At 62.6% G+C, this 228,468-nt stretch carries 209 protein-coding genes, 1 tRNA gene and 5 pseudogenes (1 of these 215 cut by a window edge); 83 read left to right on the top strand and 132 right to left on the bottom strand.

Going from position 1 to position 228,468, the window contains the following annotated elements; translation table 11 throughout:
- Nucleotides 1-27 precede the first annotated feature (27 nt).
- Nucleotides 28-981 carry a LysR family transcriptional regulator gene (locus QSV46_RS03515; RefSeq protein WP_314946361.1) on the top strand — a complete coding sequence of 318 codons (954 nt, stop codon included), beginning with the start codon at nt 28-30 and terminating at the stop codon, nt 979-981.
- A gap of 240 nt (nt 982-1,221) precedes the next feature.
- Here QSV46_RS03515 and QSV46_RS03510 read toward each other — a convergent pair whose 3' ends face one another.
- From QSV46_RS03510 to QSV46_RS03470, 9 genes are all read right to left on the bottom strand, one after another.
- Entirely contained in the window at nt 1,222-2,553 is a 1,332-nt protein-coding gene (locus tag QSV46_RS03510) for an MFS transporter (protein WP_314946359.1), read from the bottom strand.
- A 72-nt stretch (nt 2,554-2,625) separates the two neighbouring features.
- Complete coding sequence (locus QSV46_RS03505; protein WP_314946357.1) at nt 2,626-3,432, bottom strand: enoyl-CoA hydratase/isomerase family protein; 807 nt, start codon at nt 3,430-3,432, stop codon at nt 2,626-2,628.
- Nucleotides 3,433-3,462: 30 nt separating this feature from the next.
- Complete coding sequence (locus tag QSV46_RS03500; protein ID WP_314946355.1) at nt 3,463-5,007, bottom strand: AMP-binding protein; 1,545 nt, start codon at nt 5,005-5,007, stop codon at nt 3,463-3,465.
- The gene (locus tag QSV46_RS03495) at nt 5,000-5,518 is read right to left on the bottom strand and encodes a (2Fe-2S)-binding protein (RefSeq protein ID WP_314946354.1); all 519 of its coding nucleotides are present in this window, start codon (nt 5,516-5,518) and stop codon (nt 5,000-5,002) included. Before QSV46_RS03495 ends, QSV46_RS03500 begins: the two co-directional genes overlap by 8 nt.
- The gene (locus QSV46_RS03490) at nt 5,515-6,330 is read right to left on the bottom strand and encodes an FAD binding domain-containing protein (RefSeq protein WP_314946352.1); all 816 of its coding nucleotides are present in this window, start codon (nt 6,328-6,330) and stop codon (nt 5,515-5,517) included. The genes QSV46_RS03495 and QSV46_RS03490 overlap by 4 nt, the downstream gene beginning before the upstream one ends.
- On the bottom strand, nt 6,327-9,338 hold the full coding sequence (locus QSV46_RS03485) for a xanthine dehydrogenase family protein molybdopterin-binding subunit (RefSeq protein WP_314946351.1): 3,012 nt from the start codon (nt 9,336-9,338) through the stop codon (nt 6,327-6,329). The genes QSV46_RS03490 and QSV46_RS03485 overlap by 4 nt, the downstream gene beginning before the upstream one ends.
- Nucleotides 9,339-9,481: 143 nt before the next feature.
- Nucleotides 9,482-10,321, bottom strand: a complete 840-nt coding sequence (locus tag QSV46_RS03480) for a helix-turn-helix transcriptional regulator (protein WP_314946349.1) — start codon at nt 10,319-10,321, stop codon at nt 9,482-9,484.
- A gap of 130 nt (nt 10,322-10,451) precedes the next feature.
- Nucleotides 10,452-11,867: a UbiD family decarboxylase gene (locus tag QSV46_RS03475; protein WP_314946348.1), complete on the bottom strand. Its 1,416-nt coding sequence runs from the start codon at nt 11,865-11,867 to the stop codon at nt 10,452-10,454.
- A gap of 20 nt (nt 11,868-11,887) precedes the next feature.
- Nucleotides 11,888-12,508, bottom strand: a complete 621-nt coding sequence (locus QSV46_RS03470) for a UbiX family flavin prenyltransferase (protein ID WP_314946346.1) — start codon at nt 12,506-12,508, stop codon at nt 11,888-11,890.
- Nucleotides 12,509-12,674: 166 nt separating this feature from the next.
- Here QSV46_RS03470 and QSV46_RS03465 point away from each other — a divergent pair, with 166 nt between their 5' ends.
- The 3 genes from QSV46_RS03465 (at nt 12,675) to QSV46_RS03455 (ending at nt 14,863) form a co-directional block, all read left to right on the top strand.
- Nucleotides 12,675-13,625 (top strand): LysR family transcriptional regulator, encoded by a 951-nt coding sequence (locus QSV46_RS03465; protein WP_314946490.1) that lies wholly within the window; start codon nt 12,675-12,677, stop codon nt 13,623-13,625.
- 210 nt (nt 13,626-13,835) lie between these two features.
- A complete protein-coding gene (locus tag QSV46_RS03460; protein ID WP_314946344.1) occupies nt 13,836-14,279 on the top strand; it encodes a Bug family tripartite tricarboxylate transporter substrate binding protein in 444 nt (147 codons plus the stop codon).
- A complete protein-coding gene (locus QSV46_RS03455) occupies nt 14,276-14,863 on the top strand; it encodes a Bug family tripartite tricarboxylate transporter substrate binding protein (protein ID WP_314946343.1) in 588 nt (195 codons plus the stop codon). Before QSV46_RS03460 ends, QSV46_RS03455 begins: the two co-directional genes overlap by 4 nt.
- A 57-nt stretch (nt 14,864-14,920) precedes the next feature.
- Here the strand turns inward: QSV46_RS03455 and QSV46_RS03450 are convergent, their stop codons facing one another.
- The 9 genes from QSV46_RS03450 to QSV46_RS03410 form a co-directional block, all read right to left on the bottom strand.
- Entirely contained in the window at nt 14,921-16,045 is a 1,125-nt protein-coding gene (locus QSV46_RS03450; protein ID WP_314946342.1) for a mandelate racemase/muconate lactonizing enzyme family protein, read from the bottom strand.
- A gap of 44 nt (nt 16,046-16,089) precedes the next feature.
- The gene (locus QSV46_RS03445; RefSeq protein ID WP_314946341.1) at nt 16,090-17,127 is read right to left on the bottom strand and encodes a tagatose 1,6-diphosphate aldolase; all 1,038 of its coding nucleotides are present in this window, start codon (nt 17,125-17,127) and stop codon (nt 16,090-16,092) included.
- On the bottom strand, nt 17,124-17,534 hold the full coding sequence (locus QSV46_RS03440) for a PfkB family carbohydrate kinase (protein WP_314946340.1): 411 nt from the start codon (nt 17,532-17,534) through the stop codon (nt 17,124-17,126). The genes QSV46_RS03445 and QSV46_RS03440 overlap by 4 nt, the downstream gene beginning before the upstream one ends.
- Entirely contained in the window at nt 17,495-18,085 is a 591-nt protein-coding gene (locus QSV46_RS03435; protein WP_314946339.1) for a PfkB family carbohydrate kinase, read from the bottom strand. Before QSV46_RS03435 ends, QSV46_RS03440 begins: the two co-directional genes overlap by 40 nt.
- Entirely contained in the window at nt 18,082-19,155 is a 1,074-nt protein-coding gene (locus QSV46_RS03430) for a sn-glycerol-3-phosphate ABC transporter ATP-binding protein UgpC (protein ID WP_314946338.1), read from the bottom strand. Before QSV46_RS03430 ends, QSV46_RS03435 begins: the two co-directional genes overlap by 4 nt.
- A gap of 6 nt (nt 19,156-19,161) precedes the next feature.
- The gene (locus QSV46_RS03425) at nt 19,162-20,166 is read right to left on the bottom strand and encodes a zinc-binding dehydrogenase (RefSeq protein ID WP_314946336.1); all 1,005 of its coding nucleotides are present in this window, start codon (nt 20,164-20,166) and stop codon (nt 19,162-19,164) included.
- A 7-nt stretch (nt 20,167-20,173) separates the two neighbouring features.
- Nucleotides 20,174-21,001 (bottom strand): carbohydrate ABC transporter permease, encoded by an 828-nt coding sequence (locus tag QSV46_RS03420; protein ID WP_314946334.1) that lies wholly within the window; start codon nt 20,999-21,001, stop codon nt 20,174-20,176.
- A 4-nt stretch (nt 21,002-21,005) separates the two neighbouring features.
- Nucleotides 21,006-21,893 (bottom strand): sugar ABC transporter permease, encoded by an 888-nt coding sequence (locus QSV46_RS03415; protein WP_314946333.1) that lies wholly within the window; start codon nt 21,891-21,893, stop codon nt 21,006-21,008.
- Nucleotides 21,894-21,955: 62 nt separating this feature from the next.
- Nucleotides 21,956-23,257, bottom strand: coding sequence for a sugar ABC transporter substrate-binding protein (locus QSV46_RS03410; protein ID WP_314946331.1), 1,302 nt, complete (start codon nt 23,255-23,257; stop codon nt 21,956-21,958).
- Between the two features lie 191 nt (nt 23,258-23,448).
- Between QSV46_RS03410 and QSV46_RS03405 the strand changes: the two genes are divergently transcribed.
- On the top strand, nt 23,449-24,489 hold the full coding sequence (locus QSV46_RS03405; protein WP_314946329.1) for a LacI family DNA-binding transcriptional regulator: 1,041 nt from the start codon (nt 23,449-23,451) through the stop codon (nt 24,487-24,489).
- Nucleotides 24,490-24,498: 9 nt separating this feature from the next.
- A complete protein-coding gene (locus tag QSV46_RS03400) occupies nt 24,499-25,233 on the top strand; it encodes an SDR family NAD(P)-dependent oxidoreductase (protein ID WP_314946327.1) in 735 nt (244 codons plus the stop codon).
- Between the two features lie 213 nt (nt 25,234-25,446).
- Here the strand turns inward: QSV46_RS03400 and QSV46_RS03395 are convergent, their stop codons facing one another.
- Both QSV46_RS03395 and QSV46_RS03390 read right to left on the bottom strand, forming a co-directional pair.
- Complete coding sequence (locus QSV46_RS03395) at nt 25,447-25,983, bottom strand: hypothetical protein (protein WP_314946325.1); 537 nt, start codon at nt 25,981-25,983, stop codon at nt 25,447-25,449.
- Nucleotides 25,976-26,743, bottom strand: coding sequence for an adenylate/guanylate cyclase domain-containing protein (locus QSV46_RS03390; RefSeq protein WP_314946324.1), 768 nt, complete (start codon nt 26,741-26,743; stop codon nt 25,976-25,978). Before QSV46_RS03390 ends, QSV46_RS03395 begins: the two co-directional genes overlap by 8 nt.
- Before the next feature lie 294 nt (nt 26,744-27,037).
- Here QSV46_RS03390 and QSV46_RS03385 point away from each other — a divergent pair, with 294 nt between their 5' ends.
- On the top strand, nt 27,038-27,238 hold the full coding sequence (locus QSV46_RS03385) for a DUF6494 family protein (protein WP_314946321.1): 201 nt from the start codon (nt 27,038-27,040) through the stop codon (nt 27,236-27,238).
- Between the two features lie 79 nt (nt 27,239-27,317).
- On the opposite strand, the gene QSV46_RS03380 is transcribed toward QSV46_RS03385, so the two are convergent.
- The 3 genes from QSV46_RS03380 to QSV46_RS03370 all read right to left on the bottom strand — a co-directional run bounded on the left by QSV46_RS03380 (nt 27,318) and on the right by QSV46_RS03370 (nt 29,483).
- A complete protein-coding gene (locus QSV46_RS03380; RefSeq protein WP_314946320.1) occupies nt 27,318-27,935 on the bottom strand; it encodes a hypothetical protein in 618 nt (205 codons plus the stop codon).
- A gap of 291 nt (nt 27,936-28,226) precedes the next feature.
- Entirely contained in the window at nt 28,227-29,060 is an 834-nt protein-coding gene (locus QSV46_RS03375; protein WP_314946318.1) for a TRAP transporter large permease subunit, read from the bottom strand.
- Nucleotides 29,061-29,228: 168 nt separating this feature from the next.
- Nucleotides 29,229-29,483 carry a hypothetical protein gene (locus QSV46_RS03370; protein ID WP_314946316.1) on the bottom strand — a complete coding sequence of 85 codons (255 nt, stop codon included), beginning with the start codon at nt 29,481-29,483 and terminating at the stop codon, nt 29,229-29,231.
- 2,056 nt (nt 29,484-31,539) lie between these two features.
- On the opposite strand from QSV46_RS03370, the gene QSV46_RS03365 reads away from it, so the two are divergent.
- The 3 genes from QSV46_RS03365 (at nt 31,540) to QSV46_RS03355 (ending at nt 34,711) form a co-directional block, all read left to right on the top strand.
- Complete coding sequence (locus tag QSV46_RS03365) at nt 31,540-31,833, top strand: hypothetical protein (protein ID WP_314946314.1); 294 nt, start codon at nt 31,540-31,542, stop codon at nt 31,831-31,833.
- Nucleotides 31,834-32,752: 919 nt separating this feature from the next.
- Nucleotides 32,753-33,025, top strand: a complete 273-nt coding sequence (locus QSV46_RS03360; RefSeq protein WP_314946312.1) for a DUF1488 family protein — start codon at nt 32,753-32,755, stop codon at nt 33,023-33,025.
- 1,464 nt (nt 33,026-34,489) lie between these two features.
- Nucleotides 34,490-34,711 carry a cold-shock protein gene (locus QSV46_RS03355; protein WP_314946310.1) on the top strand — a complete coding sequence of 74 codons (222 nt, stop codon included), beginning with the start codon at nt 34,490-34,492 and terminating at the stop codon, nt 34,709-34,711.
- 77 nt (nt 34,712-34,788) lie between these two features.
- Here the strand turns inward: QSV46_RS03355 and QSV46_RS03350 are convergent, their stop codons facing one another.
- The 4 genes from QSV46_RS03350 to QSV46_RS03335 all read right to left on the bottom strand — a co-directional run bounded on the left by QSV46_RS03350 (nt 34,789) and on the right by QSV46_RS03335 (nt 39,734).
- Complete coding sequence (locus tag QSV46_RS03350; protein ID WP_314946309.1) at nt 34,789-35,523, bottom strand: hypothetical protein; 735 nt, start codon at nt 35,521-35,523, stop codon at nt 34,789-34,791.
- Between the two features lie 409 nt (nt 35,524-35,932).
- Nucleotides 35,933-37,216 (bottom strand): glycosyltransferase family 4 protein, encoded by a 1,284-nt coding sequence (locus tag QSV46_RS03345; RefSeq protein ID WP_314946308.1) that lies wholly within the window; start codon nt 37,214-37,216, stop codon nt 35,933-35,935.
- Between the two features lie 21 nt (nt 37,217-37,237).
- Nucleotides 37,238-38,410 carry a radical SAM protein gene (locus QSV46_RS03340; RefSeq protein WP_314946306.1) on the bottom strand — a complete coding sequence of 391 codons (1,173 nt, stop codon included), beginning with the start codon at nt 38,408-38,410 and terminating at the stop codon, nt 37,238-37,240.
- Nucleotides 38,373-39,734: a glycosyltransferase family 4 protein gene (locus QSV46_RS03335; protein WP_314946303.1), complete on the bottom strand. Its 1,362-nt coding sequence runs from the start codon at nt 39,732-39,734 to the stop codon at nt 38,373-38,375. Before QSV46_RS03335 ends, QSV46_RS03340 begins: the two co-directional genes overlap by 38 nt.
- A 349-nt stretch (nt 39,735-40,083) precedes the next feature.
- Between QSV46_RS03335 and QSV46_RS03330 the strand changes: the two genes are divergently transcribed.
- A complete protein-coding gene (locus QSV46_RS03330; RefSeq protein ID WP_314946301.1) occupies nt 40,084-42,225 on the top strand; it encodes a type I secretion system permease/ATPase in 2,142 nt (713 codons plus the stop codon).
- 97 nt (nt 42,226-42,322) lie between these two features.
- Nucleotides 42,323-44,332 carry an HlyD family type I secretion periplasmic adaptor subunit gene (locus QSV46_RS03325; RefSeq protein ID WP_314946299.1) on the top strand — a complete coding sequence of 670 codons (2,010 nt, stop codon included), beginning with the start codon at nt 42,323-42,325 and terminating at the stop codon, nt 44,330-44,332.
- Nucleotides 44,333-44,404: 72 nt separating this feature from the next.
- Here QSV46_RS03325 and QSV46_RS41355 read toward each other — a convergent pair whose 3' ends face one another.
- The 4 genes from QSV46_RS41355 to QSV46_RS03310 all read right to left on the bottom strand — a co-directional run bounded on the left by QSV46_RS41355 (nt 44,405) and on the right by QSV46_RS03310 (nt 48,372).
- On the bottom strand, nt 44,405-44,725 hold the full coding sequence (locus QSV46_RS41355) for a VanZ family protein (protein ID WP_409997134.1): 321 nt from the start codon (nt 44,723-44,725) through the stop codon (nt 44,405-44,407).
- Nucleotides 44,726-44,949: 224 nt separating this feature from the next.
- Complete coding sequence (locus QSV46_RS03320; protein WP_314946297.1) at nt 44,950-46,311, bottom strand: DUF4910 domain-containing protein; 1,362 nt, start codon at nt 46,309-46,311, stop codon at nt 44,950-44,952.
- Nucleotides 46,312-46,341: 30 nt separating this feature from the next.
- Nucleotides 46,342-47,595, bottom strand: coding sequence for a class I SAM-dependent methyltransferase (locus QSV46_RS03315; RefSeq protein WP_314946488.1), 1,254 nt, complete (start codon nt 47,593-47,595; stop codon nt 46,342-46,344).
- Nucleotides 47,596-47,790: 195 nt separating this feature from the next.
- Nucleotides 47,791-48,372 carry a dTDP-4-dehydrorhamnose 3,5-epimerase family protein gene (locus QSV46_RS03310; protein WP_314946295.1) on the bottom strand — a complete coding sequence of 194 codons (582 nt, stop codon included), beginning with the start codon at nt 48,370-48,372 and terminating at the stop codon, nt 47,791-47,793.
- 544 nt (nt 48,373-48,916) lie between these two features.
- Between QSV46_RS03310 and QSV46_RS03305 the strand changes: the two genes are divergently transcribed.
- A complete protein-coding gene (locus QSV46_RS03305; protein ID WP_314946486.1) occupies nt 48,917-50,335 on the top strand; it encodes a glutamate-1-semialdehyde 2,1-aminomutase in 1,419 nt (472 codons plus the stop codon).
- A 175-nt stretch (nt 50,336-50,510) separates the two neighbouring features.
- Here the strand turns inward: QSV46_RS03305 and QSV46_RS03300 are convergent, their stop codons facing one another.
- The 5 genes and pseudogenes from QSV46_RS03300 to rfbF all read right to left on the bottom strand — a co-directional run bounded on the left by QSV46_RS03300 (nt 50,511) and on the right by rfbF (nt 54,753).
- Entirely contained in the window at nt 50,511-50,792 is a 282-nt protein-coding gene (locus QSV46_RS03300) for a helix-turn-helix domain-containing protein (RefSeq protein WP_314946485.1), read from the bottom strand.
- A gap of 87 nt (nt 50,793-50,879) precedes the next feature.
- Nucleotides 50,880-51,182: pseudogene (locus tag QSV46_RS03295) on the bottom strand (cyclic nucleotide-binding domain-containing protein); the annotation flags it as partial.
- A gap of 598 nt (nt 51,183-51,780) precedes the next feature.
- Complete coding sequence (locus QSV46_RS03290) at nt 51,781-52,551, bottom strand: response regulator transcription factor (protein WP_314946292.1); 771 nt, start codon at nt 52,549-52,551, stop codon at nt 51,781-51,783.
- Nucleotides 52,552-52,821: 270 nt separating this feature from the next.
- Nucleotides 52,822-53,895: an SDR family oxidoreductase gene (locus QSV46_RS03285; protein WP_314946289.1), complete on the bottom strand. Its 1,074-nt coding sequence runs from the start codon at nt 53,893-53,895 to the stop codon at nt 52,822-52,824.
- A gap of 12 nt (nt 53,896-53,907) precedes the next feature.
- Nucleotides 53,908-54,753, bottom strand: coding sequence for a glucose-1-phosphate cytidylyltransferase (gene rfbF / locus QSV46_RS03280; protein ID WP_314946287.1), 846 nt, complete (start codon nt 54,751-54,753; stop codon nt 53,908-53,910).
- A gap of 365 nt (nt 54,754-55,118) precedes the next feature.
- Between rfbF and QSV46_RS03275 the strand changes: the two genes are divergently transcribed.
- Nucleotides 55,119-56,309 (top strand): acyltransferase, encoded by a 1,191-nt coding sequence (locus QSV46_RS03275; protein WP_314946285.1) that lies wholly within the window; start codon nt 55,119-55,121, stop codon nt 56,307-56,309.
- Nucleotides 56,310-56,380: 71 nt separating this feature from the next.
- On the opposite strand, the gene QSV46_RS03270 is transcribed toward QSV46_RS03275, so the two are convergent.
- Both QSV46_RS03270 and QSV46_RS03265 read right to left on the bottom strand, forming a co-directional pair.
- A complete protein-coding gene (locus tag QSV46_RS03270) occupies nt 56,381-57,238 on the bottom strand; it encodes an aldo/keto reductase (RefSeq protein ID WP_314946483.1) in 858 nt (285 codons plus the stop codon).
- Nucleotides 57,239-57,532: 294 nt separating this feature from the next.
- A pseudogene (locus tag QSV46_RS03265) lies at nt 57,533-58,567 on the bottom strand (acyltransferase family protein); the annotation flags it as partial.
- Nucleotides 58,568-59,420: 853 nt separating this feature from the next.
- On the opposite strand from QSV46_RS03265, the gene QSV46_RS03260 reads away from it, so the two are divergent.
- The 3 genes from QSV46_RS03260 to QSV46_RS03250 all read left to right on the top strand — a co-directional run bounded on the left by QSV46_RS03260 (nt 59,421) and on the right by QSV46_RS03250 (nt 64,674).
- Complete coding sequence (locus tag QSV46_RS03260) at nt 59,421-61,628, top strand: Ig-like domain-containing protein (RefSeq protein ID WP_314946283.1); 2,208 nt, start codon at nt 59,421-59,423, stop codon at nt 61,626-61,628.
- Nucleotides 61,629-62,081: 453 nt separating this feature from the next.
- On the top strand, nt 62,082-63,113 hold the full coding sequence (locus tag QSV46_RS03255) for a glycosyltransferase family A protein (protein ID WP_314946482.1): 1,032 nt from the start codon (nt 62,082-62,084) through the stop codon (nt 63,111-63,113).
- A 289-nt stretch (nt 63,114-63,402) separates the two neighbouring features.
- On the top strand, nt 63,403-64,674 hold the full coding sequence (locus QSV46_RS03250; protein ID WP_314946280.1) for a lipopolysaccharide biosynthesis protein: 1,272 nt from the start codon (nt 63,403-63,405) through the stop codon (nt 64,672-64,674).
- Between the two features lie 53 nt (nt 64,675-64,727).
- Here the strand turns inward: QSV46_RS03250 and QSV46_RS03245 are convergent, their stop codons facing one another.
- The 3 genes from QSV46_RS03245 to QSV46_RS03235 all read right to left on the bottom strand — a co-directional run bounded on the left by QSV46_RS03245 (nt 64,728) and on the right by QSV46_RS03235 (nt 68,171).
- Nucleotides 64,728-65,453: an FkbM family methyltransferase gene (locus QSV46_RS03245; protein ID WP_314946278.1), complete on the bottom strand. Its 726-nt coding sequence runs from the start codon at nt 65,451-65,453 to the stop codon at nt 64,728-64,730.
- A gap of 72 nt (nt 65,454-65,525) precedes the next feature.
- Nucleotides 65,526-66,449: a glycosyltransferase family 2 protein gene (locus tag QSV46_RS03240; protein ID WP_314946276.1), complete on the bottom strand. Its 924-nt coding sequence runs from the start codon at nt 66,447-66,449 to the stop codon at nt 65,526-65,528.
- A gap of 84 nt (nt 66,450-66,533) precedes the next feature.
- Nucleotides 66,534-68,171: a hypothetical protein gene (locus QSV46_RS03235; protein WP_314946271.1), complete on the bottom strand. Its 1,638-nt coding sequence runs from the start codon at nt 68,169-68,171 to the stop codon at nt 66,534-66,536.
- 123 nt (nt 68,172-68,294) lie between these two features.
- On the opposite strand from QSV46_RS03235, the gene QSV46_RS03230 reads away from it, so the two are divergent.
- The 6 genes from QSV46_RS03230 (at nt 68,295) to QSV46_RS03205 (ending at nt 75,211) form a co-directional block, all read left to right on the top strand.
- A complete protein-coding gene (locus tag QSV46_RS03230) occupies nt 68,295-69,512 on the top strand; it encodes an O-antigen ligase family protein (protein ID WP_314946268.1) in 1,218 nt (405 codons plus the stop codon).
- A 37-nt stretch (nt 69,513-69,549) separates the two neighbouring features.
- Complete coding sequence (locus QSV46_RS03225; RefSeq protein ID WP_314946266.1) at nt 69,550-70,578, top strand: hypothetical protein; 1,029 nt, start codon at nt 69,550-69,552, stop codon at nt 70,576-70,578.
- The gene (locus QSV46_RS03220; protein WP_314946263.1) at nt 70,575-71,756 is read left to right on the top strand and encodes an acyltransferase; all 1,182 of its coding nucleotides are present in this window, start codon (nt 70,575-70,577) and stop codon (nt 71,754-71,756) included. Before QSV46_RS03225 ends, QSV46_RS03220 begins: the two co-directional genes overlap by 4 nt.
- Nucleotides 71,757-72,191: 435 nt before the next feature.
- A complete protein-coding gene (locus QSV46_RS03215; RefSeq protein ID WP_314946261.1) occupies nt 72,192-72,947 on the top strand; it encodes a hypothetical protein in 756 nt (251 codons plus the stop codon).
- Between the two features lie 221 nt (nt 72,948-73,168).
- Nucleotides 73,169-74,608 (top strand): undecaprenyl-phosphate glucose phosphotransferase, encoded by a 1,440-nt coding sequence (locus tag QSV46_RS03210; RefSeq protein WP_314946258.1) that lies wholly within the window; start codon nt 73,169-73,171, stop codon nt 74,606-74,608.
- A gap of 456 nt (nt 74,609-75,064) precedes the next feature.
- Nucleotides 75,065-75,211, top strand: a complete 147-nt coding sequence (locus QSV46_RS03205) for a hypothetical protein (RefSeq protein WP_314946255.1) — start codon at nt 75,065-75,067, stop codon at nt 75,209-75,211.
- Between the two features lie 453 nt (nt 75,212-75,664).
- On the opposite strand, the gene QSV46_RS03200 is transcribed toward QSV46_RS03205, so the two are convergent.
- Entirely contained in the window at nt 75,665-75,889 is a 225-nt protein-coding gene (locus QSV46_RS03200; protein ID WP_314946254.1) for a hypothetical protein, read from the bottom strand.
- 143 nt (nt 75,890-76,032) lie between these two features.
- On the opposite strand from QSV46_RS03200, the pseudogene galE reads away from it, so the two are divergent.
- The 4 genes and pseudogenes from galE to QSV46_RS03180 all read left to right on the top strand — a co-directional run bounded on the left by galE (nt 76,033) and on the right by QSV46_RS03180 (nt 80,654).
- Nucleotides 76,033-77,029, top strand: a pseudogene (gene galE / locus QSV46_RS03195) (UDP-glucose 4-epimerase GalE).
- Between the two features lie 1,246 nt (nt 77,030-78,275).
- Nucleotides 78,276-78,839: pseudogene (locus QSV46_RS03190) on the top strand (outer membrane protein); the annotation flags it as partial.
- 322 nt (nt 78,840-79,161) lie between these two features.
- The gene (locus tag QSV46_RS03185; protein WP_314946253.1) at nt 79,162-79,800 is read left to right on the top strand and encodes a response regulator transcription factor; all 639 of its coding nucleotides are present in this window, start codon (nt 79,162-79,164) and stop codon (nt 79,798-79,800) included.
- A 653-nt stretch (nt 79,801-80,453) separates the two neighbouring features.
- Complete coding sequence (locus tag QSV46_RS03180) at nt 80,454-80,654, top strand: hypothetical protein (RefSeq protein WP_314946481.1); 201 nt, start codon at nt 80,454-80,456, stop codon at nt 80,652-80,654.
- A gap of 802 nt (nt 80,655-81,456) precedes the next feature.
- Here QSV46_RS03180 and guaA read toward each other — a convergent pair.
- Nucleotides 81,457-83,055: a glutamine-hydrolyzing GMP synthase gene (guaA, locus tag QSV46_RS03175; protein ID WP_314946252.1), complete on the bottom strand. Its 1,599-nt coding sequence runs from the start codon at nt 83,053-83,055 to the stop codon at nt 81,457-81,459.
- Between the two features lie 151 nt (nt 83,056-83,206).
- On the opposite strand from guaA, the gene QSV46_RS03170 reads away from it, so the two are divergent.
- The 3 genes from QSV46_RS03170 to QSV46_RS03160 all read left to right on the top strand — a co-directional run bounded on the left by QSV46_RS03170 (nt 83,207) and on the right by QSV46_RS03160 (nt 84,655).
- Entirely contained in the window at nt 83,207-83,578 is a 372-nt protein-coding gene (locus tag QSV46_RS03170) for a nuclear transport factor 2 family protein (protein WP_314946251.1), read from the top strand.
- Between the two features lie 267 nt (nt 83,579-83,845).
- A complete protein-coding gene (locus QSV46_RS03165; RefSeq protein ID WP_314946249.1) occupies nt 83,846-84,178 on the top strand; it encodes a DHCW motif cupin fold protein in 333 nt (110 codons plus the stop codon).
- 267 nt (nt 84,179-84,445) lie between these two features.
- On the top strand, nt 84,446-84,655 hold the full coding sequence (locus QSV46_RS03160; RefSeq protein WP_008141931.1) for a cold-shock protein: 210 nt from the start codon (nt 84,446-84,448) through the stop codon (nt 84,653-84,655).
- A gap of 217 nt (nt 84,656-84,872) precedes the next feature.
- On the opposite strand, the gene QSV46_RS03155 is transcribed toward QSV46_RS03160, so the two are convergent.
- Nucleotides 84,873-86,174 carry an RsmB/NOP family class I SAM-dependent RNA methyltransferase gene (locus QSV46_RS03155; RefSeq protein WP_314946157.1) on the bottom strand — a complete coding sequence of 434 codons (1,302 nt, stop codon included), beginning with the start codon at nt 86,172-86,174 and terminating at the stop codon, nt 84,873-84,875.
- A 39-nt stretch (nt 86,175-86,213) separates the two neighbouring features.
- Nucleotides 86,214-86,636 carry an MAPEG family protein gene (locus QSV46_RS03150; RefSeq protein WP_314946155.1) on the bottom strand — a complete coding sequence of 141 codons (423 nt, stop codon included), beginning with the start codon at nt 86,634-86,636 and terminating at the stop codon, nt 86,214-86,216.
- 155 nt (nt 86,637-86,791) lie between these two features.
- Here QSV46_RS03150 and QSV46_RS03145 point away from each other — a divergent pair, with 155 nt between their 5' ends.
- The 10 genes from QSV46_RS03145 to QSV46_RS03100 all read left to right on the top strand — a co-directional run bounded on the left by QSV46_RS03145 (nt 86,792) and on the right by QSV46_RS03100 (nt 95,219).
- Complete coding sequence (locus QSV46_RS03145) at nt 86,792-87,406, top strand: acriflavin resistance protein (RefSeq protein WP_314946153.1); 615 nt, start codon at nt 86,792-86,794, stop codon at nt 87,404-87,406.
- Between the two features lie 70 nt (nt 87,407-87,476).
- Nucleotides 87,477-88,319, top strand: coding sequence for a metallophosphoesterase (locus tag QSV46_RS03140; RefSeq protein WP_314946151.1), 843 nt, complete (start codon nt 87,477-87,479; stop codon nt 88,317-88,319).
- 130 nt (nt 88,320-88,449) lie between these two features.
- On the top strand, nt 88,450-89,745 hold the full coding sequence (locus QSV46_RS03135) for an alanine racemase (protein ID WP_314946148.1): 1,296 nt from the start codon (nt 88,450-88,452) through the stop codon (nt 89,743-89,745).
- A gap of 13 nt (nt 89,746-89,758) precedes the next feature.
- Nucleotides 89,759-90,418, top strand: coding sequence for an amino acid ABC transporter permease (locus QSV46_RS03130; protein ID WP_060911679.1), 660 nt, complete (start codon nt 89,759-89,761; stop codon nt 90,416-90,418).
- A 10-nt stretch (nt 90,419-90,428) separates the two neighbouring features.
- A complete protein-coding gene (locus tag QSV46_RS03125; RefSeq protein WP_314946141.1) occupies nt 90,429-91,079 on the top strand; it encodes an amino acid ABC transporter permease in 651 nt (216 codons plus the stop codon).
- The gene (locus QSV46_RS03120; protein WP_314946138.1) at nt 91,066-91,794 is read left to right on the top strand and encodes an amino acid ABC transporter ATP-binding protein; all 729 of its coding nucleotides are present in this window, start codon (nt 91,066-91,068) and stop codon (nt 91,792-91,794) included. The genes QSV46_RS03125 and QSV46_RS03120 overlap by 14 nt, the downstream gene beginning before the upstream one ends.
- Before the next feature lie 31 nt (nt 91,795-91,825).
- Nucleotides 91,826-92,623: a transporter substrate-binding domain-containing protein gene (locus tag QSV46_RS03115; RefSeq protein ID WP_314946136.1), complete on the top strand. Its 798-nt coding sequence runs from the start codon at nt 91,826-91,828 to the stop codon at nt 92,621-92,623.
- 55 nt (nt 92,624-92,678) lie between these two features.
- The gene (locus QSV46_RS03110) at nt 92,679-93,023 is read left to right on the top strand and encodes a RidA family protein (RefSeq protein ID WP_314946133.1); all 345 of its coding nucleotides are present in this window, start codon (nt 92,679-92,681) and stop codon (nt 93,021-93,023) included.
- A 62-nt stretch (nt 93,024-93,085) separates the two neighbouring features.
- On the top strand, nt 93,086-94,114 hold the full coding sequence (locus QSV46_RS03105; protein ID WP_314946130.1) for a succinylglutamate desuccinylase/aspartoacylase family protein: 1,029 nt from the start codon (nt 93,086-93,088) through the stop codon (nt 94,112-94,114).
- Nucleotides 94,115-94,154: 40 nt separating this feature from the next.
- A complete protein-coding gene (locus QSV46_RS03100; protein WP_314946127.1) occupies nt 94,155-95,219 on the top strand; it encodes a LacI family DNA-binding transcriptional regulator in 1,065 nt (354 codons plus the stop codon).
- A 10-nt stretch (nt 95,220-95,229) separates the two neighbouring features.
- Here QSV46_RS03100 and QSV46_RS03095 read toward each other — a convergent pair whose 3' ends face one another.
- The 3 genes from QSV46_RS03095 to guaB all read right to left on the bottom strand — a co-directional run bounded on the left by QSV46_RS03095 (nt 95,230) and on the right by guaB (nt 98,453).
- Nucleotides 95,230-95,529 (bottom strand): hypothetical protein, encoded by a 300-nt coding sequence (locus tag QSV46_RS03095; protein WP_314946124.1) that lies wholly within the window; start codon nt 95,527-95,529, stop codon nt 95,230-95,232.
- A gap of 158 nt (nt 95,530-95,687) precedes the next feature.
- Nucleotides 95,688-96,710 carry an NADP-dependent oxidoreductase gene (locus tag QSV46_RS03090; RefSeq protein ID WP_314946122.1) on the bottom strand — a complete coding sequence of 341 codons (1,023 nt, stop codon included), beginning with the start codon at nt 96,708-96,710 and terminating at the stop codon, nt 95,688-95,690.
- A gap of 252 nt (nt 96,711-96,962) precedes the next feature.
- A complete protein-coding gene (guaB, locus tag QSV46_RS03085) occupies nt 96,963-98,453 on the bottom strand; it encodes an IMP dehydrogenase (RefSeq protein WP_314946121.1) in 1,491 nt (496 codons plus the stop codon).
- A 472-nt stretch (nt 98,454-98,925) separates the two neighbouring features.
- Here guaB and QSV46_RS03080 point away from each other — a divergent pair, with 472 nt between their 5' ends.
- Nucleotides 98,926-100,416, top strand: coding sequence for an MFS transporter (locus QSV46_RS03080; RefSeq protein ID WP_314946119.1), 1,491 nt, complete (start codon nt 98,926-98,928; stop codon nt 100,414-100,416).
- Nucleotides 100,417-100,709: 293 nt separating this feature from the next.
- Entirely contained in the window at nt 100,710-102,473 is a 1,764-nt protein-coding gene (locus QSV46_RS03075) for a peptidoglycan-binding domain-containing protein (RefSeq protein WP_314946117.1), read from the top strand.
- 108 nt (nt 102,474-102,581) lie between these two features.
- Here the strand turns inward: QSV46_RS03075 and QSV46_RS03070 are convergent, their stop codons facing one another.
- Together QSV46_RS03070 and QSV46_RS03065 are read right to left on the bottom strand one after the other, a co-directional pair.
- Nucleotides 102,582-103,268: an RlmE family RNA methyltransferase gene (locus QSV46_RS03070; RefSeq protein ID WP_314946114.1), complete on the bottom strand. Its 687-nt coding sequence runs from the start codon at nt 103,266-103,268 to the stop codon at nt 102,582-102,584.
- 1 nt (nt 103,269) lies between these two features.
- Nucleotides 103,270-104,343 (bottom strand): Ppx/GppA phosphatase family protein, encoded by a 1,074-nt coding sequence (locus tag QSV46_RS03065; RefSeq protein WP_314946112.1) that lies wholly within the window; start codon nt 104,341-104,343, stop codon nt 103,270-103,272.
- A gap of 207 nt (nt 104,344-104,550) precedes the next feature.
- Between QSV46_RS03065 and QSV46_RS03060 the strand changes: the two genes are divergently transcribed.
- Nucleotides 104,551-106,923 carry a xanthine dehydrogenase family protein molybdopterin-binding subunit gene (locus QSV46_RS03060; protein ID WP_314946110.1) on the top strand — a complete coding sequence of 791 codons (2,373 nt, stop codon included), beginning with the start codon at nt 104,551-104,553 and terminating at the stop codon, nt 106,921-106,923.
- A gap of 162 nt (nt 106,924-107,085) precedes the next feature.
- Here the strand turns inward: QSV46_RS03060 and QSV46_RS03055 are convergent, their stop codons facing one another.
- Complete coding sequence (locus QSV46_RS03055) at nt 107,086-107,886, bottom strand: hypothetical protein (protein WP_314946107.1); 801 nt, start codon at nt 107,884-107,886, stop codon at nt 107,086-107,088.
- 107 nt (nt 107,887-107,993) lie between these two features.
- Between QSV46_RS03055 and QSV46_RS03050 the strand changes: the two genes are divergently transcribed.
- Genes QSV46_RS03050 through QSV46_RS03040 form a run of 3 tightly spaced genes read left to right on the top strand, consistent with a single transcriptional unit; the run spans nt 107,994 to nt 111,393 of the window.
- Complete coding sequence (locus QSV46_RS03050) at nt 107,994-108,497, top strand: YaiI/YqxD family protein (RefSeq protein WP_314946104.1); 504 nt, start codon at nt 107,994-107,996, stop codon at nt 108,495-108,497.
- A 2-nt stretch (nt 108,498-108,499) separates the two neighbouring features.
- Nucleotides 108,500-110,311, top strand: coding sequence for an ABC-F family ATP-binding cassette domain-containing protein (locus QSV46_RS03045; RefSeq protein WP_314946101.1), 1,812 nt, complete (start codon nt 108,500-108,502; stop codon nt 110,309-110,311).
- A 2-nt stretch (nt 110,312-110,313) separates the two neighbouring features.
- Nucleotides 110,314-111,393, top strand: a complete 1,080-nt coding sequence (locus QSV46_RS03040) for a D-TA family PLP-dependent enzyme (protein ID WP_314946098.1) — start codon at nt 110,314-110,316, stop codon at nt 111,391-111,393.
- 109 nt (nt 111,394-111,502) lie between these two features.
- On the opposite strand, the gene QSV46_RS03035 is transcribed toward QSV46_RS03040, so the two are convergent.
- From QSV46_RS03035 to QSV46_RS03000, 8 genes are all read right to left on the bottom strand, one after another.
- Nucleotides 111,503-112,720 (bottom strand): TIGR03862 family flavoprotein, encoded by a 1,218-nt coding sequence (locus QSV46_RS03035; RefSeq protein WP_314946480.1) that lies wholly within the window; start codon nt 112,718-112,720, stop codon nt 111,503-111,505.
- Nucleotides 112,717-113,634 carry an SDR family NAD(P)-dependent oxidoreductase gene (locus tag QSV46_RS03030; protein WP_314946095.1) on the bottom strand — a complete coding sequence of 306 codons (918 nt, stop codon included), beginning with the start codon at nt 113,632-113,634 and terminating at the stop codon, nt 112,717-112,719. Before QSV46_RS03030 ends, QSV46_RS03035 begins: the two co-directional genes overlap by 4 nt.
- 80 nt (nt 113,635-113,714) lie before the next feature.
- Nucleotides 113,715-114,194 (bottom strand): MaoC family dehydratase, encoded by a 480-nt coding sequence (locus tag QSV46_RS03025; protein ID WP_314946093.1) that lies wholly within the window; start codon nt 114,192-114,194, stop codon nt 113,715-113,717.
- A 7-nt stretch (nt 114,195-114,201) separates the two neighbouring features.
- Nucleotides 114,202-115,914, bottom strand: a complete 1,713-nt coding sequence (locus QSV46_RS03020; RefSeq protein ID WP_314946091.1) for an AMP-binding protein — start codon at nt 115,912-115,914, stop codon at nt 114,202-114,204.
- Entirely contained in the window at nt 115,914-116,804 is an 891-nt protein-coding gene (gene mmsB / locus QSV46_RS03015) for a 3-hydroxyisobutyrate dehydrogenase (protein ID WP_314946088.1), read from the bottom strand. The genes QSV46_RS03020 and mmsB overlap by 1 nt, the downstream gene beginning before the upstream one ends.
- Nucleotides 116,805-116,829: 25 nt before the next feature.
- Nucleotides 116,830-117,897, bottom strand: a complete 1,068-nt coding sequence (locus QSV46_RS03010) for an enoyl-CoA hydratase/isomerase family protein (RefSeq protein ID WP_314946085.1) — start codon at nt 117,895-117,897, stop codon at nt 116,830-116,832.
- Nucleotides 117,894-119,039 carry an isobutyryl-CoA dehydrogenase gene (locus tag QSV46_RS03005; RefSeq protein WP_314946082.1) on the bottom strand — a complete coding sequence of 382 codons (1,146 nt, stop codon included), beginning with the start codon at nt 119,037-119,039 and terminating at the stop codon, nt 117,894-117,896. Before QSV46_RS03005 ends, QSV46_RS03010 begins: the two co-directional genes overlap by 4 nt.
- 119 nt (nt 119,040-119,158) lie before the next feature.
- Nucleotides 119,159-120,655 (bottom strand): CoA-acylating methylmalonate-semialdehyde dehydrogenase, encoded by a 1,497-nt coding sequence (locus QSV46_RS03000; RefSeq protein WP_007592262.1) that lies wholly within the window; start codon nt 120,653-120,655, stop codon nt 119,159-119,161.
- 98 nt (nt 120,656-120,753) lie between these two features.
- Here QSV46_RS03000 and QSV46_RS02995 point away from each other — a divergent pair, with 98 nt between their 5' ends.
- Nucleotides 120,754-121,662, top strand: coding sequence for a LysR family transcriptional regulator (locus QSV46_RS02995; protein WP_314946074.1), 909 nt, complete (start codon nt 120,754-120,756; stop codon nt 121,660-121,662).
- Between the two features lie 108 nt (nt 121,663-121,770).
- On the opposite strand, the gene QSV46_RS02990 is transcribed toward QSV46_RS02995, so the two are convergent.
- Both QSV46_RS02990 and QSV46_RS02985 read right to left on the bottom strand, forming a co-directional pair.
- On the bottom strand, nt 121,771-122,391 hold the full coding sequence (locus QSV46_RS02990) for a TetR/AcrR family transcriptional regulator (protein ID WP_314946071.1): 621 nt from the start codon (nt 122,389-122,391) through the stop codon (nt 121,771-121,773).
- Between the two features lie 70 nt (nt 122,392-122,461).
- Nucleotides 122,462-122,989: a PaaI family thioesterase gene (locus tag QSV46_RS02985; RefSeq protein ID WP_314946068.1), complete on the bottom strand. Its 528-nt coding sequence runs from the start codon at nt 122,987-122,989 to the stop codon at nt 122,462-122,464.
- 153 nt (nt 122,990-123,142) lie between these two features.
- Here QSV46_RS02985 and QSV46_RS02980 point away from each other — a divergent pair, with 153 nt between their 5' ends.
- The 3 genes from QSV46_RS02980 to QSV46_RS02970 all read left to right on the top strand — a co-directional run bounded on the left by QSV46_RS02980 (nt 123,143) and on the right by QSV46_RS02970 (nt 126,647).
- Entirely contained in the window at nt 123,143-123,913 is a 771-nt protein-coding gene (locus QSV46_RS02980; RefSeq protein ID WP_314946065.1) for an enoyl-CoA hydratase, read from the top strand.
- Nucleotides 123,914-124,044: 131 nt separating this feature from the next.
- The gene (locus QSV46_RS02975) at nt 124,045-125,241 is read left to right on the top strand and encodes an acetyl-CoA C-acyltransferase (RefSeq protein WP_314946062.1); all 1,197 of its coding nucleotides are present in this window, start codon (nt 124,045-124,047) and stop codon (nt 125,239-125,241) included.
- 110 nt (nt 125,242-125,351) lie between these two features.
- On the top strand, nt 125,352-126,647 hold the full coding sequence (locus QSV46_RS02970; protein WP_314946059.1) for an MFS transporter: 1,296 nt from the start codon (nt 125,352-125,354) through the stop codon (nt 126,645-126,647).
- On the opposite strand, the gene QSV46_RS02965 is transcribed toward QSV46_RS02970, so the two are convergent.
- The 3 genes from QSV46_RS02965 to QSV46_RS02955 all read right to left on the bottom strand — a co-directional run bounded on the left by QSV46_RS02965 (nt 126,644) and on the right by QSV46_RS02955 (nt 129,969).
- Nucleotides 126,644-128,047 carry a carbohydrate porin gene (locus QSV46_RS02965; protein ID WP_314946057.1) on the bottom strand — a complete coding sequence of 468 codons (1,404 nt, stop codon included), beginning with the start codon at nt 128,045-128,047 and terminating at the stop codon, nt 126,644-126,646. The genes QSV46_RS02970 and QSV46_RS02965 overlap by 4 nt on opposite strands.
- Before the next feature lie 11 nt (nt 128,048-128,058).
- The gene (locus QSV46_RS02960; protein WP_314946055.1) at nt 128,059-129,075 is read right to left on the bottom strand and encodes a transporter; all 1,017 of its coding nucleotides are present in this window, start codon (nt 129,073-129,075) and stop codon (nt 128,059-128,061) included.
- Nucleotides 129,076-129,186: 111 nt separating this feature from the next.
- On the bottom strand, nt 129,187-129,969 hold the full coding sequence (locus QSV46_RS02955; RefSeq protein ID WP_314946052.1) for an acetoacetate decarboxylase: 783 nt from the start codon (nt 129,967-129,969) through the stop codon (nt 129,187-129,189).
- Between the two features lie 223 nt (nt 129,970-130,192).
- On the opposite strand from QSV46_RS02955, the pseudogene QSV46_RS02950 reads away from it, so the two are divergent.
- The 5 genes and pseudogenes from QSV46_RS02950 to QSV46_RS02930 all read left to right on the top strand — a co-directional run bounded on the left by QSV46_RS02950 (nt 130,193) and on the right by QSV46_RS02930 (nt 137,989).
- Nucleotides 130,193-131,367, top strand: a pseudogene (locus QSV46_RS02950) (patatin-like phospholipase family protein).
- 302 nt (nt 131,368-131,669) lie between these two features.
- On the top strand, nt 131,670-134,489 hold the full coding sequence (locus QSV46_RS02945; RefSeq protein ID WP_314946049.1) for an ATP-binding protein: 2,820 nt from the start codon (nt 131,670-131,672) through the stop codon (nt 134,487-134,489).
- A 140-nt stretch (nt 134,490-134,629) separates the two neighbouring features.
- On the top strand, nt 134,630-135,094 hold the full coding sequence (locus QSV46_RS02940) for a (2Fe-2S)-binding protein (protein ID WP_314946479.1): 465 nt from the start codon (nt 134,630-134,632) through the stop codon (nt 135,092-135,094).
- A 1-nt stretch (nt 135,095) separates the two neighbouring features.
- Nucleotides 135,096-137,348 carry a xanthine dehydrogenase family protein molybdopterin-binding subunit gene (locus QSV46_RS02935; protein ID WP_314946046.1) on the top strand — a complete coding sequence of 751 codons (2,253 nt, stop codon included), beginning with the start codon at nt 135,096-135,098 and terminating at the stop codon, nt 137,346-137,348.
- An 8-nt stretch (nt 137,349-137,356) separates the two neighbouring features.
- Nucleotides 137,357-137,989 carry a hypothetical protein gene (locus QSV46_RS02930; protein WP_314946044.1) on the top strand — a complete coding sequence of 211 codons (633 nt, stop codon included), beginning with the start codon at nt 137,357-137,359 and terminating at the stop codon, nt 137,987-137,989.
- 54 nt (nt 137,990-138,043) lie between these two features.
- Here QSV46_RS02930 and QSV46_RS02925 read toward each other — a convergent pair whose 3' ends face one another.
- Genes QSV46_RS02925 through QSV46_RS02915 form a run of 3 tightly spaced genes read right to left on the bottom strand, consistent with a single transcriptional unit; the run spans nt 138,044 to nt 140,691 of the window.
- Nucleotides 138,044-138,697 carry a TadE/TadG family type IV pilus assembly protein gene (locus QSV46_RS02925; protein WP_314946041.1) on the bottom strand — a complete coding sequence of 218 codons (654 nt, stop codon included), beginning with the start codon at nt 138,695-138,697 and terminating at the stop codon, nt 138,044-138,046.
- On the bottom strand, nt 138,697-139,254 hold the full coding sequence (locus QSV46_RS02920) for a TadE/TadG family type IV pilus assembly protein (RefSeq protein WP_314946038.1): 558 nt from the start codon (nt 139,252-139,254) through the stop codon (nt 138,697-138,699). Before QSV46_RS02920 ends, QSV46_RS02925 begins: the two co-directional genes overlap by 1 nt.
- Before the next feature lie 9 nt (nt 139,255-139,263).
- Nucleotides 139,264-140,691, bottom strand: a complete 1,428-nt coding sequence (locus QSV46_RS02915) for a TadE/TadG family type IV pilus assembly protein (RefSeq protein WP_314946035.1) — start codon at nt 140,689-140,691, stop codon at nt 139,264-139,266.
- A gap of 414 nt (nt 140,692-141,105) precedes the next feature.
- Here QSV46_RS02915 and QSV46_RS02910 point away from each other — a divergent pair, with 414 nt between their 5' ends.
- On the top strand, nt 141,106-142,581 hold the full coding sequence (locus QSV46_RS02910) for an FAD-binding oxidoreductase (RefSeq protein WP_314946032.1): 1,476 nt from the start codon (nt 141,106-141,108) through the stop codon (nt 142,579-142,581).
- A gap of 99 nt (nt 142,582-142,680) precedes the next feature.
- On the opposite strand, the gene QSV46_RS02905 is transcribed toward QSV46_RS02910, so the two are convergent.
- Together QSV46_RS02905 and QSV46_RS02900 are read right to left on the bottom strand one after the other, a co-directional pair.
- Nucleotides 142,681-144,240, bottom strand: coding sequence for an acyl-CoA carboxylase subunit beta (locus tag QSV46_RS02905; RefSeq protein ID WP_314946029.1), 1,560 nt, complete (start codon nt 144,238-144,240; stop codon nt 142,681-142,683).
- Nucleotides 144,170-145,144: an IclR family transcriptional regulator gene (locus QSV46_RS02900; protein ID WP_314946026.1), complete on the bottom strand. Its 975-nt coding sequence runs from the start codon at nt 145,142-145,144 to the stop codon at nt 144,170-144,172. The genes QSV46_RS02905 and QSV46_RS02900 overlap by 71 nt, the downstream gene beginning before the upstream one ends.
- Before the next feature lie 94 nt (nt 145,145-145,238).
- On the opposite strand from QSV46_RS02900, the gene QSV46_RS02895 reads away from it, so the two are divergent.
- The 4 genes from QSV46_RS02895 (at nt 145,239) to glsA (ending at nt 150,774) form a co-directional block, all read left to right on the top strand.
- Nucleotides 145,239-145,460 (top strand): acetyl-CoA carboxylase biotin carboxyl carrier protein subunit, encoded by a 222-nt coding sequence (locus QSV46_RS02895; protein ID WP_314946023.1) that lies wholly within the window; start codon nt 145,239-145,241, stop codon nt 145,458-145,460.
- Nucleotides 145,461-145,626: 166 nt separating this feature from the next.
- Entirely contained in the window at nt 145,627-146,793 is a 1,167-nt protein-coding gene (locus tag QSV46_RS02890) for a TAXI family TRAP transporter solute-binding subunit (RefSeq protein ID WP_314946021.1), read from the top strand.
- A 36-nt stretch (nt 146,794-146,829) separates the two neighbouring features.
- Nucleotides 146,830-148,905, top strand: coding sequence for a TRAP transporter permease (locus QSV46_RS02885; protein ID WP_314946020.1), 2,076 nt, complete (start codon nt 146,830-146,832; stop codon nt 148,903-148,905).
- Nucleotides 148,906-148,926: 21 nt separating this feature from the next.
- A complete protein-coding gene (glsA, locus tag QSV46_RS02880) occupies nt 148,927-150,774 on the top strand; it encodes a glutaminase A (protein ID WP_314946019.1) in 1,848 nt (615 codons plus the stop codon).
- 5 nt (nt 150,775-150,779) lie between these two features.
- On the opposite strand, the gene QSV46_RS02875 is transcribed toward glsA, so the two are convergent.
- Nucleotides 150,780-151,082 carry a nucleoside triphosphate pyrophosphohydrolase family protein gene (locus QSV46_RS02875; protein ID WP_314946018.1) on the bottom strand — a complete coding sequence of 101 codons (303 nt, stop codon included), beginning with the start codon at nt 151,080-151,082 and terminating at the stop codon, nt 150,780-150,782.
- Nucleotides 151,083-151,106: 24 nt separating this feature from the next.
- Entirely contained in the window at nt 151,107-151,634 is a 528-nt protein-coding gene (locus QSV46_RS02870) for a carboxymuconolactone decarboxylase family protein (protein WP_314946015.1), read from the bottom strand.
- Between QSV46_RS02870 and QSV46_RS02865 the strand changes: the two genes are divergently transcribed.
- Nucleotides 151,633-151,893 (top strand): hypothetical protein, encoded by a 261-nt coding sequence (locus tag QSV46_RS02865; RefSeq protein WP_314946012.1) that lies wholly within the window; start codon nt 151,633-151,635, stop codon nt 151,891-151,893. The two genes, QSV46_RS02870 and QSV46_RS02865, sit on opposite strands and share 2 nt — an antisense overlap.
- Nucleotides 151,894-152,118: 225 nt before the next feature.
- Here QSV46_RS02865 and QSV46_RS02860 read toward each other — a convergent pair whose 3' ends face one another.
- The 12 genes from QSV46_RS02860 to QSV46_RS02805 form a co-directional block, all read right to left on the bottom strand.
- Nucleotides 152,119-152,478: a Zn-ribbon domain-containing OB-fold protein gene (locus QSV46_RS02860; RefSeq protein WP_314946009.1), complete on the bottom strand. Its 360-nt coding sequence runs from the start codon at nt 152,476-152,478 to the stop codon at nt 152,119-152,121.
- Entirely contained in the window at nt 152,475-153,611 is a 1,137-nt protein-coding gene (locus QSV46_RS02855) for a thiolase family protein (RefSeq protein WP_314946008.1), read from the bottom strand. Before QSV46_RS02855 ends, QSV46_RS02860 begins: the two co-directional genes overlap by 4 nt.
- 143 nt (nt 153,612-153,754) lie before the next feature.
- The gene (locus QSV46_RS02850; protein ID WP_314946007.1) at nt 153,755-154,954 is read right to left on the bottom strand and encodes a CoA transferase; all 1,200 of its coding nucleotides are present in this window, start codon (nt 154,952-154,954) and stop codon (nt 153,755-153,757) included.
- Between the two features lie 119 nt (nt 154,955-155,073).
- Nucleotides 155,074-155,280, bottom strand: coding sequence for a hypothetical protein (locus QSV46_RS02845; protein WP_314946004.1), 207 nt, complete (start codon nt 155,278-155,280; stop codon nt 155,074-155,076).
- A gap of 123 nt (nt 155,281-155,403) precedes the next feature.
- Complete coding sequence (locus QSV46_RS02840; RefSeq protein WP_314946002.1) at nt 155,404-156,573, bottom strand: acetyl-CoA acetyltransferase; 1,170 nt, start codon at nt 156,571-156,573, stop codon at nt 155,404-155,406.
- Nucleotides 156,574-156,631: 58 nt separating this feature from the next.
- Nucleotides 156,632-157,282: a bifunctional 4-hydroxy-2-oxoglutarate aldolase/2-dehydro-3-deoxy-phosphogluconate aldolase gene (eda, locus tag QSV46_RS02835; protein WP_314945998.1), complete on the bottom strand. Its 651-nt coding sequence runs from the start codon at nt 157,280-157,282 to the stop codon at nt 156,632-156,634.
- A 13-nt stretch (nt 157,283-157,295) separates the two neighbouring features.
- Nucleotides 157,296-158,276, bottom strand: a complete 981-nt coding sequence (locus tag QSV46_RS02830) for a sugar kinase (protein WP_314946478.1) — start codon at nt 158,274-158,276, stop codon at nt 157,296-157,298.
- Between the two features lie 29 nt (nt 158,277-158,305).
- Nucleotides 158,306-159,292: a D-erythronate dehydrogenase gene (gene denD, locus QSV46_RS02825; RefSeq protein WP_314945997.1), complete on the bottom strand. Its 987-nt coding sequence runs from the start codon at nt 159,290-159,292 to the stop codon at nt 158,306-158,308.
- A 79-nt stretch (nt 159,293-159,371) separates the two neighbouring features.
- Nucleotides 159,372-160,307 (bottom strand): carbohydrate ABC transporter permease, encoded by a 936-nt coding sequence (locus tag QSV46_RS02820; RefSeq protein ID WP_314945996.1) that lies wholly within the window; start codon nt 160,305-160,307, stop codon nt 159,372-159,374.
- Complete coding sequence (locus QSV46_RS02815) at nt 160,300-161,259, bottom strand: sugar ABC transporter permease (protein WP_314945993.1); 960 nt, start codon at nt 161,257-161,259, stop codon at nt 160,300-160,302. The genes QSV46_RS02820 and QSV46_RS02815 overlap by 8 nt, the downstream gene beginning before the upstream one ends.
- Before the next feature lie 66 nt (nt 161,260-161,325).
- On the bottom strand, nt 161,326-162,648 hold the full coding sequence (locus tag QSV46_RS02810; RefSeq protein WP_314945990.1) for an ABC transporter substrate-binding protein: 1,323 nt from the start codon (nt 162,646-162,648) through the stop codon (nt 161,326-161,328).
- 51 nt (nt 162,649-162,699) lie between these two features.
- Nucleotides 162,700-163,767 carry a sn-glycerol-3-phosphate ABC transporter ATP-binding protein UgpC gene (locus QSV46_RS02805; protein WP_314945989.1) on the bottom strand — a complete coding sequence of 356 codons (1,068 nt, stop codon included), beginning with the start codon at nt 163,765-163,767 and terminating at the stop codon, nt 162,700-162,702.
- A 199-nt stretch (nt 163,768-163,966) separates the two neighbouring features.
- Here QSV46_RS02805 and QSV46_RS02800 point away from each other — a divergent pair, with 199 nt between their 5' ends.
- From QSV46_RS02800 to QSV46_RS02780, 5 genes are all read left to right on the top strand, one after another.
- The gene (locus QSV46_RS02800; RefSeq protein ID WP_314945986.1) at nt 163,967-165,067 is read left to right on the top strand and encodes a LacI family DNA-binding transcriptional regulator; all 1,101 of its coding nucleotides are present in this window, start codon (nt 163,967-163,969) and stop codon (nt 165,065-165,067) included.
- A gap of 122 nt (nt 165,068-165,189) precedes the next feature.
- Nucleotides 165,190-167,019, top strand: coding sequence for an IlvD/Edd family dehydratase (locus QSV46_RS02795; RefSeq protein ID WP_314945984.1), 1,830 nt, complete (start codon nt 165,190-165,192; stop codon nt 167,017-167,019).
- Between the two features lie 141 nt (nt 167,020-167,160).
- Nucleotides 167,161-167,892 (top strand): SDR family oxidoreductase, encoded by a 732-nt coding sequence (locus QSV46_RS02790; RefSeq protein ID WP_314945981.1) that lies wholly within the window; start codon nt 167,161-167,163, stop codon nt 167,890-167,892.
- Between the two features lie 16 nt (nt 167,893-167,908).
- Entirely contained in the window at nt 167,909-168,655 is a 747-nt protein-coding gene (locus tag QSV46_RS02785; protein ID WP_314945979.1) for an SDR family NAD(P)-dependent oxidoreductase, read from the top strand.
- 7 nt (nt 168,656-168,662) lie between these two features.
- Nucleotides 168,663-169,055 (top strand): GFA family protein, encoded by a 393-nt coding sequence (locus QSV46_RS02780; protein ID WP_314945976.1) that lies wholly within the window; start codon nt 168,663-168,665, stop codon nt 169,053-169,055.
- Nucleotides 169,056-169,063: 8 nt separating this feature from the next.
- On the opposite strand, the gene QSV46_RS02775 is transcribed toward QSV46_RS02780, so the two are convergent.
- On the bottom strand, nt 169,064-169,963 hold the full coding sequence (locus tag QSV46_RS02775; protein ID WP_314945973.1) for a DMT family transporter: 900 nt from the start codon (nt 169,961-169,963) through the stop codon (nt 169,064-169,066).
- An 89-nt stretch (nt 169,964-170,052) separates the two neighbouring features.
- Between QSV46_RS02775 and QSV46_RS02770 the strand changes: the two genes are divergently transcribed.
- The 3 genes from QSV46_RS02770 to QSV46_RS02760 all read left to right on the top strand — a co-directional run bounded on the left by QSV46_RS02770 (nt 170,053) and on the right by QSV46_RS02760 (nt 172,159).
- Nucleotides 170,053-170,919: a LysR family transcriptional regulator gene (locus tag QSV46_RS02770; RefSeq protein ID WP_314945972.1), complete on the top strand. Its 867-nt coding sequence runs from the start codon at nt 170,053-170,055 to the stop codon at nt 170,917-170,919.
- Between the two features lie 73 nt (nt 170,920-170,992).
- The gene (locus QSV46_RS02765; RefSeq protein ID WP_314945970.1) at nt 170,993-171,673 is read left to right on the top strand and encodes a site-2 protease family protein; all 681 of its coding nucleotides are present in this window, start codon (nt 170,993-170,995) and stop codon (nt 171,671-171,673) included.
- A gap of 63 nt (nt 171,674-171,736) precedes the next feature.
- Entirely contained in the window at nt 171,737-172,159 is a 423-nt protein-coding gene (locus tag QSV46_RS02760) for a hypothetical protein (RefSeq protein WP_314946477.1), read from the top strand.
- Here QSV46_RS02760 and QSV46_RS02755 read toward each other — a convergent pair.
- From QSV46_RS02755 to QSV46_RS02730, 6 genes are all read right to left on the bottom strand, one after another.
- Nucleotides 172,147-172,965: a TonB family protein gene (locus QSV46_RS02755; protein ID WP_314945968.1), complete on the bottom strand. Its 819-nt coding sequence runs from the start codon at nt 172,963-172,965 to the stop codon at nt 172,147-172,149. The two genes, QSV46_RS02760 and QSV46_RS02755, sit on opposite strands and share 13 nt — an antisense overlap.
- 10 nt (nt 172,966-172,975) lie before the next feature.
- Nucleotides 172,976-173,431, bottom strand: coding sequence for a TonB system transport protein ExbD (gene exbD / locus QSV46_RS02750; protein WP_314945966.1), 456 nt, complete (start codon nt 173,429-173,431; stop codon nt 172,976-172,978).
- A 3-nt stretch (nt 173,432-173,434) separates the two neighbouring features.
- Entirely contained in the window at nt 173,435-174,343 is a 909-nt protein-coding gene (exbB, locus tag QSV46_RS02745; protein WP_314945963.1) for a tonB-system energizer ExbB, read from the bottom strand.
- Nucleotides 174,340-175,029 (bottom strand): Fe2+-dependent dioxygenase, encoded by a 690-nt coding sequence (locus QSV46_RS02740; RefSeq protein WP_314945961.1) that lies wholly within the window; start codon nt 175,027-175,029, stop codon nt 174,340-174,342. The genes exbB and QSV46_RS02740 overlap by 4 nt, the downstream gene beginning before the upstream one ends.
- Before the next feature lie 2 nt (nt 175,030-175,031).
- Nucleotides 175,032-177,428 (bottom strand): TonB-dependent receptor, encoded by a 2,397-nt coding sequence (locus QSV46_RS02735; RefSeq protein WP_314946476.1) that lies wholly within the window; start codon nt 177,426-177,428, stop codon nt 175,032-175,034.
- A 227-nt stretch (nt 177,429-177,655) separates the two neighbouring features.
- Nucleotides 177,656-177,895 (bottom strand): hypothetical protein, encoded by a 240-nt coding sequence (locus QSV46_RS02730; RefSeq protein WP_314945958.1) that lies wholly within the window; start codon nt 177,893-177,895, stop codon nt 177,656-177,658.
- 334 nt (nt 177,896-178,229) lie between these two features.
- Here QSV46_RS02730 and QSV46_RS02725 point away from each other — a divergent pair, with 334 nt between their 5' ends.
- The 3 genes from QSV46_RS02725 to QSV46_RS02715 all read left to right on the top strand — a co-directional run bounded on the left by QSV46_RS02725 (nt 178,230) and on the right by QSV46_RS02715 (nt 183,176).
- Entirely contained in the window at nt 178,230-179,402 is a 1,173-nt protein-coding gene (locus QSV46_RS02725; RefSeq protein WP_314945954.1) for an efflux RND transporter periplasmic adaptor subunit, read from the top strand.
- Nucleotides 179,399-182,545 carry a multidrug efflux RND transporter permease subunit gene (locus QSV46_RS02720; RefSeq protein ID WP_314945953.1) on the top strand — a complete coding sequence of 1,049 codons (3,147 nt, stop codon included), beginning with the start codon at nt 179,399-179,401 and terminating at the stop codon, nt 182,543-182,545. Before QSV46_RS02725 ends, QSV46_RS02720 begins: the two co-directional genes overlap by 4 nt.
- Nucleotides 182,546-182,609: 64 nt before the next feature.
- Nucleotides 182,610-183,176 carry an invasion associated locus B family protein gene (locus QSV46_RS02715; protein WP_314945950.1) on the top strand — a complete coding sequence of 189 codons (567 nt, stop codon included), beginning with the start codon at nt 182,610-182,612 and terminating at the stop codon, nt 183,174-183,176.
- 69 nt (nt 183,177-183,245) lie between these two features.
- Here the strand turns inward: QSV46_RS02715 and QSV46_RS02710 are convergent, their stop codons facing one another.
- On the bottom strand, nt 183,246-183,608 hold the full coding sequence (locus QSV46_RS02710) for a DUF1428 domain-containing protein (protein WP_314945947.1): 363 nt from the start codon (nt 183,606-183,608) through the stop codon (nt 183,246-183,248).
- A 341-nt stretch (nt 183,609-183,949) separates the two neighbouring features.
- Here QSV46_RS02710 and QSV46_RS02705 point away from each other — a divergent pair, with 341 nt between their 5' ends.
- The 3 genes from QSV46_RS02705 to QSV46_RS02695 all read left to right on the top strand — a co-directional run bounded on the left by QSV46_RS02705 (nt 183,950) and on the right by QSV46_RS02695 (nt 186,558).
- A complete protein-coding gene (locus tag QSV46_RS02705) occupies nt 183,950-184,348 on the top strand; it encodes a caspase family protein (RefSeq protein WP_314945944.1) in 399 nt (132 codons plus the stop codon).
- Nucleotides 184,345-184,689, top strand: coding sequence for a hypothetical protein (locus QSV46_RS02700; protein WP_314945941.1), 345 nt, complete (start codon nt 184,345-184,347; stop codon nt 184,687-184,689). The genes QSV46_RS02705 and QSV46_RS02700 overlap by 4 nt, the downstream gene beginning before the upstream one ends.
- 75 nt (nt 184,690-184,764) lie before the next feature.
- Nucleotides 184,765-186,558, top strand: a complete 1,794-nt coding sequence (locus tag QSV46_RS02695; protein WP_314945938.1) for a site-specific integrase — start codon at nt 184,765-184,767, stop codon at nt 186,556-186,558.
- Here the strand turns inward: QSV46_RS02695 and QSV46_RS02690 are convergent.
- The 3 genes from QSV46_RS02690 to QSV46_RS02680 all read right to left on the bottom strand — a co-directional run bounded on the left by QSV46_RS02690 (nt 186,542) and on the right by QSV46_RS02680 (nt 188,110).
- Nucleotides 186,542-187,261, bottom strand: coding sequence for a hypothetical protein (locus QSV46_RS02690; RefSeq protein ID WP_314945936.1), 720 nt, complete (start codon nt 187,259-187,261; stop codon nt 186,542-186,544). The two genes, QSV46_RS02695 and QSV46_RS02690, sit on opposite strands and share 17 nt — an antisense overlap.
- 107 nt (nt 187,262-187,368) lie before the next feature.
- Entirely contained in the window at nt 187,369-187,674 is a 306-nt protein-coding gene (locus tag QSV46_RS02685) for a hypothetical protein (protein WP_314945934.1), read from the bottom strand.
- Nucleotides 187,675-187,840: 166 nt separating this feature from the next.
- The gene (locus QSV46_RS02680) at nt 187,841-188,110 is read right to left on the bottom strand and encodes a hypothetical protein (protein WP_314945932.1); all 270 of its coding nucleotides are present in this window, start codon (nt 188,108-188,110) and stop codon (nt 187,841-187,843) included.
- Nucleotides 188,111-188,353: 243 nt separating this feature from the next.
- On the opposite strand from QSV46_RS02680, the gene QSV46_RS02675 reads away from it, so the two are divergent.
- Nucleotides 188,354-189,280, top strand: coding sequence for a hypothetical protein (locus tag QSV46_RS02675; RefSeq protein ID WP_314945930.1), 927 nt, complete (start codon nt 188,354-188,356; stop codon nt 189,278-189,280).
- A 159-nt stretch (nt 189,281-189,439) separates the two neighbouring features.
- Here QSV46_RS02675 and QSV46_RS02670 read toward each other — a convergent pair whose 3' ends face one another.
- From QSV46_RS02670 to QSV46_RS02645, 6 genes are read right to left on the bottom strand one after another with little or no spacing between them, the layout of a single operon-like run.
- The gene (locus tag QSV46_RS02670) at nt 189,440-190,327 is read right to left on the bottom strand and encodes a hypothetical protein (RefSeq protein WP_314945928.1); all 888 of its coding nucleotides are present in this window, start codon (nt 190,325-190,327) and stop codon (nt 189,440-189,442) included.
- A gap of 37 nt (nt 190,328-190,364) precedes the next feature.
- Nucleotides 190,365-192,599, bottom strand: coding sequence for a hypothetical protein (locus QSV46_RS02665; RefSeq protein WP_314945925.1), 2,235 nt, complete (start codon nt 192,597-192,599; stop codon nt 190,365-190,367).
- On the bottom strand, nt 192,592-192,909 hold the full coding sequence (locus tag QSV46_RS02660; RefSeq protein ID WP_314945922.1) for a gene transfer agent family protein: 318 nt from the start codon (nt 192,907-192,909) through the stop codon (nt 192,592-192,594). Before QSV46_RS02660 ends, QSV46_RS02665 begins: the two co-directional genes overlap by 8 nt.
- Entirely contained in the window at nt 192,902-193,303 is a 402-nt protein-coding gene (locus QSV46_RS02655; RefSeq protein ID WP_314945919.1) for a hypothetical protein, read from the bottom strand. Before QSV46_RS02655 ends, QSV46_RS02660 begins: the two co-directional genes overlap by 8 nt.
- 3 nt (nt 193,304-193,306) lie before the next feature.
- Nucleotides 193,307-194,905 carry a terminase large subunit gene (locus QSV46_RS02650; RefSeq protein WP_314945916.1) on the bottom strand — a complete coding sequence of 533 codons (1,599 nt, stop codon included), beginning with the start codon at nt 194,903-194,905 and terminating at the stop codon, nt 193,307-193,309.
- Complete coding sequence (locus QSV46_RS02645) at nt 194,877-195,281, bottom strand: phage terminase small subunit P27 family (RefSeq protein ID WP_314945913.1); 405 nt, start codon at nt 195,279-195,281, stop codon at nt 194,877-194,879. Before QSV46_RS02645 ends, QSV46_RS02650 begins: the two co-directional genes overlap by 29 nt.
- 47 nt (nt 195,282-195,328) lie before the next feature.
- Between QSV46_RS02645 and QSV46_RS02640 the strand changes: the two genes are divergently transcribed.
- The gene (locus tag QSV46_RS02640) at nt 195,329-196,063 is read left to right on the top strand and encodes a hypothetical protein (RefSeq protein ID WP_314945911.1); all 735 of its coding nucleotides are present in this window, start codon (nt 195,329-195,331) and stop codon (nt 196,061-196,063) included.
- An 8-nt stretch (nt 196,064-196,071) separates the two neighbouring features.
- On the opposite strand, the gene QSV46_RS02635 is transcribed toward QSV46_RS02640, so the two are convergent.
- The 17 genes from QSV46_RS02635 to QSV46_RS02555 form a co-directional block, all read right to left on the bottom strand.
- Nucleotides 196,072-196,389 carry a phage head closure protein gene (locus QSV46_RS02635; protein WP_314945908.1) on the bottom strand — a complete coding sequence of 106 codons (318 nt, stop codon included), beginning with the start codon at nt 196,387-196,389 and terminating at the stop codon, nt 196,072-196,074.
- On the bottom strand, nt 196,386-196,808 hold the full coding sequence (locus tag QSV46_RS02630) for a DUF3168 domain-containing protein (protein WP_314945905.1): 423 nt from the start codon (nt 196,806-196,808) through the stop codon (nt 196,386-196,388). The genes QSV46_RS02635 and QSV46_RS02630 overlap by 4 nt, the downstream gene beginning before the upstream one ends.
- 1 nt (nt 196,809) lies before the next feature.
- The gene (locus QSV46_RS02625; RefSeq protein ID WP_314945904.1) at nt 196,810-197,097 is read right to left on the bottom strand and encodes a head-tail connector protein; all 288 of its coding nucleotides are present in this window, start codon (nt 197,095-197,097) and stop codon (nt 196,810-196,812) included.
- Between the two features lie 17 nt (nt 197,098-197,114).
- Complete coding sequence (locus QSV46_RS02620) at nt 197,115-197,555, bottom strand: hypothetical protein (RefSeq protein ID WP_314945901.1); 441 nt, start codon at nt 197,553-197,555, stop codon at nt 197,115-197,117.
- A gap of 4 nt (nt 197,556-197,559) precedes the next feature.
- Nucleotides 197,560-197,703, bottom strand: a complete 144-nt coding sequence (locus QSV46_RS02615) for a hypothetical protein (protein WP_314945899.1) — start codon at nt 197,701-197,703, stop codon at nt 197,560-197,562.
- 185 nt (nt 197,704-197,888) lie between these two features.
- On the bottom strand, nt 197,889-198,461 hold the full coding sequence (locus QSV46_RS02610; RefSeq protein ID WP_314945897.1) for a hypothetical protein: 573 nt from the start codon (nt 198,459-198,461) through the stop codon (nt 197,889-197,891).
- Nucleotides 198,462-198,472: 11 nt separating this feature from the next.
- Nucleotides 198,473-198,931: a hypothetical protein gene (locus QSV46_RS02605; protein WP_314945895.1), complete on the bottom strand. Its 459-nt coding sequence runs from the start codon at nt 198,929-198,931 to the stop codon at nt 198,473-198,475.
- A 55-nt stretch (nt 198,932-198,986) separates the two neighbouring features.
- Nucleotides 198,987-200,141 (bottom strand): phage major capsid protein, encoded by a 1,155-nt coding sequence (locus QSV46_RS02600; protein WP_314945893.1) that lies wholly within the window; start codon nt 200,139-200,141, stop codon nt 198,987-198,989.
- A 20-nt stretch (nt 200,142-200,161) separates the two neighbouring features.
- On the bottom strand, nt 200,162-200,656 hold the full coding sequence (locus QSV46_RS02595; RefSeq protein ID WP_314945890.1) for an HK97 family phage prohead protease: 495 nt from the start codon (nt 200,654-200,656) through the stop codon (nt 200,162-200,164).
- Complete coding sequence (locus QSV46_RS02590) at nt 200,649-200,972, bottom strand: gene transfer agent family protein (protein ID WP_314945887.1); 324 nt, start codon at nt 200,970-200,972, stop codon at nt 200,649-200,651. The genes QSV46_RS02595 and QSV46_RS02590 overlap by 8 nt, the downstream gene beginning before the upstream one ends.
- A complete protein-coding gene (locus QSV46_RS02585; protein ID WP_314945884.1) occupies nt 200,972-201,640 on the bottom strand; it encodes a hypothetical protein in 669 nt (222 codons plus the stop codon). The genes QSV46_RS02590 and QSV46_RS02585 overlap by 1 nt, the downstream gene beginning before the upstream one ends.
- Entirely contained in the window at nt 201,640-202,869 is a 1,230-nt protein-coding gene (locus QSV46_RS02580; protein ID WP_314945882.1) for a phage portal protein, read from the bottom strand. The genes QSV46_RS02585 and QSV46_RS02580 overlap by 1 nt, the downstream gene beginning before the upstream one ends.
- Before the next feature lie 229 nt (nt 202,870-203,098).
- Nucleotides 203,099-203,172, bottom strand: a tRNA-Gln gene (locus QSV46_RS02575).
- Between the two features lie 132 nt (nt 203,173-203,304).
- On the bottom strand, nt 203,305-203,640 hold the full coding sequence (locus tag QSV46_RS02570; protein WP_314945879.1) for a hypothetical protein: 336 nt from the start codon (nt 203,638-203,640) through the stop codon (nt 203,305-203,307).
- A gap of 747 nt (nt 203,641-204,387) precedes the next feature.
- Nucleotides 204,388-204,663, bottom strand: coding sequence for a hypothetical protein (locus QSV46_RS02565; protein WP_314945877.1), 276 nt, complete (start codon nt 204,661-204,663; stop codon nt 204,388-204,390).
- Complete coding sequence (locus QSV46_RS02560; protein WP_314945875.1) at nt 204,635-204,844, bottom strand: hypothetical protein; 210 nt, start codon at nt 204,842-204,844, stop codon at nt 204,635-204,637. The genes QSV46_RS02565 and QSV46_RS02560 overlap by 29 nt, the downstream gene beginning before the upstream one ends.
- A 366-nt stretch (nt 204,845-205,210) precedes the next feature.
- A complete protein-coding gene (locus tag QSV46_RS02555; RefSeq protein ID WP_314945872.1) occupies nt 205,211-206,113 on the bottom strand; it encodes a ribonuclease Z in 903 nt (300 codons plus the stop codon).
- 287 nt (nt 206,114-206,400) lie between these two features.
- Here QSV46_RS02555 and QSV46_RS02550 point away from each other — a divergent pair, with 287 nt between their 5' ends.
- Nucleotides 206,401-207,897: an amidase gene (locus tag QSV46_RS02550; RefSeq protein WP_314945869.1), complete on the top strand. Its 1,497-nt coding sequence runs from the start codon at nt 206,401-206,403 to the stop codon at nt 207,895-207,897.
- 21 nt (nt 207,898-207,918) lie between these two features.
- On the opposite strand, the gene QSV46_RS02545 is transcribed toward QSV46_RS02550, so the two are convergent.
- On the bottom strand, nt 207,919-208,524 hold the full coding sequence (locus tag QSV46_RS02545) for a TetR/AcrR family transcriptional regulator (protein ID WP_314945866.1): 606 nt from the start codon (nt 208,522-208,524) through the stop codon (nt 207,919-207,921).
- Between the two features lie 200 nt (nt 208,525-208,724).
- Here QSV46_RS02545 and QSV46_RS02540 point away from each other — a divergent pair, with 200 nt between their 5' ends.
- Nucleotides 208,725-209,984, top strand: a complete 1,260-nt coding sequence (locus QSV46_RS02540) for an efflux RND transporter periplasmic adaptor subunit (protein ID WP_314945864.1) — start codon at nt 208,725-208,727, stop codon at nt 209,982-209,984.
- 158 nt (nt 209,985-210,142) lie between these two features.
- On the top strand, nt 210,143-213,343 hold the full coding sequence (locus QSV46_RS02535) for a multidrug efflux RND transporter permease subunit (RefSeq protein WP_314945861.1): 3,201 nt from the start codon (nt 210,143-210,145) through the stop codon (nt 213,341-213,343).
- Here the strand turns inward: QSV46_RS02535 and QSV46_RS02530 are convergent.
- Nucleotides 213,340-214,068, bottom strand: a complete 729-nt coding sequence (locus QSV46_RS02530) for a sulfite exporter TauE/SafE family protein (protein ID WP_314945857.1) — start codon at nt 214,066-214,068, stop codon at nt 213,340-213,342. The genes QSV46_RS02535 and QSV46_RS02530 overlap by 4 nt on opposite strands.
- 151 nt (nt 214,069-214,219) lie before the next feature.
- Here QSV46_RS02530 and QSV46_RS02525 point away from each other — a divergent pair, with 151 nt between their 5' ends.
- Nucleotides 214,220-214,507: a hypothetical protein gene (locus QSV46_RS02525; RefSeq protein WP_314945854.1), complete on the top strand. Its 288-nt coding sequence runs from the start codon at nt 214,220-214,222 to the stop codon at nt 214,505-214,507.
- Nucleotides 214,508-214,732: 225 nt separating this feature from the next.
- Here the strand turns inward: QSV46_RS02525 and QSV46_RS02520 are convergent, their stop codons facing one another.
- From QSV46_RS02520 to QSV46_RS02475, 10 genes are all read right to left on the bottom strand, one after another.
- Nucleotides 214,733-215,851 (bottom strand): helix-turn-helix transcriptional regulator, encoded by a 1,119-nt coding sequence (locus QSV46_RS02520; RefSeq protein WP_314945851.1) that lies wholly within the window; start codon nt 215,849-215,851, stop codon nt 214,733-214,735.
- 137 nt (nt 215,852-215,988) lie between these two features.
- Nucleotides 215,989-216,237, bottom strand: a complete 249-nt coding sequence (locus QSV46_RS02515; RefSeq protein WP_314945849.1) for a DUF6894 family protein — start codon at nt 216,235-216,237, stop codon at nt 215,989-215,991.
- A 71-nt stretch (nt 216,238-216,308) separates the two neighbouring features.
- On the bottom strand, nt 216,309-217,283 hold the full coding sequence (locus tag QSV46_RS02510) for an AraC family transcriptional regulator (protein ID WP_314945848.1): 975 nt from the start codon (nt 217,281-217,283) through the stop codon (nt 216,309-216,311).
- A 227-nt stretch (nt 217,284-217,510) separates the two neighbouring features.
- Nucleotides 217,511-218,668, bottom strand: coding sequence for a helix-turn-helix transcriptional regulator (locus QSV46_RS02505; protein ID WP_314945845.1), 1,158 nt, complete (start codon nt 218,666-218,668; stop codon nt 217,511-217,513).
- Between the two features lie 307 nt (nt 218,669-218,975).
- Nucleotides 218,976-219,473: a hypothetical protein gene (locus QSV46_RS02500; RefSeq protein WP_314945844.1), complete on the bottom strand. Its 498-nt coding sequence runs from the start codon at nt 219,471-219,473 to the stop codon at nt 218,976-218,978.
- A gap of 106 nt (nt 219,474-219,579) precedes the next feature.
- Complete coding sequence (locus tag QSV46_RS02495; RefSeq protein WP_314945842.1) at nt 219,580-220,026, bottom strand: MaoC family dehydratase; 447 nt, start codon at nt 220,024-220,026, stop codon at nt 219,580-219,582.
- A 428-nt stretch (nt 220,027-220,454) separates the two neighbouring features.
- Nucleotides 220,455-220,877: a hypothetical protein gene (locus tag QSV46_RS02490; RefSeq protein WP_314945841.1), complete on the bottom strand. Its 423-nt coding sequence runs from the start codon at nt 220,875-220,877 to the stop codon at nt 220,455-220,457.
- A gap of 12 nt (nt 220,878-220,889) precedes the next feature.
- Nucleotides 220,890-221,111, bottom strand: coding sequence for a hypothetical protein (locus QSV46_RS02485; protein ID WP_247318852.1), 222 nt, complete (start codon nt 221,109-221,111; stop codon nt 220,890-220,892).
- Nucleotides 221,112-221,223: 112 nt separating this feature from the next.
- Complete coding sequence (locus tag QSV46_RS02480) at nt 221,224-222,039, bottom strand: lytic murein transglycosylase (RefSeq protein ID WP_314945840.1); 816 nt, start codon at nt 222,037-222,039, stop codon at nt 221,224-221,226.
- 37 nt (nt 222,040-222,076) lie between these two features.
- Nucleotides 222,077-223,930, bottom strand: a complete 1,854-nt coding sequence (locus QSV46_RS02475; RefSeq protein WP_314945839.1) for an NAD(P)/FAD-dependent oxidoreductase — start codon at nt 223,928-223,930, stop codon at nt 222,077-222,079.
- Between the two features lie 178 nt (nt 223,931-224,108).
- Here QSV46_RS02475 and QSV46_RS02470 point away from each other — a divergent pair, with 178 nt between their 5' ends.
- Entirely contained in the window at nt 224,109-225,734 is a 1,626-nt protein-coding gene (locus tag QSV46_RS02470; RefSeq protein ID WP_314945837.1) for a long-chain fatty acid--CoA ligase, read from the top strand.
- A 102-nt stretch (nt 225,735-225,836) separates the two neighbouring features.
- Nucleotides 225,837-226,955 (top strand): glycoside hydrolase family 172 protein, encoded by a 1,119-nt coding sequence (locus QSV46_RS02465; RefSeq protein WP_314945836.1) that lies wholly within the window; start codon nt 225,837-225,839, stop codon nt 226,953-226,955.
- Nucleotides 226,956-227,037: 82 nt separating this feature from the next.
- On the opposite strand, the gene QSV46_RS02460 is transcribed toward QSV46_RS02465, so the two are convergent.
- The 3 genes in view from QSV46_RS02460 to QSV46_RS02450 are tightly spaced (at most 53 nt apart) and all read right to left on the bottom strand, a layout consistent with a single transcriptional unit that may run on beyond the window.
- The gene (locus QSV46_RS02460) at nt 227,038-227,571 is read right to left on the bottom strand and encodes a porin (protein WP_314945835.1); all 534 of its coding nucleotides are present in this window, start codon (nt 227,569-227,571) and stop codon (nt 227,038-227,040) included.
- Nucleotides 227,572-227,602: 31 nt separating this feature from the next.
- The gene (locus tag QSV46_RS02455) at nt 227,603-228,361 is read right to left on the bottom strand and encodes a porin family protein (RefSeq protein ID WP_314945834.1); all 759 of its coding nucleotides are present in this window, start codon (nt 228,359-228,361) and stop codon (nt 227,603-227,605) included.
- A 53-nt stretch (nt 228,362-228,414) separates the two neighbouring features.
- Nucleotides 228,415-228,468 carry the end of a porin gene (locus QSV46_RS02450; protein WP_314945831.1) on the bottom strand. It continues 474 nt past the right edge of the window, so 54 of the gene's 528 nt are visible here — the last part of the coding sequence; the start codon falls outside the window, past its right edge — the gene reads right to left on this strand; it ends in the stop codon at nt 228,415-228,417.

The raw sequence follows: 228,468 nt of genomic DNA, 5'->3' as shown, positions 1-228,468 counted from the left end.
GGATCCCAGGTGGAAGGGATGCAGGCTATGACCAGAAAATTGGATCTGAACGCGCTCCTGCTGTTCTTCGAGGTCGTCAATGCCCGCAGCATCAGCAGCGCGTCGAGAAAGCTCGATATTCCAAAGTCCACGGTCAGCCGTAAGCTGATGTTTCTGGAAGATCAGCTCGGAGCCGTCCTCTTCAAAAAGGGAGGCCGCAAGCTTGCAGTGACCGACATCGGCCAAGCTCTCTACGAGCACTGCGAACGCATCGCCGCGGAGATAGAGGAAGCGGGTCTCGGAACAACGCGAATGCAAACCGAACTGCGGGGAATGCTCCGGGTCAGCATGCCCGTGGATTTCGGCACCGGCTGGCTAAGCAGCGCAATCGCCGCATTCGCCGTCAGTTACCCCGACATCCACCTCGTCATTGACGCCAACAGCCGGTGGATCGACGTATCGGTCGAACCCTACGATGTGGCCGTGCAACTGGGCACTCTTCCCGAGACGCACGGCGGCGTCCGCCACCTGGCAAGCATTACGCGCGGCGTTTATGCGAGCCCCTCGTTCCTGCAAAGAAAAGGCGTTCCCCTCAGCGTCGACGATTTCGAACGCTTCGATTGCATCGTGACCGAACATCAGCGCGCCGAAGGCGTATGGAATTTCCGCAGCGGGCTTGGTGTCAAGGTCATCGACGTTGTCGGACGGATTTCCGTGAATCACATCGGAGTGGCACGCGAACTCGTAATCGGTGGAGTCGGACTTGGCATTCTTCCGAACATCATGTGTCAGAACGATGTAAGAGCCAAACGACTGGTTCGCGTGCTAACTGACTGGGAAAGTCCGTCACTGCAGGTCAGTGCGACGTTTCTCGGCAAGCGCAAGGAGTCGCGACGCCTGCGCGCATTTCTCGATTTTATGGAGCGCAAACTCAAGATCGAAGGAAGCGCCGGCCAACCGTTGTCGACCATGCAAGGCACGGCCGAGCTGACCAGGTCTTGAGGTAGCGTCCGATGAGATCGCTGCCTCTAGATCACTCCGAAATACTGATAGCTGCTTAATGTCGATAAAATGGTTCCACGCCTCATAACCGTGAAAGCGGCCTAGTCCGCTGCGGCGACCGCCGCCCGTCTCGGCCTCGGCAAACAGATTGTTGTGGTCGTAAATCTGGATAGTGCCAATCCGCAACGCGCCAAACACCGTCGAACAGATTGCGGGCCTGCAATCGGCCGCGCCGCGCGCTCAGCGGAAGTTGCCCTTGGTCTCGGGGATCAGGACGGCACCAATGAGATAGATCACGAACACGCCAACCGCGAAACAGGCCAGCGACACGGGAATCTCCGCAGCGCTGCCGCTGACCAGCGAGACCAAAGTCGGCATCATGCCGCCCAGCGCGAAGCCGATATTCCAGGACAGGCCCGTGCCGCTGGCGCGCAACGCTGTCGGGAAACGTTCGTTCAGGAAGATCAGCACCGGTGCGTAGCCGGCATTGCCGATGAAGGCGATGGCGAAGGCATAGAGCGTGATCTGCGTCGTGTCCTTGGTGGCAGCCAGGTTGAGATAACAGAGCGGCAGCAGCACCGCCGCCAGTACGCCGATGATGAGGAACGTCTTCTTGCGGCCGATGCGGTCGCTGAGCGCGCCGACCAACACCGCCGAGAAGAACGCCGAGACGCTCGCCCCCATCAGGATCAGCGACGAGGTCTGGTTCGGGACCGCGTTGATGACTTTCAGGAAGCTCGGCAGATAGCCCGAGGTCAGATAGTAACCGGCGCCGCCGCCGAAGGTGATCAGCAAATTGACCAGCAGCACGCCGCGATACTCGCCCGAGAACACGTCCTTGACCGGCGCCTTCGAGACCTTCGCCTGCTTGTTGCCCTGCTGACGCTTGAGCTCCTTGAAATAGGGCGACTCCTCGAGGTTCCTGAAGATGAACCAGCCGAGCAGCGAGCTGAGCAAGCCGGAGAAGAACATGAAGCGCCAGCCCCATACGGCGAAGGCATCGCCGGGGAAGATCGAGGACGTGATCAGGAAGACGAAGGACGCCAGCAATGCGCCGATGCCGGCGCCACCGCCGCCGACCAGCCCCGACATCGCGCCCCGCCAATTTGCCGGCACGGATTCCGTTCCGATTGTGTGGGTGGACGCCACGACGCCACCGACGAAGATGCCCTGTATCAGGCGCAGGATCAGGAAGATGATCGGTGCGAGCACGCCGACTTGCGCGATGGTCGGCAGCAGGCCGAAGGCCGCGGTGCTGATACCGACGCCGACGATCGCGATCAGCATCGCCTGCTTGCGGCCGTGCACGTCGGCATAATGGCCGAACACCGCCGAGCCGAGTGGCCGCATCAGCAGCGTCACGGCGAACGAGCCATAGACCGCGGCCAGCGACAGCGCCGCATTGCTCGACGGAAAGAACAGCGCGCCGACGACCGGCGCCACGTACAATAGAATGAACAAATCAAACAAATCCAGCGCCCATCCGAGCACCGAGGCGATGATCGCGTTGACCATCTGCTTGTTGTCCGCCGAGCTTCGCGCACCCGCGACCGGCATATCCATCTCAGCCATGTTGTTTTACCTCCCCCGTTTTGATAGAGCCGCGGTCCGCGCCATTGCGAACCGCGGCGGTTCTGTCGCGTATCAACGGCCGGCGAATTTCGGCGCACGCTTGGCGTTGAAGGCCTCGACGCCTTCCTTGAAGTCCTCCGATTGGCGCAGCCGGCTGTAGCAATGGCCTTCGAGCTCGATGGCGATCGCGAGCGTCGAATCCTCGGTGTCGTTGAGGAGCTTCTTCGCCGTGCGCTGCGCCAGCGGCGAGAAAGTGCGGAGCTCGTCGACCAGCTTGTCGGTCGCCTTCTCCAGCTCGGCGTCCGGCACGCATTCGGTCGCGATGCCCCACTCGAACGCCTGCTTGGCCGAGATGCGCTTGGAGCGCATCACGATGTCCTTGGTGCGGGTGATGCCGACCATCTTCTGCAGGCGCGCCGAGCCGCCCGAGCCCGGGATCTGGCCGAGCTTCTGCTCCGGCAATGCATATTGCGTGGTCTCGGATGCGATACGGAAGTCGCAGGCCAGCGACAGCTCGAAGCCGACGCCGAAGCAATAGCCGCGGTTGGCGACGATGACGGGCTTGGCGCAGCGCGCCGGTGCTGCGATGTTCCAGGCGAGCTTGGAGACGTGCTCGGGGCTCGCCTCCATGAAGCCGCCGATATTGCCGCCGCTGGAGAAATGCTCGCCCTCGCCGCGCACCACAATAATGCGGACGCGCGGATCCTCGTCCAGCGTCTCGAAGGTCAGCCGCAGCTGGTCGCGCTGCGGCATTGCCACGACATTGTAGGGCGGACGGCCCAGGATGATGTCGGCGCGCTCATGCGCCTCGTCGATCTCGACCTTGAACCCATCGAGCTTGGCGAGCCGGGGATCGGCGGATGTGTAGGGTGACGGCATGTTGGCTTCCTTCTGTTGAGTGCGTGATCTTCAGGCGGCATCCGATGGCGGCAGGCGCTCGGCCTCGTATTCCCCGGCGACGAGCAGTCGACGCAGCAGCTTGCCGACCGGCGATTTGGGAATCGCGTCGACGAAGACGTAGCGGCGCGGCCGCTTGAAATTGGCAAGGCCCGAGCTGCGGCAGAACTGCTCGAGCTCGACCTCGGACACAGAGCGATTGCGCTTGACGAAGGCCGCGACGACCTTGCCCCATTTCTCATCAGTGACGCCGACCACCGCGACCTCGTCGACTGCCGGATGCAGCGACAAGCAGCTCTCGATCTCGACCGGCGAGACGTTCTCGCCGCCGGTGATGATCATGTCGTCGACGCGCCCGGTGACGAACAGGTCGCCGTCGGGATCGACGAAGCCGGTATCGCCGGTGAAATACCAGCCCTCGCGCAGCGACTTGGCATCCGCTTCCGGACGGCGCCAGTAACCTTCGAAAGCCTCATCGCCGGCAAGCGTCGCAATGATCTCGCCCTCCTCGCCAACCGCGGCGAGGTCAGCGACCGAACGCGCGCCGATGCGCACGACCTTGATGTGCTGGTTCAGCCCGGCCTTGCCCGCCGACCCCGGCTTTCCCGCCGCATTCTGGTCGATCGTAAAGGTGTAGATCTCGGAGCTGCCGTAGTGATTGACGAACAGGTCCGGCTTGAACGCCTCGTTCAGCTTCTTGAGCAGCCCGTCGGTCATCGATGCGCCGGCGAAGCCGAGCTTGCGCACGCTGGACACGTCGGTTGCGGCAAAGGCGTCGTGATGGACGAGATCGTGATAGAGCGTCGGCACCAGATAGAGGTTGGTGATCGCCTCCTTCTCGATCAGCGCCAAAGCCTGGCGGCTGTCATAACGCGGCAGGCAGACGAAACTGCCGCCGATCAGCGACATCGCCAGCAGCGAACGGACGCCCATGGTGTGGTAGAGCGGCATGACGCCGAGCGTGCGCTCGCCGCGGCCGTAAAGGTTTTGTGCGACATGGGCGATTGCCGCGGCACGTTCGGCGCGATGCCGCCGCGGCACGCCCTTTGGCCGCGACGTCGTGCCGGAGGTGTAGAGCATGATCGACCAGGCATCGGTGCCGACGCGCGGCTCGGCGTCAGGCGCGGCGTCCCGGATCAGATCGGCGAAGCTCGCCACCTCGCCTGTGCCGGGATCGACGGATACACGCGGCAGCTTGCCGGCCAGCGCCGATCCCTGCACCGCCTCCGCGGAAATGTCCTGAGAGACCACCGCGCAGGCTTCGGCGTTCTCGATGCAATAATCGAGCTCGTCGGCCTTGGCGCGCCAGTTGATCGGCGTGATGACGAGACCGACAAACTGGCAGGCCCAGTGCAACGTCGCCGCCTCCCAGCGATTCTGCAGCAGCGTGATGACGTGATCGCCCGGCTTGAGCCCGAGGCGGTCGAACGATGCCGCGAGTGCGGAGATCTTGTCGTACCATTGCCGGTAGGTCAGGCGGAGATCGCCGTCGACCAATGCAATGGCGTGGGGATCGCGCGCGGCGCTGGCCATGAAGCTGCTGGCGAGATCAAGCATCGGACGTCTCTTCTTTGGATGAAGCAAGCTCGGCGGCGGCTTCCAGCGCCGCCTGGATGATCGGGGTGTAGCCGGTGCAACGGCAGATATGCCCGCTGAGGAGATCGCGGATCTCCGCCTCCGCCGGCGCCGGGTTCTTGCCGAGGTAATGGTCGAGCGACATCAATATGCCGGCGGTGCAGAAGCCGCATTGGAGCGCATGGTTGCGGCGGAATGCCTGCTGCAGCACGCCGAGCCGGTCCGCCGATGGCGCGAGCCCTTCGACCGTCTGGATGTCGCAGCCGTCGACCTGCGCTGCGAGCGTCAGGCAGGAACGCGTCAGCATGCCGTCGACCACGATGGTGCAGGCGCCGCAGACGCCGTGCTCGCAGCCGACATGGGTGCCGGTCGCACCCAGTTGGTGACGCAGGAAATCGGACAGCAGCATGCGCGGCTCGGCCTCACTCTCGACCGGCTTGCCGTTCAGCAAGAAACGGACGGCATGGCGCTGATCGGCCTTGAGGCGGGTCATTGCAGCACCTCGCCGATCAGCTCGCGGCCGATCATGCGGACGAGGTCGCGGCGATAGCGCGCCGTGGCGTGGACGTCGTCGCGCGCGCCGAGCTCGTAGGTAAAGGCGTTGAGGGCATCGTCGAGCGCGCTGCCCTCCAGAGCCGGCCAATCCCGCGCGGTCGGAACGTCGGCGACGCCACCGACGGCAAGGCGCACGCCCGTGGCGGTCTTCATCGCGGCGCAGGCGACGATGGCGAAGTCACCGTGACGACGTGCGACTTCGCGGAAGGCAAAGCGCGATCCCTTGATGACCGGCAGCGAGATGCCCTCGATCAATTCATCGTCGCTGCGCGCCGTCAGCATCATGCCGGCGAAAAAGTCCTTGGCCGCGACGCGGCGCCGACGTTTGGCACTGCGCAAAAGCACCTCGCCGCCGAGCGCGACCAGAGCCAGCGGCATCTCGGCGCTGGGATCGGCATGCGCGAGTGAGCCGCAGATGGTGCCGCGGCTGCGGGTCTGCATATGCCCGACCCAGGGCAGCGCCAGCGCCACCAGCGGTAGCGCCTCGGCAAGATCGGTCCAGGCGAGCAGATCGGCCTGGCGCACGCCGGCGCCGATGACGACGGCATCGCCCTTCCGCTCGATCTTCCGCAGCTCCGCGAGGCGCATGATGTCGATCAGCAGCTTCGGCTTGGCGAGGCGCATGTTGAGCATCGCCATTAGCGACTGGCCGCCGGCGAGCACGCGGGCATCGCCGCCTTGCTGAGCCAGTCCTTCGAGGACATCGCCGACGGCTTCGGTGCGGAGATAATCGAAAGCGGACGGCTTCATCGGCGCCCTCCGAACAGGCTGGCGACCTTGGCCAGCACCGCGAACAGCGAGAAGCCGCCGTCCGACGCACCGCCGCCGCCGGCTTTGCGCGCCAGCGCCGCGAAGAACTGGCCGATGATGACGCGTGTCGCGCCATCGAGCAGTCGGCCGCCGATGCTGGCGACCTTGCCGCCGATCGCGGCGTCGTAGCTGTAGGTCAGCTTCGTTCCGCCGCTGCCGTCTGGCGCGAGAGTGATCCGTCCCTCGGCGTTGCCGAAGCCGAGCGCGCCGGTGGTCCCTCCGCGCAACGTGACCGCGCGCGGCGGATCGAGATCGAACAGTTCCACATCGGCACGATAGCGACCGCTGACCGGGCCGATGCCGAGGGTGACGTCGGCGCGGAAATGCGTGTCGGTGATCCTCTCGACGCGCTGGCAGCCGGGAATGACGGATTGCAAGGTGTTCGGATCGAGCAGCATCGCCCAGACCTGCTCGGGCGCGCCCTTCACCGAGGCTTGCCCGTCACCGCGCAGCCGTCGGCCGCCCTCGCGCACGGGCGCCGCGGTCGCACCGCCAGCGGGCGGCGGCGGTTCGGCGCCGCGCACCAATTCCGCAAGCCGTGCCGGCACCAGCGGCAGCGTGATGTCGGCAACGCCGAGCGCATCCGCGACCGCATTGGCGATGCAGACCGGCGTCGACATGCAGTTGCCCTCGCCGACGCCTTTTGCCCCGAGCGGCGTGAACGGCGACGGCGTCTCCATGTGGATGATCTCAGGCTCCGGCACCACGGTGGTGGTCGGCAGCAGATAATCGGCGAGCGTTCCGGTCAGAAAGCTGCCGTCCTCGGCGTAGGCATATTCCTCGTAGAGCGCAGCGCCGAGCGCCTGGGCAAAGCCGCCGCGGATCTGGCCGTCGACCATGCCGGGATGCAAAATGGTGCCGCAATCGTGCATGGTGACGTAGCGATCGATCCGCGTCTCCAGCGTGGTGCGGTCGATCTCGACGCCGCAGAAGTCGAAGATGAAGCCGTGGCAGAGCGAGGAGTTGATGCGGTCGTCGTCGTCCGGCGGCGTCAGTTCCGGCGGCGTCCAGAACAGGGTCTCGCGGATGGTCTGGCCGGCATCGTCGGGCAGCGAGCCCGGCGACCAATGGCTCAGCGCTGCGACGCGCGAGAATGCGATCCGATTCTCAGGATTGTGTTTCGAAGCAACGAAGCCCTTTGCGAACACGATGTCCGAGGCTTCGACGTTGAGTTGGCTGGCCGCGATGCGGGCGAGGCGGCCCGCAACGCGTTCGGCGGCGAGCTTCGCCGTACCGGCCACGGCCGCAGCAAAACGGCTGGCATAGTTGCCCGACGCGATCGACCAGGCATCCTTCGCCGTGTCGATCTCGGTGTTGACGCGGATGTCCTTTGGCTGAAGGCCGAAGACATCGGCAACGACCTGGGACAGCACGGTGCGATGGCCCTGCCCCTGCGGCACCGACGCCACGTGGACGGTGACGCTGCCGACCGGATCGAGCCCGACGGTGGCGGTCGCCTGCGCGCCGTTCTTCGGGCCTGCCTTGCGACGCTCGGCCGCCGTCAGCGCGGTGGTGATGTAGCCCATGTTGGAGACGCTGGGCTCGACCACGGCGGTGAAACCGATGCCGTAGAGGCCGCCACGCGCCCGCACCTCGTCACGCTTCGCCTTGAGCTCCGTGAGCCTGCCCTCGTCAACCCCGCGCGCGACCGCCTCCTGGTAATTGCCGGAATCCAGCAGCGCGCCGGTCGCCGTACGATAGGGAAACGCGCCGGCATCGATCAGATTGCGCTTGATGACATCGAGCGGATCGAGGCCGAGCCCGATTGCGATCCGCTGCACCAGGCGCTCCAGCGCGAAATAGACCTGCGGTCCGCCGAAGCCGCGGTTGAGGCCGGTCGGCGTCTTGTTGGTGACGACGACGCGGTTGCGAATTTTGACGTGACGGATGTCGTAAGCGCCGGTCAGATTGCCGTGCATGCGGTAGAGCGTGGCCGGCTCGGGCGCGCGCAGATGCGCGCCGCAATCCTCGACCTGGTCCCAGTCGAGCGCGAGGATCTTTCCGTCGGCCGAGACCGCCGCGGCCAGCGTCGTTGCACGGTTGGTGGCCGACACCGATGCGGTGAGATGCTCGAGCCGGTCCTCGATCCATTTCACCGGCCGTCCCGTCACACGTGCGGCCGCCGCAATCAGCACGATATAGGGAAACACGCCCTGCTTGACGCCAAAGCTGCCGCCGGAATCCGGCGGCGTGCGCAGCCGCAGCCGATTGCCAGGCACTTTGAGCGCACGCGCGATCACCGTGTGGATGCTGAACGGGCCCTGGAAATTGGCGAGCACTTCGAAGGCATCTTCACCCGCGTCATGCGAGGCAACGACGCCATAGGTCTCGATCGGCGTGCAGGAATTGCGCGGGTATTTGATGTCGATGGAGAAGCGATGCGGCGCATCGGCGAAGGCCTTCTGGGGATCGCCATAGCTGAAGTGGCGATCGCTGGCGAGATTGCCGGGAAAACCGTCGTGCAGCAGCGGCGCGCCCGGCGCGAGCGTGCCGTGGGGATCGACGACAGCAGTGCGCGGGCGATATTCGACATTGACCAGCTCGGCCGCGTCCTCGGCGCGGGCGCGGTCGGTCGCAACGATCACAGCCACGGGCTCGCCGACATAGCGCACGCGGTCCATCGCGATCGGCCAGCATTCGACTGGCGCCTTGACGCCGACGACCAGGCTTGCGGTAACAGCTTTGACGTCGCTGCCGGTCAGAACCGCCGCTACGCCCGGCAGGCGCTTCGCCGCTTCAACGTCTATCGAGAGGATATCGGCGTGCGCATGCGGCGAGCGCAGGATGGCCGCGTGCAACGTACCGGGCTGAACGCCGAGATCGTCGATGAAGCGGCCACGGCCGCTGAGCAGCGCGGCATCCTCGACGCGCTCGATCGAACGCCCGACCCACGGCCTGTCGCCATCTTGATCGACTGAATTTGCGGATTGAACCGCAGCCTGCAACATGTCCCGGCATACCTCCCGACGCGCTCTTTTACGCGGCGGTGACAGATGTCAGGACGAGGGCTGTGCGGGCCATACCGCCCGCTCTCACGACTTACCAAATCGTCTCATTCGAGCGGGTGCAGCGCAATATCAGCCCGCAAGACTCAGCCCGCTAAACGCGAGACGTTGCGAAACTCGCGCGGGCTGACGCCGGCATGATCGCGGAAGAAGCGCGTGAAATGCGCCGGCTCCGGAAAGCCAAAACGCTCGCTGAGCTCGCCGAGCGGCGTCTCCTCGCGCATCACCGCATCGAGCGCGCGCTCCATGCGGACGACGTTGAGATAGAGCTTTGGCGAGACGCCGAGCGAGGTCTCGAACAGGCGGAAGAACTGCGCGCGCGACAGGCCGGCGCCCTTCACGAACTGATCGACGTTGGCATAGGAATCGTGCGTCCGCATGGCGTCCATCGCGCGGCGGATGCGCCAGTCGCAGCCCACCGCGCTCATGCCGCGGATCGAGACCGGAAAGCTGCGCCAAGGCGTGAAGCGCTCGATCACCGCGATCATGAGGTCCGACAGGGTCTGCTCATGGGTCCGCACCGCATCCGGATTCGCCATCATTTCGGCCGCCAAATGCAGCGTGAGCTGGCGGATGCGCGGCGATACCTCGCCTGATGGCCGCTCGAAAAAGCCCGGCGCGCCGCTCGCAGCCCAGCCGGGACGGAACTCCTTCAGCCATTCCGGCTCGATATAGAGTGCCATGATGAGCGTGCGCGGCCGATTGGCGTCATGCACATAAGCGTGCGGCTTCCAGCCATCGACCAGCACGGCGGCGGTATCCGTCAGCGGCGTGACCCGGTCGCCGACCAGGAACTGGGTGTCGGCGCCCTCGACCTTGAGCAGGACGTGGCAGTGATGATGGGCGTGGCGGACCAGCGAACGGTCCATGTCGAGCAGAGCGACCCTGCCAAAAGCGCCATGGGCGATGCGCAGGGCCGTCGACATCAGTTCCTTCCTCCCGGCATTGCGCCGCAAAATGATTGGCTTGTTGGCGCGGCACTATAAGCAGCACCCGCTACATATTCCAACGGCGCAAACCGACGCAAGTTGCTTCCAAGCGGTAACCCGCTCATGTCTACGCCTCCGCGAGAAGCCGCGCGACCGCGGCGCTGGGGTCGGCCTGCAACGCTGTGGCGAGATCGACCTCCTCCTCGCCCTTGACCCGGATGCGCTTGAAGGCGAGTTCGGGCGCGCTGACCGGCGCGGTCGCATCCAGGCCCATCTTGGCGCTGATGCCGTTGTCCGTGGTCGGATCGAGTTTCGAGCCGAGCGCGCCAGCCACGACCATGAGATCGCGGTCGGCCTGGAAGCGCGTCGCCACCGCCCATTCGATCTCCTCGGAAGAGGAGATGTCGACGTCCTTGTCGACCACGACCACCTGCTTGATGTCGTAATGCGCGCCGAAGGCGCACATCATGATGTTCTTGGGCTCGCCGTCATTGGTCTTGTCGATCTTGATCGCGAGATGATAGCGGCAGGTCCCGCCGCGCGTCAGGCGGACATCAAGCACATTCGGAAAACTGCGGCGCAAGTGCTGAAGCAGCGTTGCCTCGCGTGGCACACCTCCCAGAATGAGATGCTCAAAGCCACCGCCGACGATGGTGTGAAAGATCGGCGCCTTGCGATGCGTGATGGCGTCGACCTCGATCACCTCGCGATTGGCGCGCGGACCGTAATATTGAGGGAATTCGCCGAACGGCCCTTCCGGCTCGCGCACGCCCTGCAGAATGCGCCCCTCGATCACGATTTCCGCGTGGGCCGGCACGCGCACCGAATTGGTGCGGCATTTGACGACCTCCACGGGCGTGCCGAGCAGCGCGCCCGCAATCGCCATCTCGTCTTCGTCGAGCGCGGCAATCGCTTGCGATGCCAGCATCAGCGCCGGGTGCGCGCCGATGACGATCGCGATCTCCAGCGCCTGTCCCATCGCCTCCGCGAAGCGGTAGTAGGAGAATGTGTGTCGCGGCAGCAGCAGCACGCCGATGCGGTTCTTGCCAGAGATCTGGCAGCGGTGGATCGAGACGTTCTGCACGCCCGTCTTGGGATTGCGGGCGATCAGCAGGCCGGCCGTGATGAAGGGACCACTGTCGCGCTCATTGTGCTTGGGCACCGGAAGCTGGCGGAGCAGATCGACCTCGTCGTGCACGACCTCCTGCACCGGCCCGCTCGCGACCTCATGGATGGGGAGTGGATTGCTCGCGGCGGCCAGGAACCGCGGCAGCAACTGGTCCTCGGTGACGCCGATGGACTCGGCGACCCAGTCACGGCCGGCGAAGAGATTGGCGACGACAGGAATCTCGTGCCCGTCGGGGCGCGGAAACAGCACCGCGCTGTCGCGCTCCAGCCGCTTGGCGATTGCGGCGAGCTCGTCAGCCAGCCCAATGCCCTCGCGGGCGATCGCGAGCTTGCCGCGTTCGGCGAGATAGGCGAGCCAGGTGCGCAGATCGGGTGGCGAGCTCACACCTTTGCTCGCAACATTTTCCATTCGCATACGGGTCTCTCCTCAGGTCCTCAGGGCGCGATCTTGTGCAGCGACGGCGAGCGGCGCTTGAGCGCCTCGTCCTCGCCCCAGCGGCGCACGATTCCGATATCGATGTCGAACAGGTCGAGCACGCGGCCCACGGTGTGCTCGACCATGTCATCAAGATTCTCGGGCTTGGCGTAGAAGGCGGGCACGGGCGGCGCGATGATCGCGCCCATCTCCGAAAGTGCCGTCATCGTCCTGAGATGGCCGGTGTGCAGCGGGGTCTCGCGCACCATCAGCACCAGGCGACGGCGCTCCTTCAGCACGACGTCGGCGGCGCGGGTGAGCAAGGTCGTGGTCACGCCCGAGGCGATCTCGGACATCGAGCGCATCGAGCACGGCGCCACGATCATCCCTGCGGTCCGGAACGAGCCGCTCGAAATCGCCGAGGCCATGTCGTCGATGGCGTGGTTGACATTGGCGAGCGCCCTCACCTCCGCGATCTTCAGATCGGTCTCATAGGCAAAGGTCAGCTCGGCCGTCTTCGACATCACCAGATGGGTCTCGACGCCGGCATTGCGCAGCAGCTGCAGCAGGCGCACGCCATAGGTAACGCCGGAGGCGCCGGAAATGCCAATGATCATCCGCTTGGGCGTTGCGTCCTGCATATGTCTGGTTTCGCTCCCTGGGACACGCGCCCCTTGAGTGGCAAGATTAGGCAATCCGATCCATCAGAACAAATAATCATTGATTATATCATTCATCATCTGAGATGATGGCCCAAACGAGCAGGATCGGCGAACGAAGGACTCTCCCCCCGTGGAACTCAGGCAGATGCAATATTTCCTGTGCCTGGCGGAGGGGAAGAACGTCACGCGCGCCGCGCGCCAGCTCAACATCGTGCAGCCGGCACTGAGCATGCAGATCGCCAAGCTCGAGGCCGAATTCGGCCAAAAGCTGTTCGACCGCAGTGTTCAGGGCATGACGCTCACCAGCGCCGGCGAAGCGCTACTGCGGCTGACGGCGCCGATCGTGCGCGATGCCGAACATGCGCGGCAGGAGATGGCGCAACTTGGCGGCCGCATCTCGGGCCGCGTCTCAGTCGGCCTTATCACGTCAGTGGCGCAGAGCACCATGGCGAGTTCGTCGGCGACCGTGGCCAGCCGCTATCCCGAGATCACGCTGTCCGCCTGCGAGGGCTATACCGAGACCCTTGTCGATTGGGTCAACACCGGCCAGCTCGATTTCGCGCTGATCAACGTGCCGCGCCGGAAGACGTCGCTGGCCGCGCACCACATCATGGACGAGGAGATGGTGTTCGCCTGCCGCAGGGACAGCCCGATCAGGCCGCCGGCAAAGCTGCGGTTCGATCACATCGCGAATTTCGATCTCGTGCTGCCCTCCAAGCGCCACGGCCTCCGGCTGATCCTGGACGAGCATGCCGCCGCAATCGGCATCGACCTGCGGCCCCGGCTCGAGCTCGACACCCTGCCCGCCCTCTGCGACGTGATCGCCACCACCGATTTCGCCACCGTGTTGCCGACCATCGCACTCCGGCAATCGCTCGCGAGCGGCGCTATCCGGGCGCATCGCTTCGACGAGCAGCGGATCGTGCGCTCGATCGCCTGGGTGCATCACCCGCGGCGGGCGGTGTCGGTCGCAGCCAAGGCCGTGCTCGACGTCATCAGCCACGACCTTGCGCAATCCGCCGCCGTTGCGAAAGAGTATGTGGAGCCGTCCTCCCGCACGGCGCGCAGGAAGCCGCGGCGCAAAACAATCTCCTGAATGCGGGTTTCTGCTCAGACAAGATGTCGCGCCCACCTCAAAATGAGACGGTTTGGTAAGTTCTGAGACCAGCAGGCATGACGATCGCATTCACGAGATAACTAGGGTCCAGGCGCAGAAATCGCGACCTGGCGCTCATCCCGATGACTCCTGTCCCGGACGGTCCCCAGGTCTGGCAGAACAAAACACAGTCGGGAGATTCAGTCCGCGATGACACGGTTCGATCGCAGCAAGATCGCGAGCAGCACTCAGCAGCAGAGCGAGAGATTCCGTCCGGACCGGAGGTCGCTGCTCTCGCTCGCAGGTGGCGCCCTCATCGCAGCGGGAATGCGCGCAGCGAACGCGCAAGATTATCCCGCCCGGCCGGTCCAGGTGCTCGTACCCTTTGCCGGCGGCAGCGCCAGCGACGTCATCACGCGCATCTTGCTCAACCGCATGTCAACGTCGCTCGGCCAGGCCTTCGTCGTCGACAATCGCCCCGGCGCCGGCGGCAATATCGGCACCGCCGCCGCAGCACATGCGGCCCCTGACGGCTACACGTTGCTGATGAGCACCTCCGGTCCGCTGGCCGCGAACAAGTCGCTCTACAAGGACCTCCCCTACGATCCGCTGAAGGACCCGGGCTGTTCGCCACCTTGCCGAATGTCATCGTGATCAATTCGAAGCTACCGCCGAAATCGCTGGCCGAGCTGATCGACTATGCCAAGGCGCACCCTCGCGAGCTGAATTACGGGACGGTCGGCGTCGGCTCCTCGCAGCATCTGGCGGCGGCCTATTTCGAGCAGCTGACGGGCACCGAGCTCACGCACGTTCCCTACCGCAACATCGCCGCCTACACGCCGGACTTCATCGCAGGGCAAGTTCCGCTCGGCTTCCAGCTCCTGCCGAACGTCATCGGCCTGATCAGGAGCGGCGATGCGCGTCCGCTAGCGGTTGCCAGCGACAAGCGGATGACGGCGCTGCCTGAGGTGCCGACCGCGGCCGACGCTGGCCTGAAGGATTACGAGAGTGCCGCCTGGCTGGCCATGCTCGCGCCGGCGAATACGGACAAGGCTGTCATCGACAAGCTCTACCAAGCCATGGTTGAAGCCGTGAACGATCCGAAGGTGCGCGCCCTCTTCGTCGAGCAGGGCGCCGAGCCGCTGGTGACAGACCCCAAAGGCCTGACACACTTCATGACCTCCGAGACTACGAAATGGGCGAGGATCATAAAGAAGATCGGGATCGAGCCGATGTGACTGCGAGCTTTTGTCCAATTGCCAATATCTTCAGAAGGCGACAGGTCTCCAGCAACCCTACATACTGCGATAGCACCCGACATATGAAAGATCAGGCACTATTCCGAGCCCTGGGGCCTGGTTCAATTCGACCGTGCCTTCCCTCACATCGATGATCGGGCCGCAAAGTAGATCGCGCAACGGGTTGTCATTGACGTCGACCTCCAGCCAGCCGTCACCACCGACACCGGCGAGAAGATGTGCGGACGCAAGCAAGCCAAGGCCTCCGCCGAGATAGTGCGGACAGAATGTCTTGCCCGCACTCAGAATCCCGCCAGCCAGTCCGGCACAGGCGCTGAGCCCGCCCCATTTCGCGATGTCGGGTTGAACCACGCCAAGCACGTCCTCGGCCAGGGCTTTCTCGAAGCCTTCGACGCTTGAAATGTTTTCGCCGGCGGCTATCGGCATCTTCGCCAGGGCGTGCAGCCTGCGCCATTCCTCGCGCGGGCGGTCGGCACGGATCGGCTCCTCCAGCCAGCGCAGATCGAATTCGGCGAGCCGCGGCAACATCTCCATCGCCTGCGCAACTGACCAGCCCTGATTGGCATCGCTGGCAAGCATGCCGGCGCCGACGATCCCGCGGAGCGCGGCCACATTGGCGAGATCGGTCCCAGTACCGAAGCCGACCTTCAGCTTCAGCGCGCGATGGCCGCGCTTGAGCGCGGCTTCCGCCGTCCGCGCGGCAGCGCCGGGATTGATGCCGCTCGCATAGACCTTGATCTTGTTCGACTGCCCGCCGAGCAGTTGCCACAGCGGCACCCGCTGACGGCGCGCCGAGATGTCCCACAGAGCAAGATCGATGCCCGCAATCGCCTGCGCGAACGGACCTGGTTCACCGCATTGAAGCGCCAGCACCTCGGCGCCCTCAGTCAGCACCTCGAACGCCCGGGCAGGACCATCGAATTTGCGCCCGACAAGACCCGGCGCCAGCACCTCGTTGACGAGCCGGGCACGATGCTCCGCGCCTGGAGCAGGAAAGTTCGACCAGGCTTCACCCCAGCCCTCGACGCCGTCTTCGTCGACGACGCGAACGAAGACGGCGGGACGGTTGAGCATCTTGCCGAACGACGTCACCACCGGTATCGCCAGCGGATAGCGATAGCACAACGCCTCGATCGAGCGGATGGTGAAGGCGTCAGTCATGTCTACGGATCCTGCGATCGGAACGAACGCGCAGATTCACTATCTCAGTAGGCGCGCGCGAAGTCACCTTCCTGCTTGATATCGGTGAATACCGGAAAGCGTGCCTTCCACGGCGAGCCCTTGGCCGTGGTCAGCTTGTTGAGCCGCTCCAGCACGCCGAGACCATCCTTGCGCAGGCTGGCCGACACCGCTGCGCGGTCCGGGAAATTCTTCAGAACGGCGTCGAGCCAGATAGTGCGGCCGGCGAGGAAGCCGCTCGCGCCCGCTGCGTAGGAGTAATCGAGAACGCGCTCGAATTTTTCAGGAGCGGCGCCGCCCGACAGCAGCACCCACGGGATGCTCCGTTCGCGGCAGATGTCGCCGATCGCATCGAACTCCTTCTGTGCGGCCTTCGCCTCCGCGCTGCCGTCGCGGGCCGGCAGGCTGCCCGCAGCAAGCGGGCTCTCCAGCTTGAGGAGATCGACGTTGTATTCCGGCTTGGCGAACTCGCGCACGCTGTCGATGACGAGACCTGGCAGCTTGCCGGGCGATTCGACATAGTCAGCGGTGTGGTTGGCGCTGCCGAGGAACGGATAGACCAGCAGCTCAAGGACATAGGGAATGTCGTGACGGGCGCAGTCCTCGCCGATCTCGCGGACGAACCGCTTCTGGTGCTCGGTCACCGCGGCATCGGCATCCGGCCGGTACCAGGCCAGCACCTTGACGGCGTCACCGCCCATGGCGCGGATCTTCTCCACGCTCCAATTGGTGATTGCGCGCGACTTGCGGCCGCCCGCGGTTTCCTCGACGCGGTGCTCCTCCAGCGTCATGATCAGGCCGCAGCGCGGCGGCAACAGATCGATCGCCGCGGGCACCGCAAAATTCGGGTCGAACAGCATCGAGCTGCAATGCGGCGCGAGGTTCTCGACAAGCAGACGCTTCGCCGCCGTGACATCGGAATATTCGACCTGCTCCCGCGTGATGCCCTTTGCTTTGGCGATGGCGTCGAACAGCGGCGGCCGCTGGTCCAGCGCAACCATGCGAAAGTGGCCATCCGCGTCTGCAAGCCGTGCCAGGCCGCGGTTCTTTCCAATCGTTCTCATGGCGTCGTCCTCATGAATGCAAGACACTCGTTGATATCAGGGATTCCATTGCGACCGCCGGCGTGGCGGCATTTCATGGCGGCAGTGGCTGCCGAGAACGCCATGGCGGCGTAGACATCGAGACCGACACCGATCGCAAGCGCATAGGCGCCGTGGAAGACGTCGCCTGCGCCCGTGGTGTCGACGACGTCGACGGCATAGGCCGGCTGCCGGTGCAACTCGCCGTTCTCGTACCAGCTCACTCCTCCCTCGCCGCGGGTGACGGCGATGACGCGGCAGCCGAAGCGTGACAGCGCTGTGAGAGCTTCGTCCATGGCCGAGCCGGCGAAGGATGTGAGCGCGGGCTCGGAGAAGATCGCATGGTCGGTCAGCGGCAGCAGGCGCTCGAACACCTCGGCGTCGGCCACGTCGCCATCGAGCACCGTCGGAATGCCGCGCGCGCGCGAGCTTCGCGGAACAGCGTCGCAGCGCCCTCGACCCAGCGCGGATCGGCCAGCACTGAGGATGCACGAGCAATCGCTTCGAGCGGAAGCCAGTCCGCGGCTTCGGGAAACAGTCCGCGGAAGTTCACGATCTGTCGCTCACCCGAGCTATCGACGATGATCCCGGAAACGGACGAGCGGCCGTCGGGAAACAGGCGGAAATTCTCGACATCGATGCCTTCGGCCATGAACGCCGATCTCATCTCTTGGCCCGCGGCGTCATTCCCTGCCCGCCCCCAGAACGCGACGGACGCACCGAGCTTTGCCACCGCGACGCTCGCATTGGCGGCCATGCCGCCGCCAAGCGTGCCATAGCCGGTCGCCTTGATCTTCTCGCTGTGGCCCGCGAACAGGCGATCGACGCGCCAGACCTGGTCGAGCGCGGACAGCCCCAGACAGATCACGTGCGCGGGCCTGGCTTTGGACGCCACGTCCGCCAGCGCCGACAAATCACCGATGTTGGTTGCCGAGTTCACCGCAAGACCTGCCCGTTGGTGGCATCAAACAAATGCGTCTTGCCCGGCTGCGGACGCAAGCTGATACGATCGCCGACCTTCGGCCGCAGCGACGGATCGACCCTGGCGATCGCCGAGACGCCAGCCAGATCAAAATGGATTAGCGTATCCGAGCCGAGCGGCTCGACCAGCCTGACATTGATGGCAATGCCGTCGTCTGCATCGGTCGCCACGGCAAAATGCTCCGGGCGAATGCCGAGCACGGCATTGCCGGCCTGACGCAAGCGGCCTGCGGCTTCGCCGTCGAGAGCTAACGCCGTTCCGCCTTGTGAGAGGATCGCACGCTCTTGCCGCCACTCGACCGGGAAGAAGTTCATCGCGGGTGAGCCGATGAAGCCCGCGACGAACTGGTTGGCCGGCCGCTCATAGACCGTCTCCGGCGTGTCGTATTGCTGGATCGTGCCGCTCTGGAGCACCACGATCCGGTCGGCCATGGTCATGGCCTCGATCTGATCGTGGGTCACAAAGACCATGGTGGTCTTCAGTTGCTGCGACAGTGCCTTGATCTCGGCCCGCACCTGCGCGCGCAGTTTTGCGTCGAGGTTGGACAGCGGCTCGTCGAACAGGAATGCCTTGGGATTGCGCACGATGGCCCGGCCCATCGCGACGCGCTGGCGCTGGCCGCCGGAGAGTTCCTTCGGCTTGCGGTCGAGATAAGGCTCGATGTGCAGAAGCGCAGCGGCGCGCCTCACGCGCGCGTCGATTTCCGCCTTCGGCACGCCACGCAGCTCCAGCGCAAACGACATGTTGTCGTAGACCTTCATATGCGGATAGAGCGCGTAGTCCTGGAACACCATCGCGATGTCGCGTTGCGCCGCCTGCACGCCGTTGACGCGCTTGTCACCGATGTAGAGATCGCCCGACGAAATCGGCTCGAGGCCGGCAATGATGCGCAGCAAGGTCGACTTGCCGCAGCCGGACGGGCCGACGAACACGACGAATTCGTGGTCCGCGATCTCCAGATTGAGGTCGGGGATCACGGTGAAATTGCCGTAGCGCTTGACGAGGTTGCGTATCGAGATCGAGGCCATGATCGCTCAGTCCAGGACCAGTACCGGCTTGATCAGCTCGCCCTTGGCGAAGCGGGCGAAATTGTCGGGCAGACCCGAGAGGCCGAACTCGCCGTCGACGAGGACGCGGTATTCGTCCTTGTACTTGCGCAGCAGCTCGACATTCGGCTCGAAATCCGAGACAGGGAAATAGAACGTCCGGATCATGTAGAAATCCTTGCGACGGAATACCTTGCCCTCTTCGATGGTCCAGGGCGCGGCGTTCTCGCCGACCAGCACCAGGGCGCCGCGCGGCAGCACCAGCTCGATGCCGAGGTTACGCGCCGCATTCGCGCCGGAGCATTCCATGATGAGAGCAAAGCGCTTGGAGGTATCGCCGACCGGATGCGCCTTCGCGCCGAAGGATTGCGCGATCGTCAGGCGCGCGGCATTGGGGTCGGCGACATGGATGTCATCGTAGCCGAGCGCACGGAGCGCCAGCACGACGCCGAGACCGACGGGCCCTGCTCCCATCACGAGCACCGGCCCCGCCTCGGCCGGCGGCACCACGCGGCTGACGAAGCGCACGGCATGGCCCGACGTGCCGATGGTGTCGAGCAGCAGCGGCGCGAGGCTGTCCTCGATGTCGTCTGGCACCGGCAGCAGGCAATTCTCCGGGACCGGCACATATTCGGCATAGCCGCCCGGCCTGTTCCAGCCGATCAGGCTGGAGACTTCCAGGCACATCTGGGTGTCGCCACGCTTGCAGGCGGCGCAACGGTCGCAGTGCAACGGGATATAGACGGCGCAGCGGCGGCCGTGCAGGCGATGACCGGGCTGCTCGACCACGCCAAAGATTTCGTGGCCCGCAGTGAACTCGGCGCCCTTGTGCCAGAGCTTGAAATCCGAGCCGCACAGCGCGGTGCGCGAGACGCGCACGAGTACCTCGCCGGTGCCGATTTCGGGCATCGCCACACGCTCGATTGTGATGCGATCGTTGCCGTGGAAGACCGCGGCCTGCATGATCGAGTTCGGACGGGATGATGCATTCATCAGATACCTAGCCTTTCACCGCGCCGAGCGTCAGTCCGGACACCAGCCAGCGTTGAACCAGGGCGGCCAGCACCAGCGGCGGCAACGCGATCAGCGTCGCCGCGGCCATGAGGGCGCCCCATTGCGTCGAGCCTTCGCCGATGAAGTTGAAGGCTGCCGCGATCAGCGTCTTGGTGTCGCCGTTGGAGAGCACCAGCGCAAACAGGAAGTAGTTCCACGAAAAGACAAAGGCGAGGATCGCCGACACGGCGACGCCGGACGCCACCAGCGGCAGCGCGATGCGCCAGAGGATGCGCGTGACGCTGCATCCGTCGACTTGCGCGGCCTCGAAGACACTGCGCGGAATACCGTCGAAGGACGGCAGCAGAACCCAGATCACGATCGGCAGCGTGATCACCGCGTGGCTGAGGATCAACGCAGTGTAGGAGCCGATCATGCCGATTTGCCGGAACATGACGTACCAAGGCAGCAGGAACAGCGTACCGGGTGCCATGCGAGCCGCAAGCGTCAGGATCGCCGGCCAGGAGATGCGCGTCCAGGAGACGGCGAACGCGGCGGGAATCCCGAACAGCAATCCGAGCGCGGTCGAGCCGACGGTGACGATCAGGCTGTTGAGCGCATAACCCAAAAATGGCGTGGTCCCGGTCAGCTCGACATAGTTCTCCAGCCTCGGCGAGAAGATCAGCGTCGGGGGATAGGCGGTGACCTCGAAGGACGGCTTGAACGAGGAGAGCACCATCCACACCGTCGGCACCATGATGATGATTCCAGCGAGGACGAGCTGCACCGTGTTGAGCCAGCGGATCCAGCGGTCGGTGTTGGCTGCATCGTTCATGACATCACCACGCCACCGCGCCGCGCAGGAGGTTGAAGGCGAGCACGGCGCCGAACACGATCGCCGTCAGCGTCAGCATCAGCGCGCTGGCGTAGCCGATGTTGAAGAATTCGAAGCCGACCCGGAACCCGTAGATGTTGAGGGTATTCGAAGCGTTGCCCGGGCCGCCCTGGGTGGTGATGTAGATGATGTCGAAGAAGCGCAGCAGATCGACGCTGCGCAGGATCGCCGCGGTGACGATGGTCGGCAGCAGCAGCGGCAGCGTGATGCGCTGGAAGGTTTTGAACGGGGATGCGCCATCGATCTGCGCGGCCTCATAGACGCTCGGCGGTAAAGACTGCAGGCCGCCCAGCACGATCAAGGCGACGTAAGGTGTCCACTGCCAACTGTCGATCAGCGCCACCGTCGGAATGACCCAGGTCGGCGAGGCCAACCAGTCCGACGGCGGCAGGCCGAACGACCGGAGGATATAGTTGGCCGCGCCCAGTGACGGATCGAGGATCACGAGCCACATCATGCCGGCCACCACCGGCGGCATCATGAAGGGGGAGATGAAGAGAGAGCGCACGATCCCCGGCAACCGCTTGGCATGAAACAGCACAAGGGCCAGCCAGACGCCAAAGACGAGTTGAAGCACCAGCGACAGCACGAACAGCGCAATGGTAATCCACAGCCCGTGCCAGAACTCGTAGTCGGAGACCAGCTTGGAATAATTGGCGAGACCCGCAAAGGATTGCTTGCCGGTCGAGGAGAACGTCTGGAAACCCAGCCAGATCGTATAGACGACCGGAAACGCGATCATCGCGACTGTGAAGATCACGGCCGGCGCCGCAAGCGCCGCCATTTCCAGCTTCTGCCGGTCCCGCGTCAATGTCGCAGCCGTGTCCGACATGCGTCCGCTTTCTCAGATCATGGGGGATGCCGGCTCGCACGAGGCCAGCCGGCACTGAGCCGCTACTTCTGCGCAATCAACGCATCGAGCGCCTTGTCGGCATCGGCGCAAGCCTGATCGAGCGGCTTCTGCTTCAGGATCAGGTCTTGCACCGCCTGGCCGATGAACTCGCGCGATTCCGGATTGGCGACGATGGGATAGCCGACCTCGGAGGAGCCCTTCGTCGCAAGAATGTCGAGCGCGGCCTGCCACTCCTTGCGGACCGGCTCCTCGTCGATCCACTTCCGATACTCGGGATCCTTGGCGACCGACGGGCGCGGCGGGGCAATGCCCTGGAGCGCCATCTTCTTCTGCACCTCCGGGCTGGTCGCCCATTGCACGAAGTACCAGGCCATATCCGGCTGCTTGCTGTGCGAGGACACCGCCATGCCCCAGCCAATCGTGGTCGGCACCTGGCCGGCTTCGCCCGCCGGGAACGGCAGCAGGCCGGTGTCCTTGAGGCGGGCGCCGCCTTCCATCACCGTACGCAATTCATTGGAGGACTCGAACGCCATCGCGGCGCGGCCGCTGCGATAGAGCGCGGAAATCTGCTGGAAGCTGTAGTTGACAACGCCGGGCGGACCGAAATCGCGCAGCAGCCGGCTATAGGTATCTAGCGCCTCCTTGCCCTTGGCCGAGCAGAGGTTCGATTTTCCGCCTGCGATGTAGCTGCCGCCGATATTGTGCAACATATTGGAGAAAGTGTAGGCGACCGCGGGCTTGAGGCCGCGCGAGACGAACGGCGTGACCGCGCTGTCGCACGCTTTGATTTTCTCGGCGGCGGCCTCGACGTCCTTGATGGTCTTCGGCGCCTCGAGGCCGCATTTCTTGAAGATGTCGGTGCGGTAGTAGAAAATCGGCCCTTCGATGTTCATGGGCATGCTGGTCAGCTTGCCATTGAAGGTCGCAGCCTTGAGCAAGGCCTGGCTCAGCCCGTTGGGGTCGTAGTCCTTAGCCACCTCGTTCTTGGCCATCGCGGTGAGATCGCCGTACCAGCCGGCGGCGGCGAACTGCTCCCCCTCGCGCGAGGGCAGCGTCATGAACACGTCCACTTCGTCGCTGTTCGCGTTCATGACGGTCACCAGACGCTGACGCATCTGCTGTTCCTGGTAGCCGTCGACCTTCAGGGTCATCCCGGTCAACTTCTCGAAATCGGCCTTGTAGGTCAGGAGCGCCTGCGCGACCGGATTGTTGTTGGCGAGAAAGGTGACGGTCTTGCCCTTGAACTTCATCCAGTCGAAATCGGCCGCATGAGCCTCCGCGCTGGCGGCGGCAATCGCGAGAACGGGCAACGCGACATGCGTCGCGAGTATCCTGGCCTTCATGAACTCTCCTCCCGGCTGGCCGCCTTAAGCTGACGGACCATTTTGAAGTCGTTTAGCAGCCTTTGAAAACGGTTACAATCTAGACCTCGCATCCACGGTGTCAAGCGATGGACGGGCGTCACAATCTGCTGCAAGCTAGCCATCGTCTTCCTTACTTCACTGTGCGCCGCGCATGATGTAACGTTACATTCATGAGACTGAGCAACGCCAAGTTCGTGAAACAGGGCATCCGCGCCGTGGCGGCCCGCGCCGGCGTTTCGACGGCGTCGGTCTCGCGCGCTCTCAACAATCCCGATGCGGTGAGCCCATCCCTGCGCGCGCGTATCGAACAGGCCATCGACGTGCTCGGCTACATCCCGCATGCGCCGGCACGCATCCTGTCGTCGCGGCGTTCGCGCACCTTGGGCGCGATCGTACCGACGATCGACAACACGATGTTCGCGCGCGGCATTGCCTCGCTTCAGCAGTACCTCTCCTCGGTCGGATATATGCTGTTTCTCACCACGAGCGGCTATGATCTTGACGTCGAATTGCAGCAAGCCCGTAACCTGATCAGCCGCGGCGTCGACGGTCTCGTACTGCGGGGCGATTGCCATCACGATGGATTGCGCAAGCTGCTGGCAGACAATGCGGTGCCCTTCATCAATGTCGGCATCTACCAGCCCGATCGGCCCTACCCTTGCGTCGGTACGGACAATGAGGCGGCCGCTTATCGCGCCGCCGCACATATCATCGAGCTCGGTCATCGTCGCGTCGGGATCGTCTCGGCACTCCAGCGAAATAACGATCGCGCCAGCGCCCGCGTCGCCGGCTTTCGCCGCGCGCTAAACGAGAACGGCATCGAGTTTCCGCCACAGTGGCACGTCGAGGTGCCCTATACGTTGGACGATGCACGGGAGGCGGCCCGCTATCTTCTTAATCTCAAGGACCGTCCGACGGCCGTTGTGTGCGGGAACGACGTCATCGCCTATGGCGTGTTGCTCGAGGCGGAGCGCGACGGGTTCTCCGTGCCCCGCGATCTGTCGGTGGTCGGCTTCGACGATCTCGACTGGAGCCGCCATTTGCGGCCCAGCCTGACCACGATCCACGTTCCAACCGGTGAGACTTGGCAGCGCGCGGGAGAATATCTGGTGCGGCGCCTCGCCGGCGAGCAGACCATAATGCATCGCGAGATAGACTTCTCGCTGGTGGTTCGTGAATCGACCGCCCCGCCTCCGAAATCCCTGAAGTGAGACCTTCCGATGAGTTCGCCTTTTTCCCTCAAACCGGGCTTTCATGCCGTCGTGATCGGCGGCGCTGGCGACATTGGCGCCGCGATCAGCAATCAATTTTGCGATCTCGGTGCAACGGTGACGGCGACAGGCGCCAATGACGCCGATCTCGCCCGCACTCTCCTTAAGCCACGTGCCGGGCTCTCGCTCGCCGCGCTCGATGTCACCGACGACAACGCCGTCACGTCCTGTGCCCGGCAGCACAAGCGCGTGGACGCGCTGGTCAACTGCGCCGGAATTCTCGCGCGCGACAAGGAATTCGAGATCGAAACCTTCATGAAGGTGCTCGACGTCAATCTCGCCGGCACGTTCCGGACCTGCATGGCGTTCCATCCCCTGCTCGCGGAGACGAAGGGCTCGATTGTCAACATCGCCTCGATGAACGCCACGCTGGCGCTGCCGCGGATCCCCGCCTATTGCGCCAGCAAAGGTGGCGTCGTGATGCTGACCAAGGCGCTGGCTTTGAAGTGGGCCGAAGAAGGCATCCGCGTCAATGCGGTGGCGCCCGGCTATATCGAAACCGCCATCAACGCCGCGGGCCGCACCGATGGTGCACACTATCAGCGCATTGCTGATCGCATTGCGTTCAAGCGGTGGGGAAAGCCGGAAGACATTGCAGGTGCGGTCGCCTTCCTCTGCATGCCGGCCTCCCAATACGCCACCGGCACTGTTCTTGCCGTAGATGGCGGCTTCCTTGCGGGATGACCTAATAAGGTCGGCTTCGCAGTCATTCCAACTTGCCGTGTGGATTTCTCTTGACCTCCCGGTGCACACGTCATGCACACGCCACGATCTAACCGACTGAAAGGCCTGAGGTCTCGCTCCAGTCCATCATGGGGAAGTTTGAGCAAGGTCCAGCCAATGAGAGCTAAATCCCTTCAAACTGGAGATCGCCCTGTAACGCGGCCCCCGTGTTCTCTAGCCGAGGACCTCGGAAGCATCGTGGTCGATCGTCACCACCCGTTCGGCTTCTGCGCGCGCTTCCGTTACGGCCGCTGCGCCGTCTGCGGCCAGGGCAAGCCGCGCGCCCAACGACAAAAAAAGCGCGAGCTGAGCCCGCGCGAGCGCAAAACCGGGATCAACAATGGTCGCTTGACGCAAGGGCGCGGCCGCCTGGCTCAGGGTTTCTTCGCTCCAGCCTTTAAGACTGATCATCCCGGCTCCTTCGCGGAAGCATGACCAGGCGTTCGGGCTGGCGTCGCGGCGACGCCTGATCAGGGCGACTTCAGCACGAACCAGCTCCGGTTCGATCCGGCTGGCAATCGCGCGAGCGATTTGATCCTGCAGTTCAAGGACGTCTTCGGCTTGACCGTCAAACCGGTCGGCCCAGAGCTGGGCGCCAGTGGCCGCCTCGATCAACTGCGTGCCAACACGAAGCTGCCGGCCGACGGGCCTCACACTGCCCTCGATGATATAGCGGACCCCAAGCTCGCGCCCGATCTGGCGGTTATCCACCGAGCGGCCCTGGTAAGCAAAGGCGGATTGCCGGGCTATTACGATAATAGCCGGGGATTCGTGCCAACATCGTGATCAAATCCTCGCTCATTGCCCCCGTCAGAAACTTGAACTCGCGCTCGTCAGAGAGACAGGCGAAAGCCAGCACGGCAATGGAGGGTTTCCCGGTGGTCGCGAGAGGCTGGGCAATCTCGAAAAGCGACTTTGTCGGCTCCGCCGAACGTGCGTTCTCATCAATCTGGCAACGCCATGCGCGCATCGGTTCAGCGATGTTCTTCAAGACCTGCGATCCCATATCGTCGAAAACGATATCGACCTTGCCGCGAATTTGCCGATGGGCGTCGTCGGAGATGCAAACGCCTCCGGGTTCCGCGATTCCTTCGAGTCGAGCGGCGATGTTGACGCCATCGCCGAAAATGTCGTTCTCATCGAGAATGATGTCACCGACGTGGATGCCGATGCGGAATTCGATCCGAGCGCCCTTTGATAGGTCGGCGTTTTTCGCCGCCATGTTGCGTTGGATCTCGACCGCGCTTCGCGCTGCATCCACAGCACTGGCAAACTCCACGAGCATGCCGCCGCCCGTGGTCTTGACGATGCGGCCACGATGCGCGGCGATGGTGGGATCGACAATACCCCTTCTGAGCGCCTTCAGCCGTGCCAGCGTGCCTTCCTCGTCGGCACCCATAAGGCGGCTATATCCGGCAACATCAGCCGCCAGCACCGCTGTCAGGCGCCGATCTACGCGCTCGAAGGTCAAGGAAATGCCCTATATTTGCAAATTCAGCGCAGCGCATCAAAGCACATCAGCCGGCTGGTCTGCTAGAGCCGACTTCCGAGTTGGGTCACAAGCGGCGGTCGGGGACAGCGCCAGCCGTGTCCGGTCCACCTCAAACGGCCGACTTTGGAACCTCTGGTGTAGTCTTCAGCTCCGGGCCGACGTTGTAGGCAATCAGGTTGAGGAGGAAGTCGGCGATGACGCGAGTTGGGCCTCGATGTTGGGTCTTTGCTCGCCTCGTGTTAGACATCGCCTGACCGACCAGGGAGAACAACCATGACCGCCGAGTTCGATGAAGACCGCTTCAATATGGCTGTCCGTAAATTTCTGAAGCATGTCGGAGTTACATCGCAGCGTGAAATTGAGAACCTAGTGCGTAGCGGGGCGGTGAAAGGTGGCAAGCTCAAACTGCGAATGACCCTGTCCGCTGAGGGGACGGCGCTGAAACATGTAATCGAGGAAACAATCGCACTCTAACGATGTCCCGGCCGCCCCGGCATTGCCGCCCTCTTGGTGGAGCATTCAATCCTGTTGATTTCCAGCAACGAGCTTTGGGTCATTCTCGACCAGATCGGGCTGCCCGCGACAGGTCCGGTTCTGGGGTGATTTCAGACATGAGCCACTTGGACCGGATTGACGCTGCCGGCTTCGGCGGGGTGCCGTGCTTCGGGATGTGTCGTCGCTGAGCAGCATCAACGACTTCGGCTGGATCACGGGCCTCGGTGAAGTCCCATTCGCCCGGATTGTCCGCGCTGTCCGGATTGTCCGCGCGATCAGTGAGGCTCGGCATGGGCGCTGCGCCGGGGCCGTGTCCAATCGGATTACGGACCTTCGAAAAGAAGTGCTTCAGCGCTTGCATCTCCCACACTTCGAGGAATTTCACGCCCATCATGGTGTTGTTCATTGTCCGGCATTGGCTGATGAGCTTTTTTAGTAATTTTTTGTCCTCATCTCTCTTGAGCTTCTCCGAAAAGATTGTATCAGCGGCCGGGCATAGCAGCGCAAAGTTGTGCGTGATGACGGTATCCATGTGGATCGGGTTGAGCTTGACGGCCTCGGCAAGGTGATATCGCAAGGCCCACCCAACTGATGCGAACTGATGGATGAACCGCCCGATTGCACGATAGGTCGCCTCGCGAGTGGCGTCTTCTTCGATCTGCTCGACGGTCCTCAAGATGGTCTCCCGCGTCGCCGCCTCGCGCAATAGGATGACCGTCGTGTTCTGCCAGCGGCGAAGGCGATCCTGTCCGTTAAGGAATCGGGATCTAAAGCTACGCGTACTGGTCGGAGCGATCGCGAAGGTTTTGCTACCATTGCTGCAAAAACAGCGTTGCTCTCAATCGACGTGTTGTTTTCGCACAATAAGCTGCAGACGAGCAGAACAGATCGTCATATTCTGGGTTGCCTAGGGCGCGACACGGACCACTTCCAAATCGCTCGTGTCGTAGTCAACGAACTTTGCCGCTTAACGCGCGTACAGAACGCTCGGGAGCCAGACGACGATCGACGGGAAAAGAATGCAGAGGCCCACGCCGAGCCATTGCAGCGCCATAAACTGCAACGCGGCGCGAAAGATGGTTGCCATGGTGATCTCTGGCGGCGCGACGCTCTTAAGATAAAACAGCGAATAGCCGAACGGTGGAGAAAGGAAAGCCATCTGCATGTTGACCATGAAGATGACGCCGTACCAGAGCGGTACATCCTCCGTCCGTACGCCCGGGAGGCCGAACAGCCCACCCCATTCCAGGCTCTTCATTATGGGCAAGAAGATCGGCACAGTTAGCAAGAGGATGCCGACCCAGTCGATGAACATGCCGAGGACGAAGAGGATCAGCATCATCAGCATCAAAATGCCGTAGGGCGGCAAACCAGTGCCAAGAATCGTGTTCGCCACAAAGGTCTGCCCGCCCTTCACGATGAAGAAGCCGACGAACATCGTCGCACCGAAGAATATCCACATCACCATCGCGGTCGCCTTTAACGTCGCGATGGCAGCCTCCTGCACCGCCAGCCAGTTCAGCCTCCGGTGCAGCGCGGATACGAACAGCGCGCCGAAAGTGCCGATACCGGCCGCTTCCACTGGCGTCGCAATGCCGACAAAGATCACGCCGAGCACCAGCACGATCAGAAGTAGCGGAGCAATGGTATTCTTCAGCAGCCGAAGCTTTTCGCGCGTACCGACGCGTTCTTCCGGCGGCAGCGCGGGTCCAAGGCTAGGGTTGATGTAGCAGCGGATCAGAATGTAGGAGATGGACAGCCCCGAGAGCAGGAAGCCCGGAAAGATTGAACCAACCAGCAATTCCCCCCAGCGATTGCTGCGCGCTTATTAGGCTTCTCTTGGCGGAGCCGCTGCTAGCTACGGCAGCAGCCCCTGGCCGCGAAGGCGGCGTTTACGGGATAAATGGACACCTCCGTGGCTCCGCCTAGCCTCGACCCTGCGATCGCTTTGGGCAATGTGATCTACGTGTTAGGTCTTACCCGGCGGCTTGCCGGCGTGTTTCGTGACGCGCTTCTGGATGTCGGCCATCGTCCTGGCAAACGCTTCGCGCAGCTGCTCCGCGTGAGCTGCGTTCTCCGGTTCACTGAGATATGCAATCTTGACCAGCAGCCTATTCAACAGATAGGTGATGCATAGATTTTCCGAGTGCCGGGACCGCAGGGCCGTGAGCTGCCGGCGCATCTCGGCGAGATCGAGCGTTTCGTGTTTCGAGGGCCTCTTCAATATGAACTCGCGCATGGCCAGCAGAGGCCGACGCGCCGAGTATAATGGCGCGAGGGCTTCGCCTGCGTGGACCCGAACGGGACAATGTCCGGTGCGCAAAGCTAACGCTCCAATGCGCCGCCGCAATCAAAGCCTGAGATTAAGATTGATGTCCGCGCTGCGAGTTAATTCTGGAACTGGTCCGGCCTAGTCTGCTCGTGATGCTTCTGCCGGGCGGCTGAAAGCCTTCTCGTCGGTTGCGAGCGGTAGGTACTGGCTATCGCCCGGTTCATCCGCGATGACTAAAATGCCTGCGGAATTGGCGGGGCCGTTCTCTTCATCGTTTCGGCCATGAGCTCACGTCAGCGCGTTCAGCGTCATTCTGCCTCCGCGCAACTGGCATATTTCTATTCCTCCGTCATCCAGCGCTATCGTCGTCTCAAGGAGGGATCCGATTGAACAGAAATCTATGGGGAGCGGATTTGCAAAGACGCTAGCGCGCCAGGCAGGAAGCCGCGAGCACCGCTACTATCAAGTCCGACTCCCGTCCTGCCGACCGCCGCCTGTTAACCAAGATTGTCGACGCGCCTTAATCTGGACTGATTTGATCAGGACGCTTTGCGGCTCCCGCGTAGGAGCGTGCCACGTGATCAGGACCGTCGCGCTTGGAGTCGTTTGCCTGGCTGGCCTCGGTGCAATTGCCGCGGCTGCAAAGAAATCACCGCCGCCGCGACCTGCTGAGATCGTTTTCCCAGTCGCAGCCGGCGACAAGGCCGATCGCCTGCCAATCACCAGCATTCCGGAAACGACAACCGAGGCCGACAAGGTAAGTGTCGTTTACATTCCACCTGTCGAAGACCATCCGGTCATTCCGCCTCAACCGCCACAACGATCAAAAGAAACAAAACGCCCGTCGGCCGCTGACTTCGTTCCTCGCCATTGGCACGATCCACACGATCTGAAGACCAAGGCGACCAAGCCAAGGTCCAGCGACACAAGACAGGCTAATAGGCGCTCGCTGGGCGGGAGCCCAAATCAGGTTGCGGAAGCAAGAAGCTGTCGTAGCGAGGGACTGGACCGCCTTTCGCGGAAGCTCAACCTCTTGTCGCCGTGCCAACCGTAGTCCCCCACCAAACCCACCGATCGCGGATGCCACTAATCATCGGAGCTGTGGAGAACGATCAAAAAATAAGACCATTGCGATGCAAGCGGCATTTAATCCGACGCAGTGAGTCGGAGTTCCGAAGTGCCAGACATCTGGTTTCCACTTCTTGCGGCCGGCATCGTGTGCGCACTCCTATTTTTAGCGTTCCAACGATAACTCGCCGCGCGCACGTGTGGCAATGAATCCTCAGCCGCTGCTGAAATCGCGGTTCCCCGCGCGAGCTTCTTTGACTGTGCATAAATGCAAAGGTTCACTTCCGAGACCGGAGGTGGACGTGACTACCTGGGTGCTCAGTCTTCTTGTTGTTGTCAGCGTCGGCATTTTGATCGCGCACATTGTCGACGCAATGCGCTCCTGAATGCACTGCGATTCTTTCTAAATCCATTGGATTTGTCGAAGAGGATGAAGAAGAGGATGAAAGTGTGCACTGTCTAATCGTAAGCGCGTCTCCGCGCGAAATCGATCGGCTGCGAGCTGAGGCTTCCCGGATCGCTCGCCAAGTCGAAGCAGATTGGTGGGTCGAGAAGCAAGACAAGGGACCGCATTTTTGCTTTGCGAGTACTGACGCTAGAGCTGCCTTTGCGCAGCTATGCAAGGCGCAAAACGTTCATTGCTTTGACGCCTAGTGCGGCAACCAACACCGGGAGGATCGGGATCCAGCCAGATCAGGCGGAGTAGCGGTGGAGATAGCCGGGCGCCTAAATGCCCTGCTCGGAGAAGCCGCCTACCCCAACCGAGTAATGGGAGTGTGGGGAAAGGTGGGAGACCGCTACCGCTTTTCCCCACACGGCACAAATCTGCGATATTTCCTCCGATCTTCCGCCTAAACGGTAGGTCGGCGGCTTCGCCTCGTCGGTCTCGACGTGGGCCGCAAGCGGGTCCGACAGCACGAGCTCGCTCGCCTGGGCGCTGATGCGCCACCTGCCGGAGAATGCCCGCGAGATCGCAGGTTCCCTGCATCTCGGCGACACTGATCTTCAGGAGCTGAGCCCCCAGGAGTTGACCAAGATCCGGGGACGTCGCCTTGGCATGGTGTTCGGATCCGTCGACCGCGCTCAACCCGACGCTCACCGGCAGGTGACGGAGACGCTGATCCAGCACCGCGGTCTTAGCCAGCGCGAAGCGAATGCACTCGCGATCGACCTGCTCGGCCACGTCGAGTTACGCGATCCGGCCGCGATCATGCGGCGCTATCCGCCGCATTGAAGCCACAGGAGCCTTTCCCTTTGTCGGAATGACCGCGTCGATATAGGCACCGAGAACCAACCGCTGGGAGCCCAAGCAATTTCAATAGCTAGGCTGCCGTTTCCAAATGAAACGCAGCTTGAAACGATCGATTGGCAAGACAGCTGATGTTGAAGTTGGCTTCTCCACACGCACGATCGCATGCGAACGGCTCAACACGACTTGAATGGTCTCGGGCTAGACCCATGTCGCGGGGGCACAAGGACCACTGCCCGGCCGGGTTACAAGTCCCGTTCGGCGAATTTGCGAAACTCGTCCGACTTGGAACGAGCAATACCCAGCGCTGCCGAGCTGTCTCCGATCGCATCCCAACCGAATCGACCGCGGACCGTCACGGTTCGTTCGACCGGGCCTGCACTTCGTCCGGAGCCGCGTTGCGATGCGGTCCGCGAGGCGGAACAGGACGGGTCGAATAGGTCGCACTTCGGCCGGCTTCCTGCAAATCGCCGATTGCGCTCCCGCCGATCCGGCAGGTCGCTGAACTTCACAGCCTTGCGCTGGCGAGGACGCCGCGCTTCGATGCCGTGCACTGCTAGTTTCGGTGACGCGCACGCGACTGGCTTCCGTCGGCGCAATGGGTGGCCCGCCAGCGGATTGACGACGCGAGCATTGGGCTTTGGCGTATGCGCTCGGACCAGTGGCGCGCGGGGAGGTATTTCGGCGGTCCAGTCCCCTAAGCCGGTCGTTCCCTACAACTTGACCGTGGTCAGATTCGCCACCGCCCCATCCTCGTAAACTACCCTTATGCGGGCTTGGAGAACCTTGGAGAACCGACGCTATCCACATCTGCCGGCATAACGCTAGTCAACCCTCTGCCTGCGATCAGAGCCGATGGGAGCGGAGCAGCGCGTAGCGCATTGCTCAATGGGGATCGATTGCCATGCCGCTTCAGCCAGATCCTTCTGGAGAAATTGTAGTTGACCAACATTCGGGCATTCTGTTCGCCATGTTTGACGGCAGCAGACCAGTGCTCTGCGAAATCGAATGGGGGACGCTGACCGATCGTGCAACGGTGGACGGCACCGATCAGAAAGACGTCCGCGCGACCTATCACAGGCACCGCGAAGCTATCCAAGCCATAGCCAGCCAGAACTATGATGCGAGGGAAGAGCGACCGATCGTTACGACTTACCAGCTCACGCCGCTTCCTTAGCCTCGGCGATATTTTCAACCTGGTTGACCGCATCAGAGGGAGTGCGACATTGACAGTGCTAACACTGCCAACTCCAAAGCGCCCCACTGCTCCACCGTGGAGCAATGAGGAAATCGACCAGCTACGGTCTCTCATCCTGGAAGGCAAGAGCGTGCACGCCGTCTCAAGACACCTCGGCAGAACACCACAGGCCGTAAGGAAGATCGCCAGCAGATTAAAACTCCCGCTCCGGATTGTCTGATCTCCTGAAGGGAGTGCCCGCGCCGAGAGAGCAAGTCACTCTCTGCAACTTGACCTTCGTCAAATTGGCCATCGCTGGGCTTGCGTAACCTTCATTGATGTGGGCTTGAAAACTCACGCTATTCAGGTTTGTCAGCCCAGCGGGCCATCTCCCTGCGTTCGGAGACGATGGGAGCGGAGCAGCGTGCAGGATCAAGCTCTTCGCAATGCTGAAATGGTCACGCGCCTAATGGTCTTCCGATCGGCACTGTCGGCTCAGGACCTGGCTCCCCCCGAACAACCCGTAAGCTCAACCAACTGCCACTATGTGCCGTTCTCTTATTCCAAGCCACATCGGCGCCGCCATCGCCGGTCGGCACGACGCTAGCGCGGTTTTGCGCCCGAAGATCGGCTGTTGACGGCGCCCCTAACAAACATTCGGTTGGAGAAAAGATGTGCTCGATGATCTCCTGCTACTTCTCGCAATGGTTTTGATCTCGTTCGCAGCCGGGTATGGGACGCGTGAGGTTATCTCCCGCAGACGCCGTGCGGAGTATCTGAGATACAATTCAAATCGGCGTCCGCCAACGAGACCAACCAACCGCCCGCCTTTCTGATCCGTTCGGCGAACAACTCGCCTGCCCGTCCATACGTTGGACGCCGCAAACTTGGCCGGTTAGAGCTTTGACAGCTCCCCACTTCCCGAGCGTCGTCTGGCACTCAGTCTGATAAGCAATGTCCAACACGACCTTTTGATACCCTGCACGCCATGTCCTGCGCGCCATGTGGAGGGTGTCGGTGAACGTATTTCCGTGTTGAACATACTACCGTATTGCTGGCCGCGAGCATCTGGTACGGCGAGCCAAGATTTGCACCCGCAAACAACGAGACGATCCGGCCGACGCTGGGTGCGAGAGATTCATCTTGAGATCCGATCTCCACCAGATGGAATGCCTGCTTGCGAGGCACCTTGCTCGTTTAAGCAACATCCAGTTGCTCCTTTAAGCAACATCCAGCGCTGATTTTGCACTTTGCAGCGCGCTTCCGGTCACAGATGCTGTCGGCAACCAAGCTGGATTGTCTGCGCAACGGATCGGGGAGAGGAGAAGGAAACTAGATAGAGCGATGCGGATTAACTGCAAGAGACCGGGTTCTCAAGTTTAACAACCCCGTATCTGCGCCCGATTTCAGCTCCTCATCACGGCGTTCGCTCCGAATAAAACCAAGAAATTGCCTGGAGGTACTGTGCCGACCGGATTTGTAGTTTGGTTTAACAGGTTTAAGGGTTACGGGTTCATTAGACCCGACGGCGGAGGCTCGGACATATTCGTCCATATGTCGGCGGTCGAACAAGCCGGCCTTTCCACGTTGCTCGAGGGGCAACGGGTAAGCTACGAGCTTGTGTCAGTCTCTGGCAAGATGACCGCCAGTCAACTGCGAATTGGCACTCCTCCAACCGAGGGATAAGCTCAGTTCGCCGGTGCAATCTAATTGCTGACCTGCTCCCGTGCGCGGACATCGTTGGTCCTCACCGCGCGGACCCTTCATATCTTGTCTCTGTCATGCAGCATTCGGAAGTTCCTGATCATGTCGTTGTACCGTCCAATCAGGTCTATGAGTTCGTCGCCATGGTTGGACAGAAAACCGGCAATGCCCGAAGCGACTGCCTGCATCTTTGCGTCAATCTGTCCCAATAGCTCGCTTCGGGCTGCACCGTAGTGATCCGCGAAAGGATGAGCGACATCGGACCATTCGCTTGCCATCCTCATGGTATCAAAGATTGTCAGTTCTGACTTTGGCGCAACGTCATACCAGCGATCCACGAGCGCACCCCGATCGATAGCCTCGGTTGGCAGGGCCCCGCCGCCAGCCGACCAACCACCCGCTCGCTCAACATCGACAGAAAGCAGCTCCAGCGTCTCGCCATGAAGGCAATCAATCTCCTTCATGGATTCATTGAACATGTCGCTCAGCCGCGCGAACTGCGACCACGCAAGCCTCAAATGCTGGTAGTGCGACAATTCGCCCCTCGCCCACGGATATTCACCGGCGACAACCCGGCAGGCGATCATGTCGCCATACACCGTGCGCAGTTGCAGAAGCGACCTCAGCTCCGCTTTCAAGCGCTGATGAATGGCCGAGATCCCCCCTCTCGTTCTATCCGGTACGAACTCAAATGAGGGGTCGGACAGGCTCATTAGATTTTCGCCGGCCAACTCGACGATCGGTGCGATCAGCCAGTCAATTTCGCTTACCGTTGGCTTGTCCACCCTGGTCACTCTCACACCATCCAGCAACGCTTAGCCGTTTCAGCGTCTGACCCGAGCTTCGCTGGCTTGCGAATCCCCTGTCCTGAGCCTCTCAGGCTTCAGTCACTTTCGGAAGTCCAATTTGTGCTCAGAATCAGGCCAGCGGTGCAATATCAAGCTTACGCCCGCCGGCAGCCGGGGCGATGAAGCCGACCGCGAAAAGCCCGCTGTTGCAGAGGCTTACGTCGATCGTTGAGGATGTCCGGCTTCAAGGCCGCAGGGTGAGGCAACTGGCCTTTAGGGCGCGGACGACCGCAAAGACCGCGCCCAAAGGAGCACCATGGACCGGTAGCCAACGAACGATGTCGGCCGCCCGCGGAAGAGCTCAACCCCAGAAGGGCTCGGCGTACGCGTCCTCGGCTTCCGATTGGCGCCGCGACTATTTCAATTTGACTTTTGCCGACGGCACACCCGTGAGCGGTTTCGTCAAATTGTCGTTAACGCTGCGAGCGAGGCCGTAACGGGCAGCCACCGGCCTGCCCAATTCCAATTGTTGCACTCTATTTCCGGCCCCGCTCGAACGCGCGATGTTGCCTTGTGGCCGTCTCCGGCCAAGCAATTCGTCGTATACTTCCAGCGTCCTGTGCGCGATGTCGGACCAATCGTACCGCTGAGCACTCTCGCGGCGGACGGCTTCGCGCTCCTCCTCATTCAAGCTCGCGAGCGTCAGCGCCGAAAGCTTCGCGCGCATCTCCTCGCAATCTCCGACATGGAAAATGCGGGCGGGATCGTCCACGACCTCGAGGTTGGGAGCAATATCACTCACCAGCACCGGCAATCCATAGCTAAGCGCTTCGAGCAACACAATGGGAAGGCCCTCATGTGACGAGGGCAACACGAACAGCGCGGCGTGCGCATAGAGTTGTCGCAACGCATCTCCGGTCTGAAAGCCCGCCATGACGACGTTTTGCCGGCCGGCCGCCTCTCTGACCAGTTGATCTGCGTATTCGTTCTGGTGATCAATCTTGCCGACGATCGCCAACTTCCATCCAGGCAGTGCCGCGGCCGAAAAGGCACGCAGGAGATCGAGCTGGCGCTTCTCGGGCACCAGCCGACCGACCGTGAGCACGTATCGTCCTGGCTCCAATCCCAATTCGACGACCTTGTCGCTCTGTTGCGGCATCTCCGAGAACACGACCCCATTCGGTATCACTTCGCACGGCTGGCCATATTTGGACGCAATGAGGTCGCCGATACTACGGCTGACAGCGATGCGTTTGTTGGCGTAGCGCATCCCCATCGCTTCACCGGTCCGCAGCACCGTCCGCGCCGCCCAGCCCCATTTCTCCCGGTTGTAGTCCTCGCCGTGATGGGTGACGACGACCCGCAGACCGATGGCCCGCAGCAACGGCGTCACGATTGCGGGTCCGATGCCGTGAATGTGCACCAGACCCGGCCTCCGAACCGCAGCAACAATCGCACAAATCACGGAATGCAGCAGCGTTTCGAAGTACTTGTTTGGCACGGTCCACAGCCGCAATATGCGGACGCCGTTCCAAAATTTGGCCACGCTGGGCTCGACATAGGGGGATCGCATGCACACGGTGACTCGTCTGCCGAGTTCGACCACCCGTGGCGCAAGATTCTCTGCGTGCGTTTCGATGCCACCCTGGACCTGTGGGAAACCACGGAAACCGAACATGTAGATCTCACGCCTGCTCATCGAGATTTCCTCCGCTAATTTTTAATTGTTCATGAAAGTTCGCAACGGGTAATGCTCGTCGGGGGTAACGCGCCCTTTGACCAACCGGGCCTTGACGTTCTTGTTCAGGAAAGACGTTCGTTCGACGTGCGGGGACGGCCTCACGTCGGAATAATTAATGTAGCTGTCAAAGCAGATGCTCTTGCCGATCGATACCTTCAGCTTGTTCTTGAGGACCCAGAGCAGAGGTTCGGATTTCGGCAACTGAGGGACCAGGTTGGACCGCATGGCGGTCCGCGCGGTCGTCACCATCCAGCAATTCTGGCCGCAGCCAGCGACCTTCTTCCGCGTCTGCTGCGCGACCTCGCTGTTCATGATCTCGTCCCATGACTGGCGCGCAAGATTGCCCATGGGAAGATCGGACCGGACGTTGCAAGCCCATACGTCCGACCAAGGATCGATGAACGCGAAATCCTTGCCTGCGCTGCAGGGTATCAGCCGATCGTGACCAAGGATCTTCTCGATCAGACCGAGATTCAGGTAAGCCCGAAACCAGTTCTTTGGCTTCGGACTGCGCAACATCGCCGAAATCAGTCCTTCGACCTTTCGCGCGACCGCCATCCGGTCGTAGAAATAGTTGTCGTTCTTGTAGAACTGCCACGCATTGTGGAGCGTGGAGGTCGCCAGTTCGAAGCCTTCCGTCCGGGCGAATTCGTAGACACTGACGAGCTGATCGACGTTCTCATCCTGAATGACCATCGCAAAACCGAGGTCGGTGCCACCGGCCTCACGAAGCATGCGGAGTCCTGCGATCTTGGTGCTATAGCCGTCCTTCTCGCCGCGAATCCTGTCGTTGGTTTCCTCATCGCCCTCCAGCGAAAACCGCACCTTAATATTCGGGTACTTCTTGATGATCGGAACCAGGCGCTCAGGGTGCAGGCCGTTCGACGATATCTCCGTCACCCTTGCCTTGGGATAGAGAAGGTCGATCACTTCCGAGAGGTCTTTGCGAAGCGTCGGCTCTCCGCCTGACACATTCAGGTTGTCAAATCCGGCAGGAAGTTTTGACAGCGTGTCAAGCGACACCTCTTCCTTCGGCTCGGTCGGGTTTTGCCAGATGTAACACATCTGACACTTCGAATTGCAGCGGAACGTTGAAATGACAGTGAGGTCCATTTTATGATCCAACTTTCTTGTGTGAGCCCGCCGCTCCAATCAGGCTCTCATACAGCGAGAACAACGCAGCTCCATGCGCCTGAAGTGAATACTCAATCTCGACGATCCTTCGCGCATTGCGGCCGAGTGCCTCGCGACGATGGCGATCGGTAAGAAGCTTTCTAATAGTTTCCGACAGCTGAGAAACGTCGCCGGGCTCAAACAACAGACCCGTCGATCCGTCTCTCACGAGCTCGGGAATGCCGCCGATGCGCGATGCGACGATCGGCTTCCCGTGTGCCATCGCTTCAAGAATTGAGAGAGGGCTGTTCTCGTGCCATCCGGAGGGGACAGCTATCAACGCCGCTCGCTTGATCGTTCGTTCCAGGTCTATGCCCGTGAGGTGCCCCTTGAACTCCGCCATCGGATACTTCCGTTGAAGCTCCTCCAGCAGCGGACCGGTGCCGGCGATCACCAACCGCCAAGTTCCTTGATCTGCTGCATGAGCGAGGAGAAGAGTCTCAACGCCCTTTTCAGGTGACAAGCGCCCGGAGTACAACACGTAGCCTTCGTCGTCGGTAGACACCACGATACGCGACGCGTCTATTCCGTTCGGAATATGGACCACCTTCTCCGCACCAAACCGGCGGACGACGGCCTCGTACATAAATTTGCTCGGCGCAATGAATTTTCCGACCCGATGATAGCTTCCCGCCAGCGCGTGATAGCGCGCCTCCGCCCAGAGTAAGGCGCTGCGGCCCAATGACCCATTCGCGCAGCGTCGCGCGAGAAGGGCCTCGAAGCCACCGTCTGCGCATCTCGTGCACACCTGTCCGTTGCTGAGCTGCGTGTAGACAGGACAGACCGGCTTGTAGTCATGAAGCGTGAGAACGACAGGAACCCCCAATCTCGCCGCGGCGGAGATGATGGATGGGGTGAGCTGATGGTAGATGTTGTGGCAATGGAGGATATTCGGTCTCTCGTTCCGAATGAGATCAGTGATCTTTGAAACGGCTTCCGGGGAGTGAATGAGGGAAAGTGCAGACTTCAGCTTGTCGCGCCGCGACGGAGCCCGATATGATTTTTGCGACACGAAGTATGGCTGGCAGCGCGATTGGGCATTTCGGTCATCATTCATAGAGAATTCAATGACATCGGCGTTTCGGCTCCGCATCAGCTCCATCTCGTCGAACATGACGACCTCGGAGCCTCCGTTGCGGAAGAAGAATTTGTTCGCGAACAGGACTTTCAGGTTGTGCCGATCCGGATCGTCAAGCTGATCCCGTCTGGTGTGTTGAACATCTTGTTCAGGACGCGCTCTCGAACGCTGGATCGGAAACGTCGCTGCTGCTTCCTCACCGAACTCGAACGACGATTCAGTCATTTCGCGTTCCTGACCGAGAGGTCGGAACAAGCCGAGCTCCGACGCCAACACCAATTCCAGCTGCCTGGCGTTCGGCCAGGCGGTGCGCGGATGTTCTCGTTACAATTCCAACCATCCGAGGGATGATATGCGACCGCCTCCCCCCGATATTGACAGCCGTCAACTCGCTTTCGGGGCAGCTCCTAAAATGGGTTGATGGCCTGCTGCCTCGCCGGAATTCTTCCCTGAATCGGCCGATACCGGGTTGCGTCCTGAGCCACGCGCAGCATCGGGCGGCATACCATCATGGTCGATATTCGCTGCCACAGGCATTACCCGGCCAAACTGCGTGATGCGGCGCGGAGTGCCAATGCACGAGCAACTTGAGCCGACTGGCGCAATCCCCGATCAAGGATTGATCGCGTTGGTCATGATGCTCCGATTTAACGGGGTCGCAGTTGATCCTGAACGGATCCGTCATCAGTTCGGAGGAGTTGTCAGGATCGCCGAGATGCTCCGCTGCGCCAAAGATCTGGGGCTAAGGGCACGCGTCGTCAGGACGAATTGGTCTAGGCTTTCCAGTCTACCCATGCCGGCACTCGCCATCCTGCGCGAGGAGAAATTCTTGATCTTCGGAAAGGCCAGTGAGGACAAGGTCATCGCTCTCGAGCCTGGTCGCCCTCAGCCGGTCATAATGTCGCGAATGGAGATCGAGGCCGCCTGGGACGGATCGGTGATCCTGATGACGCGACGCGCGTCTCTCTCCGATCTCGCCCGCCGCTTCGACATCACCTGGTTTCTCGGCGCGATTCACAAGTACCGGCGGCTTCTGACCGAAGTTCTGGCTGCATCATTCTGCCTGCAGCTTTTTGCGCTTGTATCGCCCCTCATTTTTCAGGTCGTGATCGACAAGGTCCTGGTTCACCAGAGCATGCGCACTCTGGACGTTCTCGCTATTGGCCTTGTCGCAATCGCGTTGTTTGAAACCATACTTGGCATCCTTCGCACCTATCTGTTTTCCCACACCACAAATCGGATCGACGTGGAACTGGGCGCCCGGCTGTTTCGTCACCTACTGGCTCTGCCAATTGGCTATTTTCAGGCACGGCGCGTTGGCGACTCCGTTGCGAGGGTGCGGGAACTGGAAAATATCCGCAATTTCCTGACCAGTTCGGCCTTGACGCTGATCATCGATTTGTTCTTTGCGATCATCTTCATCGCGATGCTGTTCTTCTACTCACCGGCGCTGACATGGATCGTTCTCTTCTCGCTTCCAATCTATGTCGGAATTTCCGCCGCCGCCACGCCGCTGTTTCAGCGACGGCTTGATGAGAAGTTTCATCGTGGCGCAGAAAATCAGGCCTTCCTTGTGGAGAGTGTGACTGGAATAGAGACACTCAAGGCAATGGCGGTCGAGCCCCAGATGCAGCGCCGTTGGGAGCAGCAGCTCGCCGGATATGTCGCCGCTAGTTTTCGAGTCATCAGTCTTGCCAACGTAGCAAGTCAATTGGTTCAATTTGTCAGCAAACTGGTCAGCGCGGCTATCCTCTATTTCGGCGCAAGACTTGTCATAAGTGGCGATCTTACCGTTGGCGAACTTGTTGCTTTCAATTTGCTCGCCGGCCGCGTAAGCGCTCCAGTGCTTCGATTGGCTCAGACTTGGCAAGACTTTCATCAGGCCAGGCTTTCGATCGCACGCCTTGGCGATATTCTGAATACGGAGACCGAGCCGGTCTACAACCCCGGCAAGATGGCACTGGCTGCGATCCGAGGCCATATCACTTTCGAGCACGTGAGCTTTCGCTACCGCATTGACGGACCCGAGATCCTGCGGGATATGCACTTCCATGTTCCCGCGAGCCAGGTCATTGGAATAGTAGGCGCCTCGGGGTCGGGAAAGAGCACGTTGGCCAAGCTGGTGCAACGACTCTACATACCTGAGCGCGGCCGAGTACTGGTCGACGGCATCGACGTTGCGCAGGTGGACCCCGCCTGGTTGCGTCGCCAGATTGGCGTGGTTCTTCAGGACAACATGCTTTTCAACTGCTCGATCAGGGATAATATTGCGTTCGCCGATCCCGCGACATCGACCGAGCGCGTGATCGAGGCGGCCACAATGGCTGGTGCACATAACTTTATTCTGCAGCTACCGCAGGGCTATGACACCACCGTAGGGGAACGGGGGAATGGTCTGTCAGGTGGACAGCGTCAGCGCATTGCAATTGCGCGCGCACTTGTAACCGATCCTCGGATCCTGATTCTTGACGAGGCCACCAGCGCACTCGACTATGAGAGCGAGCACATTGTTCAACAAAATATGGCGAAGATCTCACAGGGCCGGACTGTACTGATCATTGCGCATCGATTGTCGGCCCTGCGAATGGCCGACCGCATCATCACGATAGAAGATGGCCGCCTGATCGAGGACGGCACCCATCAAGAACTGCTCAATCGCGGCGGGCGGTATTCCAAGCTCTATCGCCTGCAGACAGGTTTCCATGAGCTTCCATAGCACGTTTCTCTCTCACGACCGCGCAAGGAGACGATGCGGCCCGGCCTACCCGTCTCGCACTCCGTATTGGAATCGCTGAGGGCCGATGGAGCGGACTGTGACACAGGCTATCGAAGACCCCGGGCTTTTTGTCCTGGACGTCCTCCTACGCCTGCGCGGTATTGAGAGCAATCTCGATCACATTCGCCGACGGTCAGGCTACGCTCCGATCGGCGTTCCGGAAATGCTCGCTTATGCAAGAGAGGTCAACCTTTCTGCACGTTGTGCACTGACCGATTGGGATGAGCTGTCAAAGCATCCTCTGCCGGGAATTGTTCCGCTTCGCAGCCAAAGCTTCCTGTTGCTTGGAAAACTGCACGGCAACGAAGCGGTGGTCCTTGCTCCCGGCGCCGAAAGGCCGGCTATCATCTCCAGATCTGAACTCGAAGCTATCTGGGATGGGCGGCTGGTTTTGATTATCCGGCGCCGCGCCATCTCCGCTTGGGTCCTGCGCCTCTCTCAAAATTGCCTGGGCCCAGTGAAGGATTTGAAGGCGCGTTCATTGGCAATGACGTCTCGACTGACCGACCTGTTTTCCGGCCTTGCCGGCCGAGCGCCTTTAACCGCAGAGCGGCGGCCGTCGGGGCCGGCGCAGAGCGGCTCGGGGAATGCCGTCATTGTCTTTGCAGATCACGCCCGCAAGCTCGGTCGCGCGGTCGCAAGGCTCGGGCCCACCGACGAGGCGCGCCCGAGCCACGAGCTCGCTTTTCTGCCCGCAGCACTAGAGATAATCGAGACGCCTCCGTCTCCGGTGGGACGTGCCATCATCGTCAGCATTATGGCCGGGCTCGCTGTCGCATTGGCCTGGGCCTGCATTGGAACGGTCGACATTGTTGCCATCGCTCCGGGCAAGATCATTCCAAGCGGCCGGACCAAGACCATTCAACCCTTCGAAACCAGCGTTGTCCGCGCGATCTACGTCCGCGACGGGCAAGTTGTCGCAGCCGGCGGACGCCTGATCGATCTGGATGCTACTGTTTCCGCGGCCGAACTTAGCCACTTGAAGGGCGATCTGATGAGCGCACAGCTCGACGTCGCGCGTTTGAAGTCCTTGCTCTCAAACAAGACCGATCCCGCCTCAACATTCGAAGCCCCGCCCGGCGCGTCACCTGCGCTGGCCGAGATGCACCGTCGCTTTCTTATCAGCCAGACCACCGAGCAGAATGCGAAGCTCGCCACAATTGATCGTCAAATCGCGCAGAAAGAAGCAGAGCGAGCGACCTCCAAGGCGTCAATTGAGAAGCTGAAGGCAACCATTGGTCCACTTCAGCAGCGCGTTGAAATACGCGAGCAGCTGTATCAGAAAGAGCTGGGCTCGAAGCTGTTGTACTTGACTGAGCTCCAGGAACTGGTCGGCCAACGCCAGGAGATAGTTGTTCAGCAAAGCCGTTTCGGCGAAGCAGACGGCGCCATTGGCGTTCTCATGGAGACCCGAAACAAGGCAATCGCCGAGTATGAGCGTACTCTGTTCGAGGAACTCGCCAAAGCGGAACAGAAGGCTGCCGGGTTAACCCAGGACGTCATCAAGGCGGAGCGACACGCGGGTTTGCAGAGTCTGACAGCTCCCATCGAAGGTGTCGTGCAGCAACTCGCTGTCCATACAGTCGGCGGCGTCGTCACGCCGGCGCAACAGCTTATGCTGATTGTTCCAACCGACAGTAATCTCGAGGTCGAAGCCATGATATCGAACCAGGACATCGGCTTCATCGAAGCAGGCCAGGAAGCCGCCATCAAGATCGACACTTTCAATTTCACCCGCTACGGACTGCTGCATGGCACGATTGTCAGCATCTCCCAGGACGCCATTCCCCGCAACAAACCGCCAGAGAGCGGCAACACAAGGTCGTCGGGTGCGGAGACAACCAGCAGCGAACCGAAGGGCCAGGAGCTTGTGTACGCCGCGCGGGTATCGCTCGACCGCAACCACATGGACATCGACAACAGACGTGTCAGCCTTTCTCCAGGCATGGCTGCAACGGTTGAAGTCAAATCCGGCTCACGTAGCATCATCAGCTACGTCCTCTCACCGATCATGAGGTACAAGCAGGAGAGTCTACGCGAGAGATAGTCGGCCCGCCGCGGACGTTAGGCGTCACGACCGCCGCAACTCCTGTTCGATTCTGTCTCGCTAACTGGTTCGTTATGCCGATGTACCGGGTCGTTGGGACTTCAGGGTGTTCTTGATCCGATCGACCCGCGCCCACCAGACCTGCGTTCCCACCCGGCCGACGCCGACGCCGCAAACTCCCCCTGCCGCCTTTACGAATGCATCTAGTACTCGACCATTCCGGCCCGATGTCAGCAATTGCAAACTTTCAAGAGCAACGGCACTGGCGATCATCATGATAGCGATGAACAACGTGCGGCGCGGCGCGCCCAAGGCAAAGGCGATCCCCATGACGGCAAAGGCAGCGAAGTGCTCAAGTCCAGCGTCGGGCGGACCCGGGAGAAAGTGTTGCAAAGGCGATGAAAGCTAGCGCCACCCAGCCGGTCACTAACGACAGCCGTTGGATCATGACGTCGCGCCAACCCACATTCTCTTCAATCTGACGTTCTGCCCACCCGCTTGTCGACCGGCTGGCCGCGGCTGGCCGCGACCTGAAGATGGCAACCCATCATGCCACAGAGAGTTGCATTCGCGTTCTCTGGCCAGCCGCAGTCCGACACCGAGCCAGCTCCATCGCGCTACTTCGCCGGATCCGGGACAATCGATTTTATGAGCCCTGCTCCGCTCAGCGCTGCCGTTGCCTGTTTGATCGTTTCCCAAGGCAGTCGAGCCCGTTCGGCGATATCAAGAAGTGAGTTTTCTCCGTCGGACATGTTCAAAATCCATAGCAGACCCATCTGGTAGTCTCCGGCCGCAAGACCGCCCAGCCCGCTGTAGAGGCCGTAATTGCCAAGCTTTGGCTCGCAGAACGGCTTCTCGCTCCGGTAGCAAGCATTGTTCTCGATGATGTCGATGGTCGAAATTGCTTTCGAAAGCGTGTCACGCAGCGCAGCTGGACGAACAAGGTCCAAATTGTCGGCTGAGCTGTGGTACTCCGCGAACTTGCCGTAGGGTGTTCGCATCACGGTTCCGATCGGAAGATTGAAACCAGGCGAACAGTACTGCCGTTCGTCGTAGCCATAGGGAGAAAATTCCTCGATCTCGTACGGATCGCCACTCTGCTCGAGGACGTAGGACCAAGCCCTGTCGATCTCGGCGTTGCCGCGGCGGCTTTTTTTGTAAGTCACTGGTCCCCGATCCCCCGCACAGGTTACGACGAATCCATGCTTAACTCGCCCGACATGTGCCTCGTTCAGCGCCAACCACGTGATCGAGCCGATCGTGCCCGGGGCAAAAACGAAACGATAGGTATATCTATGGTCTATCTTCCGAAGGTACTGGGCAAGTGCCGTAGCAACCCCGATTCCCGACAAATTGTCATTGCACAGCGACGGATGACAAATATGGCAGGAGATCAACACCTCGTCTGAAGTACGGCCAAGCAACCTCAAATCGCCGTATGTCAAATGGCCCGGTTCGAGCCTAGAGTCGATACAGACCTCGTAGTCGTCCTCCGGCAACGCCAGCAGTAGATTGTGCGGCAAACAGAAGCCCCAGGTCGTCTGGTAATAGCTCGTGCGATAGGGCGTCCAATCAGGTCTTTCCGGATCCGAGTAAAGATGGGGCTTGAGCTCGTCGAGTGTCATTCGCGCCCGCACCGGCGTGCTGTAGCTGAGGAGATGCAGGTTCGACTTCTTAAAATCTACCACACGTTCGCCGGCGCTGTTCTTTATGTATGCGTCCCGAACGTTCCACTCCGGGGGCACAGTCCAATCGAACACCTGCAGACCTGAAGGTACCTCACAAGTAGTGAGCGGGATGTAGTTTCGGATCAAGTCAATCGTTCTTCGAACCCCGTCTCCCGTGATGCTACGGCAGATCGGGTACATGTCTGCGATAAAGTCGTAAATCGCCTGCCCGCTTTCATCAGCCGACAGATCGACCGCCATCTCGCTTTCCCTGAGGTTCGCAAGATCTACATGCCGCGCAATGTCGTCCATCCCTCACCTCGTTAGCGAACTCAACCCCGATCAATCTACGAGTCTGGGCTCCGGGATCGGCACCACGAATTGCGCTCCCCAGCTGCGGGCGAACGACAGCTGGTTGACGATCTCTCGTTTCAAGTTCCAGGGTAGGATGAGTATGTAATCCGGCTTTGTCACGCTGATCCGCTCAGGCTCGAAGATCGGAATATGGGTGCCCGGCAACAGACAGCCCTGCTTGTGTGGACTTCGATCAACCGTATATTCGATATGATCGGTGGTAATACCGCAATAGTTCAGAAGGGTGTTTCCCTTGGCCGGGGCGCCGTAGCCGACCACCCGCTTGCCCTGGCGCTTCGCCTCCTCGAGAAACGCGAGCAGCTTGCGTTTGGTTTGCATAGCGCGTTCTTCAAACGCGTCGTAGTGATCAAGATCGGCGTATCCGGCGCTGATCTCGCGCGTCCGGAGATCGTCGACCCGGCGCGAGATTGGATGCCATCCTTTGCTGTGCTGGGCATAGATCCGCAGCGATCCGCCGTGCGTAGGCAGTTCCTCCACGTCAAACAACGTCAGCCCATGCGCCGCAAAGATCTTCTCGACGGAGATGAAGGAAAAGTAGGAGAAGTGCTCGTGATAAATCGTGTCGATCTGACATTCGTCGAACAACCGCATCAAATGCGGGAATTCCATTGTAATGACGCCTTGATCCTCGAGGAGGATGCTCATGCCTTTGACGAAGTCGTTCAGGTTCGGCACGTGGGCGAGGACGTTGTTTCCAATCAACAGATTGGCGCGCAACCCCTCACGCCTCAGGGTGCGCGCGGCGCGTTCGCCAAAAAACTCCACGCGGGTCGGAATCCCCCTCGCGCGCGCCACAGCTGCGACGTTTTGAGCCGGCTCGATCCCTAGAACCGGAACGTCCTTCTCGACAAAGTATTGCAACAAGTATCCATCGTTGCTTGCAATTTCCACGACCTTGCTCTGAGGACCGATTCCGAACCTCTCCATAGCCCGCGCGACGTAGGACTTGGCGTGTTGCAGCCATGACTCGCTATAGGACGAAAAGTAGGCGTAGTCCCCGAAGATGTTCTCCGGCGCTTCCCATTCCTCCAGTTGAACAAGGAAGCATTCTCCGCAAACGTACGCGCGCAACGGAAAAAACCGCTCGTCCCGCTTGGCTTTTTCATCTCGCAGATAGGAATTGGCCAGCGGCGACAGTCCGAGATCGATGAACACACGTTCGAGGGGCGTATTGCAGAAGCGGCAGCAACTCGGCTCCGCTGCCCGTACAGATGGCGCCATGGCGTTATGGGGGCGAGTGACTTCTTCTTCCAACATTCTGTGGCTCCTGCCGAGCAAGCGACGATAGCTTCCAACACGCTAGCTGTCGTCGGCGTGGAGCTATTGACGGCCGTCAAGTCACGCTTGAGTTTCTGGAGCCGTCTCGGGATGCATATGGCGAGACTTCGTGTTGACGAGGTCGCGCCGCCGCCTGATCTAAGTGCCTGCCTGCACAGCGGACCTCATCCGCGCCTTCAATTCGGCACCGATCTCGCTGTACGGCTTCCATGCCCTGTCGCGTTCCGAGATCACGCGTACGTCTGTCGGCCAGGCGATTGCAAGCGCCGGATCATCATGCGACAGCCCGCCTTCGGCGCCAGGTACGTGGTAGTTGCTGATGAGGTAGATCAGCTCGGCGTCGTCAGTGAGCGTGATGAAGCCGTGTGCGAAGCGCTCGGGTATGTAGAGGCCGCGGCCGTTGTCCGCAGACAGGTTGACCGTGACAGAGCGCAAATAGGTCGGCGATTCCGGCCTTAAGTCGACGATCACGTCGGCCACCGCTCCCTTGGAGCATCGCACATACTTGGCCTCCGCTGCCGGCGGATATTGAAAATGCATCCCGCGCAACGTGCCGCGTTTCGCGTTGTAGCTGATACTCCCCTGCGCGACGACGGATTTGAGACCGTGCGCCAGAAACGTATCGGCGCAGAATATCCGGGCAAAGTACCCGCGGTTATCCTGGTGCCTGTCGACGTCCACCGTGTAGGCTCCGGTGAGGATCGTTTCTGAAAATATCATGCTGCAGGAGAGACCGTTAGGTTACCGATTTCTAAAGGAACGCGATTCGGCAAAGTTGAAAGGCAAGCCACAGCAGAGCGAGGTCCCATGCGACGACGCAAACCAGCGCCAAAGCGACACCGAGGAAAGGCCAGTCGATGCCTCGCCTCGCCGTTTTCGCGACGCTGGTTTCGGATACGTATCTTGCAGTTCTGAGTTGCTCAGCTTCAGACATGCTTGGCACCCAACCCTGAAACACAACGGCCTTCAACCTAGCTGACGCCGCATTCATCAATCTGACGAAGCTCAATAACGATGGGATGGGAGGCGATGACTTCAGTTGAGGAACGGCGCAGGAGCAGAGCCCGCTCTCCGCTTCCATCTGGTAGGAGAGAGCGACCAACTCGAAATGACTGCTGAAAATTTTGTCACGAATGGTGCCGAATTGAGAACTCTCAAGTCTGCGGCATTTTGGCCATATCGAATGGGTCGACAGGCAACGGGGATTGGCGAAAGAAAGCTTGTCCTTCGAAAATTGGGCGCGGTAGCGGGGTCGGTTATGAAGATGAGTTCTTCCTGCTGGTCAGGAACGGCGACGAGAGAAACTATCGGCAGGTTCACGGCGTCTGACGAACTACGACTTCGAGCCCGCGCAGCGATCCCTGGTGGAGCACACACCTACGCGAAGGGAGATGATCAATATCCGCTGCTGGCGCCAGGCTTCATCTTGAAGGGCTTCGGCTGCCACGTCTGGGATGCTGACGGCAACGAGTTCATCGAATACGGAATGGGGTTGCGCGCCGTGTCACTCGGCCATGGCTTTGCCGCTGTAGTCAGGGCCGCCACAGAGCAGCTGTCGCAAGGAACAAATTTTACGCGGCCATCGACGCTGGAGGTCGAGTGCGCGGAGCGTCTGATCGAGCTGGTCCCCGGCGCCGAAATGGCAAAGTTCACGAAGGACGGGTCGACGGCCACGACTGCCGCGATCCGCCTTGCCCGAGCCTACACCGGCCGGGATATGGTCGCCATGTGCTCCGACCACCCCTTCTTCTCCTACGATGATTGGGCGATCTGCACGACGGCGATGGACGCCGGCATCCCCCTCGATGTGACACGGCTGACGCTCGGATTCCGGTACAATGACCTGTCCTCGGCGGAAGCGCTTTTTGCTGAGTACCCGGGCCAGATCGCAGCGTTGATCCTCGAGGCCGAAAAGGAGGTGCCGCCTGCCGCCGGATATCTGACCGGGTTGCGCGAACTCTGTGATCGGAACGGCGCCCTCTTGATTTTCGACGAGATGATCACGGGCTTTCGGTGGCCGAAATGCTCCGCTCAGAGGTATCACGAGGTCGAGGCCGATCTATCGACGTTCGGCAAGGCGCTGGGCAACGGCATTGCGATCTCCGCGCTGGTTGGCAAGAGCGACATCATGAAGCTCGGCGGCCCCGATCATGATCGAGACCGTGTCTTCTTGCTGTCAACCACGCACGGTGCCGAAACCCACGCGTTGGCCGCGGCATTGGCCGTCATGGACACCTATCGCGACCGGCCTGTCATCGAGACGCTCCACCGCCAGGGAGACCGCCTGAAAGCCCGGGTCGAAGCTTCTGCGCGCCGTCGCGGACTAGCCAACCATTTCAAGCTCGCCGGCCGGACGTCCAACTTGATCTATACCTGCCTCGATGGCAACGGAGCGCCATCACAGATCTTTCGCGCGCTGTTTTTGCAGGAGACAATCCGCCGCGGCTTGCTAGCCCCGTCACTGGTCGTGAGCTATTCGCACTCTGATGAAGATATAGACCAGACCATCGAGGCCATCGATGGAGCACTCGACGTGTACCGGAAGGCGCTGGAAGACGGACCGGAAGCCCATCTGATCGGTCGACCGGTTCAACCCGTATTCCGTCGGCGAGCCATTCCAGCGCTGCAGCCGACATGCCAAATGTTAAGCGACGCGAAAGCAAATGAATCACTCAAGGCCTGACGCTCCGTAGGTCGGCAACATACTTCGGCAGACGGCGGGCCACTCCAACCGTTGGCCCGCCGTAAACAAGGGAAACAGTCACGGCCAAAGTGCGAAACGCTCAGCCCAGTCCGAACCTGCCGCCGCCGCGTGGAAGGAATCAGATGAACTTTCTCATTCGCAAATCGAAATCAAATCAATCGAAGGCCGGCCCGTTGGAGATTCTCGCCAAACCTTCCACATTGATGAACCTGATGGTCTTGCGGTTGGGCAGGTCAATTAGTTTTTTCGCTTTGAACTCTGCGAGCGTGCGGCAAACCGTTTCGAGCGATGTTCCGACGTGGTCGGCAAGATCGGCCCGGGGCAACTGAAGCCGGAGTGCTTCCGGGCGTTTGAGATCGGCAGGCAAGTGCGGCCGAATGCGCAACAACAGCCACGCGATGCGCGCCACGCAATTCTTTTGGCTCATGGTCAGCACCAACGAGAGCGTATCCGCCAAGACCTGGTGTGCACCACAGGGCTCATCGCTCCGACACACTCCAGAGACTTTCGATCGAACTACGCGACAATCTGTCACGGCCTCTGCGGTATACTGCTGGTTAGTTGAATGAGTTGGCATGACCACATCGCCGGGCCAATAGAAGGCGAGGATCTGGCGGTTTCCGTTCTCAAGTAGCCGGACCGCCCGAACGACGCCCTCAACAATTTCGATCTTGTGAGCCTCTTCCTCTCCCTCCCAGAATAGGGCCCGGCCACGGGGTATGAAGGATGTGGAGGGCCGTCGGAACTCAAGAGCGTCGTTACGAGTCGATCTGAAGATTGGCGTAGATAATTTTCCGTCGTCGAGCAAAGCCGATTCCGTAAGCATGTCTATCACCTCAACACCTAATCCGGCGCATTGAAGTGTAGGGCGTCTTGATCCGAAGGATATTCAGGCTAATGCGTTAGGTTTTTGCCGGTTCCGAATAAGCCGGTCGATCTAGTCCGTAAGGCGCGAAAACTATTCGCTGCTCACGCAGCACTCAATCGAGCGAAAAATTCGTGCAAACGATTGGCAAGATGCGCGTCGCTGTGGCAGTCGTGCCGATTTCCGCGCCTGCCTTCGTCGCACCGATTTGCGACAGCGGAGCAACAGACCCGAAGCATGCACAAGGCACGCTCCCGGTAACTCTTAATGGTCCGAGTTTCCAGAGGTGTCCCGGGATTATCCACTGGTGGAACTCCGAGTGCGATGCCGGCATATTGAAAATGCCCCAGGAAGGCGGAGAAGACGCAACCTGAAGACCCGCGCGGCGCAATTCAGCGGCGACGATACACTTGCCTTCCTAGAGGCTCTGGCTGCTTGCCGAGAGGTGGGGCGAACCAAGGCTCGTCGGCGAGCCGCGTCGACCGCTTCGTTCGCTAACTCCTGGATGCGGTCAGCGCGCCGGATCCCGCCCGGAGACGTGACAAGATGATGACGCCGCTCATTTGAAAAGGCGACGATCGCTCCACCGGTCTTCGAAAGAACGGCCGGTCCACCGGGTGCCGGAGATCTGATCGGAACCTGAGCTATTGCTCCTGTTGATCACAAACCTCTTGCTCTTCATTTTCGTGGCCAACCGGTCTCTGGGCCCGACCAGCTTCGCGGCCATAAACGCGGCCTCCGTGCGATTCCGAGCGCCAAGCGCGCGCAGAAGAGCCGCTGTGTGAATCTTGCTGGTCCCTTCCGCAATACTCAATTCGCGCGCAATCTCCTTGTTCGACATTCCTTGAGCCAGGAGCGGAAGAATTTCGTTTTGCCGGCGGGTCAATCGCAGGGCCTCTAGATCGAAGTTGACCGTCTGAGCAGTTGCTGGCCGGCGAACGTCATCATCAGCCAGCCACCGGGGTACATAGATGCGTCCCGACAACAAATCATCGATCGCGGACAGCAATTCCTCATCCGACTGCAGCTTGGGCACGAAACCGTGGAAGCCGGCCGAAAGACACCTCAGCACATCCTCACGCGTGGTCGACGTTGACATCACGGCAATACGCGTCGCGGGCCTTATGTCGAATACTTCAGCAAGAACACCGAGCGAGCGCGGGGTGAGGCAGCCGAGGTCGATCAAAATCAGATCGAAACTGGTCTCCAGATCGACGCCTTCGAGCCCCGACGTATCAACAACGCGAGAATTCTTGAACCGGGTCCCAATCACGTCCCGGAGGCCGCTACGATAAACACTGTGCGCATCGACTACTAATATAACAGACACTGCTCAATCCTCGAGCAACCCCGTACTCTTACCCGGAATGCTCATATCGTTGGCAGCTCGACTGACAAAAGTGCGAGCAAAAATCGCCCCGTCTAAGTATCGACTTGCATCCTAGCCGCTCTTGGCAACCGGACCGTGACCAAAATGCGGCACTGCAAAAACAATATAATAGCTTAAGTGAAAGTCAACAGATTGTAAGGCTCCGCTTTTTGCCGCGGCACGTGCGTCGACGGCCGACAGCTATCGCACCTGCGGCCCATCCACCGGCGCTCAGCCGCCGACCAATGATAACGCGTTCGCCCCCGGAACGAATTCGGGAATCGGCGTCCACCGCAAATGGGAATCCAACTGCTCCGTGTGTTGCAAGTGGCGAAGCTCGGAAAGGCGAGTAAAGGGCGCCGCGTTGAACATGGCTTCGTCCAACCGAATATGTTCGAACACGCTTCTCAATTGCCGCGCACCGCGCTGCGCATTCCATCCGCAGCGGAAGCTTGGCATGTGAGTTTTAATCTTTGCAAAAGATACACGATAGCTGCGGTTGTCTGGGCCGCTCGGACCGAATGATAGCTCGCAACCGGGAAAAGTCTCGTTCACGATCTCTGCAATCTCACGCACAGTATAGTTCTGGGTCTCGTCGCCAACATTGAATGCCTCAGCGCAGACTGCCTCGCGTGGCGCTTCGAGGGCACACAGGATTGCCTGGCAGATGTCCTCGATATGGACCAGAGGACGGCAAGGTGTGCCGTCGCTCATGACGCGTATCTTTCCCGCCGTGAACGCCCAACCGGCAAGATTGTTCAAGACCAGGTCGAAGCGCTGTCGGGGGGATGCTCCAAACGCTGTCGCGTTGCGCAGAAACACCGGCGTGAAGCGGGAATCTGTCAACGCGACGAGATCACGTTCAACCAGTACCTTGCATCGCGCGTAGGCCGTTTGAGGATCGCAGGTTGACGTCTCGGATTTCAGATCGCCCCCTGCCGCACCATAGATACTGCACGACGATGCATAGACGAATCGTTCGATGCCCGCTTCCTTGCATTTGAGCGCAAACTCCGCCGATCCACGGTGGTTGATCTCCATCGTTATCGCGGGATCGTTCTCCCCGAGCGGATCATTGGACAGTTCCGCCAGGTGAACCACAGCGTCGAAGTCTACCAAGTCGGACCGCGACAATTGCCGCGTATCACGGGACATCACCATCGGCCGTGTCCTGCCGTCATCGAATAGCCAGCCACGACGGTAGAGACCCGTGTCAATACCGGTCGCGTGGTGACCGCGTTCAAGCAATTTTGGTCCAAGCACCGCGCCGATATATCCGTCGGCTCCCGTGAAGAGAATGCGCATGTGATCATCTCCTCAGAGCGTGGCTTGATGGGGAATGGCCGGCTTCGGCGTCGTCGTGTTCGCATTCACCGCGACGCTACTCCTGCCCCACACGCGCCAGGGTGGATTGCCCGCATCCCATAACTCTTGCAGCATAGTCTTGTCGCGCAAGGTGTCCATGTTCTGCCAGTAGCCACGATGCCTATAGACCGCGAGCTGGTCCTGTTCGATCAACCGCGTCAGCGGTTCACTCTCCCAGCTTGTGCTATCACTGTCGACAAGATCGAGAGCCTGCGGCTCCACGACGAAGAAGCCTCCGTTGATGACCTGACCGTCTCCCACGTCCTTTTCGCGGAACTGCGCAGCGCGCGGGCGGTCCGAGGAGAGATTGATAGCGCCGAAGCGGCCAGGCAGCTGTACCGCAGTGACCGTCGCCAGCGCGCCTTGCTGATGATGAAACTTGATCAATTCGCGTATGTTGACGTCGCTGACACCATCGCCATACGTCATGCAAAACGTCGAATCCCCGAGATAATCGCGCACTCGCTTAAGCCGGCCGCCGGTCATCGTCTTCTCGCCGGTATCGACCAGGGTCACCTTCCAGGGTTCGCAGCCGTTTCGATGCATTTCAATGCGATTGGCCTGGAGGTCGAGCGTGAAATCTCCCTGATGAGACAGGTAGCTCATGAAATAGTCTTTGATGACCGTGCCCTTGTAACCACAGCAGATGACGAATTCATTCAGGCCGTGATGAGAATAGTGCTTCATGATGTGCCACAGGATCGGGCGACCACCGATCTCAACCAATGGCTTTGGAACCACCGAGGTATGCTCGCTCAATCGCGTACCATAGCCGCCGGCGAGAATGACAACCTTCATCGGGATCTCCTGTCTCAGGAACACCGCCCTACTCATCCCGACGAACAATCGCGGATGGGGCGACGAGATCGACCCTAGGTCGCAGTCGCAAGACCAAGTTGATAACCGTCAACTCGACTAAGTCGCATTGAACTGAGTGACAGAGCGCAGCCCTTGGTCGTCTGCACGATTAGGGACCAACTTCCATTTCGTTGCCGATCGCGTACCAACGCTTGAGACGTTTGCCCGCAGCACGCGCTGCGAATAAGCCTGCCGCGACGTCACAACGCTCACGTCGACGATTTGACGCTTGTCAACTTCCCGATCCCAACCGCTCATAATCAAGGATCAGAGCGACCTCGCATTACACTCGGCAGGACCGAGCGATGGCATCGATTGAAGACAAATGGGAAGCGACGAAGGGGAGGCCCGCGGGCTTCGACGTCCTACGCATCACATTGGCGATCGCAGTAATCCTCTGGCATACGGTCGCAGTTTGCTACGGTCTGGCCGCCGAGCAGTGGTTCTATGGCGGTCCCCTCAAACCACTTGTCTGGCTTGTCATTCCGGCCTTCTTTGCGCTGAGCGGCTTCCTCGTCGCAGGAAGCCTCGAGCGCAACAATCTTCCGTCATTCGTCGTATTGCGGCTTATCAGAATCTTTCCAGCTCTGACCGCCGAAGTCATGATCTCAGCGATGTTGATCGGTTCATTCTTTACGACTCTCCCACTGTCACAGTATTTCACCGATCCGGACTTCTTCCGCTACTTCCTTAATACGATCGGCGATATTCACTTCTACCTGCCGGGCGTTTTTTCTGACTTGCCCGTACCGAACATGGTGAACAGCCAGCTCTGGACCATCCCACACGAGCTCGAATGCTATCTGGCGATCAGTGCGGCGGCGTTGATCGGCCTAACCAAGCGCCACCGGCTCTTCCTCTTCGCCGTGCTGTTCATCATTATCGCATTGGCGCTGCGCGACCTGCTTGGCGGCAAGCCGGGTTCGCCAGCCGCGCCCCCAGGCCGAATGCTGGTCCTCGCTTTTCTGTGCGGGGTCGCGCTATTCCTGAACCGAAGCAGGATCGCGTATTCCCCCTGGCTCTTTCTGGCCAGCGCCGCCGGTTTCGTTGTTTCCGTGCTCGCCTCGACCCGAGCCGGCGAGGATCTCGCCGCTATCTTCATTGCCTACCTCACGGTCTATCTCGGACTGCTCAATTTCAGCACCGGACCGATTGTCAAGGTCGCCGACTATTCGTACGGCGTGTATCTCTATGGATTTCCGGTGCAGCAGACAGTGGCTCAGCTGTGGCCCGATCACCGCGTGTGGTACGTCAATTTCGGGCTCAGCCTCGCCGCGACGCTCGTCTTCGCTATAGCATCGTGGCATCTGCTTGAATCCAAGGTGATGGCGAGGAAGAAGATCATTCTCGCGTTCGTATCGACGCGCGCAGACCGTGCACGAAATCACCTTGTACTCGCTTGGGGCTTTCTGGTTCGTCGCTCCGCGGAACCCGCACACGCGACGTCTCCCAAGCAAACGGTCCACACGAGCTGGGATGATAATTTGAACCGGTAGAGTGGACGTTTGTTCAGCGTTCATCAGCTGCGCAAGACTGACTTCGCATCCACCGCGCGGACGCGCGCCAATCAGGTCGTCAAGAAGCGTCGGGTCAACCGGTGCAGGATGCGCATTTGCCCATAGGCTGCTGGATTGGGGCCGATCCGTCCGTCGGGCCGGTCCAGCCCCGCAATTACGGCATGGTCATTGCTGGTCAACTCAAAGCCGAATAGTTCGATGTTTTCAGCCATGCGGGCCGCGTTTGCCGATTTCGGAATCGCGATAGAGCCGGTCTCGAGGTGCCAGCGAAGAATGACCTGCGCGACGGTACGGCTGCTGCGGTCGGCGATGGCCTGGATCCTCGGATCGTCAAGAGCCCTGCCCTGGCCGAGCGGGCTCCAGGCCTGGGTCACGATGCCGTAGCGTTCATGGATATTTCGCAGCATTTGTTGCTGAAACGCGGGATGCAATTCGATCTGATTCACCGCCGGTGTAACGCCGGTCTCATGGATGATGCGCTCCAAATGGTCGGCCGTGAAGTTGGACACCCCGATCGACCGAACACGTCCCTGCTTCTGCAGTTCAATGAGCGCACGCCAGGTTTCGACGTAGGCCGCGCGTTGAGGACATGGCCAATGAATCAAATACAGATCGATCACGTCGAGTTGCAACCTCGCAGCGCTGGCGTCGAAAGCGCGCATTGTCCGATCGTATCCCTGATCTTCGTTACGGAGCTTCGTCGTGACATACAACTGGCTTCTCGGCAGATTCATCCGCCTCAAGGCCACGCCGACACTGGCTTCGTTTCCGTAGTTCGCCGCAGTGTCGATCAAGCGATAGCCGGCATTCATCGCAGTGGCGATGACCTCAGGTGCGCGCGCATCGTCGATCTGCCAGACACCGAATCCGAGTTGAGGCAGTGCATGGCCGTCATTCAGCAGCACCATCGGAACCTTCGCCGCGGGCGCCCCATATCGCGATTGCGGGGAGGCGATCTGCTCCCGCGAAGCGTCGGTGCCGGACGATTGCAGGGGCGGCTTTGCCACCGCACTAGGTATCATCGTCGCACGATCTGCTGCGAGCGCGCTCGGCGAACTAACGGTGTCAGTGATCGCTGTCGGACGGAATATACGACCACGGCCCGCGATGCCGTGAAGCATAATGCCCTTTAACCAATCTCGGATCGCAGGCGTGCGACTTTCGAACATGAAATAGACGATGCCTGCGGCAAGCAGGCAAGTCAGGATGAAGCTCGCGTCAAGCCCGACTGATGCGAGAGTGAAATCCTGGCGACTACTTGCAACCGTGACGTTCAGCAGCAAGAGGACCGGGTAGTGAATCGCGTACAACGAAAAGCTGAATTTTGCGAGTTCTCTGCCGCGTCGCAGCAATGAGGGTAGTGGTATCTTTAGATAGCCGAGGCCGATAATGAATGCGGCTGCGCCCAACCCCACAGCCAGGCTGAATGCGGCCCATTGCGGGAAAAGGCCTTTGGATGTGAGAAGGTACAAGCCACCCATACTCGCGAGGAAGCCGCAACACCACGCCCAGATCGGTGCAGTCACGGCATAGGCAAGCACACCGAGGCACCAAATGGAGAAGAAGAAGATGAATTTAAGGCCAATATGCGTGCCATGGCTGTCGACGCGCTCCGCCACCAAGAACAATCCGAAAACCGCGATGATGAGTAGACCGTAGGCCGGTGTCCTGCGGACCGAAATCAGCGCAAAAAACAGCACGTAATACCAAAACTCGTTCGACAAGCTCCACAGGGCCGCGTTTCCGGCGAATTCCGAACAAGCTATCGTCTGGAGAAACAAGCCATTGCAGATTGCGGTCGCGACACCGACAGGCGCGTGGAAGATTGCCGCACTGTTGTAGACGTCTTGATGAGAGGAAACGTAGTTCTGCCAGCCCGCGGATTGCTGCGCTGAAAGATAGACGCAGAAGGAGATGGTCAGCGCAGGCAGAAGTACGACATAGAGCCGTGCCAAGCGCGCGGAGAAATAGTCGACTACATGCAATCGTCCGCGCAGACTTCTGACTAGCGCAGGCCCACCCACCAGGTAGCCGCTTAAGACAAAGAACACCAGGACGGCAGCGGGGCCATGTGCGCTCAGGGTCCAGAGAACGGAATAGACCAATCTGATCGCCGGGTCATGGCTCTCACTCGGCAGCTTCTCCATGAACATCAACTGATAGGAATGGAATGCCGCGACCTCGACGGCAGCAAGTCCGCGGGCGAGGTCGAGCCAGTCCGACAGAACAGGAGACACTCCGGTCTCCGCGCGAAAACCGATCACGTCATGCCTTCCGTCTCGAGCAACCCGGAAAATCAGGGAAGCGATGCAAGCTTTCCGAGTGCTTAGCCGCGATTTTCCGGGGTCGAATTGACGCTTCTCAATAATGCGCGGCGCGGAACGATCAGCGACTGGCCTCTGCCTAGTTGCCGAGCAATGCGCGAATCGAGTCAACGCGATGCCCAGGACGCCCGAGTTCAAGAAGTCGTGCACGCGCCCAACTGACGCGAGACAATTCGACGCAAGTCCGCTGAAGGCGCGTTTACTGCACAACGGGTGAAGGCGAAAAACATCTTATAACTCTTTACTGTAGCACGATGAGCGCTCAAGCGCCTTGCGCTCGTCGAAGAGACAAACACCACCCTCATCGTCTCTCTTTGATCGAAGAACGCCGCACTAACACCCCCATTCGGGATCAGCTCAATCACATTGGCGACAAATTCTGTTGCGAGCCTCAAAATTGAAAATGGGGTCGGCTTGCATTGCGTCGAGCGCCCAATTTGGCGGCCGGTGCATAAAATTCGTGCAAGTCTCAGGTGGGCTGCAACGAGTTCGATAGGCGCGTCGATTGAACTTTGCTGTGGCTTGGTTCATCTTTTGAGGAAGGACTCAATGTGATTCGGCAAGGCCGATTTCAGTGACGCTTGAAAGTTGGGCCGTACGGGCGTGCGGCCGTTCCTTGTGACTATCGCGTCTCAGCAGAAATTGCGTTCGGATAGCGTGAGCGGCGCGAGGCGACTATGCTTGAGGGCCGCAGGCGGTGCTCGCCCGGTCAACGCCGATTACTGCTCTCATAATACCGACACCTCCAAACGACCGGGACATTGAAATGGCGATTTCGTTATCGGAGCTGATCAAACAGAACACGCTTGGGCAGAGCGAGGGGTTTCCGGCCGGCGTGCCGCACAGCTACAGCTGGTACAAGGGCTGGAATCCTGGTGGTCAGCTGACCCCGCCTCCGGGCTTTTCCGCCGTCGAGGGCTGGGGGCAAGTTTATACCGAGGAAGGAGCCGCTGCCTCCGCGAACGCAAAGGTCGAAGTCGCCAACGCCAAAACCTATGTGCATATCAAGGAAACCGGCCAATGGGTGCTGGTGCAGGACCAGTCAAGGCTTGGCCTGGGAGGGGGGCATTTCGTCGCCGATTTCGCCGGCAACTCAGCCTATCCGATGCAGGTGACTCGCCTGCCAAGTGGTGCCGCGAGCTTTGATGCCCCTGTGGCCGGCTACAATGATCATTTCTGGTATGGATCGCGAGGGACATACGCGGCTGGAACGGTCGACGGCGTCTATGTCCAAATGGATATGAGGACGACCGATCCGAACGCGAAACTGGTGGCCATGGTGGGCGTCGATTGGTGGCGAAATGCGACGGCTCCGTTTCTTTCCGACCACAGCAACAATCCGGGCATCGGCGGCAGTAACTGGGTTGACCTCTCGACCCAATGGCGGACGGTTGGCTACTATTCCATGAGCACTGCGGCATTCCAGGCAGACTTGCCTCCGCCGCTGCTCGGATCTTCACAAACGCCTCCGGTCGTGCCGCCGGACACGCTGGCACCGGCAGCACCCAAGATCGCGGCGTTTACGCCCGACACCGGTATAGTCGGAGACAAGACCACGGACGCCAAGCAATTGACGCTGAGTGGTACGGCGGAAGCCGGCAGCACTGTAAAGGTGTTTGAAGGGACGACCGTCATTGGCACGACGAAAGCCAATGCGAGCGGCGCCTGGAGCCTCACCACGGCGCAATTGCCAAACGGGACTCACGCGTTCGTCGCGAACGCCACGGACGCTGCGGGCAACATCAGTTCGAAATCCGCTGCCCTGAATGTGATAGTGAGTGCGACTCCTCCCGTCACCCCGCCGCCGGCAGCTGGCCAGAACCTGCTGGTCAATGGATCGTTCGAGGCAACGACCTTGGCACCCTTCGCCGGCGGCCGTTGGGGAGCCTACCAGTCCATTTCCGGCTGGACCGCGATCGCCGGTGGCACGATCGAGCTCTGGAACAATCTCGACAGGGTCAAGGCCAGCGACGGAGGCAATTTCGGCGAACTCGACTACGCCGGCGCTCGAGATGGCTTCTACCAGGACGTCAAGACCGTTGCCGGGCAGGCCTACAACTTGTCCTTCGACGCGCGCTCACGACTTGGCTTCACTGGTTCGACCTGCTCGATCGAGGTGCTGTGGAATGGCACACTCATTGCCACTGTCCCTCCCGGCACCGACTGGCAAACCTACGATTTCAAGGTGGTGGGGACCGGAGCCAAGGATCGCCTCACTTTCCGTGAGGTGGCGGGCCAAGGCAGTGACGGACTCGGTGCGCTGTATGACAATATTGAACTAACCGCCGCCACGTCCCAGCCAGTCACGTCATCGCCGGCAGCGGGTACGAATCTCCTTGTGAACGGATCCTTCGAGTCGTCATCACTTGCGCCGTTGCAGGACGGTCGGTGGGGAGCCTTCAATTCCACTCAGGGCTGGCACGCCATCAGTGGCGGCACCATCGAGCTCTGGAACAATCTCAACGGCGTGAAGGCCAGCAACGGAGGCAATTACGGCGAGTTGGACTTTGCCGGAGCTCTTGATGGCTTGTATCAGGATGTAAAGACCGTCGCCGGACAAGAGTACGCTCTTTCCTTCGACGCGCGCTCTCGGCCGGGGTTCACAAGCTCTACCTGCTCAATTGCGGTGTTGTGGAACGGCTCGGTCATTGACGTGGTTCCGCCCGGTAGCACCTGGCAAAGCTATGATTTCACGGTGACCGGCACCGGCGGACAGGACCGCCTGACATTCCGCGAGCTGGCAGGCCAGTCTGGTGACGGACTAGGTGCGCTCTACGACAATGTCTCGTTGGTTGCCAAGCCGCCGAGCGCCGCTTCGTCGTCCCTGCTGAGTGATGCAAGTCATGCAATGGCGCTGATGAATCAATATGCGGCGACTGCCGTCATCGGCTCCGGCGCCGAGACCAGCAGGGTCTTAACCAGTGAAGCCAATGCTTCTGCCACGCAGACACTTTCTCTTCCCTGGCAGCACTAATTCGCTGGCGATTGAGCGAAAGCAGCCCGAAGGGTATCGCGCAACGGCACCCCGTTTTTTGTGACGTCGCCCACGTGGACTTGTAGCCCACGCGAGGCAAATCCCGATCGAGTACGCGAACGCAGGCCGGGGCAACGCGGAATGAGCACGCCTGAGGTACGCCGCCGCTCGAGAGCAACGAGGCGGAATTGATGGCCGTCAACTCGGGTCAGCCCACTCTGCACTAATTGACACTGGGCGTGCCCTGAATGATGCCGTTCGCCGTCCATGCGCGCTATGTATGATCGAGTGTGGGAGACGGACGTGCACGCCACCAGGTTCACTTCCGATCAGAAACCGGCGCATATTTGGTCGGACACATGGCACCCGCGCGCATTGCTGATGCGTCACGTTCGACAAACCTGATCCATGGTACCCTCTGTAAACATTGCGAAGGGCGTATCCTTGGATACCGTGCAGACGGTCGCGAACCACAACTTCCGGGCCGGCCGGGATTACCCGTTCGTGACGATCGCGATTCCTACATATAATCGGGCCGCGCTCCTAAAGGGATGCATTGCGTCAGCGCTGTCACAGACCTACCCCCATTTCGAGGTCCTCGTCTCGAATAACGCCTCGCCGGACGATACCGTCCGCGTTCTGGGAAGCTTTAGCGACACAAGATTGCGAGTCATCAGCCAGGAAACGAATATCGGCCTGCTCCCAAATTGGAATGCGTGTCTCGAGAATTCCAAGGGCGATTATATAGTCTTCGTTTCCGATGATGACAGGGTCATGCCGTGGCTGCTCGAACGGTCAGCGGCCCTCATCAAGCAACAGCCGCAGCTCTCGAGCGTGATTACGCTAAGCAACCTTCATGCTGCATCGCTCGGACGGACGAGGCCCCCGCGTACCAGTCGTCTCTGCGATACGGGCATTCGGGACGGCGCCGCGATTCTGGGGGCCTTCTTGACCGATCAGATCACCGTAAATATGTGCGGCGTGGTGATGCGGACCGAACTCCTGCGCGAACGAGGAGGCATCCCACTTGATCTGCCGCACACAGCTGACGTCGCCGCTTGGGCGCCGCTCCTGCTGCTGGGCAAGGCTGGGTTGATCAACGAGGCCTGCGCGACCTACACCTATCACGACGACTCCGAGACGGCTCGATTGGGCGTCGAGAAACTTCTGCAGGACGGGCGCAAGGTGGCCGATCTGATCGCACAGACCGCGGAGGTTCATGTCCAAGACCCGCAGATGCGCAAGACCATCCAAATCCAGGCTAGGCGCTGCTTCGCGCGCCGCGGGCTGATCACGCTATCCGATTACCGCAAGAGCGGCGGCAGCATTCAGGAGACCTTAAACGTCGCCTGGCAATTTCGCCACGACCTTCACGGTATCAGCCTGAAGGCCGTCCTTCGCTTCGTTGCTGTGACCTTTTGTCCACAACGGCTTGCCGCCCGGCTGCGTCGGCTGAGGCTCAGCGCACCGGAGCAACTAGCCTGACGACGCCCACCACGGCGTCGTCGCGCTACTCATGCGCAGCCGCGCTCGGCAATCGCGCAGTCACGCACATCTTCTCAGCCACGCGGTTATTGATGCCCCTCAAATCCCGGGGACTCGACATATGTAGGCTTCCTTGCGGAAGCGAGTTCATGGTCATCAGTTCACATAACGAGCCACTATCCATTCGATCCAACGGGCGGCGTCCGGAGACGTCGTGGCAGGTCGGGTACAGAACATACTGGTGGTTCCCTGTGCCTGATTCACCGTCTACATTATGAGCACCGCAGCCGTGCCCGCTTCACTCAACCGGCTCCTCGTCGATCTTGTAGTCATGGCCATGCGGGCCAGCGTCATGGGCTGCAAATTCGGCCTCGCCCTGTTCATTGCCCGTTATCTCGATCTGTCGTCATTGGGCTTGTATGGGCTTGCCGCCGGCGCCATTGCGGCCCTTCCGATCGTCGTCAATCTTGGAATGAACCATCTGCTGATGCGCGACGCGGTCACCGCTCCCGCGGGCGAAATGATCGACAGCATGCGCCATTATTGGTCTTTCGTGATCTCGGCCTACATGGTTCTCCTGACGATCGCCATTCTGGTTACCATCGTCCTAGGAACTTCCGCTTTATGGGTCCTGATCGTTGGGGTGATCCTGTTCGAACATGTCGGTAACGACATCTTCTATCTTCTTTCAAGCCTGCAGCACCACCTCTCGGCAAACGCCATCGGCTTTATTCGCGGCGCGGCCTGGATTCTCGTCTATGTTCCGCTCGCTATTTGGCACCCGAGCTTTAGGCCACTTCCGTGCCTGTTCGGCTTCTGGCTAGCGGGAAGCGTCGTCTCGATAGGGCTTTTCGTTTTCCTGAGCTGGTCCTGGCCATGGCGAGCATCCTTTTCCCGTCCGTTTAGATCTTCGGTGATTACCGGCGCGATCCGAAAGTCCTTCCTCATGCTGGTAAGCGACCTCGGCTTTGTTGCGAGCCAGTACATCGACCGCTATCTCATAACATTGTTCCTAGGCTTGAAGGTCGCCGGCATCTACTTCCTCTTCTGGACGGTCGGGAGTTCCGCAACCACCTTTCTCGCATTGGTCCTCCAGCAAAAGCAGCGCCCTCTGCTGATCAGCGCATATCGGACCGGAGGCTCGTCCGCGCACTGCCAGTTGGCCTGGCGCTTCATGCAGACGACAGCGCTCGCCACCATGGCGCTTAGCACTGCGGTCGGGTTTGCTTTTCAGATCCTTTTGCCGTGGCTGGATCAGCCCGCTCTCGCTGCCCAGTGGTCGGCCTTCTGGCTGATCGTTACGGGGCTCGCCGTACGCTACATGGCGGATTTCGGAGCCCTCAGCCTGTTTACGGCACATCGCGATCGGATGACGACGGTCACAAACGTGGCATCGGTATGTGTCTCGGGGATTGCGCAGGTGTCACTCCTGCCGTTCGCCGGACTCCACGGGGCTGGCGCAGCAATCCTGTTCACGTCTCTCGTCATTGCGTTTTGGCGCTACCGGCTCCTGTTCGGTTTCTCACTCACGAATGTCGACTCCGGCCGGGTAGGAGCCTAACCCCGACCCAATGCGCCCCAAGCTACACGCTGAAGGACCGTATGTCCCAGATGTCAGTGGTAGCTGATACCGTCGCTGTAGTCAGCCCGTCTGAATATGCAATCCACCTCGAGCAGGGACGCAGGATCCTGAGAATAGTAAGTCACAGAGCGCATCTGGCTCAACGTGAAGCCGGCCTCCCGCATGAAGCGGAGCGCCTCATCGAACTTCCAGGTGCCTTCATAGAGGTGGACGAGGGGCAGCTCCAGCTGGACGCCAAGAAGACGATGAAGCGAACTCTTGCCACCTCGCAATACATTCTGCTCGAACCCCTGCGTGTCGACCTTCAGGAACACACGATCGTCGGCGAACTCCGAATACATCGAGTCGAGCGTCGTGATCGGCACCTTGTCCACGCGGACCACATCAGCCTCATAGATGCTGTTGCGGCCGACCTCCGTTTGGCTGACAATCGAGCTCATCGCCGTATTCCTACTGACGTTGATCTCGATGGTGCCCATGGTCTCGCCGAGAGCCAGGTTTCGGCAATCCCACTTCTCGTCGGCTGCGCAGTTCGCCTTGAGCCGTTCGAACACGTCGACGACAGGCTCGAAGGAGACAACCCTGCCCGTGTAACCTCGCAACCTGAGTTCTTGCGCAAACTGGCCTTCGTTGGCCCCGACGTCCAGAACAAGGTTGACAGAACGTGAGTGGAGAAACTCCACCAAATCCGGGTGATGACGCCGAATTTCATAACCCGCTGATCTGACGATCGATTTCAGTCGGTCCTTGACCATCATGTCTCTGCTCCCCTGATTTCTAGTCCACTGACGAAGCCGTCGATGCTTGCGTGTGTCATGGAGACGAAATGTTCACCGCCAACCGAACTGGCTCCGACGCCATTTGAGAATTGGTGATAAAATTGCCCGTCCCACCTGACTGCGCCGCAGGCCAACTTTGACCAGATCCACGGCCGGCGACGGAAGCGGAGGCATCAGGTCGTTTCGCATGGTGAACATTCCATCTCCCCGATCGACGTCGCATTCGACAGCCTTTCGCACGCGATCTCGCCACGAGGCGGTCTCGTGCATCGGCGTCAGGCCTTCGTCTGTCCAATCGGGCTGCAAGCCCGTTGCAAGCGTTCGGTTGGCTTCGTGCTTGAATAGCGCCGGTTGCCTTTGACGTATTTCCAGCCGGCTCGATATCTGCGCAGGCGAGCGGTACGGAAAGTGCTTCAAGCGAATCCGCGATGGAAATGTCCGGCCCCGGTTATGCGGCCAGACCAACCCGCCCCAGCGGAGATCGTTGCGGTGGCGGACAAATCGGGGTTCGCTCCAGTTGTTCTGATAAAACCTGAGCCTGTCCTGCACCGGTCGATCCAGCCAGTCCGCAGGACTCTGTTCGTAATTTCGAAGATCGACGTCGGTGAAGTAGAAATTGAACGTAGCAGAGAGGACGAAGCCGTAGCTGTTCGGGACGCGCGCGAGGAAGCGGGCCGGATCGTCAATGTAGATTTCGTCGGAGTCTAGCCTGCACCACCAATCTCCCGGAGACGCTACACCACAACGCGTTTCGAATATTTCCCCTCGGAGCTCGTCGGTGAAAATGCGATTGTCATGACCAACGATTTCGATCTTCGAATTCCGGCTCGCGATGGCCTGTACCGTTTCCCACGTTCCATCGTCACTGCTATTGTCAAAAACGAATATCCTGTCGCTCCAGCTTAGAGCGGCCTCCAGAGTCTCGCTGACAATGTCGTTCTCGTCTCGAACGCAACAAATGCTGAAAATCTTCATGCTGAAGGTCTACTCACTTGGCGTCGATTGGGGATCGCCGACGCACCACGCGAAAATTGCGGCGATTCGTTTGCATGTTAGTCCCTAGAGCGGAGGCATTCTGGTCGATCGAGCAACGGGGCCGACAACCGCTTCTTCTTTGAGGTCTGCCCGTCCGGTAGAATGAAGGTCCTTTAATCCTTCTGTTCTTTGCCGGGGCACCAACAGCAGATTCCTGACCGGATCGTCATCCCCGACGGCCTCTCCGGGACCTGGGTGGACATGCATTGTGCTTCTCGCGAGTTCCGGCCCGAAGATGCTTCCAAGACCGAGCAGAATGCCGCCGGCAAGCGCCAAGGCTACGAGCTGCGAGACTTGAGGAAATACAGGCGCCGTTGGAGTTATCGCTTTCTGCACTACTCTGAGGCTGGAAAGCTGACTCTTTTTAGCGACCTCGGTGCTTATCTGCTCCTCCTGAATGCGGGCTGCATACTGCGCCGCAGCTGACGACGCGGTCGTGAGAACGCGCTTCAACCTTCCGTACTCGGCCTCTTTTGCAGAGAGCGATGCAAGTTCCTTACTCACTTTCTCGAGCTCGGCACCCAATTGATTCAGCAGGTCTATCTGCCCGTTGAGGTCGGCATTTAGCTTCATCAGCGTCGACATGTTGTCTTGGTAGACCTTGATCAGAAGCAAGGGAGGCTGCTCCTCAAACTGGTCCGGCGGCTTAGCGGAGGAATCGAGGGGCCTTCGAGCGTCCGGCCCTGCCAGCGCGCTCACCATTCGGCTCACGGTCTTGGACTGCGTGACCGGCCGCAGGACGGCCAACTGGTCCGCGATCGCAAGTTTCTGCCCTTTCTTTTCCTCGATTGCCCCCCGCGTCGTGGCGATCAGCGCGGCCAGATCACTGGCGCGCTTGAGCAGGAGTTGCCGCTGCTCATCGACAGCATAAATCGATGCCTCAACGGAAAATCGCTTCAAATTGGCAGCCGCGACCTCCGCCTCCTCCTCGAGACGCTTCGTTTGCTGCTGGAAGAACTCCTGCGCCCCCGGCATTTGAACATCCAGACTTTGAACGGTTACCAGTGCGTTCGCGAGTTCGTTCAGATAGCTCGCGGCGATCGATGGATCCTTGTGACGGAACGTTATCCTCAATAGGTCGGATCTGCCCTCCTGCTTGGCATTGATGCGGTCTCGCAGACTGAGAATTCCAGACTGGTTACGCTCTATGTCTTCCTCTGCTTCCACCTGCGCGTGTGACTGCGGTTTTGGCTCGGCCGGCTCGCGGGCGAACACGTCCCGAAGATCGATTTCCTTTCCCCATGCCATAAACCTGGCCAGGAGGGTCGGATTTGAATCGGATGATAGCCTGTCGTAGCCAACGTTTTTCGCGGCTTCCAGAATAACCTGGTCGATCTTGGCGATGCGCGACAGTGATTCCATCCGGCTTTGAAGGTCAACGCCCTCTCCGAAAGGCGAGGTCGCGTTGCCGGACCGTTCCTTGATCCCCTGCCCGGCGCGCAGCAGCACATACGCCTCGTACCGGTCCCCGACCGACGCATAATAGAGGAATGCTGCGCCGGACGTGAGCAACAGGCACAGGTAAATGATCCACTGTCGCCGCCATAACAGGCCGAAAGCGCTGGCGGGTAAAGTTCTTCTCCCACGTTCCACCGTCAACTCCACTCCTCTAATTGCCGCAGCCTCCACCGAAGCGCGCAGAGCGGTATTGACGACCGTCAACTCGGATTTGGCTATCCCCCACATGTTTTAACGGCTGAGACTCCTGCCCAGTTCGAGCAGGCTGAGGCTGTTTGAAGGGGTCACCACCGGAACCTGCCGGCCAGGGAAGTGGAGTAGTTTGTAGTGAACGATCTAGCCCTAGGAAACGAGGAGACCCCACACCGCGTTTCCGCCTCAATGGTCGCCCACGGCCGGTTCTTCGTGGTGACCTGCTTCGGCCTCGTGTTCCTGAACTGCCTGACCTTTATCTACCACTTTACCGGATCGAGTGTGTTCAACGTCCTGAGCAACTCGATAAGCCTGCTGCTTATTTCATGGTCCGCCTACCACGTGCTGGTGGGGAGAGAGAGTAGCGGCTTTTACAAGATCCTGCTGATACTCGCCTGCGTGTTCACGGGTATGAGCTATCTGGTGAATTTTGGCGCTTTCGAGCTATCGGACGGCTTGAAGCTTCTATCCGTCTATTCATTCTACGTCGCAGGCCGCACTACGCCGGAGCGGTTGCACCGATCCGAGAAGCGGTGCATCTACGCACTCGCGGCTCTGCCACTACTTTTCAAGGTGGTCGGCCGGACGAAAGTCTATACCGGCATCGAATATCCTGACGTATTCTCCTATTTTCCGAACACAAACACGGCAGCGCTCTACTTTTCGGCTCTATTTTTTGCCGCTTCCCCCTGGTTCGGAAACAAGGTCCTGATAGCGCAGTTCGTAAATGCTGCGATCATGAACCGGGTTGGCCCCGCATTGGCAACTATCGTCGCCGTTGGTCTCTGGTCTTTCTTCCCGTTGAGACCACAGGTATTCGCCGCGCTCTTCTTGCTGACAATAGCCAGCCTCGCCGCCTACGCGCTTGGCGCGCTGGATCGACTGATAACGGGTCTGAACGCGATAGCGCTTATCTGGAGCCTCGACCCGAGCACCGTCGCGCGGATGTCAACCAAGCAGTTGATCGATTTGACGGGCACGACGGATATGTCCGCGTTCTTCCGCATCACCCACTGGACGAACATATGGCAGATCTATTCGTCGCTAGGGCTCGGCGGAATATTGTTCGGTTACGGTGCAAGTCAGACCGGCGTCTTGACCGTGTTGCCGCTGCCGCCGCACAACGATTACCTGCGCGTGCTGGCGGAATACGGACTGTTGAACTGCGTGGTCTTTGTCGTTTTCGTGTTCAGCATAGTGTTTTCGCTGAAAGAGCGGGCGGCGAAAACCATGTACACCGTGCTGCTCATCTATTTTTTGTCCGAGAACCTGATCGACAATTTCACGTCGATGACGCTGTTCTTCTCCTATGCGGGCCGGTTCACGTCGCCGAAATGCTCTCCAGCCGAGTGACGCGCAACTCTCGCACAGCGTAAACAAGGAGCGGCCGATGGACTTCTCAATATCCGATCTCATCAGACAGAACACACGTGGGAATAGCGAAGGTTTTCCCGCAGGCGTGCCTCCGAGCTACAACTGGTACCAAGGCTGGAACGACGGGGGGCTGTGGTCGCCGCCCGCAGATTTCAGCGCGGTTGAGGGTTGGGGGCAAGTCTACCCCAAGGTCGGAGCACCGCCCTATTCGAATCCAAATGCGGCGATCGAGGTCGCAAACGCGAAGACCTATGTTCGTATCAAGCAATCGGGTGAATGGGCGTTGGTACAGGACCAGTCCAAGACCCAACTGACCGGAGGGCATTTCGTCCCGGACTTCGTGGGGAATGTGGCCATTCCTATGAAGACAATTCCTCTGGCCGGCGCGACCATTTCCTTCGACGCTCCTCCAGCCGGCTATAACAACCATTTCTGGTACAAAGCTCGAGGGACCTACCCAGCCGGAACCGTGGATGCCGTCTATGTTCAAATGGACATGAGGACCACCGATCCGGACTTGCATCTCGTGGCCATGGTGGGCGCAGACTGGTGGCGACATACGAAGGCCCCCTATCTTGATGATCACAGTAACAATCCAGGCATCGGCGGCAGCAACTGGATTGAGCTCTCGACCCAATGGAAGACGATCGGCTTCTATTCCATGAGCGCTGAGGAGTTTCGCGCAGGTCCAGCCCCGCCGCTCCAGGGATCAGCGATCGAAATGCCACCCGCGGTAGCGCCCCCGCCCTCCCCGATGCCGACGCGGGGCGGCGATAAACTCATGGACAGCGGGTCGTTTGAGCCGACGGTTGGTTTGGGCGAGCGAAAGATTGCCAACGTCAATGACGGTTCTCCTCGAGCCCCGCAAAGCTATCACCAGTTTATGGAGGCCGGTTCGCGCCTCACCTTCGCCGGCTCGGTCAAAACGACCGAAGCCTTCTCGAACGACTCCCTTCTGGTGCTCGCGCTGGCCTTGGGAGCTTTTGTCAAAGTCCATCGGGGCGGCTCGCCGGGCCGAGCAAGGCGCTGGAGCAACGTGCCATGACTGCAAAATCGTGGAGACTGCCGGCTCTTCGCGCCGCATCCAACGAGATGCTGCACCTGGATCTGCTAAGATTCGTCGCCTCCGTCGGTATCGTCGTTCGCCATTCTTTTGAGTTCTTTTTTCCAGCGGCCGTCCGGCCCACGCTGCCGAGCGGCCTCGCTTTGTTCGTCGACCTGTTTTTCGTGATCTCCGGATTCGTGATCGCGCACGTGTATCAAGGAAAGGTCGATACCCTCTCCGGGTATGGTTCATTTCTTCAGAGACGAGTGGGACGGCTCATGCCGCTCCACTGGTTGACGCTACTAGTTTCTATCGTTGTCTGGTCCGGATTTGTCGCGCTCGGCAAGGCGGGGACTCACGAACCGGCTTTCGAGCTTCGCTGCATCGCAGAGACTGCACTTCTCCTGAACGCTATGGCGACCTGCGGCAACGGAATTTCGTTTAGCAGCGTGTCTTGGTCGATAGGCGCCGAGATGGTGATGTATCTGATGTTCCCGCTTTTCGCCTGGGCGGGCCTTAGATCAAGGCTGGGACTTCTCGTGGCAGCTGTCCTCATCCTTGTTGCTGCTATTGTCGTCGACTTGGCCCAGAACGCAGTCGATCGCTCGTGGGTAGATGTGTGGCCGCCCTTCAGGGCGCTCCCCTCCTTCATGATTGGAGTCTCCCTATTCTACTTTAGAGACAAAAGCAGCGTGATTCCTGCGCCCGGGCGCTTATTGATATTGTCCTTCGTGCTGCTGCTGGCCTCGATGATTACGTATGTGCACCACCTCGTTGCACTCGGGCTCGTCTATGTCGTAGCGATCGCGGCGGTCGCGGCCGACACGCAGCGCATCGTGCCAACATTTGTGAACCGCCTCGCTCCTCTTGGGCAACTCACCTACTCACTTTACATGTGGCATTCACTCATCGTTTTGATTGTCATGAATGCGGTTGCCGACAAGCTGGTTCACGCTTCCACCACCTTGATGTCCGCATTCTGCATGATTTGCTACGCGATCATCTTCGGAATTGCGTATCTCTCGTATTTTTTTATCGAGACTCCAGCACGGCGCTATATCGACAATCTTGGCTCGAAACGGGCGCGCATGACGTCGGCGTCTTGGTATTCAGTTACAAACGGCCTAAATATCGAACAAGCCGAGCGTAACGACACGCGCCTGAGCAATAAGCTGTAGTTGCTGGGTGCCAGAACGTTCGCGCCAGTGCGTGCGAACAAGTGCAACGCCTGACCGTCATGGCCTGCAACACGTTGCCACGTGGCCCTGCCAAATACTGAAACGCACGACGTCCCGGCCTTGCAGCTCCGATTGACGGCCCTGCGTCGTCACTGACATCAGTTCCAATCGTTCAGCCAATTGATGTTCGTCAAGTCGGCCACGTATTCGATGCCTACGGTATAGGCGGAGAAGCTTAACTGCTTATGGGTCGGTCCTATGTCTGACGCTCATCATTTTTCCGCTCTGCACTTGCTGCTCACAACACCTGGATGTGCGGTCCGCACCTTTCGGCGGCTCCAGACTTGGCTCTTGCCGATCGGATTGGCTGCGTTTTTCGTCGCCACTCCAGAGGGCGCCGTTTCGTCAAGCGGAGCCGCCGCGGCCGGACTCTCGTTGAACGTCATCGAGCAGAATACTCCCGGTTATAGCGAGGCATTTCCCGCCGGCGCTCCCAAAACGTCATCATGGTGCAACGGCACCTCCAAACCTGATGACGGTGCCCCCCCTTCGGACTTCACGGCCGTCACGGGACTAGCTTCGGTCTTTCCAGAATTTGGCGCGCCCCAACCCGCCAATTCGGACGGAAAGATCCTCGTGTCAAATGGAAAGACGTATGTACGCCTCCGCGCCACAAAGGAATGGGCCCTTGTGCAAGATCAGAATGAAAACGAGATCGTTGGAGCCCATTTTGACGCTATGGCTCCCAAGAATTTGGCCATCCAAATGAAGGTCGAGGTGCAAGCCGATGAAGGCACCCTTGTCGGCGGTCCTCCGCCTGGCCGTAACGACCTGATGTGGATGGTGCGACGAGGCAGCTTCGCTGCCGGAAGCGTGGATGCGGTGTACGTGCAGATGGACATGAAGATGTCGGATCCGAACATGAAGGTTGTCGCCAACATTGGAGCCGACTGGTGGCGAGCCCCGGATTCGCCGCATAGTGGCGTTAACAATCGAGGAGCCGGCAACAGCAACTGGGTCGAACTGTCAGCAGACTGGTCTACCCTCTATTTCTTTTCCGGGAGCACCTCGCAATTTACTGCGGCCCCCCCTCCACCGTTGACCGAGTCGCCACTTCCGACACTACCCGCCAGCACGCGGCGCGCCCCAAATTCCTCATCGCCGTGCCTGCGCGTTCTGACACCTCGATAACACCTTGTGTGAAACACCCGATGTCGGTGAGCTTACGAATTAAGCCGCGCTGAATATGGATCGGGGGACGGCCGTCGACGTCGCGTCCTCATGACATATCTCTGCGCTCACGAACCTTCTTTCTGCTGTCTCATCGTGAAGCGCAGGATCTCGCGGTTGAGATTCGTCAAGTTCATGAGACAATGAATTGCTGCGGCAAGTCTTTTCGAAAGAGGCTCTCGATGTCCTCAGCCACATACGGTTCCGAGCATCTATCTTCTACAGTCACCGGTCGCAGCCCTTCGCTGCAAAGACCGTTTCAAATCGTCATCATGGCAGGCGATTTCCTGCTGGTTCTGCTCAGCTACATCTGCGCTACCCTCGCTCATCGTGAACTCATGGGAATTCCGGCCGACCAGGAGCTTTCAGTGGGCGCCGGCTTGATCGTGGCCATGCTGTTTGTCACGATTGCTTTCGTTCAAGGCGGCTACGACCGTCACAATCTGCTAAATGCGAGCTGGCAATCGCGCAAGGTCCTCCTTGTTTGGGTCTTGTCACTGACAATTCTTGCGGTCGCTGCTTTCCTGTTGAAATCAACAGCCGTTCTGTCCCGCGCCACCATCATTTTGTTCGCGGCAATGGGCCTCATTAGTCTGGGCACACACCGCGCGGTCTGGCGCCTTCTCTTGACTTCATCCTTTGCCAGGGGCCACTCCTTCAAGCGGCGGGTCGTGTTGCTCAGCCCAAGACCACTCGATTTCACCTCCAACCGTTTCAAGGATTTGCGCAGGAACGGTTTTGAGGTCGTGCATCACGTAGTGCTGAATTTGACGTTGCAGCACGACGATGCAGCGTGGGACCGGGATGTTCTCCAGATCGTTCGAGAGTCTCGTGCGGCGGAAGCAGATGAATTTCTCCTCGCTTTCGACTGGAACGAACTTCCCACATTACAAAAGCTGAGCCAACGGTTGCGCCAGGTACCAAATGCCATTCGCTTGCTGCCTGATTTTGCGATCGCGGACCTCGTGTCACGGCCTTTCGTGCCCTTCAGCGGCACGATGGCGATTGAAATCCAGCGACCTCCTCTTTCAATCGCCGAACGAGCCCTGAAACGCGGGCTCGATGTCAGCTTGGCCTCTCTAGGGTTGTTGTGCATGGGCCCGCTGCTGATCATAATAGCGATCCTGATCAAACTGGACTCGCCGGGCAGCGTCATTTTTCGTCAAACACGCCGCGGTTTCAACGGCACGCCGTTCGATATCTGGAAATTTCGGAGCATGACGGTTTCGGATAATGGCCCCGAGATTAGGCAGGCAAGCAAACGGGATGCGAGAGTTACCAGGATCGGGCATATCTTGCGCAGGACGAGCATCGACGAATTGCCTCAACTCTGGAATGTTTTGCGCGGAGAAATGTCGTTGGTTGGCCCGCGCCCGCACGCGCTTGCGCACGACAACTACTACAATCAGATGATCAGTAACTACGCTTATCGCCACCACGTGAAGCCTGGCCTAACTGGCTGGGCCCAAGTCAACGGCTTCCGTGGTGAGACACCAACCATCGACTTGATGAAAAAGCGCGTCGAATACGACGTCTGGTATGTCACCAATTGGAGCATCTGGCTGGATCTTCGCATTTTAATGCGCACGGCGATCGTGGTTTCGAGCCTGGATGCTTATTGAGATCGCGTCTCCACAGGTGTTCATTTCGCGATGGCGTTGTGCTGGCGGATAGAAGAAGCTTTCGCTGCCGAACCGTGGCAGTGAAGGACAATCAAGCCGCAACGGCAGCATCAAGCTCATTTTAGAATCGTGGGTTGTAACTATCTCGCCGAGGGCTGGGCTTGTGCGCCCATGACCGTCGGATAGGGATATGGCTCTAGGCCGAATGCGCTAGTGGTGCGCAGGCCATGTTCGGCTTTTGCCAAGCCTAAAAGGCGGGGCCACAACATTTATTTGGCTCGTGAGCGGATCCCGGCGAATGTTATGACGCCGCCAGCTTAGGGAAGTGATAGCACGCAGATAGCTTACAGAGGCGGATCATGGGGAAGGCGGCCAACAACGAGATTCGGAAAATCCGAGCAAGGCTCTTTAGCAATCTGAGCGCCCGGACTGCGATCGTTGCGATAACGATGATGTTTGCGCCACTTTTCTTCAGTCCATGCGGGAGCTGCATTTGAAAGCAATAGTTTTGACCGCCTGCCCGGTCATTTTGCTTTTGATCCTCTCGTGGAGCTGGAACTCAAGGCGATGGATATTGCGGCCGAGATCGAGGACTGGACGTAATCCCCCGCGGATCACCGTGGGGAACCGAAGTCAATTGACAGGTCGGAAGCTAGCCCTTCGAGATGAGGTGATAGTCCCAGTTGATTAGAAGACGCGCACCTCGCGGGCGACAATTTGTCACTGAGCCGGTTTTGACGTCCATCAAATTTAGGAGGTCCAAACTTCGTACGAACGGCCGGCAATTAACCGCGGCGTTGGAAATTGAGTTGGGCGGCATACACTCTCTATTGGAACCTTCAAACTGGCGCCTCGGTCTGGTTGACGAGCAGCACCAGGTCGCAAGGCGTTCCGCCAGCAGGCATCGATTTGCCTATCCTTTTGGGGGATGCCACGATCATATACTGCACTGTGCTTGCCTCATCACCCTCTGCCGTTGTTATCGAACTGGACAGCGGCCATCTCCGGCGGCTCACTCCAGCGACTTTCCCTTTCCCTTCGCCTCGATTCGTGGGCTCAGAATGGATTGTGCAGCGGCGCGTCTAAAGCCCGCGTCAGTTGAGCAGCCTGCCCAGCGTGCCCCGCTACGCTGAAGGCCATTTTCAGAAATGCAACCAGTTGGCCGTCGCGCCCGTCCATATTGTGCACGCCGACATATTCAGCCGTGAACTCTACGACAAACAAGGAGACGACAACCGAGTTGATGCGGATCTGCGGCGCAAAAGTCCCATTCGGCATCACGTGGGTAGTGGGTCAAGCACGCCGTCGAACGTTCACCCCTGCCTGCTCTAGCGCGCACCGTTTGACCACGACCTTCGCTCTGCTATTGATCGATCAACTGGAACCATCTCTCAAGGCCCCCAAGTGAAGCAAACAGTGACGACATGACCGACCAACCGATTGTCCTCGTCACCGGAGGGGCCGGCTATATCGGCTCGCATTGCTGCAGGGCGCTAGCCGCGGCGGGTTATGAGCCCATTGTCTATGACAACCTCTCCACCGGACATCGCAGCTTCGTCACGGGTGCGGTTGTCACCGGTGATCTGCTGGACGAGGCAGCACTGGCGCACACCTTTGCCGAGCACAAGGTTTCGGCTGTGATGCATTTCGCGGCGGCCAGCCTGGTTGGAGAGTCGGTCGCGGACCCGCAGAAATACTACATCAACAACGTGCAAGGCACGCTGTCGCTGCTCAAGGCCATGCGCGATGCCGGCTGCAATCGCATTGTGTTCTCCTCGACCGGCGCGGTCTATGGCAGCGCCGACTCCAAGGCACTGCCGGAGGACTTTCCCCTGCACGCCCATCAACCCCTACGGCGCATCGAAATGGATGATCGAGCGCATGCTCTCCGACTATCGCTCGGCTTACGGCTTCGGTGTCTTCTGCCTGCGCTATTTCAACGCGGCCGGCGCCGATCCTGGCGGCGGCATCGGCGAGTTGCGCGACAACGAGACGCATCTCATTCCGCGCGCTATGATGGCGTTACAGGGGCATGTCGGCGATTTCGCCGTGTTCGGCGACGACTACGATACGCCGGATGGCACCGCGATCCGCGACTACATCCACGTCACTGATCTTGCCGCAGCTCATATTGCTGCGCTCAAGCTGCTGCTCGAAGGACATGCGGGCGGCAGTTTCAATCTCGGCACCGGCTCGGGCTTCTCGGTGCGCGAAATTCTATCCGCGATTAAGCGGGAGACCGGGCGCGAGGTGCCTCATGTTGTCAAGCTGCGACGGCCCGGCGATCCGACCTTCCTGGTCGCCAATCCCTCGGCAGCGCGTCATGTGCTGAAATTCGTCCCTCGTCATTCCGACCTGCCGACCATCATCCGGACGGCATGGGCTTGGCATCAGAAGGCGCATCCCCTGAAGCGGGCCTGACGTCGAGGCATCCGTCATCGATACCTGACGGGCCCTCAAGGAGAGGGGCGTTGGTTCCTCATTGTGGGCATCCTGGCAAGGGACAGGTTCGCCCATTGAGGCCTATCCCAGGCGCGTTCTCACCCCAGCCATGGCCCGGCCCGCTTGTGCAACGTCCATCGATGTCGGTGCCGAATGCGCACAAGCGCATCGTTCGATTGATTGTCCGATTTGCTCGCCGTAATACCCTATTCTACGATGAAGATCTGCAAGGCTGCACTGCCGCGTCGCAAATCTCCATGCCGGGTTTGACCGATGGCAACAGGATCTCGGGGGCTCGGAAATTACCTGAGCAAGGTTCTGAATCGCCGACTTTTCGCGAGCGAAACGGATCTCGCCGCCGTCCGATCGGCAAGCTGCTCCCCGAGTGGAAAGCTTGGTAGCTGCTCAGACGGACGCTGGTGGGCTTGATTGCCACTGCAATCGTCGCATTCATCGCAATGCTGTTTGGAGAGGCTTAAACCGAGGCTTTCACGGAATATGCGCCGCTTGCGCATCTGACCCTGAGGAGTCGTTCAGGCTAACCATCGTCCCTCGCGATGGCGAGCAAGACATCGATCTCGTTGAGGATGACCGCGGCGCCTCAGGCAGCGTCTGGTGTGAAGCACCCGTCACTAGCAACGACTTCGAAGCGGGGCGTGTTTTTTCGAAGGTATTGGTCGCGAACAGGGCCGGTCCCTTTCTCTGTTGAGCTCGTTTGTCGCGCGGCCGAGTCACTGGTTTGTTTCCAACGAGCGAACAGGATCGCAGGAAATCGTAATCTGGCGTGCAAAATCGCAGACTTGGTAGCGGGAGACCGCTACCGCTTTTCCCCACATGAGGCCAATCTGCGATATTTCCTCCGATCGTCCGCCTAAACGGTGGGTTAGATCCGGGTAGGTGCTCGCGCACGAGGGAGGCCTTCCGTCATGAGACGGCGGAACCTCGGAAACACTCCAAATGCAGAGCTGCCTGGTGGGGCTTCATCACGTCACTCATAGATCCTAGTTGCTCAGTAAACGATTCCCGGCTTTGCAAGCGACAGTTTCCGCGACGAGCGTGGCTCAATTCTTTGGTGCAAACGCTTCGGTCGCCGCCTTCAGGGCGGACTCGCCCATGCTTTTGGTTTGTGAGCAAGCGCATTTGCGCCTGGAAAAAACCAGACTGAATCTCGAGGGCGTCCTGCATGTCCTTGCGCCTGCATGAGCTTGTCGCCGAGGTCGAACGTCGCGGTGACGTTGCGCTGCATGTAGCCGCAGAACCCGGGGGCCTCGCTGGCGGACAGATCGGGTACCGCTGGCAAACAAATCAGTTTGTGCTCGGCCTCGAAGCGCAGGGAGATTGGGCGGAAATCAAGAATACGCGCGTCAGCCTGATCGACCCGTTGATTTCGACCACCGGGAAGATTGACGCCATCGGACTCTTCACGGCGCAGCTCGGTTGGGCGTGGAATGCCTCGCTGTTTTACGTGAAGGGCTGCGCCGCCGTGACGCGCAACCGATTTGACATCTTCAACAACGTCACCGGGGCCGGCCTGGCATCGGCAGGCCACACACGCTGGGGCGGCGCCCTTGGCGTGGGGTGAGAGTACGGCTTCACGCCCAATTGGTCGTTCGGTATCGAATACGACCATCTCTGGATGGGGCGTGACAATGCCGGCTTCGCAGGCGTGGTTACTCCTGGAGGGTTTGTCCTCACCGGCAGCGGGGTCAGTCAGGATGTGGACATGGTCACGCTTCGGTTGAACTACCGCTTCGGTGGATACGGCGCACCGGTCGCGGCTAGATATTGATCGCGCCCACCTTGGCAAACCAAAAGCTGCGGCACGCCGGGGCTTTTGGTGCTTAGGAATTTCTTGGCGCTCCGGTGTCTGCATTGCATCAAAAGCGTCGGTTGGCTCCTTGGCTGCAGACTTCCGTTCTGCTCCTATGGATCCGCATTGGCCACCGCCAGCGCTCGCACCGACAAGGTCAAGCAAGGCTGGGTGTGGCACAAAGTGCATAGAGACTTTGGTAGCGGATCGCAGCGACAGATCAGCTATGCCTGAATAGAGACCAAAAGATACTTACCTCTCTCGAATCGCGCGGTACCTTCTTTGTAGCGAAAGAGGACCGATGTCGCGGCTCGTGCATATTATCGACGACGATCCATCATTCCTGACGGCCATGGAGCGTCATTTGAAGCACGCCGGTTACCAGGTCGCAGTCTATGCCTCAGCGCAGGAGTTGCTTGACCGATCGCCGAGCGACAGCATTCCGAGCTGCATCCTTCTCGATGTGCAAATCCCCGATTTGGACGGACCTGCGCTGCAAAAGCAATTGGGTGAGCTCGGCTCGACTTTGCCGATCATATTTCTCTCTGGCTATCGCGACATTCCTCTGACTGTGCGGACCATAAAGGCGGGTGCGCAGGATTTTTTGAGCAAGCCGGTAAGCTCCGAGGACCTTCTTCGCGCAATCGCAGGAGCGTTGGCGCATCATCGATCGACATTAGACCTGCAGAACAAGATAAGTACGGCCCGTGCTCGTCTCGCTACATTGACCCCGCGCGAGCGACAGGTCTTCGACCTCATCGTTCGGGGCAAAATTAACAAGCAGATCGCACACGCGCTCGGAACGACCGAACGCACTATCAAAGCACACCGTCACGGAGTCATGGAGAAAATGCAGGTTCGATCGTTAGCCGAGCTGGTCTCTCTTGCCGAGCGGATCGGGCTCCTAGGCGGCGCATCCGACATTCAAGGGACAGCCTAGTACGTCCCAGCAGTTCTCGTGCGCCAGGTCTGTCCGTTGATCTATGTCAACATCGCTGAACTTTCGTTTTTAATTGTGTTGCGGAGGTGTGGTCGGTGCGATCAGCGCCATGCGATGTTGGGATCAACGATGAGGATGCCCATAAGCGAGCTACTCCGTTTGCGCGGAGAACGCATCGACTGGCTACTCTCGATGCTAACCGGCGTGCTGGCATTATAATTTTTGTCTTCGCCCCACTCCAGGCAATGGGCATCACCGCCCTTCATCTATTCGCTGATGGTCTATTGCTGGCGATCATCGTCAGCATGGTGATCATCTCCAACAGTTCAACTGCCTTGGTCCTGATGTCGCTGGCACTTGTCTCGAACGTCGCCGTATTCTTTCTGCGCATCTACTACCCTGTACCCTATCATCTTCACATTTTGGCGGGCGCATGGTTGATCATTGCCTGCACGTTAGGCGCTGTCGTGCTTCAGGCCGTGTTCAGGCGAGGTCTCGTTACATATCACCGGATTGTTGGAGCCATGCTTCTATACCTGCTGATCGCGGTCACATTTGCAACGCTGTTCTTATTTGTCGGGCTAGCGGCCTCGGACGCGATCAAGGGAATAGCTTTCGAGGACGATCAATCGGTGGCAGCGTCGCTCTTTTACATGAGCTTTGTCACGCTGATATCGACTGGGTACGGAGACATCAACGCAGTCGTATATTGCCAGTACGTTGAATATCCGGCGGGTTGTGTTGCCCGGGCGGGCGTCGTGCTCAGGCCTCGTCCGGTGGCGCGCGCAGCGGTCCGTCATGACGCCGGTGGCAATGCCAACGGTGGCGTCAATCGCGTTGGGGCGGGGCGGTAGGAGCGACGCCCGTGCTAACCGGAGAGCGAATCGACCCCGACCGATTCTGCAGCAGCGGTACCCTGCGGCGACGGGGAAAGCAGATCGTCCGTTTTGCTCGCTCTGATATCCAATTCTACGACGAGCACGTAATCGACCTGTACCATCCGATCTGCGCGCCGTATCGAAAGGGTGAAGGTAAAGAAACAAAGGAAAGTCGCGCAGCAATCCGACCGTAAAACCTCCGACCACAAAACGTCGGAGGAGACCCGTTTTGTTCTCAGCGACCCTTCTCGTTAGTTCTTGAAGAAGAAGGCTTATTGCTTGGTGGGCGCACCAGGGCTCGAACCTGGGACCCGCTGATTAAGAGTCATTGCTCTATCTCAGTGACTGACGCTTTCCGCGACCGATCTACCGCTTCAGAGAACCTTGCTAACGCTGGCTGTCGCGAAATCTTTTTTGATCTCCCGGTGCACACGTCGTGCACACACGGCCCTCCAACCAATTGAAACCCTTAAACTCTCGCTCCAATCCATCATGGGTAAGTTTGGAGCTAGGTCTACCAATGAAAGCCCGCGAAATCTAAATCGCAGATCCAACGACCACTTCGCGCCAACAGCTCCCGCTTCTCCCATGCAAGGATCCCAAGCAGACCGAGCCTTTCTGCACGCTGCAACTCGCTGCTATTCGCCATCAGCGAAAACGCTATGGACTGCCGACTTTCATCGAGGTTAAGTCGAGGCCCACAGGTCCCCGCCGGCATGTCGAAGCAAATGAGACTTCCTAAAGGCTACGCCAAGACGCGCAACACCACCCGATAGCACTACTCCCACTCAATCGTCCCCGGCGGCTTGCTCGTCACGTCATACACCACCCGGTTCACGCCCTTCACCTCGTTGATGATGCGCGTCGCCGTCTCGCCCAGGAACTTCATGTCGAACTGGTAGAAGTCCGCGGTCATGCCGTCGGTGGAGGTGACGGCGCGCAGGCCGACCACGAAGTCGTAGGTGCGTCCGTCGCCCATGACGCCGACGGTCTTGACCGGGAGCAGCACGGCAAAGGCCTGCCAGATGTCGTCGTAGAGGCCGTGCTTCCTGATCTGGTCGATGTAGACGGCGTCGGCCTTGCGCAGGATGTCGAGTTTTTCGCGCGTGATGTCGCCGGGGCAGCGGATAGCGAGGCCGGGGCCCGGGAACGGATGGCGGCCGACGAAGATTTCTGGCAGGCCGAGCTCGCGCCCTAACTTGCGCACCTCGTCCTTGAACAGCTCGCGCAGGGGCTCGACGAGCTTCATGTTCATGCGCTCGGGCAGCCCGCCGACATTGTGGTGCGACTTGATCGTCACCGAGGGGCCGCCGGTGAAGGAGACGCTCTCGATCACATCAGGATAGAGCGTGCCTTGCGCCAGGAAATCGGCGCCGCCGATTTTCTTGGCCTCCGCCTCGAACACCTCGATGAAGAGGCGGCCGATGGTCTTGCGCTTGGTTTCGGGATCGGTGACGCTTTCGAGCTCGCCGAGAAACTGCTTCGAGGCATCCACGTGCACGAGCGGGATGTTGTAGTGGTGACGGAACAGATCGACGACGGTCTTGGCCTCGTCGAGGCGGAGCATGCCGTGATCGACGAAGACGCAGGTGAGCTGGTCGCCGATGGCTTCGTGGATCAAGACGGCAGCTACGGCCGAATCGACGCCGCCGGAGAGGCCGCAGAGTACCTTGCCCTTGCCGACCTGGGCGCGGATCTTTGCGATCTCCTCCTCGCGGAAGGCGCGCATGGTCCAGTCGCCGGAGAGGCCGGCGATCTTGCGGACGAAATTGCGGATCAGTTTTGCGCCGTCGGGCGTGTGCACCACTTCGGGGTGGAACATCAGGCCGTAATATTTGCGCGTCTCGTCCTGGATGATCGCGAAGGGCGCGTTCGGCGAGGTGCCGGCCACCGAGAAGCCCGGCGGCATTTTTGTGATGCGGTCGCCATGGCTCATCCAGACCTGGTTCTTGCCGCCGGGCGACCAGACGTCCTCGAACAGCTTGCTCGGCGCCTTGACCTCGACGTCGGCGCGGCCGAACTCGCGGTGATGGCCGCCCTCGACGGTGCCGCCGAGTTGCTCCGCCATGGTCATCTGGCCGTAGCAGATGCCGAGCACGGGCACACCGGAGGCGAAGATCAATTGCGGGGCGCGGGGCGAGCCGGCCTCGTGCACCGATTCCGGCCCGCCGGAGAGGATCACCGCTTTCGGCTTCATCTCGTTGAAGGCTTGTTCGGCCTTGTTGAACGGGACGATCTCGCAATAGACGCCGTCCTCGCGCACGCGACGCGCGATCAGCTGCGTCACCTGGCTGCCGAAGTCGACGATGAGAATCTTGTCATGCGCCGAGGCCACGGAAGGCGTCGACGCGGAGCGATCGTGCTGTGCTGCTGTCATGGCAAGCAGATACGCGACGGCGCTCCGCGCCGCAACCGCGCGGGGCGCGCGTCCCACATCCTTCTTTGGGCATCGACAAACCGATATAGGTAAGTATTATTGACCTAATATGCCCCGCTCGCCAAACGGGGGCCGATCAGGGAGAGCGTTTGTGTCACAGCCTCATCAGCCATCAACGCTTGCCGCGCTCGGCCGGACCTGGGTCGGAGCCTGGAACGCGCGAGACCTGGAGCGCGTGCTCACGCTCTATGCCGAGGACGCCGTAATGACCTCGGACCGCATCCCCATGCTGGGTTTCGATGCCAGCGGCACCGTGCGCGGCAAGGACGCGTTGCGGGTCTATTGGGGCAAGGCGCTGGGGCTAATCCCGAACCTGCATTTCACAGCGATCGATGTGTTCGTCAGCCCGGACAGTGTCGTGGTGCTTTACGAGAACGAGCGGGGCAAGCGGATCTGCGAGTATCTGCGGGTGAATGACACGGGGCTGATCGTGCAGGGGTCGGCTAATCATCTGTCGGGGTGATGCTTGCACCTTTGCGCGTCGGCTCCCTCTCTCCCCGTCATCCTGAGGCGCGAGTGGCGCGATGCCAGGCATCGCGCCGGGAGCCTCGAAGGATGCACGGCCCGGATACAGCCGGGCCGTCGCCCTTCGAGGGCCGCCGAAGAAGCGGCCACCTCAGGGTGACGGAATTGGAATGGAGTTCGCGGCTTCCACACGCGCAATGACGGAGACCGCGGCGCAAGCGTGCGCTAACAGAAGCACCGCCGGCTCCAACTCCAGGACACCATCATGAAACTCCCCACCTCCCCCTTCACCGTCACCGACTGGAGCAAGATCGAGCCGACCAAGCATCCCGGCGAGACCGGCCAAGCGCTGTGGCGCACGCTGAATATCGGCGATCTCCGGGTGCGGATGGTGGAGTATTCGCCGGGCTATCTCGCCGACCATTGGTGCGATCGGGGCCACGTGCTCTACGTGCTCAAGGGCGAGCTCGACAGCGAGCTGCGCGACGGGCGGACATTCAAGCTGACGGCGGGGATGAGCTACCAGGTCTCGGACTTCGGCGATGCCGCGCACCGGTCCTCGACGGCGACGGGAGCCACGCTTTTCATCGTCGATTGAGCCACGCCTGGCCGCTTATTTGCACCGCAAAATAGCAAAGTCACAGGACATGCCGGTCCACGGGTGGCGCCTTGAAGTGGCCCAAAATTCTCGCTATATTGTGATCATCGATACTTGGCCGAACGACTGGGCCGCTTCGCTTCGTTGCAGACGGGCGCGCACGCTTCCAGATGAATTCTCCAAACATCGACTCATCAGGGCTATGGACGCAGCGATGCGCACCGGCTCGCGTGCGTATCCTCATCTAACTAACTAAAGGAAATTCCCATGGCTATGGGCACCGTGAAGTGGTTCAACACCCAAAAGGGTTATGGTTTCATCCAGCCGGACGACGGCCAGAAGGACGTGTTCGTGCATATCAGCGCGGTCGAGCGCGCCGGCCTCTCGTCCCTCAACGAGGGCCAGAAGGTCTCGTTCGACATCGTCGCCGACCGTCGCAGCGGCAAGTCGTCGGCTGACAATCTCCGCGTCGGCTAATCGCCAGCGCAAAGCGCTCTGACCGCGGACGTACCGGTTAGAACGCTAGAAACAAAGAAAGCCCCGCGAGCTTCGGTTCGCGGGGCTTTTGTTTTTGTCCCCTCGTCATTCCGGGGCTCGCGAAGCGAGAGGCCGGAATCCATTGAGCCGCAGAGACTGCCGCGCGACGGATTCCGGGCTCGCCCTGCGGGCGCCCCGTAATGACGACGGAGCGAGATCAACCCATCTTCTTCAGCACCGAGACGAAGAACCCGTCCGTCCCCGTCCGCCGCGGCGTCAACAGCCAGCCTTCCGGCGACTGCATCGCGGCCTTTGCAAAATCGTCGGCCTTGTCCCAGAGCACGCTCGCGGTCTGCTCGGGCGGCACCACCGCGAACTCGCCATGGCGGGCGACGAACGCCCTCACCTGTTCGCCGTTCTCTTCCGCCAGCACCGAGCAGGTGATGTAGGCGATGCGGCCGCCCGGCTTCACCAGCGGAACCGCACGCTCCAGCACTTCGGCCTGGTCGCGCAGGCGGATCTCCAGCGCGCCCGGGCGCATGCGCCATTTGGCGTCGGGGTTGCGGCGCCAGGTTCCGGTTCCCGTGCAGGGCGCGTCGATCACGACGAGGTCGGCGGTGCCGCTGATGTCGGCAAGCGTATCGGCCTCGCCCTTGGGCGTGCGGACATCGGCATTGTGGACGCCGGCGCGCGATAGCCGTTCGTGGATCGGCGCGAGCTGGCGCTTGTCGCTGTCGGTCGCGATCAGCCGGCCCTTGCCCTGCATCATCGCAGCCAGCGCCAGCGTCTTGCCGCCGGCTCCCGCACAGAGATCGATCACCTGCTCGCCGGGCTTTGCCGCGGTCAAGCTGGCCGCAAGCTGCGATCCCTCATCCTGCACTTCAACTCCGCCCTTGATGAAATCCTCTTCGGCCTGGATGCCGGGGTTGCGTGCATCGGCCGAAAGCTCGATGCGCAGGCCATTTGCCGACCAAGGCGTCGGTTTCGCATGAAGATGAGCAAGCGCGCGCAGCACCTTGTCGCGATTGGACTTTAGCGTGTTGACGCGCAAATCGAGCGGCGCCCGGCTCGCCATCGCCGCGGCCTCCGCAGCCCGGTCCTCGCCGAACACTTTTGCCAAATATGGATCGAGCCATTCGGGATAGTCGCCGGCAATGGCCGCGGGCGCGTCCTCCAGGGAGCGGGAAGCGAGCGCCGCCTGCTCGGCCTCTGTCAGCGGCGCCGGGGCAAAGCGGCTGCCGTCGAACAGCGCCGCCATCGTGGCCGTGTCCATGTTCCGCTCGAGGCGGAGCATGCCGATCAGCCGCGCCCGCGCGGTGTCGGAATCCATCAGATGCGCGCTCGAGGCATAACGGCGCAGCACGTCCCAGACGAGGCCCGCAATGGCGGCGCGGTCGCCGGAGCCGGCGAAGCGGTGCGCGGTGCCCCACTCCTTCAGCGCCTTGGCCGCGGGCACGCGATCCTTCTCGATGGTGTCGATCAGTTCGATGGCTGCGGACAGCCGGGCGGCGGGGGTCATTTGAATTGAATCTTTCAGATCAGGTCGGACAGCTAACCGTCAGATCAGCAACAGCATTTTCAGCGCGAAGTAGATCCACATCGCCAGCAGCACCAGCACGCCGGCAAGCCAGACCGTGGAGCGCCGGCCGAGATCGTTCGAGGAGATGAACACGCCGGCATGGGCGAAGCGCGTCACCACGAACACCCAGGACATCAGCACGATGAAGAGATCGGCATGCCGCAACGGCAGCGCCAGCGCGATCAGGGTGTAGAACAGCACCGGCAGCTCGAACTGGTTGCGGTAGCAATTGGCGACTTGTGTGGCGCCCTTCGGCCAGTTCGGCTCACCCAGCGCGATGTCGCGTATCTTGGTCTCACCCGAGACCAGGGCCTTGCGGCGCCCGAACACCATGCCGATCAGGAGCGCGAAGGTGAGACCGACCTGTACGAAGACAGGCAGCAGGACCATTTGAACGGACATCGGAACTTTCCCGTAAGGCGGATTGCCGCGGACCGTCATTAGCCGCGACCGCCAGCGCTGACAATCGACGAGTTGAACCGGCGTTCCCGATCTTGCGACCAAACGTCGATAGTTGAAGCGATTTTGGCCCCCGGCCCGCAAGGCGAGACACCGTCATGACCAGCCTGTCCAGCCTCTGGACCGAATCCGCCGGCGGCCAGCTCGGCATCCTGATGTCGACGCTATCAGGCATCGCGGCCGCGCTTGCGGTGGCGCTGGCGATGACGGTCTATTTCCGCATGAGCTACCGAACCTGGCACGACGTGGTCAGGCATGGCCTGGCCACCCTCGCCGCGCTCGCCCTGTTCGCCTTCGCCGCCTACGACATGCGCCATGCCGCGCTGGCCTATCTCGGCCTCAATCCGTCAAGACCCGCGGTCGAGTTCGAGATCCGTATGCCCCGGGAGACGCTGGCGGCCGTCTCCGACACCCAGATCGAGCTGCACACCGACCGCAACCAGACACTGGCGCTGGTCGACGGCGTACGCGACCTCGCGGACGGCCGGGCGCTGCTGCGCGGCGCGGTGGCGCTCAACCACCGCACGGCCGACCGCCTGCTGGTCGTCAGCCTGCCCGGCAAGGGCACGTTCGAATTCCGGCTGCGCCTGCCGGCCGAGCCGCATCGGTCCGAACAATTCGGCCCGTGGCACCTCGCCGACCGCATTGCTTCGCCGGTGACGGGCGCGACCGCGCCGCAGGACGCCTACACGATCCGCTACCGCGTGCTTTAAACATTGTTCGATCGCCGACGATGCGTGCGCCGTCATCGTTCCGACAAGCGAGTGCCGATATGCTGATCGCATGTCCGAATTTCGCCTCACGCAGATTTCCGACACGCATCTCGGCCGGCGCTTCCCCGGCCTGATCGCCAACTTCCAGGCGGTCAGCGAGCATATCGGCATGAACAGACCCGACCTCGTGGTCAACACAGGCGATGTGTCGTTCGACGGGCCGACCAGCCGCGACGATGTGGAATTCGCAAAGGGCCTGCACGACGCCCTACCCGTCGCCTGCCGCTACATTCCCGGCAATCACGACATCGGCGACAATCCGACCGCGATCGGCCCTGCGCCGAAGCCGCCGGTCGCGGAGGCGCACCGGCAGCAATTCTGCGACATCGTCGGTGAGGATCATTGGGCGTTCGAAGCCGCGGGCTGGCGCTTCATCGGGCTCAACACGCTAGTGATGAATTCGGGTCTCGCCTTCGAGGCCGAGCAGTTCGACTGGCTGTCCCGGGAAACATCACGCACGAACGGCAGGCCGGTCGCGCTCTTCGTCCACAAGCCGCTGTTTCTCAACCAGCCCGACGATCCCGAGACGCCGCAGACCTCGATCCGCTACGTGCCGCAGCCGGCACGGGCGCGGCTGATCGACATGTTCGCGCCGCTCGACCTGCGCCTGATCGCCAGCGGCCACGTCCACCAGCGGCGCGACTTCACGTTTCGCCATACCCGCCACGTCTGGGCGCCATCCGCCGGCTTCAAGATCAACGACGCGCGCCAGGACCGCATCGCGATCAAGGAGGTCGGGCTCGTGGAATACCGCTTCCAGCCCGACAGCTTCGAGGTCCGCCATGTCAGGGCCGCGGGCCAGGTCGATGTCGATATCGAGGAGCTGCTCGCCCAGATGGGCGGCGGGCACTAGCCCAATCCGCGAGCACATATACCCACCATAATACCTCATTGCACCAAATTTGGCCCGTAAATGGCCAAGAAGCCCTGATGACAACGTTGTCATTCCGACATATCGTTTCGCTAGCGCAGACGGAGCGAAGATGCAGTTCTTGTCCCGCTGGGATGGCCAACGTCTTTCGACGACCACGCGGGGTATTCCCTCGATCGATGGTCTGCCGATCGAGGAGATCGCCAGCCAGGATTGGCAGCCTTCCCGCGGCGATCTCGCCCTTCCCGCCCTCACGCTCGATGAAACCTCTTTCGCAGCCAATCGCGATCTCTTCCTGCGCTGGTGCAGGAGCGCCGGCGGCGCCGTTGCGCCGCACGCCAAGACACCGATGTCGCCGGAGCTCGCGCGCTCGCTGCGCGCGGCCGGCGCCTGGGGCACTACGGTCGCGAATATCCAGCAGGCCGCCGTGCTGCTCGCGAGCGGCGAAAGGCGCCTGCTGCTGGCCAATGAGATCGGCGGGCTGGCAGCCGGCCGGCGGCTCGGCGCGTTGCTCAGCGCCTATCCCGACGTCGAATTTCACGCCTTCGCGGATTCACCGGCCGCTGTCGCAGCACTCGCTGAAGCGGCGCGGATCGCGGCCCGCCACGAATTGTCCGTACTGGTCGAGCTCGGCGCCGGCCGCGCCGGCGCGCGCGATCGCGCCGCGGTCGAGACGACGATCGCAGCCGTGCTCGCCGCCGATCGCCTCGTGCTCGGCGGCGTTGCGACCTATGAGGGCGCGGCCGCGTCACAAGATGCCGACGAGAGCCTGCGTGCCATCGCAGCGTTGATGGAGCGCACCATCGAGACTTTTGTGCTGGTGCGCGCCGAGGCGCCGCAGCGGCCATTGATCATGAGCGCGGGCGGCTCCGCCTATTTCGACACCGTCGCGCAGGCGCTCGCGCCGGTGGCCCGGGCCGATGGCAACGCCAGCGTGATCCTGCGCTCCGGCGCGCTGTTCTTCGCCGATCACGGCATCTATGCCCGCGCCTTTGCCGAACTCGACCGGCGCGGCGGCCTCCTCATTGGCGGCACGCGGCACGCGGCGGCTGAAAGTTTCCGGCCTGCACTGACGCTCTGGGCTGAAGTGCTGTCGCGGCCGGAGGCAAGCCTCGCGATCGCGGGCTTCGGCATGCGCGATGCCTCTTTCGATCAGGGACTGCCGGTCCCGTTGCGCGTCTTCCGCGACGGCGTCGAGCAGCAGGAGCTCGCCGGGCCCTTGTCGGTCACGCGGCTCAACGACCAGCACGCGTTTCTGTCCGTCGCGCCTGATAGTGGTCTTGCAGTCGGCGACATCATCGCCTTCGGCATCTCGCATCCCTGCACCTGCCTCGACCGCTGGCGTGTCATCCTCGGCCTCGACGCCGACGGCGTCGTGACGCGCGCCCTCCCCACCCAGTTCGGCTGAGGCAGCGTCCACAATGAATTTCCTGCCGCTCTGGCGCTATCAGAACCAGCTCATCGACGGGGCCATCGTCACGCTCGAGCTGACGGTGATCGCGGCGCTGGCCGGGCTCCTGATCGGCGTTGCCGGCGCGGTCGCGCTGAACGGCCGCATTACGCCGCTGCGCTGGCTGGTGCGCGGCTACATCGAGCTGTTCCGCAACACGCCGTCGCTGATTCAGATCTTCATCGTGTTCTTCGTGCTGCCGAACTTCGGATTGAAGCTGCCGGCGTTCGAGGCCGCCGCCGTCGCGCTGTCGTTGTATTTTGGCGCCTATTCCGTCGAGATCATCCGCGCCGGCCTCGACTCCGTGCCGAAGAACCAGATCGAGGCCGGACAGTGCCTTGGGCTGTCAGGCTGGCAGGTGTTCCGACACATCCTGCTGCCGCCGGCTTTGCGCAACGCCTATCCGGCCGTGACCAGCCAGTTCGTCCTCCTGCTGCTCGGCACCTCCCTCGCCTCGCAGGTCGCCGCCGACGAGCTGTTCCATGTCGCGGGCTTCATCGAGAGCCGCACCTATCGCAGCTTCGAGGTCTATGCGGTGATCTGCGCGGTCTATTTCGCGATGGCGATGTCGTTCAAGGCGCTGTTCGCCATCATCGGTCTGGCGGCCTTCCGCTGGCCGCGGCGGCGCTGAGGGGACAGCGATGCGATCTTTCACCCTCATCGATTTCGTCTCGCTGTTTGCGGCGCTGCGCTGGACTGTCGCGCTGGTCGCGCTCGCACTCGCCTTCGGTGCGCCGCTGGCACTCGGGCTCGCCATGGGCCGCATCAGCCGCTTTGCAGGCCTGCGCTGGACCATGGCGGCGTGCATCCAGATCATCCAGAGCGTGCCGCTGCTCGGGCTATTGTTCTTCTTCTATTTCGGCATGCCGGTGTTCTTGGGAATCCAGGTGCCGGCACTCGTCGCCGTGACCGTTGCCTACACGCTCTACACCGCAGCCTTCCTCGGCGAGATCTGGCGCGGCGGCCTGGAAGCGGTGAAGCAGGCACAGTGGGAGGCAGGCGCCTGCCTTGGTCTCTCCGCCTGGCAGCAATTCCGCCACATCATTGCGCCGCAGGCGCTGCGGCTGTCGCTGCCGCCGACCGTCGGCTTCCTGGTGCAGCTCATCAAGGGCACCTCGCTCGCCTCGATCCTCGGCTTCGTCGAACTTGCCCGCGCAGGTCAAGTGGTGAGCGCCGCGACATTCCAGCCGCTGCTCACCTATGCGCTCGTCGCCGCGATCTATTTCGCGCTGTGCCTGCCGCTCACGCTCTGGTCCCGCTCTCTGGAGGCCCGCCTCGATGGCTCTCGTTGAAATCCGCGACGTGCACAAGACATTCGGCAAAGTCGAGGTGCTCAAGGGCGTCTCGCTCGACGTCGAGGAAGGCGAGATCGTCACGATCATCGGCCGCTCCGGCTCGGGCAAGTCGACGCTGCTCCGCTGTATCAATGCGCTGGAGAGCGTCGATTCCGGCGAGATCCGCGTCGAGGGCGAGAGGGTCCACGCCAAGATGCCCGACCTGAAGAGATTCCGTCAGCGCGTCGGGATCGTGTTCCAGGCCTTCAATTTGTTTCCGCATCTGAAGGTCGAGCGCAACATCACGCTGGCTCCGCTGCTCACCGGCCGCGTCGGCAAGGCCCGCGCGCGGGCGCTTGCCGAGGATGTGCTGGCCCGCGTCGGCCTCGCCGACAAGATCGACGCCTGGCCGGAGCAGCTCTCCGGCGGCCAGCAGCAGCGCGTCGCCATCGCGCGCTGCCTCGCCATGGCCCCTCACCTGATGCTGTTCGACGAGGTGACCTCGGCGCTCGACCCCGAGCTCGTCGGCGAAGTGTTGAAGGTGATGGAGGCGATGGCGAAGCAAGGCATGACCATGATCCTGGTCACCCACGAGATGGGCTTTGCCCGCAACGTCGCCAACCGCATCGTCTTCATGCATCAGGGCCGCGTCTGGGAGCAGGGTCCGCCGGCAAAACTGTTCGCCAATCCTGAGACCCCCGAGCTCGCAAGCTTCATCGCTTCCGCGAAATGATCAACCAGCCACCCGCCACCAGGAGAGAGCCATGACACAATTGAAGTCCCTCTTTGCGATCGCAGCCACGGCATTCGCCTTGCTCGCAGCCCCCACCGTCGCCCGCGCCGACAAGCTCCAGGATGTGCTCGGCTCCGGCAAGCTGCGCGTAGGCCTGCTGACCGATGCCGCGCCGTGGGGCTTCAAGGATGACAAGGGCGAGATCGCAGGTCTCGACGCCGATCTCGCCCGGCTGATCGCCGCCGACATGGGCGTGAAGCTCGAGCTCGTGCCGGTGACGGGCGCAGCGCGCATCCCGAGCCTGCTCTCGGACAAGATCGACATTTTGATTGCAGGCCTCGGCGCTACGCCCGAGCGCGCCCAGCAAGTGATGTTCTCGCAGCCCTACGCGGTAGTAAATCTCGGCGTCTACGGCGCCAAGTCGATTGCTGCCGCCACAGGCAAGAAGCCCGACAATCTCGACGGCCGCAGCGTTGCCGTCGCCAAGGGCTCGACGCTCGACGTCTGGCTCACCGACAACGCCCCGAAAGTGAAGCTGGTGCGTTTCGAGGACACGCCGGCCGCACTCGCCGCCTTCCTCGCCAGACAAGCCGACACCTTTGCTGAGAACAGCGCCATCGCGCTGAAGGTGCAGGACCAGAACCCGACCAAGGAGATCGAGCTGAAATTCCTGATCCGGCAATCGCCGGCGCATGTCGGCGTGCGCCAGGGCGAGCAGAACCTGCTCAACTGGATCAATACCGATATCTTCTTCAACAAGCTCAACGGCAAGCTCGGCGCGCTTCAGCTGAAATGGTTCAAGGAAGAGCAGACGCTCCCGACGCTGTAAGCTCGCGCACGGCTCCCGCATCATGCGGGAGCCGACCTTCACGAGGAGAATTAAGATGATCAAACGTTACGTCGTGGGATCGCGCATGAGCCAGGCCGTCGCCGCCGGCGGCATGGTGCAGATCGCCGGCCAGGTCGCGGATGACCGCAAGGCTGGCATCGTATCGCAGACCCAGCAGGTGCTCGCCAAGATCGACGCGCTGCTGAACGAGGCCGGCTCGGACCGCTCCAGGCTGATCGCGGTCAACGTCTTCCTGCCGCATATCACCGACTTCGACACCATGAACGCGGTGTATGATTCCTGGATCGATCCGGCCAATCCGCCGGCGCGCGCCTGCGTCGAGGCCCGCCTCGCCGATCCCGACCTGCGCGTCGAGATGACCGCGGTCGCCTTGCTGTAACTGCGCCGTCCTTTTCTCAACCTTCGGCCGGCGTCGTCGACGACGCGGCCATGAGGCCAACCATGCACACCGGACTGTTTCACGACATCGACTTCGAGAAGGACCAGAAATGGTCCGGCCATCTCGGCATTCCCTTCTCGATCGATCGTTCTCCTTATTTCCAGCTCAAGATCCCGATCTTCCGGATCAAGAACGGCGCCGGGCCAAAGTTGCTTCTGATGGCCGGCAATCATGGCGACGAATATGAGGGCGAGATCACGTTGACGCGGCTGTATCGCCGGCTCGATGCGAACGCCATCAAGGGTGAGGTCACCATCCTGCCCTTTGCCAATTGGCCGGCGGTGATGGCGGCGCGCCGCCGCTCGCCGCTCGACGAGGGCAATCTCAACCGCGCCTTCCCGGGCGACGCCGGGGGTACCCCCACTTTCCGGCTCGCGCATTTCCTGGAGCACGAGCTGTTTCCCCGGCACGACGTCGTCTTTGACATCCACTCCGGCGGCACCTCGATGGCGCATGTGCCGTGCGCGCTGATCGAGCGGCAGGGACCGCCCGAAATGTTCGGCCGCGCGCTGCGCCTGATGGAAGGGCTCGGGATGCCCTTCGCCTTCGTTGCCGAGAACGGCGCCAGGGCTCCGACCTCGATGGCGGCGGCCGCGCGCGCCGGAGCCGTCGGGCTCTCCGGTGAGTTCGGCGGCGGCGGCACCGTCACGCCGCAAACCATGGCGCTCACCGCGCGCGCGGTCGATCGCCTGCTGCTGGCGCTCGGCCTCGTCCGGGCACCGGTGCTGGGGCCGCATGCGCCGGTCGAGCGCGCCACCGAGCTGCTGGCGTTGCAAAGCCATGCGCAGGCGGTGTTCGCGACCCGGCGCGGCTGGTTCGAGCCCGCGGTCACCGTCGGCGCGCGCGTTGCGGCCGGCGACGTCGCCGGCTGGTATCACGATTTCGAGCGGCCGGAGCTGCCGGAAGAAGTGCTGCGCTTCCCCGCCGACGGGATCGTGATCTCGCAGCGCCTGCACACCGACAGCCAGAGCGGCGACTGCCTGGTCCAGGTCGGCCGCGCGCTGGCGCGCGACGAGTTGTCCGCACGCTGAACTTTGGAGCGATACCGACCGCGATTATAATCGGGATTCGATGACCGATCCGGCAAAGCCAGGCTATGACGACGTGGTGCGCATTCCGGCGCCGCCCGGCCGCGCCAGCGCGAGCGGGCGACCGCCGCGGATCGCGGAGGTGGCGGAGCGCGCCGGGGTATCGCCGATCACGGTGTCGCGGGTGCTGCGCCATCCCGAGAAGGTCAATCGTGAGACCCGCGAGCGCATCCTCAAAGTGATCGAGGCGACCGGCTACGCCTCGAACCCGCATGCGCGCGCGTTGCGCTCGGGCCGGTCGAACGTGGTCATGGCCTTCGTCTCCAACATCCTCAGCCAGCAGTTCGGCCTCGCCGTGCGCAGCTTTGCCGCCACGCTGGAGCCCGAGGGCTTCGAGGTGCTGGTCGGCCAGACCTCCTACTCCTATGCCAAGGAAGTCGCGATGATCCAGTCGCTGCGCGGCATCCGCCCCGCCGCAGTGATGTTCACCGGCGTGATCGAGCTCGAGGAGAACCGCGCCGCGCTCCAGGAGCTCGGCATTCCCGTCATCGAGACCTGGGCGTTTCCGCGCGACCCCATCGACATGCTGGTCGGCCTTCCCAATGCGGATGCCGGCGCGATGGCGGCGCAACGGCTGGCCGAGGCCGGACATCGCCGCGTCGCCTTTATCGGACGCAGCAGCGGCCGTGGCGCACTGCGGCGCGACGGTTTTCGCGCCGCAGCGGCACAGCTCGGCCTTGAGATCGTCCACGAGATCGGCGTCGGTGAGATCACGGGCCTCGTCGACGGCCGCGCCGCCTTCACCGCCCTGCTCGACCGCGGGAGCGATGTCGATGCCGTGTTCTGCGCCAACGACCTGCTCGCGACCGGCGCGCTGATCGAGGCCCGCGCCCGCGGCCTGTCAGTGCCGCGCGATCTCGCCGTGCTCGGCTTCGGCGACAACGACGTCGCCGATCAGATCACGCCCGGCCTCACCAGCATCTCGTTCGATGCGGCGGCCGTCGGACGCATCGCGGGCGAACTGCTGCTGGCGCGCCTGTCCGGCACGCAACTGGCCGAACAGCGGCTCGCCGTAAAGCTGTTCCTGGTCGAACGCGGCAGCGTCTGAGCATCAAGGCTCAGGCGACGTTCTTGAGGTCCTGCTGGATCGCAGCCAGCAACGATTGCAGCGCATCGCTGTTCACCGGCTTGGCGGCGCCGGATCCAGGCTGACCATTGGACGGCTTGGCAGGCTTGACCGGACGTTTCGGAAATGGCGGCGGAAGCGCGCGCATCGCGGATTGCGCAATGGCGCCCTCATCATCGTCGGCAAGAACGAACTTGCCATGGATGACGTCGTCGCGGCGGCCCATGACGAACATGATCGCCCAATAGCCGGCAGCCAACAGCATGACGCAGAAAACACTGATCTCTAACATCGCAACACCCAAAATATGCGCGATGATTCAATGCCTTCGCTCAGCCGTCAATGAACCGCCGGTCACACTTGTGGCTTTTGCCGTCAGGTGTGGCCGATCGGTCACTGTTTGTTAACCATCTTCGTCGCGGGGTGGCGACGGGCACCCGGCCCTTGCAACTAGGCCTTGTCCGGTCCCACCCGCACCAGCTGCTTGCCGAAATTGGCGCCCTTCAGGAGCCCCATGAAGGCGCCGGGCGCGCTCTCCAGGCCTTCGGTGACGAACTCCTTGTACTTCACCTTGCCATCGCGGACCCAGCTGGACATGTCGCGCAGGAAGTCGCCATGGCGGGCGGCGAAGTCGGAGACGATGAAGCCGCGGAAGGTCAGCCGCTTGGTCAGCGTCGCGCGCATCATGCTCGCGGCCCATTTCGGCGGCTTGGCTTCGGTGTCGTTGTAATGGGCGATCAGGCCGCAGACCGGCACGCGCGCGAACGGATTGAGCAGCGGGAACACCGCCTCGAACACGGCGCCGCCGACATTCTCGAAATAGACGTCGATGCCCTTCGGGCAGGCGTCCTTCAGCTTCGCGGCAAGGTCGGGATCGCGGTGATCGATGCAGGCATCGAAGCCGAGCTCCTTCACGACGTAGTCGCACTTGTCCTTGCCGCCGGCGATTCCAACGGCGCGGGCACCCTTGATCTTCGCGATCTGGCCGACCGCCGAGCCGACAGCGCCGGAGGCACCGGCAACGACAACGGTCTCGCCCGCTTGCGGCTTGCCGATCTCGAGCAGGCCCGTATAGGCGGTCATGCCGGGCATCCCGAGCACACCGATCGAGGTCGAGATCGGGCCGAGCTTCGGATCGACCTTGCTCAGGCCCTTGCCGTTCGAGATCGCGTGGGTCTGCCAGCCGGAGCGGATGCGCACGATGTCGCCTGCCGCGAAATCAGGATTGTTGGACGCCGCAACCTCGCTGACCGCCTCGCCTTCCATCACGCCGCCGATCGGCACCGGTGCGGCATAGGACGGACCTTCGCTCATGCGCCCGCGCATATAGGGATCAAGCGACAGCCAAACCGTGCGCAGCAGGACTTCACCTGCGCCGGGCGTCGGAACCGCGAATTCCTCCAGACGAAAATCGGACGGCTTGGGTTCACCGACGGGACGCGCGGCCAGAACGATGCGTTTTGCTTGGGACATGATGGCTTCCTCCACTTTTTTCTTCGTCGCGAGCGAAGCGGAGGGAGCGAGGCGCGTCAATACAAAAGGAATGGAGCGGACGGTCGCCGAGGCATGCGCCCCTCTCGTGTCCCGGACGCGCCGCAACGTGAAACGTTGCTGCGCAGAGCCGGGATCCAGATCGCCACAGGCGACCAGGCCGAGGATGGGCCCCGGCTCTGCAGCGCACCGCTTAAGAGGCGCTGCGCTGCGTCCGGGGCACGAGAGCGAGGACTAACCCCCGCCCGGATAGTTCGGCGCCTCGCGCGTGATCGTGACGTCGTGGACGTGGCTTTCGCGCAGGCCCGCGCCGGTGATGCGGACGAAGTTCGCCTTGTCATGCAGCTCCTTCATGTCCTTTGCGCCGACATAGCCCATTGCGGCGCGCAAGCCGCCGGCGAGCTGGTGCATGACGTTGCCGACCGGGCCCTTGTAGGGCACCTGGCCCTCGATGCCTTCGGGGACGAGCTTGAGCGTATCCTTGATGTCCTGCTGGAAGTAGCGGTCGGCAGATCCCCGCGCCATCGCGCCGACCGAGCCCATGCCGCGATAGGCCTTGTAGGAGCGGCCCTGCCACAGGAAGACTTCGCCGGGCGTCTCGTCGGTGCCGGCGAGCAGCGAGCCGACCATCGCGATGTCGGCGCCGGCGGCGAGCGCCTTGGCGAGATCGCCCGAATATTTGATGCCGCCGTCGGCGATGACGGGAATGTCGGATTTCTTCGCAGCTTCCACCGCATCCATGATCGCAGTGAGCTGCGGCACGCCGACACCGGCGACGATGCGCGTGGTGCAGATCGAGCCCGGGCCGATGCCGACCTTGATGCAGTCGGCGCCCGCATCGATCAGCGCCTGCGCGCCCTCGGTCGTGGCGACGTTGCCGGCAACGACCTGCACCGAATTGGAGAGACGCTTGATGCGGTTCACCGCATGCAGCACGTGACGGGAATGGCCGTGCGCGGTGTCGACGACGACGAGATCGACGCCGGCGTCGATCAGCCGCTCGGTGCGCTCGAAGCCGGTGTCGCCGACCGTGGTGGCGGCGGCGACGCGCAGGCGGCCCTGTGCGTCCTTGCAGGCGAGCGGATGGGCGACCGCCTTCTCCATGTCCTTGACGGTGACCAGGCCGACGCAGCGATATTGCTCATCGACCACGAGCAGCTTCTCGATGCGATGCTGGTGCAGCATCCGCCGCGCTTCGTCCTGGCTGACGTTCTCGCGCACGGTGACGAGACCTTCATGCGTCATCAGCTCGGAGACTTTTTGCCGCCGATCGGTCGCAAACCGCACGTCGCGGTTGGTGAGGATGCCGACCAGCTTGCCCGGCGTGGACTTGCCGGCCCCGGTGACGACGGGAATGCCGGAGATGCCGTGGTCGCTCATCAGCTTGAGCGCATCGTCGAGGCTGGCCTCGGGGCTGATGGTGAGCGGGTTCACCACCATGCCCGACTCGTAGCGCTTGACCTGCCGCACCTGGGCGGCCTGGCCTTCCGGATCGAAATTGCGGTGGATGACGCCGATGCCGCCGGCCTGCGCCATGGCGATCGCCATGCGGGCTTCGGTGACCGTGTCCATGGCCGAGGCCATGATCGGGATGTTGAGCGGAATGGCGCGGGTGACGCGGGAGCGGATGTCGACCTCGCCCGGCATGACGTCCGACAGGCCCGGCTTCAACAGCACGTCGTCGAACGTAAGGGCTTCGCGAATGCCTTGTTGCACCGTGGCCATCTGCCAACTCCTTCCGCGGCCGTGCCGCAAATAGCTATGGATGAGCGCCGCCCTCGGCGTGCCTTGCGGCAACGCCGGAGAATCGGAGCCCATCGGTGGGGTTGACGCGGGTCGATAGCACGGCCGCGTCACGAATCAAAGCAAATCGGACGGCCGGCCAGCCATGCACAGGGATTTTTAGGTAAATTCGGCGTGGCTAGCCCGGAGGCGGCACCCCTTTTCATTCCGGGGCGCGACAAAGTCGCGAACCCGGAATCCATCCCGCAGCGGTCTTTGGGCCCGATGGATTCCGGGCTCGCGCCAAGGGGCGCGCCCCGGAATGACGAGGACGCGAGTGCAACCGCCGTCGAGGGTCACACACCGTTGTTACGCAGGGTTTGGGTGCTATGCGCTGATCCGCAATGGTCCCGGCCGAGTCGTGGTGTTAAGCCGCACCTCCACCCCTCCTTCCGATTTCCATTACCAATCCGTCATGGTCGACAAGCAACGCGTCATACCCCTGATCGTGGCCACTGCTCTCTTTATGGAGAACATGGACTCGACGGTGATCGCCACCTCGCTACCGGCCATCGCGGCCGATATCGGCACCAGCCCGCTGACGCTCAAGCTCGCGATCACCTCCTATCTGCTGTCGCTGGCGGTGTTCATCCCGGCGAGCGGCTGGACCGCCGACCGCTTCGGCGCGCGCACGGTGTTCGCGATCGCGGTCGGGGTGTTCATGGTCGGGTCGGTCGGCTGCGCGCTCTCGACCTCGGTCACCGATTTCGTGTTCGCGCGCATCCTGCAAGGCATGGGCGGGGCGATGATGACGCCGGTCGGGCGCCTCGTGCTGCTGCGCTCGGTCGACAAGAGCGCGCTGGTCAATGCGATGGCGTGGGTGACGGTCCCTGCCCTGATAGGTCCCGTGATCGGCCCGCCGCTCGGCGGCTTCATCACCACTTACGCGTCCTGGCACTGGATTTTCCTGATCAACATCCCGATCGCATTGCTCGGCATCTTCCTGGCGCTGCGCTTCATCGATCCCATCAAGAGCGAGACGCAGGAGCCGTTCGATCTCTACGGCATGGTGGTCGCGGGCATCGGGCTTGCCGGCATCGCGTTCGGGCTTTCCGTCGCCGGGCTCAACCTGCTGCCCTGGAGCACGGTCGCCGCCCTGATCGTGGGCGGGGCGATCTCGATGACGCTGTACGTCCTGCATGCGCGGCGGACGGGATCGCCGGTGCTGGACTTTTCGCTGCTGAACCTGCCGACGCTGCGCGCGGCGATCCTCGGCGGTTTCCTGTTCCGGCTCGGCATCGGGGCGCTGCCCTTCCTGCTGCCGCTGCTGATGCAGATCGGTTTCGGGCTGTCGCCGTTCCATTCCGGCCTCGTCACCTTTGCCTCCTCGCTCGGCGCGATGGGCATGAAGACGCTGGCGGCGCGCATCATCCGCACCTTCGGCTTCCGCAATCTGATGACGGTGAACGCGATCGTCAGCGCATTCTTCCTCGGCGTCTGCGCGCTGTTCACGGTGACGACGCCGCTCTTGATCATCATGGTGATCCTGGTGGTCGGCGGCTTCTTCCGTTCGCTCGAGTTCACCGCGATCAACACGGTGGCCTATGCCGAGGTCGAGAGCGCGCAGATGAGCCGCGCCACCACGCTCGTCAGCGTCAACCAGCAGCTGGCGGTCTCGGCCGGCGTCGCCGTCGGCGCGGCGTCGGTGGAGACGACGATGTGGCTCGGCCATGTCAGCGAGCTCAACGCCACGGTGTTCGCGCCCGCCTTCATCGTGGTGGCGTTGACCTCGGCTGCGTCGAGCTGGTTCTTCTGGCAGATGCCCGTTGATGCCGGCAACGAGATCTCCGGCCGCAAGGCGGTGGACATTTCCAGCCGCAAGGGCGCGGCGAAGAGCGCAGCGACCGCCGCCGTCAAGGCCGCGACGGAGGATACCGAGGACGTGCGGGATCAGCGGCTGGGCTAGCGGAAAGCAAGGTGTCGGCTCATCGCCGGACAAAATGCGCGAAGCCAATCCACCGTCAGGCCCCTGCGATGCCTCGCGACGTGATCTTCGCATGCCCGCGGGAACAGCTAGGCATATGGATCCCTCCAACCAACGCGATAGTCACGAGGCGGCCGCCACCAACGCGCGCGGTTCGATGAGAGGAACGCTCGTTCATCTTTGTGGCTCCTGCTGCTCGCGGGCGCCGATTTGCAACTTTTGCCCTTCGGTCATGTTGGCCCCTCATTGAGAAATGCTGGATGGAGGAGGTTCAGATGAACACGAGGAAGAACAGGTTCCTGCTGACCACAGCAGTGCTGCTCGCCGGCGTCAGCGTGGCATCGGCCCAGGGCATGCGTGAAGGTGCCGGCGGCGGAACGAGCGGAGGCGCTGGCGCTGCGGAACACGGCCGCTCCGGCGGCGGAATGTCGCAAGGTGCAGGTGGCGCTTCCCATAGCGAAGGTGCAGGCGGCACGTCCCGCAGCGAAGGAATGACCCAGGGCCGCGCAGGCGGCCGCGCCGAGGGTCCTTCTGCGGCACCGTCGCGCACCGAGCGCAGTGAGGGAATGCGTGATAGCGGCAAGGCCGACAGAGGCGAGCGTCAGAGCATCGGTCAGGGTCGCAGCGACCGGAACGATGCACGTCAGTCCCAATCTGAAAGCGAGATGCGTGGCAGGGACCAAACGGTCGGTCAGAGCCGTAGCGAACCTGGCCAGGCGCGCCAGTCCAAGTCCGATAGCGACAAGAGCGGACAGAAGGACCAGACCGTCGGACAGGGACGCAGCGAGCGCACGGGTCAGTCACAAGGCGCAGAACAGGGTAAGAGCACGACCACAGGCGCCAACACCAAAGACAATGTCCAGGGCAGGAACGCGCAGGGTCAGAGCACGACGACGACCGGCGCCAACACCAAGGGCAACGCCCAAGGTCAGAACACACAAGGTCAGAACGCCCAGGGTCAGAGCACGACAACGACCGGCGCCAACACCAACAGCAACGTCCAGGGTCAGAGCCCACAGCAGGGCCAGGGCACGACGACCGGCGCCAACACCCAGGCTCCGGCCAACACTCAGGCGCAAGCCCAGGGTGGGACTACCCAGAGCCTGTCCGGCCGCGTGCAGGTAAATGCGCAGCAGCAGACGACACTGCAGCGGTCGGTGTTGAGCTCAAGGAACGTGGAGCGCGCGCGGGTCAACTTCAATTCCGTCAACTTCGCCGTCAATCCCGGCGTAGTGGTGCCGCGGAACATCTCCGTGGTCTCCGTCTCGGCATTCCCGGCGCTGATCGACATCTATCCGGACTATCGCGACCATAGCTTCTTCGTCGTGGATGACGAGATCGTCGTCCTCGACCGAGGCCGCCGGATCGTCGACACCATTCCCGCCGGCCCGCGGACACACTTTGCCCGGCGCGGCGGCCCGAGCGGCGGCGGTGCCAGCGTCGCGGCGCTGAATCTCAGCCCCGACGAGATCCGCGTCGTCCAGCGGGTCCTGATTGAGCGTGGCTTGATGTCCGGCGAGGCAGACGGCATGCTCGGGCCCACTACGCGCGAAGCGCTGATCACCTTCCAGCGACAGGAAGGCTTCCAGACCACCGGCTCGATCGATACCCGTACGGTCGCTGCACTTGGCGTATCCAACCAGATCCGCGCCACGCAGGGCCAATCGACGACCGTTGGTCAGGGCGCGACCGGCCAGTCGACGCAGCAGAACACGACCGGGCAAACCACCGGTCAGACCAATGCGCCGGCGCAGCAGAACCAGACCACCGGCCAGGCCGGGCCAAATCAGCCGTCCACCAGCGGCCAGGCCCAGCAGAACCAACCGGCGACGTCGGGTCAGGCAGCCACACAGCCGCCGCCGGGCCAGACCACCGGACAGGCCCCGGGCCAAAGCAACCAGTCCAATCAGCCTGGCGCCACACAGAACACCAACCAGCCCGGCACTACGCAGAACACACAGTCCGGACAGACCAACCAGAACAGTGCCCCGCCGCCTGCGCCGTCGGGTCAGCCGGCTCAGAACCAACCCAGCCGGTAAAGCGCCCTCCGCGAGCCCCGCCTCTGGCGGGGCTCTTTTTTGTTTGGAGCCGTGCGAGGGCCGCGTCCGGGCCTCGGCATCCCGACGCTGGATCCGCGGGGTGTCGGGCTACGCCGTCGCTCCGCCCCGAAATCCCGTCGCCAGCACATAGCGCTCGGAGGAATCCTGCCGGCTCGCGGCCGGCTTGACGTGGCGCACGGTGGCAAAATCGCGCTTGAGCTGGGCGAGCAGATCGGCGTCGGCGCCGCTCTGGAACGCTTTGGCGAGGAACGTCCCGCCGGGTTTCAGCACGTCGCAGGCAAAGGCGGCGGCGGTCTCGATCAGGCCGACGATGCGGAGCTGGTCGGTCTTGCGGTGACCGGTGGTGTTGGCGGCCATGTCGGACATCACGAAGTCGGCGCCGCCGCCAAGCATGGCCTTGAGCTTTTCCGGAGCGTCGTTGTCCATGAAGTCGAGCTGCGCGAAGTCCACGCCGGCGATCTCGGGCATCTCCAGCAGGTCGATCGCGACGACCTTGCCCTTGCCGTCGACCGAGCCGACGCGCTTGGCCGCGATCTGGCTCCAGCCGCCCGGGGCGGCGCCGAGATCGACCACGGCCATGCCGTGTTTCAGCAGCCGGTATTTGTCGTCGATCTCGAGCAGCTTGAAAGCGGCGCGCGAGCGATAGCCCGCAGCCTTCGCCTTGACGACGTAGGGATCGTTGAGCTGCCGCTCCAGCCAGAGCTTCGACGACAATTTGCGCTTGCCGCCGGTCTTGACCTGGACGTGCAAGCGGCCGGTGGTGTCTTTCGCCATCTCACCAGTTCCTGAGCGCGCCGTCCTCGCGCATCATCTCGACCAACATGCCCTCGCGCAGGCCCCGGTCGGCGACGCGCAGGCGCGGCAGCGGAAAGGCGCGGCGGATCGCGTCGAGAATGGCGCAGCCGGCGAGCACGAGATCGGCACGCTCAACGCTGATGCAGCTGTTGCCGGCGCGCTCCTCGTAGCTCAAGCCAAGCAGCTTGTCGATGGTCGCGGTGATGTCGGAATCGTTCATCCAGATGCTGTCGATGCGGCGGCGGTCGTAGCGAGCGAGGTTGAGATGGATGCCGGCGAGCGTGGTGACCGTGCCCGACGTGCCGAGCAGATGCATCCCGGCAAGGTCGCCGCCATGCTGCTCGGCGAAGGGTGCGATGTGATGGGCGACCTCGCGCTCCATCGCGGCGTAGATCTCCGGCGTCACGTCGCGGCCGCCGAACTGCTCGGCGAGCGTGACCACGCCATACGGGATCGACATCCAGGCTTTTATACGCGGTTCCGGGTTTTGCGGATCGCGCTCGATCCGCACCAGCTCGGTCGAGCCGCCGCCGATGTCGAACAGGATCGCGCCCCTGCCCCTGGGATCGACCAGCGGCGAGCAGCCGAGCACCGCAAGCGCGGCCTCGGTCTCGCGATCGATCACCTCGAGCTCGATGCCGGTCTCGGCCGCGACGCGGCTGCGGAAACCTTCGGCGTTCGATGCCGCGCGGCAGGCTTCGGTGGCGATCAGCCGCAGCCGCCTTGCTTTCCTCAAATTGATCTTGTCGCGGCAGATGCCGAGCGCGGCGATGGCACGCTCGATCGCGGCCTCGCTGATGCGGCCCGTGGCCGAGACGCCCTCGCCGAGCCGGATGATGCGCGAGAAGGAATCGACCACGCGAAAGCCGTCGTGGGTCGGACTGGCGATCAGGAGCCTGCAATTGTTGGTGCCGAGGTCCAGCGCCGCGTAGAGACCGGTTCCCGGCGCTTGCGCGGCGACGGCCGGTTCGGTGGCCAACGCCACCGCCGCCATCGACCCCTCGAGCTCACCGTGCGGCAAATGGCCGTCGCGGAGCCGCGTGTGGTCATTCATATAAACTGTCTTTCCGCGGCCTAGGGGCCGAGCTGGAATTGCTTTTTCGCCCGAAACATTAGCAGCGCGGCAAGCCTGCGCAACAACGCATCACATGGGACCATGCCCATTCGTGCGTTGTCGTGAACGGGCCGGTGGGTTATTTCAGCGAGGTCCGGTCCCCCCTGCCGCGAAAATGCGCAAATGCCGGCTTTTCAGGTCATTTCCATGCAAGAACACACCAAATCCTCCACGCTCGAAAACGCTATTGCACTGCAAAAGTATGGCGTCGGGCAACCGGTCCGCCGCAAGGAGGACGACACCCTGGTGCGCGGCAAGGGCCGCTACACCGACGATTTCAACCTGCCCGGGCAGGCCTACGCCGTGGTGGTCCGGTCGACTCATGCCCATGGGATCATCCGCGGCATCGGCCTTGATGCCGCCAGGGCGATGCCGGGCGTGCTGGGGGTGTGGACCGGCAAAGACCTCGACGCCGCCGGCTACGGCCCCTTCACCTGCGGCCTGCCGCTGAAGAGCCGCGACGGCTCGCCCCTGCTCCAGACCAATCGCCAGCCGCTGGCGACCGACAAGGTCCGCTTCGTCGGCGATCCCGTCGCCTTCGTGGTGGCGGAGACGCTGGCGCAGGCGCGCGACGCGGGCGAGGCGGTCGAGCTCGATATCGAGCCGCTGCCCGCGGTGACCGACCCCGAGGACGCCGCCAAGCCCGGTGCGCCGCAGCTTTACGACCACATCCCGAACAACGTCGCGCTCGACTACCACTACGGCGACTTGGACAAGGTGAACGCCGCCTTTGCCAGCGCCGCCCATGTCACCAAGCTCGACATCGAGAACACCCGCGTCGCCGTGGTCTCGATGGAGCCGCGCGTCGGACTTGCCTCCTACGACAAGCGGGCCGAACGCTACACCCTCCAGGTGCCGACGCAGGGCGTCGCGGGCAACCGCGCCAATCTCGCCAAGAACCTGAAAGTGCCCAACGAGAAGGTGCGCATCCTCACCGCCAATGTCGGCGGCTCCTTCGGCATGAAGAACATCAACTATCCCGAATACATGTGCATCCTGTACGCGGCGAAGGAACTCGGCCGTCCGGTGAAATGGCTGGACGAGCGCTCGACCGCCTTCCTCTCCGACAGCCACGGCCGTGCTCAAAAGATCCATGCCGAACTGGCGCTCGATGCCGAGGGGCATTTCCTCGCCGCCAAGCTCGAAGGTTACGGCAATCTCGGCGCCTACATCACCGGCGTTGCGCCCGGCCCGCTCTCGCTCAACACCGGCAAGAACTTCTCCAGCGTCTATCGCACGCCGCTGATGGCCGTCGACATCAAGACGGTGCTGACCAACACCACGCTGATGGGCGCCTATCGCGGCGCCGGCCGGCCCGAGGCGAACTACTACATGGAGCGGCTGATCGACCGCGCCGCCGACGAGATGGGCATCAACCGCCTGACCCTGCGCAAGCGCAACTTCATCAAGCCGAACCAGATGCCGTTCCCGGCCTCCTCCGGCGTCACCTATGACAGCGGCGACTTCCAGGCTGTCTTCAACAAGGCACTGGAAATCTCCGACCACGCGAATTTTGCGAGCCGCAAGAAGGAGAGCAAAAAGGCCGGCAAGCTGCGCGGCATCGCGGTCGGCTCCTACCTCGAGGTCACCGCGCCGCCGAGCCCCGAGCTCGGCAAGATCGTGTTCGATCCCGACGGCTCCGTGCAGCTCATCACCGGCACGCTCGATTACGGCCAGGGCCACGCCACGCCGTTCGCGCAAGTGCTCTGCGAGCAGCTCGGCGTTCCCTTCGAGAGCGTGAAGCTGGTGCAGGGCGACAGCGACATCGTCCACACCGGCAACGGCACCGGCGGCTCGCGCTCGATCACCGCGAGCGGCATGGCGATCGTGGGCGCCGCCAGGCTCGTCATCGAGAAAGGCAAGCGCGGCGCCGCGCACATGCTGGAGGCCTCCGAGGCCGATATCGAGTTCGAAGGCGGCAGCTTTACGATCGCCGGCACCGACCGCAGCATCGACATCATGGAGCTGGCCAAGAAGCTGCATGACGGCAAGGTGCCGGACGGCGGGCCTGACAGCCTCGACGTCGACCACACCAGCGAACCGGTGCCGTCGGCATTCCCGAATGGCTGCCACGTCGCCGAGGTCGAGATCGATCCAGAGACCGGCGTCGTGCAGATCGTGCGCTACAGCGCGGTCAACGATTTCGGCACGGTGATCAATCCGCTGCTGGTCGCCGGCCAGCTGCACGGCGGCGTCGTCCAGGGCATCGGCCAGGCGCTGATGGAGCATGTCCGCTACGACGAGAGCGGCCAGCCGATCACGGGCTCGCTGATGGATTACGCGCTGCCGCGCGCCGAGGACGTGCCGATCATGACGGTCGGCGACCACCCCGTGCCGGCCACGACCAATCCGCTCGGCAGCAAGGGTTGCGGCGAAGCCGGCTGCGCCGGCAGCCTGTCGACGGTGGTGAACGCGGTGCTCGATGCGCTCTCCGACCACGGCATCAAGCACATCGACATGCCGCTGACACCCGAACGGGTGTGGCGCGCGATCCAGGACGCGAAGGGCAAGGCGGCGTAGGGGGCGTTCCTTCCTCGCCACAAACTGAGCTGTCATCGTCCGCGAAGGCGGACGATCCAGTATTCCAGAGACGGTTGTGGGATACGGAGAATCCTCGGCGTACTGGATTCCCCGCCTTCGCGGGGAATGGCAGCGAATATCAGGACGCGCCGTGCCCCTTCCCTACGCCGCAGCCTGCTCGCGCGGCTGGTAGATTGCGGTGTGCTGGCAGTGCGCAATTGGCGTCGTCCCGTTGGCGACGACGAGCGCGTCGAGTTCGACGAAGCGGTGGCCCTTCTTCTCGTAATTCGCGGTGACTTTCGCCCGCGCGGTGATCTCGTCGCCGGCGCTCAGGGCGGACAACAGCTGCATGCGGCTGCCGACGTGGATCCACGGCCCCAGGATCGTATTGTCCACCAGCACGCGGTTCATCACGCGCTGGATCAGGCCGGGATGGCCGAGCCCCTCCCGTGCGAAGATCGGATCGGCTTCCCTGATATCGGCGAGATAGTCGGTCGCGTGCTGGCCGGCCCAGCGGCGCGGCGTCGTGCCCAACCATTTGCCCGTCTCGAACGTCGCGGGACTGACCGGCTTGCGCTCTGCGACCGCCGGGACCGCGACATAGTCGCTCAACGAAACCGCCGGCACAGCCGCCGAAAGCGAGGCCGTTCCCGTGGCGCAGAGCTCGGTGCGGCTGAACACCTCGATCGTCAGCAGGCCGTTGTGCTCGGTCGCGTCCACATCGGCCGTCTCGCCGTCATAGACCGGCTTGATGAAGCGCGCTTCGACCAATCCGCGCTCCAGGAAAGCGCGGCCCCAGCGCGCCACCGGCACGTGCATCATGTAGGCGAAGACGTCGACGCCCGGCACAAGCCCGCCTTCGAAGCCGAAGCGGCGCGCGACCGTGTCGTCATGCATCTTGTTTTCGGATTGCTTGGCCGTGTTGTAGGCTTCGACACGCCAGGTTTCGAGCCGGTTCGGCATGGGGTCAGCCTCCCTCAATTCTTGTTGTTTCAGGGCCGATCGTAGGCTCCCGGGAACACCGGTCAATCCCCTCGCCTTCGCGGCCCGAATGGGGTACCACGCGGCGAATGACTGATACCCCCACCCGCATCTATGTCGACGCCGACGCCTGTCCGGTGAAGGACGAGATCTATCGCATCGCGCTCCGGCACGGCGTGCCCGTGAGCGTGGTTGCCGGCAATTTCATCCGCGTGCCGCAGGACCCGCTGATCGAGCGGATTGCGGCAGGCGCCGGCATGGACGCCGCCGATGACTGGATCGCCGAACGCGCCAGATCCGGCGACGTCGTGGTGACCTCCGATATTCCGCTGGCAAGCCGGTGCGTGAAGGCCGGTGCCGACGTGATCGCGCCGAACGGAAAGCCGTTCACGGAGGAATCGATCGGCATGACGCTGGCGGTGCGCAATCTGATGACCGATTTGCGATCAGCGGGTGAAGTCACCGGCGGCCCACGATCGTTTGCGCCGCGCGACCGCTCGACGTTTCTCTCGGCGCTCGACCAGACGCTGCGCCGGATCCAGCGCCGCCGCACCGACCAAGTCGCGACAAGCCAGACGTCGAGTCAGGGCTGATCATGGCGCCGCCGCTGATTCAACTGAAAGACATCAGGCTGACCTTTGGCGGCACACCGCTGCTGAACGGCGTCGAGCTCAACGTCGCGCCGTCCGAGCGCGTCTGCCTGATCGGACGCAACGGCTCGGGCAAGTCCACCTTGCTGAAGATCGCGGCCGGCACCGTCGAGCCCGACGGCGGCACGCGCTTCGTGCAGCCCGGCGCGACCGTGCGCTATCTGCCGCAGGAGCCGGATTTCGGCGAGCACAAGACCACGCTCGCCTATGTCGAGGCGGGGCTCGCACCGGGCGACGACACCTACCAGGCGCGTTATCTCGTGGAGCAGCTCGGGCTCACCGGCAACGAGAATCCCGCCAACGTCTCCGGCGGCGAGGCCCGCCGAGCGGCGCTGGCACGGGTGCTGGCGCCCTCGCCCGACATATTGCTGCTGGACGAGCCGACCAATCATCTCGATCTCTCCACCATCGAATGGCTGGAAAAGGAGCTCGACAGCCGCCGCAGCGCGCTGGTGATCATCAGCCACGACCGCCGCTTCCTGACCAATCTCTCGCGCTCGACGGCGTGGCTGGACCGCGGCCGGATCAAGCAGATCGACCGCGGCTTTGCCTCGTTCGAGAGCTGGCGCGACGAGGTGCTGGCCGAGGAAGAGCGCGACCAGCACAAGCTCGACCGCAAGATCGTCGACGAGGAGCACTGGCTGCGCCACGGCGTCTCCGGCCGGCGCAAACGAAACGTCAAGCGGCTGGGCAATCTGCATGCACTGCGCGACCAGCGGCGCAATTATCGCGGCACGGCCGGCACCGCCAGTCTCGCTGCTTCAGAGGCGGAGCAATCCGGCAAGCTGGTGATCGAGGCCAAGGGCATCACCAAGACGTTCGGCGAGCGCATCATCGTCGACAATTTCTCCACCCGCATCCAGCGCGGCGACCGGCTCGGCATTGTCGGGCCGAACGGCGCCGGCAAGACCACGCTGGTCAATCTGTTGACTGGCGGCGCGGAGCCTGATTCCGGCATCGTGCGGCTCGGGGCTAACCTCGAGACAGCGACCCTCGACCAGCACCGCGAAAGCCTCGATCCGAAGTCGACGCTGGCGGAGGCGCTGACCGGCGGCCGTGGCGACCAGATCATGGTCGGCGGCAAGCCGAAGCACGTGGTCGGCTACATGAAGGACTTCCTGTTCGCGCAGGAGCAGCGCGGCACGCCGGTCGAGGTGCTCTCGGGCGGCGAGCGCGGCCGGCTGATGCTGGCGCGCGCGCTGGCAAAGCCCTCGAACCTGCTGGTGCTGGACGAGCCCACCAACGACCTCGATCTCGAAACTCTCGACGTGCTCGAAGACATGCTCGGCGACTACGAGGGCACGGTGATCCTCATCAGCCATGACCGCTACTTTCTCGACCGCATCGTCACCTCGGTGATCGCGCCCGAGGGCAACGGCAAGTGGACCGAATATGCCGGCGGCTACAGCGACATGGTGGCCCAGCGTGGCGCCGATTTGAGCCGCGAGACGGCGAAGGCGCAAGCCCCGGCGGAGAAGAAAGAGGAGCGCTCCGCTGCTCCCGCCTCCGCGCCGAAGCGGAAGCTGAGCTTCAACGAGAAGCACGCGCTGGAAACGCTGCCGAAGAAGATGGAGACGTTGCAGGCGGATATCGCAAAACTGCAACGCGTGCTGGACGATCCCAACCTCTACACCAGCGATCGCAAGAAATTCGACACGACCTCCGCCGCCATCGCCAAGGCGCATGAAGAACTTTCGGCTGCCGAGGAACGCTGGCTCGAACTGGAAATGCTTCGCGAAGAAATAGAGCAGGCTTAAAAATGACCACTTCCCTCGCCGCCAAAATCGCCCGTGAATACGGCACGCCCTGTGCCGTCATCGACATGGATAAGGTCGAGCGCAACATCGCGCGGATCCAGAAGGCCTGCGACGACGCTGGGGTTGCGAACCGCCCGCACATCAAGACGCACAAAAACCCGACGATTGCGAAGATGCAGGTCGCGGCCGGTGCCAAGGGCATTACCTGCCAGAAGCTTGGCGAGGCCGAGATCATGGCCAATGCCGGTATCGACGACATCCTGATCAGCTACAATCTGCTTGGCGACGAGAAGATGGCCCGGCTCGGCGCGCTGCAGGCGAAGGCCAGCATGACGGTTGCGGCCGACAATTCGACGGTCGTCGCCGGCCTGCCGAAGGCTGCCGCCGCGTCAGGCCGTCCGCTCTCGGTCGTGGTCGAATGCGACACGGGCCGAAAGCGTGCGGGCGTCGAGACGCCGGCTGAGGCGATCGCGCTGGCGCGTGAGATCGCGGGGTCCCAGGGACTCGAATTCGCCGGTTTCATGCTGTACCCGACCGAGACCGGCTGGCTGGATGCGCAGAAGTTCTACGACGAGGCGCTGGCCGGCGTGCGCGCGCATGGGCTGGATGCAAAAATCGTCTCGACCGGCGGCACGCCGAATCTCAAGAACATCGGCAAGCTCAAGGGCGGCACCGAGCACCGCTTCGGCACCTACATCTATAACGATCGCATGCAGGTCGCGGCCGGCTCGGCGACCTGGGACGACTGCGCGCTGCACATCTATTCGACGGTCGTCAGCCGCGCCGCGCCCGAGCGCGGCATTCTCGATGCCGGCTCGAAGACGCTGACGACGGACACCGGCGGCCTCGACGGCCACGGCCTGATCCTGGAGCACCCCGAGGCAAAAATCGCGCGCTTCGCCGAGGAGCACGGTTTCCTCGACCTCTCCCGCAGCAACACAAGGCCGAACGTCGGCGATGTCGTCCGCATCGTCCCCAATCATGTCTGCGTCGTCGTCAACATGATGGACGAGGTGGTGATGGTCCGCGGCGAGGAGATCATCGGCACGCTGCCGGTGGCGGCGCGGGGGAAGTTGAGGTAGGCGCGCTGCTCTCTCGGCCGTCATTGCGAGGAGCGCTTGCGACGAAGCAATCCAGACTACCTCACCGGAGAGATTCTGGATTGCTTCGCTGCGCTCGCAAAGACGGTGGTTAGCGGTTGAGCCACTCCAACGCACCCCTGCCAGCAGCAGCTCCCGTCGCGAACGACGCCTGCAGCAGGTAACCTCCCGTCGGCGCCTCCCAGTCCAGCATCTCGCCGGCCGCGAACACGCCCGGCAGCTTGCGCAGCATGAAGCGGTCGTCGATCTCGTCGAAGGCCATCCCGCCGGCGCTGGATATCGCGCGAGCGATTGGCGCGACGCCGGTGAGCTGAACCGGAATGGCATTGATCAGCTGCGCCAGCTCCGCCGGCGAAAAGGAGGCCAGCGGGCGGCCGGACGCGATGGCCGTCTCCTGCATCAGGCCGATGCCGACCGGGGACAATTGCGCCGCCTTGCGCAGGAAGTTTGCGAGCGATTGCTTGCCCCGCGTACCAGATAGGCGCGTGGTCAATGCGGCAGTGCCGAGGTCGGGCCGCAAAGCGATCGTCATCATCGCCTGCCCGAGTTCCAACACCGCATCGCGCAGCTCGGCTGAAAGCGCATAGATCGCGCCTCCCTCGATGCCGCTGCGCGTGATCATCGCTTCGCCGCGTACCGTGTGCGCACCGATCGTCAGCGCCACGCCCTTGAGCGGCTGGCCCTCGAAACGGTCGCGGAACACATCGGACCAGGCGACCGTGAATCCGGAATTGGCCGGCCGCAGCTTTGAGATGGCAACGCCCCTCGCGGCGAGATGATCGCCCCACGCACCGTCCGAGCCCAGCCGCGGCCAGCTCGCGCCGCCGAGCGCAAGCACCGTCGCCTTGGCCGCGATGGCAAGCGCGCCTTCAGGCGTTTGAAATTGCAGCCGCCCCCCATCGTCCCATCCAATCCAGCGATGACGAAAAGCGAACCGCACGCCGGCCACATCGAGCCGCCGCAGCCACGCACGCAGCAACGGCGAGGCCTTGAATGCCTTTGGAAACACCCGGCCGCTGGTGCCGACGAAGGTCGGCTCGCCCAGCGCCTCGCTCCAGGCGCGCAGCGCGTCGGGAGGAAATGCATCGATCGCCGCTTGCAGCTTCGGTGCCGCCTCGCGATAGCGCGCCATGAACTGAGGCAGTGGCTCGCTGTGGGTGAGATTGAGGCCGCCGCGGCCGGCCAGCAGGAATTTTCGGCCGGCGGACGGCATCGCGTCGTACACGGTCACGCGAGCGCCGCCCTGCGCCAGCACCTCCGCCGCCATCAACCCGGCGGGGCCGGCACCGATGACGGCGACGTCCGTCAGAGCTTGATCCCCGCCCGCGCTGCCGCCTGCGCCACGTACTTCTGCGTCTGCTCGAATGCACCCGTGAGTGCCCTGGCCTTCGACATGTCGCTGATCTCGGCGAAATGCGCCGCGATCGCATCCGGCGTCCACTCGGACTCGGGCAGGTTAATGCCTTCGCTCTCCAGAATCTTGATCACGGCGAACGAGCCGGCTCCGGCGCCCATGATGGTGCGGGTCGGCGCGTCCTCGCTCAGCATGTACTCGACCGCGGGCGTGATCGCGTTCGGCTTCATCAGTTGCAGCGCCTGCGGCGGCAGCAATTCCTCGGTCATGCGGGTCGCCGCCGTCGGCGAGATGATGTTGACGCGGATGTTGTTCTTACGTCCCTCTTCGGCCAGCACGTTCATCAGGCCGACCATGCCTGATTTGGCCGCGCCGTAATTGGCCTGGCCGAAATTGCCGTAGAGGCCGGAGGAGGACGTGGTCAGCACGATGCGGCCGTAGTTGCGGTCGCGCATGCCGGCCCAGGCCGCTTTGCAGCAATAGAAGGTTCCGACGAGGTGCACGTCGAGCACCTTCTGGAAATCGGCCGCTTCCATCTTGCCGAACGACTTGTCGCGCAGGATGCCGGCATTGGCGCACATCAAATCGACGCTGCCCCACTCCTTGGTGGCGCGCTCGACCATGGCGGTGACCTGCTCGAAATTGGAGACGTCGGCGCCGTCGGCCATCGCGGTGCCGCCAGCCTTGCGGATCTCCTCGACCACGCTCTCTGCCGGCGACAGCGAGCCGCCGGTGCCGTCACGCGCGCCGCCGAAATCGTTGACGACGACCTTGGCGCCGCGGCTGGCCAGCCCCAGCGCATGCGCCCTGCCGAGACCATTGCCCGCGCCGGTGATGATGGCGACGCGTCCGTCGAACCTGATTGCCATGAGTAGAGAGCTCCGCGAGATTTGGACAGCTTTTGAGCAGCGATGGATTGCCGGGTCAAGCCCGGCAACGAGGCCGCTGGTCAGGCGAAATAGATCAGCCCGAGCCAGTCCGCGACCAGCGCCGGTTTGTCCTCGCCTTCGATCTCTACCGTGACGTTGGTGCGGGACTGCAATTCGTTCGGCTTGCGCAACTTGGCTTCCGCCAGCACGAAACGGCCGCGGACGCACTTGCCCGAGCGCACCGGCGAGATGAAGCGCAGCTTGTCGAAGCCATAATTGACGCCCATCGTGGTGCCGGCGATGACAGGCATCACCTCGTAGGACATGATCGACAGCAGCGACATCGTCAGGAAGCCGTGCGCAATCGTGGTGCCGAAGGCGGTTTCCTTCTTCGCGCGCTCCGGGTCGACATGGATGAACTGGTGATCCTCGATCACGTCGGCATAGGTGTCGATGCGGGGCTGATCGATCAGGTGCCACGACGACACGCCGATCTCCTTACCGACCATGGCCTGATAGGCCTCCAGCGCAATCGGCGGCTTCTTCCAGACTTCGTTCACTTAGGTCTCACTCCCGTGTTTTCGCCAGCTCCGGAAAATCCTCTTCGCGAAATTCCTGGCCGCGCAGAGGATCATTGCGGTCGTCGTCGCGCTCCAGCCGCCTGAGCTGGACGCGGCGGATTTTTCCAGAGATGGTCTTCGGCAGCTCGGCGACAATTTCGAGGCGGCGGATGCGCTTGAACGGCGCAAGGCGCGCGTGCAGGTGCTTGAAGATCGACAGCGCCGTCTCCGGCGTTCGCTCGGCGCCGGAGGTCAGCAGCACGAACGCCTTGGGGATTGCGAGCCGGATCGGGTCGGGGCTCGGCACCACGGCGGCTTCGGCGACGAGGTCGTGCTCGAGCAAGACGCTCTCCAGCTCGAACGGGCTGATGCGGTAGTCGGACGACTTGAACACGTCGTCGGAGCGGCCGACGAAGGTAAGATAGCCGTCCTCGTCCGCGAACACGACGTCGCCGCTGCGATAGAGCTCGCCTTCGGCGCCGGACAATTTGCCGTCGTCCGCCTGATAGCCCTGCATCAGGCCGGCGGGACGGTCGTCGCCAAGCAGCAGCGTCACCTCGCCCTCCTTCGCAGGATGGCCGTCGGCGTCGCTGACCTGCACGCGGTAGCCCGGCAGCGGCCGGCCCATCGAGCCGACCTTGATCTTTTGCCCCGGCGAATTGCCGGCGAGCGCCGTGGTCTCGGTCTGGCCGTAGCCGTCGCGAATGGTGAGGCCCCAGGCGGCCTGCACCTGATCGATCACTTCCGGATTGAGCGGCTCGCCGGCGCTGCAGACCTCGCGCAAGCTCACCTTGAAGGCCGCAAGATTCTCCTGGATGAACAGCCGCCACACCGTCGGCGGCGCGCACAACGTGGTGACGCCGCAGCGGCCGATGGTGGCGAGCAGACCCTTGGCATCGAAGCGCGGCTGGTTGACCACGAACACGGTGGCGCCCGCATTCCATGGCGCGAAGAAGCAGCTCCAGGCATGCTTGGCCCAGCCGGGCGAGGAGATGTTGAGATGGACGTCGCCGGGCTTCAGCCCGATCCAGTACATGGTCGAGAGATGGCCGACGGGATAGCTGCGCTGGCTGTGCAGCACGAGTTTTGGTTTTGCCGTGGTGCCCGAGGTGAAATAGAGCAGCATCGGATCGTCGGCCTTGGTAGGACCGTCCGGCGTGAAGCTGTCAGGGGCTTTCGCCGCCTCGTCGTAAGCGAGCCAACCATCGGAAGCCGTGCCGACCACGATGCGGACGACGTTCTCGGCACCGAGGCTTGCGAACTTCGCGACCTGATCCTCGGCAGCCACCACCGCTTTCGCCCTGCCGCGATCAAGCCGGTCACGCAGTTCCTCGGCGGTGAGCAGCGTGGTCGCGGGAATCACGACGACGCCGAGCTTCATCGCCGCCAGCATCGTTTCCCACAGCGGAATCACGTTGCCGAGCAGCAGCAGAAGGTGATCGCCGTGGTTCAAACCCTGGGCACGGAGGAAGTTGGCGACCTGGTTGGAGCGCTTCGAGAGCGCCGCAAACGACAGCTTTGTTTGCTTGTCCTGTGCAGCATCGACGATCCAGAGCGCGGGCCGATCCTTAGCTTCCGCATTCGCCGCCAGCTCGACGTCGAACCAGTCGAGCGCCCAGTTGAAAGGAACCGGATCGGGCCAGCGGAAGTCTTTGACCGCTGTCTCGTAGTCCGTGCGGTGCTTTAGCAGAAACGCGCGCGCTTCCTGAAATGTCGTCATTAGGCTTTCCCGGCCAGCCCCCTAACGTGCTTGATAATTCCGGAAAAATCCACCCCGCCTTGACCCGCCTTGTCGAAGGCCTGGTAAATCTCCTGCGCATGCTGGCCGAGCGGCGTCGCCGCGCCCGCAGCCTTGGCGGCATCCTGCGCCAGCGTCAGATCCTTCACCATCAGCGCCGAGGCAAAGCCCGGCTTGTAGTCGTTGTTGGCGGGCGATGTCGGCACCGGGCCCGGGACCGGGCAATAGGTGGTCAGCGACCAGCACTGGCCCGACGAGGTCGAGGCGACGTCGAACAGCGCCTGATGGGAGAGGCCGAGCTTTTCGCCCAGCGCAAACGCCTCGCTGACCGCGATCATGGAAATGCCGAGGATCATGTTGTTGCAGATCTTGGCCGCCTGTCCCGCGCCCGCGCCGCCGCAATGCACGATCTTCTTGCCCATCTTCTCCAGCACGGGTTTTGCCGCCGCAAACGCGTTCTCCTCACCGCCGCACATGAAGGTGAGCGTCGCGCCCTTGGCGCCGCCGGTGCCGCCGGACACGGGAGCATCGACCGAGAGCACGCCATTCTTGGCCGCGAGCGCATGCGCCTGTCGCGCGCTCTCGACGTCGATGGTGGAGCTGTCGATGATCAGCGTCCCCTTTGTCATGGCGGGCACGACCTCGTTCCAGACGGTGAGCACGTGCTTGCCGGCCGGCAGCATTGTGACGACGACATCGGCACCCTTCGCAGCACTTGATGCGCTGTCGGCGATGCCGGCGCCGTCGGCTTTGGCTTGCGCGCGCGAGGCCTCGACGAGGTCGAACGCCACCACCTTGTGGCCGGCCTTGACCAGATTGGCGGCCATCGGGCCGCCCATGTTGCCCAGACCAATGAATGCGATCGTGGCCATTGTCGTTTCCTCCGCTGTAGCGTTGTTAGTTGAATTTGAGTTCGTCGGCACCAATTTCGGCGAGATACGGCGCAAGCATTTGCGGCGTCACATCCTCGATCCGCGGCGGCGACCAGATCGGATTGCGGTCCTTGTCGATCACGGCGGCGCGCACGCCCTCGCGGAAATCGTCGCTGCGGAAGACTTCCAGCGCGGCGCGATATTCGCGAACCAGGCATTCCTCCAGGCTCGACGCGGTGCGCGCCAGCCGCAGCAGCTTGAGCGTCACGACCATGCCGCGCGGCGATTTTTCGTTGAGCGTCTTCAGCGTGGCCAGCGCGAACTCTGAGCCGTCGCGTGTCAGGGCGGCAAAAATGTCTTCCATCCGGTCGAAGTCGAACAATGCGTCGATCGCCGGCTCCTTGGCCGCCACCGGCCCCGCGGTCTCACCGGTCGCAAAACCGTTGATGAGCTTGCTGACGTCAGCCGCAGAGACGCCCTGACGCACCTTGGTCAGCGCCTCGCGCAGCTCCGGCCATTTGGCCGCGGGCACCACGGCATCGGCGAATTTCGCGTGGATCGCATCGGGGCCGTTCATAGTCTGGCCGGTGAGGCCAAAATAAGTGCCGATTTCACCCGGCGAGCGCGATAACAAGAAGGTGCCGCCGACATCCGGGAAAAAGCCGAGCCCGACTTCGGGCATCGCAAGCCTGGTGCGGTCGGTGACGACGCGGTGGCTTGCATGCGCGGACAGGCCGACGCCGCCGCCCATCACGATGCCGTCCATGAAGGCGACATAGGGTTTTGGAAATTTCTTGATGCGCGCGTTGAGAATGTATTCTTCACGCCACAGGATCCTGCCCAGATCGCCGTTGACCCTGGAGCTTTCCCAGAGCGCGCGGATGTCGCCGCCGGCGCACAGGCCGCGCTCGCCGGCGCCTTCGAGCACGATCACGGCGACGGCCGGATCAATCTCGAAGCGGTCGAGCGCCTTGTCGATGTCGCGAAACATCTCCAGCGTCACGGCATTGATGGCTTTGGGACGATTGAGCCGGATGACGCCGGCCGCACCCTCGATGCGGGCGACCAGGTCGCCCTCTTCCGCCACCGTCATCGCGCGCCCTCGATCAGTTTGCGCGCCACGATCAGCCGCATGATTTCATTGGTGCCTTCGAGGATCTGGTGCACGCGCAGATCGCGCACGATCTTCTCGATACCGTATTCACTGAGGTAACCGTAGCCGCCGTGAAGCTGGAGCGCCTGGTTGGCGACCTCGAAGCCGGCATCGGTGCCGAAGCGTTTGGCCATCGCGCACAGCATGGTGGCATCGGGGTCCTTGCGATCCAGCGCCGCGGCGGCCCGCCACAAAAAGGTGCGCGCGGCCTCGAGCTCGATCGCCATGTCGGCGAGCTTGAATTGCAGGGCCTGGAATTCGTCGAGGCGCTTTCCAAACGCCTTGCGCTCCTTCATGTAAGCGCGCGCCTTGTCGAGCGCTACTTGCGCGCCGCCGAGCGAGCAGGCCGTGATATTGAGCCGGCCGCCGTCGAGGCCGGCCATCGCGATCTTGAAGCCGACGCCCTCCTCGGTCAGCCGGTTGGCCACCGGCACGCGGGCGTTCTCGAACATCACGGCACGGGTCGGCTGCGCGTTCCAGCCCATCTTGCGCTCGTTGGCGCCGTAGGAGACGCCCGGCGTCTTGCCGTCGATCACGAGGGTCGAGATGCCACCCGGGCCGTCAGCGCCGGTCCTGACCATCACGACCAGCAGATCAGTGCCGCCGCCGCCCGAGATGAACTGCTTCTGGCCGTTGAGGACGTAATGATCGCCGTCACGTACCGCGCGGGTGCGCAGTGCGGCGGCATCCGAGCCGGCGCCCGGCTCGGTCAGGCAGTAGCTCGCGATCAGCTCCATGGTGCAGAGCTTTGGCAGCCATGTGTGGCGCTGGGTGTCGCTGCCGTAGGCATCGATCATCCAGGACGCCATGTTGTGGATGGAGATGAAGGCCGAAGTGGTCGGGCAGCCCGTCGCCAGCGCCTCGAAGATCAGCGCCGCGTCGAACCGCGTCATGGCGGAGCCGCCGACATCGTCGCGGATGTAGATGCCGCCCATGCCGAGGGTTGCAGCCTCGCGCATCACGTCGACGGGAAAGTGCTTCTCCTCGTCCCAGCGCAGCGCATGCGGCGCGATCTTTTCCGCCGCAAACGCCAACGCCATGTCGCGAACCGCGATCTGATCCTCGTTCAGAGCGAACTGCATGCTGGGCTGCTCACTGTTCTCGTCATTGCGAGAAGCGAAGCGACGAAGCAATCCAATGTACTCGGGGAGAAAGTCTGGATTGCTTCGCTGCGCTCGCAATGACGGGCTGGGCTACAGCCTCACTTCATCAGCGGGATCGAGAACTCCGCGCCTTCCTTGACGCCGGACGGCCAGCGCGAGGTCACCGTCTTGGTCTTGGTGTAGAAGCGCACCGAGTCCGGGCCGTGCTGGTTGAGATCGCCGAAGCCCGACTTCTTCCAGCCGCCGAAGGTGTAATAGGCGATCGGCACCGGGATCGGCACGTTGATGCCGACCATGCCGACATTGACCTTGGCCGCGAAGTCACGCGCGGCGTCGCCATCGCGGGTGAAGATGGCGACGCCATTGCCATAGTCATGCTCCGACGGCAGCGCGAGCGCCTCCTTGTAGTCGTGCGCGCGCACGACCGAGAGCACCGGCCCAAAAATCTCTTCCTTGTAGATCCGCATGTCCTTGGTGACGTTGTCGAACAGCGAACCGCCGAGATAGAAACCGTTCTCGTAGCCCTGCATCTTGAAGCCGCGGCCGTCGACGGCCAGCGTCGCGCCTTCCTTGATGCCGATGTCGATGTAGCCCTTGACCTTCTCAACCGCCTCGCGCGTGACCAGCGGACCGTAATCTGCCGACGGATCGATCGAGGTACCGATCTTGAGGCTCTCGACGCGCGGGACCAGCTTTTCCATCAGCCGGTCCGCGGTGGACTTGCCGACGGGGACCGCGACGGAGACCGCCATGCAGCGCTCGCCGGCCGAGCCGTAGCCCGCGCCGATCAGCGCGTCGACCGCCTGGTCCATGTCGGCGTCGGGCATGATGATGGCGTGATTCTTGGCGCCGCCAAAGCACTGGCAGCGCTTGCCGGTCTGGGCCGCGCGCTCATAGATGTACTGCGCGATCGGCGTGGAGCCGACGAAGCCGACGGCCTTGATGTCGGGGTCGTCGAGGATGGCGTCGACGGCTTCCTTGTCGCCATTGACGACGTTGAGGATGCCGGCCGGCAGGCCCGCCTCGATCATCAGTTCGGCGAGCATCATCGGCACGCCGGGATCGCGCTCCGACGGCTTGAGGATGAAGGCGTTGCCGCAGGCAATCGCCGGGGCGAACTTCCACATCGGGATCATCGCCGGGAAATTGAACGGCGTGATGCCGGCGACGACGCCAAGCGCCTGGCGCATCGAATAGATGTCGATGCCGGGACCGGCGCCCTCGGTGTACTCGCCCTTCATCAGATGCGGGATGCCGCAGGCGAATTCCGCGACCTCGAGACCGCGCTGGATGTCGCCCTTGGCGTCGGGCACGGTCTTGCCGTGCTCGCGCGCCAGAAGCTCGGCGAGCTTGTCGTAATCCCGCTGCACCAGCTCGACGAATTTCATCATGACGCGGGCGCGGCGCTGCGGGTTTGTCGCAGCCCATTCCGGCTGTGCGGCGCGGGCGTTCTCGACGGCGGCGCGGACTTCAGCCTTGGACGCAAGCGCCACCTTGGCCTGGACGTCACCGGTCATCGGCTCGAAAACGTCGGCGGTGCGGCCCGAGGTGCCCTTGACCTCCTTGCCACCGATGAAATGTCCGACTGAACGCATGGAATGATCTCCTTGAGGCCTGATCCGCTTTGACAAATCCTATCGACCTGCATTTTATAGGATTCAAGTCTGAGATAATGCACCATAGATGTGCGAAAATGCTGGATCAAGGTCACATCGACTGGGACGACTTCCGCTTCGTGCTGGCCATCGTGCGGGGCGGCTCGGTCTCGGCTGCAGCAAAGCAGCTCGGGGTGGACCATGCCACCGTGATCCGCCGCGTGGACCGGCTGGAAAAGCACCTCTCGGCCAAGTTGTTCGACCGGCGCAAGACCGGTTACCTCCTCACCGAGGCCGGCCAGCGCGTCGCCGACAGCGCGGAGGCCATGGAATCGACCATCGTCGCCAATCAGGAGCAGGTCGGTGGCTCCGTGGCGCGGCTGACAGGGACGGTGCGGATCGGCGCGCCCGACGGCTTCGGGACCGCCTTCCTGGCGCCACGACTGGCACCTTTCGCGGACCGGTATCCCGATCTCGACCTGCAACTTGTGGCGACCGCGCGGCTGTTCAGCCTCTCCAAGCGCGAGGCCGATATCGCCATCAGCCTGACCATGCCGAAGGAAGGCCGCATCGTCGGCCGCAAGCTGCTCGACTACCGCCTCGGGCTCTATGCCGCCCCCGCCTATCTCGACCGATTCCCGACGATCGTCTCGCGCGAGGTGCTGCCGCAGCACCGCTTCGTCGGCTACATCGAGGAGCTGCTGTTCACGCCGGAGCTCGACTATCTGCCGCAGGTCTCGCCGCGGATTTCCGCGCGCTTCCGCAGCGCCAATCTGATCGCACAGCTCAACGCCACGCTGTCGGGCTTCGGCATCGCCGTGCTGCCGCATTTCATGGCGAGCGACTATCCGCAGCTCAAAGCCGTGCTGCCGGAGGAGGTCTCGATCACCCGCACGTTCTGGATGCTGATGCACGCCGACAGCAAGGATCTCGCGCGAATCAGGGCGGTGGCGGATTACGTCAGTGAGATCGTGGAGCGCGAGCGGGCGCTGTTTGCGGGGCGGTAGCGTCGCTATCGTAGGGTGGGCAAACCGAAGCGTGCCCACCATATCGACCGTTATCGTGGAAAGATGGTGGGCACGGCGCAAGAGCGCCTTTGCCCAACCTACCGCAGCTCAGCTCTGCTTCGCCTTCTTCGCAGCCGCCACCTTCGGCTCACCCTTCGCGCTATCGAGCGCGCGATCCTTGCCCGCCTTGAGCACCTCGTCCGACAGTTCGCTGGCGCCGGCAATGCGCGCCAGCAGCATGGTGCCGGCCATTGTCGCCAGCGTCGCGATTGCCTGCTTGCGCGCGGCCTTGCGCGGCATGTCGGGAATGAAGCCGGTCATCATCTCGATCATCTCGTCGAGCTTGCCGGCAAAGGCCTTGCGCGTCTTCGGGCTCTCGCGAGCGATCTCGGCGCCGAGCGAGGGGATCGAGCAGCCATGGCCGGGATTGTCGCGGTGCAGCGCCGAGAGATAGGTCTCGACGATCTGGGCGAGTTGCTTCTCGGGCACCACCTGATCGGACTGCTTGCGCCAGTGCTCCATCGCGCGGTCCATCGCGTAGCCAAAGGCCTCGATCACCAGCGCCTCGCGCGAGTCGAAATGCGCGTAGAAGCCGCCATGGGTCAGCCCGGCCTCCTTCATGAGGTCGGCGACGCCGATGCCATGGGCGCCCTTTTCGCGCAGCCGCACCGAGGCTTTTTTCACGATGCGGTCGTGGGTTTCCTGCTTGTGTTCCCGGGAATAGCGCATGCGGGTCTCATTGAATGTCGGGGATCATCCCATAACACAGAAATGGACCAGGCGGTGCATTAATTCATGTTTAGACATTGCCGATCATGGAAAAGGTTGCAGTCGCGTGGACTGCGAGCGCGCCCTTGCCGTCGCGCACAAAACCCTCGGTGTAGCTGGTCTGCCGTCCCAGCTTGATGATTTTGCCTTCCGCCGAGATCAGCCCGGAACGGACCGACAGCGGGCGCAGGAAGTTCATTTTCAGGTCGAGCGTCACGGACGACCGTCCGGCCTCCAGCCGGGTCGAAATCGCGCAGCCCATGGCGGTGTCGATCAGCGCCGCGGCGGTCGCCCCGTGCAGAAGACCGATGGTATTTTCGAGATCCTCGCGCGGCTCCAGTTCCATGACGATCCGGCCCGGCTCGACCACGGCCACGGTGAAACCGATCAGTTTTGCGAAGGGTGGCGGCGGCAGGCGGCCATCGCGAATGCCGATCATGGCGTCCATGCCTGGCAGGCCCATCGCCACCTTCGCAATCGGTGCGGGCACCTGCCAGTCCACCACGCGCTCACGCCGCTGCGCGGGCGAAAACAGGTCGAGTTGATCGTTACGGGTCATAGTCGCCTCTTTGTATGATATGCATCATGCTATGCCACGGACTTCGCACTGGCAACTCCGTCCCTCACCCGCTTGACAAGGCGAGCGTTTCGGCCCGGAAGTGATCCCGACAGGCGCGCCCTGGGTCCGTCCACGAAACCTTGAGATCCCACGATGGAAATGCTCAATCAGCACTGCGGCGTGACGCGCGATGCGCGCGGCGTCGTTCATGTCGCGATCTGCGACGCCGGCTCGCTGAATATTCTAGGCTCGCCCGTGACCGACGCGGTCCGCGAAGGCTTGCAGCAGCTCTCTTCCGATCGGAGCATCCGCGTCGTGGTGCTGCGCGGCCAGAGCGAGAAGAGCATGATCGGCGGCGCCGACATCAAGGAGATGGCGAAGCTCGACCAGAAATCCGCCGAAGCCTTCATCAGTCGCTTGCGCGATCTCTGCGAGGCCGTGCGGCAATTCCCGGCACCCGTGATTGCGCGCATGCCGGGCTGGTGCCTCGGCGGCGGACTCGAGGTCGCAGCCGCTTGCGACTTCCGGATCGCCGCGCATGATGCGCGTTTCGGCATGCCCGAGGTCCGCGTCGGCATCCCCTCGGTGATCCATGCAGCACTGCTGCCGCGCCTGATCGGCTGGGCCCGCGCGCGCTGGCTGGTGATGACGGCGGAAAACGTCGACGCGCCAACGGCGCTGGCCTGGGGACTGGTCGACAAGGTCGCGCCGGAGGGCGAACTGGATGCCGAGATCGAGCACCTCGTGAAGGCGTTGCTCGAATGCGGCCCCGAAGCGCTGCGCTCGCAGAAGGCGCTGTTGCGGCAGTGGGAGGAACTGCCGCTGACGGAGTCGGTAAACCTCAGCGTCAAAGTGTTCGGCGAATCGTTCCTGACGGACGAGCCGACGCGACTGATGCAGGCGTTTGTGAACCGGAAGCGTTAGCGCCGTCTTCTCCGATCGAACCAACAAATCTCATCCGATCCACGACAATTTCTCATGCCGGGCGCGGTTGCATTTTTTGCGACGCATCATATGATGATCGTAATCTCACTACCATCGCAGGGAGTTTCATCATGGCCGAAGCCGCCGATCCCGTCGTCATCGTCTCCGCCGCTCGCACCCCGCTCGGCCGCTTCATGGGCGAGCTGTCGCCGCTGGCCGCACACAAGCTCGGATCGCACGTGATCGGTGCGGCGCTGGAACGCGCCAAGCTCGCGCCCGAGAAGGTCGACGAGGTCTTCATGGGCTGCGTGCTGCCGGCCGGACAAGGCCAGGCGCCGGCGCGCCAGGCGGCGCGTGCGGCCGGCCTGCCCGATGCCACCGGGGCCACTACCGTCAACAAGGTCTGCGGCTCCGGCATGAAGGCGACCATGCTGGCGCACGACATCATCCGCGCCGGCTCCGCCGAGATCGTCGTCTCCGGCGGCATGGAGAGCATGAGCAACGCGCCCTATCTGCTGGCGAAAGCGCGCGGCGGCTATCGCGCCGGCCATGACCGCATCATCGACCACATGATGATGGACGGCCTCGAAGATGCCTACGAGACCGGCCGCTCCATGGGCGATTTCGGCGAGGCGACCGCGGAAGCGTATCAGTTCACCCGCAAGGACCAGGACGCCTATGCGATGGAAACGCTGAGCCGCGCCCGCAAGGCGGTCGAGGGCGGCGCGTTCAAGGCCGAGATCGCACCGATCACGCTGACCGAGAAAGCCGGCCCGCGCGTGATTGCCAATGACGAGCATCCGCTGAAGGTCGATCCCGCCAAGATCCCCGGACTGAAGCCGGCGTTCCGCGCCAACGGCACCATCACGCCGGCCGCCTCCTCCGCCAATGCGGACGGCGCCGCCGCGCTGGTGCTGACGAAGCGGTCGCTGGCCGATCGTAGCGGCCTGCCGGCGATCGCCGAGATCAAGGGCCACGCCACCCACAGCCAGGAACCGCAGTGGTTCACCACAGCGCCAATCCCGGCGATCCGCAAGCTGCTCGACAAGGTCGGCTGGAGCGCCGGTGACGTCGATCTGTTCGAGATCAACGAAGCCTTTGCCGTGGTGGCGATGGCGGCGCAGCGCGACCTCGGCATTGCCCGCGAGAAGCTGAACATCAATGGCGGGGCCTGTGCGCTCGGTCATCCCATCGGCGCGACCGGTGCGCGGCTCATCGTGACGCTGCTGCATGCGCTCGAGGCCAACAACCTCAAGCGCGGGGTTGCGGCGCTCTGCATCGGCGGCGGCGAGGCCACGGCAATCGCGGTGGAGCGTCTGACGCACTGATGTAGAAGTCCGGAAATGAGGGAACTCTGTCATTTCCGACAGACGGGTCCCGTGTCATTCTGCAAGCTAGCGCAGGTGTTTCAAAACCTGTCCACCAACGTTGAGGCCCAATGATCTCGAACTGGCTCGCGGCATCGCTCAGCCGCCGCAATATCCACTACGGCTGGGTGATGGTCGGCGTGACCTTCTTCGCCGCCCTGATCAGCGCCGGCACGGTCGGCGCGCCCGGCGTGTTCATCGTTCCCCTTCAGAAGGAGTTCGGCTGGAGCACGGCGGAGATTTCGTCCGCGCTCTCCATCCGCTTCATCCTGTTCGGGCTGATGGCGCCGTTCGCGGCCGCGCTGCTCAACCGCTATGGCCTGCGCAACGTCACGCTGACCGCGCAACTCGTCGTCGTCTCGGCGCTGGTGGCTTCGCTCGGCATGACCGAGGTCTGGCAGCTTGTGGCGCTGTGGGGCGTCGTGATCGGCATCGGCACCGGCATGACCGCGCTGGTGCTGGGCGCCACCATCGCGACGCGCTGGTTCGCGGCGCGGCGCGGCCTCGTCATCGGCATCATGACCGCGAGCGTCGCCACCGGCCAGCTGGTGTTCCTGCCGCTGCTGGCAAGTCTCACCGAACGCCTTGGCTGGCGTCTCGCGCTCGGCTTCGTCTGCGTCATGCTCGGCATCTCCGCGCTGGCGGTCCTGCTCATGATGCGCGACCGCCCGAGCGATCTGGGACTGCGCCCGCTCGGCGACGAGGGCACCACTCCCCTGCCCCCGCCGCCTGTCAGCCATGGCTCGATCACGGCCGTGGCGCTCGGCACGCTGCGCGACGTCTCGGGCAGCAGCGTGTTCTGGATCCTGTTTGCGACCTTCTTCATCTGCGGCGCCTCGACCGTCGGCCTCGTTCAGGTGCATCTGATCCCGATGTGCCTCGATTTCGGCATCCCGCAGGTGCAGGCCGCAAGCCTGCTCGCGGCCATGGGCGTCTTCGACTTCTTCGGCACCATCATGTCGGGCTGGCTGTCGGACCGCTACGACAACCGTTACCTGCTGTTCTGGTATTACGGCCTGCGCGGGCTCTCGCTGATCTTCCTCCCCTTCAGCGATTTCTCGTTCTACGGCCTCTCCGTCTTCGCGATGTTCTACGGCCTCGACTGGATCGCCACGGTGCCGCCGACGGTGCGCCTCACCGCGCAAAAATTCGGACCTGAGCGCGCCAACCTGGTATTCGGCTGGATCTTTGCCGGCCACCAGCTCGGCGCGGGCGCGGCCGCTTTCGGCGCCGGCCTGTCGCGGACGATCTATCAGAGCTATCTGCCTGCCTTCTTCATCGCCGGCGCGCTCTGCGTGTTCGCTTCGCTGATCGTGCTGGCGCTATCGCGGCAACCAAAGGCCGAGCCGAAGCCGGCGATGGCCTAGTACCTGAGCGTGGTGGTGACGCCGAAGACTGCGGCGTCACCGAGCCGCGACGTTCCGGCCGGATCATTCGGGTTCGGTATGCCGCCGGAGGGGCGGAACACATACTGGAAGTAAGGCGCGATCAGCCAGCCCGGCTTGATGTGCGCCTCGTAGATCATCTCGATCAGCGTCTCGTTGCTGCGCACCGGGCTCTGGATGCCGGTGAAGGCCCGGGTATCGATATCGAGATTGCGGGCCGTGTTCGATACTCGCATATAGGCCATTGCCACGCCGAAGCGGTCGAGCGGACGGCCCGGCGTAAACCCGACGAAGCCGATGCCGCCATCGAGATAGAGATCAATCAGATTGCGGTCCGGCGGGCTGTAGGCGATGCGGCCGAACGCGGTAATGCCCGGGAGCGAGGCTGACGTGCTGTTGCCCCTCAGCTCCGGCGGGCGATACAGCACCTGCTCGATCGCGGCGAAGACGCCGTAATTGCCGCGTAGCTTTGCCGGGATGCCGCTTCCGCCGGGATCGGCGATCGAGGTGCCCTCGGCCGTAAATCGCTGGCTGTCGAACGAGCCATAATGCTTCCAGGCGCCCGGCGTGAAATTGCCGGCGAGCGGACGGCCGCCGAGATCGATGTCGTAGTTGAAACGGACCTGCCCGATGACCCAGGGTGGATCGTTGATGCGGAAAGCGAGACCATGATGGTCGCGCAGCTGCGGATCGGCCTCGCCCGGGCCCGATGGATCGCCGTTGAACACCGCGCCATAGGCCGTGATCTTGTCCGTCAGCGCCGCCTTGAAGCGAATGCCGGGCACCGCGATCGGCGGAGCCGGGCCGCCGGCCGGAAGGTTGTTCGCCTTGATTGCCGGCCACCCGAAGGTGCCGTTGACGAAGAGGTCATCGGTCTGGCTGTCGAAGAACTCGACATCGGCGGCCTGTTGGCCGGCCCTGATACTGAGCCTGTCATTGAAGAAGCTCTGCTCGAAATACGCGTTGTAGAGCCGCTGGTCCGGCAGCGCCTCGATCTCGCTGATGGTCGCGAGATTCATGACGTAGTTGCGGCTCAGCCCCTGACCGTAGATCACGAGCGCATTGGCGTAGAAGCGGCCGCCGGTCCAGCCGACGAGCTTGTCGAGATCGGCATCGACCGAGAGATCAAGCCGGCCGAAATGGATGGCGCCGCGCTTCACGCCGCCGGAGGCGTTGGCGATATTGTCCGCGATGTAGGTGGCACCGAAGTTCAGGCCCTTGTTGGCGAGCCCGTCATGCCATTCGTTGAACCATCTTGGCGCCAGCCATCCGGCCGCGCTCTCGTCCTTGGCGCCCGCGAACGCGCACGTGCTCACTAGCGTTGAGGCCAGCGCAATCGCGGCCGCCTTTTGCGGCGGAAATCTGTGGGCAGTCCCGATCACGGCTGGCTGCGCTATTTGAAAATGCCCGTGCGCCGCATGAAGAGATAGGCAGCACCGATCGACGAGCCCATCAGGACGGCCGCCCACAGAAAGCCGCTCTCGACGTCGGTCAGCGGCAGACCCTTGGTGTTCATGCCGAAGATGCCGGCGACCAGCGTCGGCGGCAGCAACAGCGTCGTCACGATCGACAGCGTGTGGAGGTGGCGATTGCTCTCTTCCTCGTTCTTGAAGCGCAGCTCCTCCTCGAGCAGCCGGCTGCGCTCGCGCAGCTCGACGATGTCGTGATCGAGCCCGTCCAGCCGCTGCGCCAGCTTGCCGGCATGGATTCGCAAGGCGGGCGAGAGATGGTCGGTGTTCTTCTGATCGAGGCGGTGAAACAGCGCGCGCAAGCCGGTGAGCTGACGATGCAGCCTGACACAGGTGCGGCGGATGCGGCCGAGATCGCGGCGCATCTGCGGCCTGGCGTCGTCGGCCAAAATCCGTTCCTCGATGTCGTCGATCTCCTGGCCCAACTTGTCGGCCATCCTGTCGAGGGTGTCGGCGACCTCGTCGACGATCTTTTCCAGGAGGTGGGCGACATTGTCGACGCGGTAGCCGCCTTCGAGCACCCGGCGCGTCGCATCCGCCGAGCACAGCGCCTGATGGCGGCCGCTGATCAGGAGATGCTCGGTCATGGCGAAACGCAGGAATGCGGTCTCTTCGGTTGCGCTGTCGATGTCGCGCACGAGATCGGAGAAGACGCCGTAGACGCAGCGGTCGATGACGTGAAGCTGCTGGAAAGTGTCGCTGGACAGCAAGAGGTCCCGCGCGAGCGGCGGCAGCTGCGACGACGCGATCCACGGCCGCACGCGCGCATCAGTCAAATTGAAATGCAGCCAGAGCCGGCCGTCATGGCTGAACTCGATCGGCTGGTCGACCGGCAGCGCTTCGGCGCTGCCGTCGCTGTGCAGCCGGAACGCCCACACCAGTCCGGGAATGGCGGGGTCGGTGTTCGATGTCGCGCTGACAAGCTTCGCCGGCTCAGCCATGGCCAACCCCACCGCCAACAAATGCCCTGTGCCCCGAAGGTGGCTGACGGCATCTTCCCAACCCACGCGGGGTACTCAATTACGGCATTGTTACAACTTGATGATGGCGCCCTACTCCGCGGCAAGCCCCGTCGCAGCCACGGCTTCCGCTTCCTTGATATAGTCGTGCACGACGCGGCCGAACGGCAAGGTCAGATCGGCGAGGTAGTGATGCGCGCCGAGGCAGCGGCGAACGGGAAAATCCGCGACCGGCGCGTTGACATGCGGCACCAGATGCAGACGGCCGGGCCCCATCCAGGAGCCCTTCGGCACGATGTCGACGAGGTTGATGGCGACGAGCTGGCAGACCTCGAGACGGCCGTCGACACCAGGGATCATCTTCAGGTTGATTTGCGTCTTCGACAGCGGGGCGCGGGTAAGATCGCCGTTGCCGGCCATGCTCTCGTGCTTGTAGCCCATCGTGCCCATGGCGACGAGTTGCCCGGCATATTCCAGCGTGCCCGTCAGCGTGTCCTTGACGATCTCGAGCTTTGGATGGGCGTACTTCTTGGGAAAGCCCCAGATCTCACGGCCGGCCGCGATCGGCGGATCGTCGTCCAGGTACATCTGCGAGACGAAGTTCACCTCCTCGCCGTGCAGGCGCGCGGGGATGACGAGGCCGGATTCGGTGTAGCTGCCGAAGCCGGAGGAGTCCGGCATCCTGATCCATTCGTAATGCACGATCGGCTGGCCGACCGGCTCCAGCGGCTCGGGCAGGCCGGCGCGGATCAGGTCGGGATCGGTCTCGTAGGTGATGACGAGGAATTCGCGGTTGACGAAGCGATAGGGCCCGGCAGGATAGCTCGGCCCGGCCGCCGGCATGGACGGAAGTCTCAGCAAATCTTCCCTGCGCATCGCTGGTCTCCTGTGGGTGATGCCCGCCCGGCGGCGTCAGGCCCGGATCGCAAATTGCTAGCCGCGATCATTGACTGCGATGTGAAGGATTTCCGTCAGACCCACGACCTCCGGCATTGCCTCGGCGGGCCCCAGTGCATGCAGACGATGCGTCGGCGCCAACCTTGTCATCACGCCGTCACCGCGCGACGCAATCGTTTGGGGACAGGCAGGAGAGATCGCCATGGACGCCCGCACGTCGCACCCGGCTCATCCGACCCATCAGCCGCCCTCACGGGGCTGGCGGCCCGAGCGCTGTGACCGCGTTGCGCTGGTGCTGCAGGGCGGCGGCGCGCTCGGCGCCTACCAGGCCGGCGTCTATCAGGCGCTGCACGAGGCCGGCATCGAGCCCGACTGGGTCTGCGGCGTCTCGATCGCGCCATCAACTCCGCCATCATCGCCGGCAACAAGCCGGAGAAGCGGCTCGAGGCGCTGCGCATCTTCTGGGAGCGCATCACCAACCGCAAGATCTGGCACTACACGCCCGACGGCGACGTCTTCCGCCAATGGCGCAATCTCTATAGCTCCTGGATGACGTCGGCGATGGGCCAGCCCGGCTTCTTCACCCCGCACCAGGTCAATCCCTGGTTCAGCCCGGTCGGCGCCAAGACCGCGACCAGTTATTACGACACGATGCCGCTGAAGGAGAGCCTCGATGAGCTCGTCGACTTCGACCTCATCAACGAGAAGAAGGTCCGCTTCGCGGTCGGCGCGGTGAACGTGCTCTCCGGCAACTTCATCTATTTCGACAATGCCCACGACGAGATCGAGCCGGAGCACATCATGGCTTCCGGCGCGCTGCCCCCGGCGCTGCCGATGGTGCGGATCGGCACCGATCATTTCTGGGACGGCGGCATCCTCTCCAACACGCCGCTGCAGCATCTACTCGACCAGGAGGACGCGCTCAATTCGCTGGTGTTCCAGGTCGACCTGTTCAGCGCGCGTGGCGTGCTGCCGCGCTCGATCCAGGACGTGATGGCCCGCCACAAGGACATCATGTATTCCTCGCGCACGCGCCACAACACCGACGTCTACCGCCGCACGCACAATCTCAAGGTCCTGCTCTACAAGGCCCTGGCAAAAATTCCGGACGAGCAATTGTCCGACGAGGACCGCCAGCTGAAGGCGAGCCTGCGCAACATGCCGGAAATCGCGATCCTGCACCTGATCTACCAGCAGAAGGCCTATGAGGGCGACGCCAAGGACCACGAGTTCTCGGGCACCTCGATGCGCGAGCACTGGACCAGCGGCTACGAGGACACCAAGCGCACACTGAAGCGCCGCGACTGGATCAAGATGCCGGACGAAGGCATGGGGCTGGTGGTGCATGACGTGCACCGGGAGACGGAAAGCGCGTAGCCGCTTCGGGCAGAGCGCTCAAAACAAAAAATGCGAAAACAACCCCATGCACAGTAGCCGGGGCGTGGCCAATCAATGACTTACGCGGCCGCGAGGTGATTTGACCCGTCGGGCAAAACAGCTGTATCGTTTCATCATTGCGAAATCGCACGACCCGTTAGCTCAGGGCCGATTGCCCGACATGGTCGGACTGCGCCGCATGCCCTACAATATCCATTGAAGAGCGTTGGGAGGCCAGCTTGCGCCCGGTCAGCGAAGGCGCTTATTTTTTTGACGAGTATCGATTTTTTCCCCGGAGGCAGTTGCTGCTTCGGGGGCAGGTCCCTGTCCGAGTCGGCGCGCGTGCACTCGATCTGCTTCAGGTGCTGCTCGAGCGCCAGGGCGAGTTGGTCAGCAAGGCCGATCTGATACGGTTCGCATGGCCCGACACTTTCGTGCATGAGAGCAATCTGAAAGTGAACATCGCGGCGCTGCGCCGATCGCTCCCGCAGGACCAAGACGACCTTCCCTACATCGTCACCGTTCCCGGCCGCGGTTATCGCTTCGCCGCGCCCGTGCGGTTCGAGACGGCCTCGGTCTCCGCCATGACGCTCTCGCAGGGGGGCGGCGTCATTGACCGGCACCCGCAAGGACCTCACCTCCTGATCGGGCGCGAAGACGATGTCGCCGAACTCACAAGGCGGGTTTATGATCGCGGCTTCGTCACCATCGTCGGCCCCGCCGGTGTCGGCAAGACAAGTCTCGCCCTCGCCGCCGCCCGGGACGTCGCCGAACGTTTTGGCGACGGTGCCTGCTTTGTCGATCTCGCCGCGATCAATGATCCTCAGCTGGTATGCGCGGCCATCGCGTCCGCCGTTGGATCGGGCGCCGGCCTCGTCGATCTGCTCGTCGGCATTGTCGAAGCCTTGCGGTCGAAGGACATGTTGCTGATCCTGGACAATTGCGAGCATGTGCTTGCGACCACAGCCGTCGTGGCCGAGCACATTCATCTCGCGCTGCCCGATGTCGGCATCATCGCGACCAGCCGCGAGCCGTTACGGTCGAAGTCGGAGAATGTGTACCGGCTGACGCCGCTGCGCTGTCCTGCGGACGAGATGCACCTCGACGGACAACGGGCGATGGCGTTTCCTGCCGTCGAGCTGTTCGTCACGCGTGCCCAGGAGGCGGCGGGCTATGGCCTGAGAGATCCCGACGCGCCTGTGATTGCCGATATCTGCCGCCGGCTGGACGGAATTCCTCTCGCGATCGAACTCGCAGCTCCGCGGCTCAAGAGCCATGACCCTGCCACCCTGCTCCGGCACCTCAACGCGAGCTTTGACCTCTTGAACTACGGTCCACGAACCGCACCGCTTCGCCACCAGGCGCTTCAGGCGACACTGGACTGGAGCTATCGGCTGTTGTCCGAGGCCGAGGCGTCGCTGCTGCGTCATTTGTCCGTGTTTTCAGGCGTTTTCACGACCGAGGACGTTCTCGGTATCACCAGCGACGTCGTCGCTTCGCCTGGCGAAACCGCCGGATGTCTTGAAAGCCTCGCATCGAAGTCGCTGGTCTCGCAGACCCTCGCGGATGGCAAGGCTACGTACACGGCGGCGTACCGGCTGCTCGATACGACCAGGAGCTATGCCGCTGAACGGCTGCGCAGCGAAGGCGAGTATCGACGTGCCTGTGAAAGCCACGCCGCCTATCTGCTCGGTCTGTTCGAACGTGCCGAAGCGGAATGGAAGTGGCTGGCACGGGAAGACTGGATGGCGAGCTACGGCCGGCGTGCCAATGATCTTCGCAAGGCGATCGACTGGGCATTTGGCGCGGATGGCGACGTCGAGGCCGGCTTGAGACTATCCGCCGCGGCCATTCCGCTCTGGGATGAACTCTCATCGGTGGCCGAAAGCCGGCAACGCGTGCGCACGGCGCTGGACGCCGCGAAGCAGACGGCTCACCCGGATCTCGAATTGCAGATGAAGCTGGCGACAGCTTACGCCCGCAGCCTCTCCTTCACCGCGCAGCTGGAGCCTGAGGCCGAAGCGGCGTGCCTCGAAAGCGTGCGGCTGGCGGATCTGAAAGGCGATGCGGATTATCAGCTGCGCTCGGTATGGGGCCTGGCGGTGCTCCAATCCTTCGCCGGCCGTCACCGCGACGTCCTGGCGAGCCTCGATCGCTTCGATGCGATCAGCGAGCGTACCAACGACGGCGCGGCCGCATCTTCGGGCGCGCGGTTTCGGATCATGACGCGGTTCTATCGCGGCGACATCGTCGGTGCGCACGACGCCCTGAAGCGGCTCGCCCGACAGCACGACAGTCTTGCCGAGCGCGCGCGCATCTCGCGATTCCAGGTCGATCCCTATGTCGTGATCCGCGTCTCGCTCGCCTTCGTCGGGTGGGTGCGCGGGGATACGGTCGGAGCCATGCGCACCGCGAGGGCCGCGGTCGATGGCGCGACCGAGACCGAGCATCTGGTTTCGCAGTCGAACGCCCTCGCCTTGGCCTTCATTCCCGTCGCCATCTGGACCGGCGACCTCGATGCGGCCGAGCAGCACCTGAACCTGCTCGATGACAACCTCAACCAGAGGAACCTTGCAAGCTGGGCGCCGCTCAGCCATTTCTTCCGTGCCGCGATCCGCCACCGGCGCGGCAACGCGGATGCGGTCGAGCAGATGCGGATCGCCGCCAACGAGATCCTCGCCAGCAAATTTTTGATACGCGCGCCGATCTACCTCGGCATGCTCGCGGAAGCAGCACTTGAGCGCGGCCGGATCGAGGTCGCGCGCGCGAGCATTGCCGCTGCGCTGACGCATGCCGAACAGCTGGACGAGACCTGGTGTCAGCCCGAATTGCTGCGGGTTCTCGGACGTATCGAATATCAGCACGGCGATCGCGTGCGCGGGGAGCAGACCCTGATCCGCGCGGTGCAGGCGGCCGGCGAGGCAGGCGCCCTCTCCTTCCAGCTCCGCGCCGCGACCGATCTCGCCGAGGTCTGGGCACAGACCGGAGCTGCTTCAGTGGCTGTCGCCGTCCTGGATCCAATCTGCCGGACGTTTGCAACTGACGGCGCGGACAAGGACATCGCGCGGGCGCGCCGCGTGCTCGATCACGCACGCAGCAAAGCCTCTCCCGATCTCATTTAAACCGCGTGTTTTTGCTGCTCAGTGGATTTCAGGATCTTCGGTTCCACAACGTGCTTACCGTAGACTTTTACCACAATTAACCGCGGTCCGCTCGACACCTCGCTAGATTGTGGATGCAATATCTCGAAGGACGCACCGACATGATCGAGCTCATCGTCAATGGGACCCGGCATCAAGTTGATGTCGTTCCCGAAATGCCCTTGCTTTGGGTGCTGCGCGACGAGCTCGGCATCACCAGTCCCAAATACGGCTGCGGGGTCGCGCAATGCGGCGCCTGCACCGTCCAGATCGACGGAATGGCCGTCCGCTCGTGTCAGGCGCATATCGGCGAGGTCGCGGGCAAGTCGGTCGTCACGCTCGAAGGCCTGGAGAAAAGGGACCAGAACCCGGTCATCCAGGCCTGGATCGAGCATCAGGTGCCGCAATGCGGCTACTGCCAGACCGGTCAGATCATGCAGGCCATCTCGCTGCTCGGTCTGATTTCCAATCCGACCGACGACGAGATCAATCAGGTGATGTCCGGCAATCTCTGCCGCTGCGGCACCTATCCCCGCATCCGCGCGGCGATCCACGCGGCCGCCGCCAAGAAGATGGCGGAGAAGTGAGATGGGCCACATGCAGAAGCTGTCCCGCCGCGCTTTCGTTTTCGGCTCCGCCGCCATGGCCGGCGGCATCGCTTTCGGCGCCTTCGGCAGTGCTGAAGCGGCCACCACCGCCGGCGACAACCCGCTGACGGCCGGTCTCGGGCCGAACTCGGTGACGTTCAATCCTTGGGTGGAGATCAGCCCCGAGAAAATCACGCTGATCGCGCAGCATGCCGATATCGGCCAGGGGGTCGGCTCGGTGCAGCCGATCATGATTGCCGAGGAGATGGACCTCGATCCCGGCCAGTTCGAAGTTCGCTTCGCAGGCCCCAGCCCCGCTTATTTCAACACCGGCTTCGCGGACGAGTTCGCGCCGTTCGTGGCGGCGGACCAAAGTCCCGCCGCCGAGGAAGCGCGCGCCGCCGCGCTCGAATGGCTCAGAAAATCCGGCCTGCAGATGACCGGCGGGTCGAGCACGCTGCCGGACACCTACGAAAAGCTTCGTGTTGCCGGCGCGGTCGCGCGCGAGACGCTGAAGGCCGCCGCGGCCAAGCGGTCGGGTGTCGCCGTGGCTGACCTGCGCACCCAATCGGGGCATGTGATCCTGCCCAACGGCACCAAGATCGCCTATGTCGATCTCTCCGCGGACGCAGCAAGAATTCCGCCGGTGCTCGATGCCAAGCCGCGCGATCCATCGAAATGGCGCATGCTGGGCAAACCGATGATGCGCCTCGACGTTCGCGCCAAGGTCATGGGCGAGCTGAAGTTCGGCATCGACCTGAAGATGGAGGGCATGGTGTATGCCGCCGTCAAGCTTAACCCCGGCAAGGGCCAGCCGCTGAAATCATACGACGCCAGCAAGGCGCTAACGATGCCGGGGGTCAAGACGATCCTCGAAATCAAGAACGGCGTTGCGGTGGTCGCCACGAACAGCTGGTACGCGATGAAGGCGGTCGATGCCGTCGTTTGCGAATGGGCGCCTTCAGCCTATCCCGCCGAGCAAGCCGACCACTGGAAGGTTCTGGAATCCTCGTTCAAGCCTGAATTCCTGGGCAAGGAGTGGCGAAAGATCGGCGATATCGAAGCGGGGCTGAAGACGGGCAAGCTTGTCGAGGCCGAATATCGCGCACCCTATGTGGCGCATCAGCCGCTCGAGCCGCTGAACGGGATCGGCCTCGTCACGGACAAGGGGATGGAAATCTGGGTTAGCCATCAGAGCCCCCGATTCGTGCAGTATGTCGCGGCGACGGCGATCGGCCTCAAGCCGGATCAGGTCACCTTCCACAATCAGTGGGCCGGTGGAAGCTTCGGCCACCGTCTCGAATACGAGAACGTGCGTGTCCTTGCGGAAATTGCAAACCAGATGCGCGGGACACCGGTCAAGCTCGTTTTCTCGCGCGAGGAGGATTTTCTCCAGGACATTCCGCGGCAGATTGCGATCGCCCGGCACCGCGGCAGCGTCGACAAGAGCAAGATCGTCGCAGCCGATCTGCAACTGGCCTCGACCACTCCGCTCAAGGGGCTGCTCGAGCGTTCGGGCACCCCCTCGAAGGATCCCGACGGGCAATTGGCTGCCGGTCTGTGGAATGTCTATTACGACATCCCCAATTTCCGGGCCACGAGCTATGAGGCGCAGGGACTGTCGCCGAGCACCACCTGGCGGTCGGTCGGCGCCTCGACATCGGGCTTCTTCACCGAAAGCTTCATCGACGAGTTGATCCATGCGGCGGGTCTCGACCCCATGAAGGCGCGCATCGCGATGTGCACCGTTCCGACCTATCGCAAGGTGCTCGAAACAGTTGCAGAGATGTCAGACTGGAAGGGACCGCTCGGCAATGGCCGAGGACGCGGCGTCGCTTTCGTCGAGTCTTTCGGGACACCGGCGGCCGAAGTCGTCGAAGTCTCGATGACGGATAGAGGCATCAGGATCGACAAGGTCTGGGTCGCGGTCGACGTCGGCAAGGTCGTCGATCCCGTCAATTTCGAGAACCAGGTGCAGGGTGGCGTGATCTGGGGGCTCGGCCACGCCATTAACTGCGAACTCACTTACGCCAAGGGCGCGGTGCAGCAGACCAACTACAACCATCATGAGGCCATGCGGATCTACCAATGCCCCGTCATCGAGGTCCGCGGGCTTGAGAACGATCCCAAGGTGAGAGGCGTCGGAGAACCGCCCGTCCCCCCTGCCGCGCCCGCGCTCGCCAACGCGATCTTCGCCGCGACCGGAAAGCGTATCCGCGAAATGCCCTTCAACAAGTTCATCGATTTCGTGTGAGGCGCGCCATGAAGAGATCTCTGATCGCGATCGTCTTTGCGGCCTCGTCAATCGCGGCCCTCACGGGCATAGTCGTGGCCAAGGACGAGCCCGCCAAGGGCGTGGTGCCGCCGGGCACCGTCAGCCGCGCCGAGGGTCTGGAGGCCTGGAAACGGATCGAAGCCGTGGTGACGCATCCGCGCTGTGCCAACTGCCACGTGGACGCCAGGGCAATACCAATATGGACGCCGGCTGGCGAAACCAGCCCCCGCGCGCACGGCATGAACATCCATGGCGGAGAGAGTCGCATCGGGGCTGAAGCGATCCCCTGCTCGACCTGCCACATGACCTCCACCCAGGCGAACGAACCGGCACCGTCGCCGCCGCGCGCCGGCATCGACTGGCAGCTTGCTCCGGTTGCTTTCATCTGGTTCGGCAAAAGCGGCACCGAGATTTACGCGCAGCTGAAGGATCCCAAGCGCAATGGCGGTCGCGATGCCGCCGGCCTGGTCGAACATCTGCGGCACGATGCGTCGCTGAACGGCTTCATCCCGCGCGGATGGGCGCCCGGAGCAGGCCGCTCGACGCCGCCGGGCAGCTTCGAGGAGCACGTCAAGGACATGGCGCTGTGGGGAGCCGCCGGACAACCCTGCCCGAATTGAATGGCTTGAGCGCGATCTTTCCGGAAAACCGCCGCGCAACTTCCGCGTCGCGCTCTAGCAGGTCTTCTGCTGCAAATGCTGCACGCAGGTACAGGTCGCCGCCGCCGGATATTTCACGTCGTAATAGGGAAAGCTCGAGGTGGCCGGGCTGTTCGTCGAGCAGCGCGGGAACAGATAATAGCTGTCGGACAGCCTGACCGTGCCGGCGATGGTGAAACCGAGGTTGGGCGCGTAGTCGTAGGACACCTCGCTGAGAATGAGCGAGATGTTGGCATTGCTGGTACTGCCCGGCGCGGTAAACGAGGACAAGGTCATCTGCTGACCGACGGCTCTCGCCCCCGACGTGCTCGTCGACTTGCTCCATTGCACCTTCGCGTTGCCCGAGGAGTCGGTCGACACTTCCGAGACCGTAATCGTCATCAGGGGCGTGCTGCCCCTCTGGAGGGGATACGGAGCCATGATGGCAGTCGCTGCCGCGAGAATGCCGTCCATCTGGGTCGCCGTCACGGCCGTGTTCTGCGAGATCATGTCAGCGACACTGTGCGCGGTGGCGCTGACCTTGACGTTCATGGCAAGCCCGTTGCCGAGTTCGACGCCGCCGACATAGAGCACCAGCATGAACGGCGTCACGATGGCGAACTCCGTCGCTGCAATGGCGCGAACATCGGTCAACATATCCCGGACGCGGGATGACAGGGCGGCGATCATCAGGTGGCTCCTGGCTCGTTCTGGAACGCGGCGGACGACATGATCAGCCGGTTCCCATTGCCGAGGTTCGACAGATTGAAGCCGAGCGGCCCGAGGACGACCGGCCATACATACATGACGCGCAGAACGACGATATCGCCGGCATTGCCCGGATCGTACTGCCAGGAATTGGTGACCGCACCCGAGGCATCGAAGGTCAGGCTGGGCGTCGCCGTGTTCGCGGAAGACCAGGACGTCGCGACCCGCATGTCGACCATCAGGCCGCTGCAATTGAACAGGATCACGATCTGATCGCAGACCTTCTGCTTGAAGACCGCCTGCGACATCTGCGCGGACTGGACCTGCCCGGTCATGACGAGGCGCGCCGACTGGCGCACCACGGATTCGAGCATCTGCTGGGCAAAGAAGACCAGAAACGTCTGCATCAGCGCGATGATGAGGGCGAGGAACGGCGCCGCGACGAGCGCGAACTCGACCGCGGTGGCTCCACTGTCATTGCGGGCGAACGCAGCGCAGCGGTTGCGGCGTTTCTTCGTTGTTGCGGCGAATCCGAGCATGGCCCTTCCCTATTGCACGAGGCTGGCCGTGCTGGACGCAACCTTGAGGAAAAGGTTGGTCAGCGCCGCGGAAATGTCGCCACCCGTCTGCACGCTCGCATACAGGCCGGGCGATGCGCACGATTGCAACCGTGTTGCGATCGTGCCGGTTGACGAGGACGGATTGTTGAACTGCGCGATGCGGCTGTTGTACCAGCTTTCGGTCGGCAGCGGCAGATACTCGGTGTAGAGGACCGCGATGCGAATGCCGCGGTTCTTGATCGTCGTGCAGATCGCCGTATTGAGCGGTTGCTGGCATCGCAAGGTCGTCGAGTTGGCCGACGGAAGCGGATAGGTGGCACTGGCGTCGCAGGTGCCCCCCGTCTTCGGGATGAGCTTGTCCTCGACGCCGTCGGTGACGAGGAAGACCACCTCCTGCGGTGTATCGCCCGCCTGATTGGTGCCGGTGCCCGGCGCAGGCATCACGGCGTTGAGGTCCGTTAGCCCCTTCGAGATATCCGTGCCGTAGTCGGTGGTGTAGACGCAGCCGCCCGAGCCGTTGAGAACGGGGCAGTTCTGGTGATCGACCGTCAGGAGCTGAATGTTGGGGATCTTCGTGCCGGCGGTGGTCGGAGTGGTCAGCGTCTGGATCGTGTTGAGGGCGTAGTCGAAGGTGTAGATGGCAGCCTTGTAGGTCGTGTTGTTGAGCGCCGACATGCACTGCATGACGCCGCCCGTAACGCCCGCCTGCGGGCACGTCCAGGGCCCGACCATCAATTGCGTAACGGCGTTCGTCACGAGATCGATGCGCAGCTTGACATTGCTTGCGCGCGCGACGGTGAGATTGTCCTTGTTCGTCGAGCTGGGATTTGCGTTGTTGGGATGCGCCTCATGGCAGGCGAACGCGCAGTTCCTCGCATAGCTGGGCTGGCTGCTCGTGGCCGCAATCATGTTGTTGATGTCGGTCTGCGTCGCAGCGATCGCCATCGACGGCGAATCGTCCAGCAGCAGATAGAAGTTCATGTTGGGCGCGCTGGAGGCCTTCGCCGTCGCGGAGCCGGAGACGTCCCAGGTCTGCTTGCCGAGAACGCTCGGGAAATTATTGATGGACCGGGCGGTGTAGGAAACCGTGATGCTCCGCGCGAGCCCGGAATCCGTGACGGTGACCGTCGGCGTCGGCACCGCCTCCAGACCGGGAAGATCTGCCTTCGCTGCAAAGACGGCCGACGCGGTGGCCCTGACGACCGAGGCGTCGGTCTGGGTCAGCATCGCCGGCCTCACGGCCGCGATCGCGGCCGCATCGGCGGCTGCGTTCAATTGCTCCCGCTTGCGCACGGCCTGCGTGTAGTCGAGCGTCATGCCCAGCAGAAAGACGATCGGAACCATCATGAGCGCGAAAATGACGGCGATGTTGGCCTTCCGGTCCTTTGCGAAACGGAGCACTACCCGGCGGAGCATGACCTTCATCCTGATTGCCGTCGAAGCGGCAAAAACACTTTCCTGAAATCTTGTGATCGCGGGGAGCGCGGCATTCCTGCTGCCGATCACCCGTTCATGACAGGCTGGAATATGGATATGGCCTTCTTAATCAACACTTACGGGCGGTCTGCAAACACGGGCCGCAACGGAGTTGGATGTCCCATATCGAGAGGACATCATTAACGTTGGTTAAACGCGGTCGTTGAGATTGCGGGCTAGGAGGCCTCCGGAGGGACCCGTGTCAGCAACTCGCCTGCGGCTCATCCTGAGGGCCCGCCATTGGCGGGTATCTCGAAGGATGGCCGAACGCATAGACTCCGCGGCGCAAACGTGGACAATACCCGGAGCACGTTACGTGCGTAGTGCACACCAAGATGCGCCAGGGGAAACAAAATGCCGGCTGCCTTCCCGTCGTCCGCACCCACCATCCCGACCGCTCCCTTGACCGCCCAGCTGCGCGATTCACTGCGCGCGATCGTGGGTGAAAAGGGTCTCATCGAGGACGAGCACGGCAAGCGGCCGTTCGTGACGGATTGGCGCGGATTGCTGGTTGGAGGCGCGGGCGCCGTCGTTCGTCCAGGCAGTACCGAGGAAGTCTCGAAAGTGGTCCGGCTCTGCCATGAGCACGGCGTCGCGATCGTGCCGCAGGGTGGCAACACCGGCCTGATGGGTGGGGCCACGCCCTGGCCTGTGCACACGGGCATCGTATTGTCGCTGGGCCGCATGAACCGCGTGCTGGACGTCGATCCGGTCGGTTACGCCATGACCGTCGAGGCCGGCTGCGTCCTGCAAACCCTTCAGGAGACCGCAAGCCAGCACGACAGATTCCTGCCCCTCAGCCTCGGCGCCCAGGGCTCATGCATGATCGGCGGCAATCTGTCGACGAATGCCGGCGGCGTGCAGGTGCTGCGCTATGGCAACGCCCGCAACCTCGTGCTCGGGCTCGAAGTCGTGTTGCCGAGCGGCGAGGTCTGGGACGGATTGCGCGCGCTCAAGAAGGACAACACCGGCTACGACCTCAAGCACCTCTTCGTGGGCGCCGAGGGTACGCTCGGCGTCATCACCAAGGCTGTCCTCAAGCTATGGCCGGCGCCCAAGGACGTCTGCACGGCGTGGCTGGCGATCCGGGATCCGCGCGCGGCCCTGGAGATCCTGTCCGAAGCGCATGCGGCTTCCGAGGATAATGTCGGCTCCTGCGAGCTGATGAGCCGTGCCGCGATCGACATGGTGCTCCGCCATATCCCCGCCACCCAGGATCCTCTGAGGGCGGACACGCCATGGTATCTCCTGCTCGAGTGGTCGTCCGCGCGGGGACGCCGGGACGGAGCTGAAGGCATGTCCGAAAAGATGGAGCAGTTTCTCGCCGATCAACTCGAGGCCGGCCGCGTGCTCGATGCCGTGATCGCACAGACCGGACTTCAATCGCGCAACATGTGGCACATCCGCGAAAGCGTCGCCGAAGGCTCCCGCGCCGAGGGGCCGGGGCTGAGCTACGACGTGTCGGTGGCCATCTCCAGGATTCCGGAGTTCATCGACAAGGGGCTCAAGGCCGTGCTCGACATTCTTCCGGACATTCGCCCCTATCCGCTCGGCCACATCGGCGACGGCAATCTGCACTTCTCGTTCATGGGACCCAAGGGCATGGATCAGCTGACGCTGACCCAATACGCTTCCGCCATCACGCGGGCCGTCAACGATCTCGTCACCGCCATGGGCGGCTCGATCTCGGCCGAGCACGGCATCGGCATGGACAAGCTCGACGAGCTCAGCCACTACCGCTCCAAGACCGAGCTCGACATCATGCGCACCATCAAGCGCGCGCTCGATCCGCAAAACATCATGAACCCCGGCAAGGTGCTGCGGGTGTGATCGACAGCTGACGAGGTGCCAGACCCGAAAGCGTTACGGCTTCCTCTGGGCGCCCATGCGCACCCGCTCGGCAATCCAGACCGCAAAAATCGAAGCGAGCTACGGCCTGATCGTCATGTTCGCGGGCGGCCCGGGCTTGCGCAGCGGCTCGGCGAGCCGCGCGAACTCGCACAGCAGCGAGCGCGTTTTCCGGGGATCGATGATCTCCTCGACCCAGAATTTTTCGGCGGAGCGGAACGGTGAGCGCAGCTTGTTCAGCCGCTCCTGGATCTCGTTGAGCTTCGCTGCCTTGTCATCAGCCGCATCAATGTCGGCGCGGTAGGCGGCTTCGATGCCGCCTTCGAGCGGCAGCGAGCCCCAATAGGCTGACGGCCAGGCATAACGGATCGAGAAGCGATCGGCCGGCTGATGCACCACGCCGGCGACGCCGAAGGCATTGCGCAGGATCACAGTGCACCAAGGCACCGTGGTCTGGTTGACCGCGGCCATGGCGCGGACGCCGTGGCGGATGGTCGCCGCCTTCTCGGCATCGAGGCCGATCATGAAGCCCGGGCAGTCCATGAGATAGACGATCGGCAGATGGAAGGTCTCGGCGAAGTCGACCCAGCGCACCACCTTCTGGCAGGCGTCCGCGGTCCAGGAGCCGCCGTAATGAAAACTGTCGCTGGCGAGCAGCATCACCGCCCTGCCCTCGAGCCGCGCGAGACCGACAATGATCGGCTTGCCGAAGTTCTTTGCGACCTCGAAGAACGAACCCCTGTCCACGACGGACTCGATGATCGGCCGCATCTTGTAGACCTGCTTGCGGTTGCGCGGCACCGCGTTCAGCAGCGCCTCTTCGCTGCGCTCGGGATTGTCGGCGCAGGGCAAGGTCGGCGGCAGCCCGTCAACCGACGACGGCAAGTAAGAGAGGAAGCGCCGCGCGCAGGCGAACGCCTCTTCTTCCGTATCGACGGCATGGTCGACCGCGCCGGCGCGGGTCTGGATATCGGCGCCGCCGAGCTCTTCCTTCGAGAGGTCCTGCCCCAGCGCCTTCACCACCGGCGGCCCCGCGACGAACATCGCGGACTTCCTCGTCATGATCGAATAGTGGCTGGCGGCAAGGCGCGCCGCACCGAGCCCCGCGACCGAGCCGAGGCCGAGCGCGACCACGGGCACGCGCGACAGGTTCTCGGTCGTGAAGCGGTACCAGCGGGTGCCGCCGATGCCGCCGGGCAGATTCGCCGCGCCCTTGGTCTCGATGGTCTTGACCGAGCCGCCGCCGCCGGAGCCCTCGATGATGCGGACGATGGGCAGACGGAAATCATGCGCCATCTCCTCCGCCATCAGCGGCTTTGCGGAGATCGATGCATCGGCCGAGCCGCCGCGCACAGTGAAATCGTCGCCGACCACGACCACCGTGCGGCCGTCGATGCGCGCGCGGCCGAACACGCAGTTCGCCGGCGTCAACTTCTGCAGCTCGCCGCCGGAATCGTACTCACCGATGCCGGCGACGGCACCGATTTCGTGAAAGCTACCGTTGTCGATCAGTCCGTCGATACGCTCCCGAACAGTCAGCCGGCCCTGGTCATGCTGACGCTTGACCTTGTCAACGCCGCCCATCTCCCGCGCGAAGGCTTCGCGCCGGGCGAGCTCGTCGAGTTCCGGCTTCCAGTTCATTCACTCCCTCCGAATTGATCGGCTTGTTATTGTTGTGCACGGCGATTGCGACCGGTTTGCGCGGGATGCGGGCGTTGAAGACGTCGCCCTCCGCGCCCTCCATCAGGCTGCCGAGCGAGCGGCCGAGCGCGAGCATCAGCGGCGCGACTTCGGCATGCAGACGCTGCTCGTCATACATCGCCGAGAGAAGACCGATCGTGATGACGACGAAGGTCTGGTACTGCGGCGACCAGATCGGTACCGCGAGCCCGTTGATGTGCGGGCTCCACAGCCCGCAGGCCACGACATAGCCGCGCTCGCGCAGCGACTGCCGGTTGGCCTCGATGCGGGGCCGCAGGATTTTTGCAGCCTCGGGCGCTTCCCGTTCCATGTCGGCGATGAAGGCATCGCCGATCTCCGGCGCCAGCGCCGCGGTGTAGGCCGCGCCCGCGGCGGTCGAGGCCATCGAGATGCGGCTGCCGGTGCCCTCGTGCAGGCCGAGTGCCGTCGCCGAGCGCGCGAATTGGAGATAGACCAGATGAAAGCGATCGGGCACGACGAAGCCGACCGTGCCGGGCAATTGCTCGGCGACTTCCTGGAGCCGCTGGCGGATCATGCTGCGCAGCTGCGCGCCCTTCATCATCGAGGCGCTCATCGCCACGGCGCTCGGGCCGATGCGGTATTTCTGGTCACGCGGCAGATAGACGAGCTGGCCCATCCGCGTCAGCGTGTGCGTGAGCCGCGACACCGTCGAGCGCGGCAGGCCGCAGCGATTTGAAATCTCGAGATTGCCGAGCCTGCTATCGTGGCCCTCGAAGCATCGCAACACGTCGAACGCGCGCGACACCACCTGGATGACATCGCCCTCACCGGCTTCGCCAGCGAGCGCACCTTGCCTACTCAACCGCTCCGAACGTCGTCCCATGTTCCCTACCGTCTGTTCCGCTGTGCGGAATTAAATTCCACTTGCAGACGACGCTACCTCAGGCATTTTGCAACGACAACAAAAAGGCGATGGCATGCCAGAAATTAAGATCATCACGGAGGTCGCCGGTCGTATCTGCTCAACTCCCGTGCAAGTTGGAGGAACCGTTGCGGATGGCGATGACGTTGTAATCGTCGAAGCGATGAAGATGGAAATACCGGTGTCCTCGCCCGCGAGCGGCACGATCACATCTCTTCTTGTCAAGCTCGACGACGTCGTTGCCGAAGGACAGGCGATCGCGATCGTCGCGAACTGACGGCCCTATCCGGAGCTTCCGCGACAATCCGTCCGCCTCCTTGCTGCGCTCGCGGTACGGCGTTGCCATCGCCTGATCGCGGTGACATGATCGGTTTCAAACAAACTCTGTTTCAAACAAAGACAGAAAATCCTCGCGGCAAACGCGAGATTCATTGGAGGGAAACATGCTTCGTGGGCTGCTCGCGCTCGCGCCTGCTTTGGTTGCGGGTATTTCTTTTGCGTCTACACGCTATGCACTCGCCGAAGACATCAAGCTGCCGGCGACGTTGACGTTCACCGCCTATGACACCGGCACCGCCGGCTTCAACATCGCGGTCGGCGTCGGCAAGATGATGAAGGACAAATACTCGACCGACGTGCGCGTGCTCCCCGCAGGCAATGACGTCGCGCGGCTTGCGCCGCTGCGCGCCAAGCGCGCCGCCGCCGCGGCGATGGGATCGGGCACCTATTTCGCACAGGAAGGCGTGTTCGAGTTCGGCGCCCGGGAATGGGGGCCGCAGCCGCTTCAGATCCTGCTCTCGTCGGTCGACTGCAATTGCGGCTCCCTCGCGGTGGCCGCCGACACCGGCGTGAAGGAGTTGAAGGACCTCAAGGGCAAGCGCGTCGGCTTCGTCGTCGGCTCGCCGGCGCTGAACCAGAATTCGCTCGCGGTGCTTGCTTTTGCGGGCCTGACGCAGAAGGACGTCAGGGTCGTCGAATTCGCCAGCTATGGCGCGATGTGGAAGGGCCTGATCAACAACGACACCGACGCCGCCTTCGGCACCACCATCACCGGCCCGGCCAAGGAAGCCGAGACCTCGCCGCGCGGCCTGGTCTGGCCGCCGCTGCCGGCCAAGGACAAGGAGGGCTGGGCGCGGATGCAGAAGGTCGGCTCGTTCTTCTTCCCGCAGCTAGCCACCTGCGGCGCCGGCATTACGCCGGACAAGCCGATCGAGCTCGGCAACTACCCCTATCCGATCTTCGTCGCCTACGCCTCGCAACCAGCCGACCAGGTCTACGCCATCACCAAGGCGATGATCGTCAACTACGACGCCTACAAGGACTCCGCGCCCGGCGCCGGCGGCCTTGCCGCCGACCGTCAGACCAAGAACTGGGTTGTGCCGGTGCATCCTGGCGCGGTGAAGGCGCTCAAAGAGGCCGGGCAATGGAGCGACGCGCAGGACGCGCACAACAACAAACTGGTCAAGCGCCAGGAGGTGCTTGGCGCAGCGTGGACAGAGTACGGCAAGTCCAATCCGCCGGCTGACGACAAGGCATTCCTCGACGGCTGGATGAAGGCCCGCGCCGCGGCGCTCGCGAAGGCCGAGATGGTGAACGGGTTCGAGGAATAATCGTCAGCGGTTGATTGCCCACGCGCGGAATTTATCATGTCGTCTGCTTCAGTCTCCACCGCCGCGCAGGACGAGGCCAAGCGGATCGTGTTCGACGATCCGCATGGCGCCGCCGCCAACATGCAGGAAGCGGAGGTCACGCGCGTCCGCACGCTTCGCGGCGCCTGGCGCTGGACGCTGATCGCGGCGACCGCGGCAACGATCCTTCTCTGCATCAACCAGCAATTCTCGCTGCGCTTCTTCATCGGCTACACCCAGCTCAACACGGAGTATTTTTATCTTCTGATCGCGTTGATGCTGCCCTTCACCTTCCTGATCTTCCCGGGCACCGGGCGCGCCCCGCTCGACCGCATTCCCTGGTACGACCTCGCCTTCTTCGTGGTCACGTTCGCAGCGGCGCTGCTGCTGATGACGAGCGTGCGCAAGGCGGCCGAGGCCGGCTGGGAATTCGGCGGCGCGCCCAACACCGTGATCGCTGCGGGCCTCGTGATGTGGGCGATGCTGATGGAGGCGCTGCGGCGCACTGGCGGCTGGAGCCTGCTGCTCAGCGTGTTCCCCTTCACCGTCTATCCGTTGTTTGCGGAGTCCGGCTGGCTCGGACCGTTCCGCGGCACGCAGTCGACGCTGGAGCAGGCGACCTCCTATCACGTGCTTTCGGGCGAGAGCCTGCTCGGCATTCCCATCCAGGCCTTTGCCGATACCGTGATCGGCTTCCTGGTGTTCGGCACCGCATTGATGATGACGGGCGCCGGAAAATTCTTCATCAATCTCGCCTTCGCGCTGTGCGGTACCTTTCGCGGCGGCGCGGCGAAGGTATGCATCTTTGCCAGCGGCCTACTCGGCATGATGTCGGGCTCGATCATCTCCAACGTGCTCACCGCGGGCACCATGACCATCCCGGTGATGAAGAAGAGCGGTTTTCGCGCCTCCTACGCCGGCGCGATCGAGGCCTGCGCCTCGACCGGCGCGGTGCTGGCGCCGCCGGTGATGGGTGCCACCGCCTTCGTGATCGCGCAATTCCTCAATGTCAGCTATGCCGACGTCGCGATCGCCGCGATCATTCCGGCGACGCTCTATTACATCGGCCTGTTCATGCAGGTCGACTCCTACGCTGCACGCCATAAGCTGAAGGGGATTCCGCGCGCCGAGCTGCCGCGGGTCATGGATACGATCAGGGACGGTTGGTACTACGTCTTCGTCATCGCGCTGCTGATCGTGATGCTGCTCTACTTCAAGCGCGAGAGCCATGCGCCGTTCTACGCCACCGCGCTGCTGCTGGTGCTCAACCAGTTCTTCTCCAGGGACACACGCTGGACGTTCGCGACCATCGGCAAATTCCTCGAGGTCAACGGCCGCACCTTCGTCGAGCTGGTCGGCATCCTCGCCGGCTGCGGGCTGCTGATCGGGGCGTTCTCGATGACCGGCGTGGTGTCGAGTCTCGCCAACGATTTGCTGCATATTGCCGGCGACAATCCCTTTCTGCTGCTCGGCATGTGCGCCCTCACCAGCCTCATTCTCGGCCTCGGGCTGACGACGACGGCCTGCTACATCTTCCTCGCCATCCTGGTCGCGCCGGCGCTCGAGAAGCTCGGGCTGAACAGGATGGCGGTGCACATGTTCATCTTCTATTGGGGCATGCTGTCGTCGATCACGCCACCGGTCGCTATCGCCTCCTTCGCTGCTGCAGGGATCGCCGGCTCGCCGGCGATGAAGACGGGCTGGGAATCGATGTGGGTCGGCAGCATCATCTATTTCATCCCGTTCTTCTTCGTGCTGAACCCGGCGCTGGTGCTGCAGGGACCGAGCCCCTACCTCGCCGGTCTCGGCCTGATGGCGCTGGCCGCGTTCGGCACGCTGTTCATCTGCGGCGGCATCCAGGGCTATCAACCCTTCGTCGGCGATCTCCGCGGCGCCGGCACGCTGGAATGGCCGATCCGCGTGCTGCTGGTGATCGGCGGCTTCGTGGTGGCAACCCCGGGCGGCGGGATCATGCCGCTGTCGCAGATGCAGGTGATGCTGCTGGGCCTTGCCATTCTCGCGCCAACGGCCTTGCTTGCCCTCCTTCTAGTCCGGCGACAGACCGTGGTGCCGGACGGGTTGCGCGTGCCCTGATTGCGTTGCACAAGGGAGGCAATGACACCGCTTTTGCCTCTCGCCTCCGCCTGGACCCGTTCGAAACCGCCCCTGCTGCGGTTTCTGGGCAATTGCCTCAACGAATTCTCGGCCGAGACCTCGGGCCATGTCGCCGATTACATTCCCGAGCTGAGCAAGGCCGACCCTGCCCATTTTGGCATCAGCCTCGCGACACTCGACGGCCATGTCTATGAGGTCGGCGACTCCAGGGTGCCCTTCACCATCCAGTCGATGTCAAAGCCGTTCGTGTTCGCACTCGCGCTGGACCTGCTCGGCGCCAACAGGGTGGAGAGCGCGATCGGCGTCGAGCCCTCGGGTGATCCCTTCAACTCGATCCGGCTCAATTCCGACAATCATCCGTTCAACCCGATGGTCAATGCCGGCGCGATCGCCTGCACCGGGCTGATCTACGACAGCAAGGGCTCCGAGGCGTTCGAGCAGATCCGGCTCGCGCTCAGCCGCTTTGCGGGGCGCGATCTTGCGGTGGACGAAGCCGTCTACAGCTCGGAGAGCCAGACCGGCGATCGCAACCGCGCCATCGGCTATCTGCTCAAGACCAATGCGGTGATCTCGGACAATGTCGCCGGCGTGCTCGACGTCTATTTCCGGCAATGCGCGGTGCTGGTCACCGCGCGCGACATCGCGGTGATGGCGGCGACGCTCGCCAATCGCGGCATCAATCCGGTCACGGGCGAGCAGGTGCTGAGCGCTTACGCGATCTCGCGCACGCTGTCAGTGATGACCTCGTCCGGCATGTACGATTATGCCGGCGAATGGATCTACCGGATCGGCATTCCCGCCAAGAGCGGCGTCGGCGGCGGAATCCTTGCCGCCCTGCCCGCCCGCCTCGGGCTCGGCAGCTACTCGCCAAGGCTCGACAAGCACGGCAACAGCGTGCGCGGCATCAAGGTCTGCGAGGCGCTGTCCTCGCATTACGATCTGCACATGCTCAACCGCAGCGACGACGCGCGAAATGCCGTCATCGCCGACTACGACATCGGCAAGAGCCCGTCGCGGCGCGTCCGCCGTCCGCAGGAGCGCGAGATTCTTTCCGCGCATGAGCAGGAGGTGCGGGTGATCGAGCTGGTCGGCACGCTGTCGCTGTCGGCGGTCGATTACGTCTCGCGCCGGCTCGCCGGGCGGCCGCGGCCGCAATTCGTGATCTTCGACCTTCACCGCGTCACCTCGACAACGCGGGCCGGCGCGCGGCTCGTGGCCGAGGCCTTCGAGGAGCTCGCCGCGCTGAATGTCACCGTGGTGCTGTCAGGCGTCAGGCGAGCCTCGAAGGAATGGAATACGCTGCGGGAATGGACCGCGGAGCTGAAGAACGTCCGCGACTTCTATCTGCTCGATACCGCGATCGAATGGGCCGAAGACCAGATCGTCTATCGCTATGGCGGCTCGATCGATTTCCACGAGACCACCGAGCTTGCCGAGCAGCCGCTGCTTGCAGGACTGAGCGCGGAAGAGGTGACGGACCTCGCTTCGATCTGCACCATCCGGACCTATCAGTCCGGCGCAAAGATCCTCACGACAGGCGATCCCGCCGATGCCCTGTTCTTCCTGCGCAGCGGCGCGGTGCATGTCACGCTGCCCGACGGCGTGCGGCTGGCGACGCTGACCGCCGGCATGGCCTTCGGCGAGATGGCCCTGATCGAGACCACCCGCTCGGCCGACGTGTTCGCGGATATGGCGGCGACCGCGTTCGAGGCGCCGCTCAAAGCGTTCGAGCGCTTCCGCAAGCAGCACCCGCACGCCAGCGAACGCATCATGCGCAACCTGGCACAGTTATTGGCCGATCGCCTGATCGTCGCCAATGCCAAGGTGGATATTTTGACGTCGACGTGAGCGGCCTAGCGGCTCGCCACCTCGCCCAGCCGCCGTTTGATCTTGGCTGCACTCGCCTTGAGCAGCTCGGATGGTTGCTGGCCCGTCGCCACGCACAGGCAGGCCCAGTAGTAGATGACATCACCCAGCTCATCGACGAGGCCAGCCTGGTCGAGCCAGTCGTCGCGGAGCAGCTTCTTGATGTGCTCGGCCACCTCGCCGGATTCGCCGGCAAGGCCGAGGCCCAGATAGGCCAGCCGTTCGTTGGAGGGACGCTCATCGACCTTCGCAATCGTTGCAGCCCAGGCGGCATATTCATCGATCGTCATGAGCATCCTCATTGTAAGCCTCGATCAGCCTACCACTTCCGTGACCGGCTGGAGATCGATCTCGAACGTCTCCAGGAATTTCGAGGTCATGATGTAGAAGCCGACCGAGAGCTGGAGCTCGACCAGTGCGGCCGGCGTCAGTTTTGATGCGATCGCCTTGAAGGTCGCATCCGTCGGCTTGTTCAGCTTCACGATCTCGTCGGTGAAGGCGAGCGCGGCACGCTGCGTCTCGTCGAAACAGCTCGCGGCCTGCCAGTTCTCGAGCGCCTCGTTCTGCTGGTCGGTGACGCCGACATTCTTGCCGATGCGCTGGTGCGCGACGATCTCGTAGGGCGCCTCGCACAGAATGCCGGTGCGCGTGATCGCGAGTTCGCGCAGGATGGGGTCGAGCTCGCCCTTGTGGCGGATGGCACCGCCGAGGCGGCAATACTGCTCAAAATAGCTCGGCGAGTGCGCCATCATGCGGAAGATGTTGGCATTGCGGTTCTTGTCAAGAATTTCGCGGGTGCGATCGGATGCCTTGATCGGGTCGCTGTAGAGGATACGGGCCATGATTTTCCTGGGTTTTTGCCTTGGGCCTTTAATGCTTTTTGTCGTTAGCGGCGAAAGTCCCGGGAAACTCTATGCGCGCGCAACCTCAGGAGCAACATTATCGAGTCAAAATGCCGCCGCATTGCTGATCGACCTTGGCACAGTCGATATTCGCTGCGTGGGGACAAAGCGCGGTGAATACTCGCAAGGGGTGTTCCGAGTAAAAACAATTGGCCGTCTTTGCGCTCGACGCGCATGGATGAGTCACGCCCAAGTCTAGGGAGAAAAGGCATGAAGGAAGCCACCAAGGGGGCGGCCTCGGGAGCGCTCGCGCATATGCTGGCGGTGACGGCGATGCTCGTCATCGCCAGCATTTTGTTCTACGGGCGTTAGTCAGAGTTGTGTGAGAGTTTTCGTCATTCCGGGGTGGCCCTCGCACAAGCCAGGCCCAGAATTCCCGTTCCAGGCTCGGTCTCTCAGGACCGCCCCCGAATGACGAATCCCACTATTTTCCTTTCGCGAAGAACGGCACGAGCTTTCCGGCAAACGGCGCGAAGCTCGCCGTGACCTCGTCGCCGATGGCGAGATCCTTCTCGCCATGCGCCATCATGCGAAAACCCTCGGCGCAGTCGACCAGCAGGATGTTGTAGGGCACATGCGCACGCGTCTCGGGCGTGGCGGCGCGGCAGACCAGCGAGGTCGCGTAGACCCTGCCCTTGCCGCTGGCGCGGACCTCGCGCGGGCCGGACGCGCCGCAGGCTGCGCAGAACGTGCGGTGGAAATACTGCAGGTGCCCGCACAAGGTGCAGCACTGGTACGTGATGGCCTGTTCGCCCTTGGTCCAGTCCGCCAGACGCTCGCTCATCGCACCCGCTCCAGAAACATGCTGACATGGGACGACAGCACGCCGCCGTCGCCGTGCAGCAGCGCAATCGAGGCATCGCGCACCTGCCGATTCGCCGCCCGCCCCGTCATCTGCAAATGCGCCTCGACCAGATGCGCCATGGCGCCGCCGACGCCGCAATGGCCGTAGCTGAGCAGGCCGCCATGGGTGTTGAGCGGCATCGCGCCGTCGCGGCCGAAATGACCGGCGCGGACGCGTGCGGCCGCTTCGCCTCGACCGGCAAGGCCGAGATCTTCCAGCAGCATGGCGAGCGTGATGGTAAAGCTGTCGTAGATCGCGGCGTAGCGCACGTCGGAGATCGCAAAGCCCGTGGTCTCCTTGGCGCGGGCGATGGAGATTTCGGCGCCGAGCTCGCTCAAGCCGGGCGCGGCCGTGACATGCTGATGGGTATGCGCCTGCGCGCAGCCGCGGATGCGGACGCCGGCCTCACCCGTCCGCTCGCGGCTGATGACGAAGGCGGCGCCGCCGTCCGACACCGGGCAGCAGTCCAGCAGCTTGAGCGGCATCGCCACCGGCTTGGAGGCCATGACGTCGGCAACGTTGATGGGATCGTGGAACTGGGCGCCGGGATGGGTGCAGGCATGGGCGCGCATCAGCACCGCGAATTCGGCGAGGTCCTGTTCGGTGACGCCATATTCGTGCATGTAGCGGCTCGCGACGAGACCGTAATAGGCGGGAATGGTCGGGCCGAGCGGCACCTCGTAATCGGGATGACCGACCTGCGCCAGCGCCTGGATCGAGACATCGCGGCTCTGCCCGGTGAGACGGTTCTCGCCCGCGACGACGAGCACGTGGCGCGCGACACCTGCCTCGACCAGGTGATGGGCGAGCATCGTCATCGCAAGCCCGGTGGCACCGCCGACCTGCACGGCGTGGGCGTAAGCGGGGCGGATGCCGAAATGCTCGGCAAACACGGTGGCGAGCATGATGTGGGGCGAGACCGTCGAATAGCCGCAGAGGATGCCATCGATCTCGGCCCGATCGAGCCCGGCATCGTCCAGCGCGTCTTGCGCGGCCTTGCTCATCAGGTCGAGCGAGGACGAACCTTCGTGCTTGCCGAAAGGCGTGAGGCCGACGCCGGTGATGAAGCTCATGCTCTCTCCTCCTCGTCATTCCGGAGCGCGCCGTCGGGCGCGAGCCCGGAATCCATACTCACGATGGTGGTTATGGATTCCGGGCTCGCGACTTCGTCGCGCCCCGGAATGACGGATGAGAGAGTCATTGCCATCACTTCCCCTTATTCCGGCGCTGCACGGGTCACTCCGTCGCGGACCATGGCGGCGATCTCGTCGGCGGAATAGCCGATCTCGCGCAAAACCTCCGCGCCGTGCTCGTTGAGTTGCGGCGCCAGCCGCGCAGGCTCCGCTTCCGTCTCCGACCAAGTCGCCGTCACCTTCATGCTGCGGATCGGGCCTTCGGTCGGATGGTTCACGACCGGGAAGAAGCCGGTCGCCTCCAGATGCTCGTCGTGCAGCATCGAGGCGAGATCGTGCATCGGCATGACAGGCACGTCGGCCCTGGTCAGCAACTCGATCCATTCCGCGGTGGTGCGCGTCTCGAAGATGCGCGCGAGCTCGGCATAGACGACGTCGATATTGGCGGCACGGCCGGCGAAGGTCGCGAATTTGGGATCGGCGCGCAGATCGACGCGGCCCGTCGCGTGAAAGAAGTTTTCCCACTGCTTGTCGTTGTAGACGATGACGCTGAGATAGCCGTCCGAGGTCTTGTAAGGCCGGCGGTCGCGCGACAGATGCCGGGCGTAGCCGCCCTTGTCGAGCGGCGGCTCATAGGTGAGCCCGCCCATGTGGTCGCCCATGACGAAGCCGGCCATGGTCTCGAACATCGGGATGTCGACCCGCTGGCCGCGGCCGGTGCGGTCGCGATGCACGAGGCTGGCGCAGATCGCGCCGACGGCGGTGAGACCGACGATGCGGTCGACCAGCGCGTTCGGCACGTAGCGCGGCACACCGTCGCCGGTCTGCGCCATCAGCGCGGGCAGCGCGGTCGCGCCCTGGATCAGATCGTCATAGGCGGGCTTTGCGGCATAGGGCCCGTCCTGGCCGAAGCCGAACACGCCGGCATAGACCAGGCGCGGATTGATTGCGGAAACGACATCGTAGCCGAGCTGAAGCCGCGCCATCGCCTGCGGGCGGACGTTGTAGACGAGAACGTCCGCGTCCTTCAGCAGGCGCAGCACGGCCTCGCGCCCCGCGGGGTTCTTCAGGTCGAGGCAGATCGAGCGCTTGCTGCGGTTGGTGTTGAGGAACACCGGGCCCATGCCGGCGTGCCGCATCGGACCGATCAGGCGGGTGACGTCGCCGTCGAGCGACTCCACCTTGATCACGTCAGCCCCGTAGTCGCCGAGCATCTGGGTCGCGTAGGGCCCCATTAGCACGGTGGTCATGTCGACGACCTTGATGCCCTGCAGCGGTCCCATCCGTTCGCTCCCGATTGCGCGGGCCCAGGTGAGCCCTGCGAATTCGGTCCAGCTAACGGCAGCGATGTCCGAGGCGCAAGGCCGGACGGCGTATGGCGGCATGCGCGGCGATGCGGCCGCTATTTCTTCTGGCGGGAATCGCGGATCTTGATGAGGCGGTCGAGCTCATCGTTCTGCTGGTTGATGCGGTCGGCGATCCGCGACTCGTTCTGCTCGCCCGAGGCGGCCGCGGCCTGCTCGATGAGCTGCCTGATATTGTCCTCGAGGATCGCGATGCGATCGTTGAGCGCCTCGATAGAGAGTGAGTCTTCGTAGCTGTTGCTCATGATGCTTTTCCGCAAATCCTCAGGAGCCGTAGGGTGGGCTAAGCGAAGCGTGCCCACCATGATCTGGCGCAAAGGAAAGAAGGGGGGCACGGCGCAAGCGCGCCTTTGCCCACCCTACAAGACCTACTTCAGCGGCTCCAGCACGGACACGTAGTTGGCGACCGCCGCACCGCCCATGTTGAAGATGCCGCCGAGCTTGGCGTTCTTGAGCTGCATGCCCTCGGGCGCCTGGCCGGCGAGCTGCATCGCGGTCATGACATGCATGGACACGCCGGTGGCGCCGATCGGATGGCCCTTGGCCTTCAGACCGCCGGAGGGATTGACCGGCAGCTTGCCGTCCTTGAGCGTCCAGCCTTCCTTGATGGCCCGGGCGCCCTGCCCCCTCGGCGTCAGGCCCATCGCTTCGTACTCGATCAGCTCGGCAACCGTGAAGCAGTCGTGGGTCTCGACGAAGGAGAGATCGGAAAGCGTAACGCCCGCCTTCTCCAGCGCGCGCTGCCAGGCGACCGTGCAGCCCTCGAACTGAAGAATGTCGCGCTTGGACATCGGCAGGAAGTCCTGAGCATGCGCGGTGGCGCGAAAGCCGATCGACTTGGTCATGCCCTTGGCGGTCTCGGCATCGGCCAGCACCAGCGCCGCAGCGCCGTCGGAGACGAGCGAGCAGTCGGTGCGCTTCAGCGGGCCGGCAACGTAGGGGTTCTTCTCGCTCTCGGCCCGGCAGAACTCGAAGCCGAAATCCTTGCGCATCTGGGCGAACGGATTGGCGACGCCGTTCTTGTGGTTCTTGGCCGCGATCAGCGCCAGCGCATCGGACTGGTCGCCGTATTTCTGGAAATAGGAGCTGGCAATCTTGCCGAACACGCCGGCGAAGCCGCCGACGGTGTCACCGTCCTCGGGCAGATAGGACGCCTTGAGCAGGTTCTTGCCGATCTCGGGGCCAGGCGTGCGCGTCATCTGCTCGACGCCAACGACCAGGACGATTTTGGCCGCACCTGCGGCAATCGCCCGCAGGCCCTGGTGCACGGCGGCAGACCCCGTGGCACAGGCGTTTTCGACGCGGGTCGCCGGCTTGAAGCGCAGTTTCGGGTCGGCCTGGAGCACCAGCGAGGCGGTAAAATCCTGCGGCGAGAAGCCGGCGTTGAAATGGCCGAGCACGATCTCGTCGACGTCGCCGGCCGAGATTCCGGCATCCGCCAGCGCCTCGTTGGCCACGCGGGTGACGAGGCTTTCGACGGTTTCGGTGTCGAACTTGCCGAACGGCGTATGCGCCCATCCGACGATGCTGGCGGTCATGGTCTTTTCTCCCTGGGTCTCTCCCTGAGCTAAGTCTTAGCCCAAGGATGGCAAGACTTCACGCGGCTTTCAGGGCCTTGAGGGTGCGCTGGCAGATGGCAGTTATGCCGGCCCAGTTCCCGGCCCTGATCTCCGCGGTCGGGCACAGCCAGGAACCGCCGACCGCCACCACGTTCGGCTCGGCCAGCCAAGTCGCCGCATTGGCTTCGCCGACGCCGCCGGTGGGGCAGAACCGCACGTTCGGGAACGGCCCGCCAAGCGCGCGCAGGCCCTTGATGCCGCCGGCCTGCTCGGCCGGGAAGAACTTTGCGACGTCGAGGCCATGCGCCAGCGCCATCATCAGCTCGGAGGCGGTGGCGATGCCCGGCGCGAACGGCAAGGAGCTGTCGGCAGCAGCCTTGAGGAGATCGGGGGTCAGGCCCGGACTGATGCCGAACGCGACGCCAAGCTTCTCGACCCGGACGAAGTCGGCCGGATTGAGGATCGTGCCGATGCCGACCGCCGCTTCCGGGACTTCGGCCATCATCGCCCGTGCTGCCTCGATCGCAACGGGGGTGCGCATGGTCACCTCCAGCGTGCGGACGCCGCCGGCAACCAGCGCTTTCGCCAGCGGCACCGCATCCTGGATACGCTCGATGGTGAGCACGGGAATAACGGTCGCAGCCTTGAACAGCGCGGCAAGGTGGTTTTGTTGGGCGGTCGTGGTCATCGTTGTCGCTTCTTTATTTTGTCGCTTGACGCGTGGTCGCCGGCCGGTGGCGTTTCTTCGGTGGCATGGCATAGCCTGGAATGATGGCGCCGGGATAGCAGATCACCAGGCTGGCGAGGCGATGGCCGGCCTGGGCCGCCTCGACCGGCTCGGAACCGGCGAGCCGGGCGGCGATATAGGCGGCGGCAAAGCTGTCGCCGGCCGCGGTAGTATCGACCACCGGCTTGGTCATCGGCTCGGCGCGGACCTCGCTCGCCCCCCCGGCAAAGCGCAGCAGGCTGACGGGTTCGGCCAGGCGGAACACCAGCTCGGGTGTGGGGATGCGCGCCATCAGCTGCTCGTGGCTTTCGCCGGGATAGAGCGCGAGCAGGTCCTCGGTCGAGGTCAGCACGATGTCGGCGGTCGCAAACGCGACGCCAAACACCTCGCGCGCGATGTCGCGATCGGGCCAGCCGCGCGCGCGGAAGTTCGTATCGAACACGAAGCGGGTGCCGAGCAGGCGCGCCCGCTTGATCGCGGCGAACAGGCGCTCGCGTCCTGATGCGTCGTAGATCGAGAGCGTGATCGCGGAGAGGTAGACGACATCGTAGCTCATCAGCGAGTTGAGCAGCTCGTCCGTCTCCGGCAGGTTCATGAGCTGGCGCGCAGCCGCGCTGTCGCGCCAGTGGAAGAACTGGCGCTCGCCGTTCGCATCCGTCTGGATCATGTAGAGGCCGGGCAGCTTGCCCGGCAGCCGCACGACACGGCGGGTCCCGACGCCCTCCGCATTCCATGCCGCGATCATCTCCTCGCTCAGGGCATCGTCACCGAGCGCGGTCAGGTAATCGGCCTTGACCTCGAGCCGCGCCAGATACACCGCAGTGTTGAGGGTGTCGCCGCCGAAGCCGCGTGAGTACAGGCCGCCGCCCTGCCCGGCAGACTGTCCAGTGGAGGGTCCACCTTGGGCCTGCCGGAGCTCGACCATGCATTCACCGATGCAAGCAACGCTCGCCATCATGATATCCACGCTGTTCATCGCCACCGTCAGGCGACGAAGTTGCCGCCGAGCTCGTCTTCGATGTGAATGCGGATGATGTCGTCGAAGGTCTTCTCGGCGGTGGTGAACCCGAGCTCGAGCGACCGCTTTGCGTTGAAATTGCGCGGCCAGCCACCGACGATGCCGACGATGAAGGGATCGGGCTCATGCTTGATGCGGGCAGCGACCTTTTCACCTGCGACGCGCTTCAGCGCAGCGATCTGCTCGCCGACCGTTGCCGACAGGCCCGGCATGGTGAGATTGCGGCGCGGACCGACCGTGGCGAGGTCCATGGTGCCGGCGTGGAGCAGGAAGCCGACCGCCGAGCGCGGCGTGGCGTGCCAGTGACGGACGTCCTCCGAGACCGGCAGGACCGCCTCCTTGCCGGCCAGCGGCTCGCGCAGGATGTTGGAGAAGAAGCCCGATGCCGCCTTGTTGGGCAGGCCGGGCCGGATGCAGATGGTCGGCAGACGGATGCCGATGCCGTCGAGGAAGCCGCGGCGCGAATAGTCGGCGAGCAGCAATTCACCGATCGCCTTCTGGGCGCCGTAGCTCAAGAGCGGCGTGTGGAAGAACTCGTCGCCGATCGCGTCGGGGAACGGCGCGCCGAACACGGCGATCGAGGACGTGAACACCACGCGCGGCCTGTAGCCGCCGCCGACGAGCCTGATGGCATCGAGCAGCATCCGCGTGCCGTCGAGATTGATGCGGTAGCCCTTGTCGAAATCGAGCTCGGCTTCGCCCGAGACGATCGCAGCGAGATGGAAGATCACGTCCGGGCGGCCGGCGACCAGCTTCTCCGCCGCGCCCGGCACGGCGAAATCGCCGGAGACGGTCTCGACGGCAAAACCGGCCTTTTCCGGCTTCTTCGGCTCGACCACGTCATGCATGGTCAACCTGGTGATATCGCTCTTGCCGAGACGGCCATCGCGCAGCAGCCGTTCACAGAGTTTGCGGCCGACCATGCCGGCGGCGCCCAGAACCAGAATGTGCAAGAGCCTACTCCTTTTTATTGGCCGGAACGTGCCGCTCCTGACACGTTCACTTGGCGCGCTCTCAAGGCAGGCACCGCGATCATTCCTTCACGGCGCCGGTCATCGCCGACACATAATGCTCCACGAAGAAGGCGTAAAGGATGACGAGGGGCAACGAGCCGGCCAGCGCTCCCGCCATCAGCGAGCCCCAGCGGTAGATGTCGCCGTCCACGAACTCGTTGACGATCGCGACCGGCACCGTCTTGTTGCTGGTCGATTGCAGGAAGGTCAGCGCATAGATGAACTCGTTCCAGCACAGCGTGAAGCAGAAGATGAAGGCCGAGATCAGGCCGGGGATTGCGAGCGGCAGGACGATCTTGGTCAGGATCTGCCAGCGGCTCGCCCCGTCGATCAGCGCGCATTCCTCCAGCTCGAACGGGATGGTCTTGAAATAGCCCATCAGCAGCCAGGTCGAGAACGGGATCAGGATGGTCGGATAGGTCAGGATCAGCGCCATCGGCGAGTCGAACAGGCCGTACTGGAACACGACGGTGGCAAGCGGAATGAACAGGATCGACGGCGGCACCAGATAGGCGAGGAAGATCAGCCCGCCGACGAGATTGGCGCCCTTGTAGCGCAGGCGCACGATGGCGTAGGCCGCAAGCACCGATGCGATGATCGAGAGCACCGTGGCGCAGATCGCCACGTACATCGTGTTCCAGAGCCAATACGGATAGTAGCTCTCGAACAGCAGCTTGTGGAAATGCTTGAAAGTCGGATTCCAGGTCCAGAACGGGTTGAACCTGTCGAGTTCCAGTAACTGCTCGTCTGGCTTCACCGACGTCAGCGCCATCCAGTAGAACGGAAACAACAGGACCACGACGATGATCGTAAGCGGCAGGTACAGCGTCACGAGCCGGCGCGGCACCGACTGAAGATAGCTCATGCCCTCGCTATGATCGTCCTTCGCCGCCGTCGGAGAGGAGGACGATAGCACGGCCTTGAGATCAATCGACCTCGTCGGCAGATCAGTCATTGTTCTCTCCCTGCTGCCATTTCCTGCGTTGCAGGCCGAACCAAGAAACCATGATTGCTGCGAGCAGGAAGGGGATCATGGCGCTCGAGATCGCAGCCCCCTCACCCAACTGTCCTGCAATGATCGCGCGCTGGTAGGACAGCGTCGCCATCAGATGGGTGGCGTTGACCGGGCCGCCGCGCGTCATCGCCCAGATCAGCTGGAAGTCGGTGAAGGTGAACAGCACCGAGAACGTCATGACCACGGCAATGATCGGCGTCAGCAGCGGATAGGTGATGTAGCGGAAATTCTGCCAGCGCGTGGCGCCGTCGAGCGTTGCGGCTTCATAGAGCGAGGGCGACACCGTCTGCAGGCCTGCGAGCAATGTGATCGCCACGAACGGTACGCCGCGCCAGATATTGGCGAAGATCACGCAAATGCGCGCCCAGGTCGTGTCGCCGAGAAAATTGATGTTCTGATTGATCAGGCCGAGATGCTTCAGCGACCAGGAGATGATGGAGAACTGCGAATCGAAGATCCACCAGAATGCTAGCGCCGAAAGCACCGTCGGCACGATGAAGGGGATCAGGACCATAGCGCGCAGCATCGCCTTGAACGGCATGTTCTCGTTCAGCAGCAGCGCGAGATAGAGCCCGATCGCAAATTTGAGGGCGCTGGCGACGAAGGTGTAGAGCAGCGTGTTGAACACCGACAGCCAGAAGATGGAGTCGTCCCAGAGCCACTCATAGTTCTCGGTAGCGACGAAGTGCCCGACCCTGCCGATGCGGGTATCCGTGAAGGACAGCCAGATGCCGAGCCCCAGCGGATAGGCCAGGAAGAAGATCAGGAACGCCATGGCCGGCACCATGAACCAGAAGCCGAGCCAGTTGCGGTTGTGTTTGAGCTGCGTCCAGGCGCTCACGTCCACGACCTTCGGCTCGCCGTCCCTGGGTGCAAGTGTAATGTCGGCCATGGTCGTATCCCGATACGATTGAGAAAGCGGGCGACCAGTCGGCCGCCCGCTGTAACTCGCGTCGGCTTAGCCGCGGTAGATGCGCTTCAACTGGCGCTCGGCATCCGCCATCGAACCCTTGAGGTCCTTGGCGCCGGTGCAGTAGTTGGCAAACATATCGACCACGATGAAATCCGCGATCGCGGTCGCCGCCTTCTCTCCCGGCGTGCCGATGCCCGACGCCGGCAGCGCGCGCTTGCTGGCCTGACCGAAGACTGCATTCTTCGGATCGGCGGTCCAGACCGGCGCCGAATCGTAGGCGTTCAGCGTATGGGTGAGATAGCCGCGGGCCCCCGTCAGCCACTTCTCGAAATTCTCCTTCTCCAGCATGAAGGCAACGAAGGCCTTCGCCGCGTTCGGATACTTCGTGAAGTTGAAGGCGAGGATCGGCACTGCGAGTTGCAGCTCGGTGGGTCTTCCGATCGGCCCCACCGGCCACAATGCGTGGTCGATATCCTCGGCGAGGTCCTTCTTGCTGGGGTCGTCCTTGGCAGCGATATAGATCGAAATGCCGTTCGACGTCAGGAACAATTCGCCCGACAGGAATGCCTTATTGTTGGAGGAGTCGTTCCAGGATGCAACGCCGGGAATAAAGTTCTCCGACAGTGCCTTGCAGTACTCCAGCGCCTTCGCCGTCTCCGGCGAGTTGATGATGACCTTGTCGTCCTTGTCGACGGTCCAGCCGTTGTGGCCCCACAGGATGTTGTGGACCCAGGCGTTGGCATCGCCGGTAGCGTGACCAAGCGCGAAACCCGCCGGGGTGTTGTTCTTCTTCAGCGCCTTGCAGAGCTCGAGATAGGCCGGGAAGTCGGAGGGCACCTGCTTGAAGCCCGCCTTCTCGACGGCTGACTTGCGATAGGTCAGATAGCCGCCGACGGTCGCCACGGGAATGCCGAGCCAGTCGCCATCCTTTTTGCAGGTGACGGCCGCGGCGTCGGTCCAGCCGCCATATTTCTTGCCGAGATAATCGGCAACGTCGTTCATCTTCAGAACCTTGGTGGGGAACAGCTGCGGCAGCGTGTGCAGGCCCCAGGCGAGATCGAGCCCGGAGCCGGTATTGGCCGCAACCGAAGCCTTCGGCTGCACGTCCTCGAAGGATTCGCTGAACACGTTCATCTCGGTGCCGGTCGCGGCCTTGAACGCCGCCACCATCGCGTTGAACGCATCGTCCTCCGCCGGCACGAAGCGCTTCCACCGCATCACGGTCAGCTTGGCACCCGGCTCCGCCTTCCAGGGTGCGCTCTGCGCCCAGGCCTTCGCGAACTCGAACAGTGCCGGCCCGGTCAGCATGCCGGTGGCAGCCAGAGCCGTTCCGCCCTGAAGCAATGTCCGGCGGGTAAAGTCTTGCATGTCGTCCTCCCTGTGATGCTTTTTTATTGTCTTATGCTTTGTTGTCTTATGCTAAGTGTTCAGGCGTTTCCCCGTCGCTTCGTCGAACAGATGCACCAGCGACGGGTCGGGCTTCAGCTTGACCTTGTCGCCAGGGTTGAACTGGTGGCGCTCGCGGAACACCGCCACGACCTGCTCGCCGCCGACCTTGGCAAACACCTGCGTCTCCGAGCCGGTCGGCTCGACCACGATGATCTCGGCATCGGCGCCGTCGTCAGCGATGGTGAAGTGCTCGGGCCGCACACCGTAGACCGCGGGACGGCCGTCGGAAGCCGCCGGCGCGTTCTGGAGCGGCAGCTTGACGCCATTCGGTCCTTCGAAGGTGGCAACGCCGTTGACGCGCACATGACCCTTCAGGAAGTTCATGGCGGGCGAGCCGATGAAGCCGGCGACGAACTGGTTGTCTGGCTTGTCGTAGAGTTCGAGCGGCGTGCCCATCTGCTCGACGATGCCGTCATGCATGACGACGATCTTGTCCGCCATGGTCATGGCTTCGATCTGGTCGTGGGTGACGTAGACAGTGGTCGTCTTCAGCCGCTGGTGCAGCTCCTTGATCTCGGTGCGCATGGCGACGCGCAGCTTGGCGTCGAGGTTCGACAGCGGCTCGTCGAACAGGAACACCTGCGGATCGCGCACGATGGCGCGGCCCATGGCGACGCGCTGGCGCTGGCCGCCAGAGAGCTGGCGCGGATAGCGCTCGAGCAGCGGCCCCAGCGCGAGAATCTCGGCGGCACGCTTGACGCGCTTGTTGATCTCGTCGGAGCTCGCATTCCGCAGCTTCAGCGAGAAGCCCATGTTCTCGGCGACCGTCATGTGCGGATAGAGCGCGTAGTTCTGGAACACCATTGCAATGTCCCGCTCCTTGGGCTGGACATTGTTGACGACGCGGTCGCCGATCGAGATCGTGCCGGAGGTGATGTTCTCGAGACCGGCAAGCATGCGCAGAAGCGTCGACTTGCCGCAGCCGGAGGGTCCAACCAGGACGACGAACTGGCCGTCCTCGATCGGAATTGAAACGCCGTGCAGGACTTCAAAATTGCCGAACGATTTCCGCACGTCGCGGATTTGCACAGACGACATCTAGCTCCCTCCTCGAAAGTCCACGACGCCTCTCGCGCCGCGACCGTCTTGTTCTTTCAGACTTCACCGACGAAGCCCGATCTAGCGGGCGACATTGTCGGCAGTTTGTGCGGTTTTGGCAATTTGTCTTTGGTTAGTCCTAGCTGGTAGCGCTGTCAACGTTCCTTTGTTTGTGACAGTGACTGTGTTAAGAGCAGCAATGGGTCGAAAACGCACCAAGTCAGGCAAGATCCGGCTGGCGGAAGTCGCCGAGCTTGCCGGCGTCAGCCCGATTACCGCGTCCCGCTTCTTCCGCAATCCCGAGGCGCTGTCGGTCGCCAAGCGGACACGGGTCGAGAGCGCGGCCAGGGAGCTCGGCTATGTGCCGAACCTTGCGGCGCGCGCGCTGGCCTCGCACCGCACCGAGGTGATCGGCGTCTTGATTCCGTCACTGACCAACAACGTATTCTCGGACGTGCTGCGCGGCATCTATGACGCCTCCGAAGGCAGCCGGTACTCGATCCAATTGTCCAACACACGCTACAGTATTCTCCAGGAGGAGAAGCTGCTGCGCCTGTTTCTTGCACAGAAGCCGGCCGGACTGATCGTCACCGGCATCGACCAGACCGCGGAATCGCGCGCAATGCTGGAGGCGGCCGACTGCCCGATCGTGCAGATCATGGAGATCGGACCCAACCCGGTCGACATGATGATCGGCTTTTCCCACTATGACGCAGCGCGCGCGGCGGTTGCGCACCTGTTCGCTCAAGGCCACCGCAAGATCGGCTTCGTCGGCGCCCGGATGGACCCGCGGGTACAGCGGCGGCTCGACGGATATGTCGCGGCCATGAAGGACGCCGGATCGTTCGAACAGCGCCTCGTCGTCACGACGGCGACGCCGACCTCGGTCACGCTCGGCGGCGCCCTGTTCACCGATCTGCTGGCGCGGGCGCCCGGCATCGACGCGGTGTTCTGCGCCAATGACGACCTTGCGCTCGGCGTGCTGTTCGAATGCCGGCGCCGCGACATTGCGATCCCCGAGCAGATCGCGATCGTCGGCTTCAACGACCTCGAATTCATGGCCTCCGCGGTCCCCACCCTGACCAGTGTGCGCACCAATCGCTACGAGATGGGCAATACCGCCGCCACCATGCTGATCGAGGCGATCGACGGACGACGCCCGGAGCAACCGGTGCTCGATCTCGGCTTCAAGGTGATCGAGCGGCAAAGCTCGTCGGCGCGGCGTTCGGACGGCAGGACAACCGAAGCGGGCGCGGCTGCGGCGAACAAAATGATAGCGTTACCAAGCGGCCACGACTAGTATCGAATTCGTGAGGAAACGACCCGCCAACGGGAAGGCAGATCGTCGCTCGCGCCGTTGGGCATCGCACAAGCCGACCCCATGATACGGACGCCAGTGCGTTTGCATTGCAGGAGAAACCAATGACAAAAAAGCCAACCAATGGACATGCGCCCGCCGGCAACGGCGCTCGCCGCCACCTCCGCTCGCAGGAATGGTTCAACAATCCGCATAATCCGGGCATGACCGCGCTCTACATGGAGCGCTACCTGAACTACGGCCTCACCCGCGCCGAGCTCCAGTCCGGCAAGCCGATCATCGGCATCGCCCAGACCGGCAACGACCTCTCGCCCTGCAACCGCCACCATATCGAGCTGGCCCACCGCGTCCGCGAAGGAATTCGCGAGGCCGGCGGCATCGCGATGGAGTTCCCGACCCATCCGATCCAGGAGACCGGCAAGCGCCCGACCGCGGCGCTCGACCGCAACCTCGCCTATCTCGGTCTCGTTGAGATCCTGTACGGCTATCCGCTCGACGGCGTGGTGCTGACCACCGGCTGCGACAAGACCACACCGGCCTGCATGATGGCGGCAGCGACGGTGAACCTCCCCGCGATCGTGCTGTCCGGGGGACCGATGCTCAACGGCTGGCACAACGGCGAGCGCACCGGCTCCGGCACCATCGTCTGGAAGTCACGCGAGCGGCTCGCCGCGGGCGAAATCGACTATGAAGAGTTCATGGAGATCGTGGCGTCCTCGGCGCCCTCGGTCGGCCATTGCAACACCATGGGCACGGCCTCGACCATGAACGGGCTTGCCGAAGCGCTCGGCTTTTCGCTGCCGGGCTGCGCGGCGATCCCCGCCCCCTATCGCGAGCGCGGCCAGATCGCCTACGAGACCGGCAAACGCATCGTCGAGATGGTCTGGGAAGACCTCAAACCCTCGGACATCCTGACCCGCAAGGCGTTCGAGAACTGCATCGTGATCAATTCGGCGATCGGCGGCTCGACCAACGCGCCGATCCATATCAACGCGCTGGCCCGCCACATCGGCATCGAGCTGTCGATCGACGATTGGCAGAAGGTCGGCCACGACGTGCCGCTGCTGGTCAACATGCAGCCGGCCGGCTTCTATCTCGGCGAGGAATTCCACCGCGCCGGCGGCGTGCCGGCCGTGGTGCGCGAGCTGATGAAGCACAAGCGCATCCACGAGGACGCGGTCACCGTCAACGGCCGCGGCATCGGCGAGAACTGCAAGGACGCGCCCGCGCCGGACAACGACGTGATCCGGCCTTATGACGAGCCGCTGGTGAAGGACGCCGGCTTCCTGGTGCTGAAGGGCAATCTGTTCGATTCCGCGATCATGAAGACCAGCGTGATCTCGAAGGAATTCCGCGACCGCTACCTGAGCAACCCCAAGGATCTCAACGCTTTCGAGGGCCGCGCCATCGTATTCGAGGGTCCGGAGGACTATCACGAGCGGATCGACGATGCCTCGCTCGACATCGACGAGCGCTGCGTGCTGTTCATCCGCGGCACCGGGCCGATCGGCTATCCCGGCGGCGCCGAGGTCGTGAACATGCAGCCGCCGGCGGCATTGATCAAACGCGGCATCCACTCCCTGCCCTGCATCGGCGACGGCCGCCAGTCGGGCACCTCAGGCTCGCCCTCGATCCTCAACGCGTCGCCGGAAGCCGCCGCCAATGGCGGCCTTGCGATCTTGAGGACGGGCGACAAGGTGCGCATTGACCTCAACAAGGGCAGCGCCAACATCCTCATTTCGGACGATGAGGTGAAGAAGCGTCACGCCGAGCTGATGGCCAATGGCGGCTTCAAGCATCCGGCGAACCAGACGCCGTGGCAGGAGATCTATCGCAACACCGTCGGCCAGCAGTCGACCGGCGCCTGCATGGAGCTCGCCACGCGCTACCAGAACGTCGCCGGCACCTTTGGTGTGGCGCGGGATAATCATTAGCAACAACTGTCATTCCGGGGCGCGACGAAGTCGCGAGCCCGGAATCCATCAGGCCATCGAACCCGTCGCAAAATGGATTCCGGGCTCGCGCCAAGAGGCGCGCCCCGGAATGACGACAGAAATTCAAAGGAGAACAAGAAAATGGCAGACCGCCTCAAGGGTAAGCGCGCAATCGTCACGGCTGCGGCAGCAGGCATCGGGCGCGCATGCGCCATCGCATTCGCGCGTGAAGGCGCAACCGTGATCGCGACCGACATCAACGTGTCAGGCATCGCGAGCCTGGCCAAGGAAGGCATCGCCGAGACCGCAAAGCTGGACGTACGCAACACCGCCGACGTCAACGCCTTCGCCAAGCGCATCGGTAAGGTCGACATCCTGCTCAACGCGGCCGGCTTCGTGCATCACGGCACCATCCTGGAGTGCTCGGAAGAGGATTTTGACTTCTCGTTCGACCTCAACGTCAAGTCGATGCACCGGACCATCAGGGCGTTCCTGCCGGACATGCTCGCGGGCGGCGGCGGCAGCATCGTCAACATTTCCTCCTGCGCCGCGCTGCGGCCGCCGGCCAATCGCTATGTCTACAGCGCGTCGAAGGCTGCGGTGTCGCTGTTGACGCGCGCGGTCGCGCTCGACTTCATCACCAAGGGCATCCGCTGCAACAGCATCTGCCCCGGCACCGTCGAGACGCCCTCGATGCTCGATCGCGCCGCCGCGCATGGACCGCAGGGCAAGGAGATGTTCGTCTCCCGCCAGAAGATGGGCCGGCTCGGCACCGCCGACGAGATCGCATCCATGGCGGTGTATCTCGGCAGCGACGAGAGCGCCTTCACCACCGGCGTCGACCTCGTCGTCGACGGCGGCTACATGCTCTGACGGCAGAGGCCCCGGCATGAACAAGATCGATCTCAACGGACGCGTCGCCGTCGTCACCGGCGGCGCGCAAGGTTTTGGCCGCGCCATCACCGAGCGCTTCGTCGCTTCCGGCGCCAAGGTCGCGATCTGGGATTTTGACGCCGCACTCGCCGAGAAGACGGCGAAGGAGATCGGCGACAACGTCCGCGTCTTCAAGGTCGACGTCACCGACACCGCGGCCGTCGAGCAGGCGCGCGATGCGACGCTGGCGGCCTTCGGCAAGATCGACATCCTCGTCAACAATGCCGGCATCGCCGGCGTCAACAAGCCGGTCTGGGAGACCGATCTGGAGGAATGGCGCAAGGTGCTGCGCATCAACCTCGAGGGCCCTTTCATCGTCTGCAAGGCGATCGTGCCGGTGATGCTCAAGCAAAAATACGGGCGCATCGTGAACATCGCTTCGATTGCCGGCAAGGAAGGCAATCCGAACGCCTCGCATTATTCGGCCTCCAAGGCCGGCCTGATCGCGCTGACGAAGTCGCTCGGCAAGGAGCTCGCCGCACATGACATCCTCGTCAACGCGGTGACGCCGGCGGCGGCGAAGACCGCGATCTTCGACCAGATGACGCAGCAGCACATCGACTTCATGCTGTCGAAGATCCCGAAAGCGCGCTTCGTGCTTGTGGAAGAGCTCGCCGCGATGGTGAGCTGGCTCGCATCCGAGGACTGCGGGTTCTCGACCGGCGCGGTGTTCGACATCTCGGGCGGACGCGCAACCTATTGAGGCAGCCATGATCAGGGAAGGCGGATGCCTGTGCGGCGCGGTGCGGTTCAAGGCGGAGGGCGAACCGCTCAACGTGCGCATCTGCCATTGCCGCATCTGCCAGAAGGCGATGGGCTCGCCCTACTTCGCCCGCGCGCAGTTCGACCAGCGCGCACTGACGGTCGAGGGCGAGACCGAGCGCTATGCATCGTCCGAGCACATCGATCGCGTGTTCTGCAAGCGTTGCGGCACGCGCCTGTTCGCCTGGCGGCGCAACGGCACGCTGGCGGGCGTCTCGCTCACGACCTTCGACGACCGCAACGCCTTTGCCCCGACCGAGCACATCTGGGTCTCGGAGAAGCTTGCTTGGCTGAAGCTCGACGACGGCCTGACGCAATATCCGGGGACGATCCCGGCGTGATGTGACGTTCAGCCTGAGGCGCCGGCCGCCTCAACGCGCCGTCCCGTCGTCGTCGCGATCCAGATCCCGGCGAACACCGCGACGATGCCGGCCGCCAGATTCCAGCGCAGCGGCTCATGCAGGAGCCAGGCCCCGACCAGCGATGCCGTAACCGGATTGACAGTCACCGAGATCGCCACGCGCGTCGGCGTCGTCCGCTCCAGCGCGAAGGCCCAGAGATAAAAGGTCAGCGCTGCGCCGAAGGCGCCGAGATAGAGGGCTGCGAGCCATTGCGGCGCGCCGAAGCCGGCAACTGGCGCAAAACTGCCGCGGAGACAGGAGAGCAGGATCAGGCAAACCGCGCCCGCAGCCATGCTCATCGTCGTGAAGGCGATCGGGCCGGAGCGCCGGATCAGCGGCTTTGACCAGATGCCGTACAGCGCCATGCACAGCGCCGCCGCGACCATCAGGAGATCGCCGCGCCAGGCGCCGGATGGCGCCGAGGTCAGGTCGGAGAGCAACGCGACGGCAACGCCAACGGTCGCCATCACGACCCCGATCGATTTGCGCCAAGTCAGGGCTTCGGCGCCGAGCGCAGCCCCGATCACCAGCGACAGCAGAGGCAGCGTCGACAAGGCGAGCGCACCGCGCGCGGCGGTCGTGAAGATCAGCGACGCATTGAACAGGATCGGGAACAGGGCGAAGAACAGGAGGCCGAGGCCGATCGCGGCAGCCCAATCCGCTCGCTCCGGCCAGCGATCGCCGCGCAGCAGCGTCAGCGGCAGCAGCAGGAGAAAGCCGATGCCGAACCGGAACGAGCCGATCGCGAGCGGATCGAGGCTGCCCACCAGATAGCGCGTGGCGCCGATTGAGGTGCCGCCGAGGCCGCTCGACAGCACCGCGGCCAGAACGCCGGAGATTTCGCCCACGCTCCCTCCCGTTGATGCTTCGCAAGCAGCATACGAGGCACGCCGAAACAGGGAATGGAATTTCCGTCATGCTGGGATAAGTTTTCGTCATGACCACACCGGCTCTCGATCCCGATTTGCTGAAGGCATTTCTAGCCGTCGCCGAACACCGCTCGTTCACGCGCGCGGCCCACGTCCTCAACCGGACCCAATCGGCGGTCAGCGTCCAGATCAGGCGCCTGGAGGAGCGGCTCCGCACAAAGCTGTTTCAACGCACCAGGGCCGGCGTCGCGCTGACCGCGGCGGGCGATGAGCTCCTCGTCTATGCAAGGCGGCTTCTCGACCTCAACGCAGAGGCGGTCGATGCGCTCCGCGCGTGCAAGGTCGAAGCCGTGGTCCGCGTCGGCGTGATGGACGATTATGGCACCATCGTCATTCCACCCTTGCTGGCGCGCTTTGCCGAAAGCCACCCGGAGATCCGGGTCGAGATCGAGACCGGCCTGACCGCGACGATGCCGGCCCGGCTCGGCGAAGTTTATGACCTCGTCATCGCCATGCATTCGGAAGGACGCGGCGAGGGCGAGCTGCTGCGGCGCGAGCAGGCGGTATGGGCCGCGGCCAAATCATATCCGGCGCTGGCGCAGGGCGTGCTGTCCGTCGCACTCTACCCCCAGGGCTGCCTGTTCCGGCAATGGGCCACGGCGGCTCTCGATGCCACCGGCCGGCCCTGGCGCCTCGCCTTTGTTAGCCGGACGCTTGCCGCGGTCGAGGCGATCGCGGCGCAAGGTCTCGCGATCACCGTCGTGAAAGCCGGCACTCTGCCCCCTCGTCTGCGCGTCCTGTCGGGGCGCGACGGCCTGCCGCCGCTGCCGGCGGCGGACATACGCCTCCACCGTGCGCGCGATCTGTCGCGCCCGGCCACATTGCTGGCCGATCATTTGCAGCGTGGCATTTCGGAACCGGCCACCCTATGTTGACGTGAAGCGTTGCTGCACCGCCGGTTTGGCCGGGACGGCCGCAAGGCCGCAGCCGGACCGGGACAAACGAGCCGTGAACGTTTCTTTCTATGACATTTCGGTGTGGGTGCTGCCGCTGGTGCTGGCCATCACCTTCCACGAAGCCGCGCACGCCTTTGTCGCGCATCGCCTTGGGGACAACACCGCCTCGCAGCTCGGCCGCGTCAGCTTCAACCCGCTTCGCCACATCGATCCGTTCGGCACCCTGATCCTGCCGGCGATGCTGCTGTTCGCGCATTCGCCGTTCCTGTTCGGCTACGCCAAGCCGGTGCCGGTCAATTTCCGCAAGCTCAACCATCCCAGGCTCGACATGGTCTGGGTGGCCTTGGCCGGGCCCGCCACCAATATCCTGCTGGCGCTCGCGGCGGCTCTTGCCCTCCACGCCCTGCCCTGGGCGCCGGCCGGTTCGGCGCAATGGGTGTTCGACAATCTCAAGAACGCGCTGGTCATCAACGCAGTGCTGGCGGTGTTCAACATGATGCCGATCCCGCCGCTCGACGGCGGGCGCGTCGCGGTCGGGCTGCTGCCGCGGCCCCTCGCCTCGCCGCTGGCCCGGCTCGAGCCGTTCGGTATGCTGATCCTGATCGGCCTCTTGATCCTGCTGCCGCTGGCGGGCTCGCAGTTCGGTCTAAATCTTGATGTTATTTCAGCAATACTGCGAACGTTGACCGGTTATGTGATTAAGGCTGTTCTCTTCCTGACCGGCAATGCGTAGTTGAACAGCGACACCCGAACACAAGCCGAAGGGCTCGAGGCCGACTTGGTCAAAGCTGCCGATATGCTGATCGCGCGACGCGCCGACACCCGCGCCCGCGCGGATTTTGCCACCTGGAAGATGATGGCCAAGCTCAACGGGGCGTCCGCGCTGCCTCCGGAGGCGCAGGAGTTCCTCGTCAGTTACAAGAACCTGCTGGCGCAGATGGGCGAGGGTGAGGCCAGCGAGGCCACCATCGGCGCGATCTACAAGGCCTACTATGTCGAGATGGGCGGCGCGGGAACCGCGCCCGACGTACGTCCCCGTTCGACAGAACCGGCAGCGGACAATGTTACCGCCTTCCGCCGCCCCGACCCGAAGCCGAAGAAGGCCAACTTCTTCGGAGCGACGGCAGCCGGCGGAACCCAGAAGCGGCCGCTCCCGGTGGCGCTGATCTTCGCTTGCCTGGTCGTGGTCTATGCCGGGATCCGGCTCTACTGGCGCTGAGCCGTCTTCTTCTTTTTCTTCGCGTCCGGCGGCGTGAAGATGATGTCGACGGTGCGCTCGAAGCGGTCTTCGGCCAATCCGGCGGGCGGCTGCGGGATGGGATCGGACTTGCGGACAATCGAGACCGCGGCCGCATCGTAAGCTGTGTCCCCGGACGATTCCACGACGTCGACCGCAAGGACGTTGCCCCGCCGGTTGATCGCAAAACTGACCTTCACCTTCTGATTGCTGGGCTCCTTGCCCTCTGGGTTGACCTTATGGGCCGTAAGGTGCGCACTGATCTTGCGGTTCCAGTCGGCCGTTATCTTCAAGATGTCCTTGCCGATGCCGACAACGGGCGCCATGGCCTTGTCGGCCTCGCGCGTCGCGTCTTCGAACGTTTGCCGCTCCTGGTCAATCTGCTTCGGGGCCGCCTCCATGGCCGGCGTTTCGACCGCAGCGATCTTCGGATCGTCGTCCTGTTCCTTCTTCGCCTTGTTCTCCGTGACGAGGCGATCGGGATTCTCGGCCTCCTGCGGCCGATCTTGGGGAAGCTCGGTCTCCTTGATTTCGGCCTTTTGCTCCGGAAGCTCGGGACGTTCCTCTTGGGCTTCGGAGTCGTTAGGTCCGGTCGGCCTGTCGGACTCCTGAACCGGAGGCGACGCCATCTCGACGGCGAACTCCGCGCCGGCCGCGCCCAAGCCATCGTCGCCGTCGTCCGTCCGCAGATGCGCCAGCGCGAGCGCAGCACCGCCCAGATGGAGCGCAAGCGCCGCCACCGCTGCCAAAATCCAAAGCGTCCGGGATGATCTGGGTTCGTCCGACATAGGCGGGCCTCTACGGCTGAGCGGCGCCTGCCGCGGGCGCCCCCGGTGCGCCTTCCAGCGCGACCAGTTTCACCCGCGTATAGCCGCCTGAGCGCAACAGCTCCATGACGCCCATCAACTCGCCATACGGCACCGAGCGATCGGCGCGCAGGAAGACGTACTTGTCCTTGCTCATGTCGGACAGGCTGTCGAGGGTGCCGAGCAACTCGGCGCGGTGGACCGGGTTTTCCCCGATGGCGAGCGTCAAATCGGGCTTGATGCTGAGATAGGTCGGCTTGTCCGGCTTCTTCTGCGGCGTCGAACTGGACGTCGGCAGATCGATCGGCAGGTCAACCGTCGACAGCGGGGCTGCAACCATGAAGATGATCAGCAGAACCAGAATGACGTCGATGAACGGCGTGACGTTGATGTCATGCGTTTCCGAGAAATCGTCGTCGTCATCGTTGTCTGCAAGCGAAACGCCCATGGCTCACTCCGCCGCGCGCGAATGCACGCTGCCGTGGCTGCGATCGAGATCGCGCGAGAGCAGCCGCGCCGCCGCGCCCGAGGCACGGCTGACGAGTTCGAGATAGCCCTTCGTCACGCGCGAGAAGTGATTGTAGATGATGACCGCAGGGATCGCCGCGACGAGGCCGATCGCGGTGGCGAGCAGCGCCTCGGCGATGCCGGGCGCGACGACCGCGAGGTTCGTGGTCTGCGACTTCGAGATGCCGATGAAGCTGTTCATGATGCCCCAGACCGTGCCGAACAGGCCGACGAAGGGCGAGGTGGAGCCGATGGTCGCGAGCACGCCCATGCCGATGCGGATGCGCCGCGCCTCCGCGCGCACGATTTCCTGGAAGCTGGAGGCCGCGCGCTCCTTGATGCCGGCGTCGCTGGACAGGCCGGCCGACATCCGCGCCTCGCGCAGTGCCGCCGCCAGGAACGAGGGCAGGATGCCCTCCTTGGAGCCGAGCGCCATCTGCGCTTCGGCGAGCGAACGCACCTCCGCGATCTTCTTCAGCGCCGAACGCAGCTTGGCCGAGGCGACCGACAGCTCGATCGACTTGGCGATGAGCACCGTCCAGGTCACCAGCGAGGCAAAGGCAAGCCCGATCATCACCGCCTTCACGATGACGTCCGCGGACATGAACATCATCCAGGGCGACAATTCCTTCATGGCCGGCGCGACGCCGGCCGCCGTATCGGACTTTGCAGCCGCAGGCGCCGCCGCGGCTGGGGCAGCAGCCGGGGCCGGGCTGACTGCGGACGGCTGAGCCGTCGATGGGGCCGGTGCCGCGGGCGCGGTTTGTGTCTGGGCGGAAACAGGGGATGCGAGCCAGGCAGCCGCCAGCACCAGAGCTGCGGCAAGGCTTGCTTGGAAGGACATGATCTTCATACTTCGGCCCAGTAGCGAATGAGGTTGTGATAGATACCCGTCAATTTGACCGTTTCGGGATCGTCACGCCCGAGCCGTTCCACCAGCGCCTGAATCGCGGTGTCGAGGTCAAAGATCATGCTCCGGGCTTGGTCGTCCCGTATCATGCTCTGAAGCCAGAAGAAAGACGCAACCCGCGTTCCCCTCGTCACCGGCGTAACCAGATGCAGGCTGGTCGAGGGATAGAGCACGCAGTCCCCGGCTTGCAACTTGACTTCGTGGGATCCGTAGGTGTCCTCGATCACAAGTTCGCCACCATCATACTCTTCCGGTTCGGCGAGGAACAGGGTGACCGACAGGTCTGTGCGGATGCGAAGACCGGTCAGGCGGTCGCCGCGGATCGCATTGTCGACATGCAGGCCGAAATGGTGGCCGCTGTCAGCCGCATAGCGGTTGAACAGCGGCGGGAAGATCTGGAGCGGAATTGCCGCCGCGATAAAGCGCGGGTTCGACGTCAGCGCCGAGATGATGCGATTGCCGAGCTTGCGCGCGACCTCGCCGTCGGGCGGCAGCTGCTCGTTGCGCTTGACCATGGCCGACTGCGCGCCCGCGGTGGAGCGGCCGTCTTCCCAGTCGCTGGCGTCCATGATGCGGCGGAAATCCGCCACATCATCCTTGCTGAGAACGCCAGGCAGGCACGTCAACATGATCAGAACTTCGCCGTCGTGATGAGGTAGAACGCCCGTCCCGGCGCGACGGCCACGAACGGCACCGCGCTGCGATAGAACGAGTCGTAATAGAGCTTGTTGGTCAGGTTCTGCGCGTAGAACTTCATGGTCCAGTTCTGGTCGATCTTCTTCTCGACGAACGCATCGAAACGCCAATAGCTCGGCAGCTCGTTGGTGTTCGCCGCGAAGGTGCCGCCATAGACCTTGGAGCGATACACCGCCTGCCCGCCGAGTTCCCAGCCGTCGTCGAGCTTGTACTTGGTCAGCATGCTGAACGACTGGTGGGCAATGTTGGCCAGTTGCAGACCGAGATTCGAGGCAACCCCGCTCTGCGTGACCTTGGACTGCATCAGCACCAGGCCGCCGAAGATGCTCCAGCGATCGGTGATCTTGCCCTCGGCCTCGATGTCGATGCCCTGGATCCTGTAGGCAGCGCCCGAGGTCAGCAGGCCGCTGACGGTCTCGCGCGCGTTGTCCTTGGTGGTCTGGAACAGCGCACCGGTCACCAGCAGGTGTCGATCGGCAAGCTCCCATTTGGTGCCGAGTTCGATCGCCTTGTTACGCTCGGGTCCGAGCAAAACGGCCGTGTTGGGCGGAACACCACCGTAATCGGTCGCGGTCGCATCAAGCTCCGACCCGAACGGATTGGCCGAGGTCGCATAGGCTGCATAGATGCTGCCGATCGACATCGGCTTGTAGACCAGCCCGACGTTGTAGTTCACCAGATCGGCATTCTGCTTCAGATAGGCCGCATTGGTCGACGAACTCTGGCTATAGCCGTCATAGCGGACGCCGCCATTCACGATGACCGTGTCCTGCCAGTTCGCGGTGTCCATGACGTAGACGCTGCTGGTGTTGACGCCATAGCGCGTCGGGTTTCCGACCAGCGCCGGAATGCCGAACGGGATGTTGGTGTATTGCGGGGAGTAGAGATTGACGCCCGTCACCGCGCCATTGCTCGTGAAGGGGGAGCCGGACAGTTCCGATGCGAGGCCCGCGTAACGATCGATCGAGATGTTCTCGTTCGAATATTCGACGCCGAACACGGCGGTATGCTTGACCCCGTTGGTATCGAGCTTGAACGTGGCCTCGTTCTGGTTGGCCCACACGTCCACGTTCTGGTAGCGGCTCTGCGCGCTCGCCGTGGTGGTCCAGAGCAGCGGATTGGGGCTGGTCGTGTTCGGGTTCTGCGGCAGCGTGCCGATGTAGTTGAGCAGCGAGTGCTCGCCACGCACCTTGCTGGTCAGCGTGATGGCCTCGTTAACCCTGTATTCGATCGTGCCGGTGCCGAAATCCTGCCGCGCGGTCTGGAAGTCGCGGTTGAGGAAGCCGTACCAGTTGCCGCGCGGAATGCCGGCCGACGTTACCGGGACATTGCCCTGCCGGTAAAAGGGCACGCCGAAATCCGGAAGGCCGCTGAGGTCGGTGTGGACGTAGTTCGTCGTGATCTTGATGTCGTTGGTCGGGGTGTACTTGGTCGAGATGAAGCTGCCCCAGCGATCGTCGGTCACGTAGTTGCGACCGGCGACATTGGCGTCCTGGAACAGGCCGCCGACGCGCACCGAGAAGGTCGGGTCGATGACCTGGTTGACGTCGAGCGTGACGCGCTTGGTCCTGTCGGTGCCGAACTCGGTGTCCATTCGCTTGAAGTTGACGTCGCCGGCCTGCTTGGTGACGATGTTGATGGCGCCGCCGGCGGTGCCGCGGCCGGCGTAGGACGAGGCCGGGCCGCGCAGAATCTCGATCTGCTCGGTGAAGAAGTTCTCGCGGATCGAGACCGCGGGATCGCGGATGCCGTCGATGAAGACGTCGTTGCGCGCATCGAAGCCGCGGATGAAGAAGCGGTCACCAAACGCGTTGCCGCCCTCGCCCGAGCCCAGCGTCACGCCGGCGGTCGAGCGCCCGATCTCCTTCAGCGTCGTGGCGTTCTTGTCCTCGAGCACCTCCTTGCTGAGCACGGTGATGGACTTCGGCGTGTTCAGCATCTTCTCGGGAAACTTGCCGGAGGCCTGGACGTGGTCGACCTTGTAGGGCGCCGCCGGATCGGAATACGGATTGCGATCGACTTCGCCGGCCGGGACGGTGGGAGCAGTCTGCTGCGCCGCCTGCTGACGCTGGGCGGCGCGGCGGAGCGCATTGCGCGCACGGACCTGCTCGGGTGAAGGTTTCGAGGCCACCGGACGCGGACGCGCGACGGGCGCATCGACCGTCACCGGCGGCAGGTTCGATTGTTGCGCTTCCGCGCCTGACACGGACGCCACCGCGATCAGGCTCGCGACTGCGGAGGCCTTCTTGCCGGACATTCCCGCGGACTTGTCATCCAACGCATTGAGCGCTGCGACCGAACGCAACGATCTCGGTGCGACCACCTGCCCCATTACCAAACGCCCCATCTTCTTGTTCGCTCACTCACTTCGACGAACGATGGGTGTTGGTATCGGCCGCGAAATAGCGGGTCAATGCGCGCACGCGGCGAGAACATCGGAATACGTCCAGTTCAAAACGATTCTAAACAGCAGTTTGAAATCGTTCTAAAACCCGTAGCCTGGACTCGTTCTAATACGAGCGCGAAAATACCGCGAAATCCCGCTTCACTTGAACGATGTTAATCACTGCTCGGCGGCTTCATCAGCGAGAACAATTCGTCGACGGTTTTCTGCGCGACCGCGCGCACACGATCGCTGTTGTCCATGCCGGCGATGTTGATGCCGCCGACGACCGCTTTGATCTCGTCGCGGAAGTCGGTGAGAAATCGCAAGGGATCGCGCTGCTCGTTGGCGACGCGCGCGATCAGACCCGTGATCAGAATCTGACACGCGATCAGCTTGCCGTTCAACTCGTCCATCCTGCGCTCCCGTTGTAGCGCCGATATGACCGATGCCGATTTTCCTGACAACCGAATCGGCGTGCGCAGGATTTAGAACCGTTCTTGCGAACCGTCGCCTTGCCGGCCCCGAGCATTGCACAAGCCTTGCTCGCGGATCGTTCGTGGCAGGAAAATGCAGCACTGCACACCGCCGCGCCAGAGAGTTGCCCGCAGTGCAAAGCTTTCCAATTGTTTAGGATTCTCAACCGATAGTGCTGTTTACACTGGAACTTGGCGTGTAATATACAAACCCTTGGAACCCGATGATTGCCCCACAATTCGTAGCTTAGGGCATGCGAGCCAACGAGCCGATATGAAAAAATCGCGGCCGATACTCTGGATTGTCATCATCGCGGCCGTGGCCTCCGCGGGATACTACGGTTGGCAGAAATTCGGCGCGGGGGATGCCGGAAAAGCCCAGGTCGCCCAGAAGGGCCCGCCCCGCGCGCCCGCAATCCCGGTGAGCGTGTCTCCGGTCCAGAAGGTCGACTTTGCAGTCTATCTGACCGGCCTCGGCACGGTGCAGGGTTTCAACACTGTACAAGTCCGGAGCCGGGTCGACGGCCAAATCGACAAGATCGCCTTCACCGAAGGCCAGATCGCCAAAGCGGGCGAGCTTCTGGCCTCGATCGATCCCCGCCCCTATCAAGCCACGCTCGACCAGGCCAAGGCCAAAAAGGCGCAGGACGAGGCGAGTCTGGCCAACGCCAATCTCGAACTTCAGCGCGCCATGAGGCTCGGCGAATTCGCCACCGCGCAGCGGGTCGACACCCAGCGCTCCACAGTCGCCCAGCTCACCGCCCAGATCGCCGCCGACGATGCCGCGATCTCCAACGCCCAGACCCAGCTCGACTACACCCAGATCAAGTCGCCCATCACAGGTGTTGCGGGCCTGCGCCAGGTCGATGTCGGCAACATCGTCAACGCTTCCACGCAGACCGGAATCGTCACCATCTCGCAGGTCGAGCCGATCTCGGTGATCTTCACCGCGCCTGAGGATCAGCTGCCCTACATCAGCGAAGGCCAGAAGGCCGGGGCGCTGAAGGTGATCGCATTCACCACCGACGGCAAGAAGACGCTCGCGGAAGGCACGCTTGCGGTCATCAACAACCAGGTCGACACCACCAGCGGGACGATCCGGCTCAAGGCGGTGTTCGACAACAAGGATCACGCGCTGTGGCCGGGCCAGTCGGTGTCGACGCGTCTTCTGGTGCGGACGCTGAAGGACGCGACCGTGGTTCCGGACGACGCGGTCCAGCATTCCACCAACGGCCTCTACGCCTATACCGTCAATCAGGACAACAAGGCTGAAGTGCACAAGATCAAGGTCAGCTACGCCATCGACGGACGCTCGGTCGTCGACGAAGGCTTGAGCCCGGGTCAGCAGGTGATCACGGGCGGTCAATTCAAGGTGCAGCCAGGCAGTCTCGTCTCGACGGCGGTGGCCAGCTCCGACCCGGCCCAGAACAAGGTACGACGGGAATGACCGAGGGCGGGATTTCGGCACCTTTCATCCGTTATCCCATCGGCACCTCGCTGCTGATGGCCGGCATTCTCTTCGTCGGTCTCGTCGCCTACCCCCTGCTGCCGGTCGCGCCGCTGCCGCAGGTGGACTTCCCGACCATCCAGATCACCGCCAATTTGCCGGGCGGCAGCCCGGAGACGATGGCCTCGTCGGTGGCCCAGCCGCTGGAACGGCAATTCGCGCAGATCCCGGGCATTGCCCAGATGACCTCGACGAGCTATCTGGGCACGGCGTCGATCACGATCCAGTTCGACCTCAACCGCAGCATCGACGGCGCCGCCAACGACGTGCAGGGCGCGATCAACGCCGCCAGCGGCCAGCTGCCGAAGAACCTGCCCTCGCCGCCGACCTACCGCAAGGTCAACCCGGCCGACGCGCCGATCCTGCTGCTGTCGGCAACGTCGGAGACGCTGCCGCTCACCAGCGTCAGCGACGCCGTCGACGCCCAGCTCGCCCAGCAGATCAGCCAGCTCTCGGGCGTCGCGCAGGTGTTCATCGGCGGCCAGCAGAAGCCGTCCATCCGCATCCAGATCGACCCGGCGAAACTCGTCGCCAAGGGCCTGTCGATGGAGGATGTACGCAGTCAGATCGCGATCACCACGGTCGACAGCCCCAAGGGCAATATCGACGGAGACAAGCGCGCCTACACGATCTATGCCAACGACCAGCTGACCCAGTCCAAGGACTGGAACGACGTCATCATCGCCTACCGCAATGGCGGCCCCTTGCGGATCCGCGACATCGGCCAGGCGGTCAGCGGCGCCGAAGACGCCAAGCAGGCGGCCTGGGCCAACGGCAAGCGCGGCGTGTTCCTGGTGATCTTCAAGCAGCCGGGCGCCAACGTCATCGAGACCGTCGATCGGATCAAGGCCACCCTGCCCCGCCTCGTCGCGGCGATCCCGCCCGCGATCAAGATCGAGCTCATCAGCGACCGCACCACCACGATCCGCGCCGCGGTCGAGGACGTGCAGTTCACGCTGCTGCTGACCATCGCCCTCGTGGTCATGGTCATCTTCATTTTCCTGCGCAGCTTCTGGGCGACGGTGATTCCCACCATCACGGTTCCGCTGGCGCTATTGGGCGCGTGCGCCCTGATGTGGGTCGTCGGCTATTCGCTCGACAATCTGTCGCTGATGGCGCTCACGATCGCCGTCGGTTTCGTCGTCGACGACGCCATCGTGATGCTCGAGAACATCACCCGCTACATCGAGGAAGGCGACTCGCCGATGGAAGCGGCCTTCAAGGGCTCCAAGGAAATCGGCTTCACCATCGTCTCGATCAGCATTTCGCTGGTCGCCGTGCTGATCCCGCTGCTGCTGATGGGCGGCATCATCGGGCGCCTGTTCCGCGAGTTCGCCGTCGTGCTGGCGATGACCATCTTCGTCTCGATGTTCGTGTCGCTGACGCTGACACCGATGATGGCCTCGCGCTTCCTGCGCGCCCATGGCGAGGTCACCCACGGCAAGTTCTACCAGTGGAGCGAACGCGCCTTCGACGGCGTGCTGCGCGGCTACGAATACATCCTCGATCATGCCCTGGCCTGGCGGCGCACGACGCTCATGATCTTCTTCGCGACGCTTGGCCTGTCGGTCTACCTGTTCGTGCTGATCCCGAAGGGCTTTTTCCCGCAGCAGGACGTCGGCCTGATCACCGCGACCTCCGAAGCCTCGCAGGACATCTCCTTCAAGGAGATGGTCAAGCGGCAGGAGGAGCTCGGCAAGATCATCATGGCCGACCCAGACGTCGCGAGTGTCGCGATGGCGATCGGCGGCAGCGGCCGGGCCGGCAACAACGGTAACCTGTTCATTACGTTGAAGCCGCGCAACGAGCGCGAGGCTTCTGCACAGCAGATCGTCGCGCGCCTGCGTCCCAAGCTCGAGAAGGTGCCCGGAGCCCGCCTCTACATGCAGGCGGCCCAGGACGTCCGGCTCGGCGGCCGGCCGACCCGTACGCAGTTCGAATTCACGTTGCAGGACGCCGATCTCGCCGAGCTCAACGACTGGGCGCCGAAGATCCTCGCCAAGATGCAGACGCTGCCGCAGCTGCGGGACGTTGCGACCGACCAGCAGACGCAGGGCACCACGGTCCAGCTCAAGATCAACCGCGACACCGCCTCGCGCTACGGCATCCAGCCGCAGCTGATCGACGACACGCTGTATGACGCGTTCGGACAACGGCAGGTCACGCAGTATTTCACCCAGCTCAACACCTACAAGGTGATCCTCGAGATCCTGCCGGAGTTGCAGGGCAGCCTCGAGAGCCTGAACAAGCTCTATCTGAAGTCCCCGCTGACCGGCGACCAGGTGCCGCTGTCGACCTTTGCGACCTGGACCACCGATCCGGTCCGTCCGCTCTCGATCAGCCACCAGGGCCAGTTCCCGGCGATCACGATCAGCTTCAACCTCGCGCAGGGCGTCGCCCTCGGCCAGGCCACCGAGGCCGTGCAGAAGGCGATGGCCGATCTCGGCGCGCCGCCGACGCTGAACTCGAGCTTCCAGGGCACCGCACAGGCGTTCCAGCAATCGCTCGGAACCGTGCCGCTGCTGATCCTCGCGGCACTCGTCGTGGTCTATTTGATCCTCGGCATCCTCTACGAGAGCTACATCCACCCGATCACGATTCTGTCGACTCTGCCCTCGGCCGGCGTCGGCGCGCTCCTGATCCTGATGGCGGCCGGCTTCGACTTCAGCCTCATTGCATTGATCGGAATCATTCTGCTGATCGGCATCGTGAAGAAGAACGGCATCATGATGGTCGACTTCGCCATCGCCGCCGAACGCGACGAGCACAAGACGCCGGCGGAATCGATCCGCCAGGCCGCGCTGTTGCGCTTCCGTCCGATCATGATGACGACGATGGCCGCACTGCTCGGCGGCGTGCCGCTGATGCTCGGCCACGGCACCGGCGCCGAGATCCGCCAGCCGCTCGGCTACGCCATGGTCGGCGGCCTGATCGTCAGCCAGGCGCTGACGCTGTTCACCACGCCGGTCGTCTATCTCTATCTCGACGAGCTCAACAACTGGTTCTCGGGCTGGGGCCGTTCGGGTGACGGCGAAGGCGACGAGACGGTCGAGCACGGCACCGTCAAGGAAGCCGCCGAGTAAGCTTGCGCCACGGCTGCCGCGACGCTACAGCGAAGCCCCCGGTTCACGCCAACGCAGTTTCGCCATGCTCATGCAATCCAGACTTGTCGCCCTCGCCGCCACGCTCCTGTTGTCGACGAGCGCCGGGTATGCACAACAGGGCGCCAAGAAGAACGCCGCTCCCCCGGCCGCACAGCCTGCACCCGCCCCGACGCAGCCACAGGCTGACGCTGCTCCGGCGCAGCAGGGCGGCTGGGTCGTGCGCTGCACCAGCGTGAGCCGCGATGCGCCGCTCGAATGCGCGATGGAGCAGAACGCGGTGCTGACCAAGACCGGCCAGACCATCATCCTGATCAACATCCGCATCGCGCCCGACACCCGCACGCCGGTGGCGCTGCTGCAATTGCCGCTCGGCCTCAACCTGCCCATCGGCGCCAAGCTGCAGGTTGACGAGGGCAAGGCGGTCGACCTCCAGATCCAGACCTGCGAGAACCGCGGCTGCTACGCCTCGACGCCGGTCGCGGCGGACTTGCTCGCGGCCTTACGGTCGGGCAAGCAGCTGAAGGTCTCCTTCCAGAACATGGCCAAGGAGACGATCGCGATCCCGATGCCGCTGGGCGATTTCGCGGCCGCCTACGACAAGATCAAGTAAGGACCGGCTCGCGACCGGAGCACGATCCGCCAGCCGTCCCGCCGTTTCGGATCGCCCGGCAGCGCGCAGTCAGCCCGCCGTCTCGCTCGCCTGCAGCAGCGTCGTGAAACCGCCGTAGATCATGCGCTTGCCGTCGAACGGCATGTCGGCGCCCTTGAACCGCTCATCCGCCATCACCTTCTTGTTGACGGCATCGCGTGTCTCGCGGTCGCGGTAGACGATCCAGGCGAACACCACGATCTCGTCCTCCTTCGCGATCACCGCGCGCGGAAACGAAGTGAGCTCGCCGTAGGGCACGTCGTCGCCCAGACACTCGACGTAATCGAGCGCGCCGTGCTCCATCCAGACCGCACAAGCCTTCTGCGCAAGTGCCTTGTAGGCCTCGATCTTGTCCTTCGGCACGGCCAGCACGAAACCATCGACATAGGGCATCACGGATCTCCTTGGGTAGCATGAGCCCCGAGGACGAAGCTGCGCCCGGCGATCCGACTCGCCATGCGGCCTGCGAGGTGAGGCAAACGGTCGCGTGCGCGACGTCTTTGCGGGCCGCATTCAGCCGCTGACCTGCCGAAAATGGTATCACCTCTACAATTCCGCAGATCACGTGCTGACCTATCCGCTCGACATCCGCGCGGACAATTACCAGCAGGTCACGGTGTCCTTCGACGTTCCCAACGACGCCCTGAATCACGATGCGACGTGGTACCTGTCGCACACCGGCACGGTTGCGACCGTCTGGCACGATGCCGCCCCGGCGCCCGCCGCGCGCGATCGTGAGTGCCGCGCGAGAGATGGCGAGCCTTGCGGTCAAACCCGGCCGCCGCGCCCTGCTGATGGGCATCAACGACGACCCCGACCCCACCAGCAGGCTCGAAGGCTGCGTCAACGACGTCTTCCTGATGAGCTCGGTGCTCCAGGAGAGCGGCTTCGAGCCGGAGGACATCCGTATCGTCCTCAACGACCGCGCCACGACGCAAGGGATCATGGACTGGCTGCACTGGCTGCTCGACGGCGTTCGCGATGGCGACGAGCGTATGCTGTTCTATTCGGGACACGGTGCCCAGATCCCGCGCTACAACATCCACGGCGAGCCGGATCACGTCGACGAATGTCTCGTTCCCTATGATTTCGACTGGTGCTGCTCTCGGACAGTTGCCACAGCGGCAGCGTGAGCAAGGCGCTGCATTATCAGGCCATGGCACGCGCCGTCCCCGGCACCGTCTATCGCGCGATGCCGGACGAGGTGGCGCTGCGCGTCTACCAGGCCAACAGGAAGACCTACGATCCGATCCTGAAGCGGCGCGATCCGTCCGACGCCCTCGGCAACGTCAAGGCCTCGGTGCTGCTGATCTCCGGCTGCGCGCAGCAAACCGGGCTAGCACCGATGCCTTGGGGCCTCGATCGCGTCATTGCGGCGCCGGGCCCAACACGTCCGTCCAAAGGAGATCGCCCGGAACTGGCTGGGGAACCTGGACCCTGGGGACCCCCAGCAAAAAATCAACGATTTCAATAAAGGCATGAAAGAAAACAGCTTTTAACGCCGAACGGTTACGAGTAGTGGTTACGAGTCACGGTTACGAGGACTCGAATGTCGATCGCCACGAACATCCAAAAACGTCCTGGTCGCACCTCCTACTATGTCCGGGTTGGCGTGCCGCTGAAGCTTCAGCCGGTGCTCAAGCGGAAGGAAATTTGGCAGTCCCTCAAGACGACTGACCCGCGACAAGCTCGCGATCGTGCGGCGCCCGTGATTGCTTCCTACCGAGCCCAGTTCGCTGATCTGGAGCAGCGCCGGGAGCCCTCGCCTGCCGATCTCCAGGCGGCGGTGTGGACGCACTATGAGCGCCAGCTTCAGCACGATGGCCGGGCGCGAGCATCGCTGCCGACGAACGCCGACGTGCAGGAGGCTACAGGCAAGCTCGCTGCCGACATCGAGGCAGGACGCGTGGCGTGGTCCCCTGACCCCTTGGTGCAGCTCAACGCGACCATTGAGCTGATCGCCATGAAGGACGCGGCGAAGCTGGACCGCGAGCGCCGTTCCGTCCAGCTTGCCAAGCTTCGTAAGCATCTTGCCACTGGAGAGACGGCCTTGGTCGAATGGAAGGCGGACGACGTGATCCAGAGCGAGCGGCTTCTGATCGTGAAGGGCTCACAAGCCTATCGCGATCTGTGCCAGCGGCTGCAACGTGCCCAGGTTGAGGTTCTGGAGCGCGCGGCCGAACGCGATGCCGGCAACTGGTCTGGTGTGCCGTCTGATCCGATCGTGGTGCCGGCCGATCTCACCCAGGGCAAGCGGGTTGCCGCACCCGGCGAAACCCTGATGGCCCTTTACGATAAGTTCAAAGCTGAGCGGATTGGCGACGCGCGGCCGGACACCTGGGATCAGAACCGAAAGATCGTGAAGCTCTTTGCCGAGTTCGTCGGCGAGGCATCGCACGTCTCGGTGGTTACGCGCAAAGCGGTGCGCAACTGGAAGCAGGAACTGGCCCGCTGGCCGGTGAAGGCGGCCGACAGCAAGGCCTTCGAGGGCATGTCGTTCCGGAAGGTGATCGAGGCTAACGCGACGATCAAAAAGCCAGCGATCAGCCAAAAGACGGTGAACAAGTATCTCGCCGCGCTCGGCAGCTTTGCCCGCTGGCTGTTGCAGAACGAATACATCGAGGATGACGTGATGAGCGGCATGTATCTGTCGATCGACAAGCGACGGAAGAACCGCTTTCCCTTCACCGATGAGCAGCTAAAGACGATCTTCAACTCACCGCTGTTCGGCACCTGCCTGGGCGATGACGCTGAAAGCAAGCCGGGCAATGTCGCGTTGCGAGACTGGCGGTATTGGATTCCACTGATCGCGATCTATTCCGGTGCGCGCCTGGGCGAGCTTTGCCAATTGCTGACGGCCGATGTGCGCCAGCTTCACGGGATCTGGATCCTCCATATCACCGAGGTCGGCGACGAAGACGGGGACGGCGCAGCGAAGAGCACCAAGACGGGCGGATCAATGCGCGTGGTGCCGGTGCATTCTAGGCTGATCGAACTGGGCTTCCTCGATTATCATGCCCGCGTTGTCGCGCGCGGAGAGCAGCGCCTGTTTCCCGAGGCGAGGCGCGACAAACGCGGCTATTTCGGCGATGCCTCGAAATTCTTCAATGGCTACTTCAAGGCGGTCGGCGTGAAGGTGGACAGGCGGGTTAATTTTCACAGCTTTCGGCATAACGTCACAGATGCCTTCCGCGCTGCCGGTTACCTGGATGAGCAGCATGGCGTGTTGCTGGGGCATACCAAGGCTAGCACCACAGGGCGCTATGGCGTGCTGCCGGAAGGTCCTCTGCGGGAGCGCGTGGCAATGATTGAGGCGATAGAATTCCCTAGCCTCTCTCTTTGACCATAAGCGGATATTTCTGCTGGAAACTCAGGTCGAATTCGCGCACGCGACCCAACACAGGTGGACCGAACTCTAGTCCTTGAGGGGCTTCCACTTTTTGATCCGCAGCATTGGCCAAAACCTTGATATGGTCCGTTCTGATCGACGGTGACCATTCCGAGTAGAATCCAGAAACTCCCGTCAGGCGCAGCCCTGCGCTGGTCGGCCTCGGAAATTTTATGAAGCTCATGAGGTGTTCAAATTTCGGAGCGGATAGATGAACGTAGGCTTGGATACTATCCTCCTGGGTCTGACTTTCGAAATCCCATTCAGTCGTGTAGCCAATCGAGCCCCACAATTGACAGCGATCCTCGTCGTTAGCAGATCTATAAATGAATAGTCCAAATTCCGATATCTGACGCTGTGTGCCGAACATGGAGTAGGTGCCGGACTGCCTCGCTTCGATCGAAGGTCGCAGCTTTCCAAAGATATGCTCCGAGACTTCTGCGTTGCTAGCCAGTCCTTCCGGACCATCAGCGGTCATGTTGAGGTTGCATGAAGGGATCAATTCGATCACTTCGAAGTATAGACTGTATCCCCAGGGGATCTGATCTCGCCCGATCTGTCTGCCCTTACTGTCAAATTCTTTGATCGACCAATCGTAGAGATTCTTGTGCTCTCTTTCGGTGCTCAGCACGACGCGATTTTCGACACGGTAATCCATGACCTCTTCCCAGCTTCCATTCGCAATCTAAGCGCGAGAGACCGTCTCAGGCAAGGTCGCGTAGCATAAAAGGCAAAGGGCGCGGTGTGATCCGCGCCCTTTGTGATTTAGATCGAAATTCCTCGAGGCATGAATTCCTTGCGCCGTTTCTTTTCTTCCGGCGTATCTGGAAGATCGCTCGCGACCTGATTCAGCATGAACGCCAGTTGCACAAATTGCTTGCTGTAGGCGAGAGCTTGCGCTTTGGTCAGGTCACCAATCCGAGGTTCACCGGGTATCGGAAGTTTTTGCTTCCGCATGGCGGCGCGAATCGTTTTGATTTCTTTGTCAACGCTCGGCGTGAGCTTCACGACTAGATCGTCAGTCGCCATAGCTACGCGGCGTTCGCGTTCTACTTTGGTCTCTCTCGGCATTCACTTCTCCAATGATCAGTTGACTTGGTCTCCCCTGACGAAAAGCCAGCCGGCGAGTGATGCGCGCCGGCTGGTTGCACTGACAGAGGAGAGGCTAACGGCCGTGAAGCCGATCGCCAGTTTGGGCTATAGCGTTCGCGATCAGGATCGCGCGTGGTTTCTCAAATTAAAGAACGCGGTGTTGCGGAAAGGCAACATGGATTAGGTTCTGTCGCCGCTCCACATGCTCCAGCCCGTCAATGACAAGATCGTCGTAGATTTCGCGCGGCCAGATGTCGCCGGTCATGCCGAGGACTAGCTTGATCTCGTTCTCGGTCCACGATCGGGCGGCCGCGCTGCCTTCGCTGAAGGGATTGCGGTCGTTGATCTCTAAGATGGCGGTCACGAGATCGTTGTAGGTCGAGGTCGGAATGAACGTGCCTAAGTCGGTAGTCATCTGTCAGCCCCATGTTGGTGATGCACGTGAATCGAGATGCGCGATTTGCGAGTCGGCGACAAGTTGCCAGGAGCACCAAGTAAGTGAACGCTGAACCCGGAAGGCAGTGCACAGATGGGATGTCAAGAGGTCGGATTTTATTTCCCTATCAGCCCATACTTACAAGCTGGTGGACTTCGCTCGCCGACCATTTGTGCAACTACAAGGGGCATAGTAGTCTACGGGTTTGGCGCGGAGGACGAAGTGGAGCGAATCAACCCGTTTTCTTTTTATGACTTTGGTAAAACCATCCAAACGCTTGTCGAGCTAACCGGGAATGTTGCATCGCAGCGCCTGTTTTGGCCTTTATGGCAGGCGAAGGGGAAGATGGAAGAGCTAATAACGGGGCAGCCAATCCCCATAGGGATATCTGAGGGGAAGGCACGAGAGACGGTTCGGCGGATGGCCGCGCTCTACAACGAAAAATTTCAAGTGCTCGATGCCGATGGCAAGCCGACCCTGCGATTTCCTGACGAAAAAGAACCACCCGTCAATGAATGGGAGTTGAATTGGATAAGGTTGGCGATCAAGGAGTTTGAGACCGTCTTCGCCGAAGAGATGCGCGAGACGGCCACCTATTTTGTGCCGCGCCGCGGCATCTATCATACACCAGCATTGGTGGATGCCGCCGACGAAACCTTTCCTGCGGACTTGCGGCCGCATATCCCGCAGAAGGCAAAAGAGGATTGGAAGGCGGCCGGCCGGTGCTTGGCTTTCAATCTGCTGTCTGCCTCCGGCTTCCATGTGGCCCGAGCTGTCGAGGCGTGCCTTGAGGTCTACTATCAACTGTTCAGCGGTAAGCCGGACGAGACGCTGAATGGCTGGAAGGACTACATCATTGCGCTGGAGAAGATCGCGGCCAAAAACCCAACTCCGTGCCCGTTGAAAAAGACGCTCACCGAACTAGACCAAATGCGAGAAGATTATCGTAATCCTATCGTTCACCCCCGGGTCGTTCTAACCGAAAGCGATGCTCGTATGCTGTTCGCCAATGGCGAGAGCTTGATCATTGCAATGGCGCAAGAGCTCGCGGAGGCGGCGAACGGAGTGCAACCGGCTCTTCAGCTCGAAGGAGGGAGCAACGTCAAGACGATCGAAGCACCTCAGGCGTTGGTCGCGAGCGGCAAATAAAAGCTGAGGAAGAGAACCGGATGTCTAAGTTTACCACCTTTAACGGATACACCAACGTCTTTGCCGACAAAGATGGCCGCCGATATCTCAGCGGCATCGTTCACCCTTCGGCGGAAGCCGCAATAGCCGTCCGGTCAGTCGCTCAGACCGTAGGAACCCCTATAGGCGTTGCACAGGTTGTCTGGGATGAACCGGACGACGCCCCGTGGAAACCTTGGACGAAGAAGACATGATCTCCCTGATCTCCTCGTAGGTCCATTGTGCGTCCTGTTGCAGCGGCCGGGTCACGGTGAAGGCAGGGCCGATCTTGCCCGATACCCGGCGCAGGTTGCGCGTGGCGTAGGTCGCCCAACCGTCATCGCGTAGCGGCCTGATATCGATTTGAAACTGCTTCCCTCGCCCCGGCCATTCGCCCCAAGCCTTCGACATCGCCTCTTTCAGGATCTCGTTCTCAGTGACGCCAGCGAATGCACCATGGATATGCAGCCGGCCGTCCCAATCGCGGTCAATGCAGAACCAGTAAGGCAATCGAATGCCAGCCCGGGACAGTTGCTTGTCAAAGGACCGCTTTAGTGACTCCAGGAAGCCCCGGGGATGAGTCAGGGCCTTCTCCCGCGCCTTCGCTGTCAGATTGAAGGTGAACGCATAGGCCGGCTTGTCTGCGATCTGGAGGGCCGCTGTCGCGGCCACGGCTTTGACTAGGTCACCGGTAAGAGCCCACACGGGTATGTTGTCGTTGGAGGGTGTTACAGAGCTGTCGATAGAGAGGTTAGAGAGTGTGGGGTGTGCAACTGAAGTCTCGCCGGCCAGCAACTCGGGCGGAACGCGGAAAGCTGCTATTTTTGCGAGGATTTTCTTGTCTTTAAAGACTGACTGGCGCACCCGCTGCGGGACTTTTTTCGACCGGATTTGAGGTCGGTTGTCCTGCGGAATGGAGTTGGCAGCGCTATACTGATCTTGCTTGGACGTTCTTTGCAACGGCACGTTCGGGTCCTCCAGAAAGCCATCCGGGTTCGCCGCCGGGTGGCTTTCGCATTTGGGTTTCAATCTGACGATATAGCGTCGCGCTTCCGGGTTACGCGCCCTATCTCAGCACGCCGCCCGGACGCCGCTGGGTTCGGAGTTCCTGGGCGATCAGGGTCTTGATGTGATGCTGGGCCGTCTGGGCGATACTCTCGCCCATGCGCTGATGGTCCTGGGGCGACTGGCCGGGCGAACCCTGCACGGAGACGCTGATCTGCGGCGCGATCACATGCGCGGGGCTAATCATAGGCGCCCCGCTGCTCCCGGCGTTGCCGACCAGTCCGCCATCGGCGAAGCGCGGAATGCGATCGGCATTGATCGCCTCCAGGACCGCGCGATGCTTTGCCGTGGCAGATGCTCGCACAACGAATTCGCCATTGCTAAGCCGTGCCGGGATGCTGTCCGACGTGCCGCTTCCTGGTCCGGCGATGTAGCCGCCGTCCGCCTTGGCGACCGGTGCGGCGCCACTGACCAGCCCGCCGTCGGCAAAGCCAAGACCGCCGGACAGCGTCCGCATTAGGGGCTGCACGATCAGCATTTTGATTATGGCCTCTTCCAGGGCGCGGACGATCGCCCGGGACATGTCCGCGAAGCCAGCCGAGACGCTCTTAGTGCCGTCCAGGATGTCCGCGAGGCCAGTCGTTAGGCTGCTGCTCATGGTGCTGCCGATGGACCGCATGGCCTCGTTCGTCCGCATGGCCGACGCCTCAACCGAGTTCAGGGCGGTGCCCACGTCGGGATAGAGGCCCCGCAACTGCTCGGCAATCTGCACGTCGTGGGGGTCTAGCAATGCCGTCTGTCCAGCGCGCCGGATCGACTGAGCCACGGTGGCCTTTTCGATCGCCTCGGTGGCTGCGCCGTATGCGGTCGTGACCTCTTCGATCCGTTTCTTTTGTTCGGCGGTGACAACACCCTCGCCTTTCCCAGCGGCAGCATTGGCCTGCATGGCAACGGTTTCGAGTTGAGCAGCCACCTTGGCGCGCTCGCGTGCAGCCGTGGACAGGTCGAGAGCGGCTGCCTCTGCCTGCAATGCGGCGATCCGCTTTTCGATGCTGTCCGCGGCGCTGCCGAGCTTGTCCACGTTGCTGCCGGTGCTGACCTTTGTCGGCGCCGGGCCGGTGCCCCGCGACTTCGTCGGAAGCTCTGGACCCTCAGGAGCGCCGCGTTCTGAAGCGTCGATCTCGGCTTGCAGCTGGTCGCGGCGCCGCCGCAAGGCGTCCTGGGGCTTCTCAGCGCCGATCGCGTCATAGAGCTTGCCGACACCGGGGATGTTCGTGACCTGGGGCAGCCCCCCTAGAGCGGTGCCGTTCTTAATAGCGTCATTGATCGCCGCGAGTTCATTCCGCTTGCGGGCGGTCTCAGACGTGAGACCGAGCTTGTTTGTATATTCGACGGCCTTGGCGATCAGCCCAACCGTATCGGCCCAATGCCCTTTGATCGTGAGCAGCACCGACGCGAGGTCATCCCAGCTGGGTTTCAGGGCTCTGGACAGCCGTTGCTCGGCTAATTGAAGTTGCTGGTCCATTTCCTTCGCGCGCTGCACCAAGGCGTTGCTGAAAATGCCGTCTGAATTTACCGCCGCTTCCCTGATGGTGGCGAGCATGCTTTCGGCACTGGTCTTGCCTTGCCTCATGCGGTCAATCAGCTGCGTCCCAAACATCTTCTCGCCCAGGTCGAGGGACGCCGCATGCTGACCAATCCGGTCAAGCTGGATCATGGCCGCGAGCACGGCTTGGATGCGGTCCTCCTGCGTCTTGGCGTCTCGGAACAATACCAAGCCCTCAAGGCGCTGGCCCTTTTCCATGGTCGCGTTGAGGACCTGAAGTTCTTTTTCAACATCGGTGATCTTCTGCCCTGCGAAGTCCCATTCCCCGATATCGATCGGTGACTTCTCCTTGGTCGCGTTGAAGGCGTGATCCAGAGCGGATTCGAGCTCGCTGGCCTCAACCTTGAGCTTCCGCGCCTCGCTCGTAAAGGCCTGCAAGAATGCCGGCGATACGCCAAGGTTTTGGGCCTTGTCGGCGATATCGATCATTTGTTGCATCTGCTCGCGCGCGCCGCTGATCGCGGCGGTCATGAGCTTGTAAGCACCAACCGCGAGCGCGACCTTGCCGGCGAGATCGATTGCGCCGCGCCCCATGGTCGCAAAGATCGCGTCCTTGGCGAGGTCTTTGTTCATGTCGAGGAACTGCTTGGCGATCTGGCGCGTGGCGTTGCCGGTAAGCGACGACGTTTGCCGAAGCTGTTCCTTGAGCTGGTCAAGGTTGAGCCTAACCGGGATCGTGAGACTAGCCATTGTCGGCCCCCACAAACAGGGCAGACAAGACGGCGCTCGCAAGCATGACGTTCGGCGCCAGAGGTTTTCCGCGCACATGCTTATCGAGCAGCGCGTCAACGTCGCTCTCGGGCATGCCTCCGCCAATCAGTCCCAATTCGATCAAGCGCTCTACGTCCACCGGGCTGTAGCTACCCGCTTCAAAGCGCCCCAAGGCGCCGGCCGGCGCCGGGCCGCGATAGCTCATGACACGGCGCACCCAGGGGTGCCCCAGGTCGAATATATGGGTGCCGCCGGCCCAGGTGATCTCGCGGCTGGTCGTGTCAGTCATTCAGAACCTCGCTAACTGCATCGTCGATTGCCTGCTGCATGTCATCGCGCATAGCTTCATAGGTGTTGTAAAAGAAGGGCCGCGCCGGCTGACGGCTGGTCCCGAATTCAAAGCCGAGCGCGTAGTCATACGGTTCGCCGCTGCCCTCGCGGACTTCCTTGGTCGTCATGTCGCCGCCGGCCTGCACTAGGTATTCAAGATCATTGTCGCCCTGGGCCACGGTGCAGGACGCTTCCAAGGCGCCCGATTCCGGCGAGGCCTCAAGCGCTCGCAATGCCTCTCGTTGGGCATCAGATAGGCGAAAGGCCTGCACGCGCAGCACGTCGCTCAGCCGCTCGGTGAGCTTATCCGGCAAGGCCTCCAGGTATGCGTCGAGGTCGTCGTTATCGGCCATACGTCACCAGCTCAACAGGTTGACGGCGTCGGGATGGTCGTAGAGCGACCTATTGTTTTCGCCCGTCGAGGCGCGGGAAACCGCCATAGCTGTCGCGACCGCGCCGTCAATGGACAGCCACCGCTTGGATTTGTGGAAGCGGACGGCATGCTGTTGCTTGTTCCGCTCAACCTCAGCATTGGCGAAACAGAACCGGAGCACAGGATGCCCGCCGTGCCGGAAGCGGCGCGCGATGATTGCTCGCTCTAGTTCGGAGATCGCCGGCATCATGAGGCTGGGGACTTGCCGGAAATCGACGACCGGCAAACCCTTTTCCAGCAACTTGGCCTGCATCATGCGCGCCAGATACGGATCGAACGCGATCTCTTGGACGTTGAAGCGGACGCACAGATTTTCGATGGTGGCTTGGACGGCGTCGAAGTCGATAACATTGCCCTCGGTGGCCGTGATCAGGCCATCGCGTTCCCATTGGACGTAGGGCGCACCGGTCTTGTTCTCGCGCTCGCGAAGGTTGGCGCGGGGCACAAAGAACCAGGGATGCACGTCATAGCCGCCTTCGTCGTCGGGCCATGCTGCCGTGACGACTGACAAGTCGGTGTTGCTGGAAAGGTCTACGGACAGCCAACAGGGGCGAGAAGCGAGCGCGTCCAGGTCAACGGGAGCGTTACCCTCGTCATAAATCGAGAGTTCAACGAACGGGCTCGAGGCCGCGTCAATCCATTGGTTGAGATTGTAGCAACAGAAGTCTTCGCGATCGGCCGGCTTGTCGGCGGCCTCCGAAGCAGCTTGCCGCATACCCTTGATATCTGGGAAGCCATACTTCAGGCCGGGATTGACGCGGTGCCATACCTTTTCGTCGCGCCAGTCAAATTTCGCGGGCGGCTCAAAGATGATCGGCAGATAGGACGGATTGACGATCTCGCCCGTCGCAACCTTTTTGGCGTAGCTGTATTCCTCGAAACCGAGGCCGTCTTGGCCGCGTCCGGCCGTCGTGATGATGACCAGGAGGGTGTTAGGCACCTTGAGCAAACCGCTCTTCAGTGCACGCCAGAGTCGCCGGTTTTTCCACACGTGCAGTTCGTCGATCAGGACGAAATACGGCGTCTTACCTTGCTGAACATCACCCTCGGCCGGAATGGCCTTCAAGGTCGAGCCGGAGGCGGTGTGCTCCAGCTCCAGCTCGGATTCGACGACGTAGGTTGCTTTGGCGAGCGGCGGCGTGGCCTTAATGAAGGCGCGCGCCTCGTCAAACGCAAGTTCGGCCTGGTCCTCCGCACTGGCAGCGAGAATGCACGCGCCTCCGGGCACCTTCTCATGCCCGCAAGAGTGTAAGAGGCTCAGCGCGGCGCCGAACGTCGTCTTGCGTGCCCCTCTTGGAATTTGGATGAACACCGTCCGGACTTCACGATCACCATTGGCATCGGAGGGTCCGTAGATCCGGCGGAGAATCCGTTCCCAGAACGACGCAAGCTCGAAAGCGCGGCGGGGCGCGGTCGATTTGGGATGCTTCAAGGCCCGGAAGAACTTCACGGCGCGTTCGCCGCGCCCGTGCGGGTCCGGGATGGGTGTCTGATCAAACACCCAGGTCGGATGCACCATCATCGTCTTCCTGGTCGGTTCGGATTGCGGGCCGGTTGCGGCTGACCGGGGTCAGGCCAAGTTCAGCCGCGAGAAGGCGCGCGCGGGTCATGGCGTCGGCCTGAATCCGGACGGCTGGATGCGCACGCGGGCCGCGCTCGGTCATGACCACGCTGCCCTCATGGGCGATAATCTTCTGCATCTCCCGGACTTGGCCGGCTGCGGTGCAGTAATGCTCCAAGCTCGTTAGATCGGTATCCGTAAGGATGCGGCGCTCGATGAGGATTGGCGCAACACGGCGCCATTCGGCCCTGGCGTGCTTGCTTAACCAAGAAGGTGGCTTGGTCGTGGTATCGAGCGCGTCGGCGTCGGCTGCAAGCTGTGGTTTTCGGCCCTTCATGCCGCAACCCTCTCGACTCTAAACCGAACTAAAGGCAAATTCCTCGTATGAACAAACTTTCGCGCCTCCAAACGACCATTATCGGTTTTTTTGCGGGAATGAGCGTCTCTTTTTTCACTCTGCCCATCTGGATAGCTACGTGGATTACTTTCGCACGCGAGGGCAGCCGAACAGACTGGCTGGGGTTTATTGGGGCCGTTGTCGGTGCCGGGGCTACATTGATCGCAGGGTGTGTTGCTCTCTTCGCTGCTTACAAGACACTTGCGCCCGTCAAATCCCAACTGGACCAGCTTGTTCGGCAGAATGATCACAGCCTGATCGATCGCTTGAGCGTGCGAGCGGCCAGACTCAATGACGAGGCTATCCTTGTTCAGCAAGTCGCGGCGAATTGCGCGGTTGTTGCTAAAGCTCTTGAGCGGTTTGACTTCGACACGGTGCAGATAGGTCCAGCGGTGGACGGCCTTCGCACGGCAGTTCAGCGCTTGGAGCCTTCGATCGAGAAGCTGCAACGGCAGCGAGGAGAAGTCTGGGGAGATGTCGACACGCAACGATTGCGGAACGACTTCGTTGATCTCGCACTTAGAGCCGGCTCGCGCGCCATCAACTTGATTATGGATGCCGAAGCAAATCCAGGCTCTTTTATCCGAGGCCACCTTCGGAAGGAATGGGGCAGTGTGTCCGAGGAAATCCATACTTACGGAGCACAACTTTATTCGATAGTGAAGCAAGAAAATGAGCGCGTTGGCCGATCCATTGCAGTCGTGGAGCGTCGGCTTCTGTAACTTGATCATCATCGACCGGCCTTCTCGCAGGTTACGTCCATCCCGACGCGCCGGCCGATCTCGATGATACTGATGATCTCGTATTGCTGAGCCTCGTAGAGCAGCCGGTCGTTGAGGCTGAGGCTGGCGAGGTAATACATGCGGAAGGTCCGCGTTGCATCGGTGGTGTGGCCGCGCGCGTCTTCCCGGTCGTCGGTGGCATTCTTGAGCAGCTGCGCCCGCATAGTGGCGAACGTGGTCCAGGCCTCTACGGGCGTGCCGTGGAGGTCCAGGCCGGTGGTGCGGCGCTGGATTTCAATGATGCGGTCGAGGTTGCCGGCTCTCATGCCGCCCTCGGCTGGACGATCGCCGCGACCGTGACGATGCCATGGCTATAGGAGCCGTGGGGGTCGCGCATATACCGGGTCTGGGTGATCTGCATGTCATGAACCGTGAAGCCGTCGATCGGCAGCACGCCAGCGGCCTGGGCGTCGACCCGCAGCGCCGCGACGATGGCAGAGACGGCCTCTTTGCACTGGACCAGGCCGGGCTCCTGGAACCAAACGTGCAGCGTGGCGTGCGTCGTCGTATCCCAGCGCCGGAAAATGGTCTGGCCCTCGCCAATGTAGACCGCCGGCATGATCTCCGGCCGCCCGTTGGCGTCCATGACGTGCTCAGCCTGGACCAGCGCCATCAATTCCGGACTCGCGATCAGGCGCGTCCGGATGGCTTTCTGGAGGGCGAGAGAGGGATCGGAAATGGTCATTTCAGAAGCAAAACGCGCGGTAAGAGGCCAGCAAATCGAGGAAACCGAACGGCAGTTCCTGGGCGGTGACGCCGACCAGGGATGCTTCCCGGTTTTGATAGAGGTGCGCCGTCAATTGCAGCACAGCCTCATTCACCGGGACCGGCGTGCCGTCCGCGTCCACATTCGAGGCGGTATAGGCGCCAACCCAAGCCTTTGCCGCCGCCAGCTTGTCGGTAAGCAGCGCGTCGTCAGCGTCGATCGTGACGTTCAGGTGGGCTTTGGCTTGGTCCAAGGTGATGCCGGGCATAGTCGAAAAAACTCCAATTAGACGCTCTCTTGCGCGACCCGGGAGCACCGGTCGCGAACGATTTCTTGGGCCTTTTGACCTACCCCCCGGGTGTGTGAGGCCGCAGCGTTGCGGTGCGCTTCCTCGCGCTGTGCGGCCATATGCTGGTCGAGGCTATGGCGTAGTTCAGCCATCTGCTCTTCCATCTGGCGAACAAACAGGCGCACCGAGCGCGTCATCTGCCGGTGTGCAGCATGCATGTCGCGCTGGTAGTCACGAAGGGCGGGCAAGGCATGGGCAATCGACGGCGCAAGCGTCGGCTTCGGCTTTCGGCCCTGCTTGCCGACCGGCGTCGTCAAGGCCTCTTCCATCGACCAACCGGAGTTCAGTCGCTTGGCGAGAGTGTCTGAACTGATGCCGGTGCGCTGAGCCCAATCAAAAAGTGGTCGAGCTTCACCGTTGAATTCGATCAGGCGCATAGGACTACTTTGACCTTTCGAGAGACTGCTTGGTGCTGTTGTGGTGATGGGTGCAGAGCGGTTGCCAGTTGCGCTTGTCCCAGAACAAGGCTCGGTCGCCACGGTGCGGCTTGACGTGATCGACCACGACGGCGGGCTTGCCACACATGGCGCAATCCGGGTGTTTGTCCAGGAAGGTGCGGCGGGCCTTGCTCCAACGGCTGTCATAGCCGCGGTCGTTGGCGTTGGGCCTTCGCTTGTCGGCTTCCTTGCGGCGCTGGTTTTGACATACACACCGAGCCTCGCCGGTAACGATCCTTCCGCAAGCACACACGCGACCACACTTGTAGGGCATTAGCGCTGCCTCACATGGTTGGTGAGGTCGCCAATGGCGTTCAGGTCGTCCTTGATGCTGGTCACGTCGGAAGTGTCGGCGGGCTGTTCCTTGCTGCCGAACAGAGCGTTGAGCATCGCCACGCGGCCTCGCTTTGCTGCAAGGATCTCCGCGATCGTCGCATCCCAGGCATCATCTGGCGTCCAGCCGAGCCATCCCGTCGCAACCTCAAACAGGTTGGTGAATGCTTCATCAAAGGGGATTTGTTCGCCGGTGCTCTCGTTATCGCGCGGCTTCTCGTCGGCGCCGGTGAGCACGAAAACGAATTCGATCAGGTCGCCCAATGCGGCCACAAGGTCGCGGATGACGGTGCTGTCTGGCGCGAGCGCGTATGATGCCCAGGCCTTCTGATCGACGATGGTTGCGTTGATGAGATCGACGGCGGTGGTGATGCTGCCTTCCGCGAGGTGGCGCGAGAGGTTGTAGAAGCCGTCGTAACGTTCCCATAAGACGAATGCGGCCCGCAGCGATGGCTTCAGGTCAAAAGACCTGTCGCCGAGCTGGAGGGCAAAAGTGTTCGCTGCGAGCCGCATAACGTTTGCCTCTACAGAACCGGCAGCGCTGTTGCGTTACCGAGCGTGGCGATCACAGCGACGCTGCTCTTGGTCGCGCCTTGCACGGTCGACGGCACAAGGCTCAACCGAACAAACTTCTTGTCACCGAGATACCCAACCTTTGCGGCCAAGTTGCCGTCAGCATTCACCCAGCCGCTTACGATCTGGTCCGTTTCGGCTACCAGCGCAGCATCGCTGTAGTCTGGGGAAATTGCGTCATGAAGGACGAAGTTTAGGAACCCCGCTTTCGTCGGGTCACCGGTGGAGAGACCCATGCCAGTGACCGCGAAGCAGAACGTCAGGCTGTCGAACCCTCGTCGGTCAATCCAGGTGCCATTGATGATGGGCGTAGGAAATTGCTGAGGATCCATCGGCGCGGCTGTAAAAGCAACGAGCGTGCCGGGCGCGATCGCAACGCGAAAACCTAGGTTATTGATACTGTCACGCATTTAATTCGGTCCTGTTTGGCATGGCCCGCAAGTGGATTTGCGGGCCACACAGCGATTAAGCCTTGGTTGACTTGATGAGGATGGCGGCTTCGTTGAGCAGCGGTGCACCACCGACGCGACGACGCCAGCGAACCTTGACGATGCCGTTGTCGGCGCCGGTCAGGTCGTCAACGCGAAGGGCGAGACCAACACGATCGACGACCTGATAGGCCGAAGCCATGTCGCCAAAAACCACGGGGTAGCTCGTGCCCGTAGCGGTCGGCAGAAGGCTCATGTCGATCGATTCATAGACAGGACGACCCAAGAGCGTGGCCGGGGTGCCGTTCGCGAGGCCGTCGCTCCACAGGTTACCCTTGAGTGCGGTATCGGCAGCGGCGCGGATTGCGCCCATCGTTTCACGACGCATGATCCAGGAGCCGTTCGCCGCATACGCACCGGGCAGCTTATAGAACGCCTCGATAACCTTCGCGATGATGTCGGAGGCATCGGCGGCAGCCGTGACAGATGCGTAATTGGCCGGCGTGTTGAGCAGGCCGGTCGGCTTGCCGTTGCCGTCGCCGATCATGAACGCCTTGGCTTCCACCTTGCCGGTGATCTTGGCGATATGGCCGGCAACGAATGAGAGCAGATCGATATCCGCGTCTTCCAACAGTTGCTGGCTGATGGGGATATAACGCGCATTCTCGAACGTCTTGATGTTGAGCTGGCCGAACACCGGCTCCGTTGCGGTCCGATTGCCGGTCTCGGTGACCCACCCTTCGCCGTCCGCATCTGTTTCCAGCGTCGGGATATAGACCTCGGTGGCGCCGATGGTCATAGCGCTCGCGAGACCGCGGAGCGGCGAATACTGGCGCAGCTTCTCGATAACGGTCTTGCCGTATTCGGGGCTGACGACGTAGCCGCCGGCCGTATTGGTGCCCAGGTTGAGGGTCTTCCGCTCCAGGTCGTCGAGCGCGCTGACGCCGCTGCGCAGGAACTTGCTGAGCGCCTTCGTCTCGAGACCCGGTTCATTGTCATTCGCGGCCTGCCGATTGGTCGGCCGGTTCGCCTTAGCCTCGATGCGGTCCAGGCGTTCGATGAGCTTGGCGTTGTCGTTCGCCGCCTTCGTCTCGAGCGCGGTCTTGAGTTCGGCAAGCTGCTTGGCAAGTTCGGCAGTCGGATCGTCGGCTTCGCCGGTGTCCTTGAATTCCAGTTCGTTCGCGGTCTTCATTGGGTAGTTCAAAGCTCCTTTTAGGATTTCAGCGTTGCCGTGAAACGCTTGATGAGATCGGCCGCCGCGAGTGCGGCGTCATAGTTCTTCGCGCTGGTAATGCGGGCGCGGGGATGGCTTGGATTACGCACGACACTGATTTCGTAGAGATCGAGTGCCGCGATGACGCGGTTGCGTCCTTGCTGGGTCGAGGATTTTGTCTTGAAGCCGATCGACAAGCCGGCGACCAAGCCGCTCTTGATCATGCCGAGCACAGTTCGCGCGCGCGGCTGATCCATGTGGAGCTTGCCCTTCACGACGAGCCCGTCATTGGTCTCCGCCGCATCGGTCCAAGTGCCGATCAGGTCAGCCACATTGTGCTGAAACAGGATTGGCAGCTCATTCGATACGAAATTGAACGCGCCTTTGACGATGAGATCGCCGGCAGTGTCAGGTTCGCCGAACGGCCATGCGGTGCCAGTGATCTCGCCAGCGTCGGTAACGCTGAGCGAAGCTTTAATTTCGAGCTTATCCATCTGTGGTCTCATGAGGTTGGCCGAAGAGTGTTCGCTCAAGGATCTTCGCGGCGAGTTCGTAGATCTCAGCCAGCGGCCGGCCGTCGACATAGGCAACGATCAGCTCATGGGCGCGCTTCGGCGTAATGCCGCCGCCGATAAGAGCGACCCGAATGGTCTCGGAGAGATCTGCCTGACTGAACGATCGCGCGAACATGCGATTGCTGAGCGCACCGATGGGACCGCACTTCTTTTCGAGCTCTTCGACCATTGACTTGGTGAGCTTGAACACGTGCTCGCCGTCGCCAAAGAAGGCCGTGTAAGAGAGATCAGCCATTAGCCGCCCTCCCCAAATGCCATTTCGATCGAACCGGCGTTATCGGCATAGACGCTGATGTCTTCCACGTCGGACCACGCTTGAACCGGCGTCGATCCGACGAGGCATTCGCCGTAGATGAGCGGAATGGTGTCGCCTTGCTTGCCCGAATTTCCGATGTTGCCACCGTTGACGCTGAGACCGTTGGAAGCCTGTGTCTGCTGGCCGGCCGGCTTGGTGAGCAGCGTAGAGGCGCCTGACAGAGCGAGGCCCAGGCCGATCGCTGCAACGGTGCCGTAGGTCGTGCCGCTCAAAATGCCTGAGGCCGCGAGCGGCGTGGCGAGCATGCCGCCGGACAGGAAGATAGCGCCACCGACAAGGGCAGCACCGAGCACGATCTTGGTGGTGCCCTTGGTGGTATTGGACGCCGCGCCCTTCGCGACCGGGATCAGATGGAGATCCGCAGCACCGAGATTGAAGCTGTTGATCAGGTCCAGGTCGAGCTGCATGCCACTGCGCTTGTCGCCTCGGACGATCTTGTAATAGCCGTGCTCAATCGCCTTCACGAAGCGGCCAGGAAATGCGCAGTTGAGCGCGCGCAAAGCTTCGCCGGCAGTCGCCACGTCAAAGCGATGAGACTTGCCGAAGTCCTTACCGAGCTTGCCGTGCAGGTGGACGGTGCGGAGCATCAGGCGGCCTCTTGTTCGTTTGTGTTGCTGTTGAGCTTGCCGCCGGCGTGAGCGGATGACGTGTTGAAGTTCTCGAACACGTCGCCGCCTTCATAGGCGGGCTTGCCAAAGCCAAGTTCTCTGGCTTCATTCGGATTCAAAATTCTGGCTGAAACGGCCACGCTAAGCGCCTGGGCACGCGCGAGCAGATCGGCGCGTGAGAAGCCGTCGACGTTGAATTCGATGCAATACTGATCGCGCTCTTCCGGCGTGAGTAGCTTCAGTTCAAGCTCCTGTTCGAAAGCCTTGAGCCGGGGCAGCAGCGCTTGCGAAAGGAATTCTTGGCCAATCGATTCGATCGAGCGAGGCTGAGCACGATCAACCTGCATCAACATATGGAGCGGGACCCGAAACAGACGCGCGATCTCGGCAACCGCATACGTCCGCATTTCGAGGAACTGGGAGTCGACGCTATTAAAAGTCAGCGGCTGCCAAGCGGCGTCCGTCGGCAAAACCGCAGTGCCGCCGGACCTGTCCCCGCCCTGGGATGCCTGCCATGCGGCCTTAGCGTTCGTAAGGGTTGCTTCCGTTACCGTGCCCTTGAGGCTCAGCACGCCAGAAGGACGCGCGGCGTTGCCGAACAGACGCGAGGCGTGACGCTCAAGGACCAAGGCGAGCGCAATGGCGTTGCGGCCTTCGCCGACAAGGCCCTTGCGTGCATCATATGCCGGCGTCGGGATATGGATCAGGTCGGCGCCGTCGATCTCTCGACCGTTGAGCTTGTAGGTCGGTTCTACGTCGCTGGTATCGACGGCCACGGATTGGGTTTGCGGATCGAGCCGGATCAGTTCGGCAGGCTTGCCACCGTCAACCCGATTGATGAGCGCAAAGCTGCCGTGCGGCTGCAAGAGCGCGTCGGCCATAAGCTGAGTGCGAAACAGCGCTGCCGGCGCCCAACTATTCGGCGTCTCATGCAGCAGCTTATAAAGCGGATGGTCGGTGGCCTTCTCTTTGCCGCCGTCCGGGAGCTTCTTGTAAACGTGAAGAGGGAGCGAGCCGGCTGCCTCAGAGATGGAGCGCACCGCGCACGCGACGGGCGCGCACGTCATGGCTGTGTTAGGCGTGACGGTCACGCCGGCCAGGGTCGTGCTCGCACCGAACAGGTCGAGCAGCCACGGCTCCGGAGCGGAGATGCCGGCGGCTTTGGTCTCGATACCGAGGATCGATTTGAGGCGGGACGCGATAGACAAAAAGACACACAACAGAGCTGGCCCGCTGGTCAGGCGAACGAGGAAACGGATCTCTGTCTGTGCTTTTGTTTCGGGCCGATGCCCGACGACGCAATTATCTTGCGTGAGAATTGCGGCGGAATTGAGTCGCGGTTACGGGGTGCGGGTCCGAAAAGCGGTTACGAGTGACACCGTTTTAGGATGTGCCAAGCTGGCCTAACATGCTGATTTTGATGACGAAATGGAGAACTGGCTGGGGAACCTGGATTCGAACCAAGACAAACAGAGTCAGAGTCTGTTGTGCTACCGTTACACCATTCCCCACCGAAGCACTTGAGATCACAAGCTTTCTTCGGAAGTTTTGCAAGCCGGGGCAAAAGTTTTGCAAATCAGCGGCAAGCTGGCGCTGATATAGCCGCGTCGACGTTCGCGGTCCAGCCCTTCTGTGGATGGCATCTACTCGTTCTCTCTGTGTTCGCGGCCTGGAACGCCGCCCATGCCCAACGACCTCATCATGCGCAGGACCGTCATCGGCGGCGAGGCCGCGCGGCAAAGCCAGCCATCGTTCGGGCCGGTGTTTCTGAACTCCCGCATCTTGGTGGGATTGCCGACGCGATAGACTCGGTTGAACAGCACCGGACCGCGCTGCGCGACCGGCAGTGCCACGATGCGCTTCGCCTCGGCCTCGGTCACCGCGGCATTGTGCCGGCCGACGCCGAATATCTCCATGATGCGCGCGGCGCGATAGGCGCCGCTCTCCTCGAGGATCTGCAGGCCGCCGGTCTCGATCATGATCTGAGCCAAAAAATGCGCGGCGTAAGCGCGTCGTCAGGCAGGCCTTGGCGACCAAGTTGGGCCAGCCGCGCACGATCGCCGCGACCAGATCGGCGCGCGCTGCCGCCCGCAATCGTTTTGACGATTGCAGCCGTTATCGATGGAGGCATTGCGCCACCCTCCTCTGCTGGGTTGAAAAGTCGTTTTCGCGAATGCGCACCCATTGCGCGGACTGATTGTAACAGCTAGAACGCGAGTAAATCGTCGACTGCAATCAACAGCGCGGACAAAATCTGGCGGGAAGGCATTTGGGTCGAGAGAAGCCACCGAATGACCGGATATACGGTCTATTGTTCTGGGGAACGGTGATAGCCTTGGCTGCGCTTACGGGATGGGCGCTCCACGTCCTGCCTTTTTTCAGTCACGCCGACTTTTATTAAGCCGCACTAGAACACCGCATCGATTGCGGTCTCCAGACCGTCGCGCAAGCATCCGAGCCGAAATACGAGTGGGACATCGACCCGGAGGATGCCGACCACCCGACCATTCACGGCCTACGCGGCACCGGCATTCTCGCCCGCGCCGAAGCCGGCTACGGCGTCGACCAGATCGCCAACGACATCGGCATGTCCCGGCAGAACGTCGAGCAATACATGCGCTTTAGGGACCAGATGAAGGTCGGCACGGACGGGCAGCAGCGGCTGCGAGTGGTTAAGGGAGACCACTCCCGTTAGATGTTCAAATATCTCTGGTGCGCCCGGATATCTAGGCGGCGTCTACAAGGCGCTTCACTTGAGCTTGAAAGCGCTTGTCAATCAACGCCGCTTCCGCCTTCGAGGGCGCAGACCTCACCGACCTATAAATCATACCATCAAAGCGGATGTCATTGAAGACGCAATTCTGAAAATGCGCCACCGCGTTCTCGACTCCAACGACACTGGAGACAACCCGAAAAAAATCGTCGTTTGGACTACCCAGGTGAATGTCCTCAATGGTCATTTCGTTCGGGAAGTCAATTCGTTCGAACACATCGAGCAACATAGGCCCATTTGGCGCGGGCATACCGACTGTAAGAGGTGGAGAACCGGGGCTTGTAGCGGGAGAAATATTCCGATCGGCTGTCGCAGCTCGGCTCGTCGAAGCGAGACCACGAGTACATCCCGACCATGACGGCGCCAAAGGCGAACGCGATGATCCATTTCTCAACGCTATCGAGCATCATGGCGAATACTCCTGTTTGACACCGATCAGATTTGCCTTGACGTGTGAGCCGAGCGTGAATTGACCGTCAGCGCTTCCGGGCGATCGGCGACGATCCGGGCAAATCGCGAGAACACCCGGCGAACGACACGAACTCAGCGCGCTTCGTCCGGCGTTGCGGCAGGAGCATCCAAACGCCCCGATCGGGGTCACATGCACTTTCCAGGATCCCGCGGCCCGTCGTGCCTGATGTGGGCAATGCGGCCTCGCTCGGTATCTCGACGTCGGCGACGTGGTCTATCTCGCGGACATCGGCGCCGGCCTCGACCGCCACAAGCAGGACCTCGCGATCGAGTCGGTATCGTCGAGCTGAGAGCCGTCGCAACGACTAGATCACGATGTGATCGAAGTCGGCGGCGATCCGCGTATTCGGAAAAATCCTTGCCGCCTCCATCAGGACTTCGTGGTCCGCGTAGCGGCCCGACTGATGGGTGAGCACGAGCTGCCCGACATTGTTCGCGGCGGCAAACAGAGCGGCTTCGGTTGCCGTGAGATGGCCGTAGTCCCGCGCGGTCGACGCATCGCGATCGAGGAACGTGGCCTCGATCACCAGCAGATCGGCGCCCGCGATATGTCGAGAGAGCCCATCGGTGGTTTCGGTGTCACCGATCACGACGAGCTTCTTGCCGCCGCTGGGGGGTCCCAGGACCTCTTCCGGATCGATCGTTTGGCCGGCGATCACGACCGGTCGCCCTGCGGCCAGCTCTCCGCGCACGGGACCGTCGGGGACACCGAGCGCCGAGAGGCGATCGGCCAATAGATGACGGCGGGCGGGACTCTGGAAAGAAAAGCCAAAGCTGTCGGTGTCGCGGTGCCGGACCGGAAAGCAATCGATGGTGAAGTCGCCGGCGTCGATGACCTGTCCTTCGGTCATCGGCGCAAACTCCACCGCGATCGGCGCCCTGCCCCCACCCCACAGGCCTGCAAGCATTCGAGCGACGATGTCGAGCGTGCCCGGCCCCGCATGAACGGTCATCACGTCGGCGCTCCGACGCAAGCCGAGCGTCGAGAAGAGGCCGGGGATGCCGAGCACGTGATCGAGATGACCGTGCGTCAGCAGGATGCGGCCAAGCCGCCGGAAGCCGGCGCCGCTGCGCAGCAACTGGCGCTGCGTGCCCTCGCCGCAATCGACTAGGATGCGCTCGCCTGCGGCCTCGACGAGGAGGGCCGGATGGTTGCGCTCCGCCGAGGGAACGCTGGCCGAGGTCCCGAGAAATGTCAGGGCGAACATGGAGGTCGGTATCCAAGCTTCACCGCCCCCAATGCCATGCGAGCAGCAGCGCGTACAGGCCCACCGAAGCTGATTAGACCGCGACAATCAGCGCGTAGCCCGTGATCTGGCGCCCAACCGTGGGAAGGCATCGCTGACGACGATCATGTCCGGCCACGACAGGCGGACAGATCTGGCTTCCACTGCACAGCCTCCTCACTACGTTGTCAAAATTGCATATTCGACCGCCCGATCGATTCGCACCCGGGACAGCATCGACCCGGCAATGAGATACAAAGGGATTTGTCATGATTGCAGAGGCCGCTGACCTGGACTACGGCTCGATCGGCTCGCTTCTGAGCGCCTTGCACGCCCGCAAGATATCTGCGTCAGAATTACTAGCGCATACGATTGCGCGCATCGAAGCGCTGGACGGACCGATCAACGCGATCATCGTTCGCGATTTCGATCGCGCGAGAGACGCCGCGCTCGCCGCTGATGCCGCACTTGGTCGCGGCGAACGGCAGCCGTTGCTCGGCATCCCCGTCACCTTGAAAGAACCGTTCAACGTCGCCGGCCTGCCGACGACATGGGGCTTTCCGCAGTTCAGGGATTTCCAACCGACGGAAGATGCCCTGGTCGTCGCGCGGCTGAAGGCGGCGGGCGCCGTCATCATCGGCAAGACCAATATCCCGATCGCCTTGCGGGATTTCCAGAGCTACAACGAGATCCACGGGACGACGAACAATCCATGGGACCTCGGCCGGTCACCCGGCGGCTCCTCAGGCGGATCGGGCGCGGCGCTGGCTGCGGGCTTCGGTCCGCTCTCGATCGGCTCGGATATCGGCGGCTCGATCAGGGTGCCGGCGCATTTCTGCGGCGTGTTCGGACACAAGCCGAGCCTCGGCCTGGTCCCGCTGCGCGGATACAGCCTGCCGCCGGCACCGCCCGTCCCCGGCCAGGGCGATCTGGCCGTGATTGGGCCGATGGCGCGCACGGCCTCGGACCTCGCATTGGCGCTCGACGTGATCGCCGGCCCCGACGAGACCCGCGACGGGATCGGCTATCGCCTTGCGCTGCCGGCCCCGCGACACAGCCAGCTCGGGGATTTCAGGATCCTCGTGATCGATACGCATCCGTTGATGCCGACGGGTGATGCCGTGCGTTCAGCCATCGGGCGAATGGCGGAACGGCTCGAACGTTCGGGCGCACGGCTCGCGCGCGCAAGCACGTCGCTGCCCGATCTCGCCGAATCCGCGCGGCTCTACATGAAGCTGTTGAACGCGGCGCGAAGTCCACGCCTGACGCCGGCCGCCCTCGCCGAGGCGCAAGAAATCGCGGAGGCACTCTCGCCCGACGACCGCAGCCTGCAAGCCGAACGCGCGCGCGGCTGGGCCATGATCCATCGTGACTGGCTGGCGGCCGACGCGGCCCGCCTGCAATTGCAGCAACGATGGCAGCAATTGTTCCGCGAGTTCGATGCGGTGATCTATCCCGCCGCCGCCGTGCCGGCCTTTCCGCACGACCAGTCCGAGCCGTTCGACGCGCGGCAGCTGGACATCGATGGAAAGCTCCACAACTATTCCGATGCCTGCTTCATCTGGGCCGACCCGGCGTCGACCTGCGGCCTGCCCGCGACCGCCGTTCCGATCGAGCGTACGCCCTCAAGCCTGCCGATCGGCGTGCAGATCATCGGCCCCTATCTCGAGGATCGCACGACGATTGCGCTGGCCGGACTGATCGAACGCGAGTTCGGCGGCTTCGTCCCGCCGCCGTCGCTGTCTGCAATTCCAAGAGATGATTGAGAGCGAGGCGCCGGCTGCGCATCACATTCCGTCGGACGACTGCGCCTCGACCGCCTGCACCGCGACACTCGCGACCTGCCGCAGCGCCTCGCGATCCGAGCCTGAGGACGCCATCACGCCCATGCCGACCGCGACGGCCGAGACGTAGCGCGCAAGCGCCGCGGGATCAGCGCTCGGCTTGAGATCGCCCTCCGCCTTGGCGCGTATGAAACGATCGCGGAGCTGGTCTTCGTTCTCGCCGCGGCGGGCGGCGAGTTCGAAGGGGACGTTTTCCGAGCCGGTGCCGCAGGCGATGCCGCCCTGCACCAGCAGGCAGCCGGGCGGATTGGCGGGATCGGTCTGCTTGTCGGCAATGCCCATCAGCATCCGTTCGGCCACGGCGCGCGCGGTCGGCGCCGCGACGACCTCGTCCATCCAGGCGCCCCGCAATTTGGTGTAGCGGTCGAGCGCGGCCTTCAGCAGGCCTTCCTTGTTGCCGAAGCAGGCATAGAGGCTGGGGGGATTGATGCCCATGGCCTCGGTGAGCTGCGCGATGGTGGCGCCCTCATAGCCATGGCGCCAAAACACTTCCATCGCCTGATCCAACGCCGTTTCGGGGTCGAATTCGCGGGGGCGTCCCATGCCCATGTGCCTGTCTCCTCGGAATCGGCGTCTCGCCCCAGTTTCACGCCTGACCCTATCTAACTGTTCCAGCTTTCTTTTCTCTTCCGCCTTCCAATTCTTGCGGTAAGCGGCTACAATTTTCTTAGTGAACGGTACATAAGTATCTTGCGCTGCGATATCCAGCTCCACATCTGTAGTGAACACTACATATCTGGAGCGCGCAAATGCCCCCGTCCCAAAATCACCTCTCCCGGAATTCCGGCCCTGCCGGCCGTTTCCGTCGCCTGCTCGGCGGCGTCGCCGTCGTGGGCACCCTCGCCGTGGCCGGCTCGATCGCAACCGGCCACTACTTCCGTGCAGCCCAGGCGACGGCAACAGCCGCCGCGGCCGAACAAGCCGTCTCCGTCACCGTCGCGATGATCGAGCCGAAACAGACCGTGCTGTGGGACGATTTCTCCGGCCGGCTCGAAGCCATCCAGCGCGTCGAGCTTCGCCCGCGCGTGGCCGGTGCGATCCTGTCGACCAATTTCACCGAAGGCGCGCTGGTGAAGGCCGGCGACATCCTGTTCAAGATCGATCCGGCGCCCTACGCCGCCGAGGTCGACAAGGCCGCTGCCCAGCTCGAGGCCGCCAAGGCACGCGTGGTGTTCACGCAGAGCGAGCTCGAGCGCGGCGCACAGCTGGTCGGCAACGCCGTCGTCACGCGGCGCGACTACGACCAGCGCGAGAATGCCCACCGCGAAGCCATCGCCAACGTGAAGGCCGCCGAGGCAACGCTCCAGACCGCAAAGCTCAATCTCGACTACACCGAAGTGCGTGCGCCGGTGGACGGCCGCGTCGGCAAGATCGAGATCACCGTCGGCAATCTCGTCGCCGCCGGCACCGCCTCCCCGGTGCTAACCTCGCTGGTCTCGGTCAATCCGATCTACGCCTCGTTCGATGCGGATGAAGAGGTCGTGCTGCGCGCGCTGAACTCGATCGCGGACGCCTCCGGCCGACGCGGCAAGCTCGACCAGATCCCGGTGGAGATGACGACCTCAGGCGGCCTCTCGGCCAAGGGCCACATCCAGCTCATCGACAACCAGGTCAACGGCCAGAGCGGCACCATCCGTGTTCGCGCGGTATTCCGGAATGAGGACGGGCATCTCATCCCCGGCCAGTTCGCCCGCGTGCGCATGGGCCAGCCGAAGCAGCAGGCGCTGGTGATGATCGACGAGCGCGCGATCGGAACCGACCAGGACAAGAAATTCGTGATGGCGGTCGGCGACGACAGCCGCGCGGTCTATCGACCGATCACGCTCGGCGGCGCCGTTGACGGTCTTCGCATCGTCACCGCAGGCCTGAAGTCCGGCGACCGCATCGTGGTCAACGGCCTGCAGCGCGTGCGTCCGGGCGCCCTCCTCAAGACCGAGGTCGCGGCGATGGGTGCGCGTGGTCCGCAGCAGGCTTCCAACCACAGCAACCAGGACGTGGTGCAACGCTAGTTACGTCATTTCCGGGGCGTGCGCGGCGCGAGCCCGGAGCAACGAAGTTACGAAACTCCGAGCACGTCACCTCCGGATTCCGGGTTCGCGCTTTGCGCGCCCCGGAATGACGGCGGAGGTGTCTGGAGAGCTGCAAGATATTGCCCAGGGGCAAAGCCATGAATCTCTCAAAGTTCTTCATTGACCGTCCGATCTTCGCCGGCGTGCTGTCGGTCCTGATCTTTCTCGCCGGGCTGATCTCGCTGTTCGCGATGCCGATCTCGGAATACCCGGACGTGGTGCCGCCCTCCGTCGTGGTGCGAGCGACCTATCCCGGCGCCAATCCCAAGGTGATCGCTGAGACGGTGGCGACCCCGATCGAGGAGCAGATCAACGGTGTCGAGAACATGCTCTACATGTCGAGCCAGGCGACCACCGACGGCGCGATGACGCTGACGGTGACGTTCCGCCTCGGCACCGATCCCGACAAGGCGACGCAGCTGGTGCAAAACCGCGTGCAGCAGGCCGAACCGCGCCTGCCGGCCGTGGTGCGCCAGCTCGGCATCATCACCAAGAAATCGTCGCCCGACCTCACCATGGTCGTGCATCTGTTGTCGCCGAACGGCCGCTACGACATGACGTATTTGCGCAATTACGCGGTGCTCAACGTCAAGGACCGGCTGGCGCGGATCGACGGCGTCGGCGACGTCCAGCTCTACGGCGCCGGCGACTATTCGATGCGGGTCTGGGTCGACCCGCAGAAGGCCGCCGAGCACGGGCTGACCGCGAGCGACATCGTCAGGGCGATCCAGGCGCAAAACGTCGAGGCCGCCGCCGGCGTCGTCGGCTCCTCCCCGAACGTCAAGGGGATCGACCTCCAGCTCTCCGTCAATGCGGAGGGGAGGCTTGCCAACGAAGACCAGTTCGCCGACATCGTGGTCAAGACCGGCACGCGCGGCGAAGTGGTGCGCTTGCGCGAAGTCGCGCGCATCGAGCTCGGCGCGTCCGAATACGGGCTGCGCTCGCTGCTCGACAACAAGCAGGCGGTGGCGATCCCGATCTTCCAGGCGCCGGGGTCCAACGCGCTCGAGATTTCCGACCACGTTCGCGTCACCATGGCCGAGATCAAGAAGAACATGCCGGAGGGTGTGTCCTACCAGATCGTCTACGATCCCACCCAGTTCGTGCGTTCCTCGATCGAGGCCGTGATCCACACGCTGCTGGAGGCGATCGCGCTGGTGGTGCTGGTGGTGATCCTGTTCCTCCAGACCTGGCGCGCCTCGATCATTCCGCTGCTCGCGGTGCCGGTGTCGATCGTCGGCACCTTCGCGGTGATGCACGTGTTCGGCTTCTCCATCAATGCGCTCAGCCTGTTCGGCCTCGTGCTCGCGATCGGCATCGTGGTCGACGACGCCATCGTCGTGGTCGAGAACGTCGAGCGCAACATCGAGGGCGGGCTGTCGCCGCGCGATGCCACCTATCAGGCGATGCGCGAAGTGTCGGGACCGATCATCGCGATCGCGATGGTGCTGGTCGCGGTATTCGTGCCGCTCGCCTTCATCTCCGGCCTCACGGGACAGTTCTACAAGCAGTTCGCGCTGACGATCGCGATCTCGACCGTGATCTCGGCCGTCAACTCGCTGACGCTGTCGCCCGCCCTTTCGGCATTGCTGCTCAAGGGCCACGACGAGCCGAAGGACCGGCTGACGATCATCATGGAAAAGGGCCTCGGCTGGTTCTTCCGCGGCTTCAACAAGGCCTTCACGCGTTCTTCGGAGAACTACAGCGGCACCGTCACCAAGGTGATCTCGGGCAAGGCCGCGGTGATGGGACTCTATGTGCTGCTGGTCGGCCTCACCGCTCTGCTGTTCCAGCAGGTGCCGAGCGGATTCGTGCCGGGTCAGGACAAGCAATATCTGGTCGGCTTTGCCCGCCTGCCCGATGGCGCAGCGCTGGATCGCACTGAAGAGGTGATCCGCAAGATGAGCGATGTCGCGCTGACACAGCCCGGTGTCGAGAGCTCGGTTGCATTCCCGGGCCTGTCGATCTCCGGCTTCACCAACTCCTCCAACGCGGGCATCGTGTTCTCGACGCTGAAACCGTTCGACGAACGCAAGGGTCCGGCACTGAGCGGCAATGCGATCGCGGCCGATCTCAACAAGAAATATGCCGGCATCCAGGAAGCCTTCATCGCCATGTTCCCGCCGCCGCCGGTCAACGGCCTCGGCACCATCGGCGGCTTCAAGCTCCAGATCGAGGACCGCGCCGGTCTCGGCTATGAGGCGCTGAACGAGGCGACCAAGGCGTTCATGGCGGCAATGCAGAAGGCGCCGGAGATCGCCGGTGTGTTCTCGAGCTTCCAGGTCAACGTGCCCCAGCTGTTCGCCGACATCGACCGCACCAAGGCGCTCCAGCTCGGCGTGCCCGTGACGGAGGTGTTTAATACGCTCCAGATTTACCTCGGCTCCTACTACGTCAACGACTTCAACAAGTTTGGCCGCACCTATTCGGTCCGGGTGCAGGCCGACGCGCCGTTCCGCGCCCGCGCCGACGACATCAGGCAATTGAAGGTGCGCTCGTCTTCCGGCGACATGGTGCCGCTCTCGGCGCTCTTGAGCATCCGCCAGAGCGCGGGTCCGGAGCGCGCGATCCGCTACAACGGCTTCCTGTCGTCCGACATCAACGCCGCGGCTGCGCCCGGCTTCTCCTCCGGCCAGGCGCAGGAAGCGGCAACGCGGATCGCCGCGGAAACGCTGCCGCCCGGCTTTGCCTTCGAATGGACCGACCTCACTTATCAGGAGTTCATCGCCGGCAATTCGGGCATCTGGGTATTCCCGCTGGCGATCCTGCTGGTGTTCCTGGTGCTGGCCGCGCTCTATGAGAGCCTGACCCTGCCGCTCTCGATCATCATGATCGTGCCGATGGGCCTACTCGCTGCCATGTTCGGCGTCTGGATCTCCAAGGGCGACAACAACGTCTTTACCCAGATCGGACTCATCGTCCTGGTGGGACTTTCGGCCAAGAACGCGATCCTCATCGTCGAATTCGCCCGCGAGCTCGAATTTGCCGGACGCACCCCGATCCGCGCTGCGATCGAGGCGAGCCGGCTGCGGCTCCGCCCGATCCTGATGACGTCGATGGCGTTCATCATGGGCGTGCTGCCGCTGGTGCTCTCGACCGGCGCCGGCTCCGAGATGCGGCGGGCGATGGGCGTTGCCGTGTTCTCCGGCATGATCGGCGTCACCGTGTTCGGCCTGTTCCTGACGCCGGTGTTCTATGTGCTGCTGCGGACCGTCACCGGCATGAAGCCGCTGACCCATCACGGCAACGACACCAGCGCTGCGCCGGTCCAGGGCTCAATCAGTCACTCCGGACACTAGATCAGGGAAATACCCGATATCAGCAACAGAACGAGTACGGTCTTGCGAAAGACCGTCTCATTGACGCGGTGAAACGCGAGGACGCCGAGCACGGAGCCCGCGAACAGCGCCGGCAGGCTGATCGCGAGGTCGACCAGGACTCTCGGCGACAGGTCCTGATGCCCGACCAGCAACGCGATGGCAAAGAGCTGCATCGCGGCGATGAATGGCTGCACCAGGCCGCGCTGCTCGCTCTTGGGCATGCCGCGCATGTCGCACCAGATCGTGGGAATCGCGCCGGGCATCGCGGTGAGGCCGCCGACCAGCCCTCCTCCGAAGCCGATCAGCGCAACCCAGTGGCGGCCGACCGCCTCGCCGGCCGTCACCAGCGTCGGCCGCAGCAGCATGTAGCCGGCGTACAACGCCACGATGATGCCGAACCCGCGCCGGAGCAGATGCGTGTCCGTGGACTGCAGCAGCGACACCGCGATGGGCACGCCGATCAGCCCGCCGACGATCAGCAGCAGGCTGCCCTCCCAGCGAATGCTGCGCCGGAGCGCCCACAGATTAGTGGCCTGCACGCCGATGCTGCACGCCATCATCAGCGGCACCGCCTCCAGCGGCTGAAACACGCGAAGCAGGATCGCGCCCGCCACCGCCGAGAACGCGAAGCCCGAGAGCCCCGAAACGAAGGCGCCGGCAAACACGGCGACGCTCAACAGGATGCTGGTCGTGATGTCAGGCACGCTGCATTCCTCCGGTCAATCGTAAGGCGTCTGCGTCGCGGGAATTTCAGCACTCCCGGTGCAGAAGTCCGCGTCCTGCGAATCCAGGACGGGCCGAGAGACCGGCTGTGCATGCGAACGCTCCAGCATCGCCAACCCGGCGAGCTGAAGCGTGACGAGGGCCGCGGTCAACGCGACCGCGACGATGTTGAAATTACGCGCGTTCGAACGCGGGGCGACCGGGCGCACGCTCGCGCGGATCAACTCCGTTGGCATTTCCAGAAGTATCCTTTTCGCTGGAGACGGGAATAATTTCATTCAAACACCGCGCGTCGTGCGGCTGCGCCAGCAGATGGCGATAGCGCTGCAATGCGCGTTTCGCGTCGATCTCGCGCTGGGCGCGGAGAGCGGCGCCGACGCGGGCGACGATGTCGCGGAACTTGCCGGCCAGAAAAGATGACGTTGTTCGCATGGCAATCTCCTCTCAACCTGCGCGAGAGATTGACGGGATTCAGCTCCGGTTGCTGTGAGTTGCTTCACACGAATATCCGAGACGTCGAAAAAAACGTGACGTCTCGTAGGAGAGAATGCCGAAAAACGCGTCATTCGATCGAACGACGCGTGATAACTTTCTAATGCTACTTCTGATTGAATTTATTGGGAGCTGCAGCGACTCGCGCGCGCGTCAGTGTACGAGCGGATTGGAGAATCCGGCCGCGAGCTTGACGAGGTCCGCCTGACGCGAAACGCCGGTCTTGGCGAACACGCGATAAAGATGCGTCTTCACCGTCGACTCCGCGATGCCGAGTGCAATTGCCGTCTCCGGCACGCCGCCGACTTCGACGATCGCTTGCAGAACTCGCAGTTCCGCCGGGGTAAGGTCGAACGTGCGGTCAATCACGCCCGCACAGGAGCGCCCGTCCAGCTCCGCTTTCCAGACGAACAAGGCGCCGACGGCCGAATGGGGCTCCGCCCCGCCTTCGCGCAACAACGAGGGCAGCGCGATCACATGCGCGACGTAATAGGAGCCGTCGTGCGAGATCAGCTGAATCTTTCGCCCGGCAGCCGCCGCCAGGGCGACCTCGCCTGCGTCACGGAAAATATCGCGCAGGGCCGCACTCGCCGCGGCGGATCGTGCCACCAGCCGGCCTGCGACCGACCGCAGGACATCCTCGGCGGCGAGCAACATCTCCGCGGCCGGATTGTTGTGAACGATGTTGCAGGCCGCATCGAGCAGGATGACGCCGGCATTCAGCCGATCCACGACGTCGGCGAGCGCAATGGCTCGATCCTGCTTCCGCTCGATCGCCTTGTTGATCAGCAACGCCCGGCTCGCATGTGGGACCAGGGACTGCATCCGCGCGCGCTGCCTGGCGTCAAGCATGTCCTTGCCGGGGATCACGGTCATCAGCATCGGACTCGGCGATTTCGACTGTTCCAGAACCACGTTGGCGACATCGACGCAGCCTTGGGGGCGCAGCCATTCCTGATAGAAGCGGCCGCGGCGATATTCGTCGAAATTCACGAGATCGGGGATGTTGCGAACCTCGCCATAGCGAGGAAGCCGCGCAAGCGGATCGTGGCGGGCGTAGGTCTCGGCATAGAGCTGGATGTAGTGTGGATCGACCCCGCAGTAGTAATGCGTCACACCGGACTTGCTGACCGGGTCCTTCGAAATCAGCCCGCAGGCCTGGCTGCCAATGAACGCATTGAGCTTGACGACGACCTCGCTCCACAACTCCGGGTGGAGACCCGAGTCATAAATATCCTCGATCAACTCGGGCTGCTTTGGAGGGCGGGGCATCGGAACAGTCAATGGTGAGTTGGAGACGCGAATGTTCTCCATGCCCGGCGGCTTCTGTGAGTCTATCGCGGCAGCAAAAGGTTCAACTCCGGCGGAGAACCCTCGATCAGCCGGCCGGCGGGCGTCCGCCGGACCGATCAGGCCTGGTCCCAGCCGACCTTGTCGGTACCCTCCGACCAGACCGCGGCGCGATACACCTCTCGTCCGGCGGCGTCCCTGACGCGGATCCAGGCGTTGCGATCGCGAAGATCGTCACGCCAGACGAACAGGTGTCGCGCCATCTCGTCGGCCATTACGAACGTGGCCCTGGCTTGCTCGAATACCATGCCGCCCGGATCGACCTTCACGACATTGTCGACCAGGAGATCAAAGAAGAAACGGCGCATTCCACACTCCAACTTTCGACGTCGCTCGAAACACGGCGTCATCACCTGACGCGCATCAGACCGCTGTACGGTCACAGCGCCTCGCCGCTCCTGACGCCGCTCGGGGTCGCGCCGTAGGCCCGGCGGAAGCAACGGTTGAAATAGGAGAGATCGCCGAAACCGACGTCATAGGCGATCGAGCTCACCGGCCGCTCGGCGAAATCCGGTTCGCGCAGCATGCGATGAGCGCGCTTGAGACGCTGCTCGGTCAGGAAAGACGAGAACGTCCTGCCGTCGGCTTCGAACAGGCGCTGCAGATAACGCGTGGTCACGCTGAACTCCTGCGCCACCGTCGCCACCGACAGGTCCTGCTGCCAGCAATTGTTGATGATGAAGGATTTCACCTTGCGCAGCCGCGCGGCCCGGACGCCCCGGCGTCCCGCCAGTTCATGAACATCGTCCGTCGCGCCGAGAACCCGCGCCATCAGGTCGTGGACATGTGCAACGCCGAGCTGGCGCAGTGCCGGCAGCGCGAATGCGCGCTCTCGCACCAGAGACGTCGCATAATCGACGAGCAGCCGAAGTCCAGGGACACGATCCGGAATGATGCGCATCACCGCATCGTCGATATCCACGATCATGGGTGCCAGCACCCGCCGCGGCACGCGGATCGACAGACAATTGCCCAGCGAGAGGCGTTCGAAGATCGTGATGTCCTCCGCGCTCGTCAGAACCGCGTCACCGGGACAAAGCCGCAGACCTCGTCCTCGTGCGGAGACCTCGACCATGCCGGATCGATTGACCATCAGGCCGAGGCTGTCGTTGCCGTCGACGACGAGCTGCTTGGTACGGATGACCCGCGCTCCGATCAGCCCGCCGATCACCAGCTGGGCGTCCGGCAGGCCATGGGACGTGAGGCTCGCGGCGAACGGCTTGTCTTCCGTTGGCTCGACCTCCGCCTTCAGCACGCCGCGGCGATAGAATTCGCGCAGCAGCGGCACACGTTCATCTTCGGGAATGTCGTTCGTTGAAACATTGAGAATGGAAAATTCGTCCTTGCCGCTCACTGCAATTTCTCCAACCGACGAGCAGGCCTGGCCACACGCTGTCGTCTCCGCACCGCGTCCGGTGCCGGCGCGTATTGTTCCGTGGCGCACGCTGCCCTTCTCGTTTCAGGTGGCGCCATATACGAAAGTCTCAAACGACAAGCGTCCTACGTTCGGAGGACCCGACGGTCCTGCTCATCACAATGGATTGAGATTGCATCGCAGCGCGGCTGGCGCCGTGAAATGGATCACACAGCGTCGTAGCCGCTGCCCGTCCGCCGGGCAAACGGTGCGGTAAATCCGGCGGCGATCTTCACGAGATCCGCCTGCCTGCCGGCACCGGTCTTTTCGAACAGGCGACCGAGATGCGTCTTCACCGTCGTTTCGGCGATACCGAGCTTTGCTGCAATGTCGGGAACGCCGCCGATCTCGACAATGGCCATCAGCACGCGCAACTCCGACGGCGTCAGCCGAAACGCCGAGGCGATCGCGTCGGGCACGAGCGACGGCATCATCGCTGCCTTCTGCACGAGGAGCACCATCGCCGCGACGTCTCGCGGCAGGTTGCGCTCCCGCCTCAATGGAAGGGCGTGGAGGAGATAGTGTTGACCGTCGGCCGACGTCACGAGCTCGATCCGGCGGCGACCGGTCGAACCAATTTCACCGCCTGCAACGATTTCGAACAGGCTGCGGAATATTTTGTCCGCCTGGGTGTTGCGGACCACGATCCGCTCCCCGACCAGTGCGAGCAGATTGGCATCGACGAACAACTGCCGGCACGCCGCGTTGGCATGCACGACCCGACCGTCTGCGTCGACCAGACAGATCGCCGTGCTCAGGCCGTCGAGGACATCGGCAAGGTCATCCACGGTATGCGAGCGCGCCCTGATCTGCCGGCCCATGATCCGGGAACGCTGGATGTGAGGCGCGAGCAACCGCATGCGCTCGCGCATCGCCTCGTCGACGGTTCCGCGCGATCGATGGCGCAGCACCTGCAAGATTGTAGTCCGCGTGCCCGACTTTTCGAGCGCGACGGTCGCAAGATCGATCGCGCCCTGCGGCTCGACCCATTCGCGATAGAAGCTGGTCGTCACGAAATCCGCATGCGGCATGATGTCGGTCACGCCGATGGCCTGCTCGGCCGAGAAGCCGAGATGACGATCGAGCAGAGGATCCTGCTCGACATATCTGTCGCGATAGAGCTGACGGAAGCGGGATTCGGATCCAAAATGCTGATGGATTTCGATCGAGAGCCTTGCCGCGTCGCGGGACAGGATGGTCGCGGCGCACCCGCCGACGAAATGTGAAACCTGTTCCAGCGCGCCGTTGCGTAGCGCAGGATCGGCCGCCGCGTCGTAGATCTCGCCGACGAGAGACGAGAATCGATTTGCATGGAGGAGCGTCATCGCAGGAATGAAGCGATCGGCGTGCCGCCCCGGTGGCAAAGGGGGCTCGCACATCGAAAATCGGTGGAGGCGGCAGACCGCTCGACCGTCGCTTTCGACGAAGAAAACGCGGTGCAGCGAGATGCTGGAGTATCGAACATCGTGCTTGCGTAACGTCAACCGCAGGCTGCGGCTTGGACGTTTTCGCCAAAGACTAGGATAAATACGAACAGCGCGCGGACTGTGTGCGTCGTGTCACGCGCTCGCGCGCCGTCGCGAGGCCTTGTTGCCGCCGATTCCCGCCGGCAGCGCAACCGGCGCCGGCAAGCTACTTGCGGTTCTCTTCGCAGAACTTCAGCGCGGCGAGTGCCTCCCCGGCACGCGGGATCTGCATCTCGATGCTGTCGTCGTCATCGTCCTCGAAATCGAGCGTTAGGCGCTTGGCCTTCGACAGCCGGTCCATGATCGCCTGGTCGTATTCGAAGATGCCGCGCACCGTGGTCTTGTCCATGACCTCCCACTTCGCCTTCTTCATGATGTCTGCGTCATCGGTGCCGACATCGACCCGCAGGATCTCGCCGACCTTGTCCCACTCCCAGCCGTCGTAGATCATCACGATCACGATGGCCTTGTCGGAATAAGTGATCGCGATGACGTAGTCGCGGTTCTCGTCGTCCTTGTCCTTGTAACCGCGGCTCGCGTTGCAATGCGTGTCCTGCGTCCGCTTCTCGATGGTCCAGTCGCCGACCCTGGATTGTTGCGCGAGTGCCGCGCCGGCGGCCAGGGCGCCAGCGAGCAGCACAGTGGCGAGAAGAGATCGTTTCATGTCAGCCTCCAGCGTGTTCCCCACGTGGAGATGACCACCTCCGCCGGAGGCTCGCAAGGGTTCGACAAGGGTTTGAGGAGGCTGGCCGGCGGCGAGCGCGCCGGTCCTACCCCCGCCGCGGCACGATCGCGATCGGGGTGAAGGTGTAAACCTCCTCGCCGTTCTGGTTGAGCATCGTCCATTTCACCAAGGCGATGCCCTGCGGCTTCGACTTCGACGGTGTCAGGCTCATGACCTCGCCGACCAGATGGAGGCGGTCATTGGGCCGCACCGGAACAGTCCAGCGCAAGCCGTCGACGCCGGCGCCGATCAGCGGATGCGGGCCGAACGGGCGGGCCTGGATCGCGAGGTTCATGGCGATCGCGGCCGTGTGCCATCCCGACGCAGCCAGGCCCTTGAACAGGGTCGCCTTGGCAGCCTCGTGGTCGAGATGCATCGGCTGCGGATCAAACTCGGCCGCGAAGCGCTTGATGTCGGCCTCGGTGACCTCGACCTCGGGCGATTTGAACCGCATTCCGACGGTCAGATCGTCGAACCACTCGACCTGCGCCATGATTTTGCCTCGCAATATGATTTGGCCCGCCGGAAAGGCGGGGCTGAGGGACCGTGAAAAAGCGCGATGTAGCGGGTCTGCGTTGCACAAACCAGCCCCGGGGTTCCCGCGAAACCCGTTTCCAAAACGACGAAACACGCCTGAAACAGATGGCCGGTTATCTCGTTGTCAAAATCATACAGGGACGGCCACCATGCAATTCTTCCTCGACCTTCTCCGGGACTATTCCTGCTGCCAAAACCTTGTCACCCAGCCGGTGCGGGAGGATGAGCTATGATCGAGCTGATCTCCGCCCTGCTCGCCCTTTGCAGCATCGGCATTTTCGCGGCCCATGCACTGGATGCCTATCGCACCACGCACTACTGATTGACGTGGTCGCAGACTCTGGTTCACCTCTCCCGAAGGGAGAGGTGAACCGCCTCACGGCGCTAGAACGGCCGCCGGTAGAAGTGCTCCGAATGCGTCGCCGGCGGAAACCGGTTGGCGAGCGCAAGTGCACCCTTCTCGTCCGTCTCGAGGGCAATCTTCTGCGCCAGCATCACGTCGCCCGGCACGAGGAAGCCTGACGGGACGAAGCACCATCCCATCGTCGCACGCCCCTCGCCGTCGATCTCATGGACATTGGCGGCCGTGCCGTAGTGGATGCGATAGGTCTTGCCGGTAACGCTACCGATGACGTCGAAATAGCGGTGCTGCTCGAATTGCGCGCGCTGCACAGGCGACAGCCATTCGGCCAGCAGCCGCCGGCCGCGGGCATCCGGCGTGTTTTCGCCGAGGAAGCGCCGGTAGAGTTCGCGCAGCGCATGCAGACGCGCACGCGCCGGCGCGCGGAGCCAAACTGCCGCGAACATGGGCAGCTCAGATCAGCCGCCGACCAGGCGGGGATAAAACAGCGTTTCGTGCGCGGTCGGGTCGAACGATCTGATACGGGTGACTTCACCGGGCCCGGTTCGGAAAGCGGCGGTAAAGCCGGCTCCGGTCAGCTCACGAAAGCGCTGCTCGGCTCGCGCCAGCGCTTCGGCATTGTCAGGATCAAACTCGTGACGCGTGTCGCCAGTTTGGTCCATCACGATCTGGGTTGCCATCTTGAGTCTCCTCATGCCCAGCCCTAAACCTGATCAAAGCAAACCTCGTGCCGTCAGTTCCTCAACGCAACAACTTTCTCCTACGCCGGCGCGTTGAGCTTGGCGAATCACCTCACCGCGATGCGGCGGCGCCGCCCTCGTCGATCTGCCGTCCCATCAGCGCAATCGCCTTTTGGTACACGCCAGCGGCATTCCAGGCCTCGATGGCCGCAAAGTTCGGCTCGCCCGGCTGGTAACCGGCTCCCGCGCGCCAGCCATGGGCCTTGAGGAAATTCGCGGTAGAGTTCAGCGCGTTGGCGGCAACCTCGAGGTTGCCGGTGCCATAGGCCAGGATGCTCTTGGGCATGAACTGGGTCTGGCCGACTTCGCCATGCATGGAGCCGCGGGTTGCTCCCGACAGCGTGCCGCGATCGATCAGCTTCAGGGCCGCATAGAGCTGGTCGGTGAAGAATTCGGGACGGCGGCAGTCATAGGCCAGCGTCGCGATCGACGAGAGCATGTTCTGGTTGCCGCGCTGGCTGCCGAAACCGGTCTCCATGCCCCAGATCGCGATCAGCGGCCCGGGTGGGACGCCGTAGCGCTGCTGGATCGAGTCGAACAAGGCGGCCTGCGACTGCTTGAGCTGCCGTCCCTTGGCAACGATGGTGGTGGCGCCGCGCTTGGCGAGGAACTGGTCGAGCGTCAGCGAGAAGCTGCGCTGCCCGCGGTCGGCCGCGATGGTGGCGCTGGCGTAATTGGTCTGCATCAGCGCCGAGAGCGCGGTCTGGCCGATGCCTTTGCCCTGCGCCTCCGCACTGAACTCACGCTTCCAGGCCTCGAAACCCGCCGGCGAACTGCCGCATTGCGCGGCCTGCGTGGCGGTCGCCAGGCAACCGAGCAGCGCCATTGCGCCAAAAACCGCCCCCGCAACACCCCTGCCCCTGATCATGCATTCCTCCGGCTTCACGGCAATCCTGGCCCCGAGCTTACCCGGGAGAAGGCGCCGACTCCATGGCAGGATCATATGACAATTCCAATCCATCCAGACTGCCTTCCTTGCGCCACTTGTCGAGCATCCGCAGGAACGCCACCGGCCCGCGCCAGTATTGGCTGTTTCTCGCCGCAATCGGATCGAGCACGCCCTCGTTGTTGTAGTACCCGGGCGTGCATTCGGCGAGATAGGTCTGCCGGCCAAGCGCGGCCTTGACCACTTCGTCGACCCAGGCATTCTCGGCTTGAAGCGTCGGCTCCAGCGTCCGGGCCTTGCGCTTGCGCGCCTGCTCGATCACATAGGCGATGTGCCGCGACTGCTCGTCGATGATGTGCGGAAAATTGGCGCTCTGGCCGGCCTGCACGGTGACGATCAGGAAGCAGTTCGGGAAGCCGCGGCTGTAGAAACCATGCAGCGTCTTGACGCCGTCGCGCCAGCGCTCGGACAGGCCGATGCCGTCTCGGCCGTAGACCTCGAATCCCATACGGCGCGCATAGTCGGTGCCAACCTCGAAGCCGCTGGCATAGATCAGGCAGTCGATTTCATAAGCCTTGCCGTCAGCCACGACGGCGTTCCCGGTGATGCGCTCGACGCCTCGCCCCCTGGTGTCGACGAGATGCACGTTGGGCCGATTGAACGTGTCGAGATATTCGTCATGGAAGCATGGCCGCTTGCAGAATGCCTTGTACCAGGGTTTGAGCGCCGCCGCGGCCGCCTCGTCCTTCACCACCGCGTCGACGCGGGCACGGATTTCCTCCATCTTGCGGTAGTCGGCCTGCTCGATGACCCTGAGCGCCTCCTCCATCGAGGTCACCGGCTGCGGCTGGCGGCGCGGCGCCAGCAGGATCTCGCCAAGCAAGCCGGTCCAGCCATCCTGCACCAGATCCTGCTCGAACGGCTCGCCGGAGATCACGGCCGTAAAATTGTCCATGCGCTCGCGCTGCCAGCCGGGCTTGAGGCTGTGCGCCCAGCTTTGATCGGTCGGCCGGTCATCGCGAACGCCGATCGCCGAGGGCGTGCGCTGGAAGACGTAGAGCTCCTTCGCCGAGCGGCCGAGATGCGGGACGCATTGCACGGCGGTGGCGCCGGTGCCGATAATGCCGACGCGCTTGTCGGCAAGGCCGGTGAGTCCACCTTCGGCCGTGCCGCCGGTGTAGCCATAATCCCAGCGGCTGGTGTGGAAGCTGTGTCCCGTGAACGTCTCGATGCCGGGAATGCCCGGCAGCTTCGGGCGGCTGAGCGGGCCACCGGCAAGGATGACGAAGCGCGCGCGAATGCGATCGCCGCGATCGGTCTCGACCAGCCAGCGTGCCTCCTGCTCCTGCCATTCCATCCGCGAGATGATCGTCTGAAACAGCGCGCGCTCGTAGAGGCCGAAGTGACGGCCGATGCGGCCGGAGTGTTCGTATATCTCCGGCGCCCGCGCATATTTGCGCACCGGCATGTAGCCGGTCTCTTCCAGCAGCGGCAGATAGATGTAGCTCTCGGTATCGCAGGCCGCACCAGGGTAGCGATTCCAGTACCAGGTGCCGCCGAAATCGGCGGCCTTTTCCACGATACGAAAATCGTCGATGCCGGCCTCGCGCAGACGCGCGCCGCACAACAGGCCGCCGAAGCCGCCGCCGACGATGAGCACCTCGGTCTGTTCGCTGACAGCTCCGCGCGCAAATCCCGGATCGGCCCAGGGATCGTCGAGGTAGCGGCCGAAATCGCCGGTGACCTCGACATATTGCGCCTTGCCCTCGGCGCGCAGGCGGCGATCGCGCTCGTCACGATAGCGCGCGCGGAGTGCGGAAACATCGACCGTAGATTCGCCTTCCGTGCCGGTCTTGTGTCTTTCCGCTGACATCCATTTCCTCCACGGCGAACGCTGCTTCGCCGGCAGCTCACCTGACGTTAGCCCTGAAAAAGTGGCGCGTGCAATCACATCCCTCGCTTTTTGCGTGAACGCCGCGTGACGTTCCGCTAACCTCAAGCGCAAATCACAAGCCTACGCCACGCAACGAAGTGGCGAACCGGAGGAAACGATGCAGGGATTGATGATGGACATGCCGCTCCTGATCAGCGGCCTGATCCAGTATGCGGCCGACTATCACGGCGAAGCGGAAATCGCCGCGCGCGAGATCGAGGGCGACATTCATCGCTACACTTATGCGGACGCTCATCCGCGCATCAAGCGCATGGCGCTGACACTCAAGCGGCTCGGCATGAAGCAAGGCGACCGCGTCGGCACGCTGGCCTGGAATACCCACCGTCATTTCGAGATGTTCTATGCCGCACCGGGCATGGGCTACGTGCTGCACACCGTCAATCCGCGGCTGTTTCCGGAGCAGCTCGTCTACATCATCAACCACGCCGAAGACCGGCTGCTGTTCATCGACCGCGCCACGCTGCCGATCGTCGAGGCGATCGCGCCGCAGCTGAAGACGATCGAAGCCTATGTCCTGATGTCCTCGCGCGAGCGGATGCCGGAGACGAAGCTGGCAAATGTTCATTGCTACGAGGAGCTTCTCGATCAGGAGAACGACACGGGCTTCGCCTGGCCGGAGTTCGACGAAAAGTCCGCCTCCACCATCTGCTACACCTCGGGCACAACGGGCAACCCGAAAGGCGTGATCTATTCGCACCGCGCGGCGATCCTGCAGACCATGGTCTCCTGCAATTTCGACTTCCTGCCCGGGCATCTGGAAGGCGTGCGCGAGGTGATGATGCCGATGGCGCCGCTGTTCCACGGCAACGGCTGGAATATGCCGTTCACCGCACCCTATACCGGCTCCAAGCTGGTGCTGCCCGGCCGCAATTACGAGCCCGACAAGCTCTATGAGCTGCTCGAAGGCGAAAAGGTGACGCTCTCGGCCGGCGTGCCGAGCTTCTGGCTGATCCTGCTCGACTGGCTCGGCCGCACCGGCAACAGATTCTCGACACTGCGCGCGACGCTGTCGTCCGGCTCGGCGCCGCCGCGCGCGATGGTCGAGAAGCTCAAGCGCGAGTACGACATCGACTACATCCAGGCCTGGGGCATGACCGAGGCCTTGGGCTGCTCGATGCCGGGCCTGCGGCCCGGTTCGGAGCATCTCAGCGACAAGGAGAAGTTCGACCGCCGCCAGGTGTCCGGCCGCGCCTGCTTCGGCACGGCCTTGCGTATCGTCGATGATGGCGGCGTTGAGCTGCCGCGCGACGGCAAGACCGTCGGTCATCTGCGTGCCAGGGGTCCTTGGGTCGCCTCCGGCTACATGAAGCTCGACGAGGGTCTCGACCGCGACGGCTGGCTGATCACCGGCGACATGGCCGTGATCGACAGCCAGGGCCACGTCACGCTGACCGACCGCTCCAAGGATGTGATCAAGTCCGGCGGCGAATGGATCTCCTCGATCCAGCTCGAGGATGTCGCCCTGTCACATCCCGATGTGCTTCAGGCCGCGGTGGTCGCGATCAACCATGAGAAATGGCAGGAACGCCCCCTGCTCCTCGTCGTCCGCAAGAAGGGCGCAACCGTCGACGGCAAGGCGCTGCTCGACCACATGCGCCCGAAGATCGCGAGTTGGTGGATGCCGGACGCGGTCGAATTTCTCGACGAGTTTCCGATGACCGGCACCGGCAAGGTGCTCAAGTCCGCGCTGCGCGAGAAGTTTAGGGAATATCGCGTCGCATGACGACACTCGGTCGCGTGCGGACAATTCCGTGCGCTGCCTTCATCTTTTGGTAGATTTGGCGGCGATATACCGGGACGTCGCTACCCCCTTGTCGAGGACACCATGGCGTTTTCCGGATTGGGCCTGCATCTCGGCAATCTGTCGCGCCTGTCGAATGCGCAGACGCGCTCGATCAGCCCTGAGAATTTCACCGGCGAAAAGGGCAAGGGGGGCATGTCCGTCGACGGCGCCGCCGCACGCCAGGCCCGCGACCTCGGTCAGGGCTGGAAGGTTTCGCCCTATGTCGTCATCGAGCCCGGCGCAACCTTCACGCTTGCCGACATCGAAGGCCAGGGGGCGATCCAGCAGATCTGGATGACGCTGGCCCGCGGGCGGCTGCGCCATTCGATCCTGCGTGTCTACTGGGACGACCAGACGCTGCCGAGCGTGGAATGCCCGGCCGGCGATTTCTTCGCCTGCGGCTGGGAAGAGTTCGCGCAGGTGTCCTCGCTCGCGGTCTGCGTCAATCCCGGCCGCGCCTTCAACTGCTACTGGGAGATGCCGTTCCGCAAGCGCGCGCGCTTCACGCTGGAGAACCGCAGCGAGGAGCAGCTCACCGTCTACTACCAGATCAACTACACGCTCACTGAGGTGCCCGAGGACTGCGCCTATTTCCATGCGCAATTCCGGCGCACCAATCCGCTGCCATTCAAGGATGTCCATACCATTCTCGACGGCATCAGCGGCGCGGGCCACTATGTCGGCACTTACATGGCCTGGGGCGTGAATAACAACGGCTGGTGGGGCGAAGGCGAGATCAAGTTCTTCATCGACGGCGACGGCGAATTCCCGACCATCTGCGGCACCGGCACCGAGGACTATTTCTGCGGCGCCTATAATTTCGATCCCTATGTCGCCCATTCCGGCCAGGGCCCGACGCAACAATCACGCTATCAGGAATTCACCACGCCCTATGCCGGCCTTCCCCAGGTGATCCGCCCCGACGGCGTCTACAAGTCGCAGCAGCGTTTTGGCATGTACCGCTGGCACATCCCCGATCCCGTCCGCTTCCGCTCCGACCTGCGCGTGACCATCCAGGCGCTGGGCTGGCTGCCGGGCGTCAAAGAAGCGAAGTATCTTCCTCTGCAGGACGACATCGCCTCGGTCGCGTTCTGGTATCAGGCGCTGCCGACCCCGCCGTTTCCGAAGCTGCCCGGTCCGGACCATCTCGAAATCGGCTAGGTGGGCTTCCTCATACTCGCAGGATTGCGCCGCTCGAACATCGTCAAGATCGTCCGGGCGGCGCCTTCGTGTTCAGGATTAGCTACCAGGAATACTGGAGGCCGACCCGTCCAAGTGCCCTGATGTCGCTCCACGACTGCGCCGGGAGCGCCACGCCGAACTCAGTCACGGTCCGGCTGGACGTGGACGTCAGGCTGCCGCGATCGAGACCGAACGCGATGCCCATGGTCAGTGACAGGTTTCCCTGGATCCTGATCATTCCAACGGCCCCGGCAGCATGCTGCCCGTCGAACACGGCCCAGTGGGTCGAGATCGCGTAGTTGGTCCCGTCAGGCAGGAACGGATTGACGAGCGAAGCGGCCATGGCCGTTCCTGTTGCTGCACGGGTGAGCTGGCGGGCGATATCGAACTGGCTCTGCACGGTCTGCTGCGCGTTCACGCAGGTGTCGGTTCCGGGAATGTAGAAAAAGCCGGCACCATAGAGGGAGCAGACCTTTTCGTACTCGACCGCAGCATGGCCCGGCGTCGGAATCGCCAGCGCCAGAGCAGCGGCCGCAAGAATGGCGTACAGGTGACGTCCGAGGACGCATCGTGCCGCGCTGATTTGCTTCCACATATTTGTCTCCCATCAATGACGGTGGCGCTGCTCAGTAACGAGCAACGATGGCATCGCCGTTGAAGCGGTAATTCACGCCGAGCTTCACGAGGTGCAGCTCGTGGTCGACGTTCTGCGGACTGATCCTGGTGGTGAGCGCGATCGCGGCCGGACCGAAATACAGATAGTCGTACTCGAGGCGCGCGGAGAGATTGTTGGTCAGCGCGTATTCAAGTCCCACGCCGCCGTTCAAACCGGTCCGCTGGTGGTTGATGTCAAGCGGAACAGGCGTACCGATGAAGGCCTGGTAGGCAACGTTCGCCCATGCAACACCGCCCTTGGCGTAGACCAGCGCGCCATCAAACGCGTAGCCGATACGACCGGTGCCGGTCGCCAGTGCCTGGTACGACACCGCAAGGCCGGACAGTATGGGGCTCGCGGGATCGACCGGCCGATTTCCCTTGATCGACGCCCAGGAGAGATCCAGCTCGGCACCGACCACGATGTTGTCGAACTGCCAATTGGCGCCGACCTGCGCGCCTGCAATCGCGCCCTTGGTATCCATCGTGAACCGGTCCTGGGCGAAAGCGAAGCTCGGGTCGACGAGACGGCTGCTTCCGACGCCGTAGCCGCCGTGAGCGCCAATATAGAAGCCGTTCCAGAGCGGCACCGGAGCGACGACCGGAGCCTTGACGGTCATGTCGGCCGCGTCCGCGGGCGTGGCAATGAGCGAACCGGCCGTAAGAAGCGGCGTGACGGCAGCAGCACAGGCGAGGAGGCGGCGCGCCGATCGAAGGATGGAGATTGTCATGGGATGATCTTTCAAAATATTGAAATGAATTATCGGATGAGGTTTCGGCTGCTTCACCAGGCGTACATGAAGCCCGCGCGGCCGAGACCGCGGACGTCGCTCCACGA

This window comes from Bradyrhizobium cosmicum (genome assembly GCF_032290525.1).
In the GTDB taxonomy this organism is placed as follows: domain Bacteria; phylum Pseudomonadota; class Alphaproteobacteria; order Rhizobiales; family Xanthobacteraceae; genus Bradyrhizobium; species Bradyrhizobium cosmicum_A.
The sequence above is the reverse complement of the archived record's forward strand: the minus strand, read 5'-3'. Positions and strand labels throughout refer to the sequence as shown.

Bases quoted from the DNA above. Each gene is read 5' to 3' on its own strand.
- QSV46_RS03515 (WP_314946361.1), top strand. From the start codon at position 28: ATGACCAGAAAATTGGATCTGAACGCGCTCCTGCTGTTCTTCGAGGTC.
- QSV46_RS03510 (WP_314946359.1), bottom strand. From the start codon at position 2,553: ATGGCTGAGATGGATATGCCGGTCGCGGGTGCGCGAAGCTCGGCGGAC.
- QSV46_RS03505 (WP_314946357.1), bottom strand. From the start codon at position 3,432: ATGCCGTCACCCTACACATCCGCCGATCCCCGGCTCGCCAAGCTCGAT.
- QSV46_RS03500 (WP_314946355.1), bottom strand. From the start codon at position 5,007: ATGCTTGATCTCGCCAGCAGCTTCATGGCCAGCGCCGCGCGCGATCCC.
- QSV46_RS03495 (WP_314946354.1), bottom strand. From the start codon at position 5,518: ATGACCCGCCTCAAGGCCGATCAGCGCCATGCCGTCCGTTTCTTGCTG.
- QSV46_RS03490 (WP_314946352.1), bottom strand. From the start codon at position 6,330: ATGAAGCCGTCCGCTTTCGATTATCTCCGCACCGAAGCCGTCGGCGAT.
- QSV46_RS03485 (WP_314946351.1), bottom strand. From the start codon at position 9,338: ATGTTGCAGGCTGCGGTTCAATCCGCAAATTCAGTCGATCAAGATGGC.
- QSV46_RS03480 (WP_314946349.1), bottom strand. From the start codon at position 10,321: ATGTCGACGGCCCTGCGCATCGCCCATGGCGCTTTTGGCAGGGTCGCT.
- QSV46_RS03475 (WP_314946348.1), bottom strand. From the start codon at position 11,867: ATGCGAATGGAAAATGTTGCGAGCAAAGGTGTGAGCTCGCCACCCGAT.
- QSV46_RS03470 (WP_314946346.1), bottom strand. From the start codon at position 12,508: ATGCAGGACGCAACGCCCAAGCGGATGATCATTGGCATTTCCGGCGCC.
- QSV46_RS03465 (WP_314946490.1), top strand. From the start codon at position 12,675: ATGCAATATTTCCTGTGCCTGGCGGAGGGGAAGAACGTCACGCGCGCC.
- QSV46_RS03460 (WP_314946344.1), top strand. From the start codon at position 13,836: ATGACACGGTTCGATCGCAGCAAGATCGCGAGCAGCACTCAGCAGCAG.
- QSV46_RS03450 (WP_314946342.1), bottom strand. From the start codon at position 16,045: ATGACTGACGCCTTCACCATCCGCTCGATCGAGGCGTTGTGCTATCGC.
- QSV46_RS03445 (WP_314946341.1), bottom strand. From the start codon at position 17,127: ATGAGAACGATTGGAAAGAACCGCGGCCTGGCACGGCTTGCAGACGCG.
- QSV46_RS03430 (WP_314946338.1), bottom strand. From the start codon at position 19,155: ATGGCCTCGATCTCGATACGCAACCTCGTCAAGCGCTACGGCAATTTC.
- QSV46_RS03425 (WP_314946336.1), bottom strand. From the start codon at position 20,166: ATGAATGCATCATCCCGTCCGAACTCGATCATGCAGGCCGCGGTCTTC.
- QSV46_RS03420 (WP_314946334.1), bottom strand. From the start codon at position 21,001: ATGAACGATGCAGCCAACACCGACCGCTGGATCCGCTGGCTCAACACG.
- QSV46_RS03415 (WP_314946333.1), bottom strand. From the start codon at position 21,893: ATGTCGGACACGGCTGCGACATTGACGCGGGACCGGCAGAAGCTGGAA.
- QSV46_RS03410 (WP_314946331.1), bottom strand. From the start codon at position 23,257: ATGAAGGCCAGGATACTCGCGACGCATGTCGCGTTGCCCGTTCTCGCG.
- QSV46_RS03405 (WP_314946329.1), top strand. From the start codon at position 23,449: ATGAGACTGAGCAACGCCAAGTTCGTGAAACAGGGCATCCGCGCCGTG.
- QSV46_RS03400 (WP_314946327.1), top strand. From the start codon at position 24,499: ATGAGTTCGCCTTTTTCCCTCAAACCGGGCTTTCATGCCGTCGTGATC.
- QSV46_RS03385 (WP_314946321.1), top strand. From the start codon at position 27,038: ATGACCGCCGAGTTCGATGAAGACCGCTTCAATATGGCTGTCCGTAAA.
- QSV46_RS03365 (WP_314946314.1), top strand. From the start codon at position 31,540: ATGCGCCACCTGCCGGAGAATGCCCGCGAGATCGCAGGTTCCCTGCAT.
- QSV46_RS03360 (WP_314946312.1), top strand. From the start codon at position 32,753: ATGCCGCTTCAGCCAGATCCTTCTGGAGAAATTGTAGTTGACCAACAT.
- QSV46_RS03345 (WP_314946308.1), bottom strand. From the start codon at position 37,216: ATGAGCAGGCGTGAGATCTACATGTTCGGTTTCCGTGGTTTCCCACAG.
- QSV46_RS03335 (WP_314946303.1), bottom strand. From the start codon at position 39,734: ATGACTGAATCGTCGTTCGAGTTCGGTGAGGAAGCAGCAGCGACGTTT.
- QSV46_RS03330 (WP_314946301.1), top strand. From the start codon at position 40,084: ATGCACGAGCAACTTGAGCCGACTGGCGCAATCCCCGATCAAGGATTG.
- QSV46_RS03320 (WP_314946297.1), bottom strand. From the start codon at position 46,311: ATGGACGACATTGCGCGGCATGTAGATCTTGCGAACCTCAGGGAAAGC.
- QSV46_RS03315 (WP_314946488.1), bottom strand. From the start codon at position 47,595: ATGGCGCCATCTGTACGGGCAGCGGAGCCGAGTTGCTGCCGCTTCTGC.
- QSV46_RS03310 (WP_314946295.1), bottom strand. From the start codon at position 48,372: ATGATATTTTCAGAAACGATCCTCACCGGAGCCTACACGGTGGACGTC.
- QSV46_RS03305 (WP_314946486.1), top strand. From the start codon at position 48,917: ATGAGTTCTTCCTGCTGGTCAGGAACGGCGACGAGAGAAACTATCGGC.
- QSV46_RS03285 (WP_314946289.1), bottom strand. From the start codon at position 53,895: ATGCGCATTCTCTTCACGGGAGCCGACGGATATATCGGCGCGGTGCTT.
- rfbF (WP_314946287.1), bottom strand. From the start codon at position 54,753: ATGAAGGTTGTCATTCTCGCCGGCGGCTATGGTACGCGATTGAGCGAG.
- QSV46_RS03275 (WP_314946285.1), top strand. From the start codon at position 55,119: ATGGCATCGATTGAAGACAAATGGGAAGCGACGAAGGGGAGGCCCGCG.
- QSV46_RS03270 (WP_314946483.1), bottom strand. From the start codon at position 57,238: ATGGTGCTGCTGAATGACGGCCATGCACTGCCTCAACTCGGATTCGGT.
- QSV46_RS03260 (WP_314946283.1), top strand. From the start codon at position 59,421: ATGGCGATTTCGTTATCGGAGCTGATCAAACAGAACACGCTTGGGCAG.
- QSV46_RS03245 (WP_314946278.1), bottom strand. From the start codon at position 65,453: ATGATGGTCAAGGACCGACTGAAATCGATCGTCAGATCAGCGGGTTAT.
- QSV46_RS03240 (WP_314946276.1), bottom strand. From the start codon at position 66,449: ATGAAGATTTTCAGCATTTGTTGCGTTCGAGACGAGAACGACATTGTC.
- QSV46_RS03225 (WP_314946266.1), top strand. From the start codon at position 69,550: ATGGACTTCTCAATATCCGATCTCATCAGACAGAACACACGTGGGAAT.
- QSV46_RS03220 (WP_314946263.1), top strand. From the start codon at position 70,575: ATGACTGCAAAATCGTGGAGACTGCCGGCTCTTCGCGCCGCATCCAAC.
- QSV46_RS03210 (WP_314946258.1), top strand. From the start codon at position 73,169: ATGTCCTCAGCCACATACGGTTCCGAGCATCTATCTTCTACAGTCACC.
- QSV46_RS03185 (WP_314946253.1), top strand. From the start codon at position 79,162: ATGTCGCGGCTCGTGCATATTATCGACGACGATCCATCATTCCTGACG.
- QSV46_RS03180 (WP_314946481.1), top strand. From the start codon at position 80,454: ATGAGCTTTGTCACGCTGATATCGACTGGGTACGGAGACATCAACGCA.
- guaA (WP_314946252.1), bottom strand. From the start codon at position 83,055: ATGACAGCAGCACAGCACGATCGCTCCGCGTCGACGCCTTCCGTGGCC.
- QSV46_RS03165 (WP_314946249.1), top strand. From the start codon at position 83,846: ATGAAACTCCCCACCTCCCCCTTCACCGTCACCGACTGGAGCAAGATC.
- QSV46_RS03160 (WP_008141931.1), top strand. From the start codon at position 84,446: ATGGCTATGGGCACCGTGAAGTGGTTCAACACCCAAAAGGGTTATGGT.
- QSV46_RS03155 (WP_314946157.1), bottom strand. From the start codon at position 86,174: ATGACCCCCGCCGCCCGGCTGTCCGCAGCCATCGAACTGATCGACACC.
- QSV46_RS03150 (WP_314946155.1), bottom strand. From the start codon at position 86,636: ATGTCCGTTCAAATGGTCCTGCTGCCTGTCTTCGTACAGGTCGGTCTC.
- QSV46_RS03145 (WP_314946153.1), top strand. From the start codon at position 86,792: ATGACCAGCCTGTCCAGCCTCTGGACCGAATCCGCCGGCGGCCAGCTC.
- QSV46_RS03140 (WP_314946151.1), top strand. From the start codon at position 87,477: ATGTCCGAATTTCGCCTCACGCAGATTTCCGACACGCATCTCGGCCGG.
- QSV46_RS03135 (WP_314946148.1), top strand. From the start codon at position 88,450: ATGCAGTTCTTGTCCCGCTGGGATGGCCAACGTCTTTCGACGACCACG.
- QSV46_RS03130 (WP_060911679.1), top strand. From the start codon at position 89,759: ATGAATTTCCTGCCGCTCTGGCGCTATCAGAACCAGCTCATCGACGGG.
- QSV46_RS03125 (WP_314946141.1), top strand. From the start codon at position 90,429: ATGCGATCTTTCACCCTCATCGATTTCGTCTCGCTGTTTGCGGCGCTG.
- QSV46_RS03120 (WP_314946138.1), top strand. From the start codon at position 91,066: ATGGCTCTCGTTGAAATCCGCGACGTGCACAAGACATTCGGCAAAGTC.
- QSV46_RS03115 (WP_314946136.1), top strand. From the start codon at position 91,826: ATGACACAATTGAAGTCCCTCTTTGCGATCGCAGCCACGGCATTCGCC.
- QSV46_RS03110 (WP_314946133.1), top strand. From the start codon at position 92,679: ATGATCAAACGTTACGTCGTGGGATCGCGCATGAGCCAGGCCGTCGCC.
- QSV46_RS03105 (WP_314946130.1), top strand. From the start codon at position 93,086: ATGCACACCGGACTGTTTCACGACATCGACTTCGAGAAGGACCAGAAA.
- QSV46_RS03100 (WP_314946127.1), top strand. From the start codon at position 94,155: ATGACCGATCCGGCAAAGCCAGGCTATGACGACGTGGTGCGCATTCCG.
- QSV46_RS03095 (WP_314946124.1), bottom strand. From the start codon at position 95,529: ATGTTAGAGATCAGTGTTTTCTGCGTCATGCTGTTGGCTGCCGGCTAT.
- QSV46_RS03090 (WP_314946122.1), bottom strand. From the start codon at position 96,710: ATGTCCCAAGCAAAACGCATCGTTCTGGCCGCGCGTCCCGTCGGTGAA.
- guaB (WP_314946121.1), bottom strand. From the start codon at position 98,453: ATGGCCACGGTGCAACAAGGCATTCGCGAAGCCCTTACGTTCGACGAC.
- QSV46_RS03080 (WP_314946119.1), top strand. From the start codon at position 98,926: ATGGTCGACAAGCAACGCGTCATACCCCTGATCGTGGCCACTGCTCTC.
- QSV46_RS03075 (WP_314946117.1), top strand. From the start codon at position 100,710: ATGAACACGAGGAAGAACAGGTTCCTGCTGACCACAGCAGTGCTGCTC.
- QSV46_RS03070 (WP_314946114.1), bottom strand. From the start codon at position 103,268: ATGGCGAAAGACACCACCGGCCGCTTGCACGTCCAGGTCAAGACCGGC.
- QSV46_RS03065 (WP_314946112.1), bottom strand. From the start codon at position 104,343: ATGAATGACCACACGCGGCTCCGCGACGGCCATTTGCCGCACGGTGAG.
- QSV46_RS03060 (WP_314946110.1), top strand. From the start codon at position 104,551: ATGCAAGAACACACCAAATCCTCCACGCTCGAAAACGCTATTGCACTG.
- QSV46_RS03055 (WP_314946107.1), bottom strand. From the start codon at position 107,886: ATGCCGAACCGGCTCGAAACCTGGCGTGTCGAAGCCTACAACACGGCC.
- QSV46_RS03050 (WP_314946104.1), top strand. From the start codon at position 107,994: ATGACTGATACCCCCACCCGCATCTATGTCGACGCCGACGCCTGTCCG.
- QSV46_RS03045 (WP_314946101.1), top strand. From the start codon at position 108,500: ATGGCGCCGCCGCTGATTCAACTGAAAGACATCAGGCTGACCTTTGGC.
- QSV46_RS03040 (WP_314946098.1), top strand. From the start codon at position 110,314: ATGACCACTTCCCTCGCCGCCAAAATCGCCCGTGAATACGGCACGCCC.
- QSV46_RS03030 (WP_314946095.1), bottom strand. From the start codon at position 113,634: ATGGCAATCAGGTTCGACGGACGCGTCGCCATCATCACCGGCGCGGGC.
- QSV46_RS03020 (WP_314946091.1), bottom strand. From the start codon at position 115,914: ATGACGACATTTCAGGAAGCGCGCGCGTTTCTGCTAAAGCACCGCACG.
- mmsB (WP_314946088.1), bottom strand. From the start codon at position 116,804: ATGGCCACGATCGCATTCATTGGTCTGGGCAACATGGGCGGCCCGATG.
- QSV46_RS03010 (WP_314946085.1), bottom strand. From the start codon at position 117,897: ATGACGGTGGCGGAAGAGGGCGACCTGGTCGCCCGCATCGAGGGTGCG.
- QSV46_RS03005 (WP_314946082.1), bottom strand. From the start codon at position 119,039: ATGCAGTTCGCTCTGAACGAGGATCAGATCGCGGTTCGCGACATGGCG.
- QSV46_RS03000 (WP_007592262.1), bottom strand. From the start codon at position 120,655: ATGCGTTCAGTCGGACATTTCATCGGTGGCAAGGAGGTCAAGGGCACC.
- QSV46_RS02995 (WP_314946074.1), top strand. From the start codon at position 120,754: ATGCTGGATCAAGGTCACATCGACTGGGACGACTTCCGCTTCGTGCTG.
- QSV46_RS02990 (WP_314946071.1), bottom strand. From the start codon at position 122,391: ATGCGCTATTCCCGGGAACACAAGCAGGAAACCCACGACCGCATCGTG.
- QSV46_RS02985 (WP_314946068.1), bottom strand. From the start codon at position 122,989: ATGACCCGTAACGATCAACTCGACCTGTTTTCGCCCGCGCAGCGGCGT.
- QSV46_RS02980 (WP_314946065.1), top strand. From the start codon at position 123,143: ATGGAAATGCTCAATCAGCACTGCGGCGTGACGCGCGATGCGCGCGGC.
- QSV46_RS02975 (WP_314946062.1), top strand. From the start codon at position 124,045: ATGGCCGAAGCCGCCGATCCCGTCGTCATCGTCTCCGCCGCTCGCACC.
- QSV46_RS02970 (WP_314946059.1), top strand. From the start codon at position 125,352: ATGATCTCGAACTGGCTCGCGGCATCGCTCAGCCGCCGCAATATCCAC.
- QSV46_RS02960 (WP_314946055.1), bottom strand. From the start codon at position 129,075: ATGGCTGAGCCGGCGAAGCTTGTCAGCGCGACATCGAACACCGACCCC.
- QSV46_RS02955 (WP_314946052.1), bottom strand. From the start codon at position 129,969: ATGCGCAGGGAAGATTTGCTGAGACTTCCGTCCATGCCGGCGGCCGGG.
- QSV46_RS02940 (WP_314946479.1), top strand. From the start codon at position 134,630: ATGATCGAGCTCATCGTCAATGGGACCCGGCATCAAGTTGATGTCGTT.
- QSV46_RS02935 (WP_314946046.1), top strand. From the start codon at position 135,096: ATGGGCCACATGCAGAAGCTGTCCCGCCGCGCTTTCGTTTTCGGCTCC.
- QSV46_RS02930 (WP_314946044.1), top strand. From the start codon at position 137,357: ATGAAGAGATCTCTGATCGCGATCGTCTTTGCGGCCTCGTCAATCGCG.
- QSV46_RS02925 (WP_314946041.1), bottom strand. From the start codon at position 138,697: ATGATCGCCGCCCTGTCATCCCGCGTCCGGGATATGTTGACCGATGTT.
- QSV46_RS02920 (WP_314946038.1), bottom strand. From the start codon at position 139,254: ATGCTCGGATTCGCCGCAACAACGAAGAAACGCCGCAACCGCTGCGCT.
- QSV46_RS02915 (WP_314946035.1), bottom strand. From the start codon at position 140,691: ATGCTCCGCCGGGTAGTGCTCCGTTTCGCAAAGGACCGGAAGGCCAAC.
- QSV46_RS02910 (WP_314946032.1), top strand. From the start codon at position 141,106: ATGCCGGCTGCCTTCCCGTCGTCCGCACCCACCATCCCGACCGCTCCC.
- QSV46_RS02905 (WP_314946029.1), bottom strand. From the start codon at position 144,240: ATGAACTGGAAGCCGGAACTCGACGAGCTCGCCCGGCGCGAAGCCTTC.
- QSV46_RS02900 (WP_314946026.1), bottom strand. From the start codon at position 145,144: ATGGGACGACGTTCGGAGCGGTTGAGTAGGCAAGGTGCGCTCGCTGGC.
- QSV46_RS02895 (WP_314946023.1), top strand. From the start codon at position 145,239: ATGCCAGAAATTAAGATCATCACGGAGGTCGCCGGTCGTATCTGCTCA.
- QSV46_RS02890 (WP_314946021.1), top strand. From the start codon at position 145,627: ATGCTTCGTGGGCTGCTCGCGCTCGCGCCTGCTTTGGTTGCGGGTATT.
- QSV46_RS02885 (WP_314946020.1), top strand. From the start codon at position 146,830: ATGTCGTCTGCTTCAGTCTCCACCGCCGCGCAGGACGAGGCCAAGCGG.
- glsA (WP_314946019.1), top strand. From the start codon at position 148,927: ATGACACCGCTTTTGCCTCTCGCCTCCGCCTGGACCCGTTCGAAACCG.
- QSV46_RS02875 (WP_314946018.1), bottom strand. From the start codon at position 151,082: ATGACGATCGATGAATATGCCGCCTGGGCTGCAACGATTGCGAAGGTC.
- QSV46_RS02865 (WP_314946012.1), top strand. From the start codon at position 151,633: ATGATTTTCCTGGGTTTTTGCCTTGGGCCTTTAATGCTTTTTGTCGTT.
- QSV46_RS02870 (WP_314946015.1), bottom strand. From the start codon at position 151,634: ATGGCCCGTATCCTCTACAGCGACCCGATCAAGGCATCCGATCGCACC.
- QSV46_RS02860 (WP_314946009.1), bottom strand. From the start codon at position 152,478: ATGAGCGAGCGTCTGGCGGACTGGACCAAGGGCGAACAGGCCATCACG.
- QSV46_RS02855 (WP_314946008.1), bottom strand. From the start codon at position 153,611: ATGAGCTTCATCACCGGCGTCGGCCTCACGCCTTTCGGCAAGCACGAA.
- QSV46_RS02850 (WP_314946007.1), bottom strand. From the start codon at position 154,954: ATGGGACCGCTGCAGGGCATCAAGGTCGTCGACATGACCACCGTGCTA.
- QSV46_RS02845 (WP_314946004.1), bottom strand. From the start codon at position 155,280: ATGAGCAACAGCTACGAAGACTCACTCTCTATCGAGGCGCTCAACGAT.
- QSV46_RS02840 (WP_314946002.1), bottom strand. From the start codon at position 156,573: ATGACCGCCAGCATCGTCGGATGGGCGCATACGCCGTTCGGCAAGTTC.
- eda (WP_314945998.1), bottom strand. From the start codon at position 157,282: ATGACCACGACCGCCCAACAAAACCACCTTGCCGCGCTGTTCAAGGCT.
- QSV46_RS02830 (WP_314946478.1), bottom strand. From the start codon at position 158,276: ATGGCGAGCGTTGCTTGCATCGGTGAATGCATGGTCGAGCTCCGGCAG.
- QSV46_RS02820 (WP_314945996.1), bottom strand. From the start codon at position 160,307: ATGACTGATCTGCCGACGAGGTCGATTGATCTCAAGGCCGTGCTATCG.
- QSV46_RS02815 (WP_314945993.1), bottom strand. From the start codon at position 161,259: ATGGCCGACATTACACTTGCACCCAGGGACGGCGAGCCGAAGGTCGTG.
- QSV46_RS02810 (WP_314945990.1), bottom strand. From the start codon at position 162,648: ATGCAAGACTTTACCCGCCGGACATTGCTTCAGGGCGGAACGGCTCTG.
- QSV46_RS02805 (WP_314945989.1), bottom strand. From the start codon at position 163,767: ATGTCGTCTGTGCAAATCCGCGACGTGCGGAAATCGTTCGGCAATTTT.
- QSV46_RS02800 (WP_314945986.1), top strand. From the start codon at position 163,967: ATGGGTCGAAAACGCACCAAGTCAGGCAAGATCCGGCTGGCGGAAGTC.
- QSV46_RS02795 (WP_314945984.1), top strand. From the start codon at position 165,190: ATGACAAAAAAGCCAACCAATGGACATGCGCCCGCCGGCAACGGCGCT.
- QSV46_RS02790 (WP_314945981.1), top strand. From the start codon at position 167,161: ATGGCAGACCGCCTCAAGGGTAAGCGCGCAATCGTCACGGCTGCGGCA.
- QSV46_RS02785 (WP_314945979.1), top strand. From the start codon at position 167,909: ATGAACAAGATCGATCTCAACGGACGCGTCGCCGTCGTCACCGGCGGC.
- QSV46_RS02780 (WP_314945976.1), top strand. From the start codon at position 168,663: ATGATCAGGGAAGGCGGATGCCTGTGCGGCGCGGTGCGGTTCAAGGCG.
- QSV46_RS02770 (WP_314945972.1), top strand. From the start codon at position 170,053: ATGACCACACCGGCTCTCGATCCCGATTTGCTGAAGGCATTTCTAGCC.
- QSV46_RS02760 (WP_314946477.1), top strand. From the start codon at position 171,737: ATGCTGATCGCGCGACGCGCCGACACCCGCGCCCGCGCGGATTTTGCC.
- QSV46_RS02755 (WP_314945968.1), bottom strand. From the start codon at position 172,965: ATGTCGGACGAACCCAGATCATCCCGGACGCTTTGGATTTTGGCAGCG.
- exbD (WP_314945966.1), bottom strand. From the start codon at position 173,431: ATGGGCGTTTCGCTTGCAGACAACGATGACGACGACGATTTCTCGGAA.
- exbB (WP_314945963.1), bottom strand. From the start codon at position 174,343: ATGAAGATCATGTCCTTCCAAGCAAGCCTTGCCGCAGCTCTGGTGCTG.
- QSV46_RS02740 (WP_314945961.1), bottom strand. From the start codon at position 175,029: ATGTTGACGTGCCTGCCTGGCGTTCTCAGCAAGGATGATGTGGCGGAT.
- QSV46_RS02735 (WP_314946476.1), bottom strand. From the start codon at position 177,428: ATGGGGCAGGTGGTCGCACCGAGATCGTTGCGTTCGGTCGCAGCGCTC.
- QSV46_RS02730 (WP_314945958.1), bottom strand. From the start codon at position 177,895: ATGGACGAGTTGAACGGCAAGCTGATCGCGTGTCAGATTCTGATCACG.
- QSV46_RS02725 (WP_314945954.1), top strand. From the start codon at position 178,230: ATGAAAAAATCGCGGCCGATACTCTGGATTGTCATCATCGCGGCCGTG.
- QSV46_RS02720 (WP_314945953.1), top strand. From the start codon at position 179,399: ATGACCGAGGGCGGGATTTCGGCACCTTTCATCCGTTATCCCATCGGC.
- QSV46_RS02715 (WP_314945950.1), top strand. From the start codon at position 182,610: ATGCTCATGCAATCCAGACTTGTCGCCCTCGCCGCCACGCTCCTGTTG.
- QSV46_RS02710 (WP_314945947.1), bottom strand. From the start codon at position 183,608: ATGCCCTATGTCGATGGTTTCGTGCTGGCCGTGCCGAAGGACAAGATC.
- QSV46_RS02695 (WP_314945938.1), top strand. From the start codon at position 184,765: ATGTCGATCGCCACGAACATCCAAAAACGTCCTGGTCGCACCTCCTAC.
- QSV46_RS02690 (WP_314945936.1), bottom strand. From the start codon at position 187,261: ATGGATTACCGTGTCGAAAATCGCGTCGTGCTGAGCACCGAAAGAGAG.
- QSV46_RS02685 (WP_314945934.1), bottom strand. From the start codon at position 187,674: ATGCCGAGAGAGACCAAAGTAGAACGCGAACGCCGCGTAGCTATGGCG.
- QSV46_RS02680 (WP_314945932.1), bottom strand. From the start codon at position 188,110: ATGACTACCGACTTAGGCACGTTCATTCCGACCTCGACCTACAACGAT.
- QSV46_RS02665 (WP_314945925.1), bottom strand. From the start codon at position 192,599: ATGGCTAGTCTCACGATCCCGGTTAGGCTCAACCTTGACCAGCTCAAG.
- QSV46_RS02660 (WP_314945922.1), bottom strand. From the start codon at position 192,909: ATGACTGACACGACCAGCCGCGAGATCACCTGGGCCGGCGGCACCCAT.
- QSV46_RS02655 (WP_314945919.1), bottom strand. From the start codon at position 193,303: ATGGCCGATAACGACGACCTCGACGCATACCTGGAGGCCTTGCCGGAT.
- QSV46_RS02650 (WP_314945916.1), bottom strand. From the start codon at position 194,905: ATGATGGTGCATCCGACCTGGGTGTTTGATCAGACACCCATCCCGGAC.
- QSV46_RS02645 (WP_314945913.1), bottom strand. From the start codon at position 195,281: ATGAAGGGCCGAAAACCACAGCTTGCAGCCGACGCCGACGCGCTCGAT.
- QSV46_RS02640 (WP_314945911.1), top strand. From the start codon at position 195,329: ATGAACAAACTTTCGCGCCTCCAAACGACCATTATCGGTTTTTTTGCG.
- QSV46_RS02635 (WP_314945908.1), bottom strand. From the start codon at position 196,389: ATGAGAGCCGGCAACCTCGACCGCATCATTGAAATCCAGCGCCGCACC.
- QSV46_RS02630 (WP_314945905.1), bottom strand. From the start codon at position 196,808: ATGACCATTTCCGATCCCTCTCTCGCCCTCCAGAAAGCCATCCGGACG.
- QSV46_RS02625 (WP_314945904.1), bottom strand. From the start codon at position 197,097: ATGCCCGGCATCACCTTGGACCAAGCCAAAGCCCACCTGAACGTCACG.
- QSV46_RS02620 (WP_314945901.1), bottom strand. From the start codon at position 197,555: ATGCGCCTGATCGAATTCAACGGTGAAGCTCGACCACTTTTTGATTGG.
- QSV46_RS02615 (WP_314945899.1), bottom strand. From the start codon at position 197,703: ATGTGTGGCAAGCCCGCCGTCGTGGTCGATCACGTCAAGCCGCACCGT.
- QSV46_RS02610 (WP_314945897.1), bottom strand. From the start codon at position 198,461: ATGCGGCTCGCAGCGAACACTTTTGCCCTCCAGCTCGGCGACAGGTCT.
- QSV46_RS02605 (WP_314945895.1), bottom strand. From the start codon at position 198,931: ATGCGTGACAGTATCAATAACCTAGGTTTTCGCGTTGCGATCGCGCCC.
- QSV46_RS02600 (WP_314945893.1), bottom strand. From the start codon at position 200,141: ATGAAGACCGCGAACGAACTGGAATTCAAGGACACCGGCGAAGCCGAC.
- QSV46_RS02595 (WP_314945890.1), bottom strand. From the start codon at position 200,656: ATGGATAAGCTCGAAATTAAAGCTTCGCTCAGCGTTACCGACGCTGGC.
- QSV46_RS02590 (WP_314945887.1), bottom strand. From the start codon at position 200,972: ATGGCTGATCTCTCTTACACGGCCTTCTTTGGCGACGGCGAGCACGTG.
- QSV46_RS02585 (WP_314945884.1), bottom strand. From the start codon at position 201,640: ATGCTCCGCACCGTCCACCTGCACGGCAAGCTCGGTAAGGACTTCGGC.
- QSV46_RS02570 (WP_314945879.1), bottom strand. From the start codon at position 203,640: ATGATCGAGACCGGCGGCCTGCAGATCCTCGAGGAGAGCGGCGCCTAT.
- QSV46_RS02565 (WP_314945877.1), bottom strand. From the start codon at position 204,663: ATGTTGCTCGATGTGTTCGAACGAATTGACTTCCCGAACGAAATGACC.
- QSV46_RS02560 (WP_314945875.1), bottom strand. From the start codon at position 204,844: ATGATGCTCGATAGCGTTGAGAAATGGATCATCGCGTTCGCCTTTGGC.
- QSV46_RS02555 (WP_314945872.1), bottom strand. From the start codon at position 206,113: ATGTTCGCCCTGACATTTCTCGGGACCTCGGCCAGCGTTCCCTCGGCG.
- QSV46_RS02550 (WP_314945869.1), top strand. From the start codon at position 206,401: ATGATTGCAGAGGCCGCTGACCTGGACTACGGCTCGATCGGCTCGCTT.
- QSV46_RS02545 (WP_314945866.1), bottom strand. From the start codon at position 208,524: ATGGGCATGGGACGCCCCCGCGAATTCGACCCCGAAACGGCGTTGGAT.
- QSV46_RS02540 (WP_314945864.1), top strand. From the start codon at position 208,725: ATGCCCCCGTCCCAAAATCACCTCTCCCGGAATTCCGGCCCTGCCGGC.
- QSV46_RS02535 (WP_314945861.1), top strand. From the start codon at position 210,143: ATGAATCTCTCAAAGTTCTTCATTGACCGTCCGATCTTCGCCGGCGTG.
- QSV46_RS02520 (WP_314945851.1), bottom strand. From the start codon at position 215,851: ATGCCCCGCCCTCCAAAGCAGCCCGAGTTGATCGAGGATATTTATGAC.
- QSV46_RS02515 (WP_314945849.1), bottom strand. From the start codon at position 216,237: ATGCGCCGTTTCTTCTTTGATCTCCTGGTCGACAATGTCGTGAAGGTC.
- QSV46_RS02505 (WP_314945845.1), bottom strand. From the start codon at position 218,668: ATGACGCTCCTCCATGCAAATCGATTCTCGTCTCTCGTCGGCGAGATC.
- QSV46_RS02500 (WP_314945844.1), bottom strand. From the start codon at position 219,473: ATGAAACGATCTCTTCTCGCCACTGTGCTGCTCGCTGGCGCCCTGGCC.
- QSV46_RS02495 (WP_314945842.1), bottom strand. From the start codon at position 220,026: ATGGCGCAGGTCGAGTGGTTCGACGATCTGACCGTCGGAATGCGGTTC.
- QSV46_RS02490 (WP_314945841.1), bottom strand. From the start codon at position 220,877: ATGTTCGCGGCAGTTTGGCTCCGCGCGCCGGCGCGTGCGCGTCTGCAT.
- QSV46_RS02485 (WP_247318852.1), bottom strand. From the start codon at position 221,111: ATGGCAACCCAGATCGTGATGGACCAAACTGGCGACACGCGTCACGAG.
- QSV46_RS02480 (WP_314945840.1), bottom strand. From the start codon at position 222,039: ATGATCAGGGGCAGGGGTGTTGCGGGGGCGGTTTTTGGCGCAATGGCG.
- QSV46_RS02475 (WP_314945839.1), bottom strand. From the start codon at position 223,930: ATGTCAGCGGAAAGACACAAGACCGGCACGGAAGGCGAATCTACGGTC.
- QSV46_RS02470 (WP_314945837.1), top strand. From the start codon at position 224,109: ATGCAGGGATTGATGATGGACATGCCGCTCCTGATCAGCGGCCTGATC.
- QSV46_RS02465 (WP_314945836.1), top strand. From the start codon at position 225,837: ATGGCGTTTTCCGGATTGGGCCTGCATCTCGGCAATCTGTCGCGCCTG.
- QSV46_RS02460 (WP_314945835.1), bottom strand. From the start codon at position 227,571: ATGTGGAAGCAAATCAGCGCGGCACGATGCGTCCTCGGACGTCACCTG.
- QSV46_RS02455 (WP_314945834.1), bottom strand. From the start codon at position 228,361: ATGACAATCTCCATCCTTCGATCGGCGCGCCGCCTCCTCGCCTGTGCT.